Source organism: Pseudomonas sp. MH9.3 (genome assembly GCF_034354675.1).
Classification (GTDB): Bacteria; Pseudomonadota; Gammaproteobacteria; order Pseudomonadales; family Pseudomonadaceae; genus Aquipseudomonas.
Map to the genome: position 1 here is coordinate 3,666,036 of NZ_CP133785.1, position 230,686 is coordinate 3,896,721.

General features: G+C 60.0%; 192 protein-coding genes, 2 tRNA genes, 4 rRNA genes and 1 pseudogene (2 of these 199 only partly in view). 104 read left to right on the forward strand and 95 right to left on the reverse strand.

Features of this window, described 5'->3' with window-relative positions; translation table 11 throughout:
- The 4 genes in view from RHM60_RS16305 to RHM60_RS16320 are tightly spaced (at most 12 nt apart) and all read right to left on the reverse strand, a layout consistent with a single transcriptional unit that may run on beyond the window.
- On the reverse strand, positions 1-1,684 hold the 5' portion of the coding sequence (locus tag RHM60_RS16305; protein WP_322212216.1) for a cation-translocating P-type ATPase. 224 nt of this gene lie to the left of the window's left edge; the window shows 1,684 of its 1,908 coding nt (coding positions 1-1,684); it begins with the start codon at positions 1,682-1,684; the stop codon falls past the left edge of the window.
- Positions 1,681-2,715, reverse strand: a complete 1,035-nt coding sequence (locus tag RHM60_RS16310) for a protease modulator HflK (RefSeq protein ID WP_322212217.1) — start codon at positions 2,713-2,715, stop codon at positions 1,681-1,683. Before RHM60_RS16310 ends, RHM60_RS16305 begins: the two co-directional genes overlap by 4 nt.
- Positions 2,712-3,695, reverse strand: a complete 984-nt coding sequence (locus RHM60_RS16315) for a protease modulator HflC (protein WP_322212218.1) — start codon at positions 3,693-3,695, stop codon at positions 2,712-2,714. Before RHM60_RS16315 ends, RHM60_RS16310 begins: the two co-directional genes overlap by 4 nt.
- A 12-nt stretch (positions 3,696-3,707) precedes the next feature.
- A complete protein-coding gene (locus tag RHM60_RS16320; protein ID WP_322212219.1) occupies positions 3,708-5,612 on the reverse strand; it encodes a protease modulator HflK in 1,905 nt (634 codons plus the stop codon).
- A 304-nt stretch (positions 5,613-5,916) separates the two neighbouring features.
- Here RHM60_RS16320 and RHM60_RS16325 point away from each other — a divergent pair, with 304 nt between their 5' ends.
- From RHM60_RS16325 to RHM60_RS16350, 6 genes are read left to right on the forward strand one after another with little or no spacing between them, the layout of a single operon-like run.
- Positions 5,917-6,540 carry a CDP-alcohol phosphatidyltransferase family protein gene (locus RHM60_RS16325; RefSeq protein ID WP_209986646.1) on the forward strand — a complete coding sequence of 208 codons (624 nt, stop codon included), beginning with the start codon at positions 5,917-5,919 and terminating at the stop codon, positions 6,538-6,540.
- An 11-nt stretch (positions 6,541-6,551) separates the two neighbouring features.
- A complete protein-coding gene (locus tag RHM60_RS16330; RefSeq protein WP_209986649.1) occupies positions 6,552-8,306 on the forward strand; it encodes a bifunctional alpha/beta hydrolase/class I SAM-dependent methyltransferase in 1,755 nt (584 codons plus the stop codon).
- Between the two features lie 2 nt (positions 8,307-8,308).
- A complete protein-coding gene (locus RHM60_RS16335; RefSeq protein ID WP_322212220.1) occupies positions 8,309-9,607 on the forward strand; it encodes a phosphatase PAP2/dual specificity phosphatase family protein in 1,299 nt (432 codons plus the stop codon).
- Positions 9,597-10,040 carry a hypothetical protein gene (locus RHM60_RS16340; RefSeq protein WP_209986654.1) on the forward strand — a complete coding sequence of 148 codons (444 nt, stop codon included), beginning with the start codon at positions 9,597-9,599 and terminating at the stop codon, positions 10,038-10,040. Before RHM60_RS16335 ends, RHM60_RS16340 begins: the two co-directional genes overlap by 11 nt.
- 9 nt (positions 10,041-10,049) lie before the next feature.
- Positions 10,050-10,670, forward strand: a complete 621-nt coding sequence (locus tag RHM60_RS16345) for a lysophospholipid acyltransferase family protein (protein ID WP_209986657.1) — start codon at positions 10,050-10,052, stop codon at positions 10,668-10,670.
- Position 10,671: 1 nt separating this feature from the next.
- Positions 10,672-11,604, forward strand: coding sequence for a phosphatidate cytidylyltransferase (locus RHM60_RS16350; RefSeq protein ID WP_322212221.1), 933 nt, complete (start codon positions 10,672-10,674; stop codon positions 11,602-11,604).
- 199 nt (positions 11,605-11,803) lie between these two features.
- On the opposite strand, the gene glmS is transcribed toward RHM60_RS16350, so the two are convergent.
- The 21 genes from glmS to rpmH all read right to left on the reverse strand — a co-directional run bounded on the left by glmS (position 11,804) and on the right by rpmH (position 32,083).
- Positions 11,804-13,636, reverse strand: a complete 1,833-nt coding sequence (gene glmS, locus RHM60_RS16355) for a glutamine--fructose-6-phosphate transaminase (isomerizing) (RefSeq protein ID WP_231422244.1) — start codon at positions 13,634-13,636, stop codon at positions 11,804-11,806.
- Positions 13,637-13,646: 10 nt separating this feature from the next.
- Positions 13,647-14,414, reverse strand: coding sequence for a DeoR/GlpR family DNA-binding transcription regulator (locus RHM60_RS16360; protein WP_057006247.1), 768 nt, complete (start codon positions 14,412-14,414; stop codon positions 13,647-13,649).
- Between the two features lie 221 nt (positions 14,415-14,635).
- Positions 14,636-16,003: a bifunctional UDP-N-acetylglucosamine diphosphorylase/glucosamine-1-phosphate N-acetyltransferase GlmU gene (gene glmU, locus RHM60_RS16365; protein WP_322212222.1), complete on the reverse strand. Its 1,368-nt coding sequence runs from the start codon at positions 16,001-16,003 to the stop codon at positions 14,636-14,638.
- A 122-nt stretch (positions 16,004-16,125) separates the two neighbouring features.
- Positions 16,126-16,542, reverse strand: a complete 417-nt coding sequence (locus RHM60_RS16370) for a F0F1 ATP synthase subunit epsilon (RefSeq protein ID WP_003233562.1) — start codon at positions 16,540-16,542, stop codon at positions 16,126-16,128.
- Positions 16,543-16,586: 44 nt separating this feature from the next.
- On the reverse strand, positions 16,587-17,963 hold the full coding sequence (gene atpD, locus RHM60_RS16375; protein ID WP_003233564.1) for a F0F1 ATP synthase subunit beta: 1,377 nt from the start codon (positions 17,961-17,963) through the stop codon (positions 16,587-16,589).
- Between the two features lie 27 nt (positions 17,964-17,990).
- Positions 17,991-18,851, reverse strand: a complete 861-nt coding sequence (gene atpG / locus RHM60_RS16380; RefSeq protein ID WP_003233565.1) for a F0F1 ATP synthase subunit gamma — start codon at positions 18,849-18,851, stop codon at positions 17,991-17,993.
- A 50-nt stretch (positions 18,852-18,901) separates the two neighbouring features.
- Entirely contained in the window at positions 18,902-20,446 is a 1,545-nt protein-coding gene (gene atpA / locus RHM60_RS16385; RefSeq protein WP_003233567.1) for a F0F1 ATP synthase subunit alpha, read from the reverse strand.
- A 21-nt stretch (positions 20,447-20,467) separates the two neighbouring features.
- Positions 20,468-21,004 (reverse strand): F0F1 ATP synthase subunit delta, encoded by a 537-nt coding sequence (locus RHM60_RS16390; RefSeq protein ID WP_003233569.1) that lies wholly within the window; start codon positions 21,002-21,004, stop codon positions 20,468-20,470.
- A gap of 12 nt (positions 21,005-21,016) precedes the next feature.
- Positions 21,017-21,487: a F0F1 ATP synthase subunit B gene (locus tag RHM60_RS16395; protein WP_003177066.1), complete on the reverse strand. Its 471-nt coding sequence runs from the start codon at positions 21,485-21,487 to the stop codon at positions 21,017-21,019.
- Positions 21,488-21,543: 56 nt separating this feature from the next.
- Positions 21,544-21,801: a F0F1 ATP synthase subunit C gene (atpE, locus tag RHM60_RS16400; protein WP_002555987.1), complete on the reverse strand. Its 258-nt coding sequence runs from the start codon at positions 21,799-21,801 to the stop codon at positions 21,544-21,546.
- Between the two features lie 133 nt (positions 21,802-21,934).
- Positions 21,935-22,804 carry a F0F1 ATP synthase subunit A gene (atpB, locus tag RHM60_RS16405; protein ID WP_057006244.1) on the reverse strand — a complete coding sequence of 290 codons (870 nt, stop codon included), beginning with the start codon at positions 22,802-22,804 and terminating at the stop codon, positions 21,935-21,937.
- 16 nt (positions 22,805-22,820) lie between these two features.
- Positions 22,821-23,228, reverse strand: a complete 408-nt coding sequence (locus RHM60_RS16410) for a F0F1 ATP synthase subunit I (protein WP_003177069.1) — start codon at positions 23,226-23,228, stop codon at positions 22,821-22,823.
- Between the two features lie 148 nt (positions 23,229-23,376).
- Positions 23,377-24,249 carry a ParB/RepB/Spo0J family partition protein gene (locus tag RHM60_RS16415; protein ID WP_057006243.1) on the reverse strand — a complete coding sequence of 291 codons (873 nt, stop codon included), beginning with the start codon at positions 24,247-24,249 and terminating at the stop codon, positions 23,377-23,379.
- Between the two features lie 9 nt (positions 24,250-24,258).
- Complete coding sequence (locus tag RHM60_RS16420) at positions 24,259-25,056, reverse strand: ParA family protein (RefSeq protein ID WP_209986665.1); 798 nt, start codon at positions 25,054-25,056, stop codon at positions 24,259-24,261.
- 18 nt (positions 25,057-25,074) lie between these two features.
- Entirely contained in the window at positions 25,075-25,719 is a 645-nt protein-coding gene (rsmG, locus tag RHM60_RS16425; RefSeq protein WP_209986667.1) for a 16S rRNA (guanine(527)-N(7))-methyltransferase RsmG, read from the reverse strand.
- Complete coding sequence (gene mnmG, locus RHM60_RS16430; RefSeq protein ID WP_209986669.1) at positions 25,716-27,608, reverse strand: tRNA uridine-5-carboxymethylaminomethyl(34) synthesis enzyme MnmG; 1,893 nt, start codon at positions 27,606-27,608, stop codon at positions 25,716-25,718. The genes rsmG and mnmG overlap by 4 nt, the downstream gene beginning before the upstream one ends.
- Before the next feature lie 549 nt (positions 27,609-28,157).
- Positions 28,158-29,528 carry a tRNA uridine-5-carboxymethylaminomethyl(34) synthesis GTPase MnmE gene (mnmE, locus tag RHM60_RS16435; protein ID WP_322212223.1) on the reverse strand — a complete coding sequence of 457 codons (1,371 nt, stop codon included), beginning with the start codon at positions 29,526-29,528 and terminating at the stop codon, positions 28,158-28,160.
- A gap of 79 nt (positions 29,529-29,607) precedes the next feature.
- On the reverse strand, positions 29,608-31,290 hold the full coding sequence (gene yidC / locus RHM60_RS16440) for a membrane protein insertase YidC (RefSeq protein WP_209986673.1): 1,683 nt from the start codon (positions 31,288-31,290) through the stop codon (positions 29,608-29,610).
- A gap of 2 nt (positions 31,291-31,292) precedes the next feature.
- A complete protein-coding gene (yidD, locus tag RHM60_RS16445) occupies positions 31,293-31,538 on the reverse strand; it encodes a membrane protein insertion efficiency factor YidD (RefSeq protein ID WP_192298133.1) in 246 nt (81 codons plus the stop codon).
- Entirely contained in the window at positions 31,531-31,932 is a 402-nt protein-coding gene (gene rnpA / locus RHM60_RS16450; protein ID WP_197675632.1) for a ribonuclease P protein component, read from the reverse strand. Before rnpA ends, yidD begins: the two co-directional genes overlap by 8 nt.
- A gap of 16 nt (positions 31,933-31,948) precedes the next feature.
- Positions 31,949-32,083, reverse strand: a complete 135-nt coding sequence (rpmH, locus tag RHM60_RS16455; RefSeq protein ID WP_003213577.1) for a 50S ribosomal protein L34 — start codon at positions 32,081-32,083, stop codon at positions 31,949-31,951.
- Between the two features lie 585 nt (positions 32,084-32,668).
- Here rpmH and dnaA point away from each other — a divergent pair.
- Genes dnaA through gyrB form a run of 4 tightly spaced genes read left to right on the forward strand, consistent with a single transcriptional unit; the run spans position 32,669 to position 38,877 of the window.
- Positions 32,669-34,189, forward strand: a complete 1,521-nt coding sequence (gene dnaA, locus RHM60_RS16460; RefSeq protein WP_209986676.1) for a chromosomal replication initiator protein DnaA — start codon at positions 32,669-32,671, stop codon at positions 34,187-34,189.
- Positions 34,190-34,227: 38 nt separating this feature from the next.
- On the forward strand, positions 34,228-35,331 hold the full coding sequence (gene dnaN / locus RHM60_RS16465; RefSeq protein WP_209986680.1) for a DNA polymerase III subunit beta: 1,104 nt from the start codon (positions 34,228-34,230) through the stop codon (positions 35,329-35,331).
- Positions 35,332-35,351: 20 nt separating this feature from the next.
- Positions 35,352-36,455 carry a DNA replication/repair protein RecF gene (gene recF / locus RHM60_RS16470; RefSeq protein WP_209986685.1) on the forward strand — a complete coding sequence of 368 codons (1,104 nt, stop codon included), beginning with the start codon at positions 35,352-35,354 and terminating at the stop codon, positions 36,453-36,455.
- 4 nt (positions 36,456-36,459) lie between these two features.
- Positions 36,460-38,877 carry a DNA topoisomerase (ATP-hydrolyzing) subunit B gene (gyrB, locus tag RHM60_RS16475; protein ID WP_322212224.1) on the forward strand — a complete coding sequence of 806 codons (2,418 nt, stop codon included), beginning with the start codon at positions 36,460-36,462 and terminating at the stop codon, positions 38,875-38,877.
- 94 nt (positions 38,878-38,971) lie between these two features.
- Here the strand turns inward: gyrB and RHM60_RS16480 are convergent, their stop codons facing one another.
- Positions 38,972-39,694 (reverse strand): response regulator transcription factor, encoded by a 723-nt coding sequence (locus RHM60_RS16480; protein WP_209986691.1) that lies wholly within the window; start codon positions 39,692-39,694, stop codon positions 38,972-38,974.
- A gap of 400 nt (positions 39,695-40,094) precedes the next feature.
- Between RHM60_RS16480 and RHM60_RS16485 the strand changes: the two genes are divergently transcribed.
- On the forward strand, positions 40,095-41,720 hold the full coding sequence (locus RHM60_RS16485) for a sensor histidine kinase (protein WP_322214633.1): 1,626 nt from the start codon (positions 40,095-40,097) through the stop codon (positions 41,718-41,720).
- A gap of 178 nt (positions 41,721-41,898) precedes the next feature.
- Here RHM60_RS16485 and RHM60_RS16490 read toward each other — a convergent pair whose 3' ends face one another.
- The 4 genes from RHM60_RS16490 to glyQ form a co-directional block, all read right to left on the reverse strand.
- Complete coding sequence (locus tag RHM60_RS16490; protein WP_209986693.1) at positions 41,899-42,669, reverse strand: lysophospholipid acyltransferase family protein; 771 nt, start codon at positions 42,667-42,669, stop codon at positions 41,899-41,901.
- Positions 42,670-42,754: 85 nt separating this feature from the next.
- Positions 42,755-43,294: a D-glycero-beta-D-manno-heptose 1,7-bisphosphate 7-phosphatase gene (gene gmhB / locus RHM60_RS16495; protein ID WP_322214634.1), complete on the reverse strand. Its 540-nt coding sequence runs from the start codon at positions 43,292-43,294 to the stop codon at positions 42,755-42,757.
- On the reverse strand, positions 43,294-45,348 hold the full coding sequence (gene glyS / locus RHM60_RS16500) for a glycine--tRNA ligase subunit beta (protein ID WP_209986696.1): 2,055 nt from the start codon (positions 45,346-45,348) through the stop codon (positions 43,294-43,296). The genes gmhB and glyS overlap by 1 nt, the downstream gene beginning before the upstream one ends.
- A complete protein-coding gene (gene glyQ / locus RHM60_RS16505) occupies positions 45,345-46,298 on the reverse strand; it encodes a glycine--tRNA ligase subunit alpha (protein ID WP_003213601.1) in 954 nt (317 codons plus the stop codon). The genes glyS and glyQ overlap by 4 nt, the downstream gene beginning before the upstream one ends.
- A gap of 81 nt (positions 46,299-46,379) precedes the next feature.
- Here glyQ and RHM60_RS16510 point away from each other — a divergent pair, with 81 nt between their 5' ends.
- On the forward strand, positions 46,380-46,937 hold the full coding sequence (locus RHM60_RS16510) for a DNA-3-methyladenine glycosylase I (RefSeq protein WP_209986699.1): 558 nt from the start codon (positions 46,380-46,382) through the stop codon (positions 46,935-46,937).
- A 40-nt stretch (positions 46,938-46,977) separates the two neighbouring features.
- Positions 46,978-47,865, forward strand: a complete 888-nt coding sequence (locus RHM60_RS16515) for a lysophospholipid acyltransferase (RefSeq protein WP_322212225.1) — start codon at positions 46,978-46,980, stop codon at positions 47,863-47,865.
- A gap of 122 nt (positions 47,866-47,987) precedes the next feature.
- Here the strand turns inward: RHM60_RS16515 and RHM60_RS16520 are convergent, their stop codons facing one another.
- From RHM60_RS16520 to def, 5 genes are all read right to left on the reverse strand, one after another.
- Positions 47,988-48,299, reverse strand: coding sequence for a hypothetical protein (locus tag RHM60_RS16520; protein ID WP_209986705.1), 312 nt, complete (start codon positions 48,297-48,299; stop codon positions 47,988-47,990).
- Between the two features lie 18 nt (positions 48,300-48,317).
- Positions 48,318-49,691 carry a Trk system potassium transporter TrkA gene (trkA, locus tag RHM60_RS16525; RefSeq protein WP_209986708.1) on the reverse strand — a complete coding sequence of 458 codons (1,374 nt, stop codon included), beginning with the start codon at positions 49,689-49,691 and terminating at the stop codon, positions 48,318-48,320.
- A 22-nt stretch (positions 49,692-49,713) separates the two neighbouring features.
- Entirely contained in the window at positions 49,714-51,024 is a 1,311-nt protein-coding gene (gene rsmB, locus RHM60_RS16530; RefSeq protein ID WP_322212226.1) for a 16S rRNA (cytosine(967)-C(5))-methyltransferase RsmB, read from the reverse strand.
- Positions 51,021-51,974 carry a methionyl-tRNA formyltransferase gene (gene fmt, locus RHM60_RS16535; RefSeq protein ID WP_322212227.1) on the reverse strand — a complete coding sequence of 318 codons (954 nt, stop codon included), beginning with the start codon at positions 51,972-51,974 and terminating at the stop codon, positions 51,021-51,023. Before fmt ends, rsmB begins: the two co-directional genes overlap by 4 nt.
- Positions 51,975-52,042: 68 nt before the next feature.
- The gene (gene def, locus RHM60_RS16540) at positions 52,043-52,549 is read right to left on the reverse strand and encodes a peptide deformylase (RefSeq protein WP_003233625.1); all 507 of its coding nucleotides are present in this window, start codon (positions 52,547-52,549) and stop codon (positions 52,043-52,045) included.
- A gap of 135 nt (positions 52,550-52,684) precedes the next feature.
- Here def and RHM60_RS16545 point away from each other — a divergent pair, with 135 nt between their 5' ends.
- The 3 genes from RHM60_RS16545 to RHM60_RS16555 are packed head-to-tail and all read left to right on the forward strand — an operon-like array spanning position 52,685 to position 55,244.
- Positions 52,685-53,464, forward strand: coding sequence for a peptidoglycan-binding protein (locus tag RHM60_RS16545; protein WP_322212228.1), 780 nt, complete (start codon positions 52,685-52,687; stop codon positions 53,462-53,464).
- 59 nt (positions 53,465-53,523) lie between these two features.
- The gene (gene dprA / locus RHM60_RS16550) at positions 53,524-54,627 is read left to right on the forward strand and encodes a DNA-processing protein DprA (protein ID WP_209986752.1); all 1,104 of its coding nucleotides are present in this window, start codon (positions 53,524-53,526) and stop codon (positions 54,625-54,627) included.
- A gap of 59 nt (positions 54,628-54,686) precedes the next feature.
- Entirely contained in the window at positions 54,687-55,244 is a 558-nt protein-coding gene (locus tag RHM60_RS16555; RefSeq protein ID WP_057006224.1) for an L-threonylcarbamoyladenylate synthase, read from the forward strand.
- A gap of 97 nt (positions 55,245-55,341) precedes the next feature.
- On the opposite strand, the gene RHM60_RS16560 is transcribed toward RHM60_RS16555, so the two are convergent.
- The gene (locus RHM60_RS16560) at positions 55,342-56,319 is read right to left on the reverse strand and encodes an NADPH:quinone reductase (RefSeq protein ID WP_209986754.1); all 978 of its coding nucleotides are present in this window, start codon (positions 56,317-56,319) and stop codon (positions 55,342-55,344) included.
- Between the two features lie 161 nt (positions 56,320-56,480).
- Here RHM60_RS16560 and hemF point away from each other — a divergent pair, with 161 nt between their 5' ends.
- Both hemF and aroE read left to right on the forward strand, forming a co-directional pair.
- The gene (gene hemF, locus RHM60_RS16565) at positions 56,481-57,413 is read left to right on the forward strand and encodes an oxygen-dependent coproporphyrinogen oxidase (RefSeq protein ID WP_122457146.1); all 933 of its coding nucleotides are present in this window, start codon (positions 56,481-56,483) and stop codon (positions 57,411-57,413) included.
- Positions 57,413-58,231 (forward strand): shikimate dehydrogenase, encoded by an 819-nt coding sequence (gene aroE, locus RHM60_RS16570; protein ID WP_209986758.1) that lies wholly within the window; start codon positions 57,413-57,415, stop codon positions 58,229-58,231. The genes hemF and aroE overlap by 1 nt, the downstream gene beginning before the upstream one ends.
- A gap of 24 nt (positions 58,232-58,255) precedes the next feature.
- Here the strand turns inward: aroE and RHM60_RS16575 are convergent, their stop codons facing one another.
- The 3 genes from RHM60_RS16575 to betC all read right to left on the reverse strand — a co-directional run bounded on the left by RHM60_RS16575 (position 58,256) and on the right by betC (position 62,380).
- The gene (locus RHM60_RS16575) at positions 58,256-59,824 is read right to left on the reverse strand and encodes a SulP family inorganic anion transporter (RefSeq protein WP_209986760.1); all 1,569 of its coding nucleotides are present in this window, start codon (positions 59,822-59,824) and stop codon (positions 58,256-58,258) included.
- A 108-nt stretch (positions 59,825-59,932) separates the two neighbouring features.
- Positions 59,933-60,847 (reverse strand): choline ABC transporter substrate-binding protein, encoded by a 915-nt coding sequence (gene choX / locus RHM60_RS16580; protein ID WP_322212229.1) that lies wholly within the window; start codon positions 60,845-60,847, stop codon positions 59,933-59,935.
- 18 nt (positions 60,848-60,865) lie between these two features.
- Positions 60,866-62,380, reverse strand: a complete 1,515-nt coding sequence (betC, locus tag RHM60_RS16585; RefSeq protein WP_322212230.1) for a choline-sulfatase — start codon at positions 62,378-62,380, stop codon at positions 60,866-60,868.
- A 103-nt stretch (positions 62,381-62,483) separates the two neighbouring features.
- On the opposite strand from betC, the gene RHM60_RS16590 reads away from it, so the two are divergent.
- From RHM60_RS16590 to RHM60_RS16615, 6 genes are all read left to right on the forward strand, one after another.
- Positions 62,484-63,434 carry a choline sulfate utilization transcriptional regulator gene (locus RHM60_RS16590; RefSeq protein ID WP_231422203.1) on the forward strand — a complete coding sequence of 317 codons (951 nt, stop codon included), beginning with the start codon at positions 62,484-62,486 and terminating at the stop codon, positions 63,432-63,434.
- Between the two features lie 31 nt (positions 63,435-63,465).
- Positions 63,466-63,795, forward strand: coding sequence for a DOPA 4,5-dioxygenase family protein (locus tag RHM60_RS16595; RefSeq protein WP_322212231.1), 330 nt, complete (start codon positions 63,466-63,468; stop codon positions 63,793-63,795).
- Positions 63,796-63,898: 103 nt separating this feature from the next.
- A complete protein-coding gene (locus RHM60_RS16600) occupies positions 63,899-64,864 on the forward strand; it encodes a 2-dehydro-3-deoxygalactonokinase (protein WP_322212232.1) in 966 nt (321 codons plus the stop codon).
- 1 nt (position 64,865) lies between these two features.
- Positions 64,866-65,486: a 2-dehydro-3-deoxy-6-phosphogalactonate aldolase gene (locus tag RHM60_RS16605; protein ID WP_209986771.1), complete on the forward strand. Its 621-nt coding sequence runs from the start codon at positions 64,866-64,868 to the stop codon at positions 65,484-65,486.
- A gap of 48 nt (positions 65,487-65,534) precedes the next feature.
- Positions 65,535-66,683 carry a galactonate dehydratase gene (gene dgoD, locus RHM60_RS16610; RefSeq protein WP_003233648.1) on the forward strand — a complete coding sequence of 383 codons (1,149 nt, stop codon included), beginning with the start codon at positions 65,535-65,537 and terminating at the stop codon, positions 66,681-66,683.
- Positions 66,684-66,839: 156 nt separating this feature from the next.
- Complete coding sequence (locus tag RHM60_RS16615) at positions 66,840-68,144, forward strand: MFS transporter (RefSeq protein ID WP_322212233.1); 1,305 nt, start codon at positions 66,840-66,842, stop codon at positions 68,142-68,144.
- Positions 68,145-68,413: 269 nt separating this feature from the next.
- On the opposite strand, the gene RHM60_RS16620 is transcribed toward RHM60_RS16615, so the two are convergent.
- The 3 genes from RHM60_RS16620 to trpB all read right to left on the reverse strand — a co-directional run bounded on the left by RHM60_RS16620 (position 68,414) and on the right by trpB (position 71,030).
- Positions 68,414-68,845 carry an anti-virulence regulator CigR family protein gene (locus RHM60_RS16620; RefSeq protein ID WP_322212234.1) on the reverse strand — a complete coding sequence of 144 codons (432 nt, stop codon included), beginning with the start codon at positions 68,843-68,845 and terminating at the stop codon, positions 68,414-68,416.
- 134 nt (positions 68,846-68,979) lie between these two features.
- Complete coding sequence (trpA, locus tag RHM60_RS16625; protein WP_057006211.1) at positions 68,980-69,789, reverse strand: tryptophan synthase subunit alpha; 810 nt, start codon at positions 69,787-69,789, stop codon at positions 68,980-68,982.
- The gene (trpB, locus tag RHM60_RS16630; protein WP_322212235.1) at positions 69,789-71,030 is read right to left on the reverse strand and encodes a tryptophan synthase subunit beta; all 1,242 of its coding nucleotides are present in this window, start codon (positions 71,028-71,030) and stop codon (positions 69,789-69,791) included. Before trpB ends, trpA begins: the two co-directional genes overlap by 1 nt.
- Positions 71,031-71,140: 110 nt before the next feature.
- On the opposite strand from trpB, the gene RHM60_RS16635 reads away from it, so the two are divergent.
- A complete protein-coding gene (locus tag RHM60_RS16635; protein WP_209986781.1) occupies positions 71,141-72,040 on the forward strand; it encodes a LysR family transcriptional regulator in 900 nt (299 codons plus the stop codon).
- On the opposite strand, the gene RHM60_RS16640 is transcribed toward RHM60_RS16635, so the two are convergent.
- Positions 72,037-72,363, reverse strand: a complete 327-nt coding sequence (locus tag RHM60_RS16640) for a DUF883 family protein (protein ID WP_034101663.1) — start codon at positions 72,361-72,363, stop codon at positions 72,037-72,039. The genes RHM60_RS16635 and RHM60_RS16640 overlap by 4 nt on opposite strands.
- 157 nt (positions 72,364-72,520) lie before the next feature.
- Here RHM60_RS16640 and RHM60_RS16645 point away from each other — a divergent pair, with 157 nt between their 5' ends.
- Together RHM60_RS16645 and RHM60_RS16650 are read left to right on the forward strand one after the other, a co-directional pair.
- A complete protein-coding gene (locus tag RHM60_RS16645) occupies positions 72,521-72,733 on the forward strand; it encodes a dodecin (protein ID WP_003233668.1) in 213 nt (70 codons plus the stop codon).
- Positions 72,734-72,848: 115 nt separating this feature from the next.
- Positions 72,849-73,073 carry a DUF1161 domain-containing protein gene (locus RHM60_RS16650; protein ID WP_209986784.1) on the forward strand — a complete coding sequence of 75 codons (225 nt, stop codon included), beginning with the start codon at positions 72,849-72,851 and terminating at the stop codon, positions 73,071-73,073.
- A 59-nt stretch (positions 73,074-73,132) separates the two neighbouring features.
- Here RHM60_RS16650 and RHM60_RS16655 read toward each other — a convergent pair whose 3' ends face one another.
- Positions 73,133-74,134: an LLM class flavin-dependent oxidoreductase gene (locus RHM60_RS16655; RefSeq protein ID WP_322212236.1), complete on the reverse strand. Its 1,002-nt coding sequence runs from the start codon at positions 74,132-74,134 to the stop codon at positions 73,133-73,135.
- Between the two features lie 217 nt (positions 74,135-74,351).
- Here RHM60_RS16655 and RHM60_RS16660 point away from each other — a divergent pair, with 217 nt between their 5' ends.
- On the forward strand, positions 74,352-74,783 hold the full coding sequence (locus RHM60_RS16660; RefSeq protein WP_057006206.1) for an OsmC family protein: 432 nt from the start codon (positions 74,352-74,354) through the stop codon (positions 74,781-74,783).
- Between the two features lie 154 nt (positions 74,784-74,937).
- Positions 74,938-75,177 (forward strand): DUF1161 domain-containing protein, encoded by a 240-nt coding sequence (locus tag RHM60_RS16665; protein WP_209986793.1) that lies wholly within the window; start codon positions 74,938-74,940, stop codon positions 75,175-75,177.
- On the opposite strand, the gene RHM60_RS16670 is transcribed toward RHM60_RS16665, so the two are convergent.
- Positions 75,178-75,600 carry a hypothetical protein gene (locus tag RHM60_RS16670; protein WP_057006204.1) on the reverse strand — a complete coding sequence of 141 codons (423 nt, stop codon included), beginning with the start codon at positions 75,598-75,600 and terminating at the stop codon, positions 75,178-75,180.
- Positions 75,601-75,709: 109 nt separating this feature from the next.
- Here RHM60_RS16670 and RHM60_RS16675 point away from each other — a divergent pair, with 109 nt between their 5' ends.
- A complete protein-coding gene (locus RHM60_RS16675; RefSeq protein ID WP_322212237.1) occupies positions 75,710-76,786 on the forward strand; it encodes an aminopeptidase in 1,077 nt (358 codons plus the stop codon).
- Positions 76,787-76,837: 51 nt separating this feature from the next.
- On the opposite strand, the gene RHM60_RS16680 is transcribed toward RHM60_RS16675, so the two are convergent.
- Together RHM60_RS16680 and RHM60_RS16685 are read right to left on the reverse strand one after the other, a co-directional pair.
- Entirely contained in the window at positions 76,838-77,497 is a 660-nt protein-coding gene (locus RHM60_RS16680; protein WP_209986803.1) for an HAD family hydrolase, read from the reverse strand.
- The gene (locus RHM60_RS16685) at positions 77,494-78,036 is read right to left on the reverse strand and encodes a gamma carbonic anhydrase family protein (protein WP_209986807.1); all 543 of its coding nucleotides are present in this window, start codon (positions 78,034-78,036) and stop codon (positions 77,494-77,496) included. The genes RHM60_RS16680 and RHM60_RS16685 overlap by 4 nt, the downstream gene beginning before the upstream one ends.
- A gap of 54 nt (positions 78,037-78,090) precedes the next feature.
- Between RHM60_RS16685 and prlC the strand changes: the two genes are divergently transcribed.
- From prlC to RHM60_RS16725, 8 genes are all read left to right on the forward strand, one after another.
- On the forward strand, positions 78,091-80,190 hold the full coding sequence (gene prlC, locus RHM60_RS16690) for an oligopeptidase A (RefSeq protein WP_322212238.1): 2,100 nt from the start codon (positions 78,091-78,093) through the stop codon (positions 80,188-80,190).
- The gene (locus RHM60_RS16695; RefSeq protein WP_231422187.1) at positions 80,187-80,453 is read left to right on the forward strand and encodes a YheV family putative zinc ribbon protein; all 267 of its coding nucleotides are present in this window, start codon (positions 80,187-80,189) and stop codon (positions 80,451-80,453) included. Before prlC ends, RHM60_RS16695 begins: the two co-directional genes overlap by 4 nt.
- A gap of 236 nt (positions 80,454-80,689) precedes the next feature.
- Positions 80,690-81,442, forward strand: coding sequence for a gluconate 2-dehydrogenase subunit 3 family protein (locus tag RHM60_RS16700; RefSeq protein ID WP_231422185.1), 753 nt, complete (start codon positions 80,690-80,692; stop codon positions 81,440-81,442).
- Positions 81,443-81,444: 2 nt separating this feature from the next.
- On the forward strand, positions 81,445-83,229 hold the full coding sequence (locus tag RHM60_RS16705) for a GMC family oxidoreductase (RefSeq protein WP_057006197.1): 1,785 nt from the start codon (positions 81,445-81,447) through the stop codon (positions 83,227-83,229).
- Positions 83,230-83,241: 12 nt separating this feature from the next.
- On the forward strand, positions 83,242-84,540 hold the full coding sequence (locus RHM60_RS16710; protein ID WP_322212239.1) for a cytochrome c: 1,299 nt from the start codon (positions 83,242-83,244) through the stop codon (positions 84,538-84,540).
- Positions 84,541-84,610: 70 nt separating this feature from the next.
- Positions 84,611-85,669, forward strand: coding sequence for a PA0069 family radical SAM protein (locus RHM60_RS16715; RefSeq protein ID WP_322212240.1), 1,059 nt, complete (start codon positions 84,611-84,613; stop codon positions 85,667-85,669).
- A gap of 229 nt (positions 85,670-85,898) precedes the next feature.
- Positions 85,899-86,630 (forward strand): carbonic anhydrase, encoded by a 732-nt coding sequence (locus tag RHM60_RS16720; RefSeq protein WP_003233703.1) that lies wholly within the window; start codon positions 85,899-85,901, stop codon positions 86,628-86,630.
- 85 nt (positions 86,631-86,715) lie between these two features.
- On the forward strand, positions 86,716-88,257 hold the full coding sequence (locus tag RHM60_RS16725) for a SulP family inorganic anion transporter (protein ID WP_209986831.1): 1,542 nt from the start codon (positions 86,716-86,718) through the stop codon (positions 88,255-88,257).
- 387 nt (positions 88,258-88,644) lie between these two features.
- Here RHM60_RS16725 and RHM60_RS16730 read toward each other — a convergent pair whose 3' ends face one another.
- Entirely contained in the window at positions 88,645-89,292 is a 648-nt protein-coding gene (locus tag RHM60_RS16730) for a hypothetical protein (RefSeq protein WP_231422179.1), read from the reverse strand.
- Between the two features lie 273 nt (positions 89,293-89,565).
- Here RHM60_RS16730 and RHM60_RS16735 point away from each other — a divergent pair, with 273 nt between their 5' ends.
- Positions 89,566-90,117 (forward strand): cytochrome c oxidase assembly protein, encoded by a 552-nt coding sequence (locus RHM60_RS16735; protein ID WP_322212241.1) that lies wholly within the window; start codon positions 89,566-89,568, stop codon positions 90,115-90,117.
- A 165-nt stretch (positions 90,118-90,282) separates the two neighbouring features.
- Entirely contained in the window at positions 90,283-90,918 is a 636-nt protein-coding gene (locus RHM60_RS16740; protein WP_322212242.1) for an SCO family protein, read from the forward strand.
- Positions 90,919-91,067: 149 nt separating this feature from the next.
- Here RHM60_RS16740 and RHM60_RS16745 read toward each other — a convergent pair whose 3' ends face one another.
- Genes RHM60_RS16745 through RHM60_RS16755 form a run of 3 tightly spaced genes read right to left on the reverse strand, consistent with a single transcriptional unit; the run spans position 91,068 to position 93,571 of the window.
- Positions 91,068-91,838, reverse strand: a complete 771-nt coding sequence (locus tag RHM60_RS16745; protein ID WP_057006190.1) for a MetQ/NlpA family ABC transporter substrate-binding protein — start codon at positions 91,836-91,838, stop codon at positions 91,068-91,070.
- Between the two features lie 51 nt (positions 91,839-91,889).
- The gene (locus RHM60_RS16750) at positions 91,890-92,564 is read right to left on the reverse strand and encodes a methionine ABC transporter permease (RefSeq protein WP_209986847.1); all 675 of its coding nucleotides are present in this window, start codon (positions 92,562-92,564) and stop codon (positions 91,890-91,892) included.
- Positions 92,564-93,571: a methionine ABC transporter ATP-binding protein gene (locus tag RHM60_RS16755; RefSeq protein ID WP_057006188.1), complete on the reverse strand. Its 1,008-nt coding sequence runs from the start codon at positions 93,569-93,571 to the stop codon at positions 92,564-92,566. Before RHM60_RS16755 ends, RHM60_RS16750 begins: the two co-directional genes overlap by 1 nt.
- 265 nt (positions 93,572-93,836) lie before the next feature.
- Here RHM60_RS16755 and katE point away from each other — a divergent pair, with 265 nt between their 5' ends.
- Positions 93,837-95,978 carry a catalase HPII gene (gene katE / locus RHM60_RS16760; protein ID WP_231422173.1) on the forward strand — a complete coding sequence of 714 codons (2,142 nt, stop codon included), beginning with the start codon at positions 93,837-93,839 and terminating at the stop codon, positions 95,976-95,978.
- A 96-nt stretch (positions 95,979-96,074) separates the two neighbouring features.
- On the opposite strand, the gene RHM60_RS16765 is transcribed toward katE, so the two are convergent.
- From RHM60_RS16765 to zur, 4 genes are read right to left on the reverse strand one after another with little or no spacing between them, the layout of a single operon-like run.
- Positions 96,075-96,794 carry a PA5502 family lipoprotein gene (locus RHM60_RS16765; RefSeq protein WP_322212243.1) on the reverse strand — a complete coding sequence of 240 codons (720 nt, stop codon included), beginning with the start codon at positions 96,792-96,794 and terminating at the stop codon, positions 96,075-96,077.
- A 37-nt stretch (positions 96,795-96,831) separates the two neighbouring features.
- The gene (gene znuB / locus RHM60_RS16770) at positions 96,832-97,620 is read right to left on the reverse strand and encodes a zinc ABC transporter permease subunit ZnuB (protein WP_209986854.1); all 789 of its coding nucleotides are present in this window, start codon (positions 97,618-97,620) and stop codon (positions 96,832-96,834) included.
- Complete coding sequence (gene znuC, locus RHM60_RS16775) at positions 97,613-98,398, reverse strand: zinc ABC transporter ATP-binding protein ZnuC (protein ID WP_231422171.1); 786 nt, start codon at positions 98,396-98,398, stop codon at positions 97,613-97,615. The genes znuB and znuC overlap by 8 nt, the downstream gene beginning before the upstream one ends.
- Positions 98,398-98,880: a zinc uptake transcriptional repressor Zur gene (gene zur / locus RHM60_RS16780; protein WP_003233728.1), complete on the reverse strand. Its 483-nt coding sequence runs from the start codon at positions 98,878-98,880 to the stop codon at positions 98,398-98,400. The genes znuC and zur overlap by 1 nt, the downstream gene beginning before the upstream one ends.
- Before the next feature lie 58 nt (positions 98,881-98,938).
- Between zur and RHM60_RS16785 the strand changes: the two genes are divergently transcribed.
- Positions 98,939-99,868 (forward strand): zinc ABC transporter substrate-binding protein, encoded by a 930-nt coding sequence (locus tag RHM60_RS16785; RefSeq protein ID WP_322212244.1) that lies wholly within the window; start codon positions 98,939-98,941, stop codon positions 99,866-99,868.
- Between the two features lie 127 nt (positions 99,869-99,995).
- Here the strand turns inward: RHM60_RS16785 and RHM60_RS16790 are convergent, their stop codons facing one another.
- Both RHM60_RS16790 and RHM60_RS16795 read right to left on the reverse strand, forming a co-directional pair.
- Positions 99,996-100,949: a homoserine kinase gene (locus RHM60_RS16790; protein ID WP_209986860.1), complete on the reverse strand. Its 954-nt coding sequence runs from the start codon at positions 100,947-100,949 to the stop codon at positions 99,996-99,998.
- Between the two features lie 55 nt (positions 100,950-101,004).
- The gene (locus tag RHM60_RS16795) at positions 101,005-101,295 is read right to left on the reverse strand and encodes a DUF2782 domain-containing protein (RefSeq protein WP_003187366.1); all 291 of its coding nucleotides are present in this window, start codon (positions 101,293-101,295) and stop codon (positions 101,005-101,007) included.
- A 74-nt stretch (positions 101,296-101,369) separates the two neighbouring features.
- Here RHM60_RS16795 and polA point away from each other — a divergent pair, with 74 nt between their 5' ends.
- Positions 101,370-104,153, forward strand: a complete 2,784-nt coding sequence (polA, locus tag RHM60_RS16800; protein ID WP_322212245.1) for a DNA polymerase I — start codon at positions 101,370-101,372, stop codon at positions 104,151-104,153.
- A 268-nt stretch (positions 104,154-104,421) separates the two neighbouring features.
- Here polA and yihA read toward each other — a convergent pair whose 3' ends face one another.
- Positions 104,422-105,063, reverse strand: coding sequence for a ribosome biogenesis GTP-binding protein YihA/YsxC (yihA, locus tag RHM60_RS16805; protein WP_015373414.1), 642 nt, complete (start codon positions 105,061-105,063; stop codon positions 104,422-104,424).
- Positions 105,064-105,359: 296 nt separating this feature from the next.
- On the opposite strand from yihA, the gene RHM60_RS16810 reads away from it, so the two are divergent.
- The 5 genes from RHM60_RS16810 to RHM60_RS16830 all read left to right on the forward strand — a co-directional run bounded on the left by RHM60_RS16810 (position 105,360) and on the right by RHM60_RS16830 (position 110,540).
- Positions 105,360-105,971 carry a c-type cytochrome gene (locus tag RHM60_RS16810; protein ID WP_209986867.1) on the forward strand — a complete coding sequence of 204 codons (612 nt, stop codon included), beginning with the start codon at positions 105,360-105,362 and terminating at the stop codon, positions 105,969-105,971.
- A gap of 168 nt (positions 105,972-106,139) precedes the next feature.
- Entirely contained in the window at positions 106,140-106,775 is a 636-nt protein-coding gene (gene dsbA, locus RHM60_RS16815) for a thiol:disulfide interchange protein DsbA (protein WP_231422163.1), read from the forward strand.
- A gap of 10 nt (positions 106,776-106,785) precedes the next feature.
- The gene (locus RHM60_RS16820) at positions 106,786-107,664 is read left to right on the forward strand and encodes an endonuclease/exonuclease/phosphatase family protein (RefSeq protein WP_209986876.1); all 879 of its coding nucleotides are present in this window, start codon (positions 106,786-106,788) and stop codon (positions 107,662-107,664) included.
- The gene (locus RHM60_RS16825; RefSeq protein WP_322212246.1) at positions 107,661-109,676 is read left to right on the forward strand and encodes a GGDEF domain-containing protein; all 2,016 of its coding nucleotides are present in this window, start codon (positions 107,661-107,663) and stop codon (positions 109,674-109,676) included. The genes RHM60_RS16820 and RHM60_RS16825 overlap by 4 nt, the downstream gene beginning before the upstream one ends.
- 87 nt (positions 109,677-109,763) lie before the next feature.
- Positions 109,764-110,540 (forward strand): N-acetylmuramoyl-L-alanine amidase, encoded by a 777-nt coding sequence (locus RHM60_RS16830; RefSeq protein ID WP_209986884.1) that lies wholly within the window; start codon positions 109,764-109,766, stop codon positions 110,538-110,540.
- Positions 110,541-110,760: 220 nt separating this feature from the next.
- Here the strand turns inward: RHM60_RS16830 and RHM60_RS16835 are convergent, their stop codons facing one another.
- Both RHM60_RS16835 and algB read right to left on the reverse strand, forming a co-directional pair.
- The gene (locus RHM60_RS16835; protein WP_322212247.1) at positions 110,761-112,548 is read right to left on the reverse strand and encodes a KinB sensor domain-containing domain; all 1,788 of its coding nucleotides are present in this window, start codon (positions 112,546-112,548) and stop codon (positions 110,761-110,763) included.
- A gap of 10 nt (positions 112,549-112,558) precedes the next feature.
- Entirely contained in the window at positions 112,559-113,905 is a 1,347-nt protein-coding gene (gene algB / locus RHM60_RS16840) for a sigma-54-dependent response regulator transcription factor AlgB (RefSeq protein WP_003233753.1), read from the reverse strand.
- Positions 113,906-114,298: 393 nt separating this feature from the next.
- Here algB and RHM60_RS16845 point away from each other — a divergent pair, with 393 nt between their 5' ends.
- The 5 genes from RHM60_RS16845 to RHM60_RS16865 all read left to right on the forward strand — a co-directional run bounded on the left by RHM60_RS16845 (position 114,299) and on the right by RHM60_RS16865 (position 118,689).
- Complete coding sequence (locus tag RHM60_RS16845) at positions 114,299-114,583, forward strand: hypothetical protein (RefSeq protein ID WP_209986891.1); 285 nt, start codon at positions 114,299-114,301, stop codon at positions 114,581-114,583.
- Between the two features lie 79 nt (positions 114,584-114,662).
- Positions 114,663-114,827 carry a DUF1328 domain-containing protein gene (locus RHM60_RS16850; protein ID WP_003187386.1) on the forward strand — a complete coding sequence of 55 codons (165 nt, stop codon included), beginning with the start codon at positions 114,663-114,665 and terminating at the stop codon, positions 114,825-114,827.
- A 2-nt stretch (positions 114,828-114,829) separates the two neighbouring features.
- On the forward strand, positions 114,830-115,300 hold the full coding sequence (locus RHM60_RS16855; RefSeq protein ID WP_057006174.1) for an inhibitor of vertebrate lysozyme family protein: 471 nt from the start codon (positions 114,830-114,832) through the stop codon (positions 115,298-115,300).
- Positions 115,301-116,029: 729 nt separating this feature from the next.
- Complete coding sequence (gene gltP / locus RHM60_RS16860) at positions 116,030-117,361, forward strand: glutamate/aspartate:proton symporter GltP (protein WP_209986893.1); 1,332 nt, start codon at positions 116,030-116,032, stop codon at positions 117,359-117,361.
- Between the two features lie 98 nt (positions 117,362-117,459).
- A complete protein-coding gene (locus RHM60_RS16865; protein WP_057006172.1) occupies positions 117,460-118,689 on the forward strand; it encodes a nucleoside recognition domain-containing protein in 1,230 nt (409 codons plus the stop codon).
- A 93-nt stretch (positions 118,690-118,782) separates the two neighbouring features.
- On the opposite strand, the gene RHM60_RS16870 is transcribed toward RHM60_RS16865, so the two are convergent.
- From RHM60_RS16870 to RHM60_RS16960, 19 genes are all read right to left on the reverse strand, one after another.
- The gene (locus tag RHM60_RS16870) at positions 118,783-119,394 is read right to left on the reverse strand and encodes an ABC-type transport auxiliary lipoprotein family protein (protein ID WP_231422159.1); all 612 of its coding nucleotides are present in this window, start codon (positions 119,392-119,394) and stop codon (positions 118,783-118,785) included.
- Positions 119,391-120,329 carry an MlaD family protein gene (locus RHM60_RS16875; RefSeq protein WP_209986904.1) on the reverse strand — a complete coding sequence of 313 codons (939 nt, stop codon included), beginning with the start codon at positions 120,327-120,329 and terminating at the stop codon, positions 119,391-119,393. Before RHM60_RS16875 ends, RHM60_RS16870 begins: the two co-directional genes overlap by 4 nt.
- A 1-nt stretch (position 120,330) precedes the next feature.
- Positions 120,331-121,134: an ABC transporter ATP-binding protein gene (locus RHM60_RS16880; protein ID WP_209986907.1), complete on the reverse strand. Its 804-nt coding sequence runs from the start codon at positions 121,132-121,134 to the stop codon at positions 120,331-120,333.
- Entirely contained in the window at positions 121,131-122,279 is a 1,149-nt protein-coding gene (locus RHM60_RS16885) for an ABC transporter permease (RefSeq protein ID WP_322212248.1), read from the reverse strand. The genes RHM60_RS16880 and RHM60_RS16885 overlap by 4 nt, the downstream gene beginning before the upstream one ends.
- Positions 122,280-122,333: 54 nt before the next feature.
- Positions 122,334-123,365, reverse strand: coding sequence for a DUF5924 family protein (locus RHM60_RS16890; RefSeq protein ID WP_209986913.1), 1,032 nt, complete (start codon positions 123,363-123,365; stop codon positions 122,334-122,336).
- A 70-nt stretch (positions 123,366-123,435) separates the two neighbouring features.
- On the reverse strand, positions 123,436-124,821 hold the full coding sequence (locus tag RHM60_RS16895; RefSeq protein WP_231422157.1) for a M16 family metallopeptidase: 1,386 nt from the start codon (positions 124,819-124,821) through the stop codon (positions 123,436-123,438).
- A 57-nt stretch (positions 124,822-124,878) separates the two neighbouring features.
- The gene (locus tag RHM60_RS16900; RefSeq protein WP_209986919.1) at positions 124,879-126,537 is read right to left on the reverse strand and encodes a Na/Pi cotransporter family protein; all 1,659 of its coding nucleotides are present in this window, start codon (positions 126,535-126,537) and stop codon (positions 124,879-124,881) included.
- A 197-nt stretch (positions 126,538-126,734) separates the two neighbouring features.
- The gene (locus RHM60_RS16905) at positions 126,735-127,502 is read right to left on the reverse strand and encodes a TerC family protein (protein WP_057006164.1); all 768 of its coding nucleotides are present in this window, start codon (positions 127,500-127,502) and stop codon (positions 126,735-126,737) included.
- 68 nt (positions 127,503-127,570) lie between these two features.
- Complete coding sequence (locus tag RHM60_RS16910) at positions 127,571-128,878, reverse strand: CitMHS family transporter (RefSeq protein WP_209986922.1); 1,308 nt, start codon at positions 128,876-128,878, stop codon at positions 127,571-127,573.
- 323 nt (positions 128,879-129,201) lie between these two features.
- A complete protein-coding gene (locus RHM60_RS16915; RefSeq protein ID WP_322212249.1) occupies positions 129,202-131,163 on the reverse strand; it encodes a DUF4105 domain-containing protein in 1,962 nt (653 codons plus the stop codon).
- On the reverse strand, positions 131,160-131,480 hold the full coding sequence (locus RHM60_RS16920; protein ID WP_209986930.1) for a DUF2388 domain-containing protein: 321 nt from the start codon (positions 131,478-131,480) through the stop codon (positions 131,160-131,162). The genes RHM60_RS16915 and RHM60_RS16920 overlap by 4 nt, the downstream gene beginning before the upstream one ends.
- A 17-nt stretch (positions 131,481-131,497) precedes the next feature.
- Positions 131,498-131,815: a DUF2388 domain-containing protein gene (locus RHM60_RS16925; protein WP_231422154.1), complete on the reverse strand. Its 318-nt coding sequence runs from the start codon at positions 131,813-131,815 to the stop codon at positions 131,498-131,500.
- A gap of 109 nt (positions 131,816-131,924) precedes the next feature.
- Positions 131,925-132,245 carry a DUF2388 domain-containing protein gene (locus tag RHM60_RS16930; RefSeq protein WP_057006161.1) on the reverse strand — a complete coding sequence of 107 codons (321 nt, stop codon included), beginning with the start codon at positions 132,243-132,245 and terminating at the stop codon, positions 131,925-131,927.
- Positions 132,246-132,582: 337 nt separating this feature from the next.
- Positions 132,583-132,798, reverse strand: a complete 216-nt coding sequence (locus RHM60_RS16935; protein WP_003233780.1) for a DUF1127 domain-containing protein — start codon at positions 132,796-132,798, stop codon at positions 132,583-132,585.
- A gap of 318 nt (positions 132,799-133,116) precedes the next feature.
- Positions 133,117-134,610 (reverse strand): acetyl-CoA hydrolase/transferase family protein, encoded by a 1,494-nt coding sequence (locus RHM60_RS16940; RefSeq protein ID WP_322212250.1) that lies wholly within the window; start codon positions 134,608-134,610, stop codon positions 133,117-133,119.
- A gap of 178 nt (positions 134,611-134,788) precedes the next feature.
- Positions 134,789-136,225, reverse strand: a complete 1,437-nt coding sequence (locus RHM60_RS16945; protein ID WP_231422153.1) for an NAD(P)(+) transhydrogenase (Re/Si-specific) subunit beta — start codon at positions 136,223-136,225, stop codon at positions 134,789-134,791.
- Entirely contained in the window at positions 136,225-136,545 is a 321-nt protein-coding gene (locus tag RHM60_RS16950) for an NAD(P) transhydrogenase subunit alpha (protein WP_025854291.1), read from the reverse strand. The genes RHM60_RS16945 and RHM60_RS16950 overlap by 1 nt, the downstream gene beginning before the upstream one ends.
- A gap of 15 nt (positions 136,546-136,560) precedes the next feature.
- On the reverse strand, positions 136,561-137,682 hold the full coding sequence (locus RHM60_RS16955) for a Re/Si-specific NAD(P)(+) transhydrogenase subunit alpha (RefSeq protein WP_209986943.1): 1,122 nt from the start codon (positions 137,680-137,682) through the stop codon (positions 136,561-136,563).
- Between the two features lie 451 nt (positions 137,683-138,133).
- On the reverse strand, positions 138,134-139,033 hold the full coding sequence (locus RHM60_RS16960) for a LysR family transcriptional regulator (protein ID WP_209986947.1): 900 nt from the start codon (positions 139,031-139,033) through the stop codon (positions 138,134-138,136).
- Between the two features lie 157 nt (positions 139,034-139,190).
- Between RHM60_RS16960 and RHM60_RS16965 the strand changes: the two genes are divergently transcribed.
- From RHM60_RS16965 to RHM60_RS17005, 9 genes are all read left to right on the forward strand, one after another.
- The gene (locus RHM60_RS16965) at positions 139,191-140,372 is read left to right on the forward strand and encodes an acyl-CoA dehydrogenase (protein WP_057006156.1); all 1,182 of its coding nucleotides are present in this window, start codon (positions 139,191-139,193) and stop codon (positions 140,370-140,372) included.
- A gap of 13 nt (positions 140,373-140,385) precedes the next feature.
- Positions 140,386-141,606 carry a CaiB/BaiF CoA-transferase family protein gene (locus tag RHM60_RS16970; protein ID WP_322212251.1) on the forward strand — a complete coding sequence of 407 codons (1,221 nt, stop codon included), beginning with the start codon at positions 140,386-140,388 and terminating at the stop codon, positions 141,604-141,606.
- A gap of 621 nt (positions 141,607-142,227) precedes the next feature.
- Positions 142,228-143,764: ribosomal RNA gene (locus RHM60_RS16975) — 16S ribosomal RNA — on the forward strand.
- Positions 143,765-143,846: 82 nt separating this feature from the next.
- Positions 143,847-143,923, forward strand: a tRNA-Ile gene (locus RHM60_RS16980).
- Positions 143,924-143,953: 30 nt separating this feature from the next.
- Positions 143,954-144,029: transfer RNA gene (locus RHM60_RS16985), tRNA-Ala, on the forward strand.
- 247 nt (positions 144,030-144,276) lie between these two features.
- A 23S ribosomal RNA gene (locus RHM60_RS16990) occupies positions 144,277-147,168 on the forward strand.
- A 172-nt stretch (positions 147,169-147,340) separates the two neighbouring features.
- Positions 147,341-147,456 (forward strand): 5S ribosomal RNA (gene rrf / locus RHM60_RS16995).
- Positions 147,457-147,564: 108 nt separating this feature from the next.
- Positions 147,565-147,680, forward strand: a 5S ribosomal RNA gene (rrf, locus tag RHM60_RS17000).
- The 16S, 23S and 5S rRNA genes sit together here with 2 tRNA genes alongside, the layout of an rRNA operon.
- A 298-nt stretch (positions 147,681-147,978) precedes the next feature.
- A complete protein-coding gene (locus RHM60_RS17005) occupies positions 147,979-149,859 on the forward strand; it encodes a methyl-accepting chemotaxis protein (protein ID WP_322212252.1) in 1,881 nt (626 codons plus the stop codon).
- Positions 149,860-149,901: 42 nt separating this feature from the next.
- Here RHM60_RS17005 and RHM60_RS17010 read toward each other — a convergent pair whose 3' ends face one another.
- From RHM60_RS17010 to RHM60_RS17030, 5 genes are all read right to left on the reverse strand, one after another.
- Positions 149,902-150,360 carry an SRPBCC family protein gene (locus tag RHM60_RS17010; RefSeq protein WP_322212253.1) on the reverse strand — a complete coding sequence of 153 codons (459 nt, stop codon included), beginning with the start codon at positions 150,358-150,360 and terminating at the stop codon, positions 149,902-149,904.
- 22 nt (positions 150,361-150,382) lie between these two features.
- Positions 150,383-153,754, reverse strand: coding sequence for an amino acid adenylation domain-containing protein (locus tag RHM60_RS17015; protein ID WP_322212254.1), 3,372 nt, complete (start codon positions 153,752-153,754; stop codon positions 150,383-150,385).
- Positions 153,751-154,698 (reverse strand): diiron oxygenase, encoded by a 948-nt coding sequence (locus RHM60_RS17020; RefSeq protein WP_209986965.1) that lies wholly within the window; start codon positions 154,696-154,698, stop codon positions 153,751-153,753. Before RHM60_RS17020 ends, RHM60_RS17015 begins: the two co-directional genes overlap by 4 nt.
- Positions 154,695-155,453: a DUF3050 domain-containing protein gene (locus RHM60_RS17025; RefSeq protein ID WP_209986968.1), complete on the reverse strand. Its 759-nt coding sequence runs from the start codon at positions 155,451-155,453 to the stop codon at positions 154,695-154,697. Before RHM60_RS17025 ends, RHM60_RS17020 begins: the two co-directional genes overlap by 4 nt.
- 343 nt (positions 155,454-155,796) lie before the next feature.
- The gene (locus RHM60_RS17030) at positions 155,797-156,495 is read right to left on the reverse strand and encodes a GntR family transcriptional regulator (protein ID WP_209986971.1); all 699 of its coding nucleotides are present in this window, start codon (positions 156,493-156,495) and stop codon (positions 155,797-155,799) included.
- A 323-nt stretch (positions 156,496-156,818) separates the two neighbouring features.
- Between RHM60_RS17030 and RHM60_RS17035 the strand changes: the two genes are divergently transcribed.
- The 7 genes from RHM60_RS17035 (at position 156,819) to RHM60_RS17065 (ending at position 164,622) form a co-directional block, all read left to right on the forward strand.
- The gene (locus tag RHM60_RS17035) at positions 156,819-157,712 is read left to right on the forward strand and encodes a TauD/TfdA family dioxygenase (RefSeq protein ID WP_322212255.1); all 894 of its coding nucleotides are present in this window, start codon (positions 156,819-156,821) and stop codon (positions 157,710-157,712) included.
- Positions 157,713-157,734: 22 nt separating this feature from the next.
- The gene (locus RHM60_RS17040) at positions 157,735-158,586 is read left to right on the forward strand and encodes an ABC transporter ATP-binding protein (RefSeq protein WP_231423643.1); all 852 of its coding nucleotides are present in this window, start codon (positions 157,735-157,737) and stop codon (positions 158,584-158,586) included.
- An 11-nt stretch (positions 158,587-158,597) separates the two neighbouring features.
- Positions 158,598-159,446, forward strand: a complete 849-nt coding sequence (locus RHM60_RS17045) for an ABC transporter permease (RefSeq protein ID WP_231423642.1) — start codon at positions 158,598-158,600, stop codon at positions 159,444-159,446.
- A 60-nt stretch (positions 159,447-159,506) separates the two neighbouring features.
- Positions 159,507-160,427 carry a LysR family transcriptional regulator gene (locus tag RHM60_RS17050; protein ID WP_231423641.1) on the forward strand — a complete coding sequence of 307 codons (921 nt, stop codon included), beginning with the start codon at positions 159,507-159,509 and terminating at the stop codon, positions 160,425-160,427.
- A 143-nt stretch (positions 160,428-160,570) separates the two neighbouring features.
- A complete protein-coding gene (locus RHM60_RS17055; protein ID WP_322212256.1) occupies positions 160,571-162,106 on the forward strand; it encodes an MFS transporter in 1,536 nt (511 codons plus the stop codon).
- Between the two features lie 15 nt (positions 162,107-162,121).
- The gene (locus tag RHM60_RS17060) at positions 162,122-163,180 is read left to right on the forward strand and encodes an HlyD family secretion protein (protein WP_322212257.1); all 1,059 of its coding nucleotides are present in this window, start codon (positions 162,122-162,124) and stop codon (positions 163,178-163,180) included.
- The gene (locus RHM60_RS17065) at positions 163,177-164,622 is read left to right on the forward strand and encodes an efflux transporter outer membrane subunit (RefSeq protein ID WP_322212258.1); all 1,446 of its coding nucleotides are present in this window, start codon (positions 163,177-163,179) and stop codon (positions 164,620-164,622) included. The genes RHM60_RS17060 and RHM60_RS17065 overlap by 4 nt, the downstream gene beginning before the upstream one ends.
- Positions 164,623-164,929: 307 nt before the next feature.
- Here RHM60_RS17065 and RHM60_RS17070 read toward each other — a convergent pair whose 3' ends face one another.
- Together RHM60_RS17070 and RHM60_RS17075 are read right to left on the reverse strand one after the other, a co-directional pair.
- On the reverse strand, positions 164,930-165,628 hold the full coding sequence (locus tag RHM60_RS17070; RefSeq protein WP_322212259.1) for a DUF3142 domain-containing protein: 699 nt from the start codon (positions 165,626-165,628) through the stop codon (positions 164,930-164,932).
- Positions 165,625-167,790 (reverse strand): outer membrane assembly lipoprotein YfiO, encoded by a 2,166-nt coding sequence (locus tag RHM60_RS17075; protein ID WP_322212260.1) that lies wholly within the window; start codon positions 167,788-167,790, stop codon positions 165,625-165,627. The genes RHM60_RS17070 and RHM60_RS17075 overlap by 4 nt, the downstream gene beginning before the upstream one ends.
- Positions 167,791-167,970: 180 nt before the next feature.
- Here RHM60_RS17075 and RHM60_RS17080 point away from each other — a divergent pair, with 180 nt between their 5' ends.
- The 14 genes from RHM60_RS17080 to RHM60_RS17145 all read left to right on the forward strand — a co-directional run bounded on the left by RHM60_RS17080 (position 167,971) and on the right by RHM60_RS17145 (position 194,144).
- Positions 167,971-169,554 (forward strand): glycosyltransferase family 39 protein, encoded by a 1,584-nt coding sequence (locus RHM60_RS17080; RefSeq protein WP_322212261.1) that lies wholly within the window; start codon positions 167,971-167,973, stop codon positions 169,552-169,554.
- Positions 169,555-169,819: 265 nt separating this feature from the next.
- The gene (locus tag RHM60_RS17085) at positions 169,820-170,239 is read left to right on the forward strand and encodes a MarR family winged helix-turn-helix transcriptional regulator (RefSeq protein WP_209987007.1); all 420 of its coding nucleotides are present in this window, start codon (positions 169,820-169,822) and stop codon (positions 170,237-170,239) included.
- Positions 170,236-172,314, forward strand: coding sequence for an FUSC family protein (locus RHM60_RS17090; protein ID WP_322212262.1), 2,079 nt, complete (start codon positions 170,236-170,238; stop codon positions 172,312-172,314). The genes RHM60_RS17085 and RHM60_RS17090 overlap by 4 nt, the downstream gene beginning before the upstream one ends.
- Positions 172,311-172,520: a DUF1656 domain-containing protein gene (locus RHM60_RS17095; protein WP_003231009.1), complete on the forward strand. Its 210-nt coding sequence runs from the start codon at positions 172,311-172,313 to the stop codon at positions 172,518-172,520. Before RHM60_RS17090 ends, RHM60_RS17095 begins: the two co-directional genes overlap by 4 nt.
- Positions 172,517-173,407: an efflux RND transporter periplasmic adaptor subunit gene (locus tag RHM60_RS17100; RefSeq protein ID WP_209987014.1), complete on the forward strand. Its 891-nt coding sequence runs from the start codon at positions 172,517-172,519 to the stop codon at positions 173,405-173,407. The genes RHM60_RS17095 and RHM60_RS17100 overlap by 4 nt, the downstream gene beginning before the upstream one ends.
- Positions 173,404-174,849, forward strand: a complete 1,446-nt coding sequence (locus RHM60_RS17105) for an efflux transporter outer membrane subunit (RefSeq protein ID WP_322212263.1) — start codon at positions 173,404-173,406, stop codon at positions 174,847-174,849. Before RHM60_RS17100 ends, RHM60_RS17105 begins: the two co-directional genes overlap by 4 nt.
- A gap of 230 nt (positions 174,850-175,079) precedes the next feature.
- A complete protein-coding gene (locus RHM60_RS17110; RefSeq protein ID WP_322212264.1) occupies positions 175,080-176,576 on the forward strand; it encodes a YdgA family protein in 1,497 nt (498 codons plus the stop codon).
- A gap of 444 nt (positions 176,577-177,020) precedes the next feature.
- Entirely contained in the window at positions 177,021-179,501 is a 2,481-nt protein-coding gene (gene pgaA, locus RHM60_RS17115; RefSeq protein ID WP_322212265.1) for a poly-beta-1,6 N-acetyl-D-glucosamine export porin PgaA, read from the forward strand.
- 12 nt (positions 179,502-179,513) lie between these two features.
- Positions 179,514-181,511, forward strand: a complete 1,998-nt coding sequence (pgaB, locus tag RHM60_RS17120; protein WP_322212266.1) for a poly-beta-1,6-N-acetyl-D-glucosamine N-deacetylase PgaB — start codon at positions 179,514-179,516, stop codon at positions 181,509-181,511.
- Between the two features lie 2 nt (positions 181,512-181,513).
- Entirely contained in the window at positions 181,514-182,845 is a 1,332-nt protein-coding gene (pgaC, locus tag RHM60_RS17125) for a poly-beta-1,6-N-acetyl-D-glucosamine synthase (RefSeq protein ID WP_209987029.1), read from the forward strand.
- Between the two features lie 11 nt (positions 182,846-182,856).
- Complete coding sequence (gene pgaD / locus RHM60_RS17130) at positions 182,857-183,354, forward strand: poly-beta-1,6-N-acetyl-D-glucosamine biosynthesis protein PgaD (protein WP_231423632.1); 498 nt, start codon at positions 182,857-182,859, stop codon at positions 183,352-183,354.
- 590 nt (positions 183,355-183,944) lie between these two features.
- Entirely contained in the window at positions 183,945-185,663 is a 1,719-nt protein-coding gene (locus RHM60_RS17135) for a ShlB/FhaC/HecB family hemolysin secretion/activation protein (RefSeq protein ID WP_269325507.1), read from the forward strand.
- 31 nt (positions 185,664-185,694) lie between these two features.
- The gene (locus tag RHM60_RS17140) at positions 185,695-193,683 is read left to right on the forward strand and encodes a DUF637 domain-containing protein (RefSeq protein WP_322212267.1); all 7,989 of its coding nucleotides are present in this window, start codon (positions 185,695-185,697) and stop codon (positions 193,681-193,683) included.
- Complete coding sequence (locus RHM60_RS17145) at positions 193,680-194,144, forward strand: hypothetical protein (RefSeq protein ID WP_322212268.1); 465 nt, start codon at positions 193,680-193,682, stop codon at positions 194,142-194,144. Before RHM60_RS17140 ends, RHM60_RS17145 begins: the two co-directional genes overlap by 4 nt.
- A gap of 523 nt (positions 194,145-194,667) precedes the next feature.
- Here the strand turns inward: RHM60_RS17145 and RHM60_RS17150 are convergent.
- A pseudogene (locus tag RHM60_RS17150) lies at positions 194,668-194,882 on the reverse strand (RNA 2'-phosphotransferase); the annotation flags it as partial.
- Between the two features lie 1,427 nt (positions 194,883-196,309).
- On the reverse strand, positions 196,310-196,567 hold the full coding sequence (locus RHM60_RS17155) for a hypothetical protein (RefSeq protein WP_231423649.1): 258 nt from the start codon (positions 196,565-196,567) through the stop codon (positions 196,310-196,312).
- A gap of 642 nt (positions 196,568-197,209) precedes the next feature.
- Here RHM60_RS17155 and RHM60_RS17160 point away from each other — a divergent pair.
- The 5 genes from RHM60_RS17160 to RHM60_RS17180 all read left to right on the forward strand — a co-directional run bounded on the left by RHM60_RS17160 (position 197,210) and on the right by RHM60_RS17180 (position 207,743).
- Positions 197,210-205,249: a hemagglutinin repeat-containing protein gene (locus tag RHM60_RS17160; RefSeq protein WP_322212269.1), complete on the forward strand. Its 8,040-nt coding sequence runs from the start codon at positions 197,210-197,212 to the stop codon at positions 205,247-205,249.
- The gene (locus RHM60_RS17165) at positions 205,246-205,725 is read left to right on the forward strand and encodes a pentapeptide repeat-containing protein (protein ID WP_322212270.1); all 480 of its coding nucleotides are present in this window, start codon (positions 205,246-205,248) and stop codon (positions 205,723-205,725) included. The genes RHM60_RS17160 and RHM60_RS17165 overlap by 4 nt, the downstream gene beginning before the upstream one ends.
- Positions 205,726-205,802: 77 nt before the next feature.
- A complete protein-coding gene (locus tag RHM60_RS17170; protein WP_322212271.1) occupies positions 205,803-206,213 on the forward strand; it encodes a hypothetical protein in 411 nt (136 codons plus the stop codon).
- A gap of 24 nt (positions 206,214-206,237) precedes the next feature.
- The gene (locus RHM60_RS17175) at positions 206,238-206,444 is read left to right on the forward strand and encodes a hypothetical protein (protein ID WP_322212272.1); all 207 of its coding nucleotides are present in this window, start codon (positions 206,238-206,240) and stop codon (positions 206,442-206,444) included.
- Between the two features lie 153 nt (positions 206,445-206,597).
- Positions 206,598-207,743, forward strand: a complete 1,146-nt coding sequence (locus tag RHM60_RS17180; protein WP_322212273.1) for a VENN motif pre-toxin domain-containing protein — start codon at positions 206,598-206,600, stop codon at positions 207,741-207,743.
- Here RHM60_RS17180 and RHM60_RS17185 read toward each other — a convergent pair.
- Positions 207,701-208,863 (reverse strand): IS3 family transposase gene (locus RHM60_RS17185; protein WP_322212274.1). Its coding sequence is split into 2 segments (ribosomal slippage): positions 207,701-208,611 and positions 208,611-208,863, totalling 1,164 coding nucleotides; the frame shifts between segments, so codons are not numbered across the junction. The two genes, RHM60_RS17180 and RHM60_RS17185, sit on opposite strands and share 43 nt — an antisense overlap.
- Before the next feature lie 139 nt (positions 208,864-209,002).
- On the opposite strand from RHM60_RS17185, the gene RHM60_RS17190 reads away from it, so the two are divergent.
- The 12 genes from RHM60_RS17190 to RHM60_RS17245 all read left to right on the forward strand — a co-directional run bounded on the left by RHM60_RS17190 (position 209,003) and on the right by RHM60_RS17245 (position 217,487).
- On the forward strand, positions 209,003-209,680 hold the full coding sequence (locus RHM60_RS17190) for a hypothetical protein (RefSeq protein WP_322212275.1): 678 nt from the start codon (positions 209,003-209,005) through the stop codon (positions 209,678-209,680).
- Entirely contained in the window at positions 209,677-210,114 is a 438-nt protein-coding gene (locus RHM60_RS17195) for a hypothetical protein (RefSeq protein WP_322212276.1), read from the forward strand. The genes RHM60_RS17190 and RHM60_RS17195 overlap by 4 nt, the downstream gene beginning before the upstream one ends.
- 275 nt (positions 210,115-210,389) lie before the next feature.
- Positions 210,390-211,838 (forward strand): VENN motif pre-toxin domain-containing protein, encoded by a 1,449-nt coding sequence (locus RHM60_RS17200; RefSeq protein ID WP_322212277.1) that lies wholly within the window; start codon positions 210,390-210,392, stop codon positions 211,836-211,838.
- A complete protein-coding gene (locus RHM60_RS17205) occupies positions 211,819-212,415 on the forward strand; it encodes a hypothetical protein (protein ID WP_322212278.1) in 597 nt (198 codons plus the stop codon). Before RHM60_RS17200 ends, RHM60_RS17205 begins: the two co-directional genes overlap by 20 nt.
- A 2-nt stretch (positions 212,416-212,417) precedes the next feature.
- Positions 212,418-212,972, forward strand: a complete 555-nt coding sequence (locus RHM60_RS17210) for a hypothetical protein (RefSeq protein ID WP_322212279.1) — start codon at positions 212,418-212,420, stop codon at positions 212,970-212,972.
- Between the two features lie 104 nt (positions 212,973-213,076).
- Positions 213,077-213,472 (forward strand): hypothetical protein, encoded by a 396-nt coding sequence (locus RHM60_RS17215; protein WP_322212280.1) that lies wholly within the window; start codon positions 213,077-213,079, stop codon positions 213,470-213,472.
- Positions 213,473-213,620: 148 nt separating this feature from the next.
- Positions 213,621-213,875: a hypothetical protein gene (locus RHM60_RS17220; protein WP_322212282.1), complete on the forward strand. Its 255-nt coding sequence runs from the start codon at positions 213,621-213,623 to the stop codon at positions 213,873-213,875.
- A 102-nt stretch (positions 213,876-213,977) separates the two neighbouring features.
- Positions 213,978-214,409 carry a hypothetical protein gene (locus tag RHM60_RS17225; RefSeq protein WP_231423627.1) on the forward strand — a complete coding sequence of 144 codons (432 nt, stop codon included), beginning with the start codon at positions 213,978-213,980 and terminating at the stop codon, positions 214,407-214,409.
- Positions 214,410-214,882: 473 nt separating this feature from the next.
- Positions 214,883-215,575: a hypothetical protein gene (locus RHM60_RS17230; RefSeq protein WP_322212283.1), complete on the forward strand. Its 693-nt coding sequence runs from the start codon at positions 214,883-214,885 to the stop codon at positions 215,573-215,575.
- 192 nt (positions 215,576-215,767) lie between these two features.
- Positions 215,768-216,448: a CsgG/HfaB family protein gene (locus RHM60_RS17235; protein WP_057009902.1), complete on the forward strand. Its 681-nt coding sequence runs from the start codon at positions 215,768-215,770 to the stop codon at positions 216,446-216,448.
- Positions 216,449-216,477: 29 nt separating this feature from the next.
- A complete protein-coding gene (locus tag RHM60_RS17240; RefSeq protein ID WP_003238711.1) occupies positions 216,478-216,840 on the forward strand; it encodes a DUF4810 domain-containing protein in 363 nt (120 codons plus the stop codon).
- Positions 216,837-217,487, forward strand: coding sequence for a DUF799 domain-containing protein (locus tag RHM60_RS17245; RefSeq protein ID WP_003238713.1), 651 nt, complete (start codon positions 216,837-216,839; stop codon positions 217,485-217,487). The genes RHM60_RS17240 and RHM60_RS17245 overlap by 4 nt, the downstream gene beginning before the upstream one ends.
- 51 nt (positions 217,488-217,538) lie before the next feature.
- Here RHM60_RS17245 and RHM60_RS17250 read toward each other — a convergent pair whose 3' ends face one another.
- On the reverse strand, positions 217,539-218,996 hold the full coding sequence (locus tag RHM60_RS17250) for a M10 family metallopeptidase C-terminal domain-containing protein (protein ID WP_322212285.1): 1,458 nt from the start codon (positions 218,994-218,996) through the stop codon (positions 217,539-217,541).
- Between the two features lie 412 nt (positions 218,997-219,408).
- Between RHM60_RS17250 and RHM60_RS17255 the strand changes: the two genes are divergently transcribed.
- Both RHM60_RS17255 and RHM60_RS17260 read left to right on the forward strand, forming a co-directional pair.
- Entirely contained in the window at positions 219,409-219,981 is a 573-nt protein-coding gene (locus RHM60_RS17255; RefSeq protein ID WP_209987152.1) for an RNA polymerase sigma factor, read from the forward strand.
- Positions 219,978-220,517 carry a hypothetical protein gene (locus tag RHM60_RS17260; RefSeq protein ID WP_322212286.1) on the forward strand — a complete coding sequence of 180 codons (540 nt, stop codon included), beginning with the start codon at positions 219,978-219,980 and terminating at the stop codon, positions 220,515-220,517. Before RHM60_RS17255 ends, RHM60_RS17260 begins: the two co-directional genes overlap by 4 nt.
- An 81-nt stretch (positions 220,518-220,598) precedes the next feature.
- On the opposite strand, the gene RHM60_RS17265 is transcribed toward RHM60_RS17260, so the two are convergent.
- The 3 genes from RHM60_RS17265 to RHM60_RS17275 all read right to left on the reverse strand — a co-directional run bounded on the left by RHM60_RS17265 (position 220,599) and on the right by RHM60_RS17275 (position 223,139).
- Entirely contained in the window at positions 220,599-220,790 is a 192-nt protein-coding gene (locus tag RHM60_RS17265; RefSeq protein WP_322212287.1) for a hypothetical protein, read from the reverse strand.
- Between the two features lie 750 nt (positions 220,791-221,540).
- Positions 221,541-222,875, reverse strand: a complete 1,335-nt coding sequence (gene mauJ, locus RHM60_RS17270) for a methylamine utilization protein MauJ (protein WP_322212288.1) — start codon at positions 222,873-222,875, stop codon at positions 221,541-221,543.
- Between the two features lie 63 nt (positions 222,876-222,938).
- Positions 222,939-223,139, reverse strand: coding sequence for a hypothetical protein (locus RHM60_RS17275; RefSeq protein ID WP_322212289.1), 201 nt, complete (start codon positions 223,137-223,139; stop codon positions 222,939-222,941).
- Positions 223,140-224,300: 1,161 nt separating this feature from the next.
- On the opposite strand from RHM60_RS17275, the gene RHM60_RS17280 reads away from it, so the two are divergent.
- Entirely contained in the window at positions 224,301-225,494 is a 1,194-nt protein-coding gene (locus RHM60_RS17280) for a hypothetical protein (protein ID WP_322212290.1), read from the forward strand.
- Between the two features lies 1 nt (position 225,495).
- Positions 225,496-226,071, forward strand: coding sequence for a hypothetical protein (locus RHM60_RS17285; protein ID WP_322212291.1), 576 nt, complete (start codon positions 225,496-225,498; stop codon positions 226,069-226,071).
- Between the two features lie 830 nt (positions 226,072-226,901).
- Here RHM60_RS17285 and RHM60_RS17290 read toward each other — a convergent pair.
- Both RHM60_RS17290 and RHM60_RS17295 read right to left on the reverse strand, forming a co-directional pair.
- Positions 226,902-228,665 carry a hypothetical protein gene (locus RHM60_RS17290; RefSeq protein ID WP_322212292.1) on the reverse strand — a complete coding sequence of 588 codons (1,764 nt, stop codon included), beginning with the start codon at positions 228,663-228,665 and terminating at the stop codon, positions 226,902-226,904.
- A 425-nt stretch (positions 228,666-229,090) separates the two neighbouring features.
- Positions 229,091-230,686 carry the 3' portion of a hypothetical protein gene (locus RHM60_RS17295; RefSeq protein WP_322212293.1) on the reverse strand. It continues 30 nt past the right edge of the window, so 1,596 of the gene's 1,626 nt are visible here — the last part of the coding sequence; its start codon lies beyond the right edge, outside the window; the stop codon is at positions 229,091-229,093.

The window sequence follows — 230,686 nt, forward strand, 5'->3', positions numbered from 1 at the left end:
GGCATTGGCGACTCAGCCGCACGCAGGTGCCGAGGCGACGCAGGTCGCTGCCGATCAGCACCACGTCCGCCGAGGCCAGGGCGATATCCGCGCCCCCCGCGCCCATCGCCACGCCGACCACACCCGCCTTGAGCGCCAGCGAGTCGTTGATGCCGTCGCCCACCACCATCGGCCGAAAGCCGCTGCCGATTTCGCCCAGCACACGGTTGAGCTTGTCTTCCGGCAGGGCCTGGGCTTGCACGTCGCTGATGCCCACCTGCGCCGCCAGGCTGTCGGCCACGCTCTGGCGGTCGCCGGTGAGCAGCAATTGCCGGCCCAGGCCCAGCTCGCGCAGTTCCTGCAGGGCCTGGCGCGCTTCCGGCTTGACGCTGTCGGCCAGCAGCAGCCAGGCCAGGAACCGCCCGTTCAGCGCCAGCCCGGCAATCGGGCCATCGTGACGGGGAACCGGCGTGGTCACGATGCCCAACTGCTCGAACAATTCCGGCCGCCCCAGCGCGGCTTCGCCCTCCCCGGTCTGTGCAACCACACCGAGGCCCTGACGCTCGCGAATATCGGTCAGCGCCGGCAACTGCGTGCCCAGCCCCGCCAACGCACGGCTGACCGGGTGACTGCTGGCCGACCCGAGGCTGGCCGCCAGGTTGAGCACCGCCGCGCGGTCCGTAGATGCACCCTCGATGGACTGCAACCGCAGGGTGCCAAAGGTCAGCGTGCCGGTCTTGTCGACCACCAATGAGGTGAGATCGGCCAATTCCTCCAGAAACGCCGAGCTGCGAATCAGAATGCCATGGCGCGCCGCCACCGCAATGCCGGCAATCGCCGTGGCCGGCGCCGACAGCACCAGGGCGCAGGGGCACGCCGCCACCAGCACCGCGAGCATCGCCTGGGCGTCGTTGGTCACAAACCAGGTCACGGCCGCCAGCAACAGCACCAGCACCATATAGCTGCCGGCGTAACGCTCCAGCAACCGAGTGATCGGCGGCTTGGCGCGCTCGGCGTTCTGCATCAGGGCGATGACTTTGCCCAGGGTCGACTCATCGCCGGTGCGCGTTACTTCCAGGCGCAGCAGGCCGTCGAGGTTGATCGCACCGCCAAACACCTGCACCCCGGCCGAAGCCTCCAGGGGCACCGACTCGCCGGTAATCGGCGCCGTGTCCAGGCTGGCCTGGCCCGACAGCACCACGCCATCGGCAGGCACGCGGTCGCCGGCGCGCACTTCAACGATATCGCCGGTATTGAGCGTGCCGTTATCCACTTCCACGATGCTGCCATCGGCCTGCACCCGGCGCGCCTGGCTGCGGGTGAGCTTGCCCAGGGCATGAATCGCCTCCTGGGAGCCGATCACGCTGCGCTCTTCCAGCACATGCCCGAAAATCATGATGATCGGCAGCAGCGCGGCGGTCAGCAGATCGCCCGTGGCCCAGGCGCCGAGCATGGCCAGGGCGATCAATTGGTCAGTGATGCCGTGCAGGCTGGGGAAGCGCAGGCTGTACCAGGCCGAACGCATCACCGGCACAGCCACCAGCAGCGAGGCCACGCCCAGCAGCAGTTGGCTGACACCGCTCTGGTCGGGGGCCAGCCAGCGCCAGACCAGACCCAATATCAGCAAGCCCAAAGCCAGCATCGCCAGGGTCAATTGCCGTGCGGCGCTGCGCTGCTCGGCGGACGTCAGCATGGAATCGCTCATTTCTCGGCGCCCTGAATGATCAAGCGGGAGTCGTCCCTGGTATCGACCGTGGTCACGGAACCGGCCTGGCCGAGGATCTTCGGCAAGCGTTCGCGATACAGGCGCAGCATCAACCCAGGGTCTTTGACCTGGGCCAGGCTGGCGACGGTGGCGGTTTGCGCCTGGGCGCTGGCCAGACGTTCGCTGGCCTGGGCGTGGGCGACCTGCACCACGCGGTCGGCCTGCTGGTTGGCGGCCTGGGTCAGTTTTTCCGCGTCGGTGCGCGCATTGGCCACGGCCTTGTCAGCTTGCTGGCTGGCGGTGAGTACCGCGTTGAAGGCGTTTACCGCCGGGCCCGGCAGGCTGGACTGCACGTCGACACGGGTCACTTCGATGCCCAGGCCCAGGCCGCTGGCGGCCAACTCGGCCAAGCGCTTGTTGATGCCTTGGACCAGGTCACCGCGCAGCCGCTCGCGGCGTTCGGCGGCGCCGTTATCGCTGCCGATCAGTTCCGGGCGCGCCACCAGGATGGTGTCCAGGTCGCGCGCGGCGGTCAGGGCCACGGCGCTGCGCGTCACCAGCCGATCCAGCGCGGGCAGCACATGATCGCCCTGCAACACGAACGCATAGGGTTCGCTGACCTTGTAGAACACTCGCACATCCAGCTGCACCACGCCGGCATCGCCGGTCAACAGATAGCCGGAGCCGGCCAGGGCGTCACTCAAGGGCGTGGCAAAACTGGCCACGCGGTCGGCCTGCAGCGCCGCATCCGAACGCAGCAGGTTGTCCACCCGGCGCTCGATCACGCGGTCGGCGGCCGGCAGCAGCACCACCTGCTCGAAGGGTTGCGGCCACGCCAACAACAGGCCGGCGTTCTGAATGCGGTCCAGGGCGCCGAAGTGCAGCACCACGGCGCGGTTCTGCGGGTCGATCTGGCGCACATTGGAAAATGCCCAGGCCAATGCCGCCAACACCGTCACCGCGTACAGCGCAAAAAAGGTCAGGCGCCCGGCCTGGACCCATGGGCCGTCCGGGCCGTCACGCTCGCTCATGGCTGGACGTCTCTGGGCCCATCGACCAGCGCACGAAACGGCGCCGCGTCGGTGCGCAGGATGATTTTGGTGCCCGGTGTCACCACCGTGCCCAAGGTATCCAGCGAGCGCAGCAGGTTGTACAGCTGGGGATTGCCGGCATAGGCGCGGCCGTAGATCTGTGCGGCTTCAACCCGCGATTGCGCTTCGATGTCAGCGGCTTTCACCGTGGCATCGGCCTGCATGATGCGTGCGTCGCGCTCGGCCGCCGAGCGAATCTGCGCGGCCTCGCGCTTGCCCACGGCGGTACGCTCGGTGGCGATGGTTTCGCGTTCGGCGCGCATGCGGTCGACGGTGGCGGTGAGGGTCACCGAGGGCAACGTCAGCCGTTCGATGCCGACTTGCGCCACGCGCACGCCATAGGTGGTAAGCAATTGTTGATCGATCTGCTGGCGCAACTGCGCCTCGAATTCGGCAATACGCACCTGGCCGGCGTCGGTGTTGATCAAGCTGGACAGGTCAAAACTGGCGGCCGTGGTTTCCAGCGCCGAGCCGACAAAGGTGCGAATCTGCCGCGCCGCTTCATCGGGCTGGTTCTGCACCGCGCGCATGAAGCGCTGCACGTTGTCGGCATCGCCCTGCACCTGCCACGCCACGTAGGCCTGCACGATAATGCGCAGGCCATCGCGGGTGCCCACGTCCTGCAGGCCGCTGGAGGTGGTGCGCAAGCGCAGGTCCACCGGAATGGCTGCCTCGAACGGCGTCGGCCAGCGCCAACCAAGGCCCGGCGCCAGCAGCACCCGCGACGGGTTGCCGAAGCGGGTGATCACCGTGGCCTCGCCGGAGCGCACCTGCACCAGGCTCGCCGCCGCCACGGCAAACAGCACCAGCAGCGCGGCCCAGGCCATGCGCCGCCACGGAAACGGGCCCGCCGCCTGCTCATCGCCGTGATGAGGGTGGTGGTGATGGCCGTGATGATGATCGTGAGAATGAGCGCCCAACAGACAGACTCCTTATTGAACGGCTTTACGCGGCGCCACTGGATCGGCCGGCAAGGTAAAAGAACGCAGATCGATCGTCGGAGCGCCGTTGGCACCCAGGCGGTGATCCAGAATCAGCAGGTTGGCGTGGGCCAGGCCCTGGCTGAGTTGGCCGAGGTACTGTTCCAGCACGAAGGCCCGGCCAGCGCTGGCGTAGGCTTTTTGTTCGGCGTCAAAGCGCAGGTTTGCGGCCTGGGCGCCGGCATTCACTTCGCGGGCGCTGGCCACGGCCTGGTCATGGGCGGTGCTGGCTTGCAACAAGGCCTGGTTGGTTTGTTCGCTGGCGGCGCCGCGCTCGCGGGCGATCAGGGCCTGGGCGCCAATCTGCGCGGCCTGCACGCCGTGATAGGCGTTAGCCGCACCGGCCGGCGGGTGGATGGCTTCCACCACCGTGGCAAGAATCTCTACGCCGCTGTCGAGTTTCTGCAGGTCGGCCTGCACGCTGCGGCCGATCTCGTCGGCCAGCCGCGTGCGTTGTTCGCCGAGCAGTTCGTCAAGGGTGCGCGAGGCGAAGTCGTGCACCAGGATGCGGCTGGCGGTGCTGCGAATCAGGGTCGGTACGTCGGCGCTGTTGTAGGTGGCGGCCAGTGCGGCCTGATCGCCGAGGCCGATGCGGTAGACGAAACGCACATCCATATTGACGATCTGGAAGCCTTGCTTGTCGCCGCTGCTGCTGGCAATGACCTGGGATTTGTCATTCACATGGCTGGCGTCCCACAGACGGTTGGCGATGGCTGGCGGTGGGCCTTCAGCCGGCGCCGGTTCGGGTGGGCCGGCTTGGCTGACGCTGGTGGCCAGCTCGTGCACCACGCCGTTTTCCACGTTGATGACACGGCCCAACGGCCATGGCAGCCCGCTATGCAGACCGGGCCCGAACACCTGCACCGGCTTGCCGAAGCGCTCGTAAATCCCACGACCTTGCAGGGGCACTTCATGCACGCCGGTCAGCACCCAGCCTACGGCCAACACCACCAACAGCACCGGCAAAAATGCCCGGCGCATGTAGGTGAACGCCCATATCTGACGCAGGTCGATGCCGTAGCGGTTGTGCAGTTCGTGCTGCAAGGCGAGCAAGGGCTGGGGTGGCCAGCGCAGCAGGTCAGCAATGAAGCTTTGCGCCATCAGGCGCGGTTCGAGGCGCGGCTGGCGCGGGCTGAACAGTGACAGCACGCCCCTGATCAAAAACTCCAGTGCCACCAGCGCGGGCAATACGCCCATCAGCACGGCCAGGCGCACCGGCCACACCGATTCGGCGCTCGCAAACAGCAGGCAGATCGAGCTCACCAGCAAACAACCGATGGCCAAGCGGCACAACTGGGCCAGGGATGAAGCCTCAGGCCATTGCGTGTCGCTTTCCTGAGCCAGGCGACGTTCGAACACCAGCAAGCCAAACGCCAGGGCCAACCCCAGCGCAGCACCGATGCTGGCGGACTGGCCAATAGCAGCCGCAGGCAGGGCCAGGTTCCAGAATTCGATGATGCTGATCAGCGCCAGCAACGCCCAACCGCACAGCCACAAGACCGGTGTGCCGATCTGCGCGATAAAGCGCTCCATCAAGCGCGCGTAGCGGCCCGTTTCTTCAGCCGGCACGTCAACCGGCGGTGCTTCCAGTGCCTGGGCGCGCCAGTCGGCCACCCACCACGCCGACTGCAAGCCGGCCACCAGCAGCAGCAAGGCCGAGGCGCAATTGATCAACACCACCGGCCAGATCGACAGCGGCGCAAACAGCGCGACAAACAACGCCAACACCCAACCACTGACACCCACGGCGGTGAGGCTGATACCGGCTAGCCTCAATCGACGGGCATGGAACAGCCCTTGCTGAAAACGCGGCAGGCTTTCAGCCCGCGCGCCGTCAGCTTCCAGATCCACTTGCATCCACTCAACGCCCGATAACACACAGTTCGTTACGATATAACACGGGGCGTGAAATATTTGTTTGTTTAACACCGAAAAATCAATGTGGGAGGGGGCTTGCTCCCGATAGCGGTGGGTCAGTCGGTACATGTACTCATTGATCCACCGCTATCGGGAGCAAGCCCCCTCCCACAGTTAGCGTTATCGCACTCACAATTGCACTAACCCCCTATAAACAGGAGACATCACTGGTAGGGGCTACAAATAATCGGCACACTCCAGCACAGCTTTTCACGGGTTCACGGACAAGGAAGCGTCATCTCCCATGATTTCGATCTATCAGCTCAAGCCACGCTTTCAGAACCTGCTGCGCCCGCTGGTGCAGCGCCTCTACGACAATGGCACCACCGCCAACCAGATCACCGTGCTGGCCGGGGTGATTTCCCTGTTGGTAGGCCTGCTGATTGGCGGGTTCGCCCAGCACCTGTGGCTGTTTGCGCTGATCCCGTTGTGGATGATCGTGCGCATGGCCCTCAACGCCATCGACGGCATGCTCGCCCGCGAATTCGGCCAGCAATCGCGCCTGGGCGCCTACCTCAATGAACTGTGCGACGTGATCGCCGACAGCGCGCTGATCCTGCCGTTTGCACTGATCCCCGAGGTGAGCCTGGCGCCAGTGCTGCTGGTGACGCTGCTCGCGGTGTTCAGCGAATACGCAGGGGTGTTGGGGCCGATGGTCGGTGCCTCGCGGCGCTATGACGGGCCGATGGGCAAGAGCGATCGCGCCTTCGTCCTCGGCGTGCTGGCCACGGGCGTGGCGCTGGGCTGGCTGGGCGCTGCCTGGGTGAGCGCGGTGATGTGGCTGGTCGCCGCCCTGCTCGCCTATACCCTGGTCAACCGGGTGCGCCAGGGCCTCAAGGAACACTCCGCCACTTCACCGATTGCATAAGGATTTTTGCGATGCGCGAACAGCAGGCACAGACATTCAGTACCCATGATGGCGTCGAGCTTTTCTATCGGCACTGGCCGGCCACCGCTGCAACGGATGGCGAACCGCGCAAGGCGATCCTGCTGTTTCATCGCGGCCATGAGCATTCCGGGCGTATCGCCCATCTGGTGGATGAACTGGACCTGCCCGGTTTCGACTTCTTCGCCTGGGACGCCCGTGGCCACGGCCAATCACCCGGCGCACGCGGTGACAGCCCGAGCTTCGCCACCAGCGCCCGCGACGTGCAGACCTTCTGCGAACATATCGAAGCCACGTTTGGCATCGAGGCGCAAAACCTTGCGGTGATCGCCCAAAGCGTCGGCGCGGTGATTGCGGCCACCTGGGTGCACGACTATGCCCCCAACATCCGCGCCCTGGTGCTGGCCTCCCCGGCGTTCAAGGTCAAGCTGTACGTGCCTTTCGCCCGCCCGGGCCTGGCCTTGATGCGCCGGTTTCGCGGCAACTTTTTCGTCAACAGTTACGTCAAGGCCAGGTTTCTCAGCCATGACCCCGAGCGGGTGGCGTCCTACGACAGCGACCCGCTGATCACCAAGGCCATTTCGGTGAATGTGCTGCTGGGCCTGTACGAAGCGGCCGACCGCGTTGTCGCCGATGCCCAGGCGATCCAGGTGCCGACCCAACTGCTGGTGTCCGGTTCCGACTTCGTGGTGCACCGCAAGCCTCAGCAGCAGTTCTTCGACCGCCTGGGCAGCCTGAAAAAAGAGCTGCATATTCTCCCCGGATTCTTTCACGACACCCTTGGCGAACGTGATCGCGCGGTGGCGCTGAGCAGCGCCAGGCGTTTTATCCTGCAGAACTTCAGCCACCCGCTGGACCGCGCCTCGCTGCTGGACGCCGACAGGCTGGGCGCCACCTGCGCCGAATCCGAATCTCTGGCCGCGCCGCTGCCGCGCAATTCCCTGCGCGACCTTTACTGGCGCATGACCCGCGCCAGCATGGGCCTGGGCCAACGCCTGTCGGCCGGCGTGAAGCTGGGTTTCGATACCGGTTTCGACTCCGGCAGCACCCTGGACTACGTCTACCGCAACACGCCCACCGGCAAGGGCGGTGTGGGACGGATGATCGACACCAACTACCTCAACTCCATCGGCTGGCGCGGCATTCGCCAGCGCAAAGTGAACGTCGAGGAATTGCTGCGCCTGGCCATGGCCAGATTGCGCGATGAGCAGCGCGAAGTGCGCATCGTCGACATCGCCGCCGGCCATGGCCGTTACATTCTCGAAGCCCTGCAGGGCGTCTCACCGTTGCCGGAATCGATCCTGCTGCGTGACTACAGCGACATCAATGTGCGTGACGGTGGCGCGCTGATTCGCGAGAAAGGCCTGGGGGATATCGCGCAGTTCGTCAAAGGCGACGCGTTTGACCGGGCCGACCTGGCAGCGCTTGCGCCCAGGCCGACCCTGGCGGTGGTGTCCGGGCTGTATGAATTGTTCGCCGATAACGGCAGGGTCGGTGATTCGCTGGCCGGCTTGGCCGAGGCGGTGGAGCCCGGTGGTTACCTGGTGTACACCGGTCAGCCGTGGCACCCGCAGCTGGAACTGATCGCCCGCGCGCTCACCAGCCATCGCCAGGGCCAGGCCTGGGTGATGCGCCGTCGCAGTCAGGCGGAAATGGATCAGCTGGTGGCAGCGGCAGGCTTTCGCAAGATCACCCAACGTGTGGATGAATGGGGCATTTTCACCGTGTCCCTGGCGCAGAAGCTCTGAACATGCGCGAACCCGGTTTATTCAAGCCAGCGCTGTTATGGCTGCTGCTGTTGGCACCGCTGTTCTTCAGCACCTACGGCTTCGCCACCTGGGTCACGGCTCAGCGCAGCGACGTGGGCACGCTGGTGTTCGGCTGGGAAACCCACATGCCGTTCTGGGCCTGGACCATCGTGCCCTACTGGTCCATCGACCTGCTTTACGGGTTCTCGCTGCTGCTGCCCAACACCCGCCATGAACTCAAGCAGCACGCGCTGCGCCTGCTGACTGCGCAGGCGATCGCCGTGAGCTGCTTTCTGATCTGGCCGCTGCGGTTTACCTTCGAACGGCCCGCGCTGGATGGCGTGTTCGGCTGGCTGTTCGCGGTGCTGGCAGGGTTCGACAAACCGTTCAACCAGGCGCCGTCGCTGCACATCGCGTTACTGGTGATTCTGTGGCTCATGTTCCAGCGTCACACCCAGGGCATGTGGCGTTGGCTGGTGCATGGCTGGTTCGCCTTGATCGGTATTTCGGTGCTGACCACTTATCAACATCACTTTATTGACTTACCCACAGGCGCCCTCGCGGGATGGCTGTGTGTGTGGCTATGGCCTGTGGAGCATCCGAGTCCCCTGTTGCATAGTCGACTGGCGCGCGATCCCAAGCGTTGGTGGTTGGGTATGCGTTATGCCGTAGGGGCCCTCGTGCTGTTCAGCCTGGCGCTGCTGTTGGGCGGTTGGTGGCTGTGGCTGGCGTGGCCCGCAGTGTCGCTGGCGTTGGTCACGTTGAATTACTGCGTGCTTGGCGCAGAGGGTTTTCAGAAGCGCGCGGATGGCCGGTTAACACCCGCCGCACGCTGGCTGTACGCGCCGTATCTGGCCGGAGCCTGGATCAATTCACGGCTGTGGACGCGCAGGCATCCACAGGCCGATCTGATTGTGGATAACGTCTGGCTGGGCCGAATTCCCACGGCCGCTGAGCAAGGCTCGTTCAGTGCAGTGGTCGATCTGTGTGCAGAGTTGCCGATTAATCCACAGGGTCGAGCCTACCAGTGTATCCCCGTGCTGGACCTGATCGCCCCCACGCCCGCCGAATGCCGACACGCCGCCGAGGCCATCGAACGCCTGCGCGTCAGCGGACCCTTGCTGGTGTGTTGCGCGCTGGGCTATTCGCGCAGCGCCACCGCCGTCGCCGCCTGGCTGCTGCACAGCGGGCGCGCCGCCACGGTGGATCAGGCGCTGGCTATCATTCGTACAGCACGGCCCGAAGTGGTCCTGCACCCCGCTCACCGAGAAGCTTTGGAGGGTTTGCCCCATGCCCGCTGATATGGAACTCCAGGTCGTCGCCAGTCTGCTGCGACGTGGTCGCTCACTGGACCAGTTATCCACAGGCCTGACGCTGCTGGGCGTGCTGTTCGGGCTGGCGCAAGTGCTGATGGCGAGCATTTCGCCGATCTGCCTGCTGCTCAGCCTGTGGATGGTTATCTTCGGGCTGCTGCAAAAATACTGGGCACTGCGCGTGGCCTTCGATGCCGACCTGTTCGCCCTGCTGGCTCGGGATACCGGGCGCACCGCCGACCTCGACCAGGCCCTGCAAGCCCTTGGCCTGCAATCGGCCAGGCGCGCCGGACGGCCCTGGATCGAGCGCCGCCGGGGCGCGCTGAAACTGCTGCGTAAACAAGCCTGGCTGCTGGGCGCGCAAGCGCTGCTGACCCTGGGCGTCATCCTCGCCAGCCCCTGGCTGCCTTTCGCCGGATAAGGAATTCCCATGTTCGAACCCGTGGTCGCCACGCTGATTACGTCGATGGCCCGCACCGTCACCGGCGCCCGCAGTCTGTGGCTCGGTTGCGCGCCCGTGCCGGTGCAGCGCATCTACTTCGCCAACCACAGCAGCCACGGCGACTTCGTGCTGCTGTGGGCCTCGCTGCCGCAGAACCTGCGCAAATTCACGCGCCCGGTGGCGGGCAGCGACTACTGGAACAAAAGTGCACTGCGCCGCTACATCATCAACCGTGTGTTCAACGGTGTGCTGATCGACCGCGAGCGCAAGGACCCTGTGGATAACCCCCTGACGCCCATGCTCGCCGCGCTGCAAGGCGGCGACTCGCTGATCATCTTCCCGGAAGGTACGCGCAATCTTGAGGATGGCCTGCTGCCCTTCAAGAGTGGCCTGTATCACCTGGCAAAAAGTTACCCACAGGCCGAGTTGATTCCGGTGTGGATTGCCAACCTCAACCGGGTCATGCCCAAGGGCCGCGTCCTGCCGCTGCCCCTGCTGTGCACCACCAGCTTCGGCGCCCCGCTGCAACTGGAAGACGGCGAAGACAAGGCGCTGTTTCTTGCGCGCACCCGCGACGCCCTGCTGGCCCTTGCCCCGGAGCATGTCTGACATGGATAGCCAAACCCTGATGCTGTTCGGCGGAATCGGCGCGATCCTGGTGCTGGCCTCGCTGATCGGCCTGATCCTCAAGCTGCGCACCCGTGGCGCCCCGAATGCGGTAGTGGAAAACCTCAACGCGCGCATCAACGCGTGGTGGGTGATGGTGGTGGTGATCGGCATCGCCTTCTGGCTCGGCACCGCTGCCGTGATCCTGCTGTTCTACGCGGTGTCGTTCTACGCCCTGCGCGAATTTCTCACCCTCACCCCAACCCGGCGTAGCGACTACCCGGCGCTGGTGGCCGCGTTCTACCTGGCACTGCCGCTGCAATACGTACTGATCTACGCCGACTGGTACGGGCTGTTCTCGATCTTCATCCCGGTCTACGTGTTCCTGCTGCTGCCGATCCTCGCCTCCCTGGGCGGCGACAGCACCCACTTCCTGGAACGCGCATCCAAGGTGCAATGGGGACTGATGATCGCGGTGTTCTGCGTATCCTTCGTGCCCGCCCTGCTCACGTTGGATATTCCCGGCTACGAAGGCCGCAACCTGCTGTTGATCGCCTACCTGGTGATCGTGGTGCAACTGTCGGATGTGCTCCAGTACGTCTGTGGGAAATTGTTCGGCAAACACAAGATCGCGCCGAACCTCTCACCCTCGAAAACCGTGGAAGGCTTTGTTGGCGGGATCCTGCTGTCCTCGCTGATCGGCGCAGCACTGTGGTGGACCACGCCGTTCAACCCGTGGCAGTCGTTCCTGATTGCGCTGCTGATCAACCTGCTGGGCTTCGCTGGCGGGATAGTGATGTCGGCGATCAAGCGCGACCGGGGTGTAAAGGATTGGGGGCACATGATCGAAGGCCACGGCGGGATGCTGGATCGGCTGGATTCGGTGTGCTTTGCGGCGCCGATTTTCTTTCATCTGGTGCGCTACTGGTGGACCTGACCTCACCGTCTCCAACTCAAACGAAGATCAAAAAATGTGGGAGCGGGCTTGCTCGCTCCCACATTGGGTTGTGTGGTGCTTTCACGGTTTAAGCAAAGTGTAAAACCTGCGTTCCGGCCTACCTCATCCCTTTTTCATCCCGAATCCAGGCATCAGCTTCGAAGATGCACAGGTCTACGGCCTCCAGGCACGCGGCTTATTACTCCACCGTCACCGACTTGGCGAGGTTACGCGGCTGGTCAACGTCGGTGCCTTTAAGCACGGCCACGTAGTACGACAGCAACTGCAGCGGGATGGTGTAGAGGATCGGCGACAGGGTGTCGTGGATGTGCGGCATGTTGATGACGTGGGTGCCTTCGCCGTTGGTCATGCCGGCTTTTTCGTCGGCGAACACGATCAGTTGGCCGCCACGGGCACGTACTTCCTGCAGGTTGGATTTGAGCTTTTCCAGCAGTTCATTGTTCGGCGCGACGGTGACCACCGGCATGTCGTCATCCACCAGGGCCAGCGGGCCGTGCTTCAACTCGCCGGCTGGGTAGGCTTCGGCGTGGATGTAGGAGATTTCCTTGAGCTTGAGGGAGCCTTCCATCGCCACCGGGTATTGCGCGCCACGGCCGAGGAACAGGGTGTGGTTTTTGTCGGCAAACAGCTCGGCGACTTTTTCCACGGTGCTGTCCATCGCGAGGGCTTCGCCCAGGCGGGTCGGCAGGCGGCGCAGTTCTTCCACCAGCGTGGCTTCGACGCCTTCGGCAAGGGTGCCGCGCACCTGGCCCAGAGACAGGGTCAGCAGCAGCAGGCCGACCAGCTGCGTGGTGAACGCCTTGGTGGAGGCTACGCCGATTTCGCGACCGGCCTGGGTCAGCAGGGTGAGGTCGGATTCACGCACCAGGGAGCTGATGCTGACGTTGCAGATCGCCAGGCTGGCGAGGAAGCCCAGCTCTTTGGCATTGCGCAGGGCGGCCAGGGTGTCGGCAGTTTCGCCGGACTGGGAGATGGTCACGAACAGGGTGTCGGGCTGCACCACCACCTTGCGGTAGCGGAACTCGCTGGCGACTTCGACCTGGCACGGGATGCCGGCCAGCTCTTCCAGCCAGTAACGCGCAACCATGCCGGCGTGGTAGCTGGTACCGCAGGCGACGATCTGCACGTTGCGCACCTTGGCGAACAGCTCGGCGGCTTGCGGGCCGAAGGCGTTGACCAGCACCTGGTTCTGGCTGAGGCGACCTTCGAGGGTGCGTTGCACCACGGAAGGCTGCTCGTGGATTTCCTTGAGCATGAAGTGGCGGAATTCGCCCTTGTCGGCGGCTTCGGCGCCGTCGCGGTATTGCACGGCTTCGCGCTCGACAGAGTTGCCGTCCACGTCCCAGATCGCCACGCTTTCACGACGGATGTCGGCGATATCGCCTTCTTCCAGGTACATGAAGCGGTCGGTAACCTGACGCAGGGCCAGTTGGTCGGAGGCGAGGAAGTTCTCGCCCAGACCCAGGCCGATCACCAGCGGGCTGCCGCTACGGGCGGCGACCACGCGGTCGGGTTGGCTGGCGCTGATCACCGCCAGACCGTAGGCGCCATGCAGTTCCTTGACCGTGGCCTTGAGGGCGGTGGTCAGGTCGCTGTGGTCCTTGAGCTTATGGTTGAGCAGGTGGGCGATGACTTCGGTGTCGGTGTCCGAGGTGAACACGTAGCCCAGGCCCTTGAGCTGTTCGCGCAGTGCTTCGTGGTTCTCGATGATGCCGTTGTGCACCACAGCGAGGTCGCCGGAGAAATGCGGGTGGGCGTTGCGCTCGCACGGCGCGCCGTGAGTGGCCCAACGAGTGTGGGCGATGCCCAGACGGCCGACCAGCGGCTCACCGGCCAGGGCCTGATCCAATTCACTGACCTTGCCGGGCCGGCGCATGCGCTCCAGCTTGCCGCCGTTGGTGAAAACCGCCACACCGGCGCTGTCATAGCCGCGGTATTCGAGGCGCTTGAGGCCTTCGATGAGGATGGCGGTAACGTTACGTTCGGCGACGGCGCCTACAATTCCACACATGGTATGTCTCCTAGATGATTGCCGCGCATATCAGCGTGATGCCGCGGGCTTGTATCTGGTCGCGGGCCTCGAGCGGCAGGCGATCATCGGTGATCAGGGTATGGACGCTGCTCCAGGGCAGTTCCAGGTTGGGAATCTTGCGGCCGATCTTGTCGGACTCGACCATTACCACCACTTCCCGGGCGACCTCGGCCATTACCCGGCTCAGGCCCAGCAGCTCGTTGAAGGTGGTGGTGCCGCGCTCCAGATCAATGCCGTCGGCACCGATGAACAACTGGTCAAAGTCATAGGAGCGCAACACGTGCTCGGCGACCTGCCCCTGGAACGAGTCCGAGTGCGGGTCCCAGGTGCCACCGGTCATCAACAACACCGGCTCGTGTTCCAGTTCGCTCAAGGCGCGGGCGACGTGCAGGGAGTTGGTCATCACCACCAGACCCGGCTGGTGACCCAGCTCGGGGATCATCGCGGCAGTGGTGCTGCCGCTGTCGATGATGATGCGGGCGTGTTCGCGTAAACGCATTACGGCGGCACGCGCGATAGCGCGTTTGTGGGCCGAGATGGGTTGGGCTGCATCGCCGACCAGTTCCTGGGGCATGGTGATTGCGCCACCGTAACGGCGCAGCAGCAGGCCGTTACTTTCGAGGGCGGCGAGGTCCTTGCGGATGGTGACTTCCGAGGTTTCGAAACGCTTGGCCAACTCGTCCACGCTGACTTCGCCCTGCTCATTGAGCAAGGTGAGGATGTTGTGGCGACGTTGAGGGGTATTTCGTTTCGACATGGTAATTATAAGTTTCGTTTCGAAAGATAACGAAGGCAATCAAAACCTATTGGTGAAAGTTCGTCAAGTGCATTTTTGAATGCGACGACAAGACGATTGTGGGAGAGGGCTTGCTCCCGATAGCGCTGTTTCAGTCGATGCATCAGTGAGTGAATGACTGCTATCGGGAGCAAGCCCCCTCCCACATTGGGTTTCATGTTGCTGCTGACACTGTGGATAACTCAGGTCTTGGGGAGTTTGACCGGGCGTTTCCAGCCATCGATATTGCGTTGGCGGGCGCGGGCTACGGCCAGTTGGGACTTGTCCACATTCTGGTTGATGGTTGAGCCCGCCGCCGTGTTGGAACCGTCGTCAATGGTGACGGGTGCGACCAGCGAGTTATTGGAGCCGATGAATACGTCCTCACCAATCGTGGTCTGGTATTTGTTGGCTCCATCGTAATTGCAGGTGATGGTGCCGGCGCCGATATTGGTCCGTGCGCCGATAACGGCGTCGCCCAGGTAAGTCAGGTGACCGACCTTGGCACTTTCGCCAAGATGAGCGTTTTTCAACTCGACGAAGTTACCCACATGGGCCTGGGCGCCCAGTACGCTGCCAGGACGCAGACGCGCAAACGGGCCTGCATCGCTGCCCTCGCCCATCACGGCGCCTTCGATATGGCTGTTGGCCTTGACCACCACGCCCTTGCGCAGGGTGCTGTCCTTGATCACGCAATTGGGCCCAATTACCACGTCGTCTTCGATGACCACACGGCCTTCGAGGATCACGTTGATGTCGATCAGCACGTCGCGGCCGACGGTGACTTCACCGCGTACATCGAAACGGGCCGGGTCGCGCAGGGTGACGCCTTGAGCCATGAGGCGGCGGCCTTCGCGCAACTGATAGTGGCGCTCCAGCTCTGCCAATTGCTTGCGGTCGTTGGCGCCCTGCACTTCCATCGGGTCGTGGGGCTGCTCGGTGGCAACTACCAGGTTGTCGCTCACCGCCATCTCGATGACGTCGGTGAGGTAGTACTCGCCCTGGGCGTTGTTGTTGGACAGGCGGCTCATCCAGTCCGCCAGGCGATTGGCCGGCACGGCCATGATTCCGGTATTGCCTTCGGTGATGGCGCGCTGGGCTTCGCTGGCGTCCTTGTGTTCAACGATGGCGGCGACCTTGCCGTCAGCGTTGCGCACGATGCGTCCGTAGCCGGTGGGGTCGTCCAGCTCAACGGTAAGCAGGCCCATCTGGCCAGGCACTACGTGCTTGAGCAGGCGTTGCAGGGTTTCGACTTCTATCAGCGGCACATCGCCGTAGAGGATCAGCACAGTGTCGGCGGTGATGAACGGCACTGCCTGGGCAGTGGCGTGGCCGGTGCCGAGTTGTTTGTCTTGCAACACGAAATTGAGGTCATCCGCCGCCAGGCGCTCGCGCACAGCATCGGCACCGTGGCCGATCACTACATGGATGCGTTGCGGGTCCAACTGCCGGGCACTGTGGATAACATGGCCGAGCATGGAGTTGCCCGCGACCGGATGCAGCACCTTGGGCAGGGCCGAACGCATGCGTGTGCCCTGGCCTGCGGCGAGAATGACGATTTCAAGAGACATGAATGGCTACCAATCCTGGGCGGTCCGGGTTCAGACCAGAGAAGTGTTTTGCAAAAAAAGAAAAAGGGTAGCCGAGGCTACCCTTTTTAATCAATCGCGCATAAGCATTACGGCGTGGCCGCTTACTTCCTGCGGATCTGCTGGAGCGTCCGCAGCTGGGCTGCGGCTTCGGCCAGACGGACTGCAGCAGCGCTGTAGTCGAAGTCTGCGCCTTTTTCGTTCAGCGCCTTCTCGGCAGCCTTGACGGCTTCCTGAGCGGAGGCTTCATCCAGGTCGCCAGCACGTTGCACAGTGTCGGCAAGTACTTTGACCATGTTCGGCTGAACCTCGAGGAAACCACCCGAGATGTAAAACACCTCACGTTCCCCGCCTTGCTTGGTCAGTGTGATCGGACCTGGCTTCAAGCTGGTGATCAACGGCGCGTGGCCCATGGCAATACCCAGGTCACCGAGTTCGCCGTGTGCAATCACCATTTCTACCAGACCGGAGAAGATTTCCCCTTCCGCGCTGACGATATCGCAATGGACTGTCATAGCCATCTGATTGCCTCAACCTGATGAGCGCCCGTCGCCGGGCGCCAGGATTACAGTTTCTTGGCTTTCTCGATCGCTTCTTCGATGCCGCCGACCATGTAGAACGCTTGTTCTGGCAGGTGGTCGTAGTCACCGTTGAGGATGCCTTTGAAGCCAGCAATGGTGTCTTTCAGGGAAACGTATTTACCCGAGGCACCGGTGAAGACTTCAGCCACGAAGAACGGCTGCGACAAGAAACGCTGGATCTTACGAGCACGGTTTACCAACTGCTTGTCGGTTTCCGACAGCTCGTCCATACCCAGGATCGCAATGATGTCCTTCAGTTCCTTGTAACGCTGCAGCACGTACTGAACGCCGCGAGCGGTGTCGTAGTGCTCCTGGCCGATCACGTTCGGATCCAGCTGGCGCGAAGTCGAGTCGAGTGGATCGACCGCCGGGTAGATACCCAGGGAAGCGATGTCACGGGACAGAACGACGGTGGCGTCCAAGTGGGCGAAGGTGGTGGCAGGCGACGGGTCGGTCAAGTCATCCGCAGGTACGTATACCGCCTGGATCGAGGTGATCGAACCTTCCTTGGTCGAAGTGATACGTTCCTGCAGAACGCCCATCTCTTCAGCCAGGGTCGGCTGGTAACCTACTGCCGAAGGCATACGGCCCAGCAGTGCGGACACTTCGGTACCGGCCAGGGTGTAACGGTAGATGTTGTCGACGAACAGCAGAACGTCGTTACCTTCGTCACGGAACTTCTCGGCCATGGTCAGGCCAGTCAGGGCTACGCGCAGACGGTTACCCGGCGGCTCGTTCATCTGACCGTAAACCAGTGCCACTTTGTCCAGAACGTTGGAGTCCTTCATCTCGTGGTAGAAGTCGTTACCCTCACGGGTACGCTCACCCACACCGGCGAACACGGAATAACCGCTGTGCTCGATGGCAATGTTACGGATCAGTTCCATCATGTTGACGGTCTTGCCTACACCGGCACCACCGAACAGACCGACTTTACCGCCCTTGGCGAACGGGCAAACCAGGTCGATAACCTTGATGCCGGTTTCCAGCAGGTCGTTGCCGCCCGCTTGTTCGGCGAACGAAGGTGCTGGACGGTGAATGCCCCAGCGCTCTTCGGTGTCGATCGGACCAGCTTCGTCGATTGGGTTACCCAATACGTCCATGATCCGGCCCAGGGTCGCTTTACCGACCGGTACGGAGATGGCTGCGCCAGAGTCGATAACGTCCAGACCGCGCTTCAAGCCTTCGGTGGAACCCATCGCAATGGTACGAACCACGCCGTCGCCCAGCTGCTGCTGAACTTCCAGGGTGGTTTCCGCGCCTTGTACTTTCAGCGCGTTGTAGATGCTCGGTACGCTGTCGCGTGGGAATTCCACGTCGATAACGGCGCCGATGATTTGAACGATACGTCCGCTACTCATAGCTGGATCCTCTGAATATTTGAACCGTTAAACCGCGGCAGCGCCGCCGACGATTTCCGAGATCTCTTGGGTGATCGCAGCCTGACGCGCCTTGTTGTAGATCAGCTGCAAATCGCTGATCAGATCACCGGCGTTATCGGTAGCGTTTTTCATCGCGATCATCCGCGCCGCTTGTTCAGCTGCGTTGTTCTCGACCACCGCCTGGTACACCTGCGACTCCACGTAGCGCACCATCAAGCCGTCAAGCAGCTCTTTGGCGTCCGGTTCGTAGAGGTAGTCCCAGTGGTGCTTGAGTTCCTGATCCGGAGTCGCCACCAGTGGAATCAATTGCTCCACGGTCGGCTGCTGGGTCATGGTGTTGATGAACTTGTTGGATACCACGGAGAGGCGGTCAATCCGGCCTTCCAGGTATGCATCGAGCATCACCTTCACACTGCCGATCAAATCGTTGATCGACGGCTCTTCACCCAGGTGGCTGATAGCTGCAACGACGTTACCGCCGAAGTTGCGGAAAAAGGCCGCACCCTTGCTACCCACCACACACAGATCGATCTCGACGCCGTTTTCGCGGTTTACCGCCATGTCCTTGACCAGGGCCTTGAACAGGTTGGTATTCAGACCACCGCACAAACCACGGTCACTGCTCACTACCACATAACCCACACGCTTTACGGCGCGGTCGATCATGAACGGGTGGCGGTATTCCGGGTTGGCGTTGGCCAGATGCCCAATTACCTGGCGGATACGCTCCGCATAAGGACGGCTGGCAGCCATGCGCATTTGTGCCTTGCGCATTTTGCTCACCGCCACTTTTTCCATGGCGCTGGTAATCTTTTGCGTGCTTTTGATGCTCGCAATCTTACTGCGAATCTCTTTTGCGCCTGCCATGTAACACCTATCAGGTTAGCAAGCGGGAACCTTGCGGCTCCCGCTGCGGCTTACCAGGTTTGGGTGGCCTTGAACTTCTCGATACCGGCTTTCATGCCAGCGTCGATATCGTCATTGAAGTCACCCTTCACGTTGATCTTCGCCATCAATTCGGCGTGATCGCGGTTGAAGTAAGCAATCAGCGCTTGTTCAAAGCTGCCGACCTTGGCGATTTCAACGTCGGTCAGGAACCCACGCTCAGCGGCATACAGCGACAACGCCATGTCAGCGATCGACATAGGGGCGTATTGCTTCTGCTTCATCAGCTCGGTAACGCGCTGACCATGCTCAAGTTGCTTACGGGTCGCTTCGTCCAGGTCAGACGCGAACTGGGCGAATGCCGCCAGTTCACGGTACTGAGCCAGAGCGGTACGGATACCACCGGAGAGCTTCTTGATGATCTTGGTCTGAGCGGCACCACCCACACGGGATACCGAAACACCGGCGTTCACAGCAGGACGGATCCCGGAGTTGAACATGGCCGATTCCAGGAAGATCTGACCGTCGGTGATGGAAATCACGTTGGTCGGAACGAACGCGGAAACGTCGCCAGCCTGGGTTTCGATGATCGGCAGTGCGGTCAGGGAACCGGTTTTGCCGGTCACTGCGCCGTTGGTGAACTTCTCTACGTACTCTTCGGAAACGCGGGATGCGCGCTCCAGCAGACGGGAGTGGAGATAGAACACGTCGCCTGGGTAAGCTTCACGGCCGGGTGGACGGCGCAGCAGCAGGGAAATCTGGCGGTAAGCCACTGCTTGCTTGGACAGATCGTCATAAACGATCAGTGCGTCTTCACCGCGGTCGCGGAAGAATTCACCCATGGTGCAACCGGAGTACGGTGCCAGGAATTGCAGCGCAGGAGATTCCGAAGCACTGGCAGCCACGATGATCGTGTTGGCCAGGGCGCCGTTTTCTTCCAGCTTGCGAACCACGTTGGCGATGGTCGATTGCTTCTGACCGATGGCTACGTAGACGCAGAAAATGCCGCTGTTCTTCTGGTTGATGATCGCGTCGATCGCCAGAGCGGTTTTACCGATCTGACGGTCACCGATGATCAGCTCACGCTGGCCACGGCCGACCGGGATCATGGCATCGACAGCCTTGTAGCCAGTCTGTACAGGCTGGTCTACCGACTTACGCCAGATCACGCCTGGAGCAACTTTCTCGACCGCGTCGGTCAAGGTGTTGCCCAGTGGACCTTTGCCGTCAACAGGGTTACCCAGTGCGTCGACTACGCGACCCAGCAGTTCCTTACCAACCGGAACTTCGAGGATGCGGCCTGTGCACTTGGCGCTCATGCCTTCGGCCAGACTGGTGTACGCGCCCAATACAACGGCACCTACGGAGTCTTGCTCCAGGTTGAGGGCCATACCGTAGACGCCGCCCGGAAACTCGATCATCTCGCCGTACATGACGTCGGCCAGACCGTGAATCCGCACGATGCCGTCAGATACGCTGACGACAGTGCCTTCGTTACGGGCTTGGGAGGTCACATCGAGCTTGTCGATGCGGCCCTTGATAATTTCACTTATTTCGGAAGGATTGAGTTGCTGCATTGCTCTGCTGCCCCTTCAAACTCAAGATTTCAATGCTTCGGCAAGGCTCGCGAGTTTGCCGCGAACCGAGCCATCGATAACCAGGTCGCCGGCGCGAATGACAATGCCCCCAATGAGGGACCTGTCTTCCGCAACTTGCAGGCGCACTTCCCGGTCGAGTCGTGCACTGAGAACCTTGGCGAGTTTGTCTTGCTGTTCTTGGTTCAATGCGAAAGCACTGGTGACTTCAACGTCTACCGACTTCTCTTGTTCGGCCTTGTACAGGTCGAACAGAGCGGCAATCTCCGGCAGAAGCGGGAGACGGTCGTTTTCGGCAACGACGTTGATGAAGTTCTGCACTTTCACATCAAACTTGTCGCCGCACACTTCAATAAAAGTGGCGGCCTTGTCTGCGCTCGTCAGGCGCGGGGCCTTGAGCACGCGCTGCATGGTGTCATCTTGCGACACTGCTGCAGCCAGGCCGAGCATGGCTGACCAAGAGGCCAGTTGCTGGTGGGCCTGGGCGTGCTCGAAGGCTGCCTTAGCGTAAGGTCGAGCCAACGTGGTCAGTTCTGCCATGATCGCCCTCGCTTAAATTTCAGCAGCCAGTTTGTTAACCAGCTCCGCGTGCGCGTTTTGATCGATTGTGGCACCGAGGATCTTCTCCGCACCGCCGACCGCCAGAGCACCCAGTTGGGCACGCAGCGCGTCTTTGACGCCGTTCAGTTCCTGTTCGATCTCGGCATGAGCCGAAGCCTTCACACGGTCAGCTTCGACGCGGGCTTTTTCAACAGCCTCTTCGACGATCTGGTTACCGCGCTTCTTGGCTTGCTCAATGATTTCAGCTGCCTGTGCTTTAGCTTCGCGCAGTTGATGACCCACTTTCTCTTGGGCCAACTCCAGGTCGCGAGCTGCACGGCTGGCAGCGTCCAAACCATCCGCGATCTTCTTCTGACGTTCGTGCAAAGCCGCGATGACCGGAGGCCACACGAACTTCATGCAAAACACTACAAAAATGAAGAACGCAACGGATTGGCCAATCAGGGTTGCATTAATGTTCACGCCAACACCTCGCTCATTCGTTGTCCATCACTCCAATCACTCGAAAAGTCGAGTGATCAGCCAGCGAGTTGACCAACGAAGGGGTTCGCGAAGGTGAAGAACAGAGCGATACCAACGCCGATCATGGTCACGGCGTCGAGCAGGCCGGCGACGATGAACATTTTAACTTGCAGCATTGGGACCATTTCTGGCTGACGCGCTGCGCCTTCCAGGAATTTGCCGCCCAGCAGGCCGAAACCAATGGCAGTACCCAGGGCGCCCAGGCCGATCAACAGTGCAACAGCGATAGCGGTTAGACCAACTACAGTTTCCATCTTTCCTCCCGACTTTTACGTCGTATGGTTTAGGTTTTTTAGATTTTAAAGCGGTAAAACAAATCGTTTCATAGCCCCTGGGGGCCACCTTCCCGTTTAACCGGGAAGGACATCAGACTGGCCGAGGCTGGTCTTAATGGTTCTCTTCGTGCGCCATCGACAGATAGACGATGGTCAGCATCATGAAGATAAACGCCTGCAGGGTAATGATCAGGATGTGGAACACAGCCCACGCCCACTGCAGAACAACGCCCAGGCCGCTAAGCCAGAGCAGACCACTGCCGAACATCACAGCGATCAGAATGAACACCAGCTCGCCGGCATACATGTTGCCGAACAGTCGCAGCGCCAGGGAAATCGGCTTGGCGATCAGGGTGACGAATTCCAGCAGGAAGTTCACCGGGATCAGCAGGGCTTGAACGAAGATGTTCTTGCTGCCGAACGGGTGCAGGGTCAGCTCGCCGATGAAGCCGCCGATGCCCTTGACCTTGATGCTGTAGAAAATGATCAACGCGAACACCGACAGGGCCATGCCCAGGGTAGCGTTCGGGTCTGTGGTGGAAACGGCGCGGAATGGAATGTGCGCATCACCGGTGATCAGGATGGCCAACTGAGGAATCCAGTCGACCGGGATCAGGTCGATGGCGTTCATCAGGAACACCCACACGAAGATGGTCAGCGCCAACGGTGCAATCACCGGGCTACGGCCATGGAAGCTGTCTTTCACGCTGCCATCGACGAACTGGACCAATACTTCAACGAAGTTCTGCAAGGCACCTGGCTGACCGGAAGTCGCCTTTTTTGCCGCCATGCGGAAAATCAGGACAAAGATCAGACCCAGTGCGACCGACCAGCCGAGCGTATCGACGTGGAAAGCCCAGAAACCCATCTCTTTGGCTTCTGCTGCGGTGTGGGCGAAGCCCCAGCCGCCGTTGGGAAGCTGACCGAAGGTCAGGTTCTGCAAGTGGTGCTGGATATAGCCCGAAGCGGTTGTTTCTGCCATGGTTGCCTCAAACGCCCTAAGGTTTCGAAAGTCTTGTTTTCATTAGCAGGGGAGCGAACCAGCTGACCAGTTGGGTCAACACGAAGACGCCGAATACAGCCAGCGGCGCCAATGGCTTCACACCTGCAAAGGTCAGTGCGAACAGCACTGCCGTCAAAATCAGTTTGCCCGCCTCGCCGGCATAAAAGGACCGGACGATAGCCTGGGCTGCTCGGGCGCCGGAAAACCGAAAGGCCCTGTGAGCAAAATACATATTGGGCAGCAAGGCTATCAGGCCTCCGCAAAGTCCTGAATACCCGGCTACGACTCCATGCCCATACCAAAGCGCCAATGCGGCGATCAGCAGGATGACAAATTGAGCCAATAAAACCGGAAAAACGGCCAAGCGATGGAACGGCAACGTGTTTGGCGTGCGGGTTTCCATCACTCTTGCTCCTCAATGGTCGGCTGCCGCAAATCAATAACTTGGCATAATTTGTGCCGACAAAATGCGCGCAGAGTATAGGGGCGGTTCTGCCCCTATTCAACTGCCGGGTAGTGATTTCCGATCACACGCTACATGAGTAAATGTTTCAGCGAATGTGGGCAAGGACGCCTTGAAGCTCATCGAGCGAGTTATATCCTATAACCAATTGCCCTTTGCCCTTCTTGCCATGTCGAATCTGTACCGCAGAGCCCAGGCGCTCGGCCAGGCGCTGCTCGAGCCGCGCGATATCCGGGTCGGCCTTCGGCGTCTCGACCGGTGCCGGTTTGCCGCTGAGCCATTGGCGAACCAGGGCTTCGGTCTGACGCACCGTCAGGCCTCGTGCGACAACGTGTCGCGCCCCTTCAACCTGTTGATTTTCCGGCAAACCGAGCAAGGCACGGGCATGACCCATTTCCAGGTCGCCGTGAGACAGCATGGTCTTGATCACTTCCGGCAGCGCAATCAGGCGCAACAGGTTGGACACGGTCACGCGGGATTTACCCACTGCCTCGGCCACTTGCTGCTGGGTCAGCTGGAACTCCTGCTGCAAACGCTGCAAGGCGATCGCTTCTTCGATCGGATTGAGGTCTTCACGCTGGATGTTCTCGATCAATGCCATGGCGATGGCGGTTTCATCCGGCACATCGCGCACCATCGCCGGGATGGTGTCCTTGCCGGCCTGCTGGCTGGCACGCCAGCGACGTTCGCCGGCGATGATTTCAAAGCGGCCGCCGCCAATCGGGCGCACCACGATCGGCTGCATCACACCCTGGGCCTTGATCGAGTTCGCCAGTTCTTCCAGCGCCTGCGGGTCCATGTCGCGCCGTGGCTGATATTTGCCGCGCTGGATCAGGTCCAAGGGCAGGTGCTGCAGCTCACGCTCGTCGGCCTGCACCGCTTGTTCTTCAAGCGAAGTGACGGTCGGACCACTCAGGAGTGCATCCAGTCCACGTCCGAGACCTCGTTTCTTGACGGCCATGGGGATTCCTTAAGTTGGCTGGGCAACAGCGGTGCGTGGGTTGCGGCGTTGACGGCGGACCATCTCGCCGGCCAGGGCCAGATAGGCAATGGCACCGCGCGATGATTTGTCATACGCCAGCGCCGGCATGCCGTAACTAGGGGCTTCGGCCAAGCGGATGTTACGCGGGATCACCGTGTCGTACAGCTGCTCGCCAAAGTGTTCCTTGAGCTGGGCCGACACATCGTTCATCAGGCTCAGGCGCGGGTCGAACATCGTGCGCAGCAGCCCTTCGATCTGCAGGTTCGGATTGAGCAACTCGGCGATACGCTTGATGTTATCCACAAGGTCGCTCAATCCTTCCAGCGCGTAGTACTCGCACTGCATGGGGATAATCACCCCGTCAGCCGCCACCAGCGCGTTGAGCGTGAGCATCGACAGCGACGGTGGGCAGTCGATCAGAATGTAATCGTAGTTCTCGCGAATCGGCGCCAGGGCGCTGCGCAGACGGCTTTCTTTCATCTGCATTTCCAGCAGCACCACTTCCGCTGCGGTCAAATCGCGGTTGGCCGGCAGCAGTTGATAACCGCCGTGCTCGGAATAGTGCATGGCCTGGGTCAAGTCACACTCGCCAATCAGCAAGTCGTAGACCGAGTTTTCCAGGCCGTGTTTATCCACACCGCTACCCATGGTGGCGTTGCCCTGTGGATCGAGATCGATCAACAGCACGCGGCGCTTAGTCGCGACCAGCGATGCTGCGAGGTTGATGCAGGTGGTGGTCTTACCCACGCCACCTTTCTGGTTCGCTATCGCGAATACCTTAGCCATTCTTGCTTGTGTTCCCAATCATGCCGTGCGGCGCAGTATCAGCAGATGGCGTTGGCCTTGGCAACCGGGTACGGCCAGGGCGTGTTCGCTATCGAGGTGGAAGTCCGCCGGCAATGCTAACAGCTCATCGCTTGGATGGACGCCCTTCATTGCCAGCCAGCGCGTATCGAGGTCGCCCAAATGGCGGGTCCAGTTGCTGAAGTTCTCCATGCTGCTGAATGCCCGGGAAACAATTCCGTTGAATGGCTGTTCAGGCGTGAAGGCTTCGACGCGGCTGTGGATAACCTGCAGGTTATCCAGCTTGAGTTCGAGTTTGACCTGGGTGAGGAAGCGGGTCTTCTTGCCATTGCTGTCCAGGCAGGTGACCTGCGACTCGGGAAACAGGATGGCCAGCGGAATGCCTGGCATACCGCCGCCACTGCCTACATCGAGCCAGCGCCCATTCTTGATGAATGGCATCACACTCAGACTGTCGAGCAAATGACGCGAGACCATTTCGTCAGGATCACGTACTGCCGTGAGGTTGTACGCCTTGTTCCATTTGATCAACAGGGCCAGGTAGCCCAGCAGCAAGTCGTGCTGGGCCGGGGTCAGGTCAACGCCCAACTGGCGAGCACCTGTGGATAACTCTTCGGCGTGTTGCGAGGTGACCAACGAACTCAAGCGCTTTGCTCCAACTGACGGCCCGCGCCGCGTTTTTTCAAATGAATCATCAACAGCGAAATGGCTGCCGGGGTGACACCGGGAATGCGTGACGCCTGGCCGAGGGTTTCCGGCCGAGTTATCCCCAGTTTGCCTTGAATTTCCTTGGACAGCCCGGAAATCCCGGTGTAGTCGATATCCACAGGCAGTCTGGTGTTCTCACTGGCGCGCAGACGAGCGATCTCGTCCTGCTGACGATCGATGTAACCGGCGTACTTGGTCTTGATCTCGACCTGCTCGGCAACCTGCGGATCTTCTGCGCCCTGGCCGGTCACTTCGACCAGGCCGGCATAGTCGATTTCCGGACGTGACAGCAGGTTGAGCAAGTTGTATTCGTGGGTCAAAGGCGTGCCGAATTTTTCGGCGATCGCATCGCCCTGCTCGGTACCCGGGCGAACCCAGGTGCTTTTCAGCCGTTGTTCTTCGAGCGCGATGCTTTCGCGTTTCTTGCAGAACGCGGCCCAACGCGCATCATCGACCAGGCCCAGCTCGCGGCCTTTCTCGGTCAGGCGCAGATCTGCGTTGTCTTCACGCAGGATCAGGCGGTATTCGGCCCGAGAAGTAAACATCCGGTACGGTTCCTGGGTGCCCAGGGTAATCAGGTCGTCAACCAGCACGCCGATATACGCCTCATCGCGACGCGGGCACCAGCTGTCTTTGCCCTGTGCACGCAGCGCAGCGTTGGTCCCTGCCAGCAAACCCTGGGCGCCGGCTTCTTCGTAACCGGTGGTGCCGTTGATTTGCCCGGCGAAAAACAGCCCGCCGATCACTTTGGTTTCCAGGCTGTATTTCAAATCGCGCGGGTCGAAGTAGTCGTACTCGATGGCGTAGCCGGGGCGCACGATGTGCGCGTTCTCCATGCCACGAATCGACTGCACGATCTGGATTTGCACATCGAACGGCAGGGAAGTGGAAATCCCGTTGGGGTACAGCTCGTGTGTGGTCAAGCCTTCGGGCTCGATGAAGACCTGGTGGCTTTCCTTGTCGGCAAAGCGGTGGATCTTGTCTTCGATCGACGGGCAATACCGCGGACCGATGCCTTCGATCACACCGGAGTACATCGGCGAGCGATCAAGGTTGGCTGCGATGATTTCGTGGGTGCGCGCATTGGTGTGAGTGATCCAGCAGCTCACCTGCTTGGGGTGCTGCTCCTTGGAGCCCATGAACGACATCACCGGAATCGGTGTATCGCCAGCCTGTTCGGTCATCACCGAGAAATCCACGGAGCGCCCGTCGATACGCGGCGGGGTTCCGGTTTTAAGGCGACCGACCCGCAGCGGCAATTCACGCAGGCGTTTTGCCAGGGCAATCGAGGGAGGATCACCCGCGCGTCCACCGGAATAGTTCTGCATACCGATGTGGATAAGTCCGCCGAGGAACGTCCCGGTGGTCAGCACCACGGACTCTGCGAAGAAACGCAGGCCCATTTGGGTGACAACCCCTTTCACCACGTCCTGCTCGACGATCAGGTCATCGGCGGCCTGTTGAAATATCCACAGGTTCGGCTGGTTTTCCAGGGTTTCACGTACTGCCGCTTTGTACAGGATGCGGTCAGCTTGTGCCCGGGTGGCACGCACGGCCGGGCCCTTGCGGCTGTTGAGCACGCGAAATTGAATACCACCCTTGTCGGTAGCCATGGCCATGACGCCACCCAGGGCATCGATTTCCTTGACCAGATGGCTTTTGCCAATCCCGCCAATGGCGGGGTTGCAACTCATGGCGCCGAGGGTTTCCACGTTGTGCGTGAGCAGCAGGGTTTTAACACCCATGCGTGCTGACGCCAGTGCTGCCTCGGTACCGGCATGACCGCCGCCGATGACGATCACTTCAAAACGGGAAGGGAAATCCACCACGCACCTCGTGCCTGCTTATGTAGGTAATCAGGAATTGTTGGTTGAAAGAGTTTTTGAGCTTGGCGGCAAGTATAGGGACTTAGCCTTCCCTAAAGAACCCTTTGCACAAAATTTAACCAGCTGTGGATGAATCACGGACAATAGAAATTAAAAGAGAGAAATTTATTAAATCTTTGTTTTTATGTTTATTTCTACTGAGCATGTTTTCTGTGGATAGATCTCTACAGCCCTTTATTCACGTTGTGTATAGCGATTCAAAAGTCTGTGGTCAGGTGCCAATGAGGCCCTTGGATAACTGCGCTAAGCCTGTGGATTAAACAGCTGGTTATCCACAGCCGCCCTTATACGCAGTTTTTGAGCCCTGTTATCAACTGGGCACAGGTAGGGTTATTCACAGGGCTTAATCCACAGAAAAGCAGCGCAAAGCGCAAATAGCGCCCACGAAAATGCCGTGCCTATCGATAGAAATTCAGGTTTTGAGGTGGAGTGCTCTGAAACGAGCGCAGCAGACAGGCACGAATGGCCTGTCTGGAGTCGGCGTAAGGTTTATTTACCGATGCAGAAGCTGGAGAAAATCCGTCCGAGTAAGTCATCGGAGCTGAACGCGCCGGTGATCTCACCCAACAGCTGCTGCGCTTGACGCAAATCCTCCGCCAATAGCTCACCGGCGCCCGCCAGGGTCAGCTGTGCCCGGCCGTGCTCCAACGCCGCGCTGGCATGGCGCAGCGCCTCCAGGTGCCTGCGGCGAGCGCTGAAGCTGCTTTCCGAGGTCTGTTCGTAGCCCATGCAGGCTTTGAGGTGGTCACGTAGCAGTTCCAGCCCCTCACCCGCTGATTTCGCACTCAGGCTGATCGTGACGTGGCCATCCTCGCTGGTCTCCATTGCGATGGCTTCGCCCGTGAGGTCTGCCTTGTTACGGATCAAGGTGACCTTGGCTGGGTCCGGCCGTTGTTCGAGGAACTCGGGCCACAAGGCAAAAGGATCCACAGCTTCCGGCGCCGTGGCGTCCACGACCAGCAGCACGCGGTCCGCTTCGCCGATTGCCTTGAGCGCCCGTTCCACGCCAATTTTTTCCACCTGGTCGTCGGTGTCGCGCAGCCCGGCGGTGTCAACCACGTGTAATGGCATGCCATCGATGTGGATATGTTCGCGCAGAATATCCCGCGTAGTGCCGGCAATCTCGGTAACGATGGCAGCTTCACGCCCTGCAAGTGCATTGAGCAGGCTCGACTTGCCGGCATTCGGACGCCCGGCAATTACCACCGTCATGCCATCGCGCAGCAAGGCGCCCTGCCCCGCTTCGCGCAGTACTGTGGATAACTCTTCACGAACCTTATCGAGCATCGCAAGAACATGGCCGTCGGCAAGGAAGTCGATTTCTTCTTCCGGGAAATCAATTGCTGCTTCAACGTAGATACGCAGGCTGATCAGTTGCTCAGTCAAGTTATGCACGCGCAGCGAGAAAGCACCCTGCAACGAGCGCAAAGCGTTCCGGGCAGCTTGTGCGGAACTTGCCTCGATCAGGTCGGCAATCGCTTCAGCCTGGGCCAAGTCTAGTTTGTCGTTGAGAAAGGCACGTTCGCTGAACTCGCCCGGGCGAGCCAGACGACAACCCAGCTGCAGGCAACGTTGCAACAGCATATCCAGTACCACCGGACCGCCGTGTCCCTGCAGCTCCAGGACATCTTCACCGGTGAATGAGTTGGGCCCCGGGAAATAGAGGGCAAGGCCTTCATCCAGCACGCTGTTGTCGGCGTCGAGGAACGGACCGTAATGGGCATAGCGTGGCTTCAGCTCGCGGCCGCTGATTGCCTGTGCCGCCCTGCCGGCGAGCGGCCCGGAAATTCGAACGATACCGACACCGCCGCGACCTTGAGCGGTCGCAACGGCAGCGATGGTTTCACGAGGTGCGCTCATCAGCAGGTTCCAGAACAAAAATGACGGAAAGCAAAACGCCCCACTAGGGGGCGTCTTGAGTGGTTACCCACAGAGTAAATTACGCTTCGGCTTTTTTGGTAGCCGCTTCGATTTTACGCGTGATGTACCACTGTTGAGAGATCGACAACACGTTGTTGACCACCCAGTACAGCACCAGACCAGCTGGGAACCAGAGGAAGAAGAAGGTGAAGATGATAGGCATCATTTTCATTACCTTCGCCTGCATCGGGTCCGGCGGAGTCGGGTTCAAGCGCTGCTGGATAAACATGGTCGCGCCCATGATGATCGGCAGGATAAAGAACGGGTCCTTGATCGACAGGTCAGTTATCCACAGCATGAACGGCGCCTGGCGCATTTCGACGCTTTCCAGGAGTACCCAATACAGCGACAGGAATACCGGCATCTGCACCAGAATCGGCAAGCATCCACCCAGCGGGTTGATCTTCTCTTTCTTGTACAGCTCCATCATGGCCTGCGACATTTTCTGCCGGTCATCACCATGTTGCTCTTTCAGAGCAGCCAGCTTCGGCGCCACGGCACGCATGCGCGCCATCGACTTGTAGCTGGCGGCCGACAGAGGGAAGAAAATCCCTTTGATCAGCATGGTCAGGAAGATGATCGAGAAGCCCCAGTTACCCACAATGCTGTGGATATGTTGCAGCAGCCAGAAGATCGGCTGAGCAATGAACCACAGAATGCCGTAGTCCACGGTCAGTTCCAGACCTGGGGACAACTCTTTGAGCACTGCCTGGCTTTTCGGACCGGCGTACAGGGTAGCGCTGGTTTCAGCCTTGGCACCTGGCGCCACGGTCAACGCCGGGCCGGTAAAACCAATGATGTAATTACCCTGGCTGTCCTTACGCGTCTGAACCAGATTGGCTTCAGCCTTGTTCGGAATCCAGGCGGTCACGAAGTAGTGTTGCAGCCAGGCTACCCAGCCACCCTGAACATTTTCTTTCAGTGCGCCCTTGTCGATATCTTTCATCGACACTTTTTTGTACGGCTCGCCACTTGTCCACAGGGCTGCGCCCAGGTAAGTCGCGGTGCCGGTGGCGGTGCTGGAAGAAGGATCGGAGCTGCCATCACGCTTGAGCTGGGCAAACAGGTTGCCGGTCCACGGTTTGGCACTTTCGTTGTCGATCAGGTAAGTGACCTTCAAGTCGTACAGGCCGCGGGTAAAGCTGAAGCGCTTGATGTAGTTGACGCCATCGAGGCTGAATTTCAGGTCGACATTCAACTGATTCTGGCCATCGGCCAGTTGATAACTCTTCTGTTCGGTCGAATAAACCGGACGACCGGTAGCACGTGCATCCGGACCATTGGTGCCGGTCAGGCCGCTTTGTGCCAGATACGTGCGCTCACCACCGTTATCGAACAGTTGGAACGGCACATCCGGATGGTCCTGGCGACGTGGATACAGCGGCAGTTTCAACTGCGCGATATCACCACCTTGTGGATCGATAGCCAGGTCAAGCACATCCGTTTTCACGTGGATGAGGTCTTTGTTGGTGACCACTGGCGTTTCAAGAGGTGCGGCAGTCTCGCCATTCGCGCTGGGAACATCGGCACTCGCGGACGCATTGTTACCCAGCGGGGTGTCCGGAATAGCCGGCGCAGCCTGATTGGTAGCAACATTCTGAGTCGGCAGGGCAGCCTGGCCATAGTCCTGGTTCCACTTAAGGACCATGACGTAGGACACGATTGCCAGGGCGACGATCAGGATCGTGCGTTTAATATCCATGATTACTCGGCCATCGAAGAAGAACGGGAGGTAGGGATAGGTGGAACCGGGTCATAACCACCGGCATTCCACGGATGACAGCGACCTAAACGACGAAAGGTCAGCCAGCCACCGCGCAGAAGACCATGATTTTCTATGGCCTCTAACGCGTAGCAGGAACAGCTGGGGTAGAAACGACAGTGGTTGGCCATCAGAGGACTAATGGCATAGCGGTAAAACTGGATCGGAACGATGGCCAGTTTACGCATCAAGGCTGTCTACCCCTACAGTTTCGACGACTGCTGGTGCTGGTTTGTGGGTACGCGCCAGACGCTTCCATAGCTTGCCGAAATGCTGAATCAATTCGGGGTTTTCTACATCCCCCAAGCCTTTGCGCGCGACGATAACAATATCCCAACCAACCAGAGTGTCCTGGTGGAGGCGAAACGATTCGCGCATCAGACGCTTGAGGCGATTGCGCTCAACGGAGAGCTTTACGCTCTTCTTGCCGATCACCAACCCGAGACGTGGGTGATCAAGATCGTTGTTACGCGCAAGGAGCAGGAGATTTTTCCCCGGAACCTTGCCGGTGGGGGAGTCAAAGACTGCCTTGAAGTGCCGGGGGGTAAGCAGACGCTTTTCCCGACTGAAGTCCTGACTCACCACCAGTACCGGATTATCAAACTGCCAGACGCGCACGACCTTTGGCGCGGCGACGCGACAGGACAGCACGGCCGTTCTTGGTAGCCATGCGAGCACGGAAACCGTGAGTGCGGGCGCGTTTGATGGTGCTTGGTTGGAAAGTACGTTTCATGGCGTTGTTACCTGGTTCGTCCACAACGGGCCGGAATGGCCCCCGTTTTAAGAGACCGGCGATTCTAGAGAAAGCAAGGCTCTAGGTCAATTTCCAACCAGCTTTTCCTTTAATTAGATCTCGCCAGCCCGTTTGGGCTTTTCCGTGTGAGTGGCGTCGACGAGCAGTGGCATAGATATAAATATAAAGAAGGAAGTTATTTAAAGCTTTTCTGTAAAGCTTATAAAAGCTAGGCCAGCGTCTATCTGTGGATAACTGCCCCAAGCCCATATTTCACGTGATGTACAGAGGATGACAACTACAGGGGAAAACGGTGTCCTTCCTGTGCTGCGCTGTCGGATAAGCTGTGGGTGGAAGACGGTTTTATCCACAGGCCAGTTACTCACAGACTTTCACCCCCACTTGTACAACGGGCTCAGGGGCGCTTATCCACAGAGCTTATGCACAGACCATCTGTCTTCTTTTTTACAGATAAGGCGTTGATTTTGGGTTGTCTGTGAGCAACCTACATGTGGATAAGTGGGCGGCTGGCCGCTACAATGGCGGCTGTTTTTGCCTCACCGGCTTTCAACTTAGGGGATATCCGTGTCAGTGGAACTTTGGCAGCAGTGCGTAGAGCTTTTGCGCGAAGAGCTGCCTGCCCAGCAATTCAACACCTGGATCCGTCCACTACAGGTCGAAGCCGAAGGCGACGAGTTGCGTGTCTATGCGCCTAATCGTTTTGTTCTCGACTGGGTCAACGAAAAGTACCTGGGCCGTGTGCTCGAGTTGCTCGACGAACACGGCAACGGTATCGCGCCCGTGCTCTCCTTATTGATAGGCAGCAAACGCAGCTCTGTACCTCGTGCTGCACCGAATGCTCCGCTCGCGGCGAGTGCCTCGCAGGCTCAGGCCGCTGCGGCCCCTGTTAATAACTTGGCGGCACCGGTTGCGCAGGCGGCTTCAAAACCCGCGTCGCAGAAAAACGCGCCCATAAATGAAGAGCCGTCTCGCGACAGCTTTGACCCGATGGCTGGCGCCGCTTCCCAGCAAGCGCCGGTACGTGCCGAACAGCGCACGGTGCAGGTCGAAGGTGCGCTCAAGCACACCAGCTACCTCAACCGTACCTTCACCTTCGAGAACTTCGTTGAAGGCAAGTCCAACCAGTTGGCGCGCGCGGCCGCCTGGCAGGTCGCGGATAATCCCAAGCACGGCTATAACCCGCTTTTTCTGTATGGCGGGGTTGGCTTGGGTAAGACCCACTTGATGCATGCAGTCGGCAACCATCTGTTAAAGAAGAACCCGAATGCCAAGGTTGTATACCTGCACTCGGAGCGCTTCGTGGCCGACATGGTCAAGGCTTTGCAGCTCAATGCAATCAACGAGTTCAAGCGCTTCTATCGCTCCGTTGACGCTTTGCTGATCGATGACATTCAATTCTTTGCGCGCAAGGAACGTTCACAGGAAGAGTTTTTCCATACCTTCAACGCCCTGCTCGAAGGCGGTCAGCAGGTCATCCTGACCAGCGACCGTTATCCGAAGGAGATCGAAGGTCTGGAAGAACGCTTGAAGTCGCGATTCGGCTGGGGCCTGACCGTTGCAGTTGAGCCGCCGGAGCTGGAAACCCGTGTGGCGATCCTGATGAAAAAGGCCGATCAGGCAAAAGTTGATCTGCCCCACGATGCGGCCTTCTTCATCGCCCAGCGTATCCGCTCCAACGTGCGTGAACTCGAAGGCGCGCTCAAGCGGGTCATCGCGCACTCGCACTTCATGGGCCGCGATATCACCATCGAGCTGATCCGCGAGTCCCTGAAAGACCTGTTGGCATTGCAGGACAAACTGGTGAGTGTGGATAACATTCAGCGCACTGTGGCCGAGTACTACAAGATCAAGATTTCCGACCTGCTGTCCAAGCGCCGTTCGCGCTCTGTGGCGCGCCCGCGTCAGGTGGCCATGGCCCTCTCCAAGGAGTTGACCAACCACAGCCTGCCGGAAATCGGTGATGTGTTTGGCGGTCGCGACCACACGACCGTCCTGCACGCCTGCCGAAAGATCAATGAACTTAAGGAATCCGACGCGGATATTCGCGAGGACTACAAGAACCTGCTGCGTACGCTCACGACGTGATGTCACCAGCGCAGCTTATTAAGGCAAGGGACTAGACCATGCATTTCACCATTCAACGCGAAGCCCTGTTGAAACCCCTGCAACTGGTCGCAGGCGTCGTCGAGCGCCGACAGACCTTGCCGGTGCTCTCCAACGTATTGCTGGTGGTCGAAGGCCAGCAATTGTCTCTGACCGGTACCGACCTGGAAGTCGAACTGGTTGGGCGCGTGCAGCTCGAAGAGCCTGCCGAACCTGGCGAGATCACCGTGCCGGCACGCAAGCTGATGGACATCTGCAAAAGCCTGCCGAACGATGCGCTGATCGATATCAAGGTCGATGAGCAGAAGCTGGTGGTCAAGGCCGGCCGCAGCCGCTTTACCCTGTCGACGTTGCCAGCCAATGACTTCCCTACCGTGGAAGAAGGCCCGGGCTCGCTGACCTGCAGTCTGGAGCAGAGCAAGCTGCGTCGTTTGATCGAACGCACCAGCTTCGCCATGGCCCAGCAGGACGTACGCTACTACCTCAACGGTATGCTGCTGGAAGTCTCGGAAGGTATCATCCGCGCCGTGGCCACCGACGGACACCGCCTGGCAATGTGCTCGATGCGTGCCGATATCGGTCAGCCGGATCGCCACCAGGTGATCGTGCCGCGTAAAGGTATTCTGGAGTTGGCGCGCCTGCTGACCGAGCCGGACGGTATCGTCAGCATTGTTCTCGGTCAGCACCATATCCGCGCCACCACTGGCGAATTCACCTTTACCTCCAAGCTGGTCGACGGCAAGTTCCCGGACTACGAGCGCGTACTGCCTAAGGGGGGTGACAAGCTGGTACTCGGTGACCGTCAGGCCCTGCGTGAAGCTTTCAGCCGCACGGCGATTTTGTCGAACGAGAAGTACCGCGGCATCCGCCTGCAGTTGGCAAACGGCCAATTGAAGATCCAGGCGAATAACCCGGAGCAGGAAGAAGCGGAAGAGGAAGTGGGCGTTGACTACAACGGTGGCTCGCTCGAGATAGGTTTCAACGTGAGCTACCTGCTGGACGTGCTGGGTGTGATGACTACTGAACAGGTTCGCCTGATCCTGTCGGACTCCAACAGCAGCGCCCTGGTGCAAGAATCCGATAACGACGACTCGGCTTACGTTGTTATGCCGATGCGTCTGTAATCATGCTCAGCGCAAGCTAGATGTCCCTCAGTCGTGTCTCGGTCACCGCGGTGCGCAATCTGCACCCGGTGACCTTCTCTCCCTCCCCTCGCATCAATATCCTCCATGGCGCCAACGGCAGTGGCAAAACCAGCGTGCTGGAAGCTATTCACTTGCTGGGGCTCGCCCGTTCGTTTCGCAGTGCGCGACTGCTGCCGGTGATCCAATACGAGCAATTGGCGTGCACCGTGTTTGGCCAGGTCGAATTGGCGGAAGGTGGGCATAGCGCCTTGGGGATCTCCCGTGATCGGGGCGGCGACTTTCAAATTCGCATCGATGGGCAGAATGCACGCAGTGCCGCGCAACTTGCCGAAATCCTGCCATTGCAATTGATCAATCCCGACAGCTTCCGGTTATTGGAGGGCGCACCAAAAATCCGCCGACAGTTCCTCGACTGGGGCGTGTTCCACGTGGAACCACGGTTTATGGCCACGTGGCAGCGTCTGCAGAAGGCCCTGCGGCAGCGGAACTCATGGCTGCGGCATGGTACACTTGACGCCGCTTCGCAGGCGGCTTGGGACCGTGAACTGTGCCTGGCCAGCGACGAAATCGATGAATACCGCCGCGCCTATATCAAAGCCTTGAAACCAGTCTTTGAGCAGACCTTGAGTGAGTTGCTGGAACTCGAGGGGCTGACGCTGAGCTACTACCGTGGTTGGGACAAAGAGCGTGAGCTGAGTGCAGTGCTTGCAACCTCCCTGCAACGTGATCAGCAAATTGGCCACACCCAGGCCGGCCCACAACGCGCTGACTTGCGCCTTAGATTAGGTGCACACAATGCCGCAGACATACTGTCGCGGGGTCAGCAGAAGTTGGTGGTGTGCGCACTGCGTATTGCTCAGGGGCACTTGGTCAGCCAGGCCCGACGCGGGCAGTGTATTTATCTGGTGGATGACTTGCCGTCCGAACTCGACGAGCAACATCGCCGCGCGCTATGCCGCTTGTTGGAAGACTTACGCTGCCAGGTGTTTATCACCTGTGTAGACCACGAATTATTGAGGGAAGGCTGGCAGACGGAAACGCCAGTCGCTTTGTTCCACGTGGAACAAGGCCGTATCACCCAGACCCACGACCATCGGGAGTGAAGGCATGAGCGAAGAAAGAACGTACGACTCGACCAGCATCAAAGTGCTGAAAGGTTTGGATGCCGTACGCAAACGTCCCGGTATGTACATTGGCGACACCGATGATGGCAGCGGTTTGCACCACATGGTGTTCGAGGTGGTCGACAACTCCATCGACGAAGCTCTGGCCGGTCACTGCGACGACATCAGCATCATCATCCATCCGGATGAATCCATCACCGTGCGCGACAATGGTCGCGGTATTCCGGTCGATGTGCATAAAGAAGAAGGCGTATCGGCAGCCGAGGTCATTATGACCGTGCTGCATGCTGGCGGTAAGTTCGACGACAACTCCTATAAGGTTTCCGGCGGTTTGCACGGTGTAGGCGTGTCAGTAGTGAACGCGCTGTCCGAAGAGCTGATCCTGACAGTACGCCGCAGCGGCAAAATCTGGGAGCAGACCTACGTCCATGGTGTTCCACAGGAGCCGATGAAAATCGTTGGCGACAGTGAGACCACGGGTACGCAGATCCACTTCAAACCGTCTGATGAAACCTTTAAAAACATCCATTTCAGCTGGGACATCCTGGCCAAGCGGATTCGCGAACTGTCGTTCTTGAACTCCGGTGTGGGTATCGTCCTCAAAGATGAGCGCAGCGGTAAGGAAGAGCTGTTCAAGTACGAAGGCGGCCTGCGTGCATTCGTTGAATACCTGAACACCAACAAGACTGCGGTCAACCAGGTATTCCACTTCAACATCCAGCGCGACGACGGTATCGGCGTGGAAATCGCCCTGCAGTGGAACGACAGTTTCAACGAGAACCTGTTGTGTTTCACCAACAACATTCCACAGCGCGATGGCGGTACTCACCTGGTAGGTTTCCGCTCGGCACTGACGCGTAACCTCAACACTTATATCGAAGCTGAAGGTTTGGCCAAGAAGCATAAAGTCGCCACCACTGGCGACGATGCGCGTGAAGGCCTGACTGCAATCATCTCGGTAAAAGTGCCGGACCCCAAGTTCAGCTCCCAGACCAAAGACAAGCTGGTATCTTCCGAAGTGAAGACCGCCGTGGAACAGGAGATGGGCAAGTACTTCTCCGACTTCCTGCTGGAAAACCCGAACGAAGCCAAGCTGGTTGTCGGCAAAATGATCGACGCTGCGCGGGCCCGTGAAGCGGCGCGTAAAGCCCGTGAGATGACCCGCCGTAAAGGCGCACTGGATATCGCTGGACTGCCCGGCAAACTGGCTGACTGCCAGGAGAAGGACCCTGCCCTCTCCGAGCTGTACCTGGTGGAAGGTGACTCTGCTGGCGGTTCCGCCAAGCAGGGCCGTAACCGTCGCACCCAGGCTATCCTGCCGTTGAAGGGCAAGATCCTCAACGTCGAGAAGGCGCGCTTCGACAAGATGATTTCCTCTCAGGAAGTCGGCACCCTGATCACGGCGCTGGGTTGCGGTATTGGCCGCGATGAATACAACATCGACAAGCTGCGCTACCACAACATCATCATCATGACCGATGCCGACGTCGACGGTTCGCACATCCGTACCCTGCTGCTGACCTTCTTCTTCCGTCAGTTGCCGGAGCTGATCGAGCGCGGTTACATCTACATCGCCCAGCCGCCGCTGTACAAGGTCAAGAAGGGCAAGCAAGAGCAATACATCAAAGACGACGACGCCATGGAAGAGTACATGACGCAGTCGGCGCTGGAAGATGCGAGCCTGCACTTGAACGACGAAGCACCGGGCATCTCCGGTGAGTCGCTGGAGCGCCTGGTAAACGACTTCCGCATGGTGATGAAGACGCTCAAGCGCTTGTCGCGTCTGTACCCTCAGGAACTGACCGAGCACTTCATCTACCTGCCATCGATCAGCCTGGAGCAGCTGGGCGATCACGCACACATGCAGGCGTGGTTGGCGCAGTACGAAGCCCGCCTGCGCACCGTCGAGAAGTCTGGCCTGGTATACAAAGCCAGCTTGCGTGAGGACCGTGAACGTAACGTCTGGCTGCCAGAGGTCGAACTCATCTCCCATGGGCTGTCGAACTACGTCACGTTCAACCGCGACTTCTTCGGTAGTAACGACTACAAGACTGTGGTCACTCTGGGCGCGCAACTGAGCACTCTGCTGGACGATGGCGCTTACATTCAGCGTGGCGAGCGCAAGAAAGCCGTCAAGGAGTTCAAGGAAGCCTTGGACTGGTTGATGACTGAAAGCACCAAACGCCACACTATCCAGCGCTACAAAGGTCTGGGCGAAATGAACCCGGATCAATTGTGGGAAACCACCATGGACCCGGCTCAGCGTCGCATGCTGCGCGTAACCATCGAGGACGCCATTGGCGCGGATCAAATCTTCAACACCCTGATGGGTGATGCAGTTGAACCTCGTCGTGACTTCATCGAAAGCAATGCTCTGGCGGTTTCCAACCTGGATTTCTGATCAGGCAAACCCGTACGAAAAAGGCCAACGCTCAGCGTTGGCCTTTTTTATTACCTCGTCTTTACCAAATGCTCCACGTGGAACATCCCGATTTTTACCCTTCAGACGCCACGCCCACACTCTCCAACCGATACCCATACCCGTAGATCGTCAACAGTTGCCACCCGCGATCCGCCGTCAGCCCCAGCTTGTTTCTCAGGCGATAGATGTGTGTGTCCAATGGCCGTGACGACACCATCTCTTCATGGGTCCAGAACCGCTCGTACAAGTATTCGCGGGATAACGGCCGTGCCAGGTTAGCGAACAAGCAGTTGGCCAGACGGTACTCACGTTCGGTCAGGTTGATGGGCTTACCCGCTCGGGTCACGGTGAGTTGGGCGTCGTCAAAAGTCAGGTCGTTAAAGCTTTGCACCTCAGGCGTCGCGGATTTTTGCAGGCCATGGCGGCGCAGCACGGCGGTGACTCGAGCTTTAAGTTCATTGGGGCGAAAGGGCTTGCTCAGGTAGTCATCGGCACCGCTGTTTAGCGCGGCGACGATATCGCTCTCGGCATCGCGGCTGGTAAGCATGATTACCGCAGGCGGTGATTCCATGTGTTCACGGGTCCAGCGCAGCAGTGCGATACCGGTGATATCGGGCAATTGCCAGTCGAGTATCAACAGATCGAAGTTTTCCCGACGCAGTTGGCGCAGCAGGTCTTCTCCCCGCTCGAAGCAATGCACAGACCACGGCTGGTCCGATGGCCGGGGGATCTGTCGCAGTGTCTGTTCCACCCGGCGTAACTCAGCGGGCTCGTCATCCAATATCGCGACACGCATGGTGTGGGTCCCTTCACAAGAAATACAGCAACTGACGGCCCCACACAAACAGGGGCACATACTGCGCAGATGCGGGACGTTGAATCTGAATAATTGTGGTCAGATTGAACGGCCCTCAGCTTCTGGCGATACGCTGCTTCAAGGACTAAATCCTCGAGCGCGTGTAGGAAAGATACCGACTACTGCTGGCAAGTAAAAGGTTCGGCCGACACATTATCGGGAGGGTTCGATACGCCCGTATCGAATAGCCTATTCAGTGAACTGGAAATACGTTTCACTGGGTTCAAATCACGCCCACTTGTTGGCTTGCGACGAGCATGGCCTGGAAGGAGAAACCGAGGTCTATGACATTCCTTATCACACGCCTGCCATCTATATGTCGGCCTGCGGTGGCCAACCGATGAAGCTATGGGGCCAGCCGGAAAAGCGCCAACCCACCCACGCCCAACGCTTGTTCAACGGCCTGGTTCGCGAGTGGCTTTGGATAGGCCTACTGTTGTTGCCTCTCACAGCCTATCTATCCCTTAACCCATTCCTTGCCCTCGACAATCCGTTGTATGACGGCCTTCGCAGGCTCGCCGCGCTGTCCTCTGCCGACATGCAGATTCAGGCCGACGTACTGGGTGGTCTGCTGCGTGGGCGCACTATCGCGCAGGTGCCCGGTTGGCTGGCAGCACTGATGTCGACCTCGCTGGTGGCCTTGCTGCTCGGTCTATTGCTCTACCGGCCGCGATACGCGTCGTGGATGACGCTGGGTTGCATGGCCACTGCAGTGTTTGGCTCATTGGCCCTGTTGCGCATGGGCCATTGGTGGTCGCCTGGCGCCTGCCTGATTGGATTGCTGCTCAGCTACCTGATCTGGAATTGGCGCCGTTTGAGTGCGGTGCTCGCCTATTTCGGCTGGGAGCTGGCGCGCCTGGATGATGAACCCAAAGTGCTGCCGGAACGCCGCCGTGCGCCTGCCAGTAAGGGGGATGTGTTGCAGGGACGGATCTTTGCGCTCGAGCAGGCCGTCAGCCGTACGCGTGACACCCGCCGCTTCATGGCCGATGGCCTGGAATGTTTGCCGGTGGCGACACTGATTACTGATCCGCGGGGCAGTATCCTGCTGGCCAACCGCATTGCCCGGGAAGTATTCGGCAATGAGCTGGTGAGCCACAATTTGCTTGAGCAACTGGCGGACCTGGGTTACCCGCCCCTGCACAATGGCGTGCGCCCTGCCCTTTCGGCGCTCGAACTCGTTGAGTTTCGCGATATCCACCAACGCAGCTTGCGCATGGAGATTGCGCCTTTGCTACCTGCAGAAGGTGATGTCGCCTTGGGCTGGTTGCTGAGCCTGACCGACCTGAGCAAAGAACGCGAGGCCCAGCAGCACCGGGAAACCATGCTGCGCTTCCTGTCCCATGACCTGCGTGCGCCCCATTCGGCGATTCTTGCGCTGCTGGATATACACAGCGGTGCTTCCCCGGTATTCGCCCAGATCGAGCAACAGGTGCGACGCGCCCTGAACCTCACTGAGTCATTTGTTCAGTTGGCCAAAGCCGAGGCCGATGGTTATCACTTCCAGCCGACCCTGTTCGCGATGCTGGTGATGGATGCGTTCGATCAAGTGGCAGTGATCGCTCAACTCAAGGGCATCCACCTGCTCCATGACCTGGACGAGGCTGACGACGGCATGGTGTCAGCCGATCAATCGCTGCTTACCCGGGCGTTGTTCAACGTGCTGGAGAACGCGATCAAATATTCTCCTTCCGGCACCACCGTAAGATTGCGCCACAGTAGCACTCTGGGCTGGCTGGAATGCCATATCAGCGATCAGGGTGCAGGTATCGCGGCCGAAGATTTGCCCGAGCTGTTCAGCCAGTACCGGCGCTTCGAGTCCGCTCAGGGCAGTGAGGGCCTCGGTTTGGGACTGACCATGGTCAGGGCGGTCGTTGAACGGCATAAAGGGCATATCAGTTGCGAAAGTACCCTTGGCAAAGGCACTACCTTCAGTCTGCGCCTTCCCCTGCTGGATGACTTCTGAGACAGCTTTTGTCCTGTGCATAAAAAACCGGTCACAAGGACCGGTTTTTTAATGCCGAAAAAACTTATGCACGTTTTTCGCTTTTTTATTGGCTGATGAAATATGTATATAAATCAGATATTTATATGCATAAAAAGCCGATTAGCCAACAAACCGTACACAGGTTATCCACAGAACCTCATATCACTGGCGTATCCACCACGATGGGCTCGGGTGGCAACGAACCCATTGCCCTCTGTTGCGCCTGGTTCCACGCCTGCGCACGCTCATTCAGCGCCGCAATGGCACGCGGGCCCTCGCCTTCGGCATACATCGGTTCACCGATCACTACGGTGATAGTGCCTGGGCGTTTGGCCCAGCCAGTTTTCGGCCAGAACTTGCCGGCGTTATGCGCAATCGGCAGCACCGGCAGGTTGGCGTTGACCGCCAGCGCGGTGCCACCGCGTGAAAATTTTCCCACGGTGCCATAGGGCACGCGAGTGCCTTCGGGGAAGATCAGCACCCACACACCGTCCTTGAGCAGCTCATCACCTTTTTTGGCCACATGTTTGAGCGCGGCCTTGGGATTATCGCGATCGATGGCGATCGGACGCAGCATCGCCATCGCCCACCCAAAGAACGGTACGTAGAGCAACTCACGCTTGAGCACCTGACTCAACGGCGAGAAGTACGCCGACAGGAAGAAAGTCTCCCAGGTGCTCTGGTGGTTCGACAGAATCACGCAAGGCTGATCCGGCACATTCTCTGCGCCCTTGACCTCGAAACGGATGTTCAGGAACACCTTGGACAGCCACAACGCGCAGCGGCACCAATAGACGTTGATGAAGCGGTAGCGCGCCTTGAATGGCAGGAAAGGCGCGATAAAAAAGCTCAGGGTGCACCAGAGAAAGGAACTGGTGCCCAACAGCAGGTAAAAGAAAAAGGTTCTGATGGCCTGCAAAATCGACATGGCGGCATTTACCGTTGCGGGACACGGCCCGCCTGTTTAAAGCGCACTCCCGAACAGTCCTTGGCCAGGAAGTCGAGGGCTGCTGCTAGTTGTTGATAAGTTCTGCGGCAACCGCCGCCAGATCGTCAAAAATCAAGGTGCCTACCGGCAGGTTTTTCGCCTGGGTCTTTTCGCCTTTCCCGGTCTTCACCAAAACTGGCTGAGAGTCGACGGCCTTGGCCGCCTCCAGGTCACCGAGGCTGTCCCCGACGAACCATATCCCAGCCAACGGTACCTTGTAATGTTCTGCAATGATTTTCAACATGCCAGGCTTGGGTTTGCGGCAGTCGCAGCCCACGTCCGGCCCGTGGGGGCAGTACACCACCAGCCCCACCTCACCGCCCTGCTCGGCCACCAACGTGCGCAGGCGCGCGTGCATGGCGTCCAGGGTGGCAATGTCGTAATAGCCGCGGGCGATGCCGGACTGGTTGGTGGCGATTGCCACCGTCCAGCCGGCCTTGCTCAACTGCGCGATGGCCTCGATCGAGCCGGGCAGTGGTATCCATTCAGCCACCGATTTGATGTAAGCGTCGGAGTCGTAATTGATCACCCCGTCCCGATCGAGAATCAGCAGTTTCAACATGATCAGCCCAGTACGGAAATGTCAGCGATGTTGATAAACAGTCCACGCAGACGCGCCAGCATGGCGTAGCGGTTTTTCCGCACACCGGCATCTTCGGCATTGATCATCACCGCTTCGAAGAACGCATCCACCGGCTCACGCAGGGTGGCCAGACGCGCAAGCGCTTCGGCGTAGTTGCGTTCGGCGATCAGCGGCTTCACCGCGTTTTCTGCCTTGGCGATGGCCGAGTTCAGCGAGAACTCCTTGGCATCGGCAAACAGGCCCGGGTCGACTTCGGCGGTGCCGAGGTTGTCGGCCTTGCCCAGTAGATTGGACACACGCTTGTTCACGGCGGCCAGCGCATTGGCTTCGGGCAACTTGCGGAAGGCCTGTACGGCTTGCACACGCTGATCGAAGTCCAGTGCCGAACCTGGTTGAAGGGCACGCACCGACAGGTACACGGAAACGTCCACGCCTTCGTCTTCGTAACGCGCACGCAGGCGGTCGAACACGAACTCCAGCACTTGCTCGGCCAGACCAGCCTGCTTGACCTTGGCGCCGAACTGGCCGACAGCAAACACCACGGCCTGAGTCAGGTCGAGGTCCAGCTTCTTGTCGATCAGGATACGCAGCACGCCCAGGGCAGCACGGCGCAGGGCATACGGGTCTTTGCTGCCGGTGGGCAGCATGCCGATACCGAAGATACCGACGAGGGTGTCCAGCTTGTCGGCGATGGCCACGGCCGCACCGGTGAGGGTGGTTGGCAGTTCGGCGCCAGCACCGCGCGGCATGTACTGCTCGTTCAGTGCCAGCGCCACATCGCCCGGCTCGCCGTCGTTGAGGGCGTAGTAGTAACCCGCCACGCCTTGCATCTCAGGGAACTCGCCGACCATCTCGGTGGCCAGGTCGCACTTGGACAGCAGGCCGGCACGCGCCGCCCAGGCTGCATCGCCGCCAATGCGCTGGGCAATGTAGGCCGCCAGTTTGGAAACGCGCACGGCCTTGTCGTAGACGCTGCCGAGTTTTTCCTGGAACACCACGTTCTGCAGGCGCAGGTTGAAGTCTTCGAGCTTCTGCTTCTTGTCTTGCTTGAAGAAGAATTCGGCGTCGGTCAGGCGCGGGCGGACGACTTTCTCGTTGCCGGCGATGATCTGCTGCGGGTCCGTACTTTCGATGTTGGCTACGGTGATAAAGCGCGGCAGCAATTTGCCGTCCGCATCCAGCAGGCAGAAATACTTCTGGTTGTCCTGCATGGTGGTGATCAGCGCTTCCTGTGGCACATCGAGGAAACGTTCCTCGAACGAGCACACCAGCGGCACCGGCCATTCCACCAGCGCGGTCACTTCGTCGAGCAGGCCTGGCGGCACGATGGCGGTGCCTTCCTGCAGGCGGGCCAGCTCTTCGGTGCGCTTGCTGATCAGTTCGCGACGCTCATTGGCGTCTGCCAGCACGTAGGCGGCACGCAGGTCAGTGGCGTAGTTGGCCGGTGAGGTGATGCGCACGGCTTCAGGATGGTGGAAGCGATGACCACGGGAATCACGGCCTGCCTTCTGGGCGAGGATCGTGCAGTCGATGACCTGGTCACCGAGCAGCATCACCAGCCACTGGGTTGGGCGCACGAACTCTTCCTTGCGCGCCCCCCAGCGCATGCGCTTGGGAATCGGCAGGTCATTCAGGGAATCTTCAACGATGGTCGGCAACAGGCTGGCGGTCGGCTTGCCGGTGATCACCTGGCTGAACCGCAGTTTCGGGCCGCTCTGGTCGATCTCGCTCAGCTCGACGCCACACTTCTTGGCAAACCCGAGGGCCGCTTGAGTCGGATTGCCTTCAGCATCGAAAGCCGCCTGACGCGGTGGGCCGTCGAGGTTGATGCTGCGGTCCGGCTGCTGGGTTTCCAGCGCGGTCAGCAGCACGGCCAGACGGCGCGGCGCGGCGTAGACTTTCTTCGCTTCAAACTTCAGGCCGGCGCTTTGCAGGCCTTTCTCGATACCAGCCAGGAATGCATCGGCCAGGGTGTTGAGTGCCTTGGGTGGCAGCTCTTCGGTGCCCAGTTCAACCAAAAAATCTTGAGCACTCATTGTGCAGCCTCCAGCTTAGCCAACACTTCATCACGCAGGTCCGGGGTAGCCATCGGGAAGCCCAGCTTGGCGCGAGCCAGCAGGTAGGCTTGGGCGACGGAACGCGCCAGGGTGCGCACACGCAGGATGTATTGCTGGCGCGCGGTCACCGAGATGGCACGGCGGGCGTCCAGCAGGTTGAAGGTGTGGGACGCCTTCAACACCATTTCATAGCTTGGCAATGGCAGCGGCTGGTCGAGTTCGATCAGGCGCTTGGCTTCGCTTTCATAGAAGTCGAACAGTTCGAACAGCTTCTCGACGTTGGCGTGTTCGAAGTTGTAGGTGGACTGCTCCACTTCGTTCTGGTGGAACACGTCGCCGTAGGTCACCTTGCCGAACGGGCCGTCTGCCCACACCAGGTCGTAGACCGAGTCCACGCCTTGCAGGTACATGGCCAGGCGCTCGAGGCCGTAGGTGATTTCGCCGGTGACCGGGTAGCATTCGATGCCGCCGGCCTGCTGGAAGTAGGTGAACTGCGTCACTTCCATGCCGTTGAGCCAGACTTCCCAGCCCAGGCCCCAGGCGCCCAGGGTTGGCGACTCCCAGTTGTCTTCGACGAAACGGATGTCGTGCACCAGTGGGTCCAGGCCCACATGCTTGAGCGAGCCCAGGTACAGTTCCTGAAAGTTGTCCGGGTTCGGCTTCAACACCACCTGGAACTGGTAGTAGTGCTGCAGACGGTTCGGATTTTCGCCGTAGCGGCCGTCAGTCGGGCGACGACTGGGCTGCACATAAGCGGCGTTCCAGGTTTCCGGGCCAATGGCCCGCAGGAAGGTGGCGGTGTGGAAAGTGCCGGCGCCTACTTCCATATCGTAGGGCTGAAGTACCACACAACCTTGCTCGGCCCAGTATTGCTGGAGGGCGAGGATCAAGTCTTGGAAGGTACGCACGGCTGGCGTAGGCTGGCTCACGAAATTCACCTGTTACTTGGGCTGCGATTTAAAGAGCGGGAGTATACCCGATTCGGCCGCGCCACCATCCCCTGGAGCCTTATGCCACGCTGCTTTTGGTGTTCTGAAGATCCGCTGTACATGGCTTATCACGATCAGGAGTGGGGAACGCCGCTGCGCGATGCGCAGGGCTTGTTCGAGTTGCTTTTGCTCGAAGGGTTCCAGGCAGGCCTGTCCTGGATCACGGTTTTACGCAAGCGTGAACACTACCGAAAGGTGTTGTTCGGCTTTGACGCGCAGCGCTTGGCGCAGTTGAGCGATGCTGAAATCGACACGCTGATGCTCGACCCGGGCATTGTGCGCAACCGTCTCAAGCTCAACGCCACCCGCCGCAATGCCGCGGCCTGGCTGGCGCTGGAAGACCCGGTGCAGTGGTTGTGGTCGTTTGTCGACGGCGCGCCCAAGGTCAATCATTTCAAGGACCGCAGTGAGGTCCCGGCGATTACGCCGCAGGCCGAAGCCATGAGCAAAGCCTTGAAGAAAGCCGGTTTCACCTTTGTCGGCCCGACCATCTGCTACGCGTTCATGCAGGCCTCGGGCATGGTCATGGACCACACCGTGGACTGCGACCGTTACGCGGACCTGGCCAACGCCGGTTAGAATGCCGGCTTTGCGCACCACACACGATCAGGAGTGACCTGTGGAAAAGTTTAAAGGCGCCTTGCTGGTAGGCGCTCTGCGATTGTTTGCCCTGCTGCCCTGGCGCGCTGTCCAGGCTGTCGGCACGGCCATTGGCTGGATCATGTGGAAAACCCCCAACCGCTCCCGCGACACGGTGCGGATCAACCTCGCCAAGTGCTTCCCGGCCATGGACCCCGCCGAGCGCGAGCAACTGGTGGGCCGCAGCCTCATGGACATCGGCAAGTCCCTCACCGAAAGCGCCTGCGCCTGGATCTGGCCGGCGCAGCGCTCCATCGATCTGGTGCGGGAGGTCGAGGGCCTGGAGGTGCTGCACCAGGCGCTGGCATCGGGCAAAGGCGTGGTCGGCATCACCAGCCACCTGGGCAACTGGGAAGTGCTCAATCACTTCTATTGCAGCCAATGCAAACCGATCATTTTCTATCGTCCGCCCAAGCTCAAGGCGGTGGATGATCTGCTGCGCAAACAGCGCGTACAGCTGGGCAACCGCGTGGCGGCGTCGACCAAGGAAGGCATTCTCAGCGTGATCAAGGAAGTGCGTAAAGGCGGCCAGGTGGGCATCCCTGCGGACCCCGAGCCGGCGGAATCGGCCGGGATTTTCGTGCCGTTCTTCGCTACCCAGGCGCTGACCAGCAAGTTCGTGCCGAACATGCTGGCAGGCCACAAAGCGGTGGGCGTGTTCCTGCACGCCCTGCGCCTGCCGGATGGCTCGGGCTACAAAGTGATCCTGGAAGCGGCGCCCGAAGACATGTACAGCACCGACACCGCCACGTCCTGCGCGGCGATGAGCAAAGTGGTGGAGCGTTATGTCGGCGCCTACCCGAGCCAGTACATGTGGAGCATGAAGCGCTTCAAGAAACGCCCGCCGGGTGAAGCGCGCTGGTATTGATTCAAGGTAGGTACAAAACCAGTGTGGGAGGGGGCTTGCTCCCGATGGCGGTCTGTCAGCTAGACATAGATTGGCTGACACCCCGCTATCGGGAGCAAGCCCCCTCCCACATTGGGTTCCGGTTAAATCTGGCGGTCGAGTTTCTTCAGGAACACCGTCATCTCTTTTTCGGCCTGCTTGTCGCCATGGGCCTGAGCCGCTTCGATGCCCTTCTCCCACGCCAGCCGCGCTGCAGCGCTATCACCCAAGCCTGCATGGGCCTTGCCCAACAACTTCCACGCCGCTGAATACTTTGGATCGAACTCAACGCATTTATGCAGATGCTCAGCCGCGCGGGCATTGTCCTTCAAGTCCAGATAACCCTTGCCCAAGCCAAAGCGCAGCAGTGAATTATCCACGCCCTTGGCGAGCATTTTTTCCAGGGATTCGAGCATCGCAGCCACTCCGTTCGATCAGAAAAAACTCAAGCCCACGTGGAACAGCTTCTCCACATCACGAATATGTTTTTTATCCACAAGGAAAAGGATGACGTGGTCGCCGCTGGCAATCACCGTGTCGTCGTGGGCAATCAGCACTTCCTCGTCGCGAATGATCGCGCCAATGGTGGTGCCCGGCGGCAGGCCGATATCGCGGATGGCCTTGCCGATCACCTTGCTGGACTTCGAATCACCGTGGGCAATCGCCTCGATGGCCTCCGCCGCGCCACGGCGCAGGGAGTGCACGCTGACGATGTCGCCACGGCGCACATGGGCCAGCAAGGTGCCAATGGTTGCCAGTTGCGGGCTGATCGCAATGTCGATATCGCCGCCCTGAATCAGGTCGACATACGCTGGGTTGTTGATGATGGTCATCACCTTCTTGGCGCCCAGCCGCTTGGCCAGCAGCGAAGACATGATGTTGGCCTCGTCATCGTTGGTCAGCGCCAGGAAGATATCGGCGTCGGCGATGTTCTCTTCCATCAGCAGGTCTCGGTCCGAGGCGCTGCCTTGCAGCACCACGGTGCTGTCGAGGGTGTCGGACAAATGCCGGCAGCGCGCCGGGCTCATCTCGATGATTTTGACCTGGTAGCGGCTCTCGATGGCCTCGGCCAGGCGCTCACCAATCTGCCCGCCACCGGCAATCACGATGCGCTTGTAGGTCTCATCCAGCCGTCGCATTTCGCTCATCACGGCACGAATATTCGCCTTGGCCGCGATGAAAAACACCTCGTCGTCGGCCTCGATCACGGTGTCGCCCTGGGGCAGAATCGGCCGGTCGCGGCGGAAAATAGCGGCCACGCGGGTGTCCACATTGGGCATGTGCTCGCGTAACTGGCGCAGTTGCTGGCCGACCAGCGGCCCGCCGTAGTAGGCCTTCACGGCTACCAGCTGCGCCTTGCCGCCGGCGAAGTCGATCACCTGCAGGGCGCCGGGAATTTCGATCAGACGCTTGATGTAGTGGGTGACCACCTGTTCCGGACTGATCAGCACGTCTACCGGAATCGCGTCATTGTCGAACAGGCCGGCGCGGGTCAGGTAGGCCGCTTCGCGCACGCGGGCGATCTTGGTTGGCGTGTGGAACAGGGTGTGGGCGACCTGGCAGGCGACCATATTGGTTTCGTCGCTGTTGGTCACGGCCACGAGCATGTCGGCATCGTCGGCACCGGCCTGACGCAGCACCGTCGGGAACGACGCACGCCCTTGCACCGTGCGAATGTCCAGGCGGTCACCGAGGTTGCGCAGGCGCTCGGCATCGGTGTCGACCACGGTGATGTCGTTGGCTTCGCTGGCCAAATGTTCGGCCAGGCTGCCACCCACCTGCCCTGCCCCGAGGATGATGATTTTCATCCGGTCACTCCCTTAAAACCGTTCAGCCGCGCGCGGCGGCGATCTTGATCAGTTTGGCGTAGTAGAAACCATCGTGTCCGCCTTCCTGCGCGAGCAGTTGACGGCCGTGGGGCTGCTTGATGCCGGCCGTGGTGGCCAGGTCCAGCTCGCGCGCACCGCTGGTGCGCGCGAGGAAGGCCTGGATAACCTCGGTGTTTTCGGTCGGCAACGTGGAGCATGTGGCGTAGAGCAGAATGCCGCCCACTTCCAGGGTCGGCCACAGCGCGTCGAGCAATTGGCCTTGCAGCACGGCCAGGGCAGCAATGTCGTCAGCTTGGCGGGTGAGTTTGATATCCGGGTGACGGCGGATCACACCGGTGGCCGAGCATGGCGCATCGAGCAGGATGCGCTGGAACGGCTTGCCGTCCCACCAGGTGGCGGTGTCACGGCCATCGGCGGCGATCAGCTCGGCGCTCAGGCCCAGACGCGCGAGGTTTTCCCGCACGCGCACCAGGCGCTTGGCTTCGAGGTCCACCGCGACGACACCGGCCAGGTCTTTTTCAACTTCCAGGATGTGACAGGTCTTGCCGCCGGGGGCGCAACAGGCGTCGAGCACGCGTTGGCCGGGGGCGAGGTCGAGCAGGTTGGCGGCCAGTTGCGCGGCTTCATCCTGCACGCTGATCCAGCCGTCGGCGAAGCCCGGCAGGCTGCGTACATCGGCAGCCGCTTCGAGCACGATGCCATCGATGCTGTACACACAGGCAGCGGCTGCAATGCCGGCATCGGTCAGCAACTGCAAATAGGCGTCACGGCGGTGATGGCGACGGTTAACCCGCAGGATCATCGGCGGGTGTGCATTGTTGGCGGCGCAAATGGCTTCCCAGTGCTCGGGCCAGAACGCCTTGAGGGATTTTTGCAGCCAGCGCGGGTGGGCGGTGCGCACCACCGGGTCGTGCTCAAGCTCGGCCAGCAGCGTTTCGCTTTCACGCTGTGCGCGGCGCAGCACGGCGTTGAGCAGCGCCTTGGCCCAGGGTTTTTTCAGCTTGTCGGCGCAACCGACGGTTTCGCCGATGGCAGCGTGGGCCGGCACACGGGTGTACAGCAGTTGATAAAGGCCCACCAACAGCAGCGCCTCCACGTCCGCATCGGCAGCCTTGAACGGCTTTTGCAGCAGTCTGGCCGCCAACGCCGACAAACGCGGCTGCCAGCGGGCGGTGCCAAAGGCCAGGTCCTGGGTGAAGCCGCGGTCGCGGTCTTCCACCTTGTCCAACTGGGGCGGCAGAGAACTGTTCAGCGAAGCCTTGCCGTTGAGGACGGCGGCCAGGGCCTTGGCGGCGGCCAGACGTGGGTTCATTGCGCGGCCACCCCAAGGAGGGTGCCCAGGGAAAATTTCTCACGGCGGCTGTTGAACAAATCACTGAAGTTCAGCGCCTTGCCACCGGGCAGTTGCAGACGGTTCAGGCACAGCGCCTGTTCACCGCACGCGACCACCAGACCGTCCTTGCTGGCGCCGATGATTTCACCCGGCGCGCCCTCGCCTTCGGCCAGGGTAGCGGCCAGCACTTTCAACGCCTCGCCATTGAGCGTGCTGTGGCAGATCGGCCACGGGTTGAACGCACGCACCAGGCGCTCCAGTTCCACGGCCGGGCGGCTCCAGTCGATGCGCGCTTCGTCTTTGTTCAGCTTGTGGGCGTAGGTGGCCAGGCTGTCGTCCTGCACGTCGCCTTGCAGGCTGCCGTCGGCGAGGCCGGCGATGGCCTGGATCACGGCGGGCGGGCCCAGTTCGGCGAGGCGGTCGTGCAGGCTGCCACCGGTGTCTTCGCCGGTGATGGGGGTGGTGACCTTGAGCAGCATCGGGCCGGTGTCCAGGCCTGCCTCCATGCGCATCACGGTGACGCCGCTTTCGCTGTCACCGGCTTCTACGGCGCGCTGGATCGGCGCCGCACCGCGCCAGCGTGGCAGCAGCGACGCGTGGCTGTTGATGCAGCCCAGGCGTGGGATATCCAGCACGATCTGCGGCAGGATCAGGCCGTAGGCCACGACCACCAGCAGGTCGGGCTTGAGCGCGGCCAGTTCGGCCTGGGCCTCGGCGTTGCGCAAAGTCGGCGGTTGCAGCACGGGAATGTTGTGCTCAAGTGCCAGTTGCTTGACCGGGCTCGGCATCAGTTTTTGCCCGCGACCGGCCGGGCGATCCGGCTGGGTGTACACCGCGACGATCGCGTGAGGGCTGGCAAGCAGCGCCTTCAAGTGTTCGGCGGCAAATTCGGGTGTACCGGCAAAAACAATGCGCAGTGGCTCGGTCATGGGAGGTCTCGGTTAAAAACAGTCACAAAAGAAAAAGGCTTGCCGCAGCAAGCCTTTGGAAGGAGGCATCAAGCTTGCTGGCGATGCTTTTTTTCCAGCTTCTTCTTGATCCGATCACGCTTGAGCGTGGACAGATAATCGACAAACAGCTTGCCGTTGAGGTGGTCGCATTCGTGCTGGATGCACACCGCCAGCAGGCCTTCGGCAATCAGTTCGAAGGGCTTGCCGTCGCGGTCCAGGGCCTTGATCTTCACGCGCAGCGGGCGCTCGACGCTCTCGTAGAACTCCGGCACCGACAGGCAGCCTTCCTGGTACTCGCCCATCTCGTCGGTCAGCGGCTCGAACTCGGGGTTGATGTACACCTTCGGCTCGCTGCGGTCTTCGGACAGGTCCATGACCACCACGCGCAGGTGAACATTGACCTGGGTCGCGGCGAGACCGATGCCCGGCGCTTCATACATTGTTTCAAACATGTCATCGACCAACTGACGAACCTTGTCGTCCACTACGGCCACCGGCTTGGCGATCGTGCGCAGGCGCGAGTCGGGAAATTCGAGGATGTTCAAAATAGCCATAAGCGTAATTGCTGCACATGTGAGGTAGAGGCAAATCGGCGGTGGGATGGACCCAGGCAGCCGGTGTGAAACGTTCGAAAGCCGCGAAGGCGCTGACGTTTCACGCGAACGCACATAATAAAGGAGATTCACCCCATGAGGAAATCGCTACTCGTCTTGCTGCTCTGGGCCCCGTTTGCCACGGCCCTGATCCCCCCGCCTGGCCCACGCCTGGATCACACCACGCAACGGGCCATCCAGCGGTTTTTGTTGCACAACCGCATTTTTGACTCACCCCAGGACCTGGACAATGCACCCTACATCATCGCGGCGGGCGCCGGCCGTGTGTTGGGCGCCAACGATGAGCGCGTGCATGCCAGAGGCAACCTGGACCCTTCCCAGCCCATTTACGGAATATTCCGACGCGGCAAGGCCTACACCGATCCTCGAACCCAGGAGTTGTTGGGCGTCAACGCCGACGACATCGGCACTGCGCGTTTTATAACCGCCGGCGACCTCAGCACGCTTGCCGTTCAGCGGATCACTCAGGAGATACGTCCTGGCGACCGCCTGCTCCGCGCACCGTCGCCGATTGCGCTGAAACGCCTGGACGCTGCGCAGCCTGGGCCTTTCATCGAAGGCACGATCATCGATATCCCCAAGGGTGTGACCCAGATCGGCGTACTTGACGCCGTGACCCTGAACAAGGGGCGCCGGGACGGCCTGATCGAAGGCCAGGTGCTCAGCGTAATCAAAGCCGGCGCCAGCGTGCGCGACGTTCTTACCGGCGCGTTGGTGACCCTTCCCGATGCACGTGCGGGCACCCTGCTGGTGTTTCGCACTTACGAAAAACTCAGCTACGGCCTGGTGCTCAAGGCCTCCCAACCGCTGGCCGTACAGGACCGCTTTGAGACAGCCGTCAAACACAATGAATAGGTTGCTAAATAAGTTACCAACAGAGTTATCCACAAGTTGTTCCGGTCAAGGATGATCCTATGCTCGCGATAAACCGCAACGAAATATCCCCATCAGAACTGGAAGCAAGGCTGCGCCTGCACCGGCTGCCGGAACTGGGCCCGAAGCGTTTTCAGCTGCTGATCGAAGCGTTCGGCTCGGCCTCCAGCGCCATCAGTGCGCCGGCCAGTGCCTGGCGTTCACTCGGGTTGCCGGCCAGCAGCGCCGACGCTCGGCGCAGCCCCGAAGTCCGTGAGGGCGCCGCTGTGGCATTGGCCTGGCTTGAGCGTGCGGGCCAGCATTTACTGATGTGGGACCAACCCGAGTACCCCGCCTTGCTTGCCGAGATCGATAGCGCGCCACCGCTGTTATTCGTCGCCGGCGACCCGCTGATCCTGGAAAAACCACAACTGGCGATGGTCGGCAGCCGTCGTGCTTCGCGTCCCGGCATGGACACCGCTGCCGCGTTTTCCCGCAGCCTGGCGAGCGCCGGTTTTGTCATCACCAGCGGCCTGGCCCTGGGAATCGATGGCGCTGCGCATCAGGCCGCATTGGACGTGGGAGGCCAGACAATCGGCGTGCTCGGCACCGGCCTGGAAAATCTTTATCCACAGCGCCACCGGCGGCTCGCCGCCGCGATGATTGACCAGGGCAGCGCCGTGGTTTCCGAGTTCCCGCTGGACGCCGCGCCCCAGGCGGGCAACTTCCCGCGGCGCAATCGCATCATCAGTGGCCTGTCCCTGGGGGTGCTGGTGGTGGAAGCGAGCATGGCCAGCGGTTCGCTGATCACGGCGAAACTGGCGGCCGAGCAAGGGCGCGAGGTCTATGCGATTCCGGGGTCCATCCATCATCCCGGGGCCAAGGGCTGTCATCAGTTGATCCGCGATGGCGCGATGCTGGTGGAAACCATCGAGCATATCCTCGAAGGATTGCGCGGCTGGCAGGCCTTGTCACGCCCTGCGCCGCTGCCGGTCACCCATCCGCTGGTAGCGTTGCTGCATGCCGCGCCGCACACCAGCGAGGCTTTGGCGATTGCCAGCGGACGACCGTTGTCCCAGGTACTTGCCACCCTCACGGAACTGGAGCTCGAAGGTCAGGTGATCAGCGAGAGCGGGCGTTGGCTTGCGCGCTGCCAGGCTTTGTAGCTGGGTTTTGTAAGGAAGATCGGTAAACTGCGCAGAGCTTTTGTCTGGAGAGTGAGCAAATGGTCAACAGGTGGCGTGTGCTGGAAACCGCACGGGAAATTCGCGCAGGCGCGGTGATTGCCTATCCAACCGAAGCCGTCTGGGGCCTGGGCTGTGACCCGTGGAACGAAGAAGCGGTGGACCGCCTGCTGGCGATCAAGAACCGCTCGGTGGACAAAGGCCTGATTCTGGTGGCGGACACGATTCGCCAGTTCGACTTTCTGTTCGAAGACTTCCCGCAGGATTGGATCGACCGCATGGCCAGCACCTGGCCAGGGCCGAACACCTGGCTGGTGCCTCATCAGGATTTATTGCCGGAATGGGTGACCGGTGTGCACGACACGGTGGCGCTGCGGGTCACCGATCACCCGCTGGTGCGGGACCTGTGCTCGCTGGTGGGTCCGTTGATTTCCACCTCGGCCAACCCCCAGGGCCGCCCGGCTGCCCGTTCGCGGATTCGCGTGGAGCAGTATTTTCGTGGGCAGGTGGATCGGGTGTTGGGGGGCGCGTTGGGTGGGCGCAAGAACCCGAGCCTGATTCGCAACCTGGTCACGGGTGAGGTGGTGCGGCCTTCCTGAGACCGCGTCGCGCCTATCGTGGGCAAGCCCGCTCCCACACTTGATCGCATTCCAACTCGGTCAACAGGTGGGAGCGGGCTGGCCCGCGATGAGGCCCTCAAGGCAACAAAATAGTCGACCCTGTAGTCCGCCGCCCCGACAGCTCTGTCTGCGCCTTCGCCGCCTCCGCCAGCGAATAGCGCTGGTTGATATCAATGCGCACCTTGCCGCTCTTGATCATCGAAAACAGGTCATCGGCCATCACCTGCAAGTCCTTCGCGTTGCCGGCATAAGTCGCCAGCGTCGGCCGGGTGACATACAGCGAGCCCTTCGCCGACAGAATCCCCAGGTTCACCCCGTCCACGGCACCCGACGCATTGCCGAAGCTCACCACCAGACCCCGTGGCGCCACGCTGTCCAGAGACGTCAGCCAGGTGTCCTTGCCCACGCCGTCGTACACCACCGGCACCTTTTTGCCGTCGGTCAATTCCAGCACACGCTGTGCGACGTTTTCCTTGCTGTAATCGATAGTTGCCCAGGCGCCGAGGGATTTGGCCAGTGCAGCCTTTTCCGGCGAGCTGACGGTGCCGATCAGCTTCGCGCCCAGAGCCTTGGCCCACTGACAGGCCAGGGAGCCCACGCCACCGGCGGCTGCGTGGAACAGAATGGTGTCGCCTGCCTGCACCTCATAGGTCTGGCGCAACAGGTATTGCACGGTGAGGCCCTTGAGCATCGCGCCGGCCGCCTGTTCGAAGCTGATGTCGTCCGGCAGGTGCACCAGGTTGGCGGCCGGCAGCACATGCAGTTCGCTGTAGGCGCCGAGCGGCCCGCTGCCGTAGGCCACGCGGTCGCCCACCTTGAATTGGCTGACTTCGCTGCCCACCGCGTCGACCACGCCCGCACCTTCTGCACCCAGGCCCGATGGCAAGGCCGGCGGTGCGTAAAGGCCGCTGCGGAAATAGGTGTCGATGAAGTTCAGGCCGATGGCCTCATTGCGCACCCGCACCTGTTGTGGGCCGGGCTCTGCAGGCGTGTAGTCCACGTACTCGAGCACGTCGGGGCCGCCATGGGCGCTGAACTGGATACGTTTGGCCATCTGCACATCTCCTCAGGTTCGAATTCGCGTAGCCTCCTATCGGACTCCTAAGCTTGACCTTCGTCAACTGCGGCGGCGGCAGGTGCAGTGTTATCCTGTGCGCCCATTTGCCGCCGACGCCCCATGGCTTCGCGCTGCTTTGCCCGATTCAAGGTGACCTCATGACTACCCGCACCGAGGCTGTCAAAGCCTACCTGCTCGATCTGCAAGACCGCATCTGCAGCGCTCTGGAAGCTTTCGAGACGGACACTCGCTTTATCGAAGACGCCTGGACCCGGCCTGCCGGCGGCGGCGGGCGCACCCGTGTGATCGAGAACGGTACGGTGATCGAAAAAGGCGGCGTCAACTTTTCCCACGTATTCGGCAGCGGTTTGCCGCCCTCCGCCAGTGCCCACCGCCCGGAGCTTGCCGGGCGCGGCTTCGAGGCGCTGGGGGTGTCGCTGGTGATCCACCCGCACAACCCGCATGTGCCGACGTCCCACGCCAACGTACGCTTTTTCATCGCTGAAAAAGAAGGCGAAGAGCCGGTGTGGTGGTTCGGTGGCGGCTTCGACCTCACGCCCTACTACGGCGTTGAGGAAGACTGCATCCACTGGCACCGCGTGGCCGAAGAAGCCTGCGCGCGGTTCGGCCCGGACGTGTACCCGCGCTACAAGGCCTGGTGCGACACCTACTTCCACATCAAGCATCGCAACGAGCCGCGCGGCATCGGCGGGCTGTTCTTCGATGACTTGAACGAGTGGGATTTCGACACCTGCTTTGCGTTCATGCAGGCCATCGGCAATGCCTACATCGACGCCTACCTGCCGATTCTGCAGCGCCGCAAGGCCATGGCGTACACCGAGCAGCAGCGCCAATTCCAGGAATTCCGCCGGGGCCGTTATGTTGAGTTCAATCTGGTCTACGACCGTGGCACCCTGTTCGGCCTGCAATCGGGCGGGCGTACCGAGTCGATCCTGATGTCGCTGCCGCCGCAAGTGCGCTGGAGCTACGACTGGAAGGCCGAGGCCGGCAGTGAAGAAGCGCGCCTCACCGACTACTTCCTGCAGGACCGTGACTGGCTGGGTATTGCGCCGCCCAAGGCAGCACTGTGATGGACCGTTATGTGGTGTTCGGCAATCCCATCGGCCACAGCAAGTCGCCGTTGATTCACCGTATGTTCGCCGAGCAGACCGGCGAGCAGTTGGACTACAGCACCCTGCTTGCGCCACTGGAGGATTTCGCCGGCTGTGCCCGTGAGTTTTTCCTGCAGGGGCGGGGCGCCAATGTCACCGTGCCGTTCAAGGAAGAGGCGTTCCGCCTGGCCAGCAGCCTGACCGAGCGGGCGCGGCGCGCCGGTGCGGTCAACACCCTGAGCCAACTGGGCGATGGCACCTTGCTGGGCGACAACACCGATGGCGCCGGCCTGGTGCGCGACCTCACGGTCAACGCCGGGCTGACGCTGGAAGGCAAACGCATCCTGTTGCTGGGCGCCGGTGGCGCGGTGCGTGGTGCGCTGGAGCCATTGCTGGCCGAGCGACCCGCGTCGCTGATCATCGCCAACCGCACCGTGGAGAAAGCCGAATCACTGGCCGAGTTGTTCGACGATTTGGGCCCGGTGTCGGCCAGCGGTTTCGATTGGCTGCGTGAGCCGGTGGACGTGATCATCAACGCCACCTCGGCCAGCCTGTCAGGCGATGTACCGCCGATTGCGGGCAGCCTGATCGACCCGGGCAGGACATTCTGCTACGACATGATGTATGCCCAGCAGCCTACTGCGTTCTGTCGCTGGGCCAGCGAACACGACGCGGCGATCGCGATGGATGGCCTGGGCATGCTGGTTGAGCAAGCGGCCGAAGCATTCTTCCTGTGGCGCGGTGTGCGCCCGGATTCGGCGCCGGTGCTGGCTGAACTGCGCCGACAGTTGGCCTGACACCCATCCAATTATGGGAGGGGCTCAGTCTTCGAAATGGATGGGGCAACGGTCGGCGCCTTCCAGCTTTCTCAGCTCCTCTACCACCTGGGGCCGAGCCCGGCGCAAGGTCAGGCTGCGTCCCAACCCCTGCAACCGCCGTGCTTCCTGGTGCAGCATCTCCACCCCCGAATAGTCGATGAAATTGATCTGTTGCGCCTCGATCACCACCCGTTTCCCCGCGAGTCGTTGCAGGCGCACCTGCAGGTAATGGCTGGCGCCAAAAAAGATCGAGCCGCCCACCCGCAGCACATCATCTTCACCGTCGCGCCAGTGCTGGACGCTGGGTTGTGACGTGCGCTTGAGGTAGAAAAACAGCGAGGCCAGCACCCCCGCATAAATTGCCGTCTGCAACTCCAGCAGCAAAGTCGCCAGCAGTGTCAGGCTCATCACCACGAATTCCGCGCGACTGACCCGGAACAACGCGCCAATAGCGCGACGGTCCACCAGGCCCCAGCAAATCAGCAGAATGCTCGCCGCCATGCTCGGGATCGGGATCCGGGCGATCAACGCCGCGCCAAACAACGCGAACAACGCCACCCACAGCGCCGAAAACACCCCGGCCAGTGGTGAGCAGGCGCCCGCCTCAAGGTTGAGGCCCGAGCGCGTGAAGGAACCGGCCGACAAATAGCCGGAAAAAAATCCGCCGACCATATTGGATAAACCCTGCGCACGAACTTCCTGGTTGGCATCGAGCAATTGCTGCGAGCGCGCCGACAAGGCGCGCGCAATCGACAGGCTGGTCACCAGCCCCAGCATGCCCACCGCCACGGCGCCGGGCAGCAGGCGCAGAATCACGTCCAGGTCCATCGGCAACGGGCTGAACGGCGGCAGCTTGCCGATAAACCCACTCACCCGCGCTACGTGCCCGAACATCGCCGGCCACAGCCACGCGGCCAGGCTGCTCAGGGTCAGGGCGATCAACAGCGTCGGCCAGCGCGGCACCCGGTACTTGAGCAACGCGCCCAGCAGCAAGGTGCCGAGGCCCAGGATGAGCGAGGCGTGGTCCCACTCGCCGCGATGTTCGATCAGTGCCAGCAGGCTGTTGAGGGCGGTGGTCTGGCTCGGCAGTTCAAGCCCCAGCAGGTTGGGCAACTGCCCCAATGCGATGACCACGGCGGCGCCGAGGGTGAAGCCGAGTACCACGGAGTGCGAGACGAAATTCACCAGCGCACCGAAGCGCAGCAGGCCGAGCAGCCACTGGAACACGCCAGCCAGGAACGTCAGCAGCAGGATCAGGCTGATGTAGTCCCGCGAGCCCGGCACGGCCAATGGGCTGACGCTGGCGTAGAGGACGATGGAAATCGCCGCCGTAGGCCCGCAGATCAGGTGCCAGGACGAACCCCACAGGCAAGCGATCAACACCGGGATGATGGCTGCGTACAGGCCGTATTCAGGTGGCAGGCCGGCGATCAGCGCGTAGGCAATCGACTGTGGCAGGGCAAGTACGGCGCCGCTGAGACCGACCAGTGCGTCCCGTCCGACGCTCGCGCGGGTTTGATTCGCCAGCCAGGCGAGGAAGGGAAAGAGTGTGTAGCGAGTGGGCCGGGGCATCTGTAACTCGGCTTGAAAGATTTGGCTCAAGATTATCAGCACCCACATGCCCCTGTGGGAGCCAGCTCCCACAAAAGCTCATTCCCACAAAGTGGCAGCGGTGGGGCTTTAGAGCTGGGCTTTGACTGCCGCCAATGCGTCCTTGCCATCCACGGTCTTCACCCCATCAAGCCACTTGTCGAGCACCGCAGGGTTGGCCTTGATCCACGTCTTCGCGGCCTCGGCGTTGCTGACCTTGTCGTTGGCCACCTGCGCCATGATGCTGTTCTCCATGTCCTGGGTAAAACTCAGGTTGGTCAGCAGTTTCCCCACGTTCGGGCAGGCCTGCGCATAACCCTTGCGGGTCAGGGTGTAGACGCTGCCGGTATCGCCGAAGTACTGCTCGCCGCCCTTGAGGTAATGCATCTTCAACTGCACGTTCATCGGGTGCGGCGTCCAGCCAAGGAAGGTGACGAAGCGCTGCTTCTTCACCGCCCGCGACACTTCGGCGAGCATCGCCTGTTCGCTCGACTCGATCAGTTTCCACTGGCCCAGGTTGAAGTCGTTCTTCTTGATGATCTCCTGCAGCGAGATATTGGCCGGCGCGCCGGAGCCGATGCCGTAAATCTTCTTGTCGAACTTGTCGGCGAATGCGTTCAGGTCGGCAAAATCATGCACCCCCGCATCCCACACATAATCCGGCACGGCCAGGGTGAACTCGGTGCCGTCGAGGTTCTTCGCCAGTTGCACCACATCGCCATTGGCCACGAACTTGTCGTAAAAGCCTTGCTGCGCCGGCATCCAGTTGCCGAGGAACACATCCACTTTGCCGTCCTTGAGCCCGCCAAAAGTAATCGGCACCGCCAGGGTGTCGACCTTGGGTGTGTAGCCCATGCCCGTCAGCAAGAAACCGGTAATGGCGTTGGTTGCGGCAATGTCGCTCCAGCCCGGGTCAGCCATTTTTACCGTTTCGCAACGTGTGTCTGCGTACGCATTGGCGCTGGCCAGCGCCAGAATGCTCAGTATCACCGTCAATTTTTGCATGACCTTCCCTCTGTCTGTTTATTGGTTCTGGCAGGGTTGTGGATAACGTGCTTTGCGCTCCAGGTCGTCGAGGTCGATGTGGTTGCGCATGTATTGCTGGCTGGCGTCCACCAGCGGCTGGTGGTCCCAGCTCTTGAGCGTGCCCTGGGTCAGTGCCTCGAACACCAGGCGACGACGGCGTTGGCTCGCGAGCACCTGCTGGTGGATCGCCGGGATGTCCCATTTGGCCCGCGCCTCTTTCAAAAACGCCTCGAACAGCGGCCGGTGTTCCGGTGACTGGGCAAGGTCTTCCCGCTCGTGCGGGTCGTTGTGCACATCGAACAGCAGACACGGATCGTCTTCGCTGTAGATGAATTTCCAGGCGCCCCGGCGAATCATCATCAAGGGGCTGATGGTGCCTTCGGCCATGTATTCGCCAAACACTTCGTCGTGCCCGCCCTGCCCTTGCAAGTGCGATACCAGCGAGCGGCCGTCCAGCGGCAGGCGCGGGTCGAGTGCGCCGCCGGCCAGTTCCACCAGGGTGGGCAGCAGGTCGGCGGTGGACACAGCCGACGTGACGCGGCCGGCGGCGAACTGCCCTGGCGCACTCACCAGCAACGGCACGCGGGCAGCCATTTCAAACCAGTGCATTTTGTACCAGAGGCCGCGCTCGCCGAGCATGTCGCCGTGATCGCCCGAAAAGATGATGATCGTGTCGTCGGCCAGGCCGGTGTCTTCCAGGGTTTGCAGGAGCTTGCCGACGTTGCTGTCAATGTAGCTGCAGGCGCCGAAGTAGGCGCGGCGCGCATCGCGGATCTTGTCGACCGGCAGCGGCTTGTCCCATAAGTCATACACCTTGAGCAGCCGTTGGGAATGCGGGTCGAGGTCACTCTGCGCAGGCGTCACGGGCAACGGGATGTCGCTGTCGTCGTAGAGGTCCCAGAACGGTTTGGGAATGGTGTACGGGTCGTGAGGGTGGGTCATCGACACGGTGAGGCAGAACGGCCGGTCGCCGTCCTCGCGAATGTGGTCGAACAGGTACTGCTGGGCCTTGAACACCACCTCCTCGTCGAAATCCAGCTGGTTGGTGCGCACGCACGGGCCGGCCTGCAGCACCGATGACATGTTGTGAAACCAGCTGGGGCGCACATCCGGTTCGTCCCAGTTCACTGCCCAGCCGTAATCGGCGGGGTAGATATCGCTGGTCAGGCGTTCTTCAAAACCGTGTAACTGGTCGGGGCCGCAAAAGTGCATCTTGCCCGACAGCGCGGTGCGGTAGCCCAGGCGGCGCAGGTAGTGGGCGTAGGTCGGCACATCGGCGGGAAAGTCCGCCGCGTTGTCGTAGGCGCCGATCTTGCTCGGCAGCTGGCCGCTGACCAGCGTGAAGCGCGACGGTGCGCACAGCGGGCTGTTGCAATAGGCGGCGTCGAACACCACGCCCTGGGCGGCAAGACGGCTCAGGTTGGGCAGCTTGATTGGGGAAGGTCCGTAGAACGGCAGCATCGGCGCGGCCATTTGATCGGCCATGATGAAAAGAATGTTCTTGCGCTTCATGATCTATCGGCATTCCATAGGCGGTGTTTATGCCAGTGAGCATGCAGCCCATGAAAAGTGGGGTAAAGCCCATGAAAAGCAATGTCTAGGATAAGCACAGCTTATGTATGAAGCCCTCGGCGACCTGTCCCTCGACCTGCTGCGCGCCTTCGAAGCCGCTGCGCGCCACCGCAGCTTTACGGCGGCGGCGATGGAGCTGGGCGCCACCCAACCGGCGATCAGCCAGCAGATCAAACGCCTCGAAGAACAGCTGGCGATCCGCCTGTTTGATCGCATCTACCGCGGCATTGAACTGACTGACGCCGGCGCGCTGTTGTTCGAGCATGTGCAGGGCGGCTTGCAGGGCATCAATCAGGGCCTCAGCGCGATCACCCAGCAGGACCAGCACGAAGTGCTGCAGGTGGCCACCGACTTTGCCTTCGCCGCCTACTGGCTGATGCCGCGCCTGCACCGTTTTCATGAGGCCTACCCGCAGGTGGACGTGAGCCTGGTGACCAGCGAACGCAACCACGCCAGCCTGCGCAGCGACATCGACGTGGCGGTGCTGTTTGGCGACGGCCGCTTCAAGCAGGGCGACAGCCTGTGGCTATTCAACGAGGAAGTATTCCCGGTGTGCAGCCCCCAGTGGCTCAAGGATCAGGCCCGGCCACTGAGCGTGCAGACCTTGCCCGAGTACCCGCTGCTGCACCTGCGTCAGGAGACCAACAGCCAATGGTTCAATTGGGCTGGCGTGTTCCGCGAGCTGGGGATCGCCGTAGCGCCCACGCCCGGCCAGTTGCGTTTCGACAACTACACCCTGCTGATCCAGGCGGCGATTGCCGGCCAGGGCGTGGCCATCGGCTGGCGGCACCTGGTGGATAACCTGCTCGAGCAGAACTGGCTGTGCCGGCCGATCAGCGACACGGTGATCTCGCGCTTCGGCTACTACGTGGTGCAGCCACAACGTAAACGACGCGGGCAACTGGTCGAGCGATTTGTCGACTGGTTGCTGGCGGAGCAGGCCAGTAGCGCGCAATCGCTGACCGGACTGGCCCTGCCCTCGATTGCCGTCTAGCATTTGGCGCACATCCGCTGCGGAGGCCGCCATGCAACGCATCAAGGGCTATCACGCCCATATCTACTTCGACGCCGACACCCTCGATCAGGCCCGCACGTTGTGTGAAGACGCCGCCGCACTGTTCCCGCTGCGCATGGGGCGCATGCACCAACGGCCGGTGGGCCCGCACCCGGACTGGAGCTGTCAGCTGGCGTTCGACGTCGAATACATCGGTGTGGTGCTGCCCTGGCTGGTGATCCATCGCAATGGCCTGGTGGTGTTCCTGCATCCGGACACCGGTGACGACCTCAAGGACCACACCGACTACGCGATCTGGATGGGGGCGATGCGGGAGCTGAACCTGAGCGCATTTAAATAAATAGCCGTTTATTCCCTATATATGGGACAGATATTTATATATTGAGATTCGCGCCGCCTTGGGTTTATATTCGCCCATCCGCTCAGAACACTCAGGTGAAGCGATGCAGGCGCAATTGATCGCGCTCGATTGGGGGACCAGCTCCCTTCGTGCTTACAAACTCGGCCCCGCAGGCGTGGTGCTGGAACAGCGCGCGCTGGCGTCGGGCATCATGCATTTGCCCACCGAGGCCCGCGCTATCGCCGGTGTGCGCTGCACCGATGGTTTCGAGCTGGCCTTTGACGCGGCCTGTGGCGACTGGCTCGATGCGGCGCCCCATCTGCCGGTGATCGCCTGCGGCATGGTCGGCAGCGCCCAGGGCTGGAGCGAAGCGGCCTATCGCGCTACACCCGTCGACGTCTCCAGCCTGGGCCAGGCCTTGCACCGGGTGCGCAGCCTGCGCGGTGTGGAGGTGCACATCGTGCCCGGTGTGATCGAGCCGGACGGCTTGCCCAATGTGATGCGCGGCGAAGAAACCCAGGTGCTGGGCGTGCTGCAAAGCCTGCCGGCGGGCGCTGACGTATTGATCGGCCTGCCCGGCAGCCATTGCAAATGGGTCAAGGTGGTCGATGGCCGCATCACCCATTTCGACACCTTCATGACCGGTGAGCTGTTCGCGATATTGAGCAAACACAGCATTCTGGGGCGTACCCAACAGCCCTGTGAGCAGTTCCAGGCCCAAGCCTTTGACCGAGGCGTACACGTGGCGCTGTCGGCCGATGGCCAGCGCGGTTTGCTGTCCACCCTGTTCAGCGCCCGTACCCTTGGCCTCACCGCCGAACTCTCGTCCGAGCAACAAGCGGATTATCTTTCCGGCCTGATGATCGGCCATGAACTCGCCGGCCTGCCAGGCAGCGCAAAACACCAGCCGATCATCCTGGTCGGCGCCGCTGCTCTTTGCACCCGCTATCAACGCGCCCTCGCCCTTTGCGGCTTCGCCCATGTCAGCCTGGCGCAGGAAGCCACCGAGCGCGGCCTGTGGCAATTGGCCGTGGCGGCCGGGCTCACTCAACCAGCAACGGAGGCCTGACATGCTCAAGCACGCACTGGCACAAAACGGTTTGATCGCGATCCTGCGCGGCGTACGCCCGGACGAAGCCCTGGCCATCGGACTGGTGTTGTACGACGCCGGTTTTCGCGTGATCGAAGTGCCGCTCAATTCGCCCGACCCCTACACCAGCATCCGCACCCTGCGCGACACCTTGCCCGCCGATTGCCTGATCGGTGCCGGCACGGTGTTGACGCCGGAACAGGTCGAGCAGGTCAAGGCGGCCGGCGGCCAGGTGATCGTCATGCCCCACAGCGATGCCAAGGTACTGCGTGCGGCAAAAGCGGCCGGCCTGTACCTGTCGCCGGGTGTGGCGACGCCCACCGAAGCGTTCGCGGCATTGGCCGAAGGCGCCGATGTGCTGAAGCTGTTTCCGGCCGAGCAAATGGGCCCGGCGGTGATCAAGGCGTGGCTCGCGGTATTGCCGGCGGGCACCCTGCTGCTGCCGGTGGGCGGCATCACCCCGGACAACATGCAGGTGTTCAGCGACGCCGGCGCCAAGGGTTTCGGGTTGGGTTCCGGGTTGTTCAAACCGGGTATGACAGTGGATCAGGTCGCGAGCCGCGCCCAGGCGTATGTCGCCGCCTGGAAAGCCCTGAGCTGATATCAAGTTCCGCGCCCGCAGGCGCCGCATCGATAAGAGAGATAACAGATGAAAATCACCAAACTGACGACCTTTATCGTCCCGCCGCGCTGGTGCTTCCTCAAGGTCGAGACCGACCAGGGCGTGACCGGCTGGGGTGAGCCGGTGGTCGAGGGCCGTGCCCACACGGTGGCGGCTGCCGTTGAAGAACTGTCCGACTACCTGATCGGCAAAGACCCACGCAATATCGAAGACATCTGGACCGTGCTCTATCGCGGCGGCTTCTACCGTGGCGGCGCCGTGCACATGAGCGCCCTGGCCGGTATCGACCAGGCGTTGTGGGACATCAAGGGCAAGGCCCTCGGCGTGTCCGTGAGCGACCTGCTCGGCGGCCAGGTGCGCGACAAGATTCGCGTGTATTCGTGGATCGGCGGCGACCGTCCGGCTGACACCGCGCGTGCCGCCAAAGAGGCCGTGGCCCGTGGCTTTACCGCGGTGAAAATGAACGGCACCGAAGAACTGCAGTTCGTCGACAGTTTCGACAAAGTCGACCTGGCCCTGGCCAACGTGGCGGCCGTGCGTGATGCAGTCGGCCCCAACGTGGGCATCGGCGTCGACTTCCATGGCCGCGTGCACAAGCCGATGGCCAAGGTGCTGATGAAGGAGCTGGACCCGTACAAGCTGATGTTTATCGAAGAGCCGGTGCTCAGCGAAAACTATGAAGCGCTGAAAGAGCTGGCGCCGCTGACCAGCACGCCGATTGCCCTGGGCGAGCGCCTGTTCTCGCGCTGGGACTTCAAGCGCGTGCTCAGCGAGGGCTACGTCGACATCATCCAGCCGGATGCCTCCCACGCGGGCGGCATCACCGAGACGCGCAAGATCGCCAACATGGCCGAAGCCTACGACGTGGCGCTGGCTCTGCACTGTCCGCTGGGCCCGATTGCCCTGGCGGCCTGCCTGCAACTGGACGCGGTCTGCTACAACGCGTTTATCCAGGAACAAAGCCTGGGCATTCACTACAACGAGAGCAACGACCTGCTCGACTACGTGCGCGACCCGGGCGTGTTCGACTATGACCAGGGCTTTGTGAAGATCCCCAACGGCCCGGGCCTGGGCATCGAGATCAACGAGGAATACGTGATCGAACGCGCGGCCATCGGCCACCGCTGGCGCAACCCGATCTGGCGCCATGCCGACGGCAGCTTTGCCGAGTGGTAAGCACGCTCTGACTGAAAGAATGCGGTTAAACAGGTGGGAGGGGGCTTGCTCCCGATAGCTGGGTGTCAGTCGACATTTTCAGTGGCTGATTCACCGCTATCGGGAGCCAGCCCCCTCCCACCCAGTCCTCAATAAACATAAAAAGAGGCACTCCCCATGCAACCTGAATCCCTCACCGGACAGGCTTCTCTCGTCACGCCTAGCCGAAAGCGCTACTTCATCGGCCTGCTGCTGTTCATCACCGTGGTGATCAACTACCTGGACCGCAGCAACCTGTCGATTGCCGCGCCAGCTTTGACCAGCGACCTGGGGATCGACCCGGTGCATGTCGGGCTGATCTTCTCCGCGTTCGGCTGGACCTACGCGGCCATGCAGATTCCCGGCGGCTGGCTGGTCGACCGGGTGCCACCGCGCATCCTCTACACCGCCGCCTTGCTGTTGTGGTCGATTGCCACGGTGATGCTGGGCTTTGCCGCCAGCTTTATCGCGCTGTTTGTGTTGCGCATGGCGGTCGGCGCACTGGAGGCCCCGGCCTATCCGATCAACAGCCGTGTGGTGACCACCTGGTTTCCCGAGCGCGAACGTGCCACGGCGATTGGCTTTTATACCTCGGGGCAGTTCGTCGGGCTGGCGTTTCTGACGCCGGTGCTGGCCTGGCTGCAACACCGGTTCGGCTGGCACATGGTGTTTGTCGCCACGGGCGGCGTGGGCATTCTGTGGGCGCTGATCTGGTACGCGGTGTACCGCGAGCCGAAGGATTTCAACGGCGCCAATGCGGCGGAAATTCAACTGATCCGCGACGGCGGCGGCCTGGTGGACATGCAGGCGCAGACCAAAAAGGCGCCGTTCAGTTGGGTCGACCTGGGCATTGTGCTGAGCAAGCGTAAGCTCTGGGGCATCTACCTGGGCCAGTTCTGCCTGAACTCCACGCTGTGGTTTTTCCTGACGTGGTTCCCCACTTACCTGGTGAAATACCGTGGCATGGATTTCATCAAGTCCGGCCTGCTGGCCTCGCTGCCCTTTCTCGCGGCGTTTGTCGGTGTGCTGTGTTCCGGGATCTTTTCCGACTGGCTGATCCGCCGGGGAGCGTCGGTGGGCTTTGCACGCAAGTTGCCGATCATCAGCGGGCTACTGATTTCCACTGCGATAATCGGCGCCAACTACGTGGACTCGACGGCGTGGGTGATTGCCTTCCTGGCGCTGGCGTTCTTCGGCAATGGCCTGGCATCGATCACCTGGTCGCTGGTGTCGACCCTGGCCCCCGCGCATTTGCTGGGATTGACGGGCGGGGTGTTCAACTTCATCGGCAATCTGTCGGCGATTGCCACGCCAATCGTGATCGGCTTTCTGGCCAGCGGCGACTCGTTTGCGCCGGCAATAACCTACATCGCCGTGCTGGCGCTGCTTGGCGCGTTGTCCTACGTGCTGCTGGTGGGCAAGGTCGAGCGGATCGAGTTGTAAACCCTGACCCGCCTGTGGTGGCGGGCGGGCTTCTGTGGCTAGCAGGCTTTTTGTGTTGTGGCGAGCGGGCTTGTTTGTGGCGAGCGGGCTTGCCCCGCGTTGGGGTGCGAAGCGCCCCCAATCAAGCAAAACGCGGTGTACCTGATACGACTCAGCGTCTGGTTTTGGGGCTGCTGCGCAGCCCAACGCAGGACAAGCCTGCTCGCCACAGGGAATCTGCGCTTAACTGAACGGCATTAGGGCAAGCCCGCTTGCCACAAAAAGCCTGCTTAGTTGAGTACGTTGGCAAGGATCTCGTAGACGATGCCGGTGCCCACTGCGATCAGCACCACGTCCGGGCCGGAGCGGCGCCATTCGTAACCGTCGTAGCGCGGCAGGCGCTCCAGTTCGCGGGGGCCGAGGCGCTCGCCGTAGTAGCCGGGGGGCAATGGCCGGCCGCGTTCCAGGCGCACGTCCGGTGGCGGTGGCGCGCCGCGTGCGAACTGGTCGTGGTGGTCGTGGATGATCTGGCGCACCGGGCCGAAATCCCGGGGTGGGCCGCCTCGGCGGTCGTCCTGCGGGCCACGTTGCTCATGGGGGGCCGGCGGGCCGTCACGGCCGGGGCCTTCACCGCGCGGGTCGGGCGGCGCGGCGTGCACCAAGGCGCTGGCGCCGAGTACCAGCACGCCGAGACCTGCAATCACGGATTTGGGCATTTTCATCGGGGATTCCTCAGGGCACACACAAAAAAGGGATTTCGAACGAGGTTCGAAATCCCTGGGTCTTGCTGTTTAGGCCGTGCCCGCGCCGGTTGATTCCTCTGTATCAGGAACTTTACCTAGCGCTGACGGGACGCTTACTTACGCGCGTTACGCACGCCTTCGGCCAGCGCCGCGCAATGGCTCAATACCCCATCGATAGCGTGCTCATGGCTGCTGGCGTTGGCGATGTGGTCGATCAATGCCGAGCCCACCACGACACCGTCCGCCAGGCGAGCGATGGCAGCGGCCTGTTCCGGCGTGCGGATACCAAAACCGATGCTGATCGGCAGGTCGGTATGGCGGCGCAGGCGCGTCACGGCTTCTTCGACGTGTTCCAGGGTGGCGGCGCCGGCACCGGTCACACCGGCCACCGACACGTAGTACACAAAGCCGGAACTGCCGTTGAGCACGGTAGGCAGACGCACATCGTCGGTGGTCGGCGTGGTCAGGCGGATAAAGTCGATGCCGGCGGCCTGGGCCGGGTCGCACAGCTCAGCGTTATGCTCGGGCGGCATGTCGACCACGATCAGGCCATCGACTCCGGCGTCCTTGGCGTCGCTGATGAACGTCGGCACGCCGTATTTATGGATCGGGTTGAAGTAACCCATCAACACCAGCGGCGTGTCGTTATTGTCCTTGCGGAACTCGCGCACCATCTGCAGGGTTTTCGCCAGGTTCTGTTTGGCTTCCAGCGCGCGGATGTTCGCCAACTGGATCGCCGGGCCGTCGGCCATCGGGTCGGTGAAGGGCATGCCCAGCTCGATCACATCGGCGCCGGCCGCAGGCAGGCCTTTGAGGATCGCCAGCGAAGCGTCATACCCCGGGTCGCCGGCGGTGACGAAGGTCACCAGGGCGGCGCGGTTCTGTTCTTTCAGCTGCGCAAAGCGGGTTTGCAGGCGGCTCATCAGTGTGTCTCCTGCTTGGCATGCTCTGGTTGAGCATGTCCCATGTGGTGCATCACGGTCTGCATGTCTTTGTCGCCACGGCCCGACAGGTTGATGACCATCAGGTGATCCTTGGGCAGGTTCGGTGCGCGCTTGAACACTTCGGCCAGGGCATGGGCGCTTTCCAGCGCAGGAATAATCCCTTCCAGGCGGCAGCATTTGTGGAACGCCTCGAGGGCTTCGTCGTCGGTCACCGAGGTGTACTGGACGCGGCCGATGTCATGCAACCACGCGTGTTCCGGGCCGATGCCGGGGTAGTCCAGGCCTGCGGAAATCGAGTGGGCGTCGATGATCTGACCATCGTCGTCCTGCAGCAGGAAGGTGCGGTTACCGTGCAGTACGCCTGGTACGCCGCCGTTGAGGCTGGCGGCGTGTTTGCCGGTCTCGATGCCGTGGCCGGCCGCTTCGACGCCGATGATGTCCACGCTCTTGTCATCCAGAAACGGGTGGAACAGGCCCATCGCGTTCGAACCGCCGCCGATGCACGCCACCAGGCTGTCCGGCAGGCGGCCTTCCTGGGCTTGCATCTGGTCGCGGGTTTCCTTGCCGATCACGGCCTGGAAGTCACGCACCATGGCAGGGTAAGGGTGCGGGCCGGCCACGGTGCCGATCAGGTAAAAGGTGTCGTCGACATTGGTCACCCAGTCGCGCAGCGCTTCGTTCATCGCGTCCTTCAGCGTGCCGGTGCCGGCCACCACGGGGATGACTTCAGCGCCCAGCAATTTCATGCGGAACACGTTGGCCTGTTGGCGCTCGATGTCGGTGGTGCCCATATAGATCACGCATTGCAGGCCGAAGCGCGCCGCCACGGTGGCGGTGGCCACGCCGTGCATGCCGGCGCCGGTCTCGGCGATGATGCGTTTTTTGCCCATGCGCCGCGCCAGCAGAATCTGGCCGATGCAGTTGTTGATCTTGTGCGCGCCGGTGTGGTTGAGCTCTTCGCGCTTGAGGTAGATCTTGGCGCCGCCGCAGAATTCGGTCAGGCGTTCGGCGAAGTACAGCGGGCTCGGGCGTCCGACGTAGTCGCGCTGGAAGTAGGCCAGTTCCTTATTGAAAGCCGGATCGATCTTGGCCGCTTCGTATTCGCGGGCCAGGTCGAGGATCAACGGCATCAGGGTTTCTGCAACGTAGCGGCCGCCGAAGCCGCCAAACAGGCCGTTAAGGTCCGGGCCGTTGCGCAGGTCGGTCTGGGACTCAATCATGGGACGCTCCAGGGAATAGGGGTTGAGAGATGCAATGAGGTCCACTCTACCCCTCACGCTCCAGGCTGAAAACCGATAAGATCGCCGCAACCTGTCAGGAAAACTCACAGATGAGCCGAGACCTCCCACCGCTCAATGCCTTGCGCGCGTTTGAAGCCGCAGCACGGCTAAACAGCGTCAGCCAGGCAGCTGAGCAGCTGCATGTGACCCACGGTGCGGTGAGTCGCCAGCTCAAAGTGCTCGAAGAACACCTGGGCGTCAGCCTGTTCGTCAAGGAGGGTCGTGGCCTTAAACTCACAGATGCAGGTGTACGGCTGCGTGATGTGAGTGCCGAGGCATTTGAGCGACTGCGCGATGTGTGCAACGAATTGACCCGCCACAGCGCCGACGCACCCTTCGTGCTGGGTTGTTCGGGCAGCTTGCTCGCGCGCTGGCTGATCCCGCGCCTGGGCCGCTTGAATGCCGATCTGCCGGACCTGCGTCTGCACCTCTCGGCGGGTGATGGCGATCTCGATCCGCGTCGACCGGGTCTCGACGCCCTGCTGGTGTTTGCCGAACCACCATGGCCGGCCGACATGCAGGTGTTCGAGCTGGCCAGCGAACGCATCGGGCCGGTCATGAGCCCGCGTTATGCCGGTTACGAAAGACTGCGCCAGGCCCCGGCTTCTGCCTTGTGTGGCGAACCGCTGTTGCACACCACCTCGCGCCCGCAAGCCTGGCCCAGTTGGGCGCAGCCACACGGCATCGAGCCCGGCACGTTGAAACTCGGCCAGGGGTTTGAGCATTTGTATTATTTGCTGGAAGCAGCAGTGGCGGGACTTGGGGTAGCGATTGCACCGCAGCCGCTGGTGGCGGAAGACCTGCGTGCGGGTCGGCTGGTGGCGCCATGGGGTTTCAGTGAAACCCCGGCGCACCTGGCGTTGTGGCTGCCCAAGCGCGCCGCAGACGGGCGCGCAGGGCAATTGGCGCAGTGGCTCAAGGCTGAGCTGGCGCGCCAGACCACGTATTAGTCACCGCGTTTGCACAGCAGGTAGGCTGCCAGCAGGCCCAGTGCACCGACGGCAACACCGGCAGTAGTCCATGGGTGCTCTTGTGCGTAGTCACGGGTAGCAACGCCGGTTTCGCGCAGTTTGACCTTGCTTTCTTCGTAGGCATCGGTGATCAGGTGGCGAGAGTGCTTGAGGGCGTTCTCGGCATTGCTTTTCAAGGCCTTCAGTGTTTTGCGCGACTCATCGGACGCGTCATCCTTGAGGCTCTCAAGGGATTTGAGCAGGCTCGAAATCTCGGCTTCCATGCTTTCCAGCGACGCTTTGCGTAAAGAAGTGTTGGCCATGTGAACTCTCCTGAAAGTGATTGAGTGGCGTGTGTAGATACCGACTGCGCCCGTTTCAGAAAGTGCAGTAATTCTGAACTTTCTCCTGCGAATGGTCGCCTGAAGCAGTAAGAACATTCACTGCTAGTCTTGATTGACGACCTTTAGGAGAAACGCCATGAGTAATCACACCTACAAGAAAGTCGAACTGGTGGGTTCGTCCACCACCAGCATTGAAGATGCGATCAACAACGCATTGGCTGAAGCCAGCAAAAGCCTGACGCATCTGGAGTGGTTCGAGGTGACTGAAACCCGTGGTCATATCGAGAACGGCAAGGTGGCCCATTATCAGGTCACCCTCAAGGTGGGATTCCGTATTGCCAGTAGTTAATCGGGTGAGTTGAACTTTGCTCGCTGGCCGATTGCCATAACCTGCGCTACACACATTGGGTGCCGACGCCATTGGCGTCGGCACGCTCAATTTGATCAGCGCAAGGAAGTAACGGATGAAAAAGTTTCTGTTGGCAGTAGGTTTGTTGAGCATTGCAGGCACAGCTCTGGCGGCGGGCAAGCCTTGTGATGAGCTGAAAAGCGAACTCGCAGCGAAGCTTGACGCTAAAGGCGTTCAGCATTACTCGCTGGATGTCGTCGAGAAAGGCGCAGCGGCCGATGCCCAAGTGATTGGCAGCTGTGAAGGCGGCACCAAGGAAATCGTCTACAAGCGCGGTTAATCTCGTGCTCCAGACATAAAAAACCGACGCAGGTGCGTCGGTTTTTTTACGCCTGGGGTTCAGCCCTTCATTACCTGCGCCAGCAGCTCGTAGGAATGAATCCGGTCGGCATGCTCGTACAGGTCGCTGGTGAAGATCAGCTCGTCGGCGCCGGTCTGCTCGATCAGCACCTCCAGCCTGGCGCGGATTTTCGCCGGGCCGCCGACCATGGCCAGGCCGAGGAAGCTGCCGACCGCGTCTTTTTCGTGGGGCAGCCACAGGCCATCCATGGTGTTTACCGGTGCGCGCTGCACCAGGCTCTGCCCGCGCATCAACGCGAGGATGCGTTGATACATCGAGGTGGCCAGGTACTCGGCCTGTTCGTCGGTGTCAGCAGCCACCAGCGGAATGCCGAGCATCACGTAGGGCTTGTCCAGCACGGCTGAAGGCTGGAAGTGATTGCGGTACACGCGCACCGCCTCGTGCATCAGGCGCGGTGCGAAATGGGAGGCGAAGGCGTAGGGCAAACCGCGCTCACCGGCCAGTTGTGCGCTGAACAGGCTTGAACCAAGCAGCCATACCGGCACGTGGGTGCCGGTGCCGGGCATGGCGATCACGCGCTGATCGGGGGTGCGTGGGCCGAGGTAGGCCATCAGTTCGGCCACGTCCTGCGGAAAGTCATCCGCACTGCCGGAGCGCTCACGGCGCAGGGCACGGGCGGTCATCTGGTCGGAGCCGGGCGCGCGGCCCAGGCCCAGGTCGATGCGGCCAGGGTAGAGGCTTTCGAGGGTGCCGAACTGTTCGGCGATCACCAGCGGTGCGTGGTTGGGCAGCATCACGCCGCCGGAGCCGACGCGGATGGTCGAGGTGCCCCCGGCCAGGTAGCCGAGCAATACCGAGGTGGCCGAGCTGGCGATGCCGTCCATGTTGTGGTGCTCGGCCACCCAGAAACGGTTGTAGCCGAATTTTTCCACGTGCTGGGCCAAGTCCAGGGAGTTGCGCAGCGACTGCGCCGGGCTGCCATCGGCGCGCACGGGTACCAGGTCGAGGGTCGAGAACTTTACGTCGGACAGCGATTTCATAAGCCTGCTTCTCCAATAGGGGCGCAGGCTTTCAAGACGAACCAAACCTGCCGCTTCATGTGCATGCTCTGTGAAATGAGGGCATATACCCGAGATTCAATAGCAGGCTAGGAAATTTCCTACTAATTCGCTAGGTTTTTCCGACAAGATGAACTTTGCCGCGCCGTCTAACCTCAGAATCCTTGACGACGTAAAACCACCGTTCGAGGAAACCGCTATGAGTATCGTTAAAAAAGCATCCGCGCATTGGGAAGGTGATCTGAAGACTGGCCTGGGTTCCATCTCCACGGAAACCGGCGTACTTCGCGAAGCGCCCTACGGCTTCAAGGCCCGTTTCGAAGGCGGCAAGGGCACCAACCCTGAAGAACTGATCGGTGCCGCCCACGCCGGTTGTTTCTCCATGGCGTTTTCCATGATTCTTGGCGACGCTGGCCTCAAGGCTGACAGCATCGACACCCAGGCAGAAGTGACCCTGGATCAGGTTGAAGGCGGCTTCGCCATTACTGCGGTGCACCTGGTGCTGAAGGCCAAAATCCCCGGCGCCAGCCAGGCGCAGTTTGATGAGCTGAGCAAGAAGGCCAAGGAAGGGTGCCCGGTGTCGAAGCTGTTGAACGCCACCATTACCCTGGACGGCACGCTCGTTAACTGATGCAGCCGCTTCAATGTGGGAGGGGTAAGCCCTCCCTCATTTTTCCACACGTTCAGTTGTGCGTTAAATCAGAACTCCCGTTTCGCAAATGTGGTCCTATAGCCTATGCAGCCTAGGCGCACACCCGTGCGCATGCATTCAGGGAGCTACACACATGAAACGTTTTGCCTTGGCAATCATCTGCGGTGCGTTGGCCACGTCGGCTGTGGCCGCACCAAAAGATTGTGAAGAGCTTAGAAAAGAGATCGAAGTGAATATCCAGGCCAAGGCGATTCCGTCCTACACCCTGGAAATCATCACTGCCGAAGAAGCCAGGAATCACGACAGCGCCATGATTGTCGGTTCGTGCGAAAACGGCACCAAGCGCATCCTCTATCAGAAAAACAACGACTGATCAGAGGCAGTTCACGCTGCGCTCTTCGGCCAGCAACTGACGTGCCGGGTCATACAGGCGGATGTTTGGCGTGAACGCCAGCGAGCGCCCTTCCAGCACGTAGCGCTGGCCGGCCTGGAAGTGGTCGTACTGCAGCGTCATGAAACACGTGCGGTACATCATCTGGCTGAGGCCGCCCAATCCGCCACCGGCGGGCACTTCAAAATCAAAGCGCACCATCAGCTCGTGAGGGCCGGGGGGCATTTGGAAGAAGCGACCGTCATTGAGTTTCTCCCCGTCCAGACGCTCCGCCATCACCAGTTTGGCGCCGGGCGTGGGCGTGGTGAAATCGACCCAGGCCTGCTGCGGGTCGACGGCCGGCAAGGGCGTCAACGCGCAGGCGCTGAGCAACAGGGCGGCGGCGGGAATCAGAAGCTGGCGCATGGCAGGAACTCAACGCGGGACGAAGTTTGAGTATAAACACGTCATCGCGTGGAAAAATCACCTTCAAGCGCGATAGTCTGGCGGCCCCACTTCCAGGAGCAGCCACCGCATGGTCAGGCGTTTATTTCCCGCAGTGCTGCTCGTGTTGCTTGGTGGTTGTTCCAGCGTTGGTTATTACAGCCAATTGGCCGACGGCCAGTGGCAATTGCTGCGCGCACGGGAGCCGGTGGCCGCCGTGATTGCCGACCCGTTCCGACCCCAGGTCTTGCGTGACCACCTCGCTCAATCCCAGAAAGCCCGCACATTTGCCAGCGAGCACCTGCACCTGCCGGACAATCAGAGTTACCGGCTGTACGCCGACATCCACCGACCGTATGTGGTGTGGAATGTCTTCGCCACGCAGGAATTTTCCCTGTCACCGCAGAACCACTGCTTCCCTATCGCCGGGTGCGTGGCCTATCGCGGCTACTACAACCAGGGCGCGGCGCGCGGCGAGGCGGCGTTGTTGCGGCAACAGGGCCTGGATGTCGCCATCGGTGGCGTCGAGGCCTATTCCACCCTGGGCTGGTTCAATGACCCGATCATGAGTTCGATGATGAGCTGGGGCGACGAGCGCCTGGCCACGTTGATCTTCCATGAACTGGCGCACCAGCGTTTCTATGTGAAGGACGACACCGAATTCAACGAGTCATTTGCCACCTTCGTCGAGCAGGAAGGCACCCGCCAATGGCGTGCCGCCAGAGGGCTGGCGCCGCTCAGCCAGGCGGCGTCGCAGCAGCGTGACCAGTTTATCCGGTTGGTTCTCGACACCCGCACGCGCCTGGAAACGCTCTACACACAGCCCCTGGCCGTCGATGCGATGCGCCAGGCCAAGGCGGCGGAGTTCGAGCGTTTGCGCAGCCAGTATCGGCAGATGCGCGACAGCCAATGGGCAGGCGACAAGCGTTATGACGCGTGGATCGACCAGCCGCTGAACAACGCGCGGTTGCTGCCGTTCGGCCTGTATGACCAGTGGGTGCCGGCGTTTGCCGGGTTGTTCAGGCAGCAAGGTGGGGACTGGGTGAAGTTTTATGCGGCGGTCGAGAGACTGGGTGGGTTGCCGGTGGCGCAGCGCAAGGCGGCGCTCAGGCAGTTGGAGGGTGTTGCCAGTGCTGGCCTCATCGGGAGCAAACCCCTCCCACATTAGCCGGGTGTTCACAGGTCAGAATGTGGGAGGGGGCTTGCTCCCGATAGCGGCTCAAAAGCGCTGCAAAAACCCCTGATGCATCTCATCCAGCGTTTCGAAATGCCAGGTCGGCGCCTCGGCATTCAGCTCTTCAAAACTGCCGAACCCATACCCCACCGCTGCCGAATCCAGCCCGTTGCGGCGCGCGCCAATCAGGTCATGTTTGCGATCACCGATCATCAGGGTTGCCGCCGGGTCCAGGCTTTCTTCGCGCATCAGGTGCGCAATCAGCTCGACCTTGTCGGTGCGCGTGCCGTCCAGCTCGCTGCCGTAGATCACCTTGAAGTGCCTGGCAAAGTCGAAGTGTCGCGCAATTTCCCGGGCAAATTCCCACGGTTTGGAGGTGGCCACGTAAAGCTGGCGTCCCTGCTGGTTCAGCGCTTCCAGCAACGGCATCACGCCGTCAAATACGCGATTTTCATACAGCCCGGTGACCTTGAAGCGCTCGCGGTAGAAATTCACCGCCTGCCAGGCCTTGGCTTCGTCGAAGCCGTAGAACTGCATGAACGCCTGCAGCAACGGCGGGCCGATGAAGTGTTCAAGCCGGGTCAGGTCCGGCTCATCAATCCCCAGTTTGCCAAGGGCATATTGAATCGAGCGCGTGATGCCTTCGCGCGGGTCGGTGAGGGTGCCGTCGAGATCGAACAGTACGGTGGAGTAACGCAGGCTCATTGGTCGAACCCCTCTGCCAGGTGCAGGTCCTTGAGCTTCACGTAGTTGGCGGCGCTGTAGGTGAAAAACGCGCGCTCCTTGTCCGTCAACGCGCGGACCTGTTTGACCGGGCTGCCCACGTACAAAAAGCCACTGTCGAGGGTCTTGCCCGGCGGCACCAGGCTGCCGGCGCCGATGATCACGTCGTCCTCCACCACGGCGCCATCCATCACGATGCTGCCCATGCCGATCAACACCCGGTTGCCGACGCGGCAGCCATGCAGCATGACTTTGTGGGCGACGGTCACATCGTCGCCGATCAGCAACGGGAAGCCGTCCGGGTTGAACGGCCCGGCGTGGGTGATGTGCAGCACACAGCCGTCCTGCACGCTGGTGCGCGCGCCGATGCGGATGCGGTGCATGTCGCCGCGAATCACGGTCAGCGGCCAGACCGAGCTGTCGGTGCCGATTTCGACATCGCCGATCACCACCGCCGAAATATCGACAAAAGCCCCGGCGCCGAGGGTTGGCGTGTGGTTCTGATAGGTGCGAAGGGTCACGATAGCCTCTCTCTTGTGTGCTGATAGCTGCGGTGGGTGTTGATTGTAATTAAGATGGCCCCATCTTTGTCTTATCCGTTTTCTTCAGCCAAGGTGCCCACCGTGAGCGCGAACAACCCGCTTCTGCAGTCCTACGACCTGCCGCCGTTCTCAGCGATCCGTGCCGAGCACGTGCAACCGGCCATCGAACAGATCCTCGCCGACAACCGCGTTGCCATCGAAGGCATCCTGCAAAGCCAGGGTAAAAACCCTACCTGGGCAGGCCTGGTCCTGGCGATGGACGAACTGAATGACCGCCTGGGCGCCGCCTGGAGCCCGGTCAGCCACCTGAACGCCGTGTGCAACAGCGCCGAGCTGCGCGAAGCATACGAAAGCTGCCTGCCGGCGTTGAGCGCTTATTCCACCGAGATGGGCCAGAACCGCGCGCTGTTCCAGGCGTTTGAAGCCCTGGCCAACAGCCCGGAAGCCGCCGGTTTCGACGTGGCACAAAAAACCATTCTGGAGCATTCCCTGCGCGATTTCCGCCTGTCGGGTATCGACCTGCCGCCAGAACAGCAGAAGCGCTACGCCGAAGTGCAAAGCAAGCTCTCGGAGCTGGGTAGCAAGTTTTCCAACCAACTGTTGGACGCCACCCAGGCCTGGACCAAGCACGTTACCGATGAAGCCACCCTCGCCGGCCTGACCGACTCGGCCAAGGCGCAAATGGCCGCCGCTGCCCAGGCCAAAGGCCTCGACGGCTGGTTGATCACCCTGGAATTTCCCAGTTATTACGCGGTAATGACTTACGCCCACGACCGCGCCCTGCGCGAAGAAGTCTACGCCGCGTACTGCACGCGGGCGTCGGACCAGGGCCCGAATGCCGGTCAGAACGATAACGGCCCGGTGATGGAACAGATCCTCGATCTGCGTCAGGAACTGGCCCAGCTGTTGGGTTTTGCGTCGTTCGCCGAGCTGAGCCTGGCCACCAAGATGGCCGAGTCCAGCGACCAGGTGCTGAGCTTCCTGCGTGACCTGGCCAAGCGCAGTAAACCGTTTGCCGCCCAGGACCTGCAACAGCTCAAGGCTTACGCCGCCGAACAGGGCTGCGCCGACCTGCAAAGCTGGGACAGCGGTTTCTACGGCGAAAAACTGCGCGAGCAACGCTACAGCGTGTCCCAGGAAGCCCTGCGTGCGTACTTCCCGATCGACAAGGTGCTGAGCGGCCTGTTTGCCATTGTGCAGCGCCTGTATGGCATCGAGATCGCCGAGCAGAAAGGCTTCGACACCTGGCACCCGGACGTGCGCCTGTTCGAAATCAAGGAAAACGGCCAGCACGTCGGGCGTTTCTTCTTCGACCTGTACGCCCGCGCCAACAAGCGTGGCGGCGCCTGGATGGACGGCGCGCGCGACCGTCGCCGCACCCTCGACGGCGTGCTGCAAAGCCCGGTGGCCAACCTGGTGTGCAATTTCACCCCGGCCGACAGCGGCAAGCCTGCGCTGCTGACCCACGATGAAGTCACCACCCTGTTCCACGAATTCGGCCATGGCCTGCACCACCTGCTGACCCGCGTCGAGCATGCCGGCGTGTCCGGCATCAACGGCGTGGCCTGGGATGCGGTGGAGTTGCCGAGCCAATTCATGGAGAACTGGTGCTGGGAGCCCGAAGGCCTGGCGCTGATCTCCGGTCATTACGAGACCGGCGAGCCGCTGCCTCAGGACCTGCTGGAAAAAATGCTGGCGGCGAAGAACTTCCAATCCGGCCTGATGATGGTGCGTCAGCTGGAGTTCTCGCTGTTCGACTTCGAAATGCACGCTACCCACGGCGATGGCCGCAGTGTCGCGCAGGTGCTCGAAGGTGTGCGTGACGAGGTCTCGGTGATGCGTCCGCCGGCCTACAACCGTTTCCCCAATAGCTTTGCGCACATCTTCGCCGGCGGTTACGCGGCGGGGTACTACAGCTACAAGTGGGCTGAAGTGCTGTCGGCGGATGCGTTCTCCAAATTCGAAGAAGACGGCGTGCTCAACGCCGACACCGGACGCGCCTTCCGCGAGGCGATCCTGGCGCGCGGTGGTTCCCAGGCACCGATGGTGCTGTTCGTCGACTTCCGTGGGCGCGCGCCGACCATCGATGCGCTCCTGCGCCACAGCGGCCTGAGTGAGGACGCAGCAGCATGACGGTGATCACCAAGAAGCAGTTTATCGCCGGGGCGGTCTGCCCGGCGTGCAGCGAGCCGGACAAGCTGAAAATGTGGACCGAAGACGACGTGCCGCACCGCGAATGCGTGGCCTGCGGGTATACCGACACGTTGAATGACCAGGGCTTGTCGGTGCCCAGGGAATTGGGCACGCGGGTCAATACCTCGGCGCTCAAAGCGCCGGCCGACCCCAAGGTGCAGGCGGTGCAGTTCTTTCCCAACCCCAAGTTGAAGAAAGACTAAAACCCTCGTACCCGACTCAACATGTGGGAGGCGGCTTGCCCCCGATGGCGGTGGATCAGCTGAAAGACAGGCTGACTGACACGACGCTATCGGGAGCAAGCCCCTCCCACATTTTTTTGTTCGGCGCTTAACGAGGTCTACGGATGCTTAGCCTGCTATCATTTGTAACCAATGATTGCCCGAGCCGCTCTCCAGAAGCGGTGGCCAAACCCGTGACCACATGATGAGGTGCACCCATGTCTGATCAAGATCAAGACAACCCCCGGCGTGATTTTTTGCGCAAATCCTTGACCTTGATCCCGGTGGTCACGGTTGCCAGTACCGGCCTTGGCGGCTCGATGCTGATGGCCACGCCCGAGCCTGTGCAGGCCGCGTCTGCCAAGTCTGTAGCCAGCGACAAAGCCTACGAGCCGAGTTATTTCACGGCCGAAGAGTGGGCGTTTATCAACGCCGCCGTCGAGCGCCTGATTCCTGCCGATGCGCAGGGTCCAGGTGCTTTGGAAGCCGGTGCGCCGGAATACATCGACCGCCAGATGAACACGCCTTACGCCAGCGGAGCCCTGTGGTTCATGCAAGGCCCATTCAATGCCGACGCCGCGCCGGAGATGGGCTGGCAGAGCAAGTTGGTGCCCCGGGAGATCTATCGCCTGGGCATTGCCGCCACGGATGCCTGGTCGAAGGCGTTCAACGGTAAAGCTTTTGCTGCGCAAGACAGCGCTACCCGAGACGATATGCTTCGGCGCCTCGAAGCAGGCGGCGGTGAAGTTTCTGCGCATTTTGGGGCAGTGCCGCCAAAGATGTTCTTCAACCTGCTGCTGCAAAACACCAAGGAAGGGTTCTTCTGCGACCCGATCCACGGCGGCAACAAAGGCATGGTCGGCTGGACCATGATCGGCTTCCCCGGCGCCCGCGCCGACTTCATGGATTGGGTGGAACGCAACGAGCAATACCCCTTCCCGGCTGTTTCCATCCGTGGCGAGAGGGCATAAACGTGGCGACCATCATGAAGAAAGTCGATGCAGTGATCGTCGGCTTCGGCTGGACCGGTGCAATCATGGCCAAGGAACTGACGGAAGCGGGCCTGAACGTGGTAGCGCTGGAGCGCGGTCCGATGCAGGACACTTACCCGGACGGCAACTATCCCCAGGTCATCGACGAACTGACCTACAGCGTGCGTAAAAAACTCTTCCAGGACATTTCCAAGGAGACGGTGACCATTCGCCACAGCGTGAATGACGTCGCCCTGCCCAACCGCCAGCTTGGCGCCTTCCTGCCAGGCAACGGCGTCGGCGGTGCGGGCCTGCACTGGTCGGGCGTGCATTTTCGCGTCGACCCCATCGAGTTGCGCATGCGCAGCCATTACGAGGAGCGCTACGGCAAACACTTCATTCCCAAGGACATGACCATCCAGGATTTCGGCGTCAGCTACGAAGAGCTGGAGCCGTTTTTCGATTATGCGGAGAAAGTCTTCGGCACCTCCGGCCAGGCCTGGACCGTCAACGGTCAGTTGGTGGGCGAAGGGCGTGGCGGCAACCCGTATGCGCCGGACCGCTCCAATCCGTTCCCGTTGCAATCGCAGAAAAACACCGTCTCCGCACAGCTGTTTCAGAAAGCGGCTGCCGAGGTCGGTTACAAGCCCTACAACCTGCCGTCGGCCAATACCTCGGGGCCTTACACCAACCCCTATGGCGCGCAGATGGGGCCGTGCAACTTCTGCGGATTCTGTAGCGGCTACGTCTGCTACATGTATTCCAAGGCATCGCCAAACGTGAACATCCTGCCGGCGTTGCGCCAGGTGCCCAACTTTGAGTTGCGGCCCAATTCCCACGTGCTCAAGGTCAATCTCGACAGCACCAAAAGCAAAGCCACCGGCGTGACCTACATCGACGCCCAGGGCCGCGAGTGCGAGCAGCCGGCGGACCTGGTGATCCTCGGTGCCTTCCAGTTCCACAACGTGCGGCTGATGCTGCTGTCGGGCATCGGCAAGCCCTACGACCCGATCACCAACGAGGGCGTGGTGGGCCGCAACTTCGCCTACCAGAACATGGCCACCATCAAGGCGTTTTTCGACAAGGACACCCACACCAATAACTTTATCGGTGCGGGTGGCAATGGCGTGGCCATTGATGATTTCAACGCGGACAACTTCGACCATGGCCCCCATGGTTTTGTCGGCGGCTCGCCGATGTGGGTCAACCAGGCGGGCAGCCGGCCGATTGCCGGCACGTCCAACCCCCCGGGCACTCCGGCCTGGGGCAGTGCGTGGAAGCGCGCTACCGCCGATTACTATACCCATCAGGTGTCGATGGATGCTCACGGCGCCCATCAATCCTACCGAGGCAACTACCTCGATCTGGACCCGGTGTACCGCGATGCCTACGGCCTGCCCTTGCTGCGGATGACGTTCGACTGGCAGGAAAACGACATCAAGATGAACCGCTTCATGGTCGAGAAAATGAGCAAGGTCGCCGAAGCGATGAACCCCAAGTCGATTGCCTTGCTCGGCAAGAAAGTCGGCGAGCATTTCAATACGGCGTCCTACCAGACCACCCACCTCAACGGCGGCGCGATCATGGGCACCGACCCGAAGACCAGCGCGTTGAACCGCTATTTGCAGAGCTGGGATGTACACAATGTGTTTGTCCCCGGTGCGTCCGCTTTCCCACAAGGTCTGGGCTACAACCCTACCGGCCTGGTGGCCGCGTTGACCTACTGGTCGGCCCGGGCGATCCGCGAGCAGTACCTGAAAAACCCCGGCCCGCTGGTTCAGGCATAAGGAGCGATGACCATGAAAGCATTTGTTATCGCGACCCTGGCGCTGTTCAGCAGTTGCTCGGTGAGCGCTGCCGAAACCGATCTGATCAAGCAGGGCGAATACCTGGCCCGTGCCGGTGACTGCGTGGCCTGCCACACCGCCAGGGACGGCAAGCCGTTCGCCGGCGGGCTGCCGATGGAAACGCCCATCGGCGTGATCTATTCCACCAACATCACCCCGGATAAAACAGGCCTGGGCGACTACAGCTTCGAAGACTTCGACAAGGCCGTACGCCATGGTGTCGCCAAGAGCGGTAGTACGCTGTACCCGGCGATGCCCTACCCGTCTTACGCGCGTGTCAGCGAAAGCGACATGCAGGCGTTGTACGCGTATTTCATGAAAGGCGTGGAGCCGGTGGCCCAGGAAAACCGCGACAGCGACATTCCCTGGCCCCTGAGCATGCGCTGGCCATTGGCGGCGTGGCGCTGGATGTTTGCGCCTGAGGTGGCGGATTACCAGGCGCCGGCGGGTGCCGATCCGGTGATCAGCCGTGGCGCCTATCTGGTGGAAGGCCTCGGTCACTGTGGCGCGTGCCATACGCCGCGTGCGCTGACCATGCAGGAAAAAGCCCTGAGCGCTGCCGATGGCAACGCGTTCCTGTCCGGCAGCGCGCCGCTGGAAGGCTGGATCGCCAAGAGCCTGCGCGGCGATCACAAGGACGGCCTCGGCAGCTGGAGCGAAGAGCAACTGGTGCAGTTTCTCAAGACCGGTCGCAGTGACCGCAGCGCGGTGTTTGGCGGCATGAGTGACGTTGTCGTCCACAGCATGCAGTACATGTCTGAAGACGACCTGACCGCTATCGCCCGTTACCTCAAGAGCCTGCCTGCGGTCGATCCCAAGGACCAGCCGCATCAGTACGATAAACAGGTGGCCGAGGCGCTGTGGAAGGGCGATGACAGCAAGCCGGGCGTGTCGGTGTACATCGACAATTGCGCGGCTTGCCACCGTACCGATGGCCATGGCTACACGCGAGTGTTCCCTGCGCTGGCAGGCAATCCCGTGCTGCAGACGGCGGATGCCACGTCGTTGATCAACATCGTGTTGAACGGCGGTACGTTGCCAGCCACCCACGCGGCGCCATCGACCTTCACCATGCCGGCGTTTGCCTGGCGTTTGTCGGATCAGGAAGTGGCGGACGTTGTCAGTTTCATTCGTGGCAGCTGGGGCAATAAAGGCACGCCGATCAGCGCCAGCGAGGTGGCCGACCTGCGCAAGAGCGATATGCGCAGCACCTCGGGCGATGACCTGGGGCAGGTCACGCAAAAGCACTGACCGCCGGACGGCACTGGTCATAACGCTTGTGTCTCGATACTGTACATAAAAACAGTGTCGAGGCATTTTCATGACGACTGCGCTGCCGCCCCGTGGCCGGGGCACGGCCACCAATCTGCACAACCGCTTTGCGCCCACCGTCAGCGTGGCTGAAGACGACGGCTGGCATCAGGAAGTGCCGCAGACCCAGGGCACCGAAGTGCGCATCGAAACGGCCAAAACCATCATCACGCGCAACAACTCGCCGGATCTGCCGTTTGATCGTTCGATCAACCCGTATCGCGGCTGCGAGCATGGCTGCATCTACTGCTATGCGCGGCCCAGCCATGCCTATTGGGACATGTCGCCGGGGCTGGATTTCGAAACCCGCCTGATCGCCAAGAGCAATGCCGCCGAGGTACTCGAGCAGCAACTGTCCAGGCCCGGCTATGTGTGTGCGCCGATCAACCTGGGTTCCAATACCGATCCGTACCAGCCCATCGAGCGCGAGTACAAAATCACCCGGCAAACCCTGGAAGTGCTGCTGCGCTATCGGCACCCGGTGACCATCATCACCAAAGGCTCACTGATACTGCGCGACCTCGACCTGCTCACCGAACTGGCCCGGCAACGGCTGGTGGCGGTGATGATCAGCCTCACCAGTCTGGACGACGAACTCAAGCGCATCCTCGAACCGCGCGCGGCGGCGCCCAAGGCGCGTCTGCGGGCCATTCGCGTGATGCGTGAGGCAGGCATTCCGGTGGGTGTGCTGTGCTCGCCGATGATTCCGATGATCAACGACAGCGAGCTGGAAAACCTGCTCACCGAAGCCCACGCTGCCGGGGCGCAAAGTGCGGCCTACATGATGCTGCGCCTGCCGCTGGAGGTGGCGCCGCTGTTCGAGGAGTGGCTGGCGGCACATTACCCGCTGCGCGCGGCCCACGTGATGAGCCTGGTGCGCCAGGTGCGCGGGGGTGAGGTGTACGACAGTCGGTTCGGCGTGCGCATGCGTGGCGAGGGGCCCTTTGCAGACCTGTTGGCACAGCGGTTCAGCAAGGCGCTCAAGCGCCTGGGCCTGGATCGTCGGGAGGGGTATAACCTCGATTGCACGGCGTTCTGTCCACCGGGTAGACAGATGGCACTGTTATAGACTGATCCGGTGAGGTACATCGTTACTGTAGGAATAGTCGCGTTTTGATATCAATGAAACCCTTGATCTAGAGCGGTTCATTCAGCTTGAGTTAAGTTTCGATGGTTACCTTGTTCAGCGAGTGACCAATGAGTCGGTGACCTGGTTTGTGGCAATTGCACAACTATTTCACGGCTCTGGCGTCGAACTGAGCTGAACCCTGCCCCTGCATAAAGTATGAGGATGAATCATGAGTGATAACGATAAACAGCCGTTGGCTGCGTCGGCTTCAGCCCCTCAAGTGGCGGAGTCCGCCGATGCAGCGCTGCAGCACATCGTTGATGGTTTTTTGCATTTCCATCACGACGTCTTCCCCCAGCAGGAAGAATTGTTCAAGAAACTCGCCACGGCCCAGAGCCCACGTGCGATGTTCATTACCTGTGCCGATTCGCGCATCGTGCCCGAGCTGATTACCCAAAGCTCCCCTGGCGACCTGTTCGTGACCCGTAACGTCGGCAACGTGGTTCCGCCCTATGGCCAGATGAACGGCGGCGTATCCACCGCCATCGAGTACGCGGTACTCGCCCTGGGCGTGCAGCACATCATCGTGTGCGGCCACTCCGACTGCGGCGCCATGCGCGCAGTGCTCAACCCCCAGAGCCTGGAGAAGATGCCGACGGTCAAGGCCTGGCTGCGGCATGCCGAGGTCGCCAAGACCATGGTCCATGACAACTGCGACTGCGCCAACGAAGGCGAAAGCATGCAGGTGCTGACCGAAGAAAACGTCATCGCCCAGTTGCAGCATTTGCGCACCCACCCGTCCGTGGCTTCGCGCATGGCCAATGGCCAATTGTTTATCCACGGCTGGATCTACAACATCGAGACCAGCGAGATCCGCGCCTACGACGCGGATCAGTCGGCATTCCGACCGTTGGGCGGTGAAGGTCCGATTCCGTCCGCGACGCCTAAAGCGCGCTTCTAACACACTTCCCTGCCGGGTAAAGCGGTGGCTGCCATGGATGCAGCCAGGCTTTACCGCGCCCGGCGAATGCCTCGGGAGAGTCATCATGCGTGCTGCTCAATTGAAAGCTGTATTGCCACGGGAGCTGCTCGCTTCCGTGGTTGTGTTTCTGGTCGCCCTGCCCCTGTGCATGGGGATCGCGATCGCGTCCGGCATGCCGCCGGCCAAGGGCCTGATCACCGGAATCATCGGCGGGCTGGTGGTAGGCTGGCTGGCGGGGTCGCCGCTGCAGGTCAGCGGCCCGGCGGCGGGCCTTGCGGTGTTGGTGTTCGAGCTGGTGCGTCAGCACGGCATGCTGATGCTCGGGCCGATTCTGCTGCTGGCGGGCTTCCTGCAATTGGTGGCCGGACGTTTGCGCCTGGGCTGCTGGTTCCGCGTGACGGCGCCTGCAGTGGTGTACGGCATGCTCGCGGGTATCGGCGTATTGATTGTGCTGTCGCAGGTGCATGTGATGCTCGACGGTGCGCCCAAGCCTTCCGGGCTGGACAACCTCACGGGCTTCCCGGCGGCGCTGGTCGAAGCGATCCCGACGCTGGGCGGCGGCCTTGGCTGGCAGGCCGGTCTGCTGGGGCTGTCGACCATGCTGGTGATGTACCTGTGGGACAAATTGCGCCCGCAGAAACTGCGCTTTGTGCCCGGTGCTCTGCTCGGTGTGGGCCTGGCGACCGTGACCAGCCTGGTGCTGGCGTTGCAGGTCAAGCGCGTGGAAGTACCGGAAAACCTGGCGGACGCCATCGATTGGCTACGTCCCAGCGACCTGCTCAACCTGGCCGATCCGCAGCTGTTGATCGCGGCGTTCGCCGTGGCATTCATCGCCAGCGCTGAGACCCTGCTGTCCGCCGCCGCGGTTGACCGTATGCACAGTGGGCAGCGCTCGGACTTCGACAAGGAATTGTCTGCTCAAGGTGTAGGCAACATGCTCTGCGGTCTGGTCGGCGCCCTGCCGATGACCGGCGTGATTGTGCGCAGCTCGGCCAACGTCCAGGCCGGCGCCACCACGCGGCTGTCGGCGATGTTCCATGGCCTGTGGCTGCTGGGCTTCGTGCTGCTGCTGTCGAGCGTGCTGCAAAGTATTCCCGTGGCGAGCTTGGCCGGCGTGCTGGTATACACCGGGATCAAGCTGGTGGACATCAAGGCGTTCAAGGCGTTGGGGCGCTATGGGCGGATGCCGATGTTCACCTACGCGGCCACGGCCCTGGCGATCATTTTCACCGATTTGCTGACGGGCGTGCTGGTGGGCTTCGGTCTGACATTGCTCAAGCTCGCGTTCAAGGCCTCACGCTTGAAAGTCAGCCTGATCGACCTGCCGCAGGACGCCGAGATGGAACTGCGCCTGACCGGTGCGGCGACCTTCCTGAAGGTACCGGCGCTGACCCAGGTGCTGTCGACGGTACCGGCGGGGACCACCGTGCATGTGCCGCTCAATAACCTGAGCTACATCGACCATTCATGCCTGGAGTTGCTGGAGGAATGGGGCCGCGCAAATGCGGCGAAGGGCTCGAAGCTGGTGATTGAGGCGCGGGGGCTGAAGCGTCGTCTGGAAGGGCGGATAAGGACCACAACCGGGATTGGATCCGCCCCGGCTTGAACACCAGGGCGGCTCCGTCAAGGTGAGAGGGCTTGTTGTGGCAAGCCCTAATACCGTTCAGTTAAGGAAAATGTGTGGGCTTATTGTGGCGAGCGGGCTTGCCTCGCGTTGGGGTGCGAAGCGCCCCCAATCGAGCAAAACGCGGTGTACCTGATACGGCTCAGCGCCTGGCTTTGGGGCTGCTGCGCAGCCCAACGCAGGACAAGCCTGCTCGCCACAGGGAATCTGCGCTTAACTGAACGGCATTAGGGCAAGCCCGCTCGCCACAAGGGTGTGGTTGACTGCTCATGGGCAGTGTGAAATTTCAGGCTTTAACATCAACACGTTATTTTTGTTTGCTAAGAAGGCGTTTGCGCCCTCCCGCATTTGATCTTTTGGCTGTGCAGATCAGGCAGGCTGATCCAGGGCCAGTTCAACGCCCAACTGCCGTGAAAGGCACGGCCAGCGCTTCCACGCAGCTTCGGTGTTCGGGCTTCTCAGCTTTTCCCGGTAGCGCTCTACCGACTCCAGCGCAAAACTCTCTTCGTTGAGCATTTCATCCACCGCCAGGTGTACCGCCTCGTCCAACTGGTTGGCGAAGGCTTCGCCGATCAATTGGTGGGCAATCAGGTTGGCCACGGTGGTATCCGCCGGTATCAACGGCTGACCGAAATGCTTGATATACAGATCGTTTACTTCTTCCACCAGGCGATGCGCCAGGTAAGCCTCATCGAGCAAACTTTCCAGGCCCTCGTGCCCGGCGAGGATTGACGGTGGCTGCAGGAAAAAATGCTCGGCGATCTTCAGTACCGGTTTGATCTGGCTTTCGATACCGGCTGCGCGGGCCACGTCATTGGCGGCGTCCAGCAGGTCCGGGACGAGGTCGATGTAGGCCGTGACGAAGCGTGTCATGACCCCGTTGCGATCACTTTCAGCCAGGGAAATGGCCGAGTGCAGGTGCGGCAATTGTTTTTCCAGTTGCAGGGCCAGTTGGCCCGTGCTGGCTTCGTGGTGATGGGCACGGGAAATCTGCTCGCGCAATGCGGCGGTGTTCATGGTGGCTCCAGTCAAGCAGGTGTAGGAAAGAGGAGAAGTTAGCCCGTTTATCCGAGCGCCTAAGATGCATTTGTCATAATTACTTCATGGTTATGCGCGTGCGCTATATCCCAGCGCAAATTTTAGTCGCAAAAACGTTTCCGCTCCTGACTTTATCGGGTGGGACTGATCGTTTTTCACTGATTTTCCCGGCTACATCACGAGTTTACGAACGCTGCCTATACTCGACGGTGTCCTCGACTGTGTGGCCCTTGCGGATACTGGGTGGGTGTTATGGCTGAATCTGTTCCGCTCAAACGGTTTATTGCGCGCGTGCTAATCCTCGCGGTGGCGATGTTCGCTTTCAGCTTTGCTCTGGTGCCCATCTACGATGCGCTGTCCAGCGCGTTCGGCCTCAACGACGGGACCACCGGGCAATACAGGGGATCGCAGGTGGTGGACTCGATGCGCCAGGTGCGGGTGCAGTTTCAGTCCACCAATGCCGCCAATATGGCGTGGGATTTTCATGCCAAGGCCAGTGAGGTCGTGGTCCATCCAGGCGCCGTCAGCGAGATGCTGTTCGTGGCCTACAACCCCACCGACAAACCCATGACCGCCCAGGCGGTGCCGAGCATTTCCCCGGCGCAAGCCGCGCCGTACTTCCACAAGACCGAGTGCTTCTGTTTCACCCAGCAAGTGCTGCAACCCGGCGAGCGCATAGAAATGCCGGTACGTTTCATCGTCGACCGCGACATGCCCCGGGATGTGACGCATATAACGCTGGCTTACACGTTGTTCGATATCACTGCTCACTCATCGCCTGTAGCCCTGCGTGGCGAGGGCTAGCTACTGTTTGCCCCCTCCATAACGGAGGCAAATACATGCTCAATCATGATACGTACTACATAACCTGAAGCAGCATTACACCCAGCTGCTTCTCCTGCTTTACACTCCGGCACCTGTTGCTGTCGTTTATCGCCCTGCTCATAAACCACTCCTACTGTTGACCCTATGACTCGAACTCAAAAAACTGTCTTCATGCTGATTGCCCTGGTGGCGTTGATCCTGGGCCTGATCGTTAACAAGGCGATCTCGGGAAGGGGTCAGGTTGACTCTGTGGCGTTGATCGACGCAGGCATCATCCTGCTGCCGCAAAGCCGCCAACTGCCGCCAGTGACCCTGCAAGATCAGAACGGCCAGCCAGTGGTGATCAACGAGTTGAAAGGCAAGTGGAGCCTGCTGTTCTTCGGCTACACCTTCTGCCCGGACATCTGCCCCACTACCCTCGCCCAGTTACGCCAAATCAAGAGTGAGTTGCCCAAGGAGGCTGTGGATAAGTTGCAGGTGATTCTGGTCAGTGTCGACCCGCATCGCGACACTCCGGCGCAGCTCAAGCAGTATTTGGGTTACTTCGATCCGCAGTTCCGCGGCCTGACCGGTGCGACTGTGGATGATGTGCAGAAGGTGTCGAATGCCGTGAGCATCCCCTTCATACCAGCTGACACCAGCAAGCCCAACTACACCGTCGACCACAGTGGCAACCTCGCGATTATCGGGCCGGACGGCACCCAGCGCGGGTTTATCCGCGCGCCGTTGAACAACCAGAAGCTGGTGGCACAGTTGCCGGGGTTGTTGCTGCGCAAGTAAGGCCGGCACAAAAAAAGTGGGAGGGGGCTTGCTCCCGATAGCGGTGAGTCAGTCGACCTATCAGTTGACTGAAGCGCTGCTATCGGGAGCGAGCCCCCTCCCACTTTTTTGACCTCCATCAGGTTGGAGGTCGCAGATTTACGGACGAATCAGAACGCTGGCTTGATCGCACCCTTGTATTTCTCTTCGATGAATTGCTTCACTTCAGGGGTGTGCAAGGCGGCTACCAGTTTCTTCACGGCGTCCGAGTCCTTATTGTCTTCGCGGGTCACCAGGATGTTCACGTAAGGCGAGTCGCTGCCTTCGATCACCAGCGCGTCCTTGGAAGGGTCCAGCTTGGCTTCCAGGGCGTAGTTGGTGTTGATCAGCGCCAGGTCAACCTGGGTCAGCACGCGCGGCAGGGTCGCGGCTTCGAGTTCGCGGAATTTCAGGTTTTTCGGGTTGCCGGTGATGTCCTTGATGGTCGACAGGATGTTGGTCGGGTCCTTCAGGGTAATCAGGCCGTTTTTGGCCAGCAGCAACAAGGCGCGGCCGCCGTTGGTGGCGTCGTTGGGGATGACCACGTTGGCGCCGTCCGGCAGCTCGTCGAGCTTCTTGTACTTGCTGGAGTATGCGCCCAGAGGTTCCAGGTGCACGCCGCCAACGCTCACCAGGTGAGTGCCCTTGGCCTTGTTGAATTCATCCAGGTACGGCTGGTGCTGGAAGAAGTTGGCGTCCAGGCGTTTTTCTGCCACCTGCACGTTGGGCTGCACGTAATCGGTGAAGACCTTGACCTGCAGGTCCACGCCTTCTTTGGCCAGGGCAGGCTTCACGAACTCGAGGATTTCCGCGTGCGGCACCGGCGAGGCTGCAACGGTGAGGGTTTCGGCGTGGGCGGAAAACGCCGCAACGGCGGCAAAAGCGACCAGTAGTTTTTTCATGCAGCAAGCTCCTTGTTCGGTTAATTGCCGGCTTCGGGCCGGCAATGGCCGTTATTTTCGAGAAAAATGCACCACCAGTCGATCGCCGACGGTTTGCAGGATTTGCACCAGAATCAACAGCATTACCACGGTGACCACCATCACGTCGGTCTGGAAGCGCTGGTAACCAAAACGGATCGCCAGGTCACCCAGGCCACCGGCCCCGACCACACCGGCCATGGCCGTGTAGGACACCAGTGTAATCGCCGTCACCGTAATCGCTGCAAAGATGCCGGGCCGTGCCTCGGGCAGCAATGCGTTGGTGATGATCTGGCGAGTGCTGGCGCCCATGGACTGGGTGGCTTCGATGATGCCGCGGTCCACTTCACGCAGGGCGGTTTCCACCAGCCGCGCGAAGAACGGCGTGGCACCGACCACCAGCGGCGGAATCGCACCCGCCACGCCCAGGGACGTGCCCGTGATCAACACGGTGAACGGAATCATCACGATCAACAAAATGATGAAGGGCAGCGAGCGCAGCATGTTCACGATCAGCGACAGCAGCGCGTACAAGCCTTTCTGCTCGAACAGCTGGCGCGGGCTGGTCAGGAACAGCAGCACGCCCAGCGGCAGGCCCAGCAGCACGGTAAAGAACAGCGAACCGAACAGCATGGTCATGGTGTCGCCCGTGGCCAGCCAGATCTCGGACCAGTCGATATTGGCGAAGAAACTCAGGAAAACGTCCATCAGCGCAGCACCTCCATATGGACATCGGCAGCGGTAAATCGCGCAAATGCCGCGTCCATGTCACCGCCGGTGACGGCCAGGGTCAGTTGCCCGTAAGGGATATCTTTGATGCGGTCGATCCGACCGGCGAGGATGCTGTAGTCCACCCCCGTTTCGCGGGCGACGGTGCCCAGCAATGGCGCGTAGGTCGCTTCGCCCTGGAATGTGAGGCGTACGATGCGGCCTGGCACGTGGGCGAAATCATCGCGCTGCTCGCTTTCGTCGATCTGGTCGGCTTCCTGCACGAAACGCTTGGTGGTCGGGTGCTTGGGGTGCAGGAACACCTCGGCCACCGAGCCTTGTTCGACGATGACGCCGGCGTCCATTACGGCCACCTGGTCGCACACGCGCCGGATCACGTCCATTTCATGGGTGATCAGCACGATGGTCAGCTTCAGCTCGCGGTTGATCTCGGCCAGCAGTTGCAACACCGACGCCGTGGTTTGCGGGTCGAGGGCGCTGGTGGCTTCGTCGCACAGCAGAATTTTTGGCTTGGTCGCCAGGGCGCGGGCGATGCCGACGCGCTGTTTCTGGCCGCCGGACAGCTGCGCCGGGTATTTTTTGGCGTGGTCCGACAGGCCCACGCGGGCAAGCAACTCGGCCACGCGCAGGTCGATGGCCTTGCGCGACAACTCGCCGGCCAGGGTCAGCGGCAGTGCCACGTTGTCGGCGACGGTCTTGGACGCCAGCAGGTTGAAGTGCTGGAAAATCATCCCGACCTGCTGACGGAAGCGGCGCAGGCCGTTGGCATCCAGTGCGGTGACTTCTTCGCCGTCGACCGTGATCTGCCCGCCACTCGGTTCTTCGAGGCGGTTGATCAGGCGCAGCAGCGTACTTTTACCCGCACCCGAATGGCCGATGAGGCCGAACACCTGGCCGTTTTCGACGCGCAGGCTGGTGGGGTGCAGGGCGGGGATATCCCTACCGGCGACGCGGTAGGTTTTATGGACGTTTTGAAACTCGATCACGTAGCGAACCTTGTGGGGCGCATGGAAAAGGGATCAGCGGTTAGCCGGGCGCGCATTTTAGCCTGTCCGTATAGTCTTTCTTAGCATTTATTTCGCATTCAACCAGCGATTTGGCAATAACGCGATCAAAGGTCATAAAAAAGGAACGGCCCAAAACCTCATCAGTCACTACTTAAGCAACTCGATTTCCCAGGTGCCGTGCCTGGGGTTTTGCTCAAAAGAGCCGGGGAACGCTCTGGCCACTTTGAATAAGGAGTTTTGACTGATGAGTAACAAGAAGCCAGCCACCCCGCCGAAGAGTGAACTCGCGGGCACCGATACCCTTGACCGTGGCAACACCAACGCCAAATTGCAGGCCCTGGAAGAATTCCGTTCCGACGCGACCGGCCAGGCGCTGCGCACCAACCAGGGCGTGAAGATTTCCGACAACCAGAACAGCTTGAAGGTGGGCGCTCGCGGCCCCTCGCTGCTCGAAGATTTCATCATGCGTGAAAAGATCACGCACTTTGACCATGAGCGCATTCCAGAGCGCATCGTGCATGCCCGTGGTACCGGCGCCCATGGTTACTTCCAGACTTACGAAGACCACTCTGCGCTTAGCAAGGCTGGTTTCCTGCGTATGCCGGAGCATAAAACGCCGGTATTCGCGCGCTTCTCCACCGTGCAGGGCCCGCGCGGCTCCGGCGATACGGTGCGTGACGTGCGTGGTTTTGCCGTGAAGTTCTTCACCGAGGAAGGCAACTTCGATTTGGTGGGCAACAACATGCCGGTGTTTTTCATTCAGGACGCGATCAAATTTCCTGACTTTGTGCATGCCGTAAAACCTGAGCCGCACAACGAGATTCCTACTGGCGGTTCGGCCCACGATACCTTTTGGGACTTCGTGTCGCTGCAACCGGAATCGGCGCACATGGTGATCTGGGCCATGTCCGACCGTGCGATTCCAAAAAGCCTGCGTGCCATGCAGGGTTTTGGCGTGCACACCTTCCGTTTGATCAACACCGAAGGCAAGTCGAGCTTCGTCAAGTTTCACTGGCGGCCAAAGGTTGGCACCTGCTCCCTGGTGTGGGACGAAGCGCAGAAGTTGGCCGGTAAAGACACCGACTACCACCGTCGCGACCTGTGGGAAGCGATTGAGAGCGGCGACTACCCTGAGTGGGAGCTGGGCGTTCAGATCGTTGCAGAAGAAGACGAGCATAACTTCGATTTCGACCTGCTTGACCCGACCAAGATCATCCCCGAAGAGCTGGTGCCGATCACCCCGCTGGGCAAGATGGTGCTTAACCGCAACCCGGACAACTTCTTCGCCGAGGTCGAGCAGGTTGCGTTCTGCCCAGGCCACATCGTGCCGGGTATCGATTTCACCAACGACCCGCTGCTGCAAGGCCGTCTGTTTTCCTACACGGATACGCAGATCAGCCGACTGGGCGGGCCGAACTTTCACGAGATCCCGATCAACCGTCCGGTTGCGCCGTTCCATAATGGCCAGCGCGACGCGCAGCACCGCACCGTGATCGACAAGGGCCGCGCCGCCTACGAGCCGAACTCCATCGACGGCGGCTGGCCGAAAGAAACACCGGCAGGCCCGACTGACGGCGGTTTCGAAACCTATTACGAGCGTGTTGACGCCAACAAGGTGCGTGAGCGCAGCGAGTCGTTCGGCGATCACTTCTCCCAGGCCACCCTGTTTTTCAACAGCATGAGCCACCACGAGAAAGAGCACATCATCGCGGCCTACAGCTTCGAGTTGGGCAAGGTCGAGCGCGAGTACATCCGTGCCCGCCAGGTCAACGAGATCCTCGCCAACATCGACCTGGAACTGGCCAAGCGCGTTGCGCAGAACCTGGGCTTGCCGGCGCCGGCCAAAGGCACCGTGCCTGTGCGTGAGACCTCGGTTAAAAAATCGCCGGCCTTGAGCCAGGTGAACCTGCTGTCGGGTGATATCAAGACGCGCAAAGTGGCGATTCTGGCGGCCAATGGCGTGGACGGCGCAGCGATTGATGCAATGAAAAAAGCGCTGGAGGCAGAAGGTGCCCACGCCAAGTTGCTGGGGCCGACTTCGGCGCCGGTGACGACGGCAGATGGCAAGGCGCTGCCGGTGGATGCGTCGATGGAAGGCATGCCGTCGATTGCCTTTGACGCGGTGTTTATCCCGGGCGGTAAAGCTTCGGTGGACGCGCTGAGCGGTGACGGTGTGGCGCTGCACTATGTGTTGGAGGCGTACAAGCACCTGAAGGCGATTGCGGTCGCCAGTGACGTGAAGCCGCTGTTGGATCTGCTGAAGCTGGAGGCGGACGAGGGGCTGATCGTGGGCGCGGATGCGAAGGCGTTCAAGGCGTTCTTTGCGGCGATTGCCGAGCATCGGGTCTGGGATCGTGAGGCCAAGGCCAAGGCAATTCCGGCTTAACTTATTGGTTGTTTCTTAAACCGCAATCGGGAGCAAGCCCCCTCCCACCCCTGGAATGCGTTCCAGGGGTGGGAGGGGGCTTGCTCCCGATTTGCGTTAGTCCGCCTTGCGCGGAATCAGCACAACCTGCGCCGGAATGTGTTTCAGGATCTGGCGGTGGATCTTCAGCTCATACCCCGAATCAATCCGCTTCACCCGTTTGGTCAGTAATGTGGCCAGCCACGGGTAATCCTCGGTGCGCGGCGCCTGGATGCTCACGTCGCACTGGTAATTCACCACATCGGTGGCAATCGCATCCAGTTGATGGCGCAGGGCTTCGATATCGGTGAGGTTCAACGCCACCGTGGTGCTGGGCGCCGCCGGGTCGATGACCTTGGCGGGCGGCTTGGCTTCGGCGGCTTTCAAGGCGGCCTCGGCTTTGTCCAGCTCGGCTTTGCGCGCATGGCTGATCGCACTGTTGACGCCGCCGGTGAGGGCCGGCGCCTTGGGCATCAGCGCACGGGCACGGCTCAGGGCGGTGGCGGCAGCGTTGACGTCGCCCTTTTGCAGGACGATCTGGCTGCGCTGCAGGTACGCTTCGGCCAACTGGCGTTGGTAAGCCTCCAGCGCCGGGTCATTGGGTGTTTGTGCCTGCAAGGCCGCCAGTTGGTCCTCGGCGGTTGCCAGCTCGCTGCTGGCCAGGTTTTGCTCCAGCTGCGCGATGGCCGCAGCGCGAGCGTCCGGCGTCGCGAGGGCGGCGGGCGGTGTGCTTTGACAGGCGCCCAGCAGCAGGGAAAATGCGGCAAGGAGCAGATAACGGGCGGTGAACGGCTTCATTCCTGCGACTCTCTAATTGCGCAAAAAGCGAGCAAGTCTACACCCCTCGACGGGGCAGGACAAAACTCAGCAGAAACAGGGCCGCGGCCGCGACCACAATCGATGGCCCGGCCGGCGTGTCCTTGAACCAGGACAACGCCAGGCCCCCACAGACGGCAAGCATCCCCAACAGGCTGGCGCCGATTGCCATCTGCTCCGGAGAGCGGGCGTGGCGCTGGGCGGCGGCGGCGGGAATGATCAGCAGCGACGTGATCAACAATACGCCGACAATCTTCATCGCGACAGCAATCACCACCGCGATCAACAACATCAGGGCCATGCGCAGGGCCGGCACCGGCAAGCCTTCGACCTTGGCCAGCTCCTCGTGCACGGTAATCGCCAGCAGCGGGCGCCACAGCGTCACCAGGAGCATCAGCACGGCAGCGCTGCCGCCGAGGATCCACGCAAGGTCGGTCGGGCTGATCGCCAGCAGGTCGCCGAACAGGTAGGCCATCAGGTCGATGCGCACTTCATGCATGAAGCTCAGCACCACCAGGCCCAGGGACAAGGTGCTCGGCGCCAGGATGCCCAGCAGGGTGTCGGAGGCCAGCGGCTGGCGCTGTTGCAGGGTTACCAGCAGCACCGCCAGCAGCAGGCAGCCCACGGTGACGGCGATGGTCGGGCTCACATCCAGCAAAAAGCCCATGGCCACGCCGAGTAGGGCGGCGTGGGACAAGGTGTCGCCAAAATACGCCATGCGCCGCCACACCACGAACGAGCCCAGCGGGCCCGCCACCAATGCCAGAGCCAAGCCTGCCAGCAGGGCGTAGAGCAGAAAATCAGCCATGCTTGCAGCTATCTCCGTGAACGTGCACGTGGGGTGCAGAAGGGTCGTCGACCACGGCGCCATGCAGGTCGTGGGCGTGGTCGTGATGGTGGTGATAGATCGCCAGGCTCTGCGCGTTCTTGCCGAACAGCTCGACAAAGGCCGGGTCGCCGCTGACCTGTTCCGGGTGGCCGGAGCAGCACACGTGGCGGTTGAGGCACACCACCTGGTCGGTGGTGCTCATCACCAGGTGCAGGTCGTGGGACACCATCAGCACGCCGCAGCCATGGCGGTCGCGCAGGCGGGTGATCAGGCTGTACAGCTCGGCCTGACCGGCCACGTCGACGCCTTGCACGGGCTCATCGAGCACCAGCAGTTCGGGCTCGCGCAGCAGGGCGCGGGCCAGCAGCACGCGCTGCATTTCGCCGCCGGAGATGCTTTGCACCGGGCTGTCGATCACCTGCTCGGCGCCGACTTCCTTGAGCGCGGCCTTGGCGCGGGCGCGGTCAACGCCGGGCACCAGGCGCAAAAAGCGCAGCACGGATAACGGCAAGGTCGGATCGACGTGCAATTTTTGCGGCATGTAGCCCACGCGAAGCTTGGGCTTGCGCCACACGCTACCGGTGTCGGGCTTGAGCAGGCCGAGCACGGCGCGCACCAGGGTGGTCTTGCCGGCGCCGTTGGGGCCGATCAGGGTGACGATCTGCCGTGGCTGGACACTCAGGGCGATGTTATCCAGCACGGTTTGCCCGGCGAACGTGACCCCGACCTGCTCCAGGCGGATTAACGCGTTGCTCATCAAGCCCCCTGGCAGCCCGAGCACAGGCCGACCACTTCGACCGTTTGCCCTTCGACCTGAAAGCCCACCTCGGCAGAACTCTTGATGATCGCGTCGCTGATGCTTTTTTGTTCAAGCTCGATGGCGGCGTGGCACTCGCGGCAGATCAGGAACTGGCCCTGGTGCGCGTGTTCGGGGTGGTTGCAGCCGACGAAGGCGTTGAGCGAGGCGATGCGGTGCACCAGGCCGTTTTCCAGCAGGAAATCCAGCGCGCGATACACGGTAGGCGGCGCGGCGCGACGGCCGTCCTGTTCGCTGAGCACGCCGAGAATGTCGTAGGCGCCCAGCGGCTTGTGGCTTTGCCACACCAGTTCCAGCACGCGGCGACGCAGGGCGGTCAGGCGCAAACCCTTTTGCGCACACAGGGTGTCGGCTTCCGCCAGCGCGGTGTGCACGCAGTGAGAATGGTCGTGGGGACGGCTGGCAAGCGGTGTTTTAGGCATGAGCGGCGACAGACATTTGATAGAGACGTTATTATGTTACCCGTTCCTACGCCATTGAGTGGTCATCGTGTCCCGACTTTTTCCAGTTTTTGTCATATTTATCGCCAGTTTTTTCGTTGCGGGGGCCGCTCAGGCCGAGGTCAAGGTGCTGACCAGCATCAAGCCGTTGCAGCTGATTGCCGCCGCTGTGCAGGACGGCGTGGCGGTTCCCGAGGTGTTGTTGCCGCCGGGTGCGTCGCCGCATAACTTCGCGTTGCGCCCATCCGACGTACGGCGCGTGCAGTCGGTGGACCTGCTGTATTGGATCGGTCCGGACATGGAAAGCTTCCTGCCGCGCGTGCTCAAGGGCCGCAGCGCGCCAACGGTGGCGGTGCAGGACCTGCCTGGCATGAAACTGCGTCGCTTCGCCGAAGATAGCCACTCTCACGCCGACGATGCCGACGAGCATGACCACGATCACCGTCCGGGCAGCCTGGATGCGCACGTGTGGCTGTCCACGGTCAATGCGCGAGTGATCGCAGCGCGCATGGCGGCTGACCTGAGTGCCGCCGACCCGCAGAACGCCGGCCGTTATAAGAGCAACGTGAAGGCTTTTGACGAGCGTCTGGACGCATTGGATGCGCGTCTGAAAAAGCGCCTGGCAGGGATCGCCGGCAAACCTTATTTCGTGTTCCACGAAGCCTTCGATTACTTCGAAGAGGCTTACGGGCTCAAGCATGCCGGCGTGTTCAGCGTTGCCGCCGAAGTGCAACCGGGCGCCCAGCATGTCGCGGCGATGCGCACGCGTCTGCAGGAAGTGGGCAAGACCTGTGTGTTCAGCGAGCCGCCGCTGCGCCCGCGTCTGGCTGAAACCCTGGTGGCGGGTCTGCCGGTAAAACTGGCGGAGCTGGATGCGCTGGGCGGTTATACACCGGCCACCGCTAATGGCTACGAGCAAGTGCTGGACAAGCTGGGTAACGACCTGGCGGGGTGCCTGGAATCGCTTTAAGACCAAGCGAAGATCAAGTGTGAGAGGGGGCTTGCTCCCGATGACAGTGTGCCAGGCATGCATAAGTTGCCTGATACGCCGCTATCGGGAGCAAGCCCCCTCCCACATTTTTTGATCCGGTAAGGCTTCAGAGGGCGAACGGCAGGTGGACGCTGACCCGCTGGCGTTGCGCCAGGCGGTGTTCGAACTCCGCTGGATCGTGAATCAGCACATCCTGCCCGGCAAACGACTCAGCAGCAATCAGGCGCGACAGCCAGAACCGTACGCACGCCACCCGCAGCATCGTCGGCCACAGTTCGGCTTCCTTCGCGGTAAACGGTCGTAGCCCCGCATAGGCGCCCAGCAACGCACGGGCCCGCGGCCCATCGATTGCGCCTTCTGCGTTCGAGCACCAGTCATTCAGCGCAATCGCGACGTCATACAGCATCGGCCCGGAGCAGGCGTTGTAGAAGTCGATCAGGCCGGTCAGGTGGGTGCCTTCGAACATCGCGTTGTCGCGGAACAGGTCGCCATGGAGGTTGGCCCGCGGCAGGGCCAGGATGTCGGCCTTGTGCGCCTGGATCTCGGCCAGCGCGTCCTGCAACAGGCTTTGCTGCGCGGCGTTCAAGTGCGAAACAATCTGTGCACCTTCACTGAGCATCCAGTCCAGCCCGCGGTCGGTCTTGCGTTCCAGCACCTTGTCGCCCTGGGTGGCCTGGTGCAGATGGCCGAGCAGTTCGCCGACCTGGGCGCAATGCTGCGCATTGGCGTGCGTGATGTGCTTGCCGGCCAGGCGCGGTTGCAGCAGCGCCGGTTTGCCGGCCAGCTCGCGCAAGGCGACGCCGTCGGTGGTGCGCAGCGCGTAGGGCACCGGCAGGTCGGCGTCGTGCAGTACGTCGAGCAGCTCGATGAAAAACGGCATTTCTGCCACAGGGCCGCGCTCAACCAGGGTCAGGACGAACTCGCCCTGTTCCAGGCTGATGAAGAAATTGGTGTTTTCGCTACCAGCGGCAATCCCCTGGAAGTCGAGCAGGCGGCCGAGCCCGTAGGGCGCGAGAAAGGTTTCCAGCTCGGGCCGAGCCAGGGGGGTAAACACAGACATGGGTAAACTGCCGTTACGGACGCTGCGAATTGCAGCGTCGATTAAAGTGGGGAAATCATTTCCATTCGAAGATCTTCCATGACGGAATCAGCATATCCGGCTGGTCAGAGCGGATGAAGTTCGCGTCGGTTCCGTCCGCGCGCACCAGAAAATACGGCGGTGCACCTTTGGGCGTGACCTTGATCGCATACAGAAAGCCATTCTGGCGGTACTCCTGGATGGTCTTGTCGCCTTCCGTGCGAATGGTCACTTCCGGGTCGGCCGATGGCGCATCGTCTGCCGCCATGGCAGCCATCGGAGCGAGTGCAATCAGGCCAGTCAACAGCAGGCGATTGAATGTACGCATGATAACCTTGTCCCTTTGTTTTCATTGGTCCGGCTATTCTAGCGCCTGACCCGCCGAAAAGGTTGATCCTGCTCATGAGCCAAGCGCCCCTCGTCCTGGTGGACGGTTCTTCTTATCTGTACCGCGCCTTCCATGCACTGCCACCGCTGACCACCTCCAAAGGCCTGCCGACCGGCGCGGTCAAGGGCGTGCTGAACATGCTCAAGAGTCTGCGCCGGCAGTACCCAGACAGCCCGTTCGCGGTGGTTTTCGACGCCAAGGGTGGGACTTTTCGCGATGACATGTATGCCGATTACAAGGCCAATCGTCCGAGCATGCCCGATGACATGCGTCTGCAGATCGAGCCGCTGCACCAGAGTGTGATCGCTCTGGGCTTTCCGTTGCTGTGCGTCGAAGGCGTCGAAGCCGATGACGTGATCGGCACCCTCGCCCGCAGCAGCGCGGCCGCCAGCCGGCCGGTGGTGATTTCCACCGGTGACAAGGACATGGCGCAGTTGGTCGACGGGCACATTACCCTGGTCAACACCATGACCGGTAGCGCGATGGACGTAGAGGGCGTGAAGGAGAAATTTGGCGTCGCTCCGGAGCAGATCATCGATTATCTGGCATTGATGGGCGATTCGTCCGACAACATTCCCGGCGTGCCGGGCATTGGTCCCAAGACTGCCTCCGGCTTGTTGGTGGGCGTCAATGGCGGCCTCAAAGAGCTTTATGAGCAGTTGGACATTGTGCCGAGCCTGCCGATTCGCGGCGCCAAGACCTTGCGCGCCAAGCTGGAGGAGCACCGCGAGATGGCGTTCCTGTCGTACCGGTTGGCCACGATCAAGATCGATGTGCCGCTGGATATCGGCCTGGACGACCTGCACCTGATCGAACCGGACCGTGAAAAGCTGCTTGAGCTGTACACCCTGCTCGAGTTCAAGAGCTGGTACGACGAGATTCAGCGCGATGCCAAGCGCGTCGAGCTGAGCGCGGCGCCCGTGGCGGTCGAGGTGGTCGAGGCTGTACCCACGGCTCCCCTGGAAACGGCCTACACCACTATCCTCGACCAGCCGACCTTCGAGCTATGGTTGAAGAAGCTCCAGGATGCACCGTTGTTCGCGTTCGACACCGAAACCACCGGCATCGACGCGCAAAAAGCGCAATTGGTCGGGGTGTCCTTCGCCGTGCAGTCCCATGAAGCGGCCTACATCCCGCTGACCCACTCCTACATCGGCGTGCCGGACCAACTGGACCGTGACACCGTGCTGCTTGCCTTGAAACCGCTGCTGGAAGACCCGGCCAAACTCAAGGTCGGCCAGCACGCCAAGTTCGACATGAACATCCTCGCCAACTGCGCCATCGGCGGCGACCCGGCGCAAGGCATCACCGTGCGCGGCATTGCTTTCGACACCATGCTTGAGTCCTATGTGCTCAATGCCACCGTCACCCGGCACGACATGGACAGCCTGGCGAAGAAGTACCTGGACTACGACACCGTCAGTTTCCAGGACATCGCCGGTAAGGGCGCCAAGCAACTGACCTTTGACCAGATCGCACTGGAACAGGCCGGCCCGTACGCAGCCGAAGATGCCGACGTGACCTTGCGTCTGCACCAGGCGCTGCACGCGCAATTGGCCGCGATCCCGAGCCTGGCCAGCGTGCTGTCGGATATCGAAATTCCGTTGGTACCGGTGCTGGCGCGCATCGAGCGTCAGGGCGCGCTGGTGGACAAGGAGTTGCTGGGTATCCAGAGCATCGAATTGGGCCACAAGATGGTCGAACTGGAGCGCCAGGCATTCGAGATCGCCGGTGAGGAATTCAACCTGGGTTCTCCCAAACAGCTCGGCTCGATTCTCTACGACAAGCTCGGCATGCCGGTGCTGAAAAAGACCGGCAAGGGGCAGGCCTCGACGGCGGAAGAAGTGCTGGCCAAACTGGCCGAGGATGACTATCCGCTGCCCAAGGTGCTGATGCAGTACCGCAGCATGAGCAAGCTCAAAAGCACCTATACCGACCGCCTCCCGGAACAGATCAACCCGCGCACCGGGCGTATCCACACGTCTTATCACCAGGCGGTGACCGCGACCGGGCGCCTGTCTTCCAGCGACCCGAACCTGCAGAACATCCCGGTGCGCACCGCTGAGGGGCGGCGCATCCGCCAGGCGTTTGTCGCGCCCAAAGGTTACAAGCTGCTGGCAGCGGACTATTCGCAGATCGAGCTGCGCATCATGGCGCACCTGTCCAGGGACGAAGGCTTGATGAATGCCTTCCGTCACAATCTGGATGTGCACACCGCCACCGCGGCCGAGGTGTTCAAGGTGGAGTTGGGCGAGGTCACCTCCGACCAGCGCCGCAGTGCCAAGGCGATCAACTTCGGCCTGATCTATGGCATGGGCGCGCAGAAGCTGGGCAAGGACATTGGCGTCGATACCAAGACCGCCAAGGCCTATATCGACGTGTATTTCGCCCGCTATCCCGGGGTCCGCGAGTACATGGAGCGCACCCGCGCCCAGGCTGCCGACCAGGGCTACGTGGAAACTTTCTTCGGCCGCCGCCTGTATGTGCCGGATATCAATTCCAACAGACCCCAGGAACGCGCCGCCGCCGAGCGCACGGCGATCAACGCGCCGATGCAGGGCACCGCCGCCGATATCATCAAGAAAGCCATGGTGCGCGTGGATAACTGGCTGACCGACTCGGGTCTGGATGCCAAGGTGATTCTGCAGGTACACGATGAATTGGTGCTGGAGGTGCGTGAGGATCTGGTCGCCGAAGTCAGCGAGAGGATTCGTGAGCACATGAGCGCTGCCGCGCAACTGGACGTGCCCCTGCTGGTGGAAGTGGGTGTGGGCAACAACTGGGACGAAGCGCACTGACGGCGGGCGTTCGCCACCGGCAACGGGCGGTGGCACAGCGTTTGACGTGGGAAATAGCCTTCAGGTGTTTCACAGTTTTTCGAGCGAGCCGGAACTTAACCTGTGAATTGCTACTCAGAGTCTCTGAATGGGTGGTGAAGCCCTTCAAAGCTCCTATGTTGTGTTAAGTGTTGGCAGATATCCGGACTCCGCCCTAGCGGTCCGGAACTTGAACCCCGAACTTCCCCTCCCCATACGAAGTCCGGGGTTTTTTTTGCCTGCAGAAAAGCTATTCGGCGATTTCTGCGCCCTTGTCTGCCAATTCCATCCAGCCGGCCAGCACGGTGTAGGCGTCTTCCAGGCCCATGCGCTTTGGCGCCGAGAACAGCTGGATGGTGATGGTGTCACCCCAGCCCTTGCGGATTTCGGCCTGCACCTTGAGCAAGGTGTTCTTGGCCGCGCCGTAGGTGAGCTTGTCGGCCTTCGTCAGCAGGATATGCATCGGCATGCCGCTGGCGACAGCCCAGTCGAGCATCAGCAGGTCGAAGTCGGTCATTGGATGACGGATGTCCATCATCAGGATCAACCCTTTCAAACTCTCGCGGCCACCCAGATAGGCCTCCAGGTGACGCTGCCAGTGCAGCTTCAGCGGGATGGGTACTTTCGCGTAACCGTAGCCTGGCAGGTCGACCAGACGACGCTCGTCGTCCAGCTTGAAGAAGTTGAGCAGTTGCGTGCGGCCCGGGGTCTTCGAGGTGCGCGCCAGGCTGGCGTGGGTCAGGGTGTTCAGTGCGCTGGACTTGCCAGCGTTGGAGCGGCCGGCAAAGGCGACTTCAAAGCCTTCGTCATCGGGGCATTGGTCCACTTTGGCGGCGCTGAGCATGAAGGTGGACTGTTGGCACAGACCGAGGATGGGATTCTTGAGTTGCATGAGATTTCCGATGTGAGCGGTGCCGAAAAAGGGGGCGGCAAGCGGTGTCGTTTCCGTTTAAGTAACGCGAGTATATGATGCCGCAGATTTTGTGTGTGCTTTCATGGCGCTCAGGCTACACAGGAACCCCAGGCGCTGTACAACCGAGTTTGTGTTCAAAGGCAATACCGCGCGTGGTTTTATGCAGGGCCGCAAGGCTGGAGATCACCAGGTCGTCGATCCGTTGATGATGAGTAAACCCGGTAGATAACGTTTAAAACTTCTGGCCGCAGTTGGATGAGTAGTTGGATTAGCTGATGAATAAACTGATCGTGAGTCTGCTGTTGGCCCTGGGCATCACCGGTGTTGCCCAGGCTGCGGGTGACGCCAAGGCGGGCCAGACCAAAATTGCCGTATGTGGGGCCTGCCACGGGCCCGATGGCAACAGCCCGGTGCCGAATTTTCCCAAGTTGGCAGGTCAGGGCGAGCGCTACCTGGCCAAGCAGATGCACGATATCAAGGACGGCAAGCGTACGGTGCTGGAAATGACCGGCTTGCTGGCCAACTCCAGCGACCAGGACATCGCCGACCTCGCGGCATACTTTGCCGCCCAGAAAGGCAGCGTGGGCGCCGCTGACCCCAAGCTGGTCGCCCGTGGCGAAAAGCTGTTCCGCGGCGGTGACCTGAGCAAGGGCCTGCCGGCCTGCACCGGTTGCCACGCGCCCGATGGCACAGGCAATGCTGCCGCGGGCTTTCCGCAGTTGAGCGGTCAGTACGCGCAGTACACCGCCAAACAACTGACTGATTTTCGCAAGGAAGACGCAGGCCGGGCCAACGATGGCGAGGCGATGACTATGCGCACCATCGCCCGCAAGCTCAGCGATGAGGACATTGCGGCCCTCTCCAGTTACATCGAGGGTCTGCACTGACGGGCCGCGACGTTAACACTCGATTAATCCCGCGATGCAAGCATAAAAAGGGTGGCCCGGGCCGCCCTTTTTTGTGGCCGCTGCCGTTACACTAACGAACTCATGTCCGCGTAGACCTGTCACAACTAAAGGTCGCGTGAGGCGACTTTATTTGTCCAGGAGTAAAGCATGCGTAATCTGATCCTCAGCGCCGCTCTCGTCACTGCCAGTCTTTTCGGCATGACCGCACAGGCCGCCGATGTGCCGCTTGAAGCCGGTAAAACCTACGTCGAGCTGGCTAACCCGGTGCCGGTTTCGGTACCAGGCAAGATCGAGGTGGTGGAGCTGTTCTGGTATGGCTGCCCGCATTGCTACGCATTTGAACCGACCATCAATCCCTGGGTCGAGAAACTGCCCAAAGACGTGAACTTCAAACGCATCCCGGCCATGTTCGGCGGCCCTTGGGATGCCCACGGCCAATTGTTCCTGACCCTGGAAGCCATGGGTGTCGAGCACAAGGTGCATAACGCCGTATTCAACGCCATCCAGAAGGAAGGCAAGCGTCTGACCAAGCCGGACGAAATGGCTGACTTCGTGGCCACCCAGGGTGTCGACAAAGAAAAATTCCTCGCTACCTTTAACTCCTTCGCCATCAAGGGCCAGATCAAGCAGGCCAAGGAACTCGCGCAGAAGTACGGGGTGCAAGGCGTGCCTACCATGATCGTCAACGGCAAATACCGTTTCGACCTGGGCTCCACTGGTGGTCCTGAAGCGACCCTCAATGTCGCTGACCAACTGATCGCCAAAGAGCGTGCAGCCAAGTAAGGGGCTCGTCATGCGCCGCTGGGGAACCGAACGTGGCATTGGCCTGCACGAACCGCAGGTCAATGAACATCACCTGGAGTCAACGGGCCTGCCGGCGGACAGCCGTCTGCGCTTGCTCAGCTTCAATATCCAGGTGGGCAACAGTACCGAGAAGTATCGGCACTACCTGACCCGTGGCTGGCAGCACCTGCTGCCCCACAAAGGGCGCACCGGTAACCTGCAGAAGATCGGCACCCTGCTCAATGACTTTGATCTGGTCGCATTGCAGGAAGCTGACGGCGGCAGTCTGCGCTCGGGCTATATCAACCAGGTGGAACACCTGGCCCAGCTCGGCGGCTTCCCCTACTGGTACCAGCAACTCAATCGAAACCTCGGGCGTCTGGCGCAGCACAGCAATGGTGTGCTCAGCCGCCTGAAGCCGACGGCCATCGAGGATCACCCGCTTCCAGGCCCGAAGGGGCGCGGCGCAATCCTCGTGCGATTCGGCGAAGGCCCGGAAGCGCTGGTAGTGGTGATGATGCACCTTGCCCTCGGCGGGCGGACGCGCAACCTGCAACTGGCCTACGTGCGCGAGCTGATCGGCAACTACAAGCACCAGGTGTTGATGGGGGACATGAACACCCACGCCAACGACCTGCTTCTGAATTCACCGTTGCGTGACCTCGGGCTACTGGCGCCGCAGGTCGAAGCGACGTTTCCCAGCTGGCGCCCGCAGCGCTGCCTGGACCATATCCTGCTCAGCCCGACCCTCACGCTGGAAAGTGTGCAGGTCCTGGCGCAGCCCATTTCCGATCACCTGCCCGTCGCGGTAGAGATTCGTCTGCCGGGTTCGCTCACGGTTGATGCATTGCCCGCGTTGAGCACCAGCCCTCGCGGACCCCTTGCATGAGCGACGACGCCGAGCGCTGGAAAGAAAAATACCTGTTAAGCATCGAGCAGCAGGACAAGCTCGAACGCCGTTGGGCCGCCCGCCTCGACCTGCTGCGCCGGGGCCTGGTGCGCAGTACGCTGGCCGCTGAAGGCACCGACCGCGCCGTCGACCAATGCATGAAGGAAATGCGCGATGTGGTGCGCACCGACGACATGGACGCCGCCCTCGCCGCCTTGCTGCCGCGCCTGGAAAAAGCCGTGCTCGATTCAGAGCAGCGCCGCGAGACCCGTGTCGACCAGATCAGCACCGCGCTCACCGCCCTGGTCGCCCAGCTGCAGCAATTGCCACTGCCGCGCGAGGTGGCGCGCCCGCTCAAAGCCTTCGCCAAGCAACTGGACAGTCGCGTGGGCCAGGCTCGTGAGATTCCGCTGCTGCTCAGCGAATTGAGCAGCCTGCAGGGGCAGGCGTTGAATAATCTGGAGGCTGACGGCGAAACTCCACGGCCTGGTCCAGGTTTGCTGCAACGCTTGTTCGGGAGCGCCAAGGAGGTCGCTCCCGAAACGGTGGCCGATGAGCCTCCGGTAAAGCCGACGTCAAAACCGGTTGCTCCAGAGCCTGTGACTGAAGAGCAGGCCGCTGCACCTGCCGAACCGCCACCCCAAGTCTTGCCGACCCCTGCGCCATTGCCGCAATCGCTGACAGCAGCGCCTGCGGTTGAAGTCGCCGCACAACCCAGGGTCGAAGCGGCACTTGCAGAAATCGCCGTCGCCGAACCTGCCGCTGATCCTGAACCCGAACCTGAAGCCGAAGAGCCGCCCAACCAAAGCGCGCTCGCGGCCTTTATTGAAACCCCCGAAGTGCTGGTTGATACACCGGAGGAGACCAGCATCGGCAGCCTGTCGCTGCCGCCCGTTCTTGAGGACGAAGAAGCCGACGAGCAGCCCGGGGAAAGCGGCTATGCCCTGCCCGACTCGCCGGAGCCTTCCTACAGCTCCGTGGCCCGGCATATCGAAAGCACCTTGCTCGGCCTGCTGGAAGACCTGAGCCTCCCAGAGCGCCACCGGCCCCAGGCCGAAGCCATGCGCGAGCGCCTGGCCAATGGTTTGAACTGGTACGAGTTGCTGCCGATTCTCGATGACCTGGCGGTGCTGATGCTGGCGGTCACCGACAGCGGCCAGCATGAGTTCGAGGCTTATCTCAAGCACCTCAACGAACGTCTTGAAGCGTTTCAGGGCCATCTGCAGGTGGCCAGCGATGACCACCTCGACAGCCGCTCCGCCGCCCGCCAGCTTGACACGCAGATACGTGAACAGGTCGACGGCTTGCAAAGCAGCGTGCAGGAAGCGGCCGACCTGGACAGCCTCAAGCAGGTATTGGAAAGCCATATCGAAGGCTTGCTCGGCACCATGGACGAGCACCGCCAGCAACGGGACCAGCGCGAAGAGGAAGTGGCAGCGCGGCTCCAGGGGCTGGCCGAACGCGTCGCCCACATGGAGCAGGAAGCGCTGGGCTATCGCGAACATATGGAGGTGCAGCGTCAGAAGGCGTTGATTGACCCGCTGACCCGCCTGCCCAACCGCGCGGCGTGGAGCGAGCGTCTGGACCACGAGGTCAACGCCTGGCATCAGCGCGGCAACAGCCTGTCGCTGGCGATGCTGGACCTGGATCACTTCAAGCGCGTCAACGACGGCTACGGCCATCTGGCCGGCGACAAGGTGTTGAAGATCATCGCCAACGTGCTGCGCAAGCACCTGCATGGCCGCGACTTTATTGCGCGCTTTGGCGGCGAAGAGTTTGTGTTGCTGATGCCCGACACTTCACTCACTCAGGCGCTGGCTGTGGGCGAAGTGCTGCGGTCGGCCATCGAGGCCTGCCCCTTCCACTTCAAGGGCGAGCCGGTGACGATCACGCTGTCCATGGGCGTGGCGCAGTTCCAGCCGGGGGAGCGCAGCGACGTGGCGCTCAAACGCGCCGACGAGGCGTTGTATCGCGCCAAGGCCGCTGGGCGCAATCAGGTGCAGGCGGCGTAAAAATGTTCCATTTCATGATTTGAGCGCTGTGTCACACACCTTACGTTACACTGTTGCATTACCGTCTTCAGCGTGACGTCACTCCCTATGAAAACCCTGTACTTCGCCTTCCTGTTCATTCTGCTCGCCGGCTGCGCCAGCGGTCCGCGCATTGACACCAACCATCCCTCGGTCAACCACGACAATCGCGTGCAGTTCGTGATCGTCCACTACACCTCCACCAACCTTGAGCGCTCGCTGGCCTTGCTCACCCACGGCCAGGTCAGCAGCCACTACCTGATCGGCGACGACGCCAGCGCCACCATCTACAAGCTGGTGGATGAGAGCCAGCGCGCCTGGCATGCCGGGGAAAGCCAGTGGGCGGGCCGCACGTGGCTCAACTCCAGCTCCATCGGTATTGAAATTGTCAACCCCGGGTACACGGACACGCCGACCGGTCGCCTGTGGTACCCCTATTCAGAGGCCCAGGTGAAGTCCTTGGTGGTGTTGCTCAAGGACATCAGTAAACGCAACGGCATCGATCCCAAGAACATCATTGGTCACAGCGACATCGCGCCGCTGCGCAAACTCGACCCTGGTCCATTGTTCCCCTGGAAGCGTCTGGCCGACGAAGGCCTGGGCCAGTGGCCCGACGCCCAGGCGGTCGCCCGCTTCCGGCAGCAGTACGCAACGCAGCTGCCGAGCATCACCTGGTTCCAGGAAGAGTTGGCGAAGTTGGGCTACCCGACGCCGCAGACCGGCGAACTGGACGTGGCCACGCGGCATGTGATCGCGGCGTTTCAGATGCACTTCCGTGCGTCGCTGTTCGACGGCACGCCAGACGCCGAAAGCGCCGCGATCCTGAGTGCTCTGAACCAACGCTAAACCCCAGGCAGGCGCGTGGCGAGCGACCTTTATGGTGAGCGGCCTCTGTGGCAGCGGGCCCTGTGGCGAGCGGGCTTGCCCCGCGTTGGGCTGCGCAGCAGCCCTAATCAAAACAACACGGTTTATCTGACGCAACGCGGTGCCTGACTGGGGCTGCTGCGCAGCCCAACGCGGGGCAAGCCCGCTCGCCACAGGGTTCGCTCCCGACGAAGCGTTCGAACTAGAGGGGCAACGCCATATAAAACTGCGTACCCTGCCCCGGCCGCGAGTACACGCCCATGCGTCCGCCGTGCAATTGCACGATTTCCTTGCACAGTGCCAGCCCCAGGCCTGCGCCACCTTTCTTGCGGCCCACCTGCACGAAAGGTTCGAAGATGCGCCCTTGCTGGCCATAGGCAATGCCTTCGCCATTGTCTTCGACGCTGACAATCACCCGCTCGCCATGGCGTCGCGCCTGCAGGTGGATTTGCCCGCCTTCGGCGGTATGACGCAGCGCGTTGGCCAGCAGGTTGTCGAGCACCCGCTCCAGTTGCGCCTGATCGGCGTACAGCCGTGGCACGTCGGCCTGGGCTTCCACTAGCAATTCAATATGTTGCGCGTTTGCCGTCTCGGCAAAGCGCGCGCGCGCATGCTCGAGCAGGTCCGTCACGTCGCATGGCCCTAGCGTGAGTTTCTGCAGGCCATTCTGGTAGCGCGAGAAGTTGAGCAAGTCGTTGATCAACTGCATCAGGCGCTGCATCTCTTCGTTGACCGTATCCAGCAGGTCCGCCTCACGGGACTCTGCCGGAAACTTCGCGCGCTCGCGAAAAAGACCAAACGCCATGTGCATGCCGGTCACCGGCGTGCGCAACTCGTGTGAGGCGCGCAATACGAACTCGCTGCGCACCCGCTCGAAGGCACGCTGCTCGGTGACGTCATGCAGCACCATCACCGCGCCGAGGATATGCCCCTGGGTATGACTCACCGGCGTAAGGCTGTAGGTCAGCAGGCGCAATTCGCCTTCGACGTCCACTTCCAGATCATCCGGCGCCCGCTCCAGGTTGCCGCCGCGCAGCACCAACTGCAATTGTTCATCCAGTTCCGGGCGCACCAGCGCTTCGCCCAGTCCCTGCCCCAGGCGCTCCTCGTCCCAGCCCAGTTGACGCTGTGCCACAGGGTTGAGGTGCTCAAGGCGGCCTTGGCGATCGATCATCAGCAGGCCGTCGTCGATGCTGTCGAGCACCGCCTGCAGGCGCTGCTGGCCGGCCAGAAGTTCGTCGACATTGGTTGCCTGATGCTGGCGCAGCGCCTCGGCCATGATGCCGAAGCGCCGGGTCAGCTGGTTCATTTCCGCCGCTGACGAGATCGGCAGCGTCACCTCGAAATCGCCCTGCCCGATCTTGTCGGCCGCCTTGGCCAGGGCTTCGATCGGCCCACCAAAGCGTCGTGCGATGCCATGGGCGGTGATGAAGCCGATAATCAGCACGGCAAGTCCAACCACCCCCAGCGCCGCAGCGATCAATAATGCACGGTTGCGCGACTTGTGTTCGCTGGCGTTGATGTTTTCCAGGGCTTGTTTGTGTTCGGCGATCAGGCCATTGCGCAAGGCGTTGAAGCTATCGGTCAGTTTCTGATTTTTTTTGTTCGCCAGTGGCGATCGCTGGGCTTCGTCGAACGCTTTCAGAAAGTTCAGGTAGTCGATGCGCGCCTGGCTGAAACCGTTGATTCGTCCATCACGCTTTTCATGGGCGATACCTTCGTCCAGCAACGCAAAATATTGCTGCTTGGACGTCTCCAGGGCCTTGGCGTCGGGTTGCTCTTCCAGCATCAGGATCAACTGGTCCCCCAGGCTCTGACGCAGCTTGAGCCCCAGGTCCAGGGTGATGAAGTTGCTGCGGATCAGGGATTCCTGGCTCTTTGCCATTTGCATCACGCTGACCAGCCCCAGCACCAGGCCCAACAGGGCCACGGTGATCAGTGCGGAGATGCTCAGGAATAACCGAGTGCGCAGTTTCATCGCAAGCTTCATAGGGCAAAGCTCACAGGTTGTACTGTTTGCGTTTGCGGTACAGCGTCGAGGCGTCGATACCCAGTGTACGGGCCGCCTGATCCAGGGTGTCGCTGGTGGCCAGTACCGCGCCGATGTGGGCTTTTTCCAGCTCATCCAGGCTCAACGCCGCACCGATGCGCGGCGCATTGTTGGTCGGCTGTTCCGCCATCCCCAGGTGGCTGATCTCGACTTTTTCCTGGGGGCAGATAATGCTCGCGCGTTCCACGACGTTGCGCAGTTCGCGGATATTGCCCGGCCAGCGGTAGTTGAGCAGTGCTTCGCGAGCCTGGTCGCTGAAACCTCGCGCCGGTCGTGCGTAGTCCTTGACGAAGCGCGCCAGGAAACGGTCCGCCAGGGTCAGGATGTCTTCACTGCGTTCGCGCAACGGCGGCAGGTGCAAGGTGATGACGTTGAGACGGTACAGCAGGTCTTCACGGAAGCGGCCGTCACGCACCATGTCTTCCAGGTTCAGGTTGGTGGCCGCGAGGATGCGCACATCGGCGCGGCGGGTCACCGGATCGCCGACGCGTTCGTATTCCTTGTCCTGGATAAAGCGCAGCAACTTGGGCTGCAGGGTCAGCGGAAAGTCGCCGATCTCATCGAGAAACAGCGTGCCGCCGTCCGCCTGGTTGACCCGACCCAATGTGCTTTCGCTGGCCCCGGTGAAGGCGCCGCGGCTGTGGCCGAACAACTCGCTCTCCATCAGTTCCGCCGTGAGAGACGGGCAGTTGATGGTGACGCAGGATTTCTTGGTGCGCTTGCTCCAGCCATGAATGGCCCGCGCCAGCTCACCCTTACCGGTGCCGGATTCGCCCAGGATCAGGATGTTAGCGTCGGTGCCGGCCACCTGGCGTGCGGTTTCGAGTACCACCATCATTGCCGGGCTATGGGAGTCGAGGCCGTCCTTAGGTTTGCGGACTTCGCCCTCCAGCGCCTCCAGGCGCGCGGAGAGCTGGCGCACTTCCAGCTGTTTGGCGGTGGCCAGACGCAATTGGTCCGGGCTGCACGGCTTGACCAGATAATCGGCCGCGCCGGCCTGGATCGCATCCACGGCGGTGTCGACGGCCGAATGCGCGGTGACGATCACCACGCGCATCCACGGCGCCTGAATGCGCATCTGCGCCAGCACGTCCAGGCCATTGTCTTCGCCCAGGCGCAGGTCGAGGAAGCACAGGTCGAACACCTGACGCTGCATCAGGGCATCGGCCTGGGCGGCGCTGTTGGCGGTAGCTACGGTGTAGCCTTCGTCTTCCAGGCAGTAACGGAAGGTGCGGAGAATCGCGGATTCGTCATCCACTAAAAGAATGCGGCCTTGAAGTTCCTTGGCTGATTCCATCTGTCCCGCGCTCCTTAACTTTAAATGATGATGGTGATTAGTCCCGGAATAATCGGGCAAGTTGCATGGTTTATTCTGATCGATAAAAGGCGACTTCGCGCAGCTATCTGCGCACCTTCTTACAGCACCCCAGGCTAGTGGCGTTTTTAGCCCTTCGTGCCACTTCGGCAACCGCTGCGGCGGGTTCTATCCCTTGACCCGACCACTGGCCATCGTGCATTTCGCACGGCCTGCAAGGGGGCATCGTGCAGGATGCTGGGGCGTTTGTATTGGGTTCAATCTTAAATCATTGATTTTATTAATATTTATTTTGAAAAAAAGCTGGCATGCGCTCTGCAATACATCTCCCAAGAGTGTCATGAACCAATAATCAGAATGCGGGAGAAATGCAGCATGACTCGCCAAAGCCTCAGCCAATTGCGTGTATCGCCACTGCGCCTGCAACAGGGTCTGTTTGCCAGCCTGGCACTGATGATCACGTTGATTGGCGGCCAGCAGTTGCAGCACTGGCAACAGAGTCAGCAGCAAGTCCCGCAATTCGACCGTCCGGCCATGACGCAAAACCATTTTCGTTCCATCGCCAGCGCGACTGCCGATGTGACTGCCCCGCAATTGCGTGTGGTCGACCAGGATTCCACCCTGGACGCGCTGCCTACGCAAGAGCGCTGGGTGTTCTAGGCAATAAATCGGGCGCCGTACTGAGCGACCGCACTGCACTAAAGCTGTTACCCCCTATGAAAGCGTAAGGAGAATCACCATGTTGAGTTGGGCAATCACGTTTCTGATCATCGCCATTGTGGCTGCAGTCCTCGGCTTCGGTGGCATCGCCGGCACCGCCACAGGTATCGCCAAGATCCTGTTCGTTGTCTTCCTGGTGATGTTCATCGCTTCGTTCTTCTTTGGTCGTAAAGGCCGAGGCTGAAGATGACCACTCTTTCTTTTAAAGCCATTACTGTCGCCCTGTTGTTGGGCGGCAGCGGTTTGGCGATGGCCGCCAATGACGGTCAGACCCGAGCCAACGAATTGCTCAGTGCGGACCCGCAGTACCGTGAAACCTGGCGAGACGTGGTGAAGAAAGAAGAGCGCCTGCCGGAATGGGTGATGAACCTGTCCGGCTCGGCCGAACAACAGATGACCGCAGTTGAAGAAGATGGCGACAAGTACCTGGTCGGGCCGCTTTGCGAGACTGCAGACACCTGCCTGAACAAGCGTCTGATCGTAGCCGTCAGCTTTGACAAGGAAGATGCCTACGCCCTGTTGGTGGAAGTCCCGGCCGGTTTGCCGAAGGACAAATCGCCGACGCGGCACGCCGATTACCGGTTTATAGGTAAGCCGGACGAAGGCATGCAAAAGCTGTTGATGGAACAGCTCAAGAAAGATCCGAATTGGTACTAGGTTCCGTTTGACGCACTCAGCGTCTGCGGGGCCGGCGTCCATAGAAAGAAGCCCGTCGCTTTTTTCTGTCTGCATCGCTCGCCAAGGGCGATGCATGACCAGGGGGCCGGGTTGCTCTGATCAATCGAGATCGGCGTGACCTACGGGTACAGGGAGTGCCTGCGCAAGGGCCGGGTCAGGTGAAAAGCTGCGACGCAAGTTCACAAGTCCTCAAGCTTGCTGAACTTGCGGCGGGCTCGTTGCTCTGATGGACTGCTTCCCATACCGGCCTTAGCCGAATATTTCGTTTTCGCTCTTTACCAACCATTACTGGTTGTGTCGTCGCGACCACCTATCGAGAAAGTTTTGCCCCCTCCATAGGATATTTCTGACGCATACTCCGTTAATTTACGGGCGTTTGTGCCAGCCCTTCAGCGCGCGTCTGTCTCTCTGAGCAAGCCTGTATTGGCAGGTTCACGGCACGTTTGCCCGTCAGATTGGCGTAATCGAACTGACCGTTCGGACAGTTATTTCCCAAAAAAGCCATGCCGATTCGGCATAGGGTAGGCGTTTACGGCATTAGACGTTGCTCCCTTGCATGGGAATAGTTGCGCCTTTTTTCGCCTGCCAGTAAGCCATTTCGGCCATGCGGCGGTGACCTTCCATGGAGGCTTGTGCACACACTTTTTCGCTCTCGAGCGTTGCGGCTGGCGCATTCGCCTTAAGTTCACGTGAAGTAAGGGTAATGACATGAAGAAGGCAAAACTAAGCCTCGCCTGGCAGATCCTCATCGGTCTGGTCCTGGGGATTGCAATCGGTGCGGTGCTCAACCATTTCAGTGCTGAAAAGGCCTGGTGGATCAGCAACGTCTTGCAGCCGGCAGGCGATATCTTTATCCGCCTGATCAAGATGATCGTGATCCCAATTGTGATTTCCTCGCTGATCGTCGGCATTGCCGGGGTCGGTGACGCGAAAAAGCTGGGTCGGATCGGTGTCAAAACCATTCTTTACTTCGAAATCGTCACCACCATTGCCATTGTTGTCGGCCTGTTGCTGGCCAACCTGTTCCATCCGGGCGCAGGCATCGACATGAGTACCCTGGGCACTGTCGATATCTCCAAGTACCAGGCGACTGCCGCCGAGGTGCAGCATGAACATGCGTTCATCGAGACCATCCTCAACCTGATCCCCTCGAATATCTTCGCCGCCGTCGCCCGTGGCGAGATGCTGCCGATCATTTTCTTCTCGGTGCTGTTCGGCCTCGGCTTGTCGAGCCTCAAGCCCGAGCTGCGCGAGCCGCTGGTGACCATGTTCCAGGGCGTGTCCGAGAGCATGTTCAAAGTCACCCACATGATCATGAAGTACGCCCCCATCGGTGTCTTCGCGCTGATCGCGGTGACCGTCGCCAACTTCGGCTTCGCTTCCCTGCTGCCGCTTGCGAAGCTGGTGATCCTGGTTTACGTCGCCATCCTGTTCTTCGCCTTTGTGGTGCTGGGCCTGATCGCTCGCCTGTTCGGCTTCTCGGTGATCAAGCTGATGCGCATCTTCAAGGATGAGCTGGTGCTGGCCTACTCCACCGCCAGTTCCGAAACCGTGCTGCCGCGCGTGATCGAGAAGATGGAAGCCTACGGCGCGCCGAAGGCGATCTGCAGCTTTGTGGTGCCGACCGGTTACTCGTTCAACCTTGACGGCTCGACCCTGTACCAGAGCATCGCCGCCATCTTTATCGCCCAGTTGTATGGCATCGACCTGTCGATCGGCCAGCAACTGATGCTGGTGCTGACCCTGATGGTCACCTCCAAAGGGATTGCCGGCGTGCCGGGCGTGTCTTTCGTGGTGCTGCTGGCCACCCTGGGCAGCGTGGGCATTCCGCTGGAAGGCCTGGCCTTCATCGCCGGTGTCGACCGCATCATGGACATGGCGCGTACCGCGCTCAACGTGATCGGCAATGCCCTCGCCGTGCTGGTGATTTCTCGCTGGGAAGGCATGTACGACGATGCCAAAGGCGAGCGCTACTGGAACTCGCTGCCGCACTGGCGCACCCGGACAGCAGTGCCGACCGCCCAGGCCACTCGCGGCTGATCGCCCTCAGGCGCTGAAACAAACCCCGGAAAATTCCGGGGTTTGTCGTTTCTGTCAGCCCCGTTATCATTCGCCCCATCTTTCGGGGGATTTAACTGATGCTCAATGGCCTGTGGCTTGGCTTCTTTGTCGTGGCAATGGTGTCAGCACTGGCGCAATGGCTGGTGGGCGGTAACGCCGGGATTTTCGCGGCGATGGTCGAAAGCATTTTCGCCATGGCCAAATTGTCAGTGGAAGTCATGGTGCTGCTGTTCGGCACCCTGACCTTATGGCTGGGTTTTTTGCGCATCGCCGAAAAAGCCGGGATCGTCGACTGGCTGGCCAAGGCCCTCGGGCCGCTGTTTCGCCGGCTGATGCCCGAAGTGCCCGCCGGCCACCCGGCCATCGGCCTGATCACCCTCAACTTCGCCGCCAATGGCCTGGGCTTGGACAACGCCGCGACGCCCATCGGCCTGAAGGCCATGAAGGCGCTGCAGGAACTCAACCCCATTCCCAACACCGCCAGTAACGCGCAAATCCTTTTTCTGGTGCTTAACGCCTCGTCGCTGACGCTGTTGCCGGTGACCATCTTCATGTACCGCGCCCAGCAAGGCGCCGCCGATCCGACGCTGGTCTTCCTGCCGATTCTGCTGGCCACCAGCGCCTCGACGCTGGTAGGCCTGCTATCGGTGGCGGTGATGCAGCGCCTGCGGTTGTGGGACCCGGTGGTGCTGGCCTACCTGATTCCCGGTGCGCTGGTGCTGGGTGGTTTCATGGCGTTGCTGGCCACTCTGTCCGCCACGGCGCTGGCCGGGCTGTCGTCGATCCTTGGCAACCTGACGCTGTTTGGGTTGATCATGCTGTTTCTGCTGATCGGCGCGCTGCGCAAGGTCAAGGTGTACGAGGCGTTTGTCGAAGGGGCCAAGGAAGGTTTCGATGTGGCGAAAAACCTGCTGCCCTATCTGGTGGCGATGCTCTGCGCAGTCGGTGTGCTGCGTGCTTCCGGGGCGCTGGACTTCGGCCTGGAAGGCATCCGTCATCTGGTGGCGTGGACCGGCATGGACACGCGGTTTGTCGACGCCTTGCCGACCGCGATGGTCAAGCCGTTCTCAGGCAGCGCGGCGCGGGCGATGCTGATCGAGACCATGCAGACCCAGGGCGTGGACAGCTTCCCCGCGTTGGTGGCGGCGACGATTCAGGGCAGTACCGAGACCACGTTTTATGTGTTGGCGGTGTACTTTGGGTCGGTGGGGATTCAGCGGGCAAGGCATGCCGTGGGGTGCGCGTTGCTGGCGGAGTTTGCCGGTGTGGTTGCGGCGATTGCGGTGTGTTACTGGTTCTTTGGCTGAGGCTGAAGTCGCTATCGGGAGCAAGCCCCCTCCCACATTTTGAAAGCGTCCACAGGTCAAAATGTGGGAGGGGGCTTGCTCCCGATGAGGCCCTCAGCGATTCGTTGCTCTACTGCCCTGCTCAACCACCCAATCCACCACCTGCCTGTTCAACTGATCCCCCGCCAATCCAAACCCGGCGACTACCGCCGGCACCTTGGTATCGGCCACCGGCTGCCTTACCTCAAACCGCCGGCTGGCAATAATCCGCTGATCACTGCCCCGCACCACCCGCGCATCCAACCGAATCACCACCTGCACCGCACTGCCTTGGTATTCGCTCTGAAACGCCTGCAGCTGTCCGCCCAGCTCATAGTCGGCTTGTAGGTTGGTCTCGTCGGTGCTCAGCAGCGTCACCCGCCCATCGCGCTGGAAGCCGTCGAGCAGGCGATTGCGCAGCAGCACCGGCGCCGGGTCGCTCCAGCGCGCGTGGGCATAGCTGCTGATCAGGTTGCCATTGGGCACCACGGCAATGCGCGGGCTGTCGAGAAACTCGCTGGTCTGGGGCTTGGTCACGCGCAGCGACCAGCTCAGCGGGGCGCCTTGTGTGGCGGCGGGCGTTGCCGTCAGGCGATACACGTCCGAAGGGTCCGCTTTGGGCAGGATCGAGCACGCGCTCAGCAGTGCCAGGGCCAGTGGAGCGATCAGTTGGCAAGCACGCTTCATGGCGTGAACTCCTTGTTTTTGTCGCTGCCCAGCAGGTAGCCGCTGGGGTTGGCTTCCAGGCGCCGGGAAATGGCGCGCAGCGACGCGAGGGTTTCGCGCAGCTCGCGCACGGCCGGCGCCAGTTCGTTGAGGCCCTGCATGCCGCTGTTCACCGAATCCTTATTTGTGGTGAGCAAGGTGTTGATGGTGGCGGTGCTTTGCTGCAGGGATTTCATTGCCTGCTCGGCGCTGCCGAACGCCTGTCTGCCCTGATCGTTGAGCAAGCCATTGGCGTTGCGCATCAGCACGGTGGTCTGCTCGAGCGCAGCGGTGGCCTGCTTGCTTACCTGCATCAGTTGTTGCATCACCACCTTGATATCGCCGCGCTGATCGGCAATGGCGCCAGTGGTTTGCTGCAGGTTGTCGAGGGTCTTGCTCAGGCGGTCGACGTTCTGCGAAGAAAACATATTGTTGGCGTTGTGCAGCAGCAGGTTGATGCCGGTCATCAGGTCATTGCTGTTATTGAGCAGCCGCGCGATGGGCGACGGTGAGGCGATGATCAGCGGCAGCTCGCCATCCTTGCCCTTGAGTTCGGGGCTTTGCGGCGTGCCGCCGCTGAGCTGGATGATCGAGGTGCCGGTGATGCCGGTCAGCGCGAGCTTGGCCTGGGTGTCTTCCTTGATCGGTGTCTGCCCGGCCAGGCGGATGCGCGCCAGCACGCGGCGCGGGTCTTTCGGGTCCAGGCGCAGGCTGGTGACGTCGCCCACCTTGATCCCGCTGTACTGCACCGAGCTGCCCTGGGACAGGCCGCTGACCGCCTCGTTGAAGATCACTTCGTAATCCTGGAAGGCGCTGTCGACGCTGGATTTGGCCAGCCACAGGCCAAACAGCATCGCGCCGACCACCACGATCACGCTGAACAGACCGATCATCACATGATGGGCGCGGGTTTCCATGTCATACCTCGTTGAGCGGTTGAGCGGCATCCAATGCCGCGCGGCCCCGTGGGCCGTGGAAATAGTCGTGAATCCAGGGGTCGTCGGTTTCCGAGACGACATCGATGGCGTCGGCCACCAGCACTTTCTTCTGCGCCAGCACCGCCACGCGGTCGGTGATGGTGTACAGCGTGTCCAGGTCGTGTGTGACCAGAAACACGCTCAGGCCCAGCGCGTCGCGCAGGGTCAGGATCAGTTGGTCGAATTGCGCCGCACCAATCGGGTCGAGGCCGGCAGTGGGTTCGTCGAGAAACAGGATATCCGGGTCCAGTGCCAGGGCACGGGCCAGGGCCGCGCGCTTGATCATGCCGCCGGACAGCGATGCCGGGTATTTGTCGGCGGCCGACAGCGGCAAGCCGGCCAGGGCCAGCTTGACCGCCGCCAGGTGCTCGGCGTCGGCGCGGCTGAGGCCGGCGTGTTCGATCAGCGGCAGGGCGACGTTCTCGGTGACGGTGAGTGACGAAAACAGCGCGCCCTTCTGGAACAGCACGCCAAAGCGGCGTTCCACCAGGGAGCGTTCGTGCTCGGGCAGGTTCGGCAGGTTCTGGCCGAACACACGCACCTCGCCGGCGCTGGGCCGGCGCAGGCCGACGATACTGCGCAGCAGCACCGACTTGCCGCTGCCGGAGCCGCCGACCACGGCGAGGATCTCGCCCTTGTACACATCAAGGTCGAGGTGTTCGTGCACGCTCTGGCTGCCAAAGCGATTGCACAAGCCACGCACTTCAATCACCGCCTCGGCGGGTGCGCGCAGTGGACGGCTCACCAGCCCATCTCCATAAAGAACAGTGCGGCGACCGCATCCAGCACGATCACCACGAAAATCGACTGCACCACGCTGGAGGTGGTGTGGGCACCTACCGACTCGGCACTGCCGCTGACCTTGAAACCTTCCAGGCAGCCAATGGCCGCGATCAGAAACGCGAACACCGGCGCCTTCACCAGGCCCACCATAAAATGCTGCACGCCGATGTCCGATTGCAGCAGCGACAGAAACATTGCCGGCGAAATATCCAGGGCCACGGCGCACACCACGCCACCGCCGACAATGCCCGAGAGCATCGCCAGAAACGTCAGCATCGGCAGCGCCACCAGCAGCGCCATGACGCGCGGCAACACCAGCAGCTCCATCGGGTCCAGGCCCAGGGTGCGGATGGCGTCGATTTCTTCGTTGGCCTTCATCGAGCCGATCTGCGCGGTAAAGGCGCTGGCCGTGCGGCCGGCGATCAGGATGGCGGTGAGCAATACGCCGAATTCACGCAGAAAAGAGAACGCCACCAGGTCCACGGTAAAAATCGTCGCGCCGAAGCTCTTGAGCACCGTGGCGCCCAGAAACGCCACCACTGCGCCCACCAGGAAGGTCAGCAGGGCGACAATGGGCGCCGCGTCGAGGCCGACCTGCTCCAGGTGCGCGACCATCGGCGTGAGGCGCCAGCGTTTGGGGCGCAGCATGCCGCGGGCGAAGGTTTCAAGGATCAGGCCGATAAAGCCCAGCAGCTGTTTGCTGTCCTGCCACACGGTGTCCACCGCCCGGCCGATACGCGCCAGCAACTGGACGCTGGTGGCCTCTTCCGGGCCTTTATCGGGCACGCAGAAATCGTTGAGGGAGCGGTAGACGGTCTTGAGCAACGCGCGGTCGGCGGCGGACAAACTGCAATCGGTCTGTTCGGCCGATTGCTCGATGCGGGTGGGGCCGAGCAATTCCACAAGCAGCGACGCGCCGGCAGTATCCAGCGCGCCGAGGCCGTTGAGGTCGATGCGTGCGGCGGCGTCGTACTGTCCGTCGAGCCTGGCTGACAGTGTGCGCAGGCTTGCGTAGTGGGCCAGTGTCCAGTCCCCCGTAATCCGCAACTGTGGCGGCGAGATGGACGTATCGAGGTGGGCTGCGCCGGGCGTGGGACTGCTGGTCATAAGCTCCGAGCTTGTCTGCTATTTCGCAATGGCTACGTAATAGCACACTACCGTCTACGTTGGGTTGTCCGTTTGTGCGGTGTCCGTCACTTTGAAGCGCAGCACGCCGATCACCTGCCCGTCTTCGGTGAGCACCTGCACCTGCCAGCGCCCTACGGCGTCGCCGGGGAAGTTCTGTTTGTGGGTCCAGGCGCGGTAGCCTTCCTTGCGTCCGCCATGGATATCGAGGGCGATGCGGTCGACTTCTTTCCCGTTGAATTTCCACACATGGTAGATCCGCTCATCGAGCCCGCGCGGCGCGTTGATGGCGGTGTAGGCGTAAAGCCCGCCGCTGCGCAACTGGGCAGCGTTGACTTCCTTGAGGTCGTCACCGGGCGTGCGATCCTGCATTTGCGTGCTGATGGCCACTTCGGTCATCCACAGCGTGGCGGGCGGCACCCAGCTGCGCAGGAACCAGCCGGCGCAGCCGATGGCGGCCGTGACCCCCAGCAGCATCGCCCAGCCCCTGAGGCTACGCAGCGGCAGGCTCAACGCCAGGCTGGGAATCGACAGCGCCATGGCCACGCCGAGCGCCAGCTTGTAACTCTCGGCGGTGGTCAGGTGCAGGATGATCGGCAGCGCGGTGAGCAGCGCGGCAAACAGTGTCAGGGTGTGCAGGGCCAGGAACAGCGAGCGCTTGGGCGCCAGCCATTTGTAGTACAGCGGGTCGATGATCGACACCAGCGCCGCCGCGCCCAGCAGGCCGGTAAACACCGATTGGCCGCTGTTCCAGGCGGTGGTGACGAAGAAAAACGGCAGCACGAAAAACAGGCTTTCCTGGTGAATCATCTGGGTGGCATAGCGCAACAGCGGTTCGGGGATTTCCCGCTTGAACAGCTTGGCGAACAGTTGGGTAAAACTGTTTTCCAGCATCAGCCACAACCAGCTCACCAGCATGATCACCGCGATCCAGCTGGCCATGCCCTGCTGGCGGTCCACCAGAATGAAGCTGCCCACACCCGAGATGAAGCCGCCGAGTGCGATCACCCCTGGGTAGCGCTTCATCAGTTCGAGGATGCGCTGGATTACGTGACTCAGGTTTGGCATTCGGCGATTCGCAGTAGGTGTAGGAAAAGATCCCGGACAGAATAGCGTCTCGGTACGCGTGTGCGGTGACTCACTGCGCGATCCGTTTGCGATAACCGCGCACGCCGATCAACACAATCGCGATCAGCCCGAGCACGCCGGCGCCGATCCAGTTCAGAGCGTCGTAGCTGAGCAGCGGTTTTTCGATGCGCCAGTAGCCCGGTTGCTTGAACACCTGGCGCATGGCCTGGTTGGTCTGTTCCAGGCTGACCGCTTTGATGCGCTTGACCGGGTCGCTGAAGCGCCCGTTGGCGTACTCGCCGGACGCGCTCCAATAATAGTCGGCCAAGGCGCTGTTGCCCTGCACGGCCCAGGCCTGGCGGGCGACGGCGGCCTGTTGCAGGCGGGCGAAGGCGGCCGGCTCGAGGCCGTCCTTGAGCAGCCTGGCTGTGAGGTCGTGCAGCACCTGTTGGGCCTCGGGGAGGTCTTCGCGTTCAAGATCGGCATTCAGGCTGAGGAAGCCGACACTGCCGAGTACTTCGCGCTCACTCCAGGGGCCGTAGGATAAACCGTGCCTGAGGCGCAGTTCGCGATACAACGCCCAGTCGAGGTAATCCTTGAGCAAGTCGTAGGTTTCGTCGTGCTGATCGTCCAGCATCGGCTCGGGAAACAGCCAGTGCAACTTGGCGCCGTCGCCGACCCAGCCGCGCATCAGGTCGCGACGATGAGCGGCGGCGTGCTGGATTTCGGGCAGGGCCAGGTGGTCGGTCGGCTCGACCGGGTCGAGTTCGCCGTAGGTGCGCTCAAGGTAGGCCGGCAGCAGTTTGTCGAGGTCGCCGACGATAATCAGGGTCATGTTGTTGGGGGCGTACCAGTTTTTGCGCAGTGTCTCCAATTGATCGCGCGTGAGTTGACCGACCTCGGCCCGTTCGGCGCACTTGAGGCCCAGCTCGACCGCCAGTTGATTGCTGGCGGTGTGGCCCAGGTCCTGACGGTCGAGCAGGCGCTGCAGGTGCGAGTAATGCCCGCCGTCCTCGCGCTCGACGACGCGCTTGGCGGCATTGATATTGGCGTCGGTCAGTTCGGTGCGGGTGAGGATGGCCAGCAGCAGGTCGAGCACCTTGCGCTGGTTGTGTGCCGGGGCCTCGATCACAAAGGTGGTGTCGGCGTTGCTGGTGTAGGCGTTCCACTCGCCGCCCAGGGCTTGCATGCGGTCTTCGAGATCACCTTCGCCGCCACCGTCGATGCCGCTGAACAACAGGTGTTCGAGCAGGTGCGGCAGCTCTTTTTGCTCACAACTGAAGTCATCCAGGCCCACGCCAACCACCAGGCGAATCGCCACATGCCCGCGTTCGGTGCCTGGCTTGAGCAGCACTTGCAGGCCGTTGGGCAAGGTGTAGCCCTCGACTTGCAAACGGTCAAAAGCAAAGGCATGGGCAGAGCCCATGAGCAGGCAGGCGAACAACAGGCGACGCATAACAAGCTTCCTGGCGAGTGAGGTCAGCTTTAACTGACTTCACGGGCCACCATCCGTTCAGGGTGAATGCGTGATGTCGGCAATATCGTCGGAGGAGAGTGCGCCGGTGTCGGACGTTTCCAGCACGACATAGGCGCTGCTGCAAAACAGCGAGTTGAGGCGCTTCATGTCGGCAATCAGCTCCAGGTGCAGGGAGCTGGTCTCCAGGCTCTGTACGATCTTGTGTTGCAGCCGGCTGACATGGGCGTGAGCCAGGCGACGCTCCTGGGCGCGGAAGCGGCGTTTCTCGCGCAGTAACTGGCGGGCGCTTTCCGGGTCGGCACTCAGGAACACCGACAGCCCCAGGCGCAGGTTGGCGATCAACTGGCTGTGCAGGCCCGAAAGCTCCTCCAGGCCGACCTCGGAAAACTGGCGGCGCTGCGAGGTCTTCTGCTGCTGCACCTTGCGCAGCATGCGCTCGATCAGGTCGCCGGCCAGCTTCAGGTTGATCGACAGCTCGATGATCTCGGCCCAGCGCCGGCTGTCGTGTTCGCCCAGGTCTTCGCGCGGCATCTGCGCCAGGTAAAGCTTGATCGCGCTGTACAGCGCCTCGACGTCGTCGCTGAGACTGCGCATTTCCTGGGTGATGGCGGTTTGTTTGCCGCGCAGCACTTCCTGCATGGCCATCAGCATGTTGTCGATCAGGTCACCCAGGCGCAGGGTTTCCCGCGCAGCGTTGGCCAGGGCGAGGCTCGGTGTGGCGAGGGCGGCTGGGTCCAGGTGGCGCGGCTTGGCCTTGCCGTTGACCTCTTCGCGCTCCGGCAGCAACCACTCGCACAGCCGCGCCATCGGGCCGATGGTGGGCAGCAGGATCAGGCAGCGGCTGACGTTGTAGAGCAGGTGGAAGCTGATGACCATGCCTTGGGCGCTGTAGTCCAGGCTGTCCATCCACAGCACCAGCGGGTCGAGCACCGGGATGATCAGCAGCAGGCCGATCAGTTTGTAGAGCAGGCTGCCCAGCGCCACCTGGCGCCCGGCGGCGTTCTGCATGCTGGTGCTGAGGAAGGCCAGTATGCCGCTGCCGATATTGGCGCCGATCACCAGGCCGATGGCCACATGCAGGCCGATCACGCCGGCACCGGCCAGGGTGGCGGTAAGCAGCACGGCGGCCAGGCTGGAGTAGGAAATCATGGCGAACAGCGCGCCGATCAGGGCGTCGAGCAGGATGTCGCCGGTCAGCGAGGCGAAGATCACTTTGACGCCCTGAGCATGGGTGATCGGTCCGGCGGCTTCGACGATCAATTGCAGGGCGAGGATGATCAGGCCGAGGCCGATGCCCACGCGGCCCAGTTGGCCGGCGCGCGTCTGTTTGCGCGACAGGAAAAAAATAACACCGAGGAAAATCAGCAGCGGTGACAACCAGGACAGGTCGAAGGTCAGCACCCGCGCCATCAGCGCCGTACCGACGTCGGCACCGAGCATGGTCGCCAGTGCGGGCACCAGCCCCATGAGGCCTTGGCCGACAAAGGACGTCACCAGCATCGCGGTGGCGTTGCTGCTTTGCACCATGGCCGTCACCAGAATACCGGCGACGAAGGCCAGCCAGCGTTTGGACATGTTCTGCCCGATGACTTGGCGCAAGTTGGAACCGTAGACCCGCAGAATGCCGGTACGGACGATGTGCGTGCCCCAGATAAGCAGGGTCACGGCGGAAAGCAGATTGAGCAAGGTCAGCATGCTCGGCCCCCCGTGTGGGTGTGCTCCATGAAGAGCGAAGGAAAGGTGCCGCGTGCCGTTCTACGTCTTGTACTTAAGCTGTAGTTGGCGAATAGGCTCCGCGCCAGCATCGCATAGCTACATCAGGGATTGAAACAAAACTGTCATGATGAGCGCTCCCACGCGGAGTGTGGGAGCGTTCAGCAGCGGCTCGGGGATTATTGACCCGGAACATCCTTGCGCAGTTTCACTGGGTCCTGCTGTTTCTTCTTTTTCGCGATGGCGGTACGCATCTTGATGTTGACCGCTTCCACCGCCAGTGAGAACGCCATGGCGAAGTAGACGTAGCCTTTTGGCACGTGCACGTCGAAGGATTCGGCGATCAGCACGGTACCCACCACCAGCAGGAACGACAGCGCCAGCATCTTCAGCGACGGGTGCTTGTCGATGAACGCGCTGATGGTGCCGGCCGCCAGCATCATCACCAGCACCGCGACCACAATCGCCGCGACCATCACCGGCACATGGGAGACCATGCCGACGGCGGTGATCACCGAGTCCAGGGAGAACACGATGTCGATGATCGCGATCTGGATGATGGTGTAGATGAACTTGCCACCCTTGCCACCGGGTTCGTCCTGGGATTCGTCTTCACCTTCGAGGGCGTGGTACATCTCCTGGGAGCTTTTCCACAGCAGGAACAGGCCACCGAAGAACAGGATCAGGTCGCGACCGGAAATACCCTGGCCGAACACCACGAACAGGTCGGCCGTGAGCTGCATGACCCAGGTGATCGACAGCAGCAACAGGATGCGCGTGACCATGGCCAGGGCCAGGCCGAAGATCCGGGTGCGCGCCTGCATGTGCTTGGGCATGCGACTGACCAGGATCGAAATCATGATGATGTTATCGATGCCCAGGACGATCTCGAGGGCCGTCAGGGTGAAGAAGGCAATCCAGATTTCCGGATTGGTCAGCCATTCCATGTGTATTCCTTTGAGCAAATGTTAAACCGCGCAAGCTGCAGCGCCGCGCGGTGAGTGAGTCGGTAGGATTATAGAGTGCTGAACAGCGGAAAAATCCCCATCAGCAATGCGGCGAACATTATGCACAGGCATACCAGCACTGCCCACTTCAGGGTAAAGCGCTGGTGATCGCCGAATTCGATACCGGCCAGAGCCACCAGCAGGTACGTCGAAGGCACCAGCGGGCTGAGCAAGTGCACCGGTTGGCCAACGATCGAGGCGCGGGCCATTTCCACGGCGGTGATGCCGTAGTGGCTGGCGGCTTCGGCCAGTACGGGCAGCACGCCATAGTAGAACGCGTCGTTGGACATGAAGAACGTGAACGGCATACTCACCAGCGCGGTGATCACTGCCAGGTAAGGACCCAGGGCTTCCGGGATGACCGCCAGCAGGCTCTTGGACATGGCGTCGACCATGCCGGTGCCCGACAGGATGCCGGTGAAGATACCGGCGGCGAAGATCAACCCGACCACCGCCAATACGCTGCCGGCATGGGCGGCGACGCGGTCTTTCTGTTGTTGCAGGCACGGGTAGTTGACGATCATGGCGATACTGAACGCCACCATGAACAGCACCGGCAGCGGCAACAGGCCGGCGATCAGTGTGCACATCAGGCCCAGGGTCAGCGCGCCGTTGAACCAGATCAGCTTGGGACGACGGGCGTCGGGGAATTGCGACACGCTGATGTCGCTGTGGTCGATGTCGTCGCCCTGCAGGTGCAGCTCACCCAGGCGTGCACGTTCGCGCTTGCCGTACATATAGGCGATCACCAGGATCGCCACGATGCCGGCAGCCATGGCCGGAATCATGGGTACGAAGATGTCGGACGGGTCCACATGCAGCGCGCTGGCGGCACGGGCGGTCGGGCCACCCCAGGGGGTCATGTTCATCACGCCACCGGCGAGGATGATCAGGCCGGCCATGATCCGCGGGCTCATGCCGATGCGTTTGTACAGCGGCAGCATGGCCGCCACGCAGATCATGTAGGTGGTGGCGCCGTCACCGTCGAGTGACACAACCAACGCCAGCACGGCGGTGCCCACGGACACTTTCAGCGGGTCGCCCTTGACCATCTTGAGGATCTTGCGCACGGCCGGGTCGAACAGGCCGGAGTCGATCATCAGGGCAAAGTAGAGGATGGCGAACATCAGCATCACGCCGGTCGGCGCAAGCTTGGTGATGCCTTCGAGCATCATCGGGCCGATCTTCGGTGCGAAACCGCCGAACAGCGCGAACAGGATCGGCACGATGATCAAGGCGATCAGCGCGGACAGGCGCTTGGTCATGATCAGGAACATGAACGTGATGACCATGGCAAAGCCAAGGAAAGTCAGCATAGGGATACTCCAGGCGTAGCGCGGCTAGGGAATGGCGAACCGGTTGGGGTCAGCGCAGAACGAAAGGCACGAGGCGTACGGGGGGAGTGAGGGCAAGCAGGCGGTTACTAGCGGACATCAGGGATCACCATTGTTGTTGTTAACAGTCGGTCTGTTGCCGACAGTGAGGGCGATCCTAGACGCGTAAGCTTTCAGCCAGCTTTCGCCGGGGAAACGGGGGACACACGGTAAAAAATTTCACACTGCTTGAATTTATATAGCCTGGCTTTATGTGGGAGGGAGCAAGCCCCTTCCCAGATCTGGATTGTGGTGCAACACAGGGTCTACGGCAGTTCGAGGCCGCCAGCGGCTTTATGGAGGCTGCGCAGGTGCTCGCCGACTTGCTTGAGATTCGCCTCGCACGCGGCGATCTCGGCGGCGCGGGATGGCTCCAGCAGCGCCCTCACCTCTTTATCCAGCTCGCCAGTCAGCGATTGCAGTTGTTTCTGGCGTTCGGCGCTCTCCGATTCAAGACGCTTGGCTTCCGACGGCTGCGGCAGACCGTAACCGCTGCTGCCAAGCAGCTCCGCCGGGCGGCTGAGGAAGCCGCTGTTGGCGAGGATCTGTTGCAGCGTGGCGTTGGCCTTCTCCATGCCACCGTTCTTCAACTCGCGGGCACCGAGGTAGCGTTGTTTGACTTCGTCCTGCGCCAGCATCAACTGTCTGCGAAAGCTGGCCTGCTCCAGCAGCAGCAACGCGGCGCTGGTGCGCAGGTCGGCCTGGTCGAACCATTGACGGCGCTCCTGGGCACTCAGCGACAGCCAGTCTTCGACCTCGGTCTGCTTGATCGGCAGGTATTTGCGCAGCACATCGAACATCGCCTGGTAGCGCTCACGGAACGAGTCGAAGTGGTAACCCAGGCGCAATGCCTTGCGTTTGTCGTCCAGTACGCTGGTGTCCGCCAGGCCCCGGGCTTGCAGCACTTCGAGCAGGCCATTGGGGGTGATGTTGTCCAGCCCGGTCAGTTGCGGGTTGGCGCTGCCGCTGCGCAACAGCTTGAGGCTTTCGACGGCGCAGTTGTTGGAGATGAAGAAATAGTTGCCGTCGTAGCTCCAGTGCATCTCGGCGGCGTGTTCGACGGTGTCGTTGATCTCCTGGCGCGACAGCTTCAACGGTACGGAGGCCAGGCCGCGCAGCTCGGTTTTGGTGTACTCGTCGATCACCTGGGCCAGCGGCAGCACGAACAGGCGTGACGGGTACTTGCCCACCAGGCCGTCCCAGCTCGACAGTTGTACGTCACCGACGAATGCGCGGTAGGACAACACCAGATGCTGGTCCAGGTCCAGCCGACAATCCGGGCCACGAGGGCGCCCGGGGGCGCAGATCACCAGACGCAACATACTATGCCCCCAGCGGCTGACCAAATTCTGGTTGGCTTCGGCGAGCAGGTAGTCGATTTCGTAGACGCGCTCGGGATCGACGTGGCCCAGTGGCGTTTTGGCAAAGTCATTGCCGGCGTTGAGGAAGGCGTAGGTCTTTTCGCAGGCGTCCTGCTGGGGCGGCGCCCAGCCGAAGTGTTCTTTGTAATAGCGGAACAGCGAAGGGCGACGGCAGGCGTAGCTTGGGTCGAGGAGGAAGTACTCCATGTTGACCGCCACGAACTCCAGCGGGCTGGTGGTTTCGTAGATGTCCGGGCTGCGCGCGATCTGGCGGTTGTGTTGTTCGCGTTCGCCGCGACGGCCCACATATTGCGGCCAGCCAGCGATGTCCAGCAGGCGTGGATCATCGCTGAGGGTGAAGCGGCGGTTGTTCTGACCCCGGCATTGGTCGGGCAGGCCGATCAGGCCGGTGATGCTGTTCTGGCGGCTGCAGCGGTTGATCAGCGCGCGCTCGTCTTTGGACCACAGGCGCGCACGGTCGTAGATGTGGGTCAGTTCATGCAGCACGGTGGCGAGCATTTCCCGGCGCACGGTGCCGTGCGGGCGATGGGTCTTCTGGGTGGCAGCGCTGCCGTCGGTGAGGCTGGCGAGCAGGTTGCGGTTGAGGTCGAGCTCGGACACCAGCGAGGCCTGGCCGTAAGCGTTTTCGGGCATCTGGTCGGTCCAGCCGACATCGATGCGGCGGTCCAGTTGCTCGATAAAACGGGGCGGCAAGGCGCGCATCGCTTCATCGAGCAGCGCCTGGCTGGCCTGCTGTTCGGCGGGGCTCAGGCCTTCGGTCTTGAGCCGCAGTTGCAGGCTGGCCTGGGCTGCGCCGCTACACAGCAGCACAGTCCCGGCCAGGAGCCAGGCGAGCAGGCGCCTCACAGAGCGAGAATAGCTTCGGCGAGGGTCTGGTCAGTGGCGTCGCGGGCTTCGGGCACGCGGGTGCGCAGGGTGTCGAAGGCGGCTTCGAGTTGTGCGCCGCGGATCTCGCCATGGGTGGCGACGAAACTGGCAGCATCATCGTGGGCTTCACGCACGACTTTGGAGTCGCGGATGGAGGTGGTGGTGTCCGAGGTGAAGTCGATGGTGCGCGCTGAGGCACGGACGACGATGTTACTGGTGGCCTTGAGGGTTTGCGCCTGGGCGACATCCGCCAGGAACAGCAGGCCGAGGACGGCGACGATCAGCGGGCTACGCATGGAATGGCTCCAGAATATTAAGATGATGATTGGACGAGAATTGCCTGCGCCAGTTCAAGGTCGCTTGCATGAAGTTTTGGCCGGGTGCGGCGCAGGTAATCCAGCGCAGACTCCAGGCGTGCGCCCCGCCATTGGCCGTCAGTGGCAATGAAAGCGGCAGCATCATCCCGTGCGGCCAGTACTCTTTTTCTGTCGAAGGGGGCGGACGTCACCTTGCTGGTGGCGTACACGCTGACGACGGTGCTCTGCACGGTCACGTCAAAGGCCGAAGCCAACGGTGACCAGCCAGCACACATCAACGCGGCAACAGTGAACAGTCGGTAAGAAAAAGCCATGGGACTCGACGCTTGAAAACGAGCGCCAAGGCTAGCGCAATGCCCCGGCGAGAGCCAGCGCAGCGGCGTTTGGGAGCGGCTGGCGCTCCCTTTTCCTACACCGCGGTTATCAGATGGCCAGGATCGCCTGGGCCAGTTGTGCATCGGTTGCGGTATTGAGCTGCGGCGCCTGTTGGCGGATCTGCGCCAGGGCGCTCTCCAGCTTCACGCCACGGATAGCACCTTCACTGGCGACAAAACTGGCGGCGTCGTCACGGGCGGCGCGTACGACTTTGTTGTCGCGCAGGGAGGACGTGGCGTCGGAGGTTGCATCGGATGTGGCTTTCAGCGCGCCGACGATGGAATCGGTGGTGACGATAAAGCTGCTGGCGTGAGCATTGGCGGCCACAACGAGAAGCGTGGCAGCGCTCAATAGACGAAGACGGGACATGGGGTGACTCCTGTGGATGAACAATCAAGGTGGCGCAGGACCTCTGCGCTGTGGGCAATGTTGCCATCGAGCAATCAGACGTCAGCTCTGCACGGTTCGCCACGTAGTAGCGGGATATTAGGCTGCCGCTTGAGTGTTCGGGTAATTTTATATCGCTGCTTGAATTGTACTGGTGCTTTTTTAGTTTATAAGAACTGTACTGTTTTCGAAGTAAATCGTTTTCAGATCCAAACGCCGAATACAACAAAACCCGCCTCCGGTCTCCCGGGGCGGGCTTTGTTTTGACAAATCAGATTGCTGGCGTTGGACCCGGAAGGTCAGGGCCAGCGAGCGCCAATCAGCGCCAGAACGGCTTGCTCAGCTCTTCGTAGCGTTGAGCTTCGCTGATACCTGCGTCAGCCAGCAGACGCGAATCCAGGCGAGCCAGTTGATGGCGGCTGGAGATGCGGCGCTGCCACAACATCAGGTTGGCCAGAACGCGCAAAGGCATGGAAGCCTGGTTATTTACAGCTTTTTCTTCGAAGAACAGTTCGGAACTGAGTGTACGTTCCATGATTGCATCCTTCCGCTTATGGCGGGATTAGGTAGTGGTTTAACTGATGCCAATGATCCTCCTCGGGCGCAAGACTCTCCAGATACAGTTCACCTGTATTGTGAGGGCCCAGTTAACTGTTTAAAGGTGCTGTACTGTACGGAAATGGGGCAACTGTACCTGTCCGCACTGAAACAGTGCGAAATAAGTAATTTCGAGCTGAGGCGTAGGATATTTCGGTAAGAAATGACCAGTACAGCAGTACAGTTTTTTACATAACTGCGGGCGTTGGCTGCGAGCTGAGCAAACTGTGTTTGCATCAGCTCGAATCTGTATCCATCACGCCTTGAGCATATGCCCGGTTTCTTCCAGGTTAATGTGCCAGCTCAGTGCTTCGCGCAGGATGTGCGGCGTATGCCCGCCGATAGCGCAGGCAGCTTCAAAGTAACGGTTGAGGGCATCGCGGTACGCCGGGTGCACGCAGTTGTCGATGATCACCCGCGCCCTTTCCCGTGGCGCCAGGCCGCGCAGGTCGGCCAGGCCGACTTCGGTCACGAGGATATCGACGTCATGCTCGGTGTGGTCCACATGGCTGACCATCGGCACCACACTGGAAATCGCGCCATCCTTGGCAATCGACTTGGTGACGAAGATCGCCAGATGCGCATTGCGCGCGAAGTCGCCGGAGCCGCCGATGCCGTTCATCATGCGCGTGCCGCAAACGTGGGTGGAGTTGACGTTGCCGTAGATGTCGAACTCCAGCGCCGTGTTGATACCGATAATACCCAGGCGCCGCACCACTTCAGGGTGATTGGAAATCTCCTGTGGGCGCAGTACCAGCTTGTCCTTGTAGTGTTCCAGGTTGCCGAATACGTCTGCATTGCGACGTTCCGACAAGGTGATGGAGCTGCCGGAGGCGAAGCTCAGCTTGCCGGCGTCGATCAGGTCGAATGTCGAATCCTGCAACACTTCCGAATACATGGTCAGGTCTTCGAACGGCGATTCGATCAGGCCGCACATCACCGCGTTGGCGATATTGCCGATGCCGGCCTGCAGCGGGCCGAGCCTGTTGGTCATGCGCCCGGCGTCGACTTCCTGCTTGAGGAAGTTGATCAGGTGATCGGCGATGCCCTGGGTGTCGCTGTCCGGTGGCGTCACGGTCGAAGCCGAATCCGCCTGGTTGGTGATGACGATGGCGACGATCTTTTCCGGTGGAATCGGAATCGCGGTACTGCCGATGCGATCGTCGACATTCACCAGCGGGATCGGTGTGCGGGTCGGTCGGTAGGTCGGGATATAGATGTCGTGCAACCCTTCCAGATTCGGGTTGTGCGCCAGGTTGATTTCGACGATTACCTGTTTGGCGAAAATCGCAAAGCTGGCCGAGTTGCCCACCGACGTGGTGGGCACGATATGCCCCTGCTCGGTGATGGCGATCGCTTCGATCACGGCAATGTCCGGCAACTTGAGCTGGTTGTTGCGTAATTGCTCGACGGTTTCCGACAGGTGCTGATCGATGAACATCACTTGGCCGGCGTTGATCGCCTTGCGCAGGGTGCTGTCGACCTGGAACGGCATGCGGCGGGACAGCACACCGGCTTCGGTCAATTGCTTGTCCAGGTCGTTGCCCAGGCTGGCGCCGGTCATCAGGGTGATTTTCAGCGGTGAAATTCTGGCGCGTTCGGCCAGGGCGTGGGGCACGGCCTTGGCTTCGCCGGCGCGGGTGAAGCCGCTCATGCCGACGGTCATGCCGTCCTCGATCAGTGCGGCGGCGTCGGCCGCGCTCATGACCTTGTTCATCAATGAAGGCAAGCGGATACGATCACGGTACATGGATAGTTATCTCGGGCTACGGAGGCAAGGTGCGCAGTTTAGTCATTTCAAAAAGTTTCGGCGCGCTACCATGGTCGCATGCCAACGCTTGATGTAGAGCCTTTGGTCGGTTTTACCCGCGCATTAAAAAACCCCAGCCTACGACAGGCCGGGGTTTGGTGTGTTGCGCTGGAGCAGGTTATTCGACGGCCTTCACCATATCTTCAATGACTTTTTTGGCATCACCAAAGACCATCATGGTCTTGTCGAGGTAGAACAGTTCGTTGTCCAGCCCGGCATAGCCGCTGGCCATCGAGCGCTTGTTGACGATGATGGTTTTGGCCTTGAATGCCTCGAGGATTGGCATGCCGGCAATCGGCGAGTTCGGGTCGTTCTTGGCGGCCGGGTTGACCACGTCGTTTGCGCCCAGCACCAGCACCACGTCGGCCTGGCCGAACTCGGAGTTGATGTCCTCCATCTCGAACACCTGGTCGTAAGGCACTTCCGCCTCGGCCAGCAGTACGTTCATGTGCCCTGGCATACGGCCGGCCACGGGGTGGATCGCGTACTTTACGGTGACGCCGCGGTGGGTGAGCTTCTCGGTCAGTTCCTTGAGCGCATGCTGCGCGCGTGCCACGGCCAGGCCGTAGCCTGGGACGATGATCACGGTGTCGGCATTGGTCAGCAGGAAAGTCGCGTCGTCGGCCGAGCCGGACTTCACCGGGCGCGCTTCTTTCGACCCTGCCGCCGCACCGGCATCCGGCGCATTGCCGAAACCGCCGAGCAGCACATTAAAGAAGGAACGGTTCATGGCCTTGCACATGATGTACGACAGGATCGCGCCGCTGGAGCCGACCAGCGAGCCGGCGATGATCAGCATCGAGTTGTTCAGCGAAAAGCCGATACCTGCCGCCGCCCAGCCGGAATAGCTGTTGAGCATCGACACCACCACCGGCATGTCAGCGCCGCCGATGGGGATGATGATCAGCACGCCCAGTACAAACGCCAGGGCCAGCATCAGCGCGAAAGCTGTGAGGTTGCCGGTGAGCATGAACAGCAGGCCCAGGCCCAGTGTTGTCAGACCAAGCACCAGGTTCAGCTTATGCTGACCGGCGAACTGTACCGGCGCGCCCTGGAACAGGCGGAATTTGTACTTGCCCGACAGCTTGCCGAAGGCGATCACCGAACCGGAGAAGGTGATGGCGCCGATGGCTGCGCCGAGGAACAGTTCCAGGCGGTTACCGGCAGGAATCGCATCACCCAGTTGTTTGACGATACCCAGCGATTGCGGCTCGACCACAGCGGCAATTGCAATAAATACCGCAGCCAGGCCAATCATGCTGTGCATGAACGCCACCAGCTCTGGCATCTTGGTCATTTCCACGCGCTTGGCCATGATCGAGCCGGCGGTGCCGCCGATCAGCAGGCCGACGATCACATAGCCGATGCCGGCCGTCGCGAGTTCAGCGCCGAGCTTATAGATGAGGCCCACGGTAGTGAGTACCGCCAGCGCCATGCCGAGCATGCCGAACAGGTTGCCGCGTCGTGACGTGGTGGGGTGCGACAGGCCTTTGAGGGCCTGGATGAAACAGATCGACGCGATCAGGTAGAGCGTCGTCACCAGATTCATGCTCATTATTTCTGCACCTCTTCTTTAACCTTGGGCGCTTTCTTCTTGAACATCTCAAGCATCCTACGAGTCACCAGGAAACCACCGAACACGTTCACCGCCGCCAGGGCCACGGCCAGGGTGCCCATGGTCTTGCCCAGCGGCGTCACCGTGAGGGCGGCGGCCAGCATGGCGCCGACGATCACGATTGCCGAAATCGCGTTGGTCACCGCCATCAATGGCGTGTGCAGCGCGGGTGTAACGTTCCAGACCACGTGGTAACCGACATAAATCGCCAGCACAAAGATGATCAGGTTGTAGATACCCGGGGAGATAAGCTCTTCCATTGTCTGAATCCCTGCTTAGGCGTTTTTGCGGATGACTTGGCCGTCGCGGCACATCAGGCACGCGGCGACGATGTCGTCTTCGAGGTTGATTTCAAACTGCCCTTCCTTGGTGAACACCAGCTTCAGGAAGTCCAGCAGGTTGCGCGCGTACAGGGCCGAGGCGTCGGCGGCCACGGCGCCGGCGAGGTTGGTCGGGCCGCAGATGATCACGCCGTTTTCCACGACGACCTGATCGGCGACGGTCAGTGGGCAGTTGCCACCCTGGGCGGCGGCGAGGTCGATAACCACCGAGCCAGGCTTCATCTGCGCAACGGTCTCGGCGCTGAGCAGGGTTGGCGCCTTGCGGCCGGGGATCAGGGCGGTGGTGATGACGATATCGGCCTGTTTGGCGCGTTCATGCACGGCCAGGGCCTGACGCTGCATCCAGCTGGCGGGCATCGGGCGTGCGTAACCGCCGACACCGACCGCGCATTCCCGTTCTTCATCAGTTTCGTAGGGCACGTCAACGAACTTGGCACCGAGGGACTCGATTTGTTCTTTTACTGCCGGACGCACGTCGGACGCTTCGATCACCGCACCCAGGCGTTTCGCTGTCGCGATGGCCTGCAGGCCTGCGACGCCGGCGCCAAGGATCAACACGCGCGCCGCTTTCACGGTGCCTGCGGCAGTCATCAGCATCGGCATGAAGCGCGGGTAGTGGTGCGCGGCCAGCAACACGGCCTTGTAACCGGCGATGTTGGCCTGGGAGGACAGCACGTCGAGGCTTTGGGCGCGTGATGTACGCGGCGCCGCTTCGAGGGCGAAGGCAGTGATGCCGTGCCCGGCGAGCCTGGCGATGGTTTCGTTGCTGAACGGGTTGAGCATGCCCACCAGGACGGTGCCACTTTTGATCAGCGCCAGTTCGCTGTCGCTGGGTGCCACGACCTTGAGAATCAGCTCGGCGCCAAAGGCATCGTTGGCACTGCCAATGGTTGCGCCGGCCGTTTCATAGGCGCTGTCGACGATGCTGGCCTTGGCGCCTGCTCCGCTTTGTACCGTGACCTTGTGGCCCTGGCCGATCAGCTTCTTGATGGTTTCCGGGGTGGCAGCCACCCGCGTTTCACCGGTCTGGGTTTCGAGAGGAACACCAATGTGCACGTCAAATCTCCTGCATGATCTTTTTGCTTTTGATCTTTTTGTAAAAAGGCCAGTGCACCGCGAGTGGCGCAACTGGGGCGGCCGATCAGCACGACCCCGCAGAAATGACAGCGGGGCGCGGCATTTTGCAGGCGAACTTTACGGCCTTCAAGGGATTATGACGGGTGACGAATAATTAACTACAAGTCACCGTGTGACTGATTGTCGCAATATGATGGATTAACCTGTTCAACATCATATAGTTAGACGGGTAACTGTGTTTATAGCGTGTTTTTTCAGGACTGCTATGAAACGTCGTGGATTGAACATTGAGAGTCGCTGCAACCCTTGAAAATAATGAGGTTGAAGCTTTTTTTGGATGGGGAATACAGTCGGCTCAATTGCGACATATAAATATATCTGTAGGGCTTTAAAATATTTGACTACAAGGTCAGCAAATTGCTGTTTCCCTTTAAATGCTGGGGCTGTAACGCCGTGACTGCTCAATCAGCCAGTCTCTGAAAGCATGTAATGAGGCGGATCCGACCTTTCTCTCGGGAATCATGAGGAAATAGGCTTTGGTGCTGGCCAGCGCTTCAGGGTTGGCGATCACCAATCGCTGTTCTTCAAGCTCTCGCTGGATAAGGAAGGGCGGAATCAGGGCGATGCCCATGTCATGCATGGCTGCCTGGGACAGCATCGAGAACAGCTCGTAACGGGGGCCTGTCATGTCGCGAGGTACATTCAGCTGTTGGGCGTTGAACCACTGGCGCCAGGCATAAGGGCGCGTGGTCTGTTGCAGCAGCGGCCGTTCCGCTATTTCCTGCGGGCTGAAACATTTGCGCGTGCCGAGCAGTCCTGGGCTGCAGACCGGCACGGGGTTTTCGCCCATCAACCTGTGGGATTCGGTACCGGACCAGTCGGCGTCGCCAAAGTAGATGGCCGCGTCGAATTCCGTGTCGGCAAACAGGAACGGGCGCGTACGGTTGGTCAGGTTGACGGTGACTTCCGGGTGCTGGTGCTGAAAGTCCTTCAGGCGGGGGATCAGCCATTGCGTACCAAAAGTCGGCACCACGGCCAGCTCGATGACATTGGTGCCCTGCTGGCCCATCACCGACAAAGTGTCGCGTTCTACGGCATCCAGTTGCGTGGCAACTCTGCGGCTATAGGACAGCCCGGCTTCCGTTAACTTGACGCCGCGTCGCGAGCGACGAAACAGCTCGACACTCAAAAACTCTTCAAGGCTGGCAATCTGTCGACAAATGGCGCCCTGAGTAATGGAAAGCTCGTAGGCCGCCTTGGTAAAGCTCTCGTGACGGGCCGCGGCTTCGAAACTGACGAGGGCGGTGGTGCTGGGGATTTTTCTGCGCATGTACCGTGCTCTCACATCAAAGGCGCGTCTGCGGCGATCTTGAGTATTACGAAGTGACAAATTATCACAAGGCTATGCGGAAACCTCGTTTGCCGTCTCCTCTTGCCCGACCTACGCTGCATGCACGACTTCTGAATCTCTCACCGAGGACTTATTCATGGCTGGCAAGGCAAGCTTCAACTGGATCGATCCGCTTCTGCTGGATCAACAGCTCACCGAAGAGGAGCGCATGGTGCGCGACACGGCCGAGCAATTCGCGCAGGACAAGCTGGCGCCGCGCGTTCTTGAAGCCTTCCGCCATGAAAAGACCGACCCTGCCATCTTCCGTGAAATGGGCGAGACCGGATTGCTCGGTGCAATGATTCCCGAGCAGTACGGTGGCAGCGGTTTGAATTACGTCAGCTACGGGTTGATTGCTCGCGAAGTGGAGCGTGTCGATTCGGGTTATCGCTCGATGATGAGTGTGCAATCGTCACTGGTCATGGTGCCGATCAATGAGTTCGGCACCGAGGCGCAGAAACAGAAGTACCTGCCGAAGCTGGCGTCCGGCGAGTGGATCGGCTGTTTTGGCCTGACGGAACCTGACCATGGTTCCGACCCTGGCGCGATGATTACCCGTGCACGCAAAGTGGAAGGCGGCTACAGCCTGACCGGCGCCAAGATGTGGATCACCAATAGCCCGATCGCGGATGTGTTCGTGGTGTGGGGCAAGGACGATGCCGGTGATATCCGTGGATTTGTATTGGAGAAAGGCTGGAAGGGCCTGAGTGCTCCGGCGATTCACGGCAAGGTGGGGCTTCGGGCTTCCATCACCGGTGAGATCGTGATGGAAAACGTATTTGTGCCGGAAGAGAACATTTTTCCCGACGTGCGCGGTTTGAAAGGGCCTTTTACGTGCCTCAACTCGGCGCGTTACGGCATTTCGTGGGGCGCATTGGGTGCCGCGGAATTCTGTTGGCACACTGCTCGCCAATACACCCTTGATCGCCAGCAGTTCGGGCGACCGTTGGCCGCCACCCAGTTGATTCAGAAGAAGCTGGCCGACATGCAGACCGAAATCACCCTGGCCTTGCAAGGCTGCCTGCGTCTGGGGCGGATGAAAGACGAGGGCACGGCTGCGGTCGAGATCACATCGATCATGAAGCGCAACTCGTGCGGCAAGTCCCTGGATATCGCGCGTATGGCGCGGGATATGTTGGGCGGCAACGGGATCTCCGATGAGTTCGGGGTGGCGCGTCACCTTGTCAATCTTGAGGTGGTCAACACCTATGAAGGCACCCACGATGTGCACGCTCTGATTCTTGGGCGTGCGCAAACCGGTCTCCAGGCTTTCTATTAATAGGAGCATGGGCATGGGCGCGCTTTCGCATTTACGGGTACTGGATTTATCGCGAGTGCTTGCAGGCCCTTGGGCTGGGCAGATTCTTGCGGACCTTGGGGCTGAGGTGATCAAGGTTGAGCGGCCGGGTAAGGGTGATGACACCCGCGCGTGGGGGCCTCCGTTCCTTAAGGACGCATACGGCGAGAACACGAGTGAGGCGGCGTATTACCTGTCGGCTAACCGCAATAAGGAGTCGGTGACCATCGACTTCACCCGGCCGGAGGGGCAGAAGCTGGTGCGGGAGCTGGCGGCCAAGTCCGACATTCTGATCGAGAATTTCAAGGTGGGTGGCCTCGCCGCGTATGGGCTGGACTATGAGTCGCTCAAGGCGATCAACCCGGAGCTGATTTATTGCTCGATTACGGGGTTTGGTCAGACGGGGCCGTATGCGTCGCGCGCGGGCTATGACTTCATGATCCAGGGGTTGGGTGGGCTCATGAGCCTGACCGGCCGGTCGGAGGATGATGAGGGGGCGGGGCCGGTGAAGGTTGGGGTGGCGTTGACGGACATTCTGACGGGCCTTTACTCAAGCGTGGCGATCCTGGCGGCGCTGGCGCACCGCGACCACGACGGTGGGGGACAACATATCGATATGGCGTTACTGGATGTGCAGGTGGCTTGCCTGGCCAACCAGGCGATGAATTACCTGACCACAGGTGTTTCGCCCAAACGCCTGGGTAATGCTCATCCGAACATCGTGCCGTATCAGGACTTCCCCACGGCCGACGGCGATTTTATCCTGACGGTGGGTAATGACGCGCAGTTTCGCAAGTTCGCTGAAGCTGCCGGGCAGTCGCAGTGGGCGGATGATGCGCGTTTCGCCACCAACCAGATGCGGGTGGCCAACCGAGCGCAGTTGATCCCGTTGATTCGCCAGGTCACCGTTTTCAAGACGACAGCCGAGTGGGTGTCATCGCTGGAGCGTGTCGGTGTGCCGTGTGGGCCGATCAATGATCTTGCGCAGGTGTTTGCCGATCCGCAGGTCAAGTCGCGTGGTCTGGCGATGGAGCTGTCTCATGTACTGGCCGGCAGAGTGCCTCAGGTTGCCAGCCCGATGCGGCTGTCCAAGACGCCTGTTGAATATCGCAGCCCCCCTCCTCTATTAGGGGAGCATACGGCCCAGGTGCTGCAGGCTTTGTTGGGGATGAGTCCTGAGAAAGTCGCTGTTCTGAAAGAGGCTGGCGTTATCTGACCTTTCTCTTCTATATAGAGGAGTGGGTAATTGATGACTTTTTAATCAACCTCAACTAATTGATAGGGAATGCAAATTTAGGGGTTGACGGCAGATTCTGGACGTCTATAATTCGCCCCACTTCCGGCGCAGTCGAAACGGAAAACTCCTTGGTAAACAAGTAGTTATGCAAGATTCGACAGCGAGTTGCTTCAGTTCATCGAAGTCCAGAAGAAGTTGATAGTGCGGTGTTGTTTGGCGCTATTAACGTTTCGATCTTCTCGGTCGAAAGCGGAGAAAAAGAGGTGTTGACAGCAGCGTGTAACGCTGTAGAATTCGCCTCCCGCTAACGAGAGATCGGAAGCGCAAGTGGTTGAAGTTGTTGAAGAGTTCTTCGAAAACTTCTGAAAATAATCACTTGACAGCAAGTGAGGCTGCTGTAGAATGCGCGCCTCGGTTGAGACGAAACATCTTAACCAACCGCTCTTTAACAACTGAATCAAGCAATTCGTGTGGGTGCTTGTGGAGTCAGACTGATAGTCAACAAGATTATCAGCATCACAAGTTACTCCGCGAGAAATCAAAGAATAACCAACGATTGCTGAGCCAAGTTTAGGGTTTCTTAAAAACCCAAAGATGTTTGAACTGAAGAGTTTGATCATGGCTCAGATTGAACGCTGGCGGCAGGCCTAACACATGCAAGTCGAGCGGTAGAGAGAAGCTTGCTTCTCTTGAGAGCGGCGGACGGGTGAGTAATGCCTAGGAATCTGCCTGGTAGTGGGGGATAACGTTCGGAAACGGACGCTAATACCGCATACGTCCTACGGGAGAAAGCAGGGGACCTTCGGGCCTTGCGCTATCAGATGAGCCTAGGTCGGATTAGCTAGTTGGTGGGGTAATGGCTCACCAAGGCGACGATCCGTAACTGGTCTGAGAGGATGATCAGTCACACTGGAACTGAGACACGGTCCAGACTCCTACGGGAGGCAGCAGTGGGGAATATTGGACAATGGGCGAAAGCCTGATCCAGCCATGCCGCGTGTGTGAAGAAGGTCTTCGGATTGTAAAGCACTTTAAGTTGGGAGGAAGGGCAGTTACCTAATACGTGATTGTTTTGACGTTACCGACAGAATAAGCACCGGCTAACTCTGTGCCAGCAGCCGCGGTAATACAGAGGGTGCAAGCGTTAATCGGAATTACTGGGCGTAAAGCGCGCGTAGGTGGTTTGTTAAGTTGGATGTGAAATCCCCGGGCTCAACCTGGGAACTGCATTCAAAACTGACTGACTAGAGTATGGTAGAGGGTGGTGGAATTTCCTGTGTAGCGGTGAAATGCGTAGATATAGGAAGGAACACCAGTGGCGAAGGCGACCACCTGGACTAATACTGACACTGAGGTGCGAAAGCGTGGGGAGCAAACAGGATTAGATACCCTGGTAGTCCACGCCGTAAACGATGTCAACTAGCCGTTGGAAGCCTTGAGCTTTTAGTGGCGCAGCTAACGCATTAAGTTGACCGCCTGGGGAGTACGGCCGCAAGGTTAAAACTCAAATGAATTGACGGGGGCCCGCACAAGCGGTGGAGCATGTGGTTTAATTCGAAGCAACGCGAAGAACCTTACCAGGCCTTGACATCCAATGAACTTTCTAGAGATAGATTGGTGCCTTCGGGAACATTGAGACAGGTGCTGCATGGCTGTCGTCAGCTCGTGTCGTGAGATGTTGGGTTAAGTCCCGTAACGAGCGCAACCCTTGTCCTTAGTTACCAGCACGTAATGGTGGGCACTCTAAGGAGACTGCCGGTGACAAACCGGAGGAAGGTGGGGATGACGTCAAGTCATCATGGCCCTTACGGCCTGGGCTACACACGTGCTACAATGGTCGGTACAGAGGGTTGCCAAGCCGCGAGGTGGAGCTAATCCCACAAAACCGATCGTAGTCCGGATCGCAGTCTGCAACTCGACTGCGTGAAGTCGGAATCGCTAGTAATCGCGAATCAGAATGTCGCGGTGAATACGTTCCCGGGCCTTGTACACACCGCCCGTCACACCATGGGAGTGGGTTGCACCAGAAGTAGCTAGTCTAACCTTCGGGAGGACGGTTACCACGGTGTGATTCATGACTGGGGTGAAGTCGTAACAAGGTAGCCGTAGGGGAACCTGCGGCTGGATCACCTCCTTAATCGACGACATCAGCTGCTCCATAAGTTCCCACACGAATTGCTTGATTCATTGAAGAAGACGATAAGAAGCAGCCCGAAATTGGGTCTGTAGCTCAGTTGGTTAGAGCGCACCCCTGATAAGGGTGAGGTCGGCAGTTCGAATCTGCCCAGACCCACCAATTTTGTGTGGGAAACGCCTGTAGAAATACGGGGCCATAGCTCAGCTGGGAGAGCGCCTGCCTTGCACGCAGGAGGTCAACGGTTCGATCCCGTTTGGCTCCACCACTACTGCTTCTGTTGTATGAAAGCTTAGAAATGAGCATTCCATTGTGATGATGGTGAATGTTGATTTCTAGTCTTTGATTAGATCGTTCTTTAAAAATTTGGGTATGTGATAGAAAGATAGACTGAACGTTACTTTCACTGGTAACGGATCAGGCTAAGGTAAAATTTGTGAGTTCTCTTAACTGAGAAATTCGAATTTTCGGCGAATGTTGTCTTCACAGTATAACCAGATTGCTTGGGGTTATATGGTCAAGTGAAGAAGCGCATACGGTGGATGCCTTGGCAGTCAGAGGCGATGAAAGACGTGGTAGCCTGCGAAAAGCTTCGGGGAGTCGGCAAACAGACTTTGATCCGGAGATGTCTGAATGGGGGAACCCAGCCATCATAAGATGGTTATCTTACGCTGAATACATAGGCGTAAGAGGCGAACCAGGGGAACTGAAACATCTAAGTACCCTGAGGAAAAGAAATCAACCGAGATTCCCTTAGTAGTGGCGAGCGAACGGGGACTAGCCCTTAAGTGGCTTTGAGATTAGCGGAACGCTCTGGAAAGTGCGGCCATAGTGGGTGATAGCCCTGTACGCGAAAATCTCTTGGTCATGAAATCGAGTAGGACGGAGCACGAGAAACTTTGTCTGAATATGGGGGGACCATCCTCCAAGGCTAAATACTACTGACTGACCGATAGTGAACTAGTACCGTGAGGGAAAGGCGAAAAGAACCCCGGAGAGGGGAGTGAAATAGATCCTGAAACCGTATGCGTACAAGCAGTGGGAGCCCACTTTGTTGGGTGACTGCGTACCTTTTGTATAATGGGTCAGCGACTTATTTTCAGTGGCGAGCTTAACCGAATAGGGGAGGCGTAGCGAAAGCGAGTCTTAATAGGGCGTCTAGTCGCTGGGAATAGACCCGAAACCGGGCGATCTATCCATGGGCAGGTTGAAGGTTGGGTAACACTAACTGGAGGACCGAACCGACTACCGTTGAAAAGTTAGCGGATGACCTGTGGATCGGAGTGAAAGGCTAATCAAGCTCGGAGATAGCTGGTTCTCCTCGAAAGCTATTTAGGTAGCGCCTCATGTATCACTGTAGGGGGTAGAGCACTGTTTCGGCTAGGGGGTCATCCCGACTTACCAAACCGATGCAAACTCCGAATACCTACAAGTGCCGAGCATGGGAGACACACGGCGGGTGCTAACGTCCGTCGTGAAAAGGGAAACAACCCAGACCGTCAGCTAAGGTCCCAAAGTTATGGTTAAGTGGGAAACGATGTGGGAAGGCTTAGACAGCTAGGAGGTTGGCTTAGAAGCAGCCACCCTTTAAAGAAAGCGTAATAGCTCACTAGTCGAGTCGGCCTGCGCGGAAGATGTAACGGGGCTCAAACCATACACCGAAGCTACGGGTATCACGTAAGTGATGCGGTAGAGGAGCGTTCTGTAAGCCTGTGAAGGTGAGTTGAGAAGCTTGCTGGAGGTATCAGAAGTGCGAATGCTGACATGAGTAACGACAATGGGTGTGAAAAACACCCACGCCGAAAGACCAAGGTTTCCTGCGCAACGTTAATCGACGCAGGGTTAGTCGGTCCCTAAGGCGAGGCTGAAAAGCGTAGTCGATGGAAAACAGGTTAATATTCCTGTACTTCTGGTTATTGCGATGGAGGGACGGAGAAGGCTAGGCCAGCTTGGCGTTGGTTGTCCAAGTTTAAGGTGGTAGGCTGAGATCTTAGGTAAATCCGGGATCTTAAGGCCGAGAGCTGATGACGAGTGTTCTTTTAGAACACGAAGTGGTTGATGCCATGCTTCCAAGAAAAGCTTCTAAGCTTCAGGTAACCAGGAACCGTACCCCAAACCGACACAGGTGGTTGGGTAGAGAATACCAAGGCGCTTGAGAGAACTCGGGTGAAGGAACTAGGCAAAATGGCACCGTAACTTCGGGAGAAGGTGCGCCGGTGAGGGTGAAGGACTTGCTCCGTAAGCTCATGCCGGTCGAAGATACCAGGCCGCTGCGACTGTTTATTAAAAACACAGCACTCTGCAAACACGAAAGTGGACGTATAGGGTGTGACGCCTGCCCGGTGCCGGAAGGTTAATTGATGGGGTTAGCTAACGCGAAGCTCTTGATCGAAGCCCCGGTAAACGGCGGCCGTAACTATAACGGTCCTAAGGTAGCGAAATTCCTTGTCGGGTAAGTTCCGACCTGCACGAATGGCGTAACGATGGCGGCGCTGTCTCCACCCGAGACTCAGTGAAATTGAAATCGCTGTGAAGATGCAGTGTATCCGCGGCTAGACGGAAAGACCCCGTGAACCTTTACTATAGCTTTGCACTGGACTTTGAATTTGCTTGTGTAGGATAGGTGGGAGGCTTTGAAGCGTGGACGCCAGTCTGCGTGGAGCCAACCTTGAAATACCACCCTGGCAACTTTGAGGTTCTAACTCAGGTCCGTTATCCGGATCGAGGACAGTGTATGGTGGGTAGTTTGACTGGGGCGGTCTCCTCCTAAAGAGTAACGGAGGAGTACGAAGGTGCGCTCAGACCGGTCGGAAATCGGTCGTAGAGTATAAAGGCAAAAGCGCGCTTGACTGCGAGACAGACACGTCGAGCAGGTACGAAAGTAGGTCTTAGTGATCCGGTGGTTCTGTATGGAAGGGCCATCGCTCAACGGATAAAAGGTACTCCGGGGATAACAGGCTGATACCGCCCAAGAGTTCATATCGACGGCGGTGTTTGGCACCTCGATGTCGGCTCATCACATCCTGGGGCTGAAGCCGGTCCCAAGGGTATGGCTGTTCGCCATTTAAAGTGGTACGCGAGCTGGGTTTAGAACGTCGTGAGACAGTTCGGTCCCTATCTGCCGTGGACGTTTGAGATTTGAGAGGGGCTGCTCCTAGTACGAGAGGACCGGAGTGGACGAACCTCTGGTGTTCCGGTTGTCACGCCAGTGGCATTGCCGGGTAGCTATGTTCGGAATAGATAACCGCTGAAAGCATCTAAGCGGGAAACTAGCCTCAAGATGAGATCTCACTGGAACCTTGAGTTCCCTGAAGGGCCGTCGAAGACTACGACGTTGATAGGTTGGGTGTGTAAGCGCTGTGAGGCGTTGAGCTAACCAATACTAATTGCCCGTGAGGCTTGACCATATAACACCCAAGCAATTTGACTACTCCTGACTTGGAAACAAGTAGAAGCATCAGATTGCGGTGTGTGAAGACGAGATGAACCGAAAGTTCGACGCTCACAAAACACCGACAGCTGTCACATACCCAATTTGCTGAAGCGAGGCCGTCTGGCCACGACTCAGTACCCGAATTTCTTGACGACCATAGAGCATTGGAACCACCTGATCCCATCCCGAACTCAGTAGTGAAACGATGCATCGCCGATGGTAGTGTGGGGTTTCCCCATGTGAGAGTAGGTCATCGTCAAGATTAAATTCCGAAACCCCATTTGCGAAAGCAGATGGGGTTTTGTTTTTGTAGAAGTCCATGAATTTTCACCGGCGTGTTGTTTGAACAACGCTCTGGTATACAGAATTTCTTGACGACCATAGAGCATTGGAACCACCTGATCCCATCCCGAACTCAGCAGTGAAACGATGCATCGCCGATGGTAGTGTGGGGTTTCCCCATGTGAGAGTAGGTCATCGTCAAGATTGAATTCCAGAACCCCTGTCTGCTAGCGCAGACAGGGGTTTTGTCGTTTAGGGACTTGGACAGGGTGCTCGCCTTACCTGGTCCCATATCACGCTTACATGCTTGCACTTGTACGATAACCATTGGTCGGCTGCCCTGTAGGGGATGAGAATACATCTCAAGATTTCCGCACTCCCTGCCGAAAGCCTGACGAGCCACGCGTGCCCCGAGATAGAGCGGCCGAAGAGCCTGCTTATAGCGCTACATGGAATGTTCCACGCGGCACGCTCATCCCCTTTGGCAAAAGAAGTCGACGAAATGAATCTGAAGTTCAGTCATAAAATCCTGCTGGCCGCGTCAGGCGTCGTTGTCCTGGCCTTCGCGTTATTCACGCTCTACAACGACTACCTGCAGCGCAGCACGATCAAGCAAAATCTGGAGTCGTCCATCCAGCAGTCAGGTGAACTCACCGCCAGCAGTGTGCAGAACTGGCTAAGTGGCCGCGTACTGGTCCTCGAGAACCTGGCACAGAACATCGCACACCAAGGCGCAACTGCCGACCTTCCGGGTCTGGTTGATCAGCCTGCGCTCACTTCAAATTTTCAATTCACCTACGTTGGCCAAACCAACGGCGTGTTCACGCAGCGCCCCGACGCCAAGATGCCCGATGGCTACGACCCGCGTCAGCGTCCCTGGTACAAACAAGCCGTCGCTGCCGATAAGCCCATGCTTACACCGCCCTACATGGCCGCAGTAGGTGGGCAGATCGTTACCATCGCCATGCCGGTCAAGAAGAACGGTGAGCTGCTGGGTGTCGTCGGTGGAGACCTGAGCCTGCAAACCCTGGTGAAGATCATCAATGCCGTGGACTTCGGCGGCATTGGTCACGGGTTTCTGGTCAGCGGCGATGGCCAGGTCATCGTTAGTCCGGACGGGGACCAGGTGATGAAGAACCTCAAGGATATCTATCCAGGCATCAGCCTGCGTATCGACAAGGTCAACCAGGATGTCGTCCTCAACGGTCAGGAGCGCATCCTGTCGTTCACGCCTATCAGCGGCTTGCCAGGCGCGGATTGGTATATCGGTCTGTCGATCGACAAAGACAAAGCCTACGCACCACTGGGTAAATTCCGCACTTCAGCGCTGATTGCAATGCTGATCGCCGTGGTAGCGATTGCCGTGCTCTTGAGCCTGCTGATTCAAGTATTGCTGCGGCCCTTGACCACCATGGGCGCGGCGATGAAGGACATTGCCCAAGGTGAAGGCGACCTTACTCGTCGCCTCAATGTGACCAGCAAGGACGAATTTGGCGAAGTGGGCAGTGCCTTCAACCAATTCGTCGAGCGAATCCACGCGTCCATTTCCGAAGTGTCCTCGGCGACGCGCCAGGTACACGATCTGTCCCAGCGAGTGATGGCCTCGTCCAATGCCTCCATCGTTGGCTCCGACGAGCAGAGCGCGCGCACCAACAGCGTAGCCGCCGCTATCAATGAGCTGGGCGCCGCCACCCAGGAAATTGCACGTAACGCGGCCGACGCCTCGCAACATGCCAGCGGTGCCAGCGAGCAAGCGGATGGCGGACGCAAAGTGGTTGAGCAAACCATCCTGGCAATGTCGGAGCTGTCGCAAAAAATCAGCCTGTCCTGCACCCAGATCGAAACACTGAATGCCAGTACCGACAACATCGGCCACATTCTCGATGTGATCAAAGGTATCTCTCAGCAAACCAACCTGCTCGCGCTCAATGCCGCGATCGAAGCGGCACGGGCCGGCGAGGCAGGTCGTGGCTTTGCAGTGGTCGCTGACGAAGTGCGCAACCTCGCTCACCGCACCCAGGAGTCGGCTGAAGAGATCCATAAAATGATCACCTCGCTGCAAGTGGGCTCCCGTGAAGCGGTAACTACCATGAACGCCAGCCAGGCCTCCAGCGAAGAGAGCGTTGAAGTGGCCAACCAGGCCGGCGAGCGCCTGATCAGCGTGACGCAGCGGATTGTCGAGATCGACGGCATGAACCAATCGGTGGCTGCCGCTACCGAGGAGCAGACTGCCGTGGTTGAGAGCCTCAACGTGGATATCAACCAGATCAACCTGCTGAACCAGCAAGGCGTGGTCAACCTCAATGAAACGCTGAGAGACTGCGATGCGCTCTCCCAGCAGGCCAGTCGATTGAAGCAACTGGTTGACAGCTTCAAGCTCTGACTTTTGAGTGCAAAGCAGGAGCGAGCACGCTCGCTCCTGCGTTCAGCCAAGCATCCGGCGCACATTCTCCAGCGCACTGTCGGCAAACGCTTGTGCAAACGCATCAAATTCCACCTGGGTGTCTCCGACAGGTTCGCCGATGATCGTCCAGGTCGCCCTGGCACGGCCGGCGTCAACCGCCTCAACACTCATCGCCGCCCACAGGCGCGCCACGCCCAAGGTGTTGTAGACCGTAGTCCAGGTCATGCACATGGCGTCTTCATCCCGGCTGTTGAGTTGTTCCACCACGCAGTGACCATCATGGAAGAACTTGGTACGCAAGGCTCCGACACCCGTGCCGGTCATTTCGATATGTGACAGGGCCGGAATGAACGCATCAAAGCCTGCAAAGTGACCGACTACGGCCCACAAGCGAGCCGCTTCGCACTCGACAACGACACAGGCCTGCACTGGTGTGGTACAGGGATTGCGAATCAGCGTATCGGGTTGCAGTGGTTTCATGAGAAAGGTCCTTAAAAGCAGTTCAAAGAAAGCCCACAGCCTTCAGGTATTCGCAGCCCTGACGCAGCAGGGCGGGACTTTTCTCGGGGTAGTGCGTTCCCATTTGTTCCACGCCATGACGTGCGTTGTCGAAACGGATCATTGAAGTGTCGCCGATGTCTTCGCCCGGCCCATCCATGTAAAACCCGAGTACCCCGAACAACGCGTTGTCGCGATCAACTGTGCGCAAGGCCTGTTGCCACTGCACAACAGTGACGCGGTCGAAGGCATGCCCCGCCTGGCTGAACGCATTAAGGTAGTCGTCCCAACTCAGCGGCTGCGGGTTGTGCAGGTTGAAAACGCTGCGCTCGCTGTCGAACTGGCCACAGTGAAACGCGAGAAAGCGTGCAAAAAAGTCCACCGGCATCAGGTCGAAGTTCACCTCCTGACGGGGCATCAGACCCAATTGCAGCGATCCCTTGAGCATCAGCATCAGGCGATTTTTCCGGGGTTGGCAAACACCGTTGCGGCTGTTGAAACTGATGTTGCCCGGACGCAGGATATTGACCCACGCGCCTTGCGCCACCGCACGTCCCAACAGCCGCTCGGCCACCCACTTGGAGAGGTTGTAGCCATTCTTGATGTAGATCGGCAGTGTCGCCGCGGCCGGTAACTCCAGAACGTAGCCTTCGGCATCAATGCTGCTGCAGGCGGACAGCGTCGAGATGAAGTTCAGAACCTTTTTGCAGTGGGTCTCGCACAGGCGTAAACATTCCCGCACGGGGTCGACGTTGTCCGGCACCAGCGACCCATAGTCCATCACATGATTGACCTGTGCAGCGTTGTGCACCAGCACGCCAAAGTCCCTCGCGAGCGCGTCATACACCTCGCACGCCAGCCCCAGGCGTGGCTGGCTGACATCGGCCGGATACACCCGCACCCGGCTCGTGTCCAGATGTTCCAGGCGGTACTCCTTCAGTGCCTCGCTGAACCTGCTGGCTGCCGGTTGACCCGGCAACTCACGCACCAGACACGCTACCGCTGTTGCACCGCCTGCCAGTAATGCCTCGACGGCATGTACGCCGATAAAACTGTTGGCCCCCGTCACAATCACCTTGCGTCGATCACCAGCTCGAGTCTCGGGCAGCACCCTCAGTGCCTGTTCACGCTGAGCATCGCGCACGGCCTGGCCGTACGCTGCGTCTGGCAGTGCACTGTCCTGCATCAGCAAGGCGAGCGTACTGATCGTCGGCCTCTCGAAGAAGTGGTTCAGCGGTACACTGCGGCCGAACTGTTCACGAATGCTCAGCAACAAAGTCGACAGCAAAATGGAGTGCCCACCGAGGTTGAAGAAGCTGTCGTCCAGCCTCAAATCATCCACAGGCACGCGCAACAATTCACTCCATAGCCGCGCCAGTTGCCGTTGAAGGGGCGTATGCGCAGTGCGGCCATTGCCAGCCAGTGAGGCTTGAATCGGCAATGCCAGCAAGGCCTGACGGTCAATCTTCCCGCTGCCGGAGCAGGGCAGGGCAGACAGTTCGGCCCACACCTGTGGTTGCAGGTAATCAGGCAACCACTGCCGCGCGTGTTGCTTGAGATCGACCAGCGTAGCACCGGCCTCCGGATAGGCGACCACCCCCCGAATCTTGCCGTCACGCTCGATCACCACCGCAACCTGACGAAACAGCCGACTGTCGCGCAGGCACTGCTCGATCTCCCGCGGCTCGATCCGCACCCCGCGGATCTTTACCTGGTCATCACGGCGCCCACCGAGTTCTATACCGTCGTCCGTCCATTTCGCGAGGTCGCCACTGCGGTAGGCCCTGACAACCTGACCGTCCGGCAGTGTCAGCTCGACAAAGGGACTGTCGAGTACCGGCGCGGTGCTCAAGTACCCCAGGCTCACCCCAGGCCCGACGATATACAACTCACCCATTACCTGCTCATCCACCGGCTGCATGTCCTCGTCGAGGATCAGCGCCTGACTGTTGGCGATTGGCCGGCCCACCCGGGTGTTGCCATCTTTGCGCTGCAGCAGGCGATGCGTCACCAGTACCGTGGCTTCGGTGGGGCCGTAGAGGTTGTGCAGGTGGCATTGGCCGGCCAGACGTTCGATGACATGGGGTTCGCACGCTTCGCCACCGGTTAGCAGGTGAGTCAGGCCCAGCGGCTCATCCAGCGGCAGGATACCGAGCAGCGCCGGTGGCAGGAACGCGTGGGTGATGTGCTGTTGGCGAATCAACTCCACCAATTGCTGCGGGTCACGCCGCTGCGCCTCGCCGGGAATGATCAACTGCGCGCCGGCAATCAGACTCGGGAAAATATCCATCAGCGAAGCATCAAAGTTCAATGCGGCGAACTGCAGCACGCGGCTCTGTTCACTCAATTCCATGCAGCCACCGAACCAGGCAGTAAAGTGCGCCAGGTTGCCCTGGCTGAGCCGCACGCCTTTTGGTCTGCCACTGGTGCCGGACGTGAAGAGCACGACGCACGGTGCGCTCGGGTCTGGCCGAGGGTGCGGCAGCGGTTGCGAGGCGTCTTGCCGATCGGCACCACGCACATCCAGCGCCATGAAGCGTTCACGCAGCGGGTGGCTGCCCTCATCCAGTAAAACACGGGCGCCTGCGCTTTCCAGCATGACCTGCTGGCGCCGAAGAGGAAGCTGCGCAGCCAGTGGCAGGTAGACTGCGCCGCAGCCGAGAATCGCCAGGATGCTCGCGTACAGCGCAGCAGACTTTTCCAGGCAGACCCCGACGATCGCTGAACCTTCAACACCCTCCAGCACTGCCGCCAGTCGTTGCTGGATCGCCCAGGCGTGCGTCTGCAGTTGCCGGTAAGTGACAACCTCGCCCGCTACATTCAGCGCCGGTCGCTCAGCGAAGGTGATGAGGCTGGTCTGCAGTCGCTCGATAATCGGCACTTGCGCCGCCCGCAGCAGTTCCGGATCTGCCGTGCAATTGAACCGATGCAGGTAGGCCAGCGCATCCAGGCTTTGCAAGTCCAGGTCAGGCCAGTCGTTGGCAAAGGTAGGCGATACACACAACTGCGGGTCGCGTGCAAAGCGACTCACCTGCAGAGCCACCCACTCCACCAGCGCGCGTGTCGTCCGGCGGCACAAGTGTTGGCCGTTCCCGCTGGGTTCTTCAGCCACGTCCAGCACGTCCACCAGGCGATGGTCATGGTTATAGCTGCGCATTTGCAGCACAGGCAATCCGGACTCGGTCGCTGAGCCGATCCCCAGTCGCAGGCTCAGGCGCGGCGTGCAGGCCCAACGCATCGGCAGTGGCTGGCTGCCGTCGTCGATCACCAGATCAGCGCCCTCGTCTGCGCACCGATGACCATATGCTTCGAGCTCCGTCCGCACTTCGGTCAGCGCCTTGCTCGTGCCGACCCATCCCACTGTCAGGCACTTCATGCCGCTCTCCCCGCCGGCGACAGATAGTCATTCATGGCCGCTGCCACGCTTGGCGTCTGGAGCAAACCGCTGTGCTGCAAAAACTTCATGATGTTGCCAATCAGAGGGTGCTGGCGGGTGATGGGAAACGCCAGTGCCTCCACCTCGTCTCTCAAGGCCTCACGGATGCGCGCGCTTACGCCCAGGTGTTCGATCAATTGCAGGTCGAAGGTTTTTTGCAGATCGTTGGTCAGGTAGTGCATCAGAAACGTCGGCAGCACCTGAGCGATGCTGTCGCGATCTGCCGGGCTGGCCGCCTGCCAATACAGATGCACCAGACTTGTCCAGAAACGGGCATGGCGGCCTTCGTCAAACAGGTGATCGGCCATCATGCCGCGAATGGACGACTTGACACTGTCGTCCCTGGAAAACGCCGCCACCTCATGGGTCACGGTGTTTTCGGCAATCGCCACGCCAATCAGCTCCACGGCATCGCGCAGATGAGTGGGCGCCTGTGCCTGCGCTGCCGGCAGCGCGCGGCTGAGTTCGATCTGCCTGGGCAGGTCGAGGGGCTGGATGCCGGTCATGCTCACCGTCTGATGCAGGAAGTCCAACGCCACCATTGCGTGGTAATCCTCGTCCACCACGACGGACATTGCGTCGTAGCGACAGGCAAGGGGGAAGGGCAGTGTGAAGCGGTTCTTGGCAATGCTGCGGGCGGTCCTGTCGACAATTTCGGTCTCGAAAATCACCACGTCATTAATGTATTTGTAAAAGCTTTGTACCAGCACAAAGTCTCGCCATTGCGCACAGTGTTCGACAAACGTCGCACTCAATACCAGCGGCTGGCGGCACAGCGGGAAGATCAATTTGTCATCGTCTTCCAGCAGACGGCGCGGGCGCGTGCGGATGGTTGCGCGGCGCTCCCAGTCGTCGGCGATGGAGCAGTAATCCGTGATGCTCATGGGTGCACCTCCTGCAGCGAGGCTCGCAGGTCGTCCCAGAAATGGATGCGCTGTTCAACCGCGCTCAAGGCGAACGCGTCAGCCTGTTGCCGGCGATGCACGTCCCCATCGATCAGGCGCTCGAGCATCGCCCGCGCGCCGGGTTCATGGTCCTCGGCGTCCAATTGAATGTGTCGGTTGAAGTAATGGCGCAGCATCGGCGCCTGGCCGATCCACGCTGCGCTGCCTTGCAACAGGCGTTCAAACATGGTCGGTATGACGCTCTCACGGCCGTGCAGGAAGGCCGCCGCAACACAATGGGTAGGTGCGTCGAGTACGGTGTGCAGCGTGCTGCCGACAAACCGTGCCGTGCCGGGCAGACTCTCTAACGTTTGCAACGCTACCTGAGCGTCTACCCCCTGGCGTTGCAGCATGACGAACCGATCGATGGCGACAGTACTGGCACCTGTTTCAAGCATGCCCCCACGGTACAACTCGAAATGGCTGCAATGACCACCCCCTGGACGTTCATCCGACTCCTCACACAGCACGATCTCATTGATCAACCGAGCGGCCTGAGGATCGGTTGGGGGGAGCCAGGGCACCTGTGTGCCGGCCAGGTCCCGTTGCAGGCGTTTGGTGAGACTCATGAAGTCCCACACAGCAAATACATGGCTCTGCATAAAAAGTTGTAACTTGCTGAGTGAAGTTATTTCATTAAATAAAGGATGACTGCACAGTTGCAGTTTTTTCTGCTCTAGTAAAGTTTGATGCATGGTTGATGCCTATAAGTTTGTTGCGACTGCGCTGAAGACAGAAGGACTGTTATTAAGCTTGAAATGGACAGTCAGGATTTTTGCCGGGCCGAGCGTGTAGCCGCACTTGGGCAAGGGATTGCGCGGCCGGTTTGAGTGTCTGGTTTAGTGGCGCAGGATAATAAGCGGATTAAACGTTTGGATGAGCTTGCAAATGTATTAAAAGTTTTTCGAGAAAATACATGTTGTGAGTAAGTTAATTGCTTAAGTGTGGGAAGTTTCTTTAACCTGCGCAGGCTCAATCAAGTTGTATCGGCGCGGGGGCTTTCCCCTGATAAAAAGGAGGCCCCGAACGGCATGAGGTTTACTTGCCGGCCGCTTCAAGGCCGTTGAGATAGGCAGATATCACTTCCATCCCGCGCGTGAGGTGATTGCGCAGGGTGAGAATGCTCTCATCGGTCTTCTTCTGCGCCACCAGGCTCAGCAGTGTGCGGTGATCTTCCTGGGACGTCTCGCCGAGCCCCATCGCCTCCAGGTTGAAGCGCAGGAAGCGCTCTTCTTCATTCAGGCCATGTTCGACCAGCTTGAGCAGCCTTTGATTGGGCGCCTTGTCATACAGCGCCATGTGGAACAGGCGGTTCAGGCGTCCAATCTCGGTATAGTCTTTTTCCCGCTCCAGGGCATTGATCAATGTCTCGGCCTCGGCGATGTCGGCCTCGGTGAGCAAGGGGATCGACAGGCGCAGGGCTTCGGACTCCAGCAGTATGCGCAAGGCGTAGGTTTCAGCCGAGTTGTCCTCGATCAAGGGCGCCACCACGGCGCCCTTGTGCGTCACCACATGCAGCAATGACTGCGCTTCCAACTGGCGCAAGGCCTCACGCACCGGCATGCGGCTGACGCCGAACAGGCTGGCCAGTTCCTGCTGGCGCATGGCGGTGCCGCAGGGCAACCGGCCATCGAGAATGGCGTTGCGCAAGGTTTCTTCAATTACGGAACGAGCAAGATGAGCGGGGATAGGTCCGCTGACCTTAATGCTGTTCAACAGGTTCGGCTTCTGCGTCACGGCTACGCTCTCCTCCCTTTTTAAAATAAGTATGGCTAATTGGATCCAAAGCACACTAGAGACAGCTCAAAAGCTTGTCAAACGAACAAGGTTTTCGGCTTGTAAGTGCTTAAACACGGGGTTCTCCAGGCCCACACCGTGGTTTTGCGACGTCTTACACGCCAGCAACAACTGAATGATTCGCCACCTTTCCTTACTCGCTCAGCGTAGCCGGTCCAGCCTCTTGATGAACACATTAACGTCTATAGATATTCACTAATGGTATTTAAACTGACCTTCTTATGTCTATAAAGTTACTCTCCTGTCCGACCGGGAGTCACTTCATGTCCGCCGCCTCTACTGTTCCAACAGCGACCGCTACCCCACAAGCATTCGAGATTCGCCCATTGTCCGGCAGCGTCGGTGCCGAGGTTATTGGCCTGGACCTGTCCCGCCCGGTCAGCGACGAAGAGTTTGCGCGCATTCACCGCGCGCACCTGGACTATCACGTCGTGGTGTTCCGCGACCAGCGCATCACCCCTGCACAGCAGATCGCCTTCAGCCGCCGTTTCGGCGTGTTGCAGATTCACGTGCTCAAACAGTTTCTGCTGACCAATCACCCGGAAATCCTGATCGTCTCCAACATCCTGGAAAACGGTCAATCCATCGGCCTCGGAGATGCGGGTAAATTCTGGCATTCGGACCTCTCCTACAAGGAACTGCCGAGCCTGGGTTCGATGCTGCATGCCCAGGAGCTGCCCTCCGAGGGCGGCGACACCCTGTTCGCTGACATGCATAAAGCCTGGGACCAGTTGCCCGAGCACCTGCGCAAGGCCGTGCAAGGCCGCAGCGCCGCGCACTCCTACACGGCGCGCTACAGCGAAACCAAATTCGAAGGTAACTGGCGCCCGACGCTCACCCCGGAGCAACTGGCCCAGGTAGCCGAAGTGGTTCATCCCATCGTGCGCACCCACCCGGAAAACGGCCGCAAGGCGCTGTTCGTCAGTGAAGGTTTCACCACCCGCATCGTCGGCCTGCCCGAAGACGAAAGCCGCGACCTGCTGGCCCAGCTCTATGCCCACAGCGTGCTGCCGGAAAACATCTACCGCCACCAATGGCAACCCCACGACATGGTGTTCTGGGACAACCGCTCGCTGATTCATCTCGCCGCCGGTTGCCCCAGCCATCTGCGGCGCAAATTGTTCCGCACCACCATCCAGGGCGATGCGCCTTTCTGAACCCTATCGCAAGAGAGTTGAAATGAACGCGCCTTTGCCAGGCCACGCGGCCAGCAACCTGAGCACCGCCCAACCGTTGCTGGCGGTGGACAACGTCAGCCTTGAGTACCGCACCCCCGAGCGAGTAGTGCGCGCCACCCACCAGGTCAGCTTCGAGATCGACCCGGCCGACCGCTACGTGTTGCTCGGCCCTTCGGGCTGCGGCAAATCCACGTTGCTCAAGTCCATCGCCGGGTTTATCAAGCCCAGTGAAGGGGAGATTCGCCTGCTGGGGCAAAAGGTCGAACAACCTGGCCCGGATCGCATCGTGGTGTTCCAGGAGTTCGACCAGTTGCCGCCCTGGAAAACCGTCAAGCAGAACGTCATGTTCCCCCTGCTGGCGTCCAAAACCCTCAAGCGCCGCGAAGCCGAAGAACGCGCGCTGCACTACCTCGACAAAGTCGGCCTCAGTGCCTTCGCCGATGCCTACCCGCACACCTTGTCCGGCGGCATGAAAGCTCGCGTGGCCATCGCCCGCGCCCTGGCCATGCAGCCCAAAATTCTGCTGATGGACGAACCCTTCGCCGCCCTGGACGCCCTCACCCGACGCAAGATGCAGGAAGAGCTGCTGCGGCTCTGGGAAGAAGTGCGCTTCACCCTGCTGTTCGTCACCCATTCCATCGAAGAGGCGCTGGTGGTCGGCAACCGCATCCTTCTGCTGTCGCCCCACCCGGGGCGCGTGCGCGCAGAAATCCACAGCCATCAATACGACCTGCACAGCCTCGGCGGTGTGGACTTCCAGGCCTCGGCGCGGCGCATTCATCGCCTGCTGTTCGATGAAGCCCCCGAGGCCGAACGTGAGTTGGGTTTCGCCGACATTCGCATCGCTTACTAAAGGGTCGCCCCATGCGCCAGGAATACGAAATAACCCTCGAACCGCTGCTCAGCGTGCCGGTGGAACGCGAACTGCCGCTGCGTCAGCGCCTGTGGCAACAAGGCTGGCTGCGCAAAGGCCTGATCCTGATCGTGCTGGCAGTCATTTGGGAGTCGGTGGCGCGCTATCAGAACAACGACCTGCTGCTGCCGAGCTTTTTGCAGACCTTCCACGCGCTCTACGACGGCCTGCTCAGCGGCGAACTGCTGAGCAAGGTCAGCATCTCCCTGGCCGTGCTGATCAAGGGCTACCTGATCGGCATCGTGCTGGCCTTTGCCCTGACCACGCTTGCCGTCTCGACCCAACTGGGCCGCGACTTGTTGAGCACGCTGACCTCAATGTTCAACCCGCTGCCGGCGATTGCGTTGCTGCCGCTGGCGCTGCTGTGGTTCGGCCTGGGCCAGAACAGCCTGATCTTTGTGCTGGTGCATTCGGTGCTGTGGGCGCTGGCGCTCAATACCTATTCGGGGTTCCTTGGCGTGTCCGAAACCCTGCGCATGGCCGGTCGCAACTATGGCCTCAAGGGCATGCGCTTCGTGCTGTTCATTCTGATCCCGGCTGCGCTGCCGTCGATTCTTGCCGGCCTTAAAATCGGCTGGGCTTTTGCCTGGCGCACCTTGATCGCCGCCGAGCTGGTCTTTGGCGCCACCAGCGGCAAGGGCGGGCTGGGCTGGTACATCTTCCAGAACCGCAACGAGCTGTACACCGACAAGGTATTCGCCGGCCTGGCTGTGGTGATTCTGATCGGCCTGCTGGTGGAAAACCTGGTGTTCGACACCTTCGAGCGGCTCACGGTGAAACGCTGGGGCATGCAGCGCTAGGCCGGCCATCCCTGTTAGGATTGCGGCCAATTCACGCTTTTACGACCGCGAGTGCCTGGCATGCAATTACCGGACATGAACCTGCTGGTCGCCCTCGACGCTTTGCTCGATGAAGGCAGCGTGGTCGGCGCCGCACGGCGGATGAACCTCAGCCCGGCGGCCATGAGCCGCACCCTCACGCGTATCCGCGAGGCGGTGGGCGACCCGATTCTGGTGCGCGCCGGACGCGGCCTGGTGCCCACGCCCAAGGCGATGCAACTGCAAGGCCAGGTGCGTAATGTCGTGGAGCAGGCCGCGCTGCTGTTTCGCTCGGCCGACCAGGTGGACTTGAGCACCTTGCGGCGTCGCTTCAGCGTGCGCGCCAACGACTTCTTCATCGGCGTGTATGGCGGCCGGCTGTTCGACACCATGGAGCGCATGGCGCCACTGTGCGAGCTGTACTTCGTGCCCGAAGGCGACACCGACGACGAAGCCCTGCGCGAAGGGCGCCTGGACCTGCGGGTGAGCAACACGCTGCCCGTCACCCCTGAGGTAAAGGTGCAGAACCTGTTCTCCACCACCTTCGTCGGGCTGGCGCGCGAAGGCCACCCGTTGTTCGACGGGGAAATCACCGCCGCACGGTTTGCCGGTTATTCCCATATCAGCATCTCGCGCCGTGGCATCGCGCGCGGGCCCATCGACACTGCTTTGAACGCCCAGGGCCTGGAGCGCCGCGTCGCGATGATCGCCCCTGGGTTTCACGGCGCAATGTTCATGCTGCCCGACTCCGACCTGCTGTTGCCGGTGCCCAAGGAAGCCCTCCTGAGTGTCAAGCGTCTGAAACTGCCGCTGCGCGCCTTCGCCCTGCCGATCTCGTTGCCGACCCTGATGCTGACCCAATCCTGGCACCCGCGTTTCGACAAGGACCCGGCGCACAAATGGCTGCGCGAAACCTTTCGCGAAAGCTGCCAGGCCACCTGGCTCGAAGCCCAGCCCACCTGAGCATTTCACAATCAACTGTGGGAGGGGGCTTGCTGCCGCATAGATTGCGTTGCGTGCACTTATACCCTGCCAATAAGTAACTTTTTGTCATGTGTGTAGCTGCTTAAACTGCTCGGGTATCTATCATTCCGAGTTACCCGTACATGACCTCCCTCGCTGCCCCCGCCCTGCAGGCCGCAGCCAAACCTGTCGCGCTCAATCCGCCGGTGTTCGGCCTGCGCATCATCATCGGCCTGGTCGGTGTGCTGCTGGCGGTGCTGGTGTCCGGCCTTAACGACATGGTCACCAAAATCGCCCTCGCCGATATCCGCGGCGCGCTGTTCATCGGCTATGACGAAGGCACCTGGCTGGTCGCGGCCTACACCGCCACCTCCGTGGCGGCCATGGCCTTCGCGCCCTGGTGTGCGGTGACTTTCTCCCTGCGCCGTTTCACCCTGTGCGCCATCGGCCTGTTCACCCTGCTGGGCATCCTCTGCCCGTTTGCGCCCAATTACCAAAGCCTGCTGCTGCTGCGCACCGCGCAAGGCCTGGCTGGCGGCGCATTGCCGCCGATGCTGATGTCGGTGGCGCTGCGCTTTCTGCCGGCCAACATCAAGCTGTATGGCCTGGCCGGCTACGCGCTCACCGCCACCTTTGGCCCGAGCCTCGGTACGCCCCTGGCGGCGCTGTGGACCGAGTACGTGGGCTGGCAGTGGGCGTTCTGGCAGATCGTCGCGCCGTGCCTGCTGGCCATGGCGGCGGTGGCCTACGGTTTGCCGCAGGACCCGCTGCGCCTGGAGCGCTTCAGGCAGTTCAACTGGCGCGGCCTGCTGCTGGGCTTTCCGGCGATCTGCATGTTGGTGATCGGCCTGCTGCAAGGCAACCGCCTGGACTGGTTCGAGTCCGGCCTGATCACTTTCCTGCTCAGCGGCGGCACCCTGTTGCTGGTGCTGTTCCTGCTCAATGAGTGGTCGCAGCCGCTGCCGTTTTTCAACGTGCAGATGCTCGGTCTGCGCAACCTGGCGTTTGCCCTGATCGTACTGGCCGGCGTGCTGATGGTGCTGACCTCGGTGATCATCATCCCGTCGAGCTTCCTCGCCCAGGTGCAGGGCTACAGGCCGCTGCAGACCGCGCCGGTGATGTTGCTGATGGCCCTGCCGCAATTGATCGCGCTGCCGCTGGTGGCGGCGCTGTGCAACCTGCGCCGGGTCGATTGCCGTTGGGTGCTGGGGCTCGGCTTGAGCCTGCTGGTGCTCAGTTGCCTGGGCAGTTCGCAGCTGACCTCGGCGTGGATTCGCGACGATTTCTATGGCTGGTACCTGCTGCAAATCATCGGGCAACCGATGGCGGTTCTGCCGTTGCTGATGCTGTCTACCGGCAGCATCCAGCCCGTTGACGGGCCGTTCGCTTCGGCCTGGTTCAACACCATCAAAGGCCTGTCTGCGGTGATCGCCGCCGCAGTGCTCGAAACCCTGACCACCCGCCGTGAACACTTCCACTCCACCATGCTGGTGGATCGCCTGGGCAACTCACCCCTGGCCGACGGCGATGCGCCGGGCCTGGCCCACCGCCTGCACGAACAGGCCGTGGTGCTCACCTCGTCGGATCTGTATGTCGTCATGGCCGGTGTCGCGGTGGCGTTGATCCTGCTGATTTTCTGGATGCCCACGCGGATTTATCCGCCTCGCGCACCGACATAGCCTCAAGGACTCCCCATGAAACGCAAAGACAAAATTGCCGTCTCCGTTATCGCTGTATTTGCCGTTGGCGTGCTGGTGTATCTGGTCACGCCGGGCCTGTTGGGCAACGCGCGTCAGACCACCAACGATGCCTTCGTCGCCGCCGACTTCACCCTGATCGCCCCGCGTGTGGCCGGCTTTATCAAAGAGGTGCTGGTGGAAGACAACCAGCAGGTCAAGGCCGGCCAACTGCTGGCGCTGATCGACGACCGCGATTTTCGCGCCGCCGCCCAGGCCGCCGATGCCGATGCGTTGGTCGCCCAAGCCCAGCTTAAAAACGCCGGCGCCACCCTGGAGCGCCAAAGCTCGGTGATCGCCCAGGCCCAGGCCACCGTGGCGGCAGACCGCGCCGAAGTGGCGTTCGCCGAGCACGAGCTGAACCGCTACAACCACCTCGCCGGCGTGGGCGCGGGCACCGTGCAGAACGCCCAGCAAGCCAAAACCCGCATCGACCAGGCCACCGCGCGCCTGGCCAAATCCACCGCGGTGCTGGCGGCCGAACGCAAGCAGGTGGAAATCCTCAGTGCCCAGCTCGATGCGGCCGAAGGCGGGCTCAAGCGCGCCCAGGCGGCGTTGGAAATGGCCAGCTATCAACTGTCCTATACGCGCATCGTCGCGCCGGTGGACGGCATGGTCGGTGAGCGCGCGGTGCGGGTCGGCGCCTACGTGACGCCGGGCAGCAAGCTGCTCGCTGTGGTGCCGCTGAGCGAGGCCTATGTGGTGGCCAATTTCCAGGAAACCCAGCTGTCGCACATGCATGCCGGCCAACCCGTGCAGGTGCGCGTCGACAGCCTCGATGGCGAGTTGCTCAACGGTCATCTGGAGAGCCTGGCGCCGGCCACCGGTGTGACGTTCGCCTCGATCAAGCCGGACAACGCCACCGGCAACTTCACCAAGGTGGTGCAGCGCATCCCGGTGAAGATCATCCTCGAACCCGGCCAGCCCCTCACCGAACGTCTGCGGGTGGGCATGTCGGTGGAGGCCAGCGTCGACACCCAGCCCGTCGCGCAGCCGCGTGAGGTGGCCCAGCAATGATACGTTTTGCCTGGCTCGCCTTGAGCGTCATCAGCCTGAGTGCCTGCACCGTCGGCCCGGACTTTCACACGCCCCAGGGGCCGCACGTCGAGCGTTGGCGCGAACCTCAGGGCCGTCAGGCCGACAGCCGCGCCGTGGCCGATCCGCTGCAGGAGCGCTGGTGGGACGTGTTCCATGACGCGCAACTGTCAGCCCTCACACGCCGCGCCCTCACCGACAACCTCGACCTGAAACTGGCCGGCAGCCGCCTGCAACAAAGCCGAGCCGTGCGCCAGGTGACCACGGCGGGGCGTTACCCCAACCTCGCGGCAGGCGGTGGCTACCAGCGCAAGCGCAACAGTGGCGAAGGCCTGAACGACCCCTCCGGAGAAAACGGCCGCTCGGCCTTCAACCAATGGGACACGGGCTTCTCCGCCGCCTGGGAGCTGGACTTCTGGGGCCGCGTCAAGCGCGAGACCGAGGCCGCCGATGCCACCCTGCAAGTCGCCGAAGACGACCGCCGCGCCGTGCTGCTGTCGGTGCTGGCCGAGATCGCCCAGGACTACATCCAACTGCGCGGCGTGCAGAACACCCGCGACGTCACCGAGCAGAACCTCGACGTCGCCCGGCATAGCCTGAAGCTCTCGCAACTGCGCCTCGCCGATGGCGTTGCCACCGACCTGGACGTGGCCGAAGCCGCCGCCCAGGTCGCCACCATCGAAGCGCGCCTGCCGGAGCTGCAACAACGTCAGGATCAGTTGATCAACGCCCTCAGCCTGCTCATGGGCGAGCCGCCCCAGGCCCTGCACGCCCAACTGTCCAAAGACGCCGCCGTACCGCAAACCCCGCGCCAGGTCGCCATTGGCCTGCCGTCACAGTTGGCCGAACGCCGCCCGGATATCCGCCAGGCCGAGGCGCGCCTGCATGCCGCTACCGCCAACATCGGCGTGGCCAAGGGCGATTTCTACCCGCGTATCACCCTGTCCGGCAGCCTCGGCTCCCAGGCTCTGCAACTGGCGGATTTCGGCTCCTGGGGCTCGCGCGCGTTTGCCTTCGGCCCGCAGTTCAGCCTGCCGTTGTTCAACGGCGGACGCCTGCAAGGCATGTTGACGTTGCGCGAAGCCCAGCAGCAGGAGGCAGCGCTGGCCTATCAGCACACCGTGCTGCGTGCCTGGCACGAGATCGACGACCAGTTGACCCGCTACAACGCCAGCCAGCTGCGCCGCGACAGCCTCGCCGAAGCCGTGCGCCAGAACCAGATCGCCCTGACCACCGCGCAACACCAGTACGTCGAAGGCGTGGCGGATTTCGTCAACGTCCTCACCGTGCAGAGCGCGTTGCTGGCGACCCAGGAGCAATGGGTGCAAAGTTCCACCGACGTGTCGCTGGCCATGGTCGGTTTGTACAAGGCGCTGGGTGGCGGGTGGGCGTCGGTGTATCCGGTGCAAACAGCCCAGCGCTGAGCCTTGGCGCGCTTTGTGACTATTACGGTGAGCGGGCTTTTTTGTGGTGACCAGGCTTTCTGTGGTGACTAGGCTTGTTGTGGCGAGCGGGCTTGCCCCGCGTTGGGGTGCGAAGCGCCCCCAATCCAGCAAAACGCGGTGTACCTGATACGGCTCAGCGCCTGGTTTTGGGGCTGCTGCGCAGCCCAACGCAGGACAAGCCTGCTCGCCACAGGGAATCTGCGCTTAACTGAACGGCATTAGGGCTCGCCACAATACACTCGCTTGCCACAGGAATGGGGGTGTCTGAAATAGCCCATTTGCGGCGCTAAGGATTGCGCAAAAACACCACATACCCGCCAAACCACTCGTTCTCGCGCAAGTACGCCGGCGCCTGCCACTCGCCACCCTGAATCAACCCAACCTTGAACGGCACCCCCATCCGACTCACCCTCGGCAGATACGCCGCGTAATCCGGGATGCTGTGCCGTCCCTGGTACGTCTGCACCACCACTTCATCCACCACGCCTTTGAGTTGGGCGATGGCAGCGGGATCGGCGTTGCTGCCCCAGTCCAGCAGGCCGGTGATGCTCAGACGCAGGTCGGCCGGCAGGCGCTGGCGCAGGTCGCGCAGAAACTCCGCGTATTCGTGCAGGTACTGGGTGCGGGCGTCGAAGTCGATCTGTATGCCGACCACCGGATTGCCCGCGTCGCGCCAGCGTTGCACCTGGCCGAGCAATTGGGCGTAGACCCGCTCCGGCCAGTGCAGGGTGTGGGCGCGGTAGACGATCCAGACCTCGCCCTGGGTGATACGCGGCACGCTCATGCCCTGGGCGATCAAACGCACGGTGGGCGTGCGGCGGGTGGAGTTGATCTGGCCCTGAAGGATGTACAGCGTCTTCGCCTGTTTGAGTACCGGCTGCGGCGTGACGCCGCTCCACAGCCAGAAGGCGTCATAGTCGCGGGCGTCGACGGCGCCGAAGGCCGGGCTTGCCAGCAACAGCAGGCCCAGCCACAGGTGTTTCACCAGTAGTACTGCAAGGCGTTGCCCCACTGGGTGTCACCGAAGCCTGTCTTCAGCTGGCGGAACCAGGCTTTGCGCACGGCCGGCGCGACGTCTTCGCCGCCGCAGCTGTTGTAGCCGGCGGGCGCGTAGCAGTTGATGGCGCGAAACAGCGCGTAGGCCTTGTCGGTTTTCGGCGCCTTGGGGTTGGCGATCACCTGTTTGTAGCCGTCCAGACGCGAGAAGGTTTCACCGCTGAAGTTCGACGCGCTGCTGCCCAGGCTGCCGGCGGCGCGGGCTTGCTCGAGTGGCATGCCGTCCAGGCTGTTGCGCAGGATGAACTCACCGAAGCAATTGAGCGCCTGCGGGTTTTTCGCGTCGTTCTGCAGGGTCGCGGCGGTTTGCGCGATGCTCGGGCAGGTGTAGCCGGACGCGGCTTTGTCGCCGTTCCACTGGAACAGTTTCAAGGTTTGCCCGCCGCCATAGGTGTAGCCAAGGCTGGTGTCGAGTTTGTCTTCAGGCGGCGTGGCCGGCAGTTGTTTGAGGTCGTCGGCGAAGGTGGCGAACTGGCTGCGCAGCAGGTCCTTGTAGAGCAGCACGAATTGCGCGGTGTGGCGCTCCACCGGGTCGCTGGCCTTGGCGATCTGCTGGCGCAGCAGGTCGGGGCCGGCGACGCTGCGCAGCAGCAGGTAGCGCACGTTGTTGGCGCTGATCGGCGAGTCCGCCGCGAACACCTTGGCCAACTCGCCGCTGCGTTCGTAGTTCATCGCCAGGGCCAGCTCCAGCTGGTCGCGTTGCAGAGGCTGTTTGGCCAGCGGCAATAGTTGCAGCCACAGGGCTTGCGCCGCTTTCCAATTCTGCCCGGCTTCCAGGGCCAGGCCGCGCAGCGTCTGCTGACTGAAGGCGAAGTAATCCAGGCTCGACGGCACATCCTTGGGCAGCAGTTTCAGGGCGGCCTCGGGCTGATGCTCGACGTACAACGCAAACGCCGCTTGCAGGTAGGCGTACAGCGCCGGCTCGTCGGCAAACGTGGCCTTCTGTTTGTCGAGGTCGGCGCGGGTGAGTTTGGGCGGCGTCTCGGCGCGCATCAGCATCAGGTCGTTGACCGCCTGCAGCATCGGGTTCTCAAGGCTGCCATTGCTGTCGATCAACAGCTTGAGATCAGCCTCTTGCACCAGGTCATCGAGGGACACATTGCGCTGCTCGGCGGTGGCCTCGGTCATTTGCCAGGCGAAGTCCTCGGCGAGCTTGCCATCGTCATTGGCCAGCCAATGCACGCGGCGCAACAGGCCCCGAGCGGAAGTCGCGTACTGGCCCTGTGGATAAGTGTTCAGATAGCCGAGCAAGCCCTTTTCGGCATTGCCCAGCGCGGACTTATCCACATGCTCGCGCTGCGGCATGCCGTATTCGTCGAACGCTTCGGCCTGGGCCTGATTCAGCGCGGTGCGCGCGGTCATGTACAGCGCGGTTTCCTGCAGCCACGGCAGGGTTGAGCCGCTGGCGGCGGCAAAACCGCGTTCGGCCTCACTGAAGCGGCCGCTGTAGAAATCGGCGGCGGCTTGCAGGTAGGTGCGCAGCAGGCGGCCGTTCGAGGACTCGATTTCGCCGGTGACCACCGCGCCCTCCCAACTGCAGGCGGTGAGCAATTGCAGGCGCGCCCTGGCCAGCAGCACGCGTTCGGTATCCGGCATATCGGCCTTGATCACCTGGCTGACAAACGCCGTGGCGCTGTCATCGTCGTTGCTGCGGCAGCGGCTGCCTTCGCCGCTCAAAAACGCTTCGCCGGCGGTTTTGTAGTCCTCGCGCTTGATGCCCAGGGTCTTGAGCAGCGTGTCCAGTTCAGCGGTGCGCGAGTCGTCGGGCTTGTCGTCGGGTTCGTCGTCACCGGCAGGCGCAGGGCTCAGGCGATACACCGCAAACGGCACCTGGCCGAATCCCTCGGCCCGGTCGGTGTCGTCCAGGGCATTGGGGGCCAGCGGTGCGACCTTTTTGTCGGACAGCAGCAGGCGCAGGTTGACCCGGCTGTCGTTGCCCGGGCTCAGAAAGGGCAGGTTGTTGCACGGGTCCAGGCTGTCACGCGACACCCGCCAGTCCGGGTAGCACGAGTCGTCCGAGCTGGCCAACGCCTGCTGGGAAATACCGGCGAGCAGTGCCAGTGCCAGGGGTGACAGAAAACCGATGCGCATGTGGTGTCCTTGAGCCTGAGTCCTTGGAGGAGGGCAATCATAGCGTGATCCGACCAGCGCTTCGGTGAAGTCCTGCGCAATTGGCCGATTTGTCCGATTGCACAAGCGAATCAGGGGCATTTGTCCTAAAGTGGCGTTGGTTTGCGTGTCGGCAATCAGAGCAGTGGCAGGGGAATCAAGGTGCGTCGGTCTGTGGTAGAGCAAAACGAGAAAGTCGCGGCATTGCCCGCGCTCAACCGACTGGGCTGGGAACGTGCCGGCTGGATCAGCCAGCTTTGGTGGGTACCGCTCCTGGCGCTGGCGATGGCCCTGCGGTTCTACAACCTGACGGCGTCGGCCATCTGGGGCGATGAGGGCTCAAGCCTGTTGCTCAGCGAATACGCCGTGGACGACCTGTGGTTTCACGCGGCCCATGACGTACACCCGCCGCTGTACTTCTTCCTGCTGCGCGGCTGGATCGAACTGTTCGGCGACAGCATCGGCTCGATCAGGGCCATGAGCGCCATCCCGGGCGCGCTCGCCGTGGGCCTGGGCATCTGGCTCACGCGGCAGTTGTCCACCCGGCGCGCGGCGGTACTGGCCGGCATACTGCTGGCGCTGCTGCCGACCGCGGTGCGGTACAGTCAGGAAGTGCGCATGTATTCGCTGTTGGGCGTCTGGCTGCTGGGCGCCACGCTGGCGCTGGTGTACTGGGTGCGCCAACCCGAACGCACGCGCTATCTGGTGGCCTATGGGCTGCTGATGACCGCAGGTTTCTACACCCATTACTTCACCGCACTCTGCGTGCTGGTGCATTGGGCGTATCTGGGGGTGCTGGGCACCTGCGGTCAGCGGCTGATCACGCGTCGGGCATGGTGGGCGACCAACGTCGCGATTGTGCTGGCGTACCTGCCCTGGTTGCCAGGCCTGCTGGACCTGGTGCAGCACGTCGACCAGCTCAAGGTGGGCGGTGACATTGGCTGGGAAGATCCGGTCAATGCGCTGTCTGTGCCATCGATGGTCTGGCAATTCATGTTGCAGGATGAAGGCCTGGCGCTATGGCGACCGCTGTTCTGGGGGTTCCCCCTGCTATTGATTGCGCTGGTTGGCGTCAGCGTCTGGCGTGATCGCCAACCCTATCGACCTGCCAGCCTGCTGGCGCTGTTTTTCCTGCTGCCGCTGCTGCTGGTCTACGCCGTGTCGTTTATCTCGCCGGTGTTCATTGAGCGCTATCTCACAGTGTATGCCCTGGGCTTGCCGATCCTGCTGGCGCTGCTCATCGACCGCGGGTCGTGGTGGGGCGCGGCGTTGTTCGTGTTGCTGGTGGGGGTGGAACTGGTTGGGCTGAAAAACAACTTCACGGTGGACGAGCAGGACCAGTTCAACGTGCCGGTGGAGTTCGTCAATCGCAACTACCAGGAAGACGATCGCATCGTGCTCAGCGACATGCTGTGGTACCTCAGCTATGTCTATTACGACCAGACCGACGCCCAACTGCAGCTCTATACCCCGCCCAGGCCCGACGGTACGTCAACGCGCCCGAACGCCTACGGCTTCGGCACCCTGGTGGATCAAGACGGCGGGCGCATCTACCTCGACCACCTCTCGTCACTGCCCGCCGGCACCCGGCGCGTATGGCTGATCAGCAGCAACGAAGCGCCGGACGAATTTGCGCCACTGCCCCAGGGCTGGCACGAACTCAGTCGCCAGGACGGCGGGGGTGCCAGGGCACGCTTGTTTGTGTTGTGCAATGTGCCGTCGATGTTGCCCGAGGGCTGTCCCTAGACTGGGCTTGGGCTTCTACGCGACAGCCCCGGAGCCAAGACTGATCCAAATGTGGGAGGGGCTTGCTCCCGATGGCAGTGTGTCAGTCAGCTCATCCGACACTGACCCAGCGCCACCGGGAGCAAGCCCCTCCCACATTTTTGCCACCACCCATCCGTCAAATTGTTTCAAAACTTGACGCTCAAGCCAGCTTCCACCATATTGATAGTTAGCAAACTAACTGTATGCGAACAATCCTGTGTCCCAATCCCTTGAACACCTTCAGATGAACCTCAGCAGCAGCATGGTGGTGGGCGCCCGCAACTGGCGCAAAATCTGCCAGGCCACGCTGGTGAGTTATGGCATCTCCGAAGCCTGCGCCGTGCCGCTGTTGATGATCGGCCGCTTGGGCGACGGCGTGCATCAGGTCAAGGTGGCCCAGGCCTCCGGCATGGAAAGCCCGTCGCTGGTGCGCCTGCTCGACCAGCTGTGCAGCGGCGGCTATGTGTGCCGTACCGAAGACGTCCACGACCGCCGCGCCAAGGCCTTGAGCCTCACCGAGCGCGGCCGTGAGCTGGTGCAGGCGGTGGAAGCGCAACTGGTGCGCCTGCGCCGCGAAGTGCTGGCCGACATTCCGCGCAACGACCTCGAAGCCGCGTTGCGCGTGCTGCGCGCCTTCGAAGCGGCGGGGGCGGTGGCGCCTTGAACGGATTTTTTACCGGCATGCCGCCGGCCCGCGACTGGTTTTACGGCGTGCGCACCTTCGCGGCGTCGATGATCGCGCTGTACATCGCCATGCTCATGCAAATGCCGCGTCCGTATTGGGCGATGGCCACCGTGTACATTGTCTCCAGCCCGTTTGTCGGCCCTACCAGTTCCAAGGCGCTGTACCGCGCCATCGGCACCCTGATGGGCGCGGCGGCGGCGGTGTTGTTCGTGCCGATGTTCGTGCAGTCGCCCTACATCCTGGTGGTGGTGATTGCACTGTGGACCGGCACCTTGCTGTTCCTCTCCATGCACCTGCGCACCGCCAACAACTATGCCCTGATGCTCGCCGGCTACACGCTGCCGCTGATCGCGCTGCCCGTGGTGGATAACCCCCTGGCAGTGTGGGACGTGGCCGAAGCGCGCACCGAAGAAATCTTCCTCGGCATCGTCGTGGCCGCCGTGGTCGGCGCGATGTTCTGGCCGCGTCGCCTGATGCCGGTGTTCGACGGTTCGGTGGCCAAGTGGTTTGCCGACGCGCAGGTCTACAGCCAGCGCTTTCTCACGCGCAACGTCGACACCGAGGAAGTCAGCAACCTGCGTGGCGGCATGGTCGCCACCTTCAACACCCTCGAACTGATGATCGGCCAGTTGCCCCATGAAGGCGCGCGGCCACAGACGGTGCGCAACACCAAGGAACTGCGCGGGCGCATGATTCACCTGCTGCCGGTGATCGACGCGCTGGACGACGCGGTGTACGCCATCGAACATCGCGCCCCCGAGTTTATCGAGCGCCTCATGCCCTTGCTGCAAGCGGCCGACGCCTGGCTGCAAGGCACCACCGACACCGCGCCCCTCGAACGCTGGCGCTTGTTGCGCGACCAGATCGACGCCGCGCAACCCCAGGGCGACGCACTCAACGACCGCCACACGTTGCTGTTCTCCAACGCGCTCTATCGCCTGGCCGAGTGGGTCGACCTGTGGCAGGACTGCCGCAGCCTGCAAGCCGCCATCCAGTGCGAAAGCCAGGACACCTGGCGCGCCGTGTACCGTCACTGGCGCCTGGGCCGGCTCACGCCGTTCCTCGACCGGGGCCTGATGTTCTATTCGGCGTTTTCCACCGTCAGCGCGATCATCGTCGCCTCGGTGCTGTGGATTCTGCTGGGCTGGACCGACGGCGGCAGCGCGGTGATCCTCGCCGCCGTCGCATGCAGCTTCTTCGCCACGATGGACGACCCGGCGCCGCAGATTTACCGGTTCTTTTTCTGGACCGCCATGTCGGTGCTGTTCGCCAGCCTGTACCTGTTTCTGGTGCTGCCCAACCTGCATGACTTCCCGATGCTGGTGCTGGCCTTCGCCGTGCCGTTCATCTGCATCGGCACCCTCACGGTCCAGCCGCGCTTCTACCTGGGCATGCTGCTGACGCTGGTCAACACCTCGTCGTTCATCAGCATCCAGGGCGCCTACGACGCCGATTTTCTCAACTTCGCCAACGTCAATCTGGCCGGGCCCGTGGGCCTGCTGTTTGCCTTTGTGTGGACGCTGATCGCGCGGCCCTTCGGCGCCGAGCTGGCGGCCAAGCGCCTGACCCGGTTCAGCTGGCGCGACATCGTCAGCCTCACCGAACCCGCCACCCTCGCCGAGCACCGGCATATGGCCGCGCAGATGCTCGACCGCCTGATGCAACACCTGCCGCGCCTGGCCCTCACCGGGCAGGACACCGGCATCGCCCTGCGCGACTTGCGCGTGGCGCTGAACCTGCTCGACCTGCTGGCCTACTCGCCGCGCATCCTCGGCGTGCCGCGGGTGCTGCTCAACCAGGTGGTGGAAGGCGTGGGCGGCTACTTCAAGGCCTGCCTCAAGGCGGGTGAACGCTTGCCCGCGCCCGGCGGTCTGCTGATGACACTCGACCGCACCCGTCGCGCCCTCAACGGCCAGGGCCTGCAGGACGCCGACGACACCCGCCTGCACCTGCTGCACGCCCTGGCCGGCCTGCGCCTGGCGCTGCTGCCGGGGGTTGAATTCATTGGTGGCACGGAGCTGGAAGCGCCGCTGCCGGATGGAGCACCTTTATGATCGGTGATCTGGATATCAGCGGGGTGTTCCTGCCCACGCTGCTGGTGCTGATGGGCATTACGTACCTGTTGTTTCTGGTGGTGCACGGGCTGTTGACGCGCATGCACTTCTATCGCCTGGTCTGGCACCGGGCATTGTTCAATGTGGGGCTCTACGCGCTGATGCTGGGCGCGGTGGACTCACTCAGTCGATACCTGATGACATGAAAAAACCTTTTTTGACCATCGGCCGTGTGGTCCTCACGCTGTTGATCGTGACGTTTGCGGTCGTCGTCGTGTGGCGCATGGTCATGTACTACATGTTTGCCCCCTGGACCCGCGACGGGCACATCCGTGCCGACATCGTGCAGATTGCGCCGGACGTGTCCGGGCTGATCCAGCGCGTGGACGTGCACGATAACCAGCCAGTGACCAAGGGCCAGGTGCTGTTCGCCGTCGACCAGGACCGTTTCAAACTCGCCCTGCGCCAGGCCCGTGCCGCCGTGGCCGACCGCCAGGAAACCCTGGCCCAGGCCCAGCGCGAGTACAAGCGTAACCGTGGCCTGGGCAACCTCGTGCCCAGCGAGCAACTCGAAGAAAGCCAGTCCCGTGTGGCCCGCGCCCAGTCTGCCCTGGCCGAAGCGCAAGTAACGGTGGACGCGGCTCAGTTGAACCTGGATCGCTCGGTGATCCGCAGCCCGGTGGACGGCTACGTCAACGACCGCGCGCCGCGCAGCCAGGAATTCGTCACCGCCGGGCGCCCGGTGCTGTCGGTGGTGGACAGCAACTCCTTTCACATCGACGGTTATTTCGAAGAGACCAAGCTCGACGGCATCCATGTCGGCATGGCCGTGGACATCCGTGTGATCGGCGACAACGCCCGCCTGCGCGGCCATGTGCAGAGCATCGTCGCCGGCATCGAAGACCGCGACCGCAGCAGCGGCTCCAACCTGCTGCCCAACGTCAACCCGGCGTTCAGCTGGGTGCGCCTGGCCCAGCGGATTCCGGTACGCATCGCCTTCGACGACGTGCCGGCCGACTTTCGCATGATCGCCGGGCGCACGGCCACGGTGTCGATCATTGGCGACAAGGTTAAAGACGGAGAGCAACCATGAAACGGCTTCTGGCCACGTCCGCGCTGGGGTTGCTGCTGTCGGCCTGCCAGGTGGTGGGCCCGGATTACTCGCTGCCGGACACGGCCGCCGTCAACCGCAAAGACCTGCAAGGGCCGATGGCGGGCGAGGGCGACAACGTGGTGTCGGCGCCGGTGCCGGCCGATTGGTGGAAGCTGTATAAGGACCCGCGCCTGGATGAACTGGTGCGCCAGGCCATGGCCTCCAACACCGACCTGCGCGTGGCCGCCGCCAACCTGCAGCGCGCGCGTTTCCAGAGCCAGCAGGCCGAGTCCGCCGGCGGCTGGAGTGCCGGCGCCAAGGCCGAAGCCCAGCGCCTGCAGGAGTCTGGCGAGGCGTTCCTGCAGCCCGAGAAGGTCCCGGTGGACAACATCGGCAGCGTGGGCATTACCACCTCCTACCAGTTCGACCTGTTCGGCACCTTGCAACGTGGCATCGAAAGCGCCCAGGCCAATGCCGACGCAGCCCAGGCCGCGGCCGATATCGCCCGCATCACCCTGGTGGCCGATGTGGTGCGCTCGTACACGCGGGTATGCGCGGCCAACGAGGAACTGGCGATTGCCCACGAGTCCCTTGACCTGCAAGGCCAGAGCACCCGGCTCACTCAGCGCCTGCGCGATGCCGGTCGCGGTGATGAAACCCAGGTGACCCGCTCGCAGACCCAATACAAATCCTTGCGCGCCGACATGCCGCGCTATGAAGCCGCACGCCAGGCCGGGTTGTTCCGCCTGTCGATGCTGCTGGCCAGGCCGCTGGATCAATTACCGGCCGGCACCGCCAGTTGCGCCGAGCTGCCACACATTGCCCAGTTGCTGCCGGTGGGCGACGGCGCCGCCCTGCTCAAACGCCGCCCCGACGTACGCCAGGCCGAACGCCAGCTGGCCGCCGCCACCGCGCGCATCGGCGTGGCCACCGGCGCGTTGTACCCGGACATCGCCATCGGCGCCTCTGTCGGCACCGTGGGCCTGCTCGACGACCTCGGCACGCCGGCGACCAACCGCTGGGGCTTCGGCCCGATGATCAGCTGGACCGTCCCCACCAACGGCGCCCGCGCCCGCATCCATGAAGCCGAGGCGGCCACTCAGGGCGCCCTGGCGCATTTCGACGGGGTGGTGCTCAATGCCATCCGCGAAACCCAGACCGGCCTTGCGCAATACACCGCCATGTTGCAGCGCCGCGACGCGCTGGCCGAAGCCGGCGACTCCGCCAGGGAAGCGGCGGGGCAGACCCATCGTTTCTTCCAGGCCGGTCGCGCGTCGTTCCTGGCCGACCTGCAAGCCACGCGCACCTACACCGATGTACGCGCGCAACTGGCGGCCGCCAACACCCAGGTTGCCATGAGCCAGATCGACCTGTTCCTGGCGCTGGGTGGCGGCTGGGAAAACGCACGAACGCAAGCATCCCAGGCCCCGGCAACGCCTTGACACACCTTGAGTTCGGGGCGCTGGCGTACACCGGGACGGCCCGTCTGTCGCCCACCGTATGAGATTGATAGGGCGTCCGCGTGAACTCCCGCTGGCCAAGCCCCTCTGAAAGGCTGGGCCGTTCGTGGCCGCCAGTGCTAATCTTCCCCCGTTTTCGGCGGGCTTGAGCCAACCCCTACAGGGTTCAAGGAAGACAGCCCACTTCTCACAGGATTTGATCAGGTCACTTCATGAATAAGCCAGCAGTCGTTCTTTTGGGTTTTGTGGTCGCCGTTGGCGTCGTCAGTGCAGGCGGCGCCTGGTACACCGGTAAGCAACTGGAGCCGGTGCTGCAAACCGCAATCCAGAACGCCAACAAGGAACTGCAGACCTCCATGGCCGGCGTCGATGGCAACGTCTCCCTGGAGCTGGTCTCGCTCGACCGTGGCGTGTTCAGCAGCACCGCCCACTACCGCCTCAAGGCGCAGGGCGCGGTCTTCGGTGAAGACAACCCCAACCCCGAGTTGCTGTTCGTTGACCATATCGAACACGGCCCGCTGCCGTTCTCGCGCCTGGTCACGCTGAAATGGCTGCCGGTGATGGCCACCAGTCACTTTGAGCTGGAAAAGAACCCCACCAGCGAAAAATGGTTCGCCGCCGCCAAAGATGTGTCGCCGCTCAAAGGCGTGACCAATATCGGCTACACCCGCTCGGTCAACGGCAACGTCGAACTGCTGCCCCTGGAGTTCAAGGACGACAAGTCGTCGGCGAGTTTCTCCGGCCTCAACCTCAACTTCGACAGCACCGCCGAAGGCAAGAAGGTCAAGCTCGACGGTTACATGAACAGCCTCAAGGTGGCGGCAGTGGACGCCAACGGCACGCCGCTCGCAGCGGATCTGGCCGGCCTGACCGTGGCCAGCAACCTGGAGAAGTCCACCTTTGACTTCTACACCGGGCAAAACACCGTGGAGCTGACCGACGCCAAGTTCACCTTTGGCCCGCAGCAAAGCGTGCTCACCCTCAAGGGTTTCGAGCAGAAAGATTCGAGCAACATCAAGGACAACAACCTGGCCGGCCGCGTCGACTACAAGATCGACGAGATCGGTTACCAGGGCAAACCCGTGGGTTCGGCCGCCATGGCCGTGAGCATGAAGGATGTCGACATCCCGTCGATGGTGGTGCTCACCAAGCTCTATCAGGAAAAAATGCAACCCGTGCAAGCGGCCGCCGCTGCGGGCGAGCCGGCGCCGGAGCTGCAACTGACTGAAGCCGAACAGACCCTGGCCGAGGCCAACGTCAACCAACTGCTGGCCGCCAAGCCGCAAGTGGCGGTAGAGAACCTGTCGCTGAAAACCACCCATGGCGAAAGCAAGTTCAACCTCGTGCTGGACCTGGCCAAACCCGCCAGCATGGAACTGCCGCCGGTTGAACTGGGCAAGCAGATGGTGTCGCTGCTGGACGCCAACCTCACGCTGTCCAAGCCAATGATCGCCGACGTCGCCGCTCTGCAGGCGCAGCTCGGCGGCGTGACCGATCCTAAAGCCATCGAGCAGCAAGCGCAGATGGCGTCGCAGATGATCAGCGGCATGGCGGTCGGCACGCAGCTGGCCACAGTGGTCGGGACTGACGTGGTGTCCAAGCTGCATTACGCCAACAACGAAGTGACCTTCAACGGCCAGAAGATGACCGTCGAGCAATTCATCGGCTTCGTGATGGGCAAAGTCGGCGCAGTCAGCCGCGCCCAGTAAGGATCAACGCAGCCAAGACGTTTCAGGCAATCACATTCCTCTGGCGAGCCCGCTTGTTGTGGCGAGCGGGCTTGCCCTAATGCCGTTCAGTTAAGCGCAGATTCCCTGTGGCGAGCAGGCTTGTCCTGCGTTGGGCTGCGCAGCAGCCCCAAAGCCACGCGCTGAGCCGTATCAGGTACACCGCGTTTTGCTCGATTGGGGGCGCTTCGCACCCCAACGCGGGGCAAGCCCGCTCGCCACGACAAGCCCGCTCGCCACAGAGGCTCCAGTTTGCTGCCCGACGGAGCCCAATTCTGAACAATTGTTCCGATTTGGCCATCACCCCGTTTTCCTGAGCGATAGTTCGCCCAGGAAAGCTAGGCCGCGTCAGTGGACGCCGCACCCTGAAGCGCTTTGCTCAGGACACCTATCGTTACGCTTTCCGTGTGTAAGGAAGCTCACGATATGTTGCGAAACCTACCACTCAGTGCCTCAGGCCGGTTGCGTCTGCTGATCGGGGTCGCCTTGTGCAGCCAATTACTGATGCCCGCTTTTGCCTCGGCCGACCCGGCCTATGACGCGCTGATCATTCAGGCACGCAATGGCAACTTCACCCCCGCCCTGACCCAGCTGCGCCAGTTGTCCGCCGAACGCCAGACGCCCGGCCAGGTCAGCGATCACCTGATCATCGCCGCGTGGGCCGGCCAGGATGCCGAAGTGCTCAAGGTGTACGAAGCCCAGGGCAAAAATCGCAACCTCAGTACCCAGGCACTTGCCACGGTGGCGCGTACCTACCGCAACCAGAAGCAGTGGGCCCAGGCCGAAGCGGTGTATCGCCAGGCGTTGCTGCGCGAGCCGAACAACATCGACCTGCAACTGGGCCTGGCCCTTACCCAGGCCGACGGCGGCAAAGCCACCGAAGCCGTGCAGCGCACCCGCGCGCTGGTGGCGGCCAAGCCCGAAGACCCGAACCGGCGCATGGCCCTGGGCTACGCGCTGGCCCGCGCCGGTTTGAACTACGACGCCCTGTTCGAATTCGACCAGGCCTTCACCCGCGCCGGCGACAAACCTGAAGTCGCCCGCGAATACCTCATCGCCCTGCAACAGGCGCGCCTGCCAGAAGCTGCATTGCGCCTGTCGGCCCAGCGTCCCGGCCTGGTGGACGCGGTCACCCAGCGCCGTCTCGAAGGCGACCTCGCCGCCGAGCGCGTGCGCCTGGCCGAGTACGCCACGCGCTCCGAGAAAGAGCGCTACGTGGTGGCCGACCGCGCGCTGCAGGACTACGACCGACTGATCACCCGCTGGGCCCCGGACGCCAGCGCCCGCGACGACGTGGTGCGCTGGCGCATCGACCGCCTGGGGGCGCTCAAGGCCCGCGCGCGCACCGCCGACGTGGTGCGCGAGTACGAAACCCTCACCGCTGAAGGCGTGCAATTGCCCACCTATGCCCTGCGCTGGGTGGCCGGTGCCTACCTCGAACAGCGCCAGCCCGAACGCGCCCAGACCCTGTATCGCCAGGTATTGACCGCGCCGGATGCCGACGCCAGTTACCGCGTCGACGACAGCACCGCGTTGTTCTATGCCTTGCTGGAAAGTGACCAGGTGCAGCAGGCGCGTGACGTCGCCGCGCAATTGGCCAACGAACAGCAACCACGGGTCGAACTCAAGGGCCTGCCCATCGGCAACCCCAACGACAACTGGATGGACGCGCAGCAACTCTCCGCCCAGGCCGGCACGTACGGCGGCGACCTGCCGGGCAGCGAAAGCGGTCTGGAGGCCCTGGTGGCCAAGGCCCCCGGCAACGTCGGCCTGCGCCTGGCCCAGGCCGACATGTACCGCGCCCGTGATTTGCCTCGGCGCGCCGAAAGCGTACTCAAGGAAACCGAGGCCCAGGCCCCGCGCGATATTGGCCTGGAAGTGTCCCAGGCCTACACCGCGATGGATCTGCAGGAGTGGCGCCAGCTCGATGTGCTCACCGACGATGTGCTCGCGCGCAACCCGGACAACCGTCAGGTGCAGCGCCTCAGCCGTTTGCGGGACGTGCACGACATGGCCGAACTGCGCGTGGAGGCCTACACCGGCAAAAGCTTCGGCGGTGGTCCCAACGAAGACGCCGGTGCCGCCACCGGCAGCCGCGACTGGGGCATCGAAAGCGTGATCTACACGCCGCCCATCGACGAAGACTGGCGCCTGTTCGCCGGCGCCGGTTATGCCACCGCAGACTTCACCGAAGGCACCGGCCAGCACCGCTGGCAGCGCGTGGGCGTGGAGCGGCGTACCCGCGACATGACCATCGAGGCCGAGGTGTCCAACCATTCCTATGGCGATGGCGCCAAGCAAGGCGCCGCCGTGTCGATTGCGCGCGACATCAACGACAACTGGCAATACGGCGGCAGCCTCGGCTACCTGCTCAGCACCACGCCGCTGCGCGCACTCAACGACGGGGTCACGGCCAACGGCGGCAGTGGTTTTATCCGCTGGCGTGCCAATGAAAGCCGCGAGTGGAAACTGACCCTCAGCCCGTCCCATTTCAGCGATGGCAACGACCGTTTCGAAGCCTTGCTCAGCGGCCGTCAGGGCCTCTACAGCGCGCCGCACGTGCAAGTGGACCTGGGCCTGGAAGTGGGCGCCAGCCGCAACAGCAAGCAGGACGTGGTGTATTTCAACCCCAGGTCCGACCTCACGGTGCTGCCCGTGCTCAACATTAACCATGTGCTCTATCACCGCTACGAGACGCAGTGGAGCCAGCAGTTCCAGATCGGCGCAGGCACCTACAGCCAGCGCGATTACTCCACCGGCGGGGTGGGGCTGGTCGGCTACGGCCAACGCTTTCGCTGGAACGACGTGCTGGACGTCGGCGCCAACCTGAGCCTGATCAGCCGCCCCTACGACGGTGATCGCGAACGCGATCTGCGCCTGCTCGTCGACCTTACCTACCGTTTCTAAAAGAGCCCGACCATGACCGTCCTTAGCCGTTGCTTGTTGGTCCTGGGTGTAGTGCTGGCCAGTGCCTGCGCCCAGCAACCCGCGCCATTCACTCCACCCGCCGAACGGCCGACACCGGCCAACGAAGCGCCGTGGCCGAAAAACCATTTCCTGGGCATCGCCTACCACGACGTCAGTGACCGCGATCCCGACCAGACCGTGGTGGCGGTGCGCACCGAGCGCCTGATCGAGCAACTGGCCTGGCTGCGCGAGAACGGCTACCAGGCGGTCAGCGTCGATCAGATTCTGGCCGCGCGCCTTGGCGGGCCGGCCTTGCCGCCCAAAGCCATCATGCTCAGCTTCGACGATGGTTACGCCAGCTTCTACACCCGGGTGATGCCGATTTTGCGCGCTTACCATTGGCCGGCGTTGCTGGCGCCGGTGGGCTACTGGATCGATACGCCGCTCGACAAGCCGGTGGACTTTGCCGGCGCGCCACGACCGCGGGGTGAATTCCTCACCTGGCAGCAGATCCGCGAAGTGTCCCAGTCGGGCCTGGTGGAAATCGCCGCGCACACCGACAACAATCACAAAGGCATCCTGGCCAACCCCCAGGGCAACCTGGAACCGGCGGCGACGTCGATGCGCTACGACCCGGCGACCGGCCGCTACGAAACCGATGCCCAGTTTCAGACACGGATGCGCGCTGACGTCGCGGCCATCAGCCAGAAAATCCGCAGCGTGACCGGCAAGGCGCCACGGGTGTGGGTATGGCCTTATGGCGCGGCCAAGGGCACGTCCCTGGCGGTGGTCGGCGAGCAGGGCTACCAGATGGCCCTGACCCTGGAAGACGGCCTCGACAGCCTGGGCAACCTGATGGACAGCCCGCGCTTTCTGGTGGCCTCCGACCCGGACGGCGAGCACTTCGCCAACAGCATTGTCGCCGTGCAGGCCAAGGCGCCGATGCGCGTGCTGCATGTGGACCTGGACAACGTCTACGACCCGGACCCAGCCCAGCAGGCGCGCAACCTCGACCAGTTGGTGCAGCGCGTGGTGGACATGGGCGCAGGCACCGTGTTCCTGCAAGCCTTCGCCGACCCCAAGGGCGACGGCCTGGTGCATTCGCTGTACTTCCCCAACCGCCACCTGCCGGTGCGCGCCGACCTGTTCAACCGCGTCGCCTGGCAACTGCGCACCCGCGCCCATGCCAGCGTGTATGCGTGGATGCCGGTGCTGAGTTTCGCCCTCGACCCCAAGCTGCCGCGTGTTACGCGGTGGGATCCGCACACCGGCCAGGTGGCCACGGACGCCGATCAATACAAACGCCTGTCGCCGTTCGACCCGCAGGTACGCAGGCTCATCGGTGAAATCTACGAGGACCTGGCGCGCAACAGTGCCATCGACGGCGTGCTCTACCACGACGACGCGGTGCTGACGGATTTCGAAGACGCCAGCCCCGCCGCGCTCAAGGTCTACGCCGCCAACGGCTTGCCCGGCAACATCGCCGCGTTGCGTGCCGACCCGGCCGTGATGCAACGCTGGACCCGCTTCAAGAGCCGCTACCTGATCGACTTCACCCAGGAGTTGACCGCCAGGGTGCGCGCCATCGGCGGCCCGCAGGTGCAGACCGCGCGCAATATCTTCGCCGAGCCGATGCTCAACCCCGACAGCGAAGCGTGGTTCGCGCAGAACCTCGACGATTTCCTCCAGGCCTACGACTGGACCGCACCCATGGCCATGCCGTTGATGGAAGGCCAGACGCTGAAGCAATCCAATGCCTGGCTGGAGAAACTGGTGGCCACCGTCAAGGCCCGTCCGGGTGCGCTTGAACGCACCGTGTTCGAGCTGCAGGCCAAAGACTGGCGGACCCAGGCCGCGCCGGATATCGACGGCGCACAGATGGCGCAATGGATGGGCGTGCTCAAGCGCCAGGGCGTCACCAGCTTCGGCTACTACCCGGACAACTTTCTGGAAAATTCCCCGGACCTGAACACGGTACGTCCGGCCCTTTCCAACCAATGGAACCCTTGACCATGTTCGACAGAATCCTGGCTTTATTCGTGCTGGCGCTGGTGCTGGGCGTGCCCCTGGGCCTGATCTTCCTGGTCACCGGGCAGTTCCTGATGGACTTCGTGTTTTTCTACCCGCTGTTCATGTCGGCGCTGTGGATCGCCGGCGGTCTGTACTTCTGGCTGCACTGGGAGCGCCACTGGCCATGGGAAGAAGACACCCCCGCGCCGACGCTGGCCGGCAACCCGCTGATCTCGATCATCATCCCTTGCTACAACGAGGGCGATAACGTTGGCGAGACCATCCACGCCGCGCTGGACCAGCTGTACCCGAACATCGAAGTGATCGCGGTCAACGACGGCTCCAAGGACAACACCGCTGCGCTGCTCGACGCGCTGGCCCTGCAACACCCGCGTTTGCGCGTGCTGCACCTGGCGCAGAACCAGGGCAAGGCCGTGGCCCTGCGCATGGGCGCAGTGGCTGCGCGCAGCGAATACCTGGTGTGCATCGACGGCGATGCGCTGCTCGACAAAAACGCGGCGGCCTACCTGGTCGCGCCGATGCTCGACAACCCGCGCCTGGGCGCCGTCACCGGCAACCCGCGCATCCGCACCCGCTCGACCCTGATCGGCCGCGTGCAGGTGGGCGAGTTCTCGTCGATCATCGGCTTGATCAAGCGCACCCAGCGGGTGTTCGGCCGGATCTTCACGGTATCGGGAGTGGTGGTGGCGTTTCGCAAGAAGGCGCTGGACCGCATCGATTACTGGAGCACCGACATGATCACCGAGGACATCGACGTCAGCTGGAAGCTGCAACTCGATCACTGGGCGATCTTCTACGAGCCGCGTGCACTGTGCTGGATTCTGATGCCCGAGACCGTCGGCGGCCTGTGGAAGCAGCGCCTGCGCTGGGCCCAGGGCGGCGCCGAAGTGCTGTTCAAGAACATTCGTGGCATCTGGCAATGGCGCCATCGCTACCTGTGGCCGCTGCTGTTCGAATACTGCCTGTCCACCGGGTGGGCCTTCACCTTCATGCTTTCGGTGATCTTCTGGGGTGTGGGCAAATTCATCCCGCTGCCCCAGGCCATCGCGGTCGACTCCCTGATGCCGCCGGCGTTTACCGGGCTGGTGCTGGCGATGGTGTGCCTGCTGCAGTTCGCCGTGAGCATCCTGATCGACCGGCGTTACGAAAAGGACCTGTGGAAAACCCTGTTCTGGACCGTGTGGTACCCGATGGTGTTCTGGCTGGTCAGCCTGTTTACCACGCTGGTCAGCTTTCCCAAGGTGCTGTTCAACCAGCACCAGAAACGCGCGCGCTGGGTGAGCCCGGACCGTGGCATCAAACCAATTGAATAAGGAGGCGTGACATGAAACTTGTCAGAACTCGCCAGCATGCCGTGATGTGGCTCATCGATGTGGCGCTGACCCTGCTTGCGTGGGGCGGCCTGGTCTGGCTGCTGGCGCGCGGCATCGACGCCATGTTGGAAACCCATGGCGGACCGCGCATCGAAGCGCCGATCTTCGCCGCGCTCAATACCCTGCAGATCTACCTGTGGATCGCCGTGTTCAACGCGTTGATCCTGGTCAGTTGGGCGCGTTACCAGCAACGCAAGGGCCGCAAGTTCGCCCAACGCCGCGCCCAGGCCAATGCGCTGAGCGACCAGCACCTGAGTGAAAGCTTCAACCTGGCCGAGGGCGACCTCGAGCAACTGCGCAGGCCGGGCGTGCTGGTGATTCACAACGACGAAGAGGGCGGTGTGGGCGAAGTGAAATCCCACGTCTCCCGTGACGTGGAGCGCTCGCCGCCGACGCTGGTGCCGGGGCAGGAAAGAAACCGCGACGTGCGCGGAGCCACCCGCCAATAAAGATCCAAATGGGGGGAGGTGGCTTGTCCCAAAGCCATAGGCGAGCGGGCCTGTCGTGGCGAGCGGGCTTGCCCTAATGCCGTTCAGTCAAGCGCAGATTCCCTGTGGCGAGCAGGCTTGTCCTGCTTTGTGCTGCGCAGCAGCCCCAAAGCCAGGCGCTGAGCCGTATCAGGTATACCGCGTTTTGCTTGATTGGGGGCGCTTCGCACCCCAACGCGGGGCAAGCCCGCTCGCCACAACACGTACCCTCCCAGAGTAATCAGCACAGCTGAATCACCTCTGCAATTGCCATTTATGCGATCCAATTCACACTCCCCTCGCGAACTTATCGGCATCCTTCGGTACTAAGCCCTAGCTCGGCAATTTCATAATGGCTATTTAGTGGCAGTCATTGGTTATCAGCCGATTCATAATCAAAAGCGTATCCGTCTGTCGGAATAATCGTTTCAGTCACGGCACGATTACGTTTTTTATTTTTATTTATCAAGATGTTGCAACTCTGCCGGTGCCGCGTGCCGTCAAATCCCATTCATTGGATTGACGCCGCTTCGATGGTAGTTTGCCGACCCTTGATTTTCGATGGATCGAACATGTCCTTATCGCCCCGGATTCGGTTGTTGCTGTGCACCCTCCTGCTCTCTTGTATGAGCCAGAACAGCGCGTTCGCCGCTCCCACGCCTGGGGATCAAGACCTGATCCGCGATCGGCAGAACCGCCTGCTCGAAGAACAGCAGCGGCGCCTGCAGGAACTCAAGGACCTGCCCGGCAAAGAGGCCAAGCCTGATGCTCCGGCCGCGCCCGCCGACAGCCGTTGCTTTCCGATCCAGGACATCGAGCTCAAAGGCGCCGACAGCCTGCCCGCCAGCGACCGCGCCATGCTGCTCAAGCCCTACCTTGGCCAGTGCCTGGGCGTGTCGCAGCTCAATGAACTGCTCAAGGTCATCACTGACTACTACATCGCCAAAGGCCGCGTCACCAGTCGCGCCTACCTGCCGCAACAAGACCTCTCCAGCGGCCACCTGCAGGTGCTGGTGGTCGAAGGCAAACTCGAAGCCCTCAAAAGTGCCGAAGGCAGCACGGTGACCGACCGCGAGCTGGCCATGGCCTTTCCCGGCAAACTCGGCGAGCCGCTGAACCTGCGCGAAGTCGAGCAACTGGTGGACCAGCTCAACCGCCTGCCGTCCAAACAAGCGCAAATGGAACTGACCCCCGGCCAGCAGATCGGCGGTAGCGACGTGGTGGTCAAGAACACCCCGCAAAAGCCCTGGCGCGCCAGCCTGTCGCGTAACAACGATGGCCAGAAGAGCACCGGCGAGCAGCAATGGGGCGCCGGCCTTGAGTGGGACAGCCCGCTGGGCCTGGCCGACCAACTGATTCTGCGCGGCGGCCACGACGCGATCAGCGACCACCAGAAAACCTCGAAGAACACCATGCTCTACTACAACGTGCCGTGGGGCTGGTGGAACTTCAGCTACACCTACAGCGAGAGCGACTACCGCACCTTCGGCGTGACCGACAATTTCAAGTTCAAGCAGGACGGTGACAACCAGAACCACCAACTGCGCGCCGAGCGAGTGATCCACCGCGATGACGTGAGCAAGACCTCGGTCAACGTCGGCCTGGCGCACCTGCGCACCAACAACTACATCCTCGACGTGCGCACCGCGCCCAGCAGCAACCGCCTCAGCGAACTGCAACTGGGCATCAACCATGGGCGGCGTATTGGCACCGCGTTCGTCAACCTGGACCTGGGCATGCAAAACGGCATCGGCCTGTTCGACGCCCAGTCCCAGGAGGAACGCGACCCGCTTGGCCGGCGCCAGCCCAATTCGCGCTACCGCAAATACACCGCCACCGTCAGCTACCTGCAACCGTTCAGCCTGTGGGGCGAGTCGTTCAGCTTCAGCAGCCTGGCCACCGGCCAACGCAGCGAAGACATCCTGTTCTCGCCGCAACGCATGAGCCTCGGCGGCTCGGCCTCGGTGCGCGGCTTCAAGGACCAACTGCTGACCGGCGACAGCGGCGGCTACTGGCGCAACGAAGTGCGCTGGGCACGCCCGGTGACCCTCGACTGGATGCGCCCGGCTTTTGCCGAATATGGGGCCAGTGTCGGCTACGACCAGGGCGTGATCACCAACGACCGCTACAACGACGACAACCACGGCCGGGTGTCCAGCAACTCCCTGGAGCTGTTCGCCCGTGGCAAAAACGTCAGCACCAGCGTGACCTTTGCCCACTCTTTAGAACGACCTGGCGTCGTCACCGAGCGCGAAGCGCCGATCTACTTCCGCCTGGATTTCTTCCTGTAATTAAACGCCCCGCTGCAACGAGAATTTTGAAATGGATGTTCGCCAATTTGCCTTCCTGGCCCGCCAACCTTCTGCTGCCCTGAAACGCCGAGACGCGTTCCTCGGCCTGCCCAAGCGCGGGCTGGCGCTGATCCTGGCCAACGCGCTGTTCTGGCAGCCGTTGCTGGCACAGGCCGAGGGCATCGTGGTGAGCGCACCCGGCACCACGGTCGGCCAGGCGGGCAATGGCGTGCCCGTGGTGAACATCGCCACGCCCAATGGCGCGGGCTTGTCCCATAACCAGTACAGCGACTACAACGTCGGCCCCAACGGCGTCATCCTCAACAACGCTAATGGTGCGGCGACCAACACCCAATTGGGCGGCTTTATCGTCGGCAACCCGAACCTCAAGGGCGGCGCGGCCAGCGTCATCCTCAACGAAGTCAATGGCGGCAGCCCCAGCCAGTTGCGCGGTTACACCGAAGTGGCGGGGCAATCGGCCAAGGTCATCGTGGCCAACCCTTACGGCGTTACCTGCAGCGGCTGCGGCTTTATCAACACGCCCAACGTGACCCTCACCACCGGCAAGCCGGTGCTCGACGCAAACGGTCAACTGCAGCGCTACCAGGTCGACGGCGGCGCCGTGACCATCGACGGCGAAGGCCTCAACGCGAGCAACGTCGACCGCTTCGAAATCATCACCCGCACGGCCAAAATCAACGCGCAGATCAACGCGCGTGAGCTGAACGTGATCGCCGGTCGCAACGACGTCGACGCCAACACCCTGAACGCCACCCCGCGCGCCGACGACGGCAGCGCCAAGCCCGAGCTGGCCATCGACTCTTCGGCCCTGGGCGGCATGTATGCCGGTGCAATCAAACTGGTGGGCACCGAAGCTGGCGTGGGCGTGAAGCTCGACGGCACCCTGGCCGCCAGCGGCGGCGACATCCAACTGGACGCCAACGGCCGACTGAGCATGGCGCAGGCGGCCGCCACCGGCAACGTCAAGGTCACCGCGCAGTCGGTCGACCTCACCGACAAGGTCTACGCCACCGGCAATGTGCAGGTGACCAGCGCCCAGGCCCTGGTCAACCGCAAGAGCATCGCCGCCGGCCAACGCATCGACCTCACGGCGGCCAACCTCACCAACGCCGGCATCATCGAAGCCGGCGTCGCCCCCGACAACAGCCGCAACAGCAGCGGCGATCTGACGATCAACGCGCAAACCGTCAACACCAGCGGCAACCTCCTGGCCAGCCGTGCACTGGCGATCACCGCCGCGCAGGCGCTGACCAACCAGGGCGCAATCATCCAGGCCAAAACGGTCAACGTCAGCAGCGCCAGCGTCAGCAACCAGGGCGCCACCGCGCGTCTGTTCGGCGAGCAGGCGCTGGTGGTCGACGCGCCGGCCATCGTCAACCTTGGCGGTTTGATCCGCTTTGGTGACGGCCAGGCCGCCACGCTCACCAGCGCAAACCTGGACAACCGCCAGGGCCGCATCGAAATGTCCGGCGGCAGCCTGGCGCTCAACAGCACCGAGCTAAACAACAGCGGTGGGCAAATCGTCGCCAGCCAGGTGACGGTGAACGCAGGCAATCTGAACAACCAGAACGGCGTGCTGCTGGGCAACGCGCTTACGGTAAACGCCGGCAACATCGACAACAGCCTCAAGGGCCTGCTGCAAGCCGACAGCGGCGTACTTAACCTCAACGCCACCAACGCCTTCAACAACAGCCAGGGTTTTGCACAGGCCGCCACTGACCTCAACCTCACCGCCGGCACGCTCAGCAGCAACGCCGATGGCGTGTTGAGCGCCAACACCGGCACGCTCACCCTCGCCGTCGCGCAACAGCTCAACAACGCCCTGGGCCGCTTGCAGGCCGGGCAGGGCAACGTGCAACTGGGCGCCGCGAACCTGGACAACCAGAGCGGCGTGATCACCGGCAAGCAACTGCTGCTGAATGTGAGTGGCGGGCAGATCGACAACCGTGGCGGCCGCGTGCTGGGTGACCAACTCGACGTGCGCGCCTCGGGCCTCGACAACCGCGCGGCCGGCCTGCTCGCCGGTGGCGCCCAGGGCGTGAGCCTGCTGCTCAAGGGCCCCGGCCAGTTGCTCAACGCCCAGGGCCGCATCCAGAGCGAAGGCCTGCTGCAGCTACAAGGAGAGCGCCTGGACAACAGCGCTGGCATCCTGCTCGGCAACAGCGTCGAAGTGACCGCGCAAACCCTGAACAACAGCAGCAAGGGCGCGCTGGTCAGCAATGGCGGTGATATCACCTTCAACGTCAGCGACCTGTTGACCAACGTCGACGGCGTCATCGATGCCGGCGAGCGCAGCGTACTGGTCAAGCAACTCACCACCCTCAACAACAACGCCGGCACCCTGCGCGGCAAGCGCCTGGACATCGCCGCCCAGCACCTGAACAACGACGCCGGCCAACTGCTGGCCGGCAACCAGGGCCTGAGCTACAACGGCCAGGACGTGAGCAACCGCAAAGGCCTGATCCTCAGCGGCGGCGCCCTGACGGAACTGAACACCGCAACCCTCGACAACCAGGGCGGCACGGTGCAAGGCGACACGCTCAACGTGACCGCTGCCAAGGCCGACAACAGCGGCGACGGCCTGATGGCGAGCCTGGTGGGCGACCTGCAATTGACGGTCCAAGCGCTGGTCAACACCGGCGGCAAGCTGTTCGGCAAAGAGCAGGTGACCGTCAGCGGTGCCACTCTCGACAACAGTGGCAACGGCCAGATCAGCGGCAACCGGATCGCCCTGACCTCACGCGACACCCTGAACAACCGTGGCGGCCTGATCGAAGCCAACCAGGGCCTGACCCTCAGCGGCGGCAACCTCGACAACAGCGCCGGCGGCCAACTGCGCGCGCTGGGCGGGGCGAGCAGCAGCCTCAACCTCAGCGGCGCGGTCAACAACCAGAACGGCGCCCTCGAATTCGGCAGCACCGCCTTCAGCCTCGATGCTGCCAGCCTGAACAACCAGTCCGGCCAGGTGCAGCACGCGGGCCTGGGCCTGTTCCACCTCAACACCGCCAGCCTTAGCGGCAGTCTGGGCCGCATCAACGGCATGGGCACCGCCGATTGGGCCTTCGGCAAGGTCGACGGTTTGGGCAGCGTGCAGCTCAACGAAGCGCTCACCTACAAAAGCGCTCAGGGCCTGGCCCTCAAGGCGGGCGACCGCCTGGCCAGCGGCAAGGGCCTGGTGCTTGACGTAGCCAGTCTGGACAACGGCGGCGAACTGCTCAGCGACGGTGACCTGAGCATCACCACCGGTGGCGACATCACCAACAGCGGCCGCGTCTCGGCCCTGCAAAACCTGACGGTGACGGCCAATAACCTCAGCCAGAACGGCGGGCGTCTGGCGGCCGTCAATACGCGGCTTAACCTGAGCGGCACCCTGGACAACCTCGGCTTCCTCACGGCGCGCCAGCAGCTGGATATCGCCGCCGCACAGCTCAACAACCGTGGCACCCTCGGTGCCCAGGGTGCGCTGAACCTCACTGCCGTCAACGGCATCACCAATGCTGCCGATTCGCTGTTGTTCAGCGGCGGCGACATGACCCTGCGCAGCAATGGTTTCAGCAACCTCTATGGCGATGTCTACAGCAAGGGCAACTTGAGCTTCGCCGCACAGGATGGCGGGCGTGCCGTGCTGTTCAGCAACCGCTCCGGCACCGTGGAAAGCGAAGGCTCGATCGGCATCAATGCAGGCTTTATCGAAAACGCCAAAGATGAGTTCGAACTCGGGCAGACGCTGACCACAGGCAGCTTGAGTTGGGTCTGTGGCCAGCACTGCGGTGAGAAAGACAGCTGGGAAAAAGGCCTGATCACCATCTACGAGACGTACCTTGAGGCGGCGACCAAAGATTCGGTGGCGGCGCGCCTGGTGGCTGGCAAAAACATGCTGCTGCAAGGCGACAATGTGCAGAACCGCTACAGCCTGATGGCTGCCAATGGCGACCTGAGTATCACCGCCGGTGACCTGCTCAACCAGGGCGCCGCCACGCGCACAGGGCAGCGCAAGATTGTCGTCAGCACGCCAGGTCGCATTTCCGACGATTTGTTTGAAAGCATGCAACATGTCGACGTTCCCGCTTTTAATGCGGCCACGGCGGCTGGGCATTTCGATAAGGCGCGCTTCGAAGAGCTGAAAAACCGCTCACCCAATAGCTTTCCTTTCGCCTACATAAGCGACGTCACCACCTGGACCGACAACAGCGGCCCCGGCTACGACGCCACCCTGCAAGCTGGCGGCACCGTCAACCTCAACGTCACCCGCACCCTGCAAAACGGCACGCTGCACGACAACACCCTGGCCCAACTCACCGGACGCCTGGGCGATGACCAGACCGGCATCCCGGTCGGTGGCATCAACATCAACCTGAGCAAACACGCCAACGACCCAAGTGCCCAAGCAGCCGGCAGCGTATTGCCAGTGGCTGCCGTCGCCCCCGGCGGCGGCTTCGTGCCCGTGGACTACACCGGCACCGCCTTCGCCCCGGTCGATCCCACCACCGCGCCGAACTTCCAGCTGCCCAAGGGCGAATACGGCCTGTTCGTCAAAAATCCCGACCCGACCAGCCGTTATCTGATCGAGACCAACCGCGAGTTCACCTCGCTGTCGGGCTTCTTCAGCTCCGACTACATGCTCGGCAAACTCGGCTTCACCGGCGACAACGCCTGGCGCCGCCTCGGTGACGGCCAGTACGAAACCCGCCTGATCCGCGACGCCGTGCTCGCGCAAACCGGCCAACGCTTCCTCGCCGGCGGCCTCTACAGCGACGCCGACCAGTTCCGCTACCTGATGGACAACGCGCTGGCCAGCAAGGATGCCCTGCGCCTGAGCCTGGGCGTCACCCTCACCAGCCAGCAAGTCGGTGCCCTGACCCACGACATCGTGTGGATGGAAAACCGCGTTATCGACGGCCAGACCGTCCTGGTGCCCGTGCTTTACCTGGCCCAGGCCGAATCGCGCAACGTGCGCGGCAACAGTCTGATCCAAGGCCGCGACCTCAACCTGGTCACCGGCGGCGACCTCATCAACGTCGGCACCCTGCGCGCCAGCAACAACCTCACCGCCGCCAGCCGTGGCGGCAGCATTTACACCGGCGGCCTCGTGGAAGCCGGCAATAACCTGAGCCTGCTGGCCGACGACAGCATCCGCAACGCCATGGCCGGCGAAATTCGCGGCAAACAAGTCAGCCTCGCCGCCCTCAAAGGCGACATCACCAACGACACCACCGCCATCCAGGTGCGTGACGGTGCCGGCATGCGCACCCTCACCGACACCAGCGCCGGCACCATCGTCGCCCGCGAAAATCTCGCCATGGACGCCGGCCGCGACCTCACCAACCGAGGCGCACTGGTCGCCGGCAACGACGCCACCCTGCGCGCCGGCCGCGACCTCAACCTGATCGCCGCCAGCGACACCAGCGTCAAACACGAGATCCGTGACGGCGGCGAAAAATCCAGCATCACCACCGACGTCAAAAACCTCGCCGCCAGCGTCACGGCGGGCGGCAACCTGACGATGAAAGCGGGGCAGGACGTCAACATCATCGGCAGCAGCGCCACCGCCGGCAAAGACCTCACGGTCGAAGCCGGACGCGACTTCAACGTCGCGTCGGTCAGCGACATGCACAACGTCGAAGGCAAGGAGAAACACGGCAAGAAACGCATCAAGACCTCGGACGACCAGACCACCCAAGTGGCGAGCGTACTGACGGCGGGTGGGGATTTTGTCAGCCAGGCCGGGCGTGACACGACGATTGTTGCGAGCAAGATCAGTGCGGGGAATGAGGCTTATCTGTATAGCGGGGATAAGTTGAGTTTGTTGGCGGCGCAGGACAGTACGCACACGTTGTATGACATGAAGGAGAAAGGAAGCTGGGGCGCTAAAAAGGCGCAGATGGATGAAGTTACTCGTACCACTCAGGTAGGTACCGAGATCAAGACGGGTGGCAACCTAGTTCTGAAAAGTGGCGGCGACCAGTTGTACCAAGTCGCCAAGCTCAACAGCGGTAAGGACATGATCCTCGATAGCGGCGGTGCAGTCGTCTTTGAAGGGGTAAAGGACCTGCACGATGAGAGCCATACCAAAAGCAAAAGCGACCTCTCCTGGTTCAGTGCCAAGGGTAAAGGAAACACCGATGAAACCTTGCGTCAGAGCGAGTTGGTTGCCCAAGGACAGCTTGTCATTAAGGCCGCCGAAGGCATTCGTATCGATGTTAAACAGGTCGATCAGCAGACCGTAAGCCAGACCGTTGATGCGATGGTCAAGGCTGATCCTAATTTAGCCTGGCTCAAGCAAGCTGAGGCACGTGGCGACATTGATTGGCGCCAGGTGAAAGAGATTCACGAGAGCTTCAAGTACGACAACTCAGGGTTGGGCGCCGGTGCCAAGATTGCGATTGCGATCATGATGGCGGCGATTATGGGGCCGGTAGGATTCGGGTTGCAGGGCGCCACCCTAGCGGTGAGCACCAGCCTGAGTACGACGGCAGTCACCAGCACCATCAACAACAAGGGCAATTTAGGTGCAGCGCTTAAGGAAACGGCCAGCGCCAATAGCCTGAAAAGCGCAGCAGTCGCTGGGTTTACGGCGGGTGCCCTTGAGTATGCCGACACCAACTGGTTCGCTGGTGCTGACGGCGCAGGTGCAGGCACAACTACCGTCCAAGGTGTTACCCCAAGTACGGGCTCAACCTTGGCGGTTACTAACTCTTCCAAAGATATTTTCACCTGGACGTCAGCGGGTGATATCGCGCTGCGTACGGGAGGCCGGGCGGTAATCTCTAGCGGGATTTCAACGGCCGTCCAAGGTGGAAGTTTCGGCGACAATTTCAATGCTGCCTTGCTGGGAGAGGCTGGCAACGTTGCCATGGCTACCGGGTTTAATTGGGTGGGTGATTACGTCACGTTCCCTAATGGGAGTCCTCAGAAGATTATTGCGCATGCTTTGATGGGGGGATTGCTGGCTGAAGCGACGGGCAGTGATTTCAAAACTGGGGCTGCGGCTGCAGGATTGAACGAAGCGTTAATTAATCAGTTAGCTTGGGCAGCCCAAGATAATAAAGACATCATGTTAATGCTTTCACAGCTGACCGGTTTGGTGGCCGCGGCTGCGGTAGATGGCGACCTGGAAAAGGGCGCACAGGTAGCACAAAAGGCGACTACGTTTAATTACTTAACCCATCAAAAATTTGATGAAGTCAGAGATTGCATATCGGGTAGGACCTGCTCGACAGACGCTGAAAAAACTGCTGCGAAAACAGAGGCTGAAAGACTAAGTAAGTTTTTGGATGACGAAATGAACGATATATGCTCCAAAAACCCCGGTAGCGATAGCTGCCGGACGGCAGTGAGCTCTGCAATAAAGTATACTGCTATTAAAGATGCATGGAATGTGATGCACGAAGACGTTGAGCGCTCATCAAAAAACACATTCGATTATTTATATAATACCGAGGAAGGAAAAGGCTCCTTTGTATCCTATTTCAATACAATTGATAATCGAGCAAACTTTTTTAGTGCCAGTGATACCTATGAACATCAATTGGGTATTGGTGCAAAATGGTTTGGAGGCGCAGATACTGTTTCGCGTGCACCTATTACCGGGCTGGGGGCGGACGGGAATGCGTCATATTTGACCTTTGGAGCGGGATGGGCGTTAGCACCTGTGTATGACTGGCGCAAGGCGGCAGGAGATGCTCTTATGGCTGGCGGTTACGATAACTTTAAAGCCCTTTACGATAAAAAGGCGACCGACCCAGTAGCGTGGGATATAAATCAGCTAAAAAATGAGCAGGCAACTCTCCAGCCTATTCATGAAGCATACTTGCAGGATCATACGCGGTTTGTAGAACTGACCAAGGAAGCCACCAGCGTCGATGGTTTTATGAAATATATCCCTTTTGTGGAAACCCAGCGCATAGAGGGTGGTGTTGATATCTTGGATTATAAGTCAAGAGTTAAGTTTGGATGTAAGTTGCTCGGTTATTCAGCAAGCCAAGGGTGCGCGCCATGAGTGTCAAGAAATACCCGACAATAAAAATATTTTTCGTATTTTTATTTTGTCCTTTTCTCGCAGGTCTAATCATAGGGCCAATTTCTCTTATCATTATGCTGATAGGTCTGTTTAGTGATGCTCGTTTGCTGGGGCAAGTCAGAGGGGGAGAAGCGTTTTCAATCCTGTTGACTGCTCCGTTTTTTACGCAGTTAGTGTTTTTTATTCCTTCCCTTGTATTTGCATGTTGTATAAGTTTTTTTAAGCCAGCTAAAACTTTTAAAGCTTGCCGGAATGTTTCGATCTGCGGAGCTGTGGTTGCTTCGTTTTGGATGTTTTTGGCGGACTTTTACTTGCTTCGTAATAGTTATGATTACAGCTTTGTGGACAGCGTGCTTCCTGCTTCAATTGCTTTTTTTGGAAGCGCGTTAATCACCGGACTGTTATCGTTTTGGACTTTCCCGAAATATTCTCATAGTTAAATTTGCAAAGGCGGGAAATAAAAACTATGAAGGCTCTGTAGAGAAGGCGAGAAAATAAACAAAATGAAATTATCTAGTCCTAAAAAGCTTGTTGATATGAATAGTTTTCTGCCCCTCGATGGTGAGAGTAGTATTGAAATACTTTATGAAGGAACAGAACTGATCATAAATTTTTTTTGAGCCCGATGATGGGGGTTCCGACGAAAAAAAACGTTTCGATTTAAAAAGGCAAAATACTTTTATAAGTTGCCGTTCCCTGGGTACAGCCCCTTTAGCTGTTCAAGTGATGAAGGCATAGAGCTTCTTAATTGTTTGGTCGAGTATGGTTGCTCAGAGATGGTAGATATAGATAAAGAAAAGTCTGGTATCTCCGATTATACTCATTATAGATTGTTTTTCCATTCTGTAGGTGTCGCTGTATATGTGATAGCTAAAACTTTTTCTTTGGAGTGAAAAGATTTACTCTGAGAGTTAGGTGTTCGGTAAACCTAAGCTATAAGGTGCGTGTATCCAGACCGTTATGCTAGATGGAGCTTCCTTGTTCCTGCATAATATATTGTGGCGGAACGTGGGTTGTTAGCCATATACCATTTTCAGCTAGATAAAAAGCTAAGCCGTTTTGATGCATTTTTAGAGAGTCAATTATGAGGTCACAGGTTTTCCGTATCTCTGTCCAACGGCTAATGCTGTGCTTTTATCTTTTGTTAAATGTACATGATGGCGAGATCCGGAAATTAATAGTGCTGCAGGAGAGAAAAAGTTATTAAACCAAAGTCCAGATTACAGGCATTTTCATTGCTATTGATTTATGTGGTTTTTTTGTTTTTTTTGATAGGGGTTATTGGAAAGTTTATAGGTTCGCTGGTTAGTTATTCAAAAATTGGAGTTTGGAATTTTGGTTGGGCTGATATTGCAGATCTGTTTCCGGGTGTTTTCGCTTACGCGATCCCTGTTGGGATAGGCATTTTGACGCTGTCATGGATGAAGAAAATTAAATAATATATCCTTTTATTCCCCCTTTTTATTGAATGGAAGAAAATTGTGAAAGTTTATATATGGTTACTGATCTTATTGTTGGTAGCCTTAATTGGCTGCGCACCTTCCCGTTCCAATTGGGAAAATGGAATGAACCTCAGGGTAGGTACTCAGTTCGATTCCCACCTTTACAAGCACTGCACACGAGGATGTGGCGACTCATATTGGTCGCCTGTAAATAATAAGCGGACGTTTGATAAGGTTGTTGATGAAAGCAGAGGCAAGCGGTATTACATAACCTGGATTAGGGATTGTCGATATTCGGTTTTTGTCGCTGTCGATCGGTCAATAAAGTCATGGAGGTACGAAACCTCTAACGTAAAAGGATGTTATGTATTTTAGCTGCTTTCTGAAGCGGAGAAAAAGCATGAGCGAAGTTATCGTCGCAATGGTATTTATGTTTTTGGTCGCGGGATGCGCGCCCTCGCGCTCAGTGTGGCTGTCCAGTAAGCATAGATGGATCGGGTCCAGCTTTGATTCTCACGTATACAGCATTTGCTCCAGCACGCCACATACATGTACTGATCCGTTTTGGTCTCCCGCCAACAACGATAAAACGTTCGATAGGTTAACAAAGGAAAGCAGCTTTGCACGCTAATCTATAACTTGGGCCAGAGATTGCCGCTATTCGGTACTTGTATCGCCCGAAAGTAAGATAGTCTCATGGCAGCATGAAACTAGTTACCTTGAAAATTGTTATATATTCTAGAATGAAAAAGGAGAGTTTTATTTTAATTTGAGTTGATAGTAGAAAGTGGTTTAATAAATCTGTCCGTTTTGTTTGGTTTTCCTTGCAGTTGCAGAGTTGAAGGTTGGGCATTAATGTACACACGATATGATCATAGCTAATGATCTTGAGAAGAAACTGTCCGCAGATTTCGACGTATTCAGCATTTCTAAATTTGCGTTTGAAATTTATCAGCATCATGGGTAAGAAATTACTCATCCGGAAGATCGAATACTTCTCTCATTGATGGCAATGGAAGAAGGGAAAGCGTTTGAGCTGACTAAGTCTGAATTCTTAGATCTGATTTCAGAGCTCAGAATTCCGGGATGAAAAAAGGGACGAATTTATTTGGTTGTACTGCTCACGCATAAAACGGGCGACACTACGGCCGCCCGACTTTCACTCAGACCGGATCCGCATTAAGCCCGCGACTGATCACATCCAACACATCACACCCATCGCGCAGCGGAGTTGCCAGCAACTGCGCAAAATCTTGCAGCACCACCGCATCGCTGCTCAATTGATCGCGAAACGCCAGGTTCTCCAGCAATTGGGTAACAGCGCGGATGCGGTATACGGCGGCGTCGTGGAGTACATCCAGCGGTGCCTGGGTGTCGATAATCAGCGCTGGGACGGTGCAGTCGTGGCCGGTAAGAGGCATGTATCTATTCATGTGAAGTCTCGTTTTGATGGTATGAAAGCCATCACCCCATCGTCGCCAAACGAGTCAGGTGGCAGCTGTGCGCAGGTTGGCGAACCGGAAACGAGTAACCGGCAGACCCGAAGGTCTCCCGCGCACAGCCGCCATAACACGACTTTGCGGGTGCAAAAATGCCTGCAAAAAAACGCAGACCGTTTTTGCACTCGTTTACGGATCGCCAAATCCCATCGCTCTGTTGAGCGACGGCGGGACTATAAGCCGCCCGATCAAAACCGCGCAAGGCATCAAAGGCCGCGTCACGGGACTTCCACTATTTGCGACCCGTTTCACAATCCCCCCAAGAACTTTTCCAACCTTCCCGGTACTAATCTATCTCGACGGCAGTTTGCTGGCTAAATAATGGCAACTAATCATCAGCCCGCAAACAAACTGCCCTCAATACAGCTGCCGCTTGTCGGAATAACGCGTCCAACAACCGGAATTTCATCTTTACGCTGATGTGAAGTTGTTATTAGTCAAAAAATTGCGTGCCCAGTCGCTCGGCCCTGCACTCAACCCGGCAAGTTCGATGCCTGTGTGCCACCCAATAAGTTTCGACGGATCGAACAGTCTCTATCGCTCCGTCGCCTTGAGATTTTGAATATGGACGCTCGCCCCGCCTTTGCCCTGAAACGCCTGTGCCAACGTGGCTTGGCTTTGATCCTGGCCAACCTGCTGTTCTGGCAGCCGTTGCTGGCCCAGGCCGAGGGGATTGTGGTGAACGGCCCCGGCACTACGGTCGGCCAGGCGGGCAATGGCGTGCCGGTGGTGAATATCGCCACGCCCAATGGCAGCGGCCTGTCCCATAACCAGTTCAGCGACTACAACGTCGGCCCCAATGGGGTGATCCTCAACAACGCCAGCGCGCCGCTGCAGAACACGCAGTTGGGCGGCATCATTGTCGGCAACCCTAACCTCAAGGCCGGCGCGGCCAATGTGATTCTCAACGAGGTCAACGGCGGCAGCCCCAGCCAGTTGCGCGGTTACACCGAGGTGGCGGGGCAGTCGGCCAAGGTGATCGTGGCCAACCCGTATGGCGTTACCTGCAGCGGCTGCGGCTTCATCAACACGCCGAACGTGACGCTGACCACCGGCAAGCCGGTGCTCGATGCCAGCGGCCAGTTGCAGCGCTATCAGGTCGACGGCGGCGCGGTGACCATCGACGGTCAGGGCCTGAACGCGAGCAATGTCGACCGTTTCGAGATCATCACCCGTACCGCCAAAATCAACGCGCAAATCAATGCACGCGAGTTGAACGTGATTGCCGGGCGCAATGACGTCGACGCCAAAACCTTAAACGCCACCCCGCGCGCCGATGACGGCAGCGCCAAGCCGGAGCTGGCCATCGACTCGTCGGCCCTGGGCGGCATGTACGCCGGTGCAATCAAACTAGTGGGCACCGAGGCTGGCGTGGGCGTGAAGCTCGACGGCACGCTGGCGGCCAGCGGCGGCGACATCCAGCTGGATGCCAACGGCCACTTGAGCATGGCCCAGGCGGCGGCCAGCGCCGCGGTGAACATCAACGCGGCCAGCCTTGAGACCAAAGGCGCGGTCTACGCCGGTAGCACGCTCAAGGCGCAAACCCGCGGCGAGCTGAGAAATAGCAAAACCCTCGCCGCCCGCGACAGCATCAGCCTGGCCAGCAACGGCCAGTTGACCAACAACGGCATCGTCGAAGCCGGGGTCAACGCCGACAACACCCGCAATGCCAGCGGCGACGTCACCCTTAACGCCCAGCGCATCACCAACACCGGCACGCTGATCGCCAACCGCGCGCTCACCGCCACGGTCGCCCAAACTCTGAATAACCAGGGCGGCACCCTCAGCGCCAAACAGGCGCTGACGGTGAACGCGGCGGCTGTGGATAACCAGAACCAGGGCCGTCTGCTCAGCGATAACGCGCTGGTGGTCAACACGGCCCAGCTCGACAATCGCCACGCCGGCATTATCTCCAGCGACGGCGCGCAAACCCTCAACGTCAGCGGCTTGCTCGACAACAGCGCCGGCGGCTCGATCGACAGCAGCGGCGCCATCGCGCTGCACGGCCAGTCCCTGGACAACAGCGCCGGCAGCCTCACCAGCGGCGCGGCCATCACCCTCGACCTGCTCGGTGACCTGATCAACCGCAACGGCAAGCTGGCCAGCGCCGGGCCGCTGCTGGTCCAGCGCGCCGGCCATGTCGACAACCAGGGCGGCAAGCTCGCGAGCCAGGGGCTGCTGAGCCTGTTCGCCAACAGCCTCGACAACCAGAACAACGGCACCCTGGCCGCCAACGACGGCGTGACGGTCACCACCAGAGGCCTGCTGCAGAACGGCAGCAACGGTTTGATCCACAGCGAAAACGCCGGCCTCACCCTCAGCGCCGGCAGCCTGGACAACAACGGTGGTCGGCTGTCGTCCAGAGCCGGGGACGTGCTGATCGACGCCGGCCAGTTCAGCAACGGCACCGGCGCGGTGTTCGCCGGCAATCGTGTGTCGTTGCGTGGCGGCGACGTTGACAACGCCGGGCAGATCGCCGGGCAGGCCATCGACGTCAGTCTGCGCGGCGCACTCAACAACCGCAGCTTGATCGAGAGCGCTACCACGCTGGATGTGAGCGCCGCCAGCCTGAGCAACAGCGGCCAGATGCGGGCACTGGGCAGCGCCGGTCAAACGCGTTACGTCATCGGCGGCCTGTTGAGCAACAGCGGCGCTCTGGAAGCGGCCAACAACGAGTTGAGCCTTGCTGCTGGCGCGTTCCAGAACACCGGCGGCAGCGTGCTGCATGTGGGCAGGGGCGTGTTCGATCTCAGCGGCATCAACCTCGATGAGGTTGGCGGCAGCCTGGTCAGCCACGGCGACCTGACCCTCGACAAAGCCCGTTGGACCAACAGCAGCACGATCCAGGCCGAGCGCCTGACCGTCAACGTCGGCACCCTCAACCAGACCGCCAGCGGCAAACTGCTGGCCGGCACCCGGCTGGTGGGCAGCGGCCAGGACTGGACCACCGCCGGCGCCGTGGCCAGTAACGGCACCCTCGACCTCACCCTGGGCGGCACGCTCAACAACAGCGGCCGCATGACCGCCGCCACCGACCTCAGCCTGCGCGCCGCAGCCGTCAACAACCTCGGCACCCTCGGCAGCGGCGGGGCCACGACCGTCACCGCCGCTAGCCTGCTCAATGACAATGGCCTGATCTTCAGCGGCGGCGACATGAGCCTGCGCGTCGAGCGCCTGAAAAACCTTGCCGCCAACATTTACGCCCTGGGCAACCTGCGCATCGACCGCGACGGCCAGGGCGGCCTGGCCGACAGCATCGTCAACAGTTCCTCGACGATCCAGACCGACGCCAACCTGACCCTCGCCGCCAGCACCCTTCAGAACATCCGCACGCTGCTCACCAGCGAATCGGGCATCTACAGCGCTTCCATCACGCCCACCGCGTGCATCTTCAATGTCACGGGCGGCGACTGTGACGGCGGCAAGGAAAACCGCCCGTACCTGATTGCCCAGCGTGAGCACTTGATCGTGACGCAAGCCAGCGCGGCGTCCAGCATCACCTCGGGCGGCAACATGCTGCTGACCGGTGGCGAGCTGCTCAACAGCAGCAGTAGCATCGCCGCCGGCGGCAACCTGACTGCCGTCGTCAACCAGTTGAACAACGTGGGCCTGGTGACCCACGACACCCTCAGCGAACGTATTTTTGCCTCCGAGCGCAGCCGTCACCCGGAAATCTGGGCCGAGCCTGCGGCTGCGTTCAACCAGCGTTATTCCATCGGCGGGGCGAATTACGACCCCAACAACATGAGCGGCGTCGAGGCCGCCATGGCTGCCTTTATCGGCACCATGGAGCGCGAGTGGGTGCCCCTCAAGACCACCGAGCTGGCGCCTTCCGACCCGCGTTACGCAGCGGTGATCCAGGCCGGCGGCGCCGTCAATGTGAAAGCCCAGGCCGGCATCGACAACAGCGTGGTGCGCGGCGGCTACACCTACGTGGGCAGCGGCGTCAAAACCGACACTCGCGCGCCGGGCTACTCCACCCTGGTCAGCCTCAACCCGCAACTGCCGCCGGACGTCGCCCAGCAACAGGTCAACCCCCTCGGCCTGCCGGGCTTTGGCTTGCCCACCGGGCAGAACGGCCTGTTCCACCTCAACGACGGCACCGGCGCCAGCGGCCTGCCCAGCAGCCAGTTCGCGGCCAACCCGCAAAAGTACCTGATCGAAACCAACCCGGCGCTGACCGACATGCGTCAGTTCCTGGGGTCGGATTACCTGCTGGCCAAGCTGGGCTTCAACCCGGACCTGGCACAAAAGCGCCTGGGTGACGGCTTCTACGAACAACGCTTGATCCAGCAAGCCGTACTCGCCCGCACCGGCCAGCGGTTCATCGATGGCCTGACCAGCGACGCCGCCCTGTACCAGCGCCTGATGGACAACGCCGTCGCCAGCAAAACCGCGCTCAACCTGTCCGTGGGCGTGAGCCTTACTGCCGAGCAGGTCGCGGCGCTGACCCATGACATCGTCTGGCTGGAAAACGCCACCGTCGCCGGCCAGCAAGTGTTGGTGCCCGTGCTGTACCTGGCCCAGGCCAGCAACCGCCTGGCGCCCAACGGCGCACTGATCTCCGGCAACGATCTGAGCCTGATGGCCGGCGCCGACCTCAACAACGTCGGCACCCTGCGCGCCACCAGCAGCCTGTTCGCCAGCGCCGGCGGCAACCTCACCAACAGTGGCCTGATGCAAGCCGGCGGGCGCCTCGACCTGCTCAGCGGCAACACCCTCAGCAACCGTGCCGGCGGCATTCTTGCCGGCCGCGACGTCAACCTCGCCGCCGGCGCCGACCTGCTCAACCAGCGCACTGTCACCACTCACCAAAGCGCCAGCGGTTACCGCACCGAACGCAGCGACTTCGTCGACAACGCCGCGCGCATTGAGTCGGCCAACGCGCTCACCCTGCAAGCGGGCGGCAACATCAACAACGTCGGCGGCGCACTCAAGAGCGGCGCCGACACCATCGTCCAGGCCAAGGGCGACGTCAACGTCACCGCTTCGCACACCCTGAACAGCGGCAACATCGGTAGCCGCTCGAGCTTCAGCACCCTGGCCCAGCAGGGCTCGGTGGTCGAGGCGGGCCGGGATCTGCATGTGGTGGCGGGGCGCGATATCAGCGCGGTGGGCAGTCAGCTCAATGCCACGCGTGATTTGGCGATGGCGGCGACGGGCAATGTGAATCTCGGCGCGGTCACCAATGAGCAGCATTCGGCATTCAATTCGAAGAAGGTCACCAGCAAAGAGGACCACGTTCAACAGGTGGGCACCTCGCTGGTGGCCGGCGACAACCTGTCCCTGAGCGCCGGCAACGACCTGACCGCCACGGCCAGCCGCGCGAGTGCCGGCCAGCAAGCGTACCTGTACGCCGGCAATGACCTGGCGCTGAACGCCGCGCAGAACAGCGACTACAGTTATTACCGCAAAACCAAGACCAGCAGCGGGTTGCTCTCCAGCAGCCAGAAGACACGCATCGACAGCAGCAACCAGATTGCCCAGCAAGGCTCTTCCATCAGCGGCGACACGGTGGTGGTGAGTGCCGGTCGAGACATCGGCACCACGGCCAGCGATGTGGTGTCCACCCACGCCACAAGCGTGCAGGCCGGGCGCAACGTATTGATCGACGGCGCCACCGAAAGCTTCGAGCAGAGCCATTCGTCCTCGGTCAAAAAATCGGGCTTGCTGAGCACCGGCGGTATCGGCGTCACGCTAGGCTCCAGCAGCAACAAAAACACCACCACCAGCAGCACCGAAACCACCCGCGCCAGCAATGTTGGCAGCGTGCTGGGCAGCGTGAACATCCAGGCCGGCAAGGACCTGACCTTGCGTGGCTCCGACGTGGTGGCCGGCAAGGACATCAGCCTGGCCGGGCAGAATGTCAGCATCCTGGCGTCCGAGAACAACAACCGCAGTGAGCAGACCGCCAAGAGCAAATCCAGCGGCTTGACCCTGGCGTTGTCCGGCACCGTGGGCAGCGCGGTGGACAGCGCCTACCAGACCGCCAAACAGGCCAGGAACGAGGACGACACTCGCCTGTCAGCGCTGCAAGGCGTGAAGGCCGGCTTGACCGGTGTGCAGGCGTGGCAGGCGGCGCAGAAGGACGGGGGCATCAACGGCGGAAACGTCGCGCAGTTCGTGGGCATCAGCCTCTCCCTGGGCTCACAAAAGTCCGAGTCCAAACAGACCCAGGAACAAACCCTCAGCCAGGGCAGCAGCCTCACCGCCGGCAACAACCTCACCATCGTGGCCGACGGCAACGGCACGCCCGGGGACGCGGGTGATATTCGTGTGCAAGGCAGCAAGCTGCAGGCCGGCAACCAGATGCAACTGGCAGCCGAGCGCGATATTCGCCTGGAAGCGGCAGCCAACAACCAGAAACTCGAGGGCAACAACAAGAGCAGCGGCGGGGCGGTGGGCATCAGCCTGGGCGTAGGCTCCGACGGCGGCGGGCTGAGTATCTTCGCCAATGCCAACAAAGGCACAGGCAACGAAAAAGGCAACGGCACCACCTGGACCGAGACCACGCTGGACGCCGGCAACCAGATCAACCTGACCAGCGGGCGCGACACGACCCTCAAAGGCGCGCAGGTCAGCGCAGACAAAATCGCCGCCACCGTGGGTCGTGACCTCACGCTGCAAAGTCTGCAAGACAGCGACAACTACAAGTCCAGGCAGACCGATGCGAGCGCCGGCGTCAGCTACGCCATCATCGGCTCAGGCGGCAGCGCCAACCTCAGCGTCAGCAAAAGCAAGCTCGACTCCAAATACCAAAGCGTGCAGGAGCAAACCGGCCTGTTCGCCGGCAAGGGCGGTTACCAGGTCGACGTGGGCAACCACACCCAACTCGACGGCAGCGTGATCGCCAGCACCGCCACGTCAGACAAAAACCGTCTGAGCACCAGTACCCTCGGCTGGAGCGTGTTGAAGAACAAGGCCGAGTACAGCAGCAAACTGCAAAGCGCCAGCGTCAGCACGGGCAGTGATGGCTCCGGCGCCTTCATCAGCAACATGCCCACCGGCACCCTGATCGCCTTCAACCACGGCGACAGCGATAGCGGCACTACCTCTTCGGCCATCTCCAACGGCACCCTCGACATCCGCGACCCTGCCAAACAACAGCAGGACGTCGCTACGCTCAGCCACGATGTCGAACACGCCAACGGCAGCATCAGCCCGATTTTCGATAAGGAGAAAGAGCAGAAACGCCTGCGGCAGGTGCAGCTTATCGCCGATATTGGCACGCAAACGGTCGATATCGTTCGGACCCAGGGCGAACTCAACGCCAACAAGGCGGCACGCGAAGAACTGGCCAGGCAAAACATTGATAACCCATCGAGCGACCAGATCCACGCCAGCGCCGCATACAAAAAAATCATGGCCGACTACGGCGTCGGCGGCGACTACCCCCGCGTCGCCCAAGCCGTAACAGCAGCCTTGCAAGGCCTGGTCGGCGGTGACATCGGTTCCGCCATCGCCGGCGCGTCGGCGCCGTACCTGGCCCAAGTCATCAAAAAAACCACCGGAGACAACGCGGCCCTCAACACCATGGCTCACGCGGTCTTGGGTGCGGTGGTAGCGCAGGCGCAAGGCAACTCGGCACTGGCCGGCGGGGCTGGCGCAGCGACGGGTGAGTACATTGCGCACCAGATGTATCCGGGAGTGGCAACGGCGGATCTGACGCAGGAGCAGAAGGAGACCGTGTCGGCGTTGTCCGGCTTGGCGGCAGGACTGGCCGGTGGGATTGCGGGAGGCGATCTGGGCGGGGCGGTTACGGGGGCGCAGGCGGGTACAAATGCGGTTCAGAACAACTATCTGAGCCAAGAGCAATCGTTAACCTTTGATAAAGAACTCTCTGACTGCCGCAAATCCGGTAAACCTGATTGCCAGGGCGTGATTGATAAATGGAAGCGGATCAGTGACGAACGCAGTGCGGAAGTAGACCGGAGGTTGAAGGACCATCCGCTGCTCGCGGTGGGAGAGGATAAAGAACTGGCGCTCGGCGGGATCGAGACGACCCAACGTCCGGATTGGCTAAGTCACGTCGGCGTGGACGTGATGAGCAGTGATGAAGCCAAGGCCTATGTGCAGGAGTGGAATGGTAAGGATCTGGAGAAATTAGACCTTAACAGCCCGCAATGGACAGGTTTTGCTTTGTTTATCACTGATCTTGAAAACCAGGTTGCGATTGGTTCTTTGGCTCAGTTGGGTAAAGGGGTGGTTGATTTTACTCTGACTAAAGTGTCTGGTCTTTCTAGGGCAGGTGCTTCAATTGGTACAAAAGCGACAGTGCAGGGGCCTTTGGTTTCTAAAGGGGCAGATGTAACGCCAGAGATCATTCAAAAAGCATTACAAGGTGATCCTGCTATTAGCGGTCAAAATTTTGTTTCATTACCTGCGGTTCAGAGATATGTTGATCGTCTTCTTAAGGGGGATGTCGCTCCTCCAATTAAGATGGATGGCAATATAATTGTTGATGGGAATCATCGTTATATCGCTGCGAAAATATTAGGGCGAAGTCCAGAGGTGGCTCCAGGAACCTTGTCGCCCAGCAAAGCTGGACAGACCAAACCTGTATCAGATGTAAAAATTGATCCGGTAGATTGGGGGAACAGATGATAACTATCTGCTTTGAGACAGGTGAGACCCTGGATTTGCCTTTGGATGGTCTAGCTAATTCAATATTTAGTGGGCTGGAGCTTCATCGTGCAATTTTCGACAATTTTGATGTTTCGGGAGCGGATTTTACAAACTCGAATTTGAGAAATGCGTCTTTTAATTACTCTATATTGAATGGGGCAATAATGCATGGTGCCGCTCTTATGAACGCGACACTAGTTGGCGTGCAGATGAAGGGGGCGGATCTTTCAAATGTTATAGCAGTTGGGGCTGACTTTACCGAGGCAGACCTTTCATCGTCTGGTCTGAAAAATGCAGATGTTTGTGGTGCTAGTTTCATAAGAGCTAATTTATGCAATGTTAATTTTGACGTTAAAAGAATAGAAAGTGCTTTTTTTACTGGTGCTATATATAACGAATGGACAGTTTGGCCTGAAGGTTTCGATCCTGTAATGTTTGGTGCGACCAAAGTTTAATTTTAGTCTCTTTACTCGGTGCAAAAGCGACAGCGGAAGCTCCCAAGCCTGCTAGCCTTACCACTATTACGGACGAGATGAACGCTGATCCTTACCATCCGGATTGGCAGCGTTACCTGGGTAATGAGCCGAGAGCGGTTGGGGCGGATGTTGTTAGCGGCGATGTAAAAGGCAGTACCGGGGCCGAGAGCGCAATCAACCAAGGAAAACTTAACTCCCAGCTCTTAGCTGAAGAGGTCGCGAATGGCCATACTTTTGAGAAGCATGTGGTTGAGCGGCAGGAATTCGCTGATCTTGGTATCAGTACTAAAAGTCAGTTCCAGAGCTTTGTGGAGAAAATTGTTTCTAATCCGGAAATTGAACGCCGCCAATCCATTGATGGCACAACCTACTATCTTGATAACTCAACGAAGACCATTGTGATTAGTGCGCAGAGAGGTGAGGCTACTGCTTTCAGACCGGACACAAGGTGGTGTCGGTTGGGATAACTATATTAAATCTCAGGTGCCGAAATGAGTGAGCAAATTAAAAGCTTTGATTCCATTGATTTGAAAGTCACGCCAAAAGAACTGCGGTACTTTATTTCATGCGGATTAGCATTAATTCAAAATGTCCCAGAGAACTCTCTGTCGACATATTGCGGGTTAAATAAGGGTGATATTATTGATGTCTCTATGCGATTGAGAGCATTCGCAGATGAGATAGGCGTCCATATGTAGTTTGAATGGAAGGTAAATGGGTTTAGTTGCTTGACTTTGGTCCAAAAGTGGAATGGGTCAGACCACGGTTTTGCGTTTTTTAGAATTCATCAGAGTTGCTCTTTAAAAAATATGATTTATTTTTTGTAGAAGAGTAGTGGTCAGCCCCCTATTTTGCTGGACGCCGACAAACAGGTCAGCCTGATCAGCGGACGAGACACTGCCCTCAAGGGCTCGCAAGTCAGTGCAGACAAAATCACCGCCACCGTGGGTCGTGACATCACGCTGCAAAGCCTGCAGGACACTGATAACTACAAGTCCAAGCAAACGGATGTCAGTGGATGCGTCAGTTTCGCCATCATCGGCAGCGGCGGCAGCGCCAACCTCAGCGTCAGCAAAAGCAAGCTCGACTCCAAATACCAAAGCGTGCATGAGCAAACCGGCCTGTTCGCCTTCAACCACGGCGACAGCGACAGCGGCACTACCTCTTCGGCCATCTCCAACGGCACCCTCGACATCCGCGACCCTGCCAAACAACAGCAGGACGTCGCTACGCTCAGCCACGACGTCGAACACGCCAACGGCAGCATCAGCCCGATTTTCGATAAGGAGAAAGAGCAGAAACGCCTGCGGCAGGTGCAGCTTATCGCCGATATTGGCACGCAAACGGTCGATATCGTTCGGACCCAGGGCGAACTCAACGCCAACAAGGCGGCACGCGAAGAACTGGCCAGGCAAAACATTGATAACCCATCGAGCGACCAGATCCACGCCAGCGCCGCATACAAAAAAATAATGGCCGACTACGGCGTCGGCGGCGACTACCCCCGCGTCGCCCAAGCCGTAACAGCAGCCTTGCAAGGCCTGGTCGGCGGTGACATCGGTTCCGCCATCGCCGGCGCGTCGGCGCCGTACCTGGCCCAAGTCATCAAAAAAACCACCGGAGACAACGCGGCCCTCAACACCATGGCTCACGCGGTCTTGGGTGCGGTGGTAGCGCAGGCGCAAGGCAACTCGGCACTGGCCGGCGGTGTCGGGGCAGCGACGGGCGAACTGATCGCCCACCAACTGTACCCAAACACTAAAACGGCGGATCTGACACAGGAGCAGAGAGAGGCGGTGGTTGCGCTGTCCGGCTTGGCGGCAGGACTGGCTGGGGGGATTGCGGGCGGTGACCTGAGTGGGGTGGTGACCGGCGCGCAAGCGGGAAGCAATGCGGTAGAGAACAACTCGCTCAGTGACCTTGCTGAAGCACTCGCGGCAGGCAGGTGTAGTGGTCAACTAATCCCGGACACGACGTTAAGTTTTTTCTCGGCCTGAGCCGGTGGCAGCCCACCATTAAATTGGTGCGGTCGAATCCAGTTGTACCGGTGCATCAAAAAATGGCTGATATCCTGCTGAGCTTGTTGGACCGTCGCGTAGCCCATGGTCGGTACCCACTCGGTTTTCAGGCTCCTGAACACCCGCTCCATCGGCGCGTTATCCCAACAATTTCCTCGCCGGCTCATGCTTTGACGCATGCGATATCGCCAAAGGCGCTGGCGAAAACTCCGGCTTCCATATTGCGAGCCCTGGTCGGAGTGGAACAGCAAACCCTGAGGCTTCCCTCGCTGCTCGTAAGCCATGTCCAAGGCCTTGATGACCAAGTCGGCATCCGGCTTTCCCGACAACGCCCAACCCACAACACGGCGGGCAAAAAGATCTAGCACAACCGCCAGATACTGCCATTTCCCTTGAGCCCAGATGTAAGTGATATCGCCACACCAGACGTGGTCAGGAGCGGGCACATCAAACTCTCGGTTCAAAATATTAGGGATGTCGGGCCGCTCGACCGTCGCCTTTTTGTAAGCATGCGATCCCGGTTGTTTGCTGACCAACTCCAGCTCGCGCATCAGGCTGCGTACCTTGAATCGCCCGATCTGCTCGCCGTCGTCCTGCATCATGGCCATGATGCTACGGCTACCGGGAGCACTGCGGCCTTGGGTGAACAACTCGCTCACCCGACTGCGCAATCGAAGGCGTTCTACATCCGGTGTGCGGCGCCTGAGACGCCGAGCGTAGTAGCACGAGCGGGTCACTTCAAACACCTTGCACAGCCAATCAACCGGCTCGTGGATGCTCAACTGGTCAATCAGCGCGAACGCTCGAGATCTTCCGACATCAAGAGCGCGGTGGCCTTTTTTAAGATCGATTTTTCCCGCTCAAGGCGAGTAATTCGGGCTTCCAGCTCTTGGATTTTCTGCTGCTCCGGGGTCAGCGCTTTGCTCTGCGGGGTCACGCCCATGCGTTCTTGCTGCACCTGGTCGACCCATCGGCGCAAAGCCGACTCGCCGACACCAAGCGAGCGGCTGGCCTCAATGAAGCTGTAATCCTGCTTGAGAACGAGGTCGGCAGCCTCGCGTTTGAATTCAGGGGAAAAGGTACGGCGTTGTTTGGTCATCTGACACCTCGTTCTGGCGAGCATTCTCGCCTAAATGGGTGTCCGGTTTCATTAGACCACTACAAAGACACCTCAGCAACTGGCTGGAGATCGTGTCGAAGCACAAAACGAGCAGTATAAAAAAGAAAATTGTGCCGGGATGAGCGCGGAGGCCTGCTCGGTCAAGATGTATGATCAGCGACGTGAGGAACTGAAAGCTACCCTATTGCAGGGAGCTGATTTTGTGCCGGTGGTTGGTACAATCAAAAGTGTTGTAGAAGCAGAAAGTGCGCTTGACTATTTGGAGGCATCAGCGGCTCTTATACCGGGTGAGCGGGTTGCTGCTGCTACCCTGAAAATGGCAAGGAAAGCGCTGAGTAGGGGCGATCTCAGCGAAGCATCGAAGCTGATTAGCAACGCCAGCAATGAGATTCAGAGTGTTAAGCCTCTTGATGTCGGATCATATAAGGATCTTAAAAAAGGGGAAGTTGTTGGAGACGGATTAGAACATGATCACATTCCGTCTTTCTCCGCTTTGAGAAAAGCGAAGGAAATTGAGTTGGGCAGAAAACTGACTCCAACAGAAGAAAAAATGCTATATCAAAATGCCACCGCTGTGGAAGTTCCGAGAGATGTTCACCAGGCTGGGCCAACCTATGGTGGGAAGAATACAGCAGCTCAGGTTCAGCAAGATTCAATGGATCTTTGTGGTGCAGTATGTCGTGATACAGATGCGTTGAGGATTAACATGCTAGAGCGAGGTTATGACCCCAAGCTAGTTGATGAAGCAATAAAGAAAATTGTTGATAGAAACCGTCAGACGGGGGTGATTAAGTGATGCTGACGTGGGATGGTTTTGTTGAAGTATTAGGGTGCTCGGAGGCGGATAGTAAATTTGTTCGCCTTCCTCAAACTCTTAATGAGTTGCCTAATTTTGAAGAGGGTGTTCTAGGCGATAGAAGGTATTACTCATTTTTTAGCTCGGGTATTCTTCTCTTGTTAGAAAACAACAGAGTAGATCAGGTCGTTTTTTATACTAGGGCGGATGAAGGGTTTTCAATATTTAAGGGGCAGTTGCCAGTTCCTCCTGATAGTTCAGAATCTAAAGTGATTCATCTATTGGGCACGCCTTCATCTTTGGGTGGGGGTAAGTTGGATATGCTACTTGGTTATATTGATCGCTGGGTGAGATATGAGATGGGCAGCTACACTCTACATTTTCAGTTTGATAAAAAAGATGTTTTGTCTAGACTAACGTTGGGTTTGAAATAGCCAGCTCCGCTTCTGAGGTAAGGGAGTTAAGGACAGGTTTTGGAGAGTAGGGGGCTGACCCTGAGGAATCCAGATGAACGATGTCGTGAAAACAGCCTGGACGGATGCAGGAGTCAACAAGGAATTTATTTACGTCAAAACTTACTCTGGCTATCGGAGTATGGAATAGTGGAATAGGAGTCAGACCATGTTTTTGCGTTTTTTAGAATTCATCAGAGTTGCTTTTTAAAAATATGATTTATTTTTTGTAGAAGAATAGTGGTCAGCCCCCTATTTTGCTGGACGGCCGCAACCAGGTCAGCCTGATCAGCGGACGAGACACTGCCCTCAAAGGCGCGCAGGTCAGCGCAGACAAAATCGCCGCCACCGTGGGTCGTGACCTCACGCTGCAAAGTCTGCAAGACAGCGACAACTACAAGTCCAGGCAGACCGATGCGAGCGCCGGCGTCAGCTACGCCATCATCGGCTCAGGCGGCAGCGCCAACCTCAGCGTCAGCAAAAGCAAGCTCGACTCCAAATACCAAAGCGTGCAGGAGCAAACCGGCCTGTTCGCCGGCAAGGGTGGTTACCAGGTCGACGTGGGCAACCACACCCAACTCGACGGCAGCGTGATCGCCAGCACCGCCACGCCAGACAAAAACCGTCTGAGCACCAGTACCCTCGGCTGGAGCGTGTTGAAGAACAAGGCCGAGTACAGCAGCAAACTGCAAAGCGCCAGCGTCAGCACGGGCAGTGATGGCTCCGGCGCCTTCATCAGCAACATGCCCACCGGCACCCTGATCGCCTTCAACCACGGCGACAGCGACAGCGGCACTACCTCTTCGGCCATCTCCAACGGCACCCTCGACATCCGCGACCCTGCCAAACAACAGCAGGACGTCGCTACGCTCAGCCACGACGTCGAGCACGCCAACGGCAGCATCAGCCCGATTTTCGATAAGGAGAAAGAGCAGAAACGCCTGCGGCAGGTGCAGCTTATCGCCGATATTGGCACGCAAACGGTCGATATCGTTCGGACCCAGGGCGAACTCAACGCCAACAAGGCGGCACGCGAAGAACTGGCCAGGCAAAACATTGATAACCCATCGAGCGACCAGATCCACGCCAGCGCCGCATACAAAAAAATCATGGCCGACTACGGCGTCGGCGGCGACTACCCCCGCGTCGCCCAAGCCGTAACAGCAGCCTTGCAAGGCCTGGTCGGCGGTGACATCGGTTCCGCCATCGCCGGCGCGTCGGCGCCGTACCTGGCCCAAGTCATCAAAAAAACCACCGGAGACAACGCGGCCCTCAACACCATGGCTCACGCGGTCTTGGGTGCGGTGGTAGCGCAGGCGCAAGGCAACTCGGCACTGGCCGGCGGGGCTGGCGCAGCGACGGGTGAGTACATTGCGCACCAGATGTATCCGGGAGTGGCAACGGCGGATCTGACGCAGGAGCAGAAGGAGACCGTGTCGGCGTTGTCCGGCTTGGCGGCAGGACTGGCTGGGGGGATTGCGGGCGGTGACCTGAGTGGGGCGGTGACCGGAGCGCAAGCGGGCACTAATGCGGTCCAGAACAACTACCTGAGCAAGGCGCAGAAGGCTCAGAGAGACAAGGAAATGGGGGAGTGTCCGACGTTGGTCTGCAGTACAGGCACAGCAACGAAGTGGACAGCGATCGACATCGCGCAGGATGCGAGTTTTACAGTCGGTGCTGCCGCTGGTGCTGAACGATATTGTTGACGGCATCGTGCACACTGCAGGCAGCCTCAAGGAGACCTATGCGGCGCTGAAATCTGTAGTGGAGAGCGGCGGTGTTTGGGACGCGGTCAAGCAGCCGTATATTGATCGCATAGACCGACTGCAAGCGCAGTATGAAGAAGCCGGGGCCAGTGGTTCTTACCAAGCCGGGGTTGAAACTGGGAGGCTGATCAGCGATATGGCTGCGGTCCTTTCAGTTGGCGGTGGGCTTGTGAAGGGGGGCGCCTTGCTGGCGGAGAAGGTCACGGCTAAGGTTGCTGCTAACGATGCGGATTTCGCGGGTCCAAAAGCAACATCGATTGAGTTTTTGCCGAAGGTTACGCGCAATAGTGCAGGACAGATAGAGGCCAACATTACTCAGGGCAGCGCCATAAAGGCCCTTGAGTCTAATGGCTATAAAAAGACAATTTCTCAGGATGGCTCAGTTACTGTGTTAACTAATGGAGAGAAGACCTATCGATTCTATCCGTCTTCAACGTCCACAGGGCAACCTTCCGCGTCGTTGACTATAGACGGGGTGAAAAAACCAACTGCGAAAATCAGGTTTTCAGGAGAGTAGTCATGGCTGTTTTGAAAGTTGAAGATAAAGATTTAAATTCTTTTCTTGATAAGCTGTCAGGTGTCATAAATTTTAATAAAGACTTGCCGCTAAATGTTTTTGTTGGTGGTGGGTTTTTGTTTTGGTTTTTTGAGAGACCATTGCTCTGCTTTTTTGAAATTTTTTCGGGATTGGTATTGAATAGCGTTTCCAGCTTTAAGTCGGATGTAATTGTAAAGTTTTCAGGACGTGAACGATTAGGGAACTCTTGTTTTTCTTTCGATGGAAGCGATATAGAGAAAGACGCTCGTTGGTTGAGTAAAAAATTTGAAAGTTTTTTTGATGGAGCGGTTGGTTATCCAATAGTTCTATGCGATAGCGCGTGCAAATGGGTTGCCTTTGAAAGCGCATATGAGGAATTTGGCGTTGTTGCTGTGAAAAAATCAGAGATTCAAGAGGGTTTTTACGAGTATTTAAACGCAAATTTGATCTCGATGGATGAGTTGGCCGAGCTGGCATCCGGTTGCACCGCGGAATGTATAATCGCAAAGGCCTTGATGTCTTCCTATTCTAGCTAGTCGGTCCAAAAGCGACTGGTGCAGCTGAAGTACCGGCTACGTCTGCAAGTGCACGGGTAGGACTGCGGGAAGACCTTGCGGCGCAAGCTGTAATCCCTCGAAATATGGTGGAAGCTCCGGCGAATGTTTGGGGGAAATCCATTGATGATCTTCAGCAGTCGTTCAGGATGGATGGTGCCAAACTCACATATGTGCCGCCAAAAACTGGAACATCTGGTAACGTGCAGGTATACAAAGTTGACGGTGGCACAACTGGTATTAAAGAAATTCAATGTAGTCCATCCACTGTTGATGCGTCGGCTAAATCAGTGCATGTGGGTGAGTACTATAAAATTACATACGTTGATGGTAGTAAGGCTAAGGTTATTGACCCTGCGACCTACAGACCGACATTTCAGGGGCCTTCTAAGCCCATTTATGATGCAAATACGACATACTTGAATCCGCAAGGCCAGAAAGTGGAATTCAACCCTGCCACCAATACGTGGATTTCCAAATGAAGCCGCTAGAAAATTTTTCTGTAGCCTGGGATGCTCCAGTTGTGCCTGGTTGTATTTAATGATGCTGATGATGATTTCCTTCTAAAGAAAGAGGAAAGTATATTGACTGGGGTTAGCTTTGTTACGGACTACAGAGCTTCCTTGGAAGATGCGCCAGAACAAGTTATCAGGTTTATATCAATACATGACTGGTCTCTGCGGTAAAATTATTGTGCGGGCGGAGATTTTCATAGGGCTAATAAAATATACAGGTGCAAAAGGGCTAGGTCAGACAGGTGGAGCCGTTACGTCGGGTACGACACTTGATCTGTTTTCAGCCACCCGAGGTAAAGATCTTTCGAAGCTAACCAATCAGCAGGTTGGTGACCTAGGTGAAGATATCTCCTACTGTGCCACTGCCTGATACACGGCATCTGGACGCGCATATGCCAGGAGGATTTAGATATAATCCGGGCGGTCCAGGGTCAGCTCTCCCGGCATACCCACCGAAAAAAGGAGTTGAGTAATGCATTCCATGCCGCTAGAGCTTGCGAAGCAAAAGTTAATTTTTTACGTGGCTCAGGATTTGGACCCGTCTATTAGATCTAATGTGCAGCAGTTTGTGAATGAGGTTGCTGCGTCAAGAATATGGAGCGTTACTCCGCCAAGTTTTATTGACGAGATAGACGAAAGTGGCGCGGAAGTAGTAGGTGGGATTTTGGAGATTTATTCGGCTTTGCCGCCAAACATGCTTCCTGTTGAGATGGACTCAAAAAACCTAGATGACGTAGAGGCGCTGGTAGGTGCCGTAAAAAAGCTATCTGAAAAAGAAAGTCTTTCCTTTGAGTTTCAGTTAGATACTAATTTCGTTGGCGCTATTGAGGACGGTGTTATTGATCGAGTCCTGCTGGACGGTTTGCTTATACCGTGGCGAAATCACCTCAAAGAGAAAAGGTGAATTGGTGCAAAAGCAAATGGTGGCGCTGCCGGAAAGGTAGATGACCTTGCCTCTACTGGGACACCTGTTCGTCCCACGCCCCAAAAATCTGAGATTGATGTCGGCGCTGATCTTGGTGCCGGAGCTCGCCCACAAGTCAGTTATAAAAATGGGCAAGAAGTCCCTTACGGCACTTCGGGTAGCGATGGCGTTTTGTTCCTGACCCAGCAGGGCGAAGGATTCAGCCCCAACCGCCTGACGCAACTGGTGCGCGAACACATCGAAAAAGCCAACATCGGCAAGCGTGGCAGTTGCCATTTGGCGTCGCTGATCTGTAGAAATTCTATTTTTTAGCGGGGTGCTTTTGCAAGGCATCAAAACGCTGTTCTATTGGCAAGAGCTTTCAACCCTACAGTCTTCCAAACAGTTGCCGACATACTCTGGAGGCATGAAACGCATCCAACCATAAACACCCAAAACACCAAGGGACTGCCGTGAAAAACCTTCTCCTCATTCTCCTCACCACCGTCATCCTCGGCGGCTGCGTCAGCCATCCGCTCACACCGGAAAATCGCGCGCAGGTCAAAACGGTGAAAGTGCTGCCCGTGAAGTGGGGCAAGAACATGGTGTATTTCGGTCGTGAACAGGCCTGGGGCGCGGCGCTGGGAGCCGGGCTGGGTGCCGGCGTGGGCATGGCGAGCGGGGCGTCGAAGGTGGGGACCGCGGCGTTGAGCGGTGCCGGGTTTGCCGCCGGCATGAAGCTTGGGCAGTTGGCTGAAATGTCGACGCCGGCAGCGATATTGACGGTGATGGACGCCGAAAACATCGACGTGGGTGTATTGCTCAAGCAGGGCTTTGTCGATGCGTTGGGCAAGACGTCAACGCTCAAGGTGGTGGGTGACGATGAGCCCGCCGATGCGCAGATTCAGCTGACGGTGACCGAATGGGGGTTTCGCCTGACCCAGGGGTTCAGCAGCGTGATCTACCCGACCATTTCGGTGATTGCGCAGATGGACCGTGGCGACCAGATGATCTGGCGCACGTTTGAGACGATCACGCCGTTCAATGGCCAGAATGTGTATGGCTACACGCCGCTGACCTACCGCACCGACCCCGAGGCCTTGCGCCGGGCGCTGACTGGGATCACGCAGATCTCCGGCCAGTATCTGGTGAAGGAGCTCAAGTAAGCCTAGTGGATCTTCATGTTCTGCAGGGTTCACATATCCGCGCGAAACAACTTGAGAACCCCCCTTAACTCCGTAAAATGCGCCAGCCGTTGCGGCACTACAGGTTCAGGGACGAATGCAGACGCACGTGTTACTCCTCCCGGAATCGCCGCAGGCCTCAGCTCTGCCGATTTTCCATTTCAGGAGCAACACGTGAAGACACTCTCCAAAATCCTGCTGTCTGGCCTCACCGCCGCAGCGCTGTTGACCGTGGCCGGTTGCGCCACCGAGAGCAACCGCGCGATGCCGGTGGAGCAGGTCGCCAGCGCCAAGATCGCCTATTCCGGCGTGCGCGTGCCGATTGCCGTGGGCAAATTCGATAACCGCTCCAGCTACATGCGCGGCATTTTCTCCGATGGCGTCGACCGCCTCGGTGGCCAGGCCAAGACCATCCTCATCACCCACCTGCAGCAGACCAACCGCTTCAACGTGCTGGACCGCGACAACATGGGCGAAATCTCCCAGGAAGCCGCGATCAAAGGCACCGTGCAGAAGCTCAAGGGCGCTGACTACGTAGTGACCGGCGATGTGACCGAGTTCGGTCGCAAAGAGACCGGCGACCGCCAGCTGTTCGGCATTCTTGGCCGTGGCAAAACCCAGGTGGCCTACGCCAAAGTCGCTCTGAATATCGTCAACATCAGCACGTCCGAAGTGGTGTATTCCACCCAGGGCGCCGGTGAGTACGCGCTGTCCAATCGTGAAGTGATCGGCTTCGGCGGCACCGCCAGCTACGACTCCACCCTCAATGGCAAGGTGCTGGACCTGGCCATGCGCGAAGCGATCAACCGCCTGGTCGACGGCATCAACGCCGGCGCCTGGAACCCGCGCAACTGATCAGCCACACCACAAGGAGCAGTACACGGATGAGCAAGGCAGTGAAGTTGGCGCTGATGCTGACAGCAATCGCAGCGGTCGCCGGTTGCCAGACGGCGCCCCAGCCCCTGTATCAATGGGAAAGCTACCAGCCGCAGGTTTACGAGTACTTCAAGGGCGAGCCCAAGGAGGCGCAAGTCGAGGCACTCGAGCGCGATCTGCAGAAGATCAACGCCAGTGGCCGCAAGGCGCCGCCGGGTTACCACGCGCATTTGGGCATGCTGTACATGAGCATGGGCAAGGATGACCAGATGGTGCAGGAGCTGCGTACCGAAAAGGCCTTGTTCCCTGAGTCCGCCGCATACATGGACTTTCTGCTGAAAAACGCCAAGGCCGGAGTCGCCCTCAAATGAACCTCTTGAAACTCACCGGCGCCTTGCTGGCCCTGGCTTTGCTCGGCGGTTGCGCGGCGCCCAAGACCATTGATTACACGGCCTACAAACAGGCGCGGCCCAAGTCGATCCTGGTGCTGCCGCCGATCAATGAGTCGCCAGAAGTGCAGGCCTCCTACAGCCTTGTGTCGCAGGTGACCTACCCGTTGGCCGAAGCCGGCTACTACGTGTTGCCGATCGCGCTGGTGGACGAAACCTTCCGCCAGAACGGCCTGACCACCGCCAACGATATCCAGGCCGTGCCGCCCACCAAACTGCATGACATCTTTGGTGCCGACGCAGCGCTGTACATTACGGTCAGCGAGTACGGCACCAAGTACATGCTGATCTCCAGCGACACCTCCGTGACGGCTTCGGCCAAACTGGTCGACCTGCGTACCGGCACCACCCTGTGGACCGGCGCGGCGCGTGCGTCCAGCGAGGAAGGCAACAACAACGGCGGCGGCCTGGTGGGCATGCTGATCACGGCGGCGGTCAAGCAGGTGATCAACAGCTCCACCGATGCGGCGCACCCGATTGCCGGGATTACCAGCGCTCGCCTGCTGTCGGCAGGGCAACGCACCGGCATTCTGTACGGCCCGCGTAATCCGAAATACGGCACCGACTGAGGTGTTTTAAAAGCCCTGCCTGGCCGCCCGGTCAGCGCAGGCTTTTGCGGTTCAGTTCACCAGGATGTCCTTGGGCTTGATCAATTGCGTGCTGTTCACCCGGAACCCTGGCTTGCCTGTGCCGGTCAGGTCGATGGCGACGAAATAGCGATGGATAGTCGGGTCGAAACTGACGATGGTTTCGCCGGCGCGCCCGGTGAAGGCAGTGACGAGTTTGAGGTGCGTATTGGCCTCGTTCTCCAGGCCGCGCAGGTCCATTTTGTCGACGCCGGTGGTGAGGTCCATGATTTCATCCGGTGCCTCAGGCGTGGAATCGCTGGCGCGTTCATAGACAAACGTGTCGGCGCCTCGGCCGCCGCGCAGCCGGTCCGCACCGCTGCGGCCCGTGAGCCGGTTAGCAGCGTCGTTACCGATCAAGGTGTCATGGCCGGAACCGCCGACGGCATTTTCAATGGTGCAGTCGCGCGCGATGGAAACGTTGCCTCGCAAGCCCCCCACATCGGAGAACGAACCCGCCCTGAGGTTGATGACCTGGTCGTTGCCGTAACCCGAGACATCCAGCGTGTCGTTGCCCCCGCCGTCCCAGACGCAGAACGCGGCGCTGTCCCGGTAATTTCGAAGGGAGTAGTAATCCCTGCCGCTATTGGAATTGAAGCCGTAGGTGTTGTCTTCCCGACGAATGTGATGATTGGCCCCGTACCTTTTTTGCACGGCGCTGATGTCGTCCATCATTGGTGCTTTCGGCTTTTCTCCAAGCTGTTTGCCGCAGTGTTCGGCGCCGAAGTAACTCATGACGCTATGAGCTCTGGAGTCCTGTACGTGGCGAGGCGCCTTTGCCCCGGTCCAACCGTCGTAATGGCCCGGATGAGTCAGCCCTAAGGTGTGACCAATTTCGTGTGTTAGATCGTGGCGTGTCACTCGGCGTGGGTTGTAAAGCGTATTGCCGCTGTTCCAGAAGTGCCCGGGGAAAAAGCCCACTGCAGTGCCGACGTGTCTGGAAATACCGAAGCTCAATCGACCTTCTGTCTGGCAATCGCTCTGAGTGAACTCCAGGTTGGCGACATCACTCCAGGATTGCATGGAGCGTCGGGCGTTCTGCTTTTGAGCTTCGTTGAACCGTCGCGCATGGGTGTTGAAGGTATAGGCAATTTCAGTCTTGCCGTTCCGATCCCGGTCATGCCACTTGTCCGTGTTCCGGGTGAGTTGCTCCACGGCTTGCTGCTTGTTGAGCGAGCGCTTGTGGATCCTGGCCGCGTGCGGATCGTCCCGGCGCAGGGTCTGGTCGTAGTTGGCGTTGTGAGTACTGTTGGTTGGAGGGTGCGGGCGGTGATTCGGCTGCACATAAGGCAGTGGTGGCTTGCGCACATAGCGGTGCGGAATAAACGGCTGCATAAATGGCCGAAAGAGCGTTCCAATCCACCGATTGAAAGGTCGCAGAGCGGGTTGAACGTACGGTTGATAGGCATAAAAGGGCGCGCTGAAATGTATTCTCACGATGGTATTTTCCACTGGGTGCTGTCACCTTTCCTTACTTGAACGATGCCGCAGATTCCCTGTGCAGGGGGTAAAACTGCCAGCCCGGGAAAGAGTTTCCAAAGGTGGTTATGTGTCCGAACAAGACTTTTTTGGACGGTTGGGCAGAGGGCAAAGTGTTTATGCAATATTCAAATTCAACCCTCGACCCCGTCGCTGCTGGCCGTGCCGCCGAGTCCGTGGAATCTATCCAGATTGACCGGCGAATGAACCTACCGGGTGAATTGCTGCATCTGAGCCAAGTGAGCGAGCCATTCACACGCTCGTTTAAGCCAATATCCCGGCCCTCCACAATCCAGTGTGGGAGGGGGCTTGCGCCCGATAGCGGTATGCCATTCACTGAATTGTCTGACTGACACGCCGCGACCAACAGGAGCCCGCCCCTCACATGCCCACCCCGGCTGCCTCACCCAGCGACGAATCGCTGCTGGTCCGCTATCGAACCGGTGACGCCGCTGCGTTCGAAGCGCTCTACGCACGTCACCGCCAGGGCCTCTACCGATTTCTCGTGGCCCTGTGCAACAAGGCCGAACTGGCCGAAGAGATCTATCAGGAAACCTGGCTGAGCCTGATCCGCAGCACCACCCAGCCACAGGGCCGCGCGAGTTTTCGCACCTGGCTGTTCCAGATTGCCCGCAACCGCCTGATCGATCATTGGCGCAAGCACGGCATCCACAGCCCACTGCACGACAGCTACGACGAACAACTGCACGCCCAGCCCGACCATGACGCCGGCCCCGAGCAGCAACTGAGCCTGAGCCGCGACCAGGCCCGCCTCGACGCCGCCCTGCAAGGCCTGCCCGACGACCAGCGCGAAGTCTTCCTGCTGCGCCTGCACGGCGACCTCGACGTACCGCAAATCGCCGCCCTCACCAACGCCCCGCTGGAAACCGTCAAAAGCCGCCTGCGCTACGCCCAGCAGAAACTGCGCCGCCTGCTGGCCGAGGAGATCACCGCATGACCGACAAACGCGCCACACCGGATCCCGATGACACGCTGCAGCACTATCGCCAACACAGCCCGGGCGAACCGCCTGCAGCCCTCGACGCCTTCCTCCTCGACACCGCCCGACGTGAGGCCCCAACGCCGCAGATGAGCGTGTGGCAACGCTGGCGCAACGTCTGTAAACAACCGCGCTGGCAAGTGGCATTCGCCACCGTGGCCGGGCTGGCGTTGATGGTGGGGGTGGTGATGCGTGAGCCGGTGGCGCATAACGAGATATCCACTGCGACGTTTTCTGTGCAGGCACCGATGGCTCGGATTGCGATGGCGCCCGGGGATGAGAGTGCAGGGGCGATGGTGGGGCAATCTGCAGTCCGACAGCTCAGCAAGCACGCGCCGGTGGCGGGGCCTACGTTGGAGGAGGGGTTGCGCGAGATTGTCGCGCTACGTGAGGCGGGAGCAAGCAGAGCGGCGGATGAGAAGCTGCTGGCGTTGCATGAGCGGTTTCCGCAGGAGGATTTGCCGGGGTTGTTGGAGGGGGTGCGAGGGCGTTGAATCGCCTGGCGGTGAGCGAGGCGTTATGAAAAATGCGACTTTGTGAGGGACTCTTGATTCTTGTATTTCAGGCAGCAGAAATTAATAACCACCAAGATAAATTGTAAGTTTTGGGGCTAAGAAAATAACGAAAGCGATTATTAATGGCAGAACAACCATGTGCAAATGCTTGCCTTGAATGTTGCGATCATACTTTTCATTTATTAACGAGGCAGCGCCTTTTGCTGCGAGCGCCAAAATCACAGCGCTTATTAGCGAGAAAATAATCAGCATATAACTACCTGAATCTTCAATAAATCAGCATCGCACCAAGCGACAATAAGGTGGCGTATGTCAAGCGCTAACCTGCAACAAATTAAGCGTTCAACTGGCGGGTTCTAGCGGAACAAGCAATGCGCTTGCGACGACCGGGTCTCAAGGGTGGCCTGCGTACGGCACTAATCACCCAGGAGTTGCGACCTTTCTTTGAGTACTGGGATAGCACCCACAAAAAAGCCCCAGACCTTTCGACCTGGGGCTTCTTCATCTATATCTGGTGCCCCGGCGCCGTTTGAACCTGGAGGTATTGCCCCCGTGTTTAAAGGGTTTTGTCTTCTTGTCGTTTCAAAGGGATACACCAGGGGATACACGACGCTGTCTGCTGGGGCGTTTTTGGCCCGTTTCACGCTGGCTGAAAAAGCCGTCGAGGTACGTTGTCCCGTCCCCGACGAACGGTAACGTCATCGCGATAACCCGCCATAGTGCAAAGGTATGGTCGTCACCACCACTCCTTTGATGGATCAGTCCAAAAGTGGCCTGATTATCACGTTCCTCGCTTTTAAGGAGGCATCGCCACAATTTCGCGGCGATTGCGCTAGCGCCGTGTGGTGCTTCCCCCACACTGAGGCGTTCTTGCCATTCCCTCGCGGCAGCATCACCCCGGATCAGGGTAGTGGTCATTCATGGGGGGCCGGACCGAGCTCAGTCGACACAGGCTCTAAGCGCTCCTGCCTTTTTTGATGGTGTATTGCTGGAGATTCACCGTTACTCCGTGGATCTCCCTTGTTGGAGTCGGAACGCGTCAATCGCCTCCTCGACAGCTTCGGATGGAATTCGAGGAATTATGTTTACGGGAAGAACTACCTCGCAGTCCACAGGTTCGAGGCCGTCTATACATAGCTCGACGACAGCGTTTCCTATAACGCTGTGGAAAACGGTAGCAAAGGCGCGTACGTCGTTTTCACATATGGGATGACGGTCATTTTCTAGAAGGCTTCCATGATCGAGTAAGTTATGAACGCGGCCATTACGGTAATCCAAAATGAATAACAACATCAAAGTCATATTGGGATTGAATAACACCACACGTACCTGTCCCTCGTGAACGACGTCAACATGCATGTCCATCGTTTCTAATCCGGTGATTGGACCATCGGGCCAGAGCCGCACAGTCACCTGTTGCCGGTCGATACCCAGTGGTACATCCGGAGTTCCGCCCGCTCGGAGCGTCTCTAATGCTTCACTAGCAATGAGAGAATCCCACGGTGAAAGGCGGTCACGAGATGTAAAAGTGCTTTGGGCTGTTGGTACCTCTAAATTCAAGGCAATGAATCGCCTAGCCAGCTCACGCATCAGCACGAGGTCCAATGCGATTCTTTGGCGATCTCTAGGAATATCGGGATCTACGATGTCTCTGCCGAGACTTGCATGTGCGACGGCACACCTACCGCTGTTGTAGAGGTGTACTCCAACATCGGCACCGCTAGATCGAAGCTCCGTGACGCGAGCCGCAGCGTCACCGCCTACCTGATCAATATTCTGATTAAACCAAGCTACGCGAGCGTTGCTGTTTTGGAACTGGGATTCAATGACCTTGAAATAGCTGAGAAACGCGTAGCTATCGTGAACTCCAGTCAGGCGTTCACCTTCACGCCAAAAAGCAAGAGCTATCCGCACATTTTCATCTTCTATGATGGGCATGTGATTGCAGTTAAATGCCTTATTTCCAAATCGCCCAACCGTGCTAAATGCCTGCCGCATTTGAGCGCCGAAAGTCATGGGATGACTGCCATGAATGTGTGACACCACATCGACATAGCCACCCAGAAACCAGCCTAGAACTGACGATAGTCGGTAGACCTTCGCAAGAATTTCTTCAGCCGACAATGTCCCCTTGGGCACCGAAATTGATGGAGCAGTAGGCTCAGCTTCGTTCTCAGTTCCGCGTAGAATAAAGTCGTCTCCTCCGTATTGAATCCAGACGTCTTTTTTTGGCCAAGGTACTGACGACGCAACTGCCGCGCAAAACCAACCCCTTCTACTCTGTAATTTCTCACGAACTTTTTCGCCAAACACATGGGGAATATATGGGGCTCGCATACATCGTGCATCCTTATGCGATGGGTACGGAATAGTGAGGAGCGCTAGCTATTAAGGAATGTCTTACAAGCGCATTTCCCTGATTACTCGCCTTGGATCAGCTCCCCGCGAAAGCGCGCGCCGGGCGTCCTTAGTGAGTTGGTCGAGCGCTTGCTCCTCGAATGCCGCCGCCATTGCGCTGGCCTTCCTGACAATCAGCAGCGCCAGCTCCGGCGGAAGCATCACTTTGTCGGAGTGTAGATAATCACAGTCGATAACGGACACGGTCCTATCCTCGGTGCGCGGTTGATGCTGGCGCCGGAACGAATCGGGGCCAGTGGATGAACTGCAGATGTTACCAGCGGAACGCGAGCAACTATCTGGAATCCGGGAAGTTGACCAAGCTGGCGAGCCGACCGGTTTCCGCTCCAGGGTAAACAACTCGTTCACCACCTGCTTCGACCTGCTGTCAGGCTGCTGGAAGCTACGGCAAATACTTGACGAGCATCAAGCACCAGCACGCCACCTTTAACGCTGGAAGCTGCGCATTGCTTGGGTAGCGGACAATTCCCCCATGGTCTGTCGGCAAAAATCCGTCTAGAGCCTGTCTAGTATTGCCTGGCGCGCTAAGGATTTGTCTGGCCCGGTATTTCACCACCCCATCTGGCCGGCGTGGGCCTTGCTATTGATCGGGAAGTTACCTTGACGGGCACCTCATAAATTCTTGACGAGGCTGGTGCTGGCCAAGCTGCGAGAATGCCCGAAAAGCCTTGCCCTGCGTGGCTTTCAGCGCTCCAGCTACTGCTGGCGCCAGATAAATCCGTCAAGAATTTCGTCAATGTTGCGTCAAGGCTGGTCAAGGATTCTGGAGGCGTTTACCTGGTGCGATTCTGGGCCACTGGTCACGCAAACTACCGTCGCGGCTCTCCCCGATTCTGGACGAGGTAGCTATCCGGTCGCCTACCGGATCTGCCGCCAGCCGGCGCAGGCGCTGGTTGCTGGGCGGACTTGGATGATCCGCGGCCTCCACATCTGTCCAGAGCCTGTCCAGAATCCGTCAGGGGTCTGTCAGGGGTATGAGACGGAAAAGCCCTTAATTTGACGGCCTCCGCACGGGATAAGCCTCAGACGGCCACCCAGCGCCGGTTTCGTCTCATACCTGTCTTACATTCCGTCAAAGCGTGATATTTGGGATTGGTTGTATCGCGACACTGAGAGGCTCTAGACGGAACCCTAAGCCTCACCGAATTCGTTGGAGGAGAGCGCTCCTAAGCCAGAAATATATTCGTGCCCGCTTGATAAGACCTTTGAATACAGCCGCTTGCCGAATCGAGAGCTACGCGAACTCTTCATCAGACCTGCAAAGATGTCATTTTGCTGGCATTTTGATTGCCCTACGATGAGGCACAAACGTATGCTGACGGTTCAATCAGATTGGAGAGTAAAATGGATTTATCTCAAATTAAAATTGCCCGCTATGAAGAAGGGCAAAAAATCTGGATGGTTCGTGCCGATAGTGGCCAGTACCTCGAAAATTTCATGTTTGGATCAGTAATATCAATTAAGCATCTAGACATTTTTTATAACTTTTCTGACCATGACACAAAAGATATTCCTTCAGATGAGGCTATCCGGAAGTCGATTCTTTCCAAGGCAAATTATCGAGATCAAAATTCAAAAACACCAAAGCTTAATGGGTCAGGTCAACGTAGTTACAATCAAATTATGCATTTCCTGCACGATATCAAGCGCGGTGATTTGATTGTTTCTCTAGATGATAATGTCGTCGTTATCGGTGTATGTAGATCCTCTAAAGCATTTTTTAGTAAAAGAGGTCTCAACAAGCCTGACCCCGAAGGCGGATCTACTACAAAGCTGCCTCATACACTTCGTAAAAAGGTTGAGTGGGGGCCAAGAATTCCACGCTCTAGAGCTGCGGGCCTATTACGAGCTCCATTTCAGGCCGTTCATACAATATCTCGACTTGATAAGCACTGGAAGGAAGTATTTAGTCTTATCTATCCTTTTTTTACCGATGGTGAGAGCTTGTACTTCTCTCAGTTTATTGGAACCAGAGAGGAAATAAATGGAAAAGTAATTAGCAAGCTGTTTTCTAATCTATCCAATGTTCAACCTCTGCTTGATGAGATGTTAAATGGAGTCATAACTGATGCGTTTGTGGATGCGCTAGTTAATGATGAGTTGGAGCTCGCGTGGGAAAGTTTTGATTTAACAACGAAAGCTTTTTTCATGTCTCCTGGCGGGATTTCGAGCAAGCTTCCATTGCCGGCTGGTATCGCTAAAGAATTGGCGGCTAAGGTTTTAGCAGTACTTGTTTTAATCAATATTGGTTTAATTTCAGCGGAGGCAGCAGCCGAGCAGTTAGATGAGGGGGATTCAACTTCATCCATTTATACACCGGGTGGAATGATAAAGGAAAGAGATCTAAAGCCTAGTGGTGAAGATAACGTAGGTAGAATGCTGGGTGAGTTAGTAAAAGGGAACGCTGCACAGCTAGAGCAGATTAAGAAACGCCAGAAAGCTATCAAGGTTAAGTCGAAGCTTAAACTAACTATACCTGATTATGATACTTCCGTCCTTGAAGAGAAAGGTGGAGTCAAAGTGTCGAGGATTGATTAGTATGAAGAGTAATGTAATAGATGTCGCTGGCGGAACATTTGTTGTAGTGGCAGTTTCCTATGCTACGGGAACCGCTTATTTTAATTCGTACTTCCGAAAGCTTCACGCAACTCCCGATCTCTTTACAGTATCTATGGAGAGAGTCATTTTTGAAGGTGGGCGGCAGTTACTAGATCTTGTCTTTATTCCACTGTGCTGGTTCGCTGTAATTCTCTTGGTGGTCGGTTTAATTAGTACGGCTTTTCAGATGTGTGGAAGTCGAAAACTTCATGGCATTGGGCAAACTGTGGCCAAAACAAGTGTTTATGGGGTTGTGAAAGAGTTTTGGTGGGTGTTTGGCTTCATCGGCATATCTATTATTACCTCCATATCTTTCGAGCGTGGGGGGGCTGCCGGAATAAAGGTCGCAAATGAGAAAAGCTGCACCCGTGTAGTAATCGATACTGATGATGGTCTGCATACGGGATGTGTTATTTATAAAACTGAAGCTGAAGTATGGCTTCTCATGGCGGAAAATAATCAGAAAGTTTTGGTGAGTTTTCCTGCAGATAAATACAAGAGTCTAACTACCTATTGATGTGTCAGGATGAATATCCTTAGGCGGTTACGTAAGCCGACAGTCTTCACGGCTGATTAGTGCTGGGTGAGAAGCTAGTTATCCCTCTACTCCATCATCCCGCCGGTCAACACTTGGCGCTGAAATAGCGAACCTTTTCCATAGGAGTGTTTCGCGATTGGCAAGGTTGCCAGTGAACGCCGCAGCAAAACCCTGGAAACCAAAGTGGAAACCAGCGCTTGGCAACCATGGTTTTTGATAAACAATCCGGCGGCCTGGTTCGCGCCTTGATGGTTGCGAACCAGAAGTGCGAACCTCAGTGCGAACCTGCTATCGATACGCGCCCAAATGCATACCAACCGTGCGTACTGAACTGCGTACTTCCTATGCGCATTTTGCGCAATTGCTGCGCAGTAAACCGGCGGGCCATTGCTGGCGCTGGGGCCTCTACATCGTCGCACGACATAACTCTATCTGCTGTTACGCCTGCTATTACACGGCTCCAGCGCGTGAATATGCTGCGTGAAATCATGCCAGGAGCTTCGCGCACGCCGGGTGCGCGATGGGCGTGCGCGAAACACTGCGCGAAAGCCGGTCAACCGCCACTTGACGCCAGCCTTCCATGCAGCTGTTTCGCAAATTGGGCGTCTTGTGGTAGTGACCAGCACCAATTGATCACTGATCGTGGTCTCCGACCAGGTTATCCATCTTGGATCAGCACCCATCCGTGGATACCTGTTTGGAGACCGGCAGTTTTCGGCCAAAAGCGGACTAGTGCGGGTAGTAATGAGCGGCCTCACTTTTTGATTCTGTGAACTCTATGAAACTAGGGGCGATTCAGGGGCAATGCATTATGCCCTCGCTATAATTCGCTGCAGGGGATGGTTGATCGCAATCAACGCCTCGATGACACCCTTGAAAACCACATCCAGTGCCAAACCGTGTCCTTGACTTAGGGACGCCGTGTCGAATCCTTGATCTTGTAGTCTGACCATGACTTCAGCTCCCGAACTATCGTGGGCATAGGCATTTCGGAGGTCGCTAGCTACGAATAGCATTGCAATTCTAGAGTTTCTATTGTTCCACCCTTCGGGTTCATTTTCGTTTGAAAACGCATCCAGAGGATCTTCCTGGGCATCCAATAGAGTCAGGACATTCACAAGGGCTTCCAGCAGTTTGAGGCTCTTCAACTTCACCAGTTTATCTCTCGGCACCCCCGCCGCCTGGAGAAGCTTTCGGAGAAAGTCGTCGGGTATCCGTTGGTACACCTCGTGGATGGACTTACAGCGCGAAAGAAACTCTCGCTGGGTCATTTCAAGAGGGGCGACGTGTGCAAGTCTCGCTAAGTACGGGTAGCTCCACCACCCTTCATTTTTGACTTGGTCATCTGAAAGACCAACGATGTCTTGACCGGCTTTGGCGATGCCAACACTTCCAGCCAAGGCCGACAAGTTTCTACCTAACGCTAACAACTGGTGAGCAAATCGGTCGGTCAGGGAGACAACATGCTCCTCCGCTTTGTCGAAGGCCTCGGCAACCTCAGGTAAAACAGCATTGGAATGCGCATGGAGTAGTTCACGCGTGGGCACACCGGTATAAAGCTCTCGTATTGGAACTCTGATGAGATTTCTGCCCACTCTCAAGCAGCCAGAAAATGCCCATTGTCCGGAGTATGACGGGTTGTTGTACCAAAGCTTCGCTTGCCCCGCGGGCGTGCTGTCATAAAGACTGTTTTGCTCGTACTTCTCCAGAAAGCGATCACTTAGGTAAACAGCTTCCCCGAACATGTCATTTCGAGCCGTATGAGCCGTGACTGGTTTTTCCATACCCGGCCAAATCAGCTTTTCCGCACTAGGTGTAGGGCTCAATTGACAAGAAACTGCTTCGACAGTTGCCCAGACTTGAAGGAGATATCCGTTCCCTTCCTCGTCCTTTCGAAGATCACCGTTGAACCATTTTTCTTCGTCGCCAAGAACAAGAACCTTTTGATCCCCAACCAGACCTTTCAGGAATGCCGAGTCAGGCAGCGTTGCCTGGTAGTAAAACTGCCTGACTCCACGAGCACCTCTTAACCAAAGGTACTTTCGTAAATACTCGTTGGACATCGTCCACCGGACGTTTCGTGATGCTTTGAAGTAGAACTGGCTGGATATTTCGCCCTCTGCGACAGCAAACTCAGGCAGCTTCGGGTCATCGTAAATAATGCGCTGCTGTTCATTACCGATACAACGTGGGGTCAGTCCCAACGCCATCCAAACCTTTTCTGCAAGGTTATAGGTGGAAAAAAGCCCGCTTCCCCAGGATGCGACGATGTAGTCATGGCCGTTGATGCTGGGAGTGAAAATCTTGCGGGTACCTTTTTCACCGAGCTCAGGCACCGAGTAAGCGACCAGACCTTGCTCGGTGTAGAGCACTGGAGGAGGAGCGACGTCATCGGGCACCACCGCCATTGCCATAAGGACAATTTCGCTGGTTGGGCCGTACAGATCGTGCTCGGTGAAGCTGCCAACGTCGACCTTCAGGGATGGTTGAATGCCAATTGGCTCAAGAAGCGCCCTGAAGCGGGCAGGCAGAAATTCGGCTGAAATTGGGAAGTCTTTTAAATAGTCCAGCATTGTTGGTCTCCGTTGCGGCCGTGGAAAGCAATGTACGTCATCCATGCACCTCTCCACGTTTCGAGCAGGGAGACTACCTCGGGAAAATATCAAGCTGCCACTATAGATATCTAGATCAGATATGGTGTTGGGTTAAGTGCTCTCCTCTGGCTGGTTGCGGCCGGTCGGCGCCGGCCGCTTCTGGCCAAATCCTTCCGTTAAGTCAGCGCCACCGACTTAACAAAACTTAACCTTTTTTCAGGTCGAGAACCTGTAATCGAGCACGCACCATAACCTTATAAAACCTGATATCGAATCGAGTGCGGGGCCAGGCGCGATGTTGACACTAGGCCGGCCTGGGCCTGTGGCAAAGCTCGCTGCCTGTTAGCAAAAGTTAGTCTCTCGGGAGGTATGGCAACCCGTCACCCGGCTAATAATTGTCAAGGTTAAATAGTTGGCGGCATGCTTGGTGGCCAAACTGCAATTCCATACCACCTGCTTCTCCAAGATCCCGTGTCTAAGTCAACTGGGACGACCCAGTAATCCTTGCCGTTTTGTGGTAAATAACTCCTTGACTCTAACCAGTTTAAGGCTTTATCCAGGCTTTCTAATTCAATAAGTTTTTTTACGAAATGCCAGATTTTAATTATTGGAATTTCTTGGCTTTGAATGTCGCTATGACCGATCCAGTTTCTTGCGCCGACAAAAGATGCAGTGCGATACGTATCGTCGATGTTCAAAAGAGTTTGCGTTAGTTGTTTGTCTCTCGATTTGAGCAGAAGGGATATTTTTTCTGATTGCTTAATGCCTTTTTCAAGTTCCAGTGAGCGCTCTATAGTTTCTCTTATTTCGGACGGTTCAATAAACCACTTGAGCTCAATGCATGCACATATTTTGTTTTTTCGATCTATGATGGCAATATCGATATCTGTTGAGGCTAAGACACCACGCGTGACTTCGTAGCCTAAGTGCTCTAAAGCGCCCTTCAACTCCTCGTAAAGTACTGATTCTTTGTTTAGGGTAAGATTTAAGTAGGTTTGTCGTTCGGCGGGTATCTTGTTTAAAAGTGTACAGAAATTTCTTTCAGCATTGGTGTTTATCCAGAGCAATGGAGATAGCGCCAGCTGATTATTGCTTATCTCTACTAGCGGCTGAACGGCAATGTCTGGATCTCGGATTTCTCGGCTTCCGAATTTTAAGTAATCTAGGATTGTGGCAACGGCTTTGCTGTCTAATGAGGTATATCTGGCTAGTCTGTTAACGAGGTCGTCATGACCTATGAGCCATAGCGATGATGAGTAACCCATCCCAAGTAAGCCTTGCGCTGCGACGTGTACCCTAGCAATAAACCATCCATAGAGCATTGCTTGTATAGTCGTAAAGACAATTTTAAAGTCATTGAAAGTTACTTTGCCAATAGTCCAGTCTGGAGGTAGAACGTACCTTTCTCCCAAGCTATCGCTATATGTTTTTCGTAGTAGTGCTACTAGTTTAGGGTTGAAGTTGAGCGTGAATGCCTGGTCTTTTACGGAGGTGTTTTGCATGACTTGTGCTGCTACAGCTTCTACGTCAAAGAACTTATCGTCATGATTTCCATCTTTTTGCACTATTCGATTGTACGCCTCATATCCATATTTATTGCTTTCAATTTCAAGGTCGCCGGTATCAATGTAGTTGTCTGTAAGTGCGAGTGTTATTTTTTTTCGACGCCATAAGGGGAAGATTAGGTTGAAGGCGTTGTATGTTATCGAAGACTCGATCCAGTTTTGCGCCCACTCGTAGTGCTCGTCTATAAAATCCTTTGTTAGCCTGGAATTGGGCATGAGTCTTTTATGGAAAAGTGCTCGAGCTGGATGCGCGATAGCGTTTACAAGTGTGTCAATATATGCGCTTTGCTGTTCGTTCGGTAAAGGATTGATGGCGGCGATCTTCAAATACCTATCTTCGACCGTTGACAGAAGTGTCCAAATTGCTTGGTTGTATTGTAACTGCATCAAAGGGGTGTTTAAGAACTCCGAATCGATTTCGGCTTCTGCATTTGC

What these genes read in the sequence shown, in the direction of transcription:
- RHM60_RS16310 (WP_322212217.1), bottom strand. Translation starts at nt 2,715, where the DNA reads ATGAGCGAGCGTGACGGCCCGGACGGCCCATGGGTCCAGGCCGGGCGC.
- RHM60_RS16320 (WP_322212219.1), bottom strand. Translation starts at nt 5,612, where the DNA reads ATGCAAGTGGATCTGGAAGCTGACGGCGCGCGGGCTGAAAGCCTGCCG.
- RHM60_RS16325 (WP_209986646.1), top strand. Translation starts at nt 5,917, where the DNA reads ATGATTTCGATCTATCAGCTCAAGCCACGCTTTCAGAACCTGCTGCGC.
- RHM60_RS16330 (WP_209986649.1), top strand. Translation starts at nt 6,552, where the DNA reads ATGCGCGAACAGCAGGCACAGACATTCAGTACCCATGATGGCGTCGAG.
- RHM60_RS16335 (WP_322212220.1), top strand. Translation starts at nt 8,309, where the DNA reads ATGCGCGAACCCGGTTTATTCAAGCCAGCGCTGTTATGGCTGCTGCTG.
- RHM60_RS16340 (WP_209986654.1), top strand. Translation starts at nt 9,597, where the DNA reads ATGCCCGCTGATATGGAACTCCAGGTCGTCGCCAGTCTGCTGCGACGT.
- RHM60_RS16345 (WP_209986657.1), top strand. Translation starts at nt 10,050, where the DNA reads ATGTTCGAACCCGTGGTCGCCACGCTGATTACGTCGATGGCCCGCACC.
- RHM60_RS16350 (WP_322212221.1), top strand. Translation starts at nt 10,672, where the DNA reads ATGGATAGCCAAACCCTGATGCTGTTCGGCGGAATCGGCGCGATCCTG.
- glmS (WP_231422244.1), bottom strand. Translation starts at nt 13,636, where the DNA reads ATGTGTGGAATTGTAGGCGCCGTCGCCGAACGTAACGTTACCGCCATC.
- RHM60_RS16360 (WP_057006247.1), bottom strand. Translation starts at nt 14,414, where the DNA reads ATGTCGAAACGAAATACCCCTCAACGTCGCCACAACATCCTCACCTTG.
- glmU (WP_322212222.1), bottom strand. Translation starts at nt 16,003, where the DNA reads ATGTCTCTTGAAATCGTCATTCTCGCCGCAGGCCAGGGCACACGCATG.
- RHM60_RS16370 (WP_003233562.1), bottom strand. Translation starts at nt 16,542, where the DNA reads ATGGCTATGACAGTCCATTGCGATATCGTCAGCGCGGAAGGGGAAATC.
- atpD (WP_003233564.1), bottom strand. Translation starts at nt 17,963, where the DNA reads ATGAGTAGCGGACGTATCGTTCAAATCATCGGCGCCGTTATCGACGTG.
- atpG (WP_003233565.1), bottom strand. Translation starts at nt 18,851, where the DNA reads ATGGCAGGCGCAAAAGAGATTCGCAGTAAGATTGCGAGCATCAAAAGC.
- atpA (WP_003233567.1), bottom strand. Translation starts at nt 20,446, where the DNA reads ATGCAGCAACTCAATCCTTCCGAAATAAGTGAAATTATCAAGGGCCGC.
- RHM60_RS16390 (WP_003233569.1), bottom strand. Translation starts at nt 21,004, where the DNA reads ATGGCAGAACTGACCACGTTGGCTCGACCTTACGCTAAGGCAGCCTTC.
- atpE (WP_002555987.1), bottom strand. Translation starts at nt 21,801, where the DNA reads ATGGAAACTGTAGTTGGTCTAACCGCTATCGCTGTTGCACTGTTGATC.
- atpB (WP_057006244.1), bottom strand. Translation starts at nt 22,804, where the DNA reads ATGGCAGAAACAACCGCTTCGGGCTATATCCAGCACCACTTGCAGAAC.
- RHM60_RS16410 (WP_003177069.1), bottom strand. Translation starts at nt 23,228, where the DNA reads ATGGAAACCCGCACGCCAAACACGTTGCCGTTCCATCGCTTGGCCGTT.
- RHM60_RS16415 (WP_057006243.1), bottom strand. Translation starts at nt 24,249, where the DNA reads ATGGCCGTCAAGAAACGAGGTCTCGGACGTGGACTGGATGCACTCCTG.
- RHM60_RS16420 (WP_209986665.1), bottom strand. Translation starts at nt 25,056, where the DNA reads ATGGCTAAGGTATTCGCGATAGCGAACCAGAAAGGTGGCGTGGGTAAG.
- mnmE (WP_322212223.1), bottom strand. Translation starts at nt 29,528, where the DNA reads ATGAGCGCACCTCGTGAAACCATCGCTGCCGTTGCGACCGCTCAAGGT.
- yidC (WP_209986673.1), bottom strand. Translation starts at nt 31,290, where the DNA reads ATGGATATTAAACGCACGATCCTGATCGTCGCCCTGGCAATCGTGTCC.
- yidD (WP_192298133.1), bottom strand. Translation starts at nt 31,538, where the DNA reads ATGCGTAAACTGGCCATCGTTCCGATCCAGTTTTACCGCTATGCCATT.
- rpmH (WP_003213577.1), bottom strand. Translation starts at nt 32,083, where the DNA reads ATGAAACGTACTTTCCAACCAAGCACCATCAAACGCGCCCGCACTCAC.
- dnaN (WP_209986680.1), top strand. Translation starts at nt 34,228, where the DNA reads ATGCATTTCACCATTCAACGCGAAGCCCTGTTGAAACCCCTGCAACTG.
- recF (WP_209986685.1), top strand. Translation starts at nt 35,352, where the DNA reads ATGTCCCTCAGTCGTGTCTCGGTCACCGCGGTGCGCAATCTGCACCCG.
- gyrB (WP_322212224.1), top strand. Translation starts at nt 36,460, where the DNA reads ATGAGCGAAGAAAGAACGTACGACTCGACCAGCATCAAAGTGCTGAAA.
- RHM60_RS16480 (WP_209986691.1), bottom strand. Translation starts at nt 39,694, where the DNA reads ATGCGTGTCGCGATATTGGATGACGAGCCCGCTGAGTTACGCCGGGTG.
- RHM60_RS16485 (WP_322214633.1), top strand. Translation starts at nt 40,095, where the DNA reads ATGAAGCTATGGGGCCAGCCGGAAAAGCGCCAACCCACCCACGCCCAA.
- RHM60_RS16490 (WP_209986693.1), bottom strand. Translation starts at nt 42,669, where the DNA reads ATGTCGATTTTGCAGGCCATCAGAACCTTTTTCTTTTACCTGCTGTTG.
- glyS (WP_209986696.1), bottom strand. Translation starts at nt 45,348, where the DNA reads ATGAGTGCTCAAGATTTTTTGGTTGAACTGGGCACCGAAGAGCTGCCA.
- RHM60_RS16510 (WP_209986699.1), top strand. Translation starts at nt 46,380, where the DNA reads ATGCCACGCTGCTTTTGGTGTTCTGAAGATCCGCTGTACATGGCTTAT.
- RHM60_RS16520 (WP_209986705.1), bottom strand. Translation starts at nt 48,299, where the DNA reads ATGCTCGAATCCCTGGAAAAAATGCTCGCCAAGGGCGTGGATAATTCA.
- trkA (WP_209986708.1), bottom strand. Translation starts at nt 49,691, where the DNA reads ATGAAAATCATCATCCTCGGGGCAGGGCAGGTGGGTGGCAGCCTGGCC.
- rsmB (WP_322212226.1), bottom strand. Translation starts at nt 51,024, where the DNA reads ATGAACCCACGTCTGGCCGCCGCCAAGGCCCTGGCCGCCGTCCTCAAC.
- fmt (WP_322212227.1), bottom strand. Translation starts at nt 51,974, where the DNA reads ATGACCGAGCCACTGCGCATTGTTTTTGCCGGTACACCCGAATTTGCC.
- def (WP_003233625.1), bottom strand. Translation starts at nt 52,549, where the DNA reads ATGGCTATTTTGAACATCCTCGAATTTCCCGACTCGCGCCTGCGCACG.
- RHM60_RS16545 (WP_322212228.1), top strand. Translation starts at nt 52,685, where the DNA reads ATGAGGAAATCGCTACTCGTCTTGCTGCTCTGGGCCCCGTTTGCCACG.
- dprA (WP_209986752.1), top strand. Translation starts at nt 53,524, where the DNA reads ATGCTCGCGATAAACCGCAACGAAATATCCCCATCAGAACTGGAAGCA.
- RHM60_RS16555 (WP_057006224.1), top strand. Translation starts at nt 54,687, where the DNA reads ATGGTCAACAGGTGGCGTGTGCTGGAAACCGCACGGGAAATTCGCGCA.
- RHM60_RS16560 (WP_209986754.1), bottom strand. Translation starts at nt 56,319, where the DNA reads ATGGCCAAACGTATCCAGTTCAGCGCCCATGGCGGCCCCGACGTGCTC.
- hemF (WP_122457146.1), top strand. Translation starts at nt 56,481, where the DNA reads ATGACTACCCGCACCGAGGCTGTCAAAGCCTACCTGCTCGATCTGCAA.
- aroE (WP_209986758.1), top strand. Translation starts at nt 57,413, where the DNA reads ATGGACCGTTATGTGGTGTTCGGCAATCCCATCGGCCACAGCAAGTCG.
- RHM60_RS16575 (WP_209986760.1), bottom strand. Translation starts at nt 59,824, where the DNA reads ATGCCCCGGCCCACTCGCTACACACTCTTTCCCTTCCTCGCCTGGCTG.
- choX (WP_322212229.1), bottom strand. Translation starts at nt 60,847, where the DNA reads ATGCAAAAATTGACGGTGATACTGAGCATTCTGGCGCTGGCCAGCGCC.
- betC (WP_322212230.1), bottom strand. Translation starts at nt 62,380, where the DNA reads ATGAAGCGCAAGAACATTCTTTTCATCATGGCCGATCAAATGGCCGCG.
- RHM60_RS16590 (WP_231422203.1), top strand. Translation starts at nt 62,484, where the DNA reads ATGTATGAAGCCCTCGGCGACCTGTCCCTCGACCTGCTGCGCGCCTTC.
- RHM60_RS16595 (WP_322212231.1), top strand. Translation starts at nt 63,466, where the DNA reads ATGCAACGCATCAAGGGCTATCACGCCCATATCTACTTCGACGCCGAC.
- RHM60_RS16600 (WP_322212232.1), top strand. Translation starts at nt 63,899, where the DNA reads ATGCAGGCGCAATTGATCGCGCTCGATTGGGGGACCAGCTCCCTTCGT.
- RHM60_RS16605 (WP_209986771.1), top strand. Translation starts at nt 64,866, where the DNA reads ATGCTCAAGCACGCACTGGCACAAAACGGTTTGATCGCGATCCTGCGC.
- dgoD (WP_003233648.1), top strand. Translation starts at nt 65,535, where the DNA reads ATGAAAATCACCAAACTGACGACCTTTATCGTCCCGCCGCGCTGGTGC.
- RHM60_RS16615 (WP_322212233.1), top strand. Translation starts at nt 66,840, where the DNA reads ATGCAACCTGAATCCCTCACCGGACAGGCTTCTCTCGTCACGCCTAGC.
- RHM60_RS16620 (WP_322212234.1), bottom strand. Translation starts at nt 68,845, where the DNA reads ATGAAAATGCCCAAATCCGTGATTGCAGGTCTCGGCGTGCTGGTACTC.
- trpA (WP_057006211.1), bottom strand. Translation starts at nt 69,789, where the DNA reads ATGAGCCGCCTGCAAACCCGCTTTGCGCAGCTGAAAGAACAGAACCGC.
- trpB (WP_322212235.1), bottom strand. Translation starts at nt 71,030, where the DNA reads ATGATTGAGTCCCAGACCGACCTGCGCAACGGCCCGGACCTTAACGGC.
- RHM60_RS16635 (WP_209986781.1), top strand. Translation starts at nt 71,141, where the DNA reads ATGAGCCGAGACCTCCCACCGCTCAATGCCTTGCGCGCGTTTGAAGCC.
- RHM60_RS16640 (WP_034101663.1), bottom strand. Translation starts at nt 72,363, where the DNA reads ATGGCCAACACTTCTTTACGCAAAGCGTCGCTGGAAAGCATGGAAGCC.
- RHM60_RS16645 (WP_003233668.1), top strand. Translation starts at nt 72,521, where the DNA reads ATGAGTAATCACACCTACAAGAAAGTCGAACTGGTGGGTTCGTCCACC.
- RHM60_RS16650 (WP_209986784.1), top strand. Translation starts at nt 72,849, where the DNA reads ATGAAAAAGTTTCTGTTGGCAGTAGGTTTGTTGAGCATTGCAGGCACA.
- RHM60_RS16655 (WP_322212236.1), bottom strand. Translation starts at nt 74,134, where the DNA reads ATGAAATCGCTGTCCGACGTAAAGTTCTCGACCCTCGACCTGGTACCC.
- RHM60_RS16660 (WP_057006206.1), top strand. Translation starts at nt 74,352, where the DNA reads ATGAGTATCGTTAAAAAAGCATCCGCGCATTGGGAAGGTGATCTGAAG.
- RHM60_RS16665 (WP_209986793.1), top strand. Translation starts at nt 74,938, where the DNA reads ATGAAACGTTTTGCCTTGGCAATCATCTGCGGTGCGTTGGCCACGTCG.
- RHM60_RS16670 (WP_057006204.1), bottom strand. Translation starts at nt 75,600, where the DNA reads ATGCGCCAGCTTCTGATTCCCGCCGCCGCCCTGTTGCTCAGCGCCTGC.
- RHM60_RS16675 (WP_322212237.1), top strand. Translation starts at nt 75,710, where the DNA reads ATGGTCAGGCGTTTATTTCCCGCAGTGCTGCTCGTGTTGCTTGGTGGT.
- RHM60_RS16680 (WP_209986803.1), bottom strand. Translation starts at nt 77,497, where the DNA reads ATGAGCCTGCGTTACTCCACCGTACTGTTCGATCTCGACGGCACCCTC.
- prlC (WP_322212238.1), top strand. Translation starts at nt 78,091, where the DNA reads ATGGCCCCATCTTTGTCTTATCCGTTTTCTTCAGCCAAGGTGCCCACC.
- RHM60_RS16695 (WP_231422187.1), top strand. Translation starts at nt 80,187, where the DNA reads ATGACGGTGATCACCAAGAAGCAGTTTATCGCCGGGGCGGTCTGCCCG.
- RHM60_RS16700 (WP_231422185.1), top strand. Translation starts at nt 80,690, where the DNA reads ATGTCTGATCAAGATCAAGACAACCCCCGGCGTGATTTTTTGCGCAAA.
- RHM60_RS16710 (WP_322212239.1), top strand. Translation starts at nt 83,242, where the DNA reads ATGAAAGCATTTGTTATCGCGACCCTGGCGCTGTTCAGCAGTTGCTCG.
- RHM60_RS16715 (WP_322212240.1), top strand. Translation starts at nt 84,611, where the DNA reads ATGACGACTGCGCTGCCGCCCCGTGGCCGGGGCACGGCCACCAATCTG.
- RHM60_RS16720 (WP_003233703.1), top strand. Translation starts at nt 85,899, where the DNA reads ATGAGTGATAACGATAAACAGCCGTTGGCTGCGTCGGCTTCAGCCCCT.
- RHM60_RS16725 (WP_209986831.1), top strand. Translation starts at nt 86,716, where the DNA reads ATGCGTGCTGCTCAATTGAAAGCTGTATTGCCACGGGAGCTGCTCGCT.
- RHM60_RS16730 (WP_231422179.1), bottom strand. Translation starts at nt 89,292, where the DNA reads ATGAACACCGCCGCATTGCGCGAGCAGATTTCCCGTGCCCATCACCAC.
- RHM60_RS16735 (WP_322212241.1), top strand. Translation starts at nt 89,566, where the DNA reads ATGGCTGAATCTGTTCCGCTCAAACGGTTTATTGCGCGCGTGCTAATC.
- RHM60_RS16740 (WP_322212242.1), top strand. Translation starts at nt 90,283, where the DNA reads ATGACTCGAACTCAAAAAACTGTCTTCATGCTGATTGCCCTGGTGGCG.
- RHM60_RS16745 (WP_057006190.1), bottom strand. Translation starts at nt 91,838, where the DNA reads ATGAAAAAACTACTGGTCGCTTTTGCCGCCGTTGCGGCGTTTTCCGCC.
- RHM60_RS16750 (WP_209986847.1), bottom strand. Translation starts at nt 92,564, where the DNA reads ATGGACGTTTTCCTGAGTTTCTTCGCCAATATCGACTGGTCCGAGATC.
- katE (WP_231422173.1), top strand. Translation starts at nt 93,837, where the DNA reads ATGAGTAACAAGAAGCCAGCCACCCCGCCGAAGAGTGAACTCGCGGGC.
- RHM60_RS16765 (WP_322212243.1), bottom strand. Translation starts at nt 96,794, where the DNA reads ATGAAGCCGTTCACCGCCCGTTATCTGCTCCTTGCCGCATTTTCCCTG.
- znuB (WP_209986854.1), bottom strand. Translation starts at nt 97,620, where the DNA reads ATGGCTGATTTTCTGCTCTACGCCCTGCTGGCAGGCTTGGCTCTGGCA.
- znuC (WP_231422171.1), bottom strand. Translation starts at nt 98,398, where the DNA reads ATGAGCAACGCGTTAATCCGCCTGGAGCAGGTCGGGGTCACGTTCGCC.
- zur (WP_003233728.1), bottom strand. Translation starts at nt 98,880, where the DNA reads ATGCCTAAAACACCGCTTGCCAGCCGTCCCCACGACCATTCTCACTGC.
- RHM60_RS16790 (WP_209986860.1), bottom strand. Translation starts at nt 100,949, where the DNA reads ATGTCTGTGTTTACCCCCCTGGCTCGGCCCGAGCTGGAAACCTTTCTC.
- RHM60_RS16795 (WP_003187366.1), bottom strand. Translation starts at nt 101,295, where the DNA reads ATGCGTACATTCAATCGCCTGCTGTTGACTGGCCTGATTGCACTCGCT.
- polA (WP_322212245.1), top strand. Translation starts at nt 101,370, where the DNA reads ATGAGCCAAGCGCCCCTCGTCCTGGTGGACGGTTCTTCTTATCTGTAC.
- yihA (WP_015373414.1), bottom strand. Translation starts at nt 105,063, where the DNA reads ATGCAACTCAAGAATCCCATCCTCGGTCTGTGCCAACAGTCCACCTTC.
- RHM60_RS16810 (WP_209986867.1), top strand. Translation starts at nt 105,360, where the DNA reads ATGAATAAACTGATCGTGAGTCTGCTGTTGGCCCTGGGCATCACCGGT.
- dsbA (WP_231422163.1), top strand. Translation starts at nt 106,140, where the DNA reads ATGCGTAATCTGATCCTCAGCGCCGCTCTCGTCACTGCCAGTCTTTTC.
- RHM60_RS16820 (WP_209986876.1), top strand. Translation starts at nt 106,786, where the DNA reads ATGCGCCGCTGGGGAACCGAACGTGGCATTGGCCTGCACGAACCGCAG.
- RHM60_RS16825 (WP_322212246.1), top strand. Translation starts at nt 107,661, where the DNA reads ATGAGCGACGACGCCGAGCGCTGGAAAGAAAAATACCTGTTAAGCATC.
- RHM60_RS16830 (WP_209986884.1), top strand. Translation starts at nt 109,764, where the DNA reads ATGAAAACCCTGTACTTCGCCTTCCTGTTCATTCTGCTCGCCGGCTGC.
- RHM60_RS16835 (WP_322212247.1), bottom strand. Translation starts at nt 112,548, where the DNA reads ATGAAGCTTGCGATGAAACTGCGCACTCGGTTATTCCTGAGCATCTCC.
- algB (WP_003233753.1), bottom strand. Translation starts at nt 113,905, where the DNA reads ATGGAATCAGCCAAGGAACTTCAAGGCCGCATTCTTTTAGTGGATGAC.
- RHM60_RS16845 (WP_209986891.1), top strand. Translation starts at nt 114,299, where the DNA reads ATGACTCGCCAAAGCCTCAGCCAATTGCGTGTATCGCCACTGCGCCTG.
- RHM60_RS16850 (WP_003187386.1), top strand. Translation starts at nt 114,663, where the DNA reads ATGTTGAGTTGGGCAATCACGTTTCTGATCATCGCCATTGTGGCTGCA.
- RHM60_RS16855 (WP_057006174.1), top strand. Translation starts at nt 114,830, where the DNA reads ATGACCACTCTTTCTTTTAAAGCCATTACTGTCGCCCTGTTGTTGGGC.
- gltP (WP_209986893.1), top strand. Translation starts at nt 116,030, where the DNA reads ATGAAGAAGGCAAAACTAAGCCTCGCCTGGCAGATCCTCATCGGTCTG.
- RHM60_RS16865 (WP_057006172.1), top strand. Translation starts at nt 117,460, where the DNA reads ATGCTCAATGGCCTGTGGCTTGGCTTCTTTGTCGTGGCAATGGTGTCA.
- RHM60_RS16870 (WP_231422159.1), bottom strand. Translation starts at nt 119,394, where the DNA reads ATGAAGCGTGCTTGCCAACTGATCGCTCCACTGGCCCTGGCACTGCTG.
- RHM60_RS16875 (WP_209986904.1), bottom strand. Translation starts at nt 120,329, where the DNA reads ATGGAAACCCGCGCCCATCATGTGATGATCGGTCTGTTCAGCGTGATC.
- RHM60_RS16885 (WP_322212248.1), bottom strand. Translation starts at nt 122,279, where the DNA reads ATGACCAGCAGTCCCACGCCCGGCGCAGCCCACCTCGATACGTCCATC.
- RHM60_RS16890 (WP_209986913.1), bottom strand. Translation starts at nt 123,365, where the DNA reads ATGCCAAACCTGAGTCACGTAATCCAGCGCATCCTCGAACTGATGAAG.
- RHM60_RS16895 (WP_231422157.1), bottom strand. Translation starts at nt 124,821, where the DNA reads ATGCGTCGCCTGTTGTTCGCCTGCCTGCTCATGGGCTCTGCCCATGCC.
- RHM60_RS16900 (WP_209986919.1), bottom strand. Translation starts at nt 126,537, where the DNA reads ATGCTGACCTTGCTCAATCTGCTTTCCGCCGTGACCCTGCTTATCTGG.
- RHM60_RS16905 (WP_057006164.1), bottom strand. Translation starts at nt 127,502, where the DNA reads ATGGAATGGCTGACCAATCCGGAAATCTGGATTGCCTTCTTCACCCTG.
- RHM60_RS16910 (WP_209986922.1), bottom strand. Translation starts at nt 128,878, where the DNA reads ATGCTGACTTTCCTTGGCTTTGCCATGGTCATCACGTTCATGTTCCTG.
- RHM60_RS16920 (WP_209986930.1), bottom strand. Translation starts at nt 131,480, where the DNA reads ATGCGTAGCCCGCTGATCGTCGCCGTCCTCGGCCTGCTGTTCCTGGCG.
- RHM60_RS16925 (WP_231422154.1), bottom strand. Translation starts at nt 131,815, where the DNA reads ATGGCTTTTTCTTACCGACTGTTCACTGTTGCCGCGTTGATGTGTGCT.
- RHM60_RS16930 (WP_057006161.1), bottom strand. Translation starts at nt 132,245, where the DNA reads ATGTCCCGTCTTCGTCTATTGAGCGCTGCCACGCTTCTCGTTGTGGCC.
- RHM60_RS16935 (WP_003233780.1), bottom strand. Translation starts at nt 132,798, where the DNA reads ATGGAACGTACACTCAGTTCCGAACTGTTCTTCGAAGAAAAAGCTGTA.
- RHM60_RS16940 (WP_322212250.1), bottom strand. Translation starts at nt 134,610, where the DNA reads ATGTACCGTGATCGTATCCGCTTGCCTTCATTGATGAACAAGGTCATG.
- RHM60_RS16945 (WP_231422153.1), bottom strand. Translation starts at nt 136,225, where the DNA reads ATGAGCATGAATCTGGTGACGACGCTCTACCTGATCGCGTCGATCTGT.
- RHM60_RS16950 (WP_025854291.1), bottom strand. Translation starts at nt 136,545, where the DNA reads ATGGAAGAGCTTATCTCCCCGGGTATCTACAACCTGATCATCTTTGTG.
- RHM60_RS16960 (WP_209986947.1), bottom strand. Translation starts at nt 139,033, where the DNA reads ATGCGCAGAAAAATCCCCAGCACCACCGCCCTCGTCAGTTTCGAAGCC.
- RHM60_RS16965 (WP_057006156.1), top strand. Translation starts at nt 139,191, where the DNA reads ATGGCTGGCAAGGCAAGCTTCAACTGGATCGATCCGCTTCTGCTGGAT.
- RHM60_RS16970 (WP_322212251.1), top strand. Translation starts at nt 140,386, where the DNA reads ATGGGCGCGCTTTCGCATTTACGGGTACTGGATTTATCGCGAGTGCTT.
- RHM60_RS17005 (WP_322212252.1), top strand. Translation starts at nt 147,979, where the DNA reads ATGAATCTGAAGTTCAGTCATAAAATCCTGCTGGCCGCGTCAGGCGTC.
- RHM60_RS17010 (WP_322212253.1), bottom strand. Translation starts at nt 150,360, where the DNA reads ATGAAACCACTGCAACCCGATACGCTGATTCGCAATCCCTGTACCACA.
- RHM60_RS17015 (WP_322212254.1), bottom strand. Translation starts at nt 153,754, where the DNA reads ATGAAGTGCCTGACAGTGGGATGGGTCGGCACGAGCAAGGCGCTGACC.
- RHM60_RS17020 (WP_209986965.1), bottom strand. Translation starts at nt 154,698, where the DNA reads ATGAGCATCACGGATTACTGCTCCATCGCCGACGACTGGGAGCGCCGC.
- RHM60_RS17025 (WP_209986968.1), bottom strand. Translation starts at nt 155,453, where the DNA reads ATGCATCAAACTTTACTAGAGCAGAAAAAACTGCAACTGTGCAGTCAT.
- RHM60_RS17035 (WP_322212255.1), top strand. Translation starts at nt 156,819, where the DNA reads ATGTCCGCCGCCTCTACTGTTCCAACAGCGACCGCTACCCCACAAGCA.
- RHM60_RS17040 (WP_231423643.1), top strand. Translation starts at nt 157,735, where the DNA reads ATGAACGCGCCTTTGCCAGGCCACGCGGCCAGCAACCTGAGCACCGCC.
- RHM60_RS17045 (WP_231423642.1), top strand. Translation starts at nt 158,598, where the DNA reads ATGCGCCAGGAATACGAAATAACCCTCGAACCGCTGCTCAGCGTGCCG.
- RHM60_RS17050 (WP_231423641.1), top strand. Translation starts at nt 159,507, where the DNA reads ATGCAATTACCGGACATGAACCTGCTGGTCGCCCTCGACGCTTTGCTC.
- RHM60_RS17055 (WP_322212256.1), top strand. Translation starts at nt 160,571, where the DNA reads ATGACCTCCCTCGCTGCCCCCGCCCTGCAGGCCGCAGCCAAACCTGTC.
- RHM60_RS17060 (WP_322212257.1), top strand. Translation starts at nt 162,122, where the DNA reads ATGAAACGCAAAGACAAAATTGCCGTCTCCGTTATCGCTGTATTTGCC.
- RHM60_RS17065 (WP_322212258.1), top strand. Translation starts at nt 163,177, where the DNA reads ATGATACGTTTTGCCTGGCTCGCCTTGAGCGTCATCAGCCTGAGTGCC.
- RHM60_RS17075 (WP_322212260.1), bottom strand. Translation starts at nt 167,790, where the DNA reads ATGCGCATCGGTTTTCTGTCACCCCTGGCACTGGCACTGCTCGCCGGT.
- RHM60_RS17085 (WP_209987007.1), top strand. Translation starts at nt 169,820, where the DNA reads ATGAACCTCAGCAGCAGCATGGTGGTGGGCGCCCGCAACTGGCGCAAA.
- RHM60_RS17095 (WP_003231009.1), top strand. Translation starts at nt 172,311, where the DNA reads ATGATCGGTGATCTGGATATCAGCGGGGTGTTCCTGCCCACGCTGCTG.
- RHM60_RS17100 (WP_209987014.1), top strand. Translation starts at nt 172,517, where the DNA reads ATGAAAAAACCTTTTTTGACCATCGGCCGTGTGGTCCTCACGCTGTTG.
- RHM60_RS17105 (WP_322212263.1), top strand. Translation starts at nt 173,404, where the DNA reads ATGAAACGGCTTCTGGCCACGTCCGCGCTGGGGTTGCTGCTGTCGGCC.
- RHM60_RS17110 (WP_322212264.1), top strand. Translation starts at nt 175,080, where the DNA reads ATGAATAAGCCAGCAGTCGTTCTTTTGGGTTTTGTGGTCGCCGTTGGC.
- pgaA (WP_322212265.1), top strand. Translation starts at nt 177,021, where the DNA reads ATGTTGCGAAACCTACCACTCAGTGCCTCAGGCCGGTTGCGTCTGCTG.
- pgaB (WP_322212266.1), top strand. Translation starts at nt 179,514, where the DNA reads ATGACCGTCCTTAGCCGTTGCTTGTTGGTCCTGGGTGTAGTGCTGGCC.
- pgaC (WP_209987029.1), top strand. Translation starts at nt 181,514, where the DNA reads ATGTTCGACAGAATCCTGGCTTTATTCGTGCTGGCGCTGGTGCTGGGC.
- pgaD (WP_231423632.1), top strand. Translation starts at nt 182,857, where the DNA reads ATGAAACTTGTCAGAACTCGCCAGCATGCCGTGATGTGGCTCATCGAT.
- RHM60_RS17135 (WP_269325507.1), top strand. Translation starts at nt 183,945, where the DNA reads ATGTCCTTATCGCCCCGGATTCGGTTGTTGCTGTGCACCCTCCTGCTC.
- RHM60_RS17140 (WP_322212267.1), top strand. Translation starts at nt 185,695, where the DNA reads ATGGATGTTCGCCAATTTGCCTTCCTGGCCCGCCAACCTTCTGCTGCC.
- RHM60_RS17145 (WP_322212268.1), top strand. Translation starts at nt 193,680, where the DNA reads ATGAGTGTCAAGAAATACCCGACAATAAAAATATTTTTCGTATTTTTA.
- RHM60_RS17155 (WP_231423649.1), bottom strand. Translation starts at nt 196,567, where the DNA reads ATGCCTCTTACCGGCCACGACTGCACCGTCCCAGCGCTGATTATCGAC.
- RHM60_RS17160 (WP_322212269.1), top strand. Translation starts at nt 197,210, where the DNA reads ATGGACGCTCGCCCCGCCTTTGCCCTGAAACGCCTGTGCCAACGTGGC.
- RHM60_RS17165 (WP_322212270.1), top strand. Translation starts at nt 205,246, where the DNA reads ATGATAACTATCTGCTTTGAGACAGGTGAGACCCTGGATTTGCCTTTG.
- RHM60_RS17170 (WP_322212271.1), top strand. Translation starts at nt 205,803, where the DNA reads ATGAACGCTGATCCTTACCATCCGGATTGGCAGCGTTACCTGGGTAAT.
- RHM60_RS17175 (WP_322212272.1), top strand. Translation starts at nt 206,238, where the DNA reads ATGAGTGAGCAAATTAAAAGCTTTGATTCCATTGATTTGAAAGTCACG.
- RHM60_RS17190 (WP_322212275.1), top strand. Translation starts at nt 209,003, where the DNA reads ATGAGCGCGGAGGCCTGCTCGGTCAAGATGTATGATCAGCGACGTGAG.
- RHM60_RS17210 (WP_322212279.1), top strand. Translation starts at nt 212,418, where the DNA reads ATGGCTGTTTTGAAAGTTGAAGATAAAGATTTAAATTCTTTTCTTGAT.
- RHM60_RS17215 (WP_322212280.1), top strand. Translation starts at nt 213,077, where the DNA reads ATGGTGGAAGCTCCGGCGAATGTTTGGGGGAAATCCATTGATGATCTT.
- RHM60_RS17220 (WP_322212282.1), top strand. Translation starts at nt 213,621, where the DNA reads ATGCGCCAGAACAAGTTATCAGGTTTATATCAATACATGACTGGTCTC.
- RHM60_RS17225 (WP_231423627.1), top strand. Translation starts at nt 213,978, where the DNA reads ATGCATTCCATGCCGCTAGAGCTTGCGAAGCAAAAGTTAATTTTTTAC.
- RHM60_RS17240 (WP_003238711.1), top strand. Translation starts at nt 216,478, where the DNA reads ATGAGCAAGGCAGTGAAGTTGGCGCTGATGCTGACAGCAATCGCAGCG.
- RHM60_RS17245 (WP_003238713.1), top strand. Translation starts at nt 216,837, where the DNA reads ATGAACCTCTTGAAACTCACCGGCGCCTTGCTGGCCCTGGCTTTGCTC.
- RHM60_RS17255 (WP_209987152.1), top strand. Translation starts at nt 219,409, where the DNA reads ATGCCCACCCCGGCTGCCTCACCCAGCGACGAATCGCTGCTGGTCCGC.
- RHM60_RS17260 (WP_322212286.1), top strand. Translation starts at nt 219,978, where the DNA reads ATGACCGACAAACGCGCCACACCGGATCCCGATGACACGCTGCAGCAC.
- RHM60_RS17265 (WP_322212287.1), bottom strand. Translation starts at nt 220,790, where the DNA reads ATGCTGATTATTTTCTCGCTAATAAGCGCTGTGATTTTGGCGCTCGCA.
- mauJ (WP_322212288.1), bottom strand. Translation starts at nt 222,875, where the DNA reads ATGCGAGCCCCATATATTCCCCATGTGTTTGGCGAAAAAGTTCGTGAG.
- RHM60_RS17280 (WP_322212290.1), top strand. Translation starts at nt 224,301, where the DNA reads ATGGATTTATCTCAAATTAAAATTGCCCGCTATGAAGAAGGGCAAAAA.
- RHM60_RS17285 (WP_322212291.1), top strand. Translation starts at nt 225,496, where the DNA reads ATGAAGAGTAATGTAATAGATGTCGCTGGCGGAACATTTGTTGTAGTG.
- RHM60_RS17290 (WP_322212292.1), bottom strand. Translation starts at nt 228,665, where the DNA reads ATGCTGGACTATTTAAAAGACTTCCCAATTTCAGCCGAATTTCTGCCT.